The organism is Streptomyces sp. NPDC101393, assembly GCF_044767385.1.
Taxonomy (GTDB): domain Bacteria; phylum Actinomycetota; class Actinomycetes; order Streptomycetales; family Streptomycetaceae; genus Streptomyces.
Genome location: NZ_JBIWNU010000003.1, coordinates 53,982 through 283,421, shown reverse-complemented (window position 1 = coordinate 283,421; position 229,440 = coordinate 53,982). Strand labels below are relative to the sequence as shown.

Annotated in this window: 194 protein-coding genes and 3 pseudogenes (2 of these 197 running past the window's edge); 82 read left to right on the top strand and 115 right to left on the bottom strand. The window is 71.6% G+C overall.

The features are described 5' to 3' along the window. From ACIRQ7_RS11125 to ACIRQ7_RS11105, 5 genes are all read right to left on the bottom strand, one after another. On the bottom strand, positions 1–473 hold the 5' portion of the coding sequence (locus ACIRQ7_RS11125; RefSeq protein WP_404261698.1) for an SfnB family sulfur acquisition oxidoreductase. Its footprint begins 733 nt before the window's first position; 473 of the gene's 1,206 nt are visible here — the first part of the coding sequence; it begins with the start codon at positions 471–473; the stop codon falls past the left edge of the window. A 69-nt stretch (positions 474–542) separates the two neighbouring features. Further along, positions 543–1,097 (bottom strand): NADPH-dependent FMN reductase, encoded by a 555-nt coding sequence (gene ssuE / locus ACIRQ7_RS11120; RefSeq protein WP_404261697.1) that lies wholly within the window; start codon positions 1,095–1,097, stop codon positions 543–545. A gap of 89 nt (positions 1,098–1,186) precedes the next feature. Then, positions 1,187–2,404, bottom strand: a complete 1,218-nt coding sequence (locus tag ACIRQ7_RS11115) for an acyl-CoA dehydrogenase family protein (protein WP_401466347.1) — start codon at positions 2,402–2,404, stop codon at positions 1,187–1,189. Between the two features lie 107 nt (positions 2,405–2,511). Beyond that, positions 2,512–3,672: a dimethylsulfone monooxygenase SfnG gene (gene sfnG / locus ACIRQ7_RS11110; RefSeq protein ID WP_404261695.1), complete on the bottom strand. Its 1,161-nt coding sequence runs from the start codon at positions 3,670–3,672 to the stop codon at positions 2,512–2,514. 275 nt (positions 3,673–3,947) lie between these two features. Then, positions 3,948–4,031, bottom strand: coding sequence for a putative leader peptide (locus ACIRQ7_RS11105; RefSeq protein ID WP_401467607.1), 84 nt, complete (start codon positions 4,029–4,031; stop codon positions 3,948–3,950). Between the two features lie 250 nt (positions 4,032–4,281). Here ACIRQ7_RS11105 and ACIRQ7_RS11100 point away from each other — a divergent pair, with 250 nt between their 5' ends. Beyond that, positions 4,282–5,202 carry a LysR family transcriptional regulator gene (locus ACIRQ7_RS11100; RefSeq protein ID WP_404261694.1) on the top strand — a complete coding sequence of 307 codons (921 nt, stop codon included), beginning with the start codon at positions 4,282–4,284 and terminating at the stop codon, positions 5,200–5,202. A 14-nt stretch (positions 5,203–5,216) separates the two neighbouring features. On the opposite strand, the gene ACIRQ7_RS11095 is transcribed toward ACIRQ7_RS11100, so the two are convergent. Both ACIRQ7_RS11095 and ACIRQ7_RS11090 read right to left on the bottom strand, forming a co-directional pair. Then, on the bottom strand, positions 5,217–6,554 hold the full coding sequence (locus ACIRQ7_RS11095) for an SWF or SNF family helicase (protein ID WP_404261692.1): 1,338 nt from the start codon (positions 6,552–6,554) through the stop codon (positions 5,217–5,219). Continuing rightward, on the bottom strand, positions 6,551–9,517 hold the full coding sequence (locus ACIRQ7_RS11090) for a DEAD/DEAH box helicase (protein WP_404261691.1): 2,967 nt from the start codon (positions 9,515–9,517) through the stop codon (positions 6,551–6,553). Before ACIRQ7_RS11090 ends, ACIRQ7_RS11095 begins: the two co-directional genes overlap by 4 nt. Positions 9,518–9,683: 166 nt before the next feature. Between ACIRQ7_RS11090 and ACIRQ7_RS11085 the strand changes: the two genes are divergently transcribed. Further along, complete coding sequence (locus ACIRQ7_RS11085; protein WP_404261689.1) at positions 9,684–9,866, top strand: hypothetical protein; 183 nt, start codon at positions 9,684–9,686, stop codon at positions 9,864–9,866. Between the two features lie 238 nt (positions 9,867–10,104). On the opposite strand, the gene ACIRQ7_RS11080 is transcribed toward ACIRQ7_RS11085, so the two are convergent. Next, entirely contained in the window at positions 10,105–10,893 is a 789-nt protein-coding gene (locus ACIRQ7_RS11080) for a hypothetical protein (RefSeq protein ID WP_404261687.1), read from the bottom strand. Between the two features lie 542 nt (positions 10,894–11,435). On the opposite strand from ACIRQ7_RS11080, the gene ACIRQ7_RS11075 reads away from it, so the two are divergent. Next, positions 11,436–12,335 carry an oxygenase MpaB family protein gene (locus ACIRQ7_RS11075; RefSeq protein WP_404261686.1) on the top strand — a complete coding sequence of 300 codons (900 nt, stop codon included), beginning with the start codon at positions 11,436–11,438 and terminating at the stop codon, positions 12,333–12,335. Between the two features lie 30 nt (positions 12,336–12,365). On the opposite strand, the gene ACIRQ7_RS11070 is transcribed toward ACIRQ7_RS11075, so the two are convergent. Together ACIRQ7_RS11070 and ACIRQ7_RS11065 are read right to left on the bottom strand one after the other, a co-directional pair. After that, on the bottom strand, positions 12,366–12,977 hold the full coding sequence (locus tag ACIRQ7_RS11070; RefSeq protein ID WP_404261684.1) for a class I SAM-dependent methyltransferase: 612 nt from the start codon (positions 12,975–12,977) through the stop codon (positions 12,366–12,368). Then, positions 12,974–14,494 (bottom strand): purine-cytosine permease family protein, encoded by a 1,521-nt coding sequence (locus ACIRQ7_RS11065; RefSeq protein WP_404261682.1) that lies wholly within the window; start codon positions 14,492–14,494, stop codon positions 12,974–12,976. The genes ACIRQ7_RS11070 and ACIRQ7_RS11065 overlap by 4 nt, the downstream gene beginning before the upstream one ends. 248 nt (positions 14,495–14,742) lie before the next feature. On the opposite strand from ACIRQ7_RS11065, the gene ACIRQ7_RS11060 reads away from it, so the two are divergent. Then, a complete protein-coding gene (locus tag ACIRQ7_RS11060; RefSeq protein WP_401466321.1) occupies positions 14,743–15,357 on the top strand; it encodes a GTP-binding protein in 615 nt (204 codons plus the stop codon). A gap of 80 nt (positions 15,358–15,437) precedes the next feature. Here the strand turns inward: ACIRQ7_RS11060 and ACIRQ7_RS11055 are convergent, their stop codons facing one another. Beyond that, on the bottom strand, positions 15,438–15,866 hold the full coding sequence (locus ACIRQ7_RS11055) for a PPOX class F420-dependent oxidoreductase (RefSeq protein WP_401466319.1): 429 nt from the start codon (positions 15,864–15,866) through the stop codon (positions 15,438–15,440). Between the two features lie 166 nt (positions 15,867–16,032). Between ACIRQ7_RS11055 and ACIRQ7_RS11050 the strand changes: the two genes are divergently transcribed. Both ACIRQ7_RS11050 and ACIRQ7_RS11045 read left to right on the top strand, forming a co-directional pair. Next, positions 16,033–16,440 (top strand): roadblock/LC7 domain-containing protein, encoded by a 408-nt coding sequence (locus ACIRQ7_RS11050; RefSeq protein WP_401466316.1) that lies wholly within the window; start codon positions 16,033–16,035, stop codon positions 16,438–16,440. Between the two features lie 126 nt (positions 16,441–16,566). Further along, positions 16,567–17,490 carry a DUF6397 family protein gene (locus ACIRQ7_RS11045; RefSeq protein ID WP_404261680.1) on the top strand — a complete coding sequence of 308 codons (924 nt, stop codon included), beginning with the start codon at positions 16,567–16,569 and terminating at the stop codon, positions 17,488–17,490. Here the strand turns inward: ACIRQ7_RS11045 and ACIRQ7_RS11040 are convergent. Both ACIRQ7_RS11040 and ACIRQ7_RS11035 read right to left on the bottom strand, forming a co-directional pair. Next, on the bottom strand, positions 17,421–18,290 hold the full coding sequence (locus ACIRQ7_RS11040) for an acyl-CoA thioesterase (RefSeq protein WP_404261678.1): 870 nt from the start codon (positions 18,288–18,290) through the stop codon (positions 17,421–17,423). The two genes, ACIRQ7_RS11045 and ACIRQ7_RS11040, sit on opposite strands and share 70 nt — an antisense overlap. 52 nt (positions 18,291–18,342) lie before the next feature. After that, on the bottom strand, positions 18,343–20,856 hold the full coding sequence (locus ACIRQ7_RS11035) for a DEAD/DEAH box helicase (protein ID WP_404261676.1): 2,514 nt from the start codon (positions 20,854–20,856) through the stop codon (positions 18,343–18,345). 206 nt (positions 20,857–21,062) lie between these two features. On the opposite strand from ACIRQ7_RS11035, the gene ACIRQ7_RS11030 reads away from it, so the two are divergent. Both ACIRQ7_RS11030 and ACIRQ7_RS11025 read left to right on the top strand, forming a co-directional pair. Then, entirely contained in the window at positions 21,063–22,478 is a 1,416-nt protein-coding gene (locus ACIRQ7_RS11030; protein ID WP_404261674.1) for a purine-cytosine permease family protein, read from the top strand. A 527-nt stretch (positions 22,479–23,005) separates the two neighbouring features. Next, positions 23,006–23,797 (top strand): metal-dependent hydrolase, encoded by a 792-nt coding sequence (locus tag ACIRQ7_RS11025; protein ID WP_404261672.1) that lies wholly within the window; start codon positions 23,006–23,008, stop codon positions 23,795–23,797. 232 nt (positions 23,798–24,029) lie between these two features. Here the strand turns inward: ACIRQ7_RS11025 and ACIRQ7_RS11020 are convergent, their stop codons facing one another. Continuing rightward, on the bottom strand, positions 24,030–25,811 hold the full coding sequence (locus ACIRQ7_RS11020) for an ABC transporter ATP-binding protein (RefSeq protein WP_404261670.1): 1,782 nt from the start codon (positions 25,809–25,811) through the stop codon (positions 24,030–24,032). Then, positions 25,808–27,715 (bottom strand): ABC transporter transmembrane domain-containing protein, encoded by a 1,908-nt coding sequence (locus ACIRQ7_RS11015; RefSeq protein WP_404261668.1) that lies wholly within the window; start codon positions 27,713–27,715, stop codon positions 25,808–25,810. The genes ACIRQ7_RS11020 and ACIRQ7_RS11015 overlap by 4 nt, the downstream gene beginning before the upstream one ends. Positions 27,716–28,021: 306 nt before the next feature. Between ACIRQ7_RS11015 and ACIRQ7_RS11010 the strand changes: the two genes are divergently transcribed. After that, on the top strand, positions 28,022–28,786 hold the full coding sequence (locus ACIRQ7_RS11010; RefSeq protein WP_404261666.1) for a L,D-transpeptidase family protein: 765 nt from the start codon (positions 28,022–28,024) through the stop codon (positions 28,784–28,786). 201 nt (positions 28,787–28,987) lie between these two features. Continuing rightward, entirely contained in the window at positions 28,988–30,403 is a 1,416-nt protein-coding gene (locus ACIRQ7_RS11005) for a cation:dicarboxylate symporter family transporter (RefSeq protein ID WP_404261665.1), read from the top strand. Positions 30,404–30,517: 114 nt separating this feature from the next. On the opposite strand, the gene ACIRQ7_RS11000 is transcribed toward ACIRQ7_RS11005, so the two are convergent. Continuing rightward, positions 30,518–32,008, bottom strand: coding sequence for a Gfo/Idh/MocA family protein (locus tag ACIRQ7_RS11000; protein WP_404261664.1), 1,491 nt, complete (start codon positions 32,006–32,008; stop codon positions 30,518–30,520). Between the two features lie 311 nt (positions 32,009–32,319). Between ACIRQ7_RS11000 and ACIRQ7_RS10995 the strand changes: the two genes are divergently transcribed. Beyond that, a complete protein-coding gene (locus ACIRQ7_RS10995) occupies positions 32,320–33,696 on the top strand; it encodes an alpha-amylase family protein (protein ID WP_404261663.1) in 1,377 nt (458 codons plus the stop codon). Positions 33,697–33,766: 70 nt separating this feature from the next. Here the strand turns inward: ACIRQ7_RS10995 and ACIRQ7_RS10990 are convergent, their stop codons facing one another. Then, complete coding sequence (locus ACIRQ7_RS10990; RefSeq protein WP_404261662.1) at positions 33,767–36,697, bottom strand: FAD-binding and (Fe-S)-binding domain-containing protein; 2,931 nt, start codon at positions 36,695–36,697, stop codon at positions 33,767–33,769. Between the two features lie 30 nt (positions 36,698–36,727). Beyond that, a complete protein-coding gene (locus ACIRQ7_RS10985; protein ID WP_401466278.1) occupies positions 36,728–37,186 on the bottom strand; it encodes a MarR family winged helix-turn-helix transcriptional regulator in 459 nt (152 codons plus the stop codon). Positions 37,187–37,304: 118 nt separating this feature from the next. Here ACIRQ7_RS10985 and ACIRQ7_RS10980 point away from each other — a divergent pair, with 118 nt between their 5' ends. The 3 genes from ACIRQ7_RS10980 (at position 37,305) to ACIRQ7_RS10970 (ending at position 40,125) form a co-directional block, all read left to right on the top strand. Further along, a complete protein-coding gene (locus ACIRQ7_RS10980; protein ID WP_404261659.1) occupies positions 37,305–39,236 on the top strand; it encodes an ABC transporter ATP-binding protein in 1,932 nt (643 codons plus the stop codon). Between the two features lie 114 nt (positions 39,237–39,350). Further along, entirely contained in the window at positions 39,351–39,743 is a 393-nt protein-coding gene (locus tag ACIRQ7_RS10975; RefSeq protein WP_404261658.1) for a DoxX family protein, read from the top strand. A gap of 55 nt (positions 39,744–39,798) precedes the next feature. Continuing rightward, positions 39,799–40,125: an RNA-binding protein gene (locus ACIRQ7_RS10970; RefSeq protein ID WP_404261656.1), complete on the top strand. Its 327-nt coding sequence runs from the start codon at positions 39,799–39,801 to the stop codon at positions 40,123–40,125. A gap of 19 nt (positions 40,126–40,144) precedes the next feature. Here ACIRQ7_RS10970 and ACIRQ7_RS10965 read toward each other — a convergent pair whose 3' ends face one another. Together ACIRQ7_RS10965 and ACIRQ7_RS10960 are read right to left on the bottom strand one after the other, a co-directional pair. Then, positions 40,145–41,332 (bottom strand): SGNH/GDSL hydrolase family protein, encoded by a 1,188-nt coding sequence (locus ACIRQ7_RS10965; protein ID WP_404261654.1) that lies wholly within the window; start codon positions 41,330–41,332, stop codon positions 40,145–40,147. Between the two features lie 194 nt (positions 41,333–41,526). After that, the gene (locus tag ACIRQ7_RS10960) at positions 41,527–44,715 is read right to left on the bottom strand and encodes a glycoside hydrolase family 2 TIM barrel-domain containing protein (protein WP_404261653.1); all 3,189 of its coding nucleotides are present in this window, start codon (positions 44,713–44,715) and stop codon (positions 41,527–41,529) included. Positions 44,716–44,904: 189 nt separating this feature from the next. Here ACIRQ7_RS10960 and ACIRQ7_RS10955 point away from each other — a divergent pair, with 189 nt between their 5' ends. After that, positions 44,905–45,495 (top strand): NUDIX hydrolase, encoded by a 591-nt coding sequence (locus tag ACIRQ7_RS10955; protein ID WP_404261651.1) that lies wholly within the window; start codon positions 44,905–44,907, stop codon positions 45,493–45,495. On the opposite strand, the gene ACIRQ7_RS10950 is transcribed toward ACIRQ7_RS10955, so the two are convergent. From ACIRQ7_RS10950 to ACIRQ7_RS10930, 5 genes are all read right to left on the bottom strand, one after another. Next, positions 45,389–46,084: a hypothetical protein gene (locus ACIRQ7_RS10950; RefSeq protein WP_404261649.1), complete on the bottom strand. Its 696-nt coding sequence runs from the start codon at positions 46,082–46,084 to the stop codon at positions 45,389–45,391. The genes ACIRQ7_RS10955 and ACIRQ7_RS10950 overlap by 107 nt on opposite strands. An 87-nt stretch (positions 46,085–46,171) precedes the next feature. Next, complete coding sequence (locus ACIRQ7_RS10945; RefSeq protein WP_404261648.1) at positions 46,172–47,566, bottom strand: hypothetical protein; 1,395 nt, start codon at positions 47,564–47,566, stop codon at positions 46,172–46,174. Positions 47,567–47,713: 147 nt separating this feature from the next. After that, on the bottom strand, positions 47,714–48,346 hold the full coding sequence (locus ACIRQ7_RS10940) for a lactate utilization protein C (RefSeq protein ID WP_404261646.1): 633 nt from the start codon (positions 48,344–48,346) through the stop codon (positions 47,714–47,716). Then, positions 48,343–49,833 carry a lactate utilization protein B gene (locus ACIRQ7_RS10935; RefSeq protein WP_404261644.1) on the bottom strand — a complete coding sequence of 497 codons (1,491 nt, stop codon included), beginning with the start codon at positions 49,831–49,833 and terminating at the stop codon, positions 48,343–48,345. The genes ACIRQ7_RS10940 and ACIRQ7_RS10935 overlap by 4 nt, the downstream gene beginning before the upstream one ends. Next, entirely contained in the window at positions 49,830–50,582 is a 753-nt protein-coding gene (locus ACIRQ7_RS10930; RefSeq protein ID WP_404261642.1) for a (Fe-S)-binding protein, read from the bottom strand. Before ACIRQ7_RS10930 ends, ACIRQ7_RS10935 begins: the two co-directional genes overlap by 4 nt. Before the next feature lie 123 nt (positions 50,583–50,705). Here ACIRQ7_RS10930 and ACIRQ7_RS10925 point away from each other — a divergent pair, with 123 nt between their 5' ends. Further along, complete coding sequence (locus ACIRQ7_RS10925) at positions 50,706–52,052, top strand: MFS transporter (RefSeq protein ID WP_404261641.1); 1,347 nt, start codon at positions 50,706–50,708, stop codon at positions 52,050–52,052. A 359-nt stretch (positions 52,053–52,411) separates the two neighbouring features. Here ACIRQ7_RS10925 and ACIRQ7_RS10920 read toward each other — a convergent pair whose 3' ends face one another. The 6 genes from ACIRQ7_RS10920 to ACIRQ7_RS10895 all read right to left on the bottom strand — a co-directional run bounded on the left by ACIRQ7_RS10920 (position 52,412) and on the right by ACIRQ7_RS10895 (position 58,111). Continuing rightward, complete coding sequence (locus ACIRQ7_RS10920; protein WP_404261639.1) at positions 52,412–53,536, bottom strand: NAD(P)-binding domain-containing protein; 1,125 nt, start codon at positions 53,534–53,536, stop codon at positions 52,412–52,414. A 108-nt stretch (positions 53,537–53,644) separates the two neighbouring features. Continuing rightward, entirely contained in the window at positions 53,645–54,850 is a 1,206-nt protein-coding gene (locus ACIRQ7_RS10915; RefSeq protein ID WP_404261638.1) for an LLM class flavin-dependent oxidoreductase, read from the bottom strand. A gap of 1 nt (position 54,851) precedes the next feature. Beyond that, positions 54,852–55,895 carry an ABC transporter substrate-binding protein gene (locus ACIRQ7_RS10910; protein ID WP_404261637.1) on the bottom strand — a complete coding sequence of 348 codons (1,044 nt, stop codon included), beginning with the start codon at positions 55,893–55,895 and terminating at the stop codon, positions 54,852–54,854. Positions 55,896–55,999: 104 nt separating this feature from the next. After that, positions 56,000–56,821, bottom strand: coding sequence for an ABC transporter ATP-binding protein (locus ACIRQ7_RS10905; protein ID WP_404261635.1), 822 nt, complete (start codon positions 56,819–56,821; stop codon positions 56,000–56,002). Beyond that, positions 56,794–57,759, bottom strand: a complete 966-nt coding sequence (locus ACIRQ7_RS10900; RefSeq protein WP_404261633.1) for an ABC transporter permease — start codon at positions 57,757–57,759, stop codon at positions 56,794–56,796. Before ACIRQ7_RS10900 ends, ACIRQ7_RS10905 begins: the two co-directional genes overlap by 28 nt. Before the next feature lie 268 nt (positions 57,760–58,027). After that, positions 58,028–58,111 (bottom strand): putative leader peptide, encoded by an 84-nt coding sequence (locus tag ACIRQ7_RS10895; protein ID WP_401467605.1) that lies wholly within the window; start codon positions 58,109–58,111, stop codon positions 58,028–58,030. A gap of 938 nt (positions 58,112–59,049) precedes the next feature. Here ACIRQ7_RS10895 and ACIRQ7_RS10890 point away from each other — a divergent pair. Then, positions 59,050–59,472: a YjbQ family protein gene (locus tag ACIRQ7_RS10890; protein WP_404261631.1), complete on the top strand. Its 423-nt coding sequence runs from the start codon at positions 59,050–59,052 to the stop codon at positions 59,470–59,472. 207 nt (positions 59,473–59,679) lie between these two features. Beyond that, positions 59,680–61,044 carry an FAD-dependent oxidoreductase gene (locus tag ACIRQ7_RS10885; protein WP_401466207.1) on the top strand — a complete coding sequence of 455 codons (1,365 nt, stop codon included), beginning with the start codon at positions 59,680–59,682 and terminating at the stop codon, positions 61,042–61,044. 270 nt (positions 61,045–61,314) lie between these two features. Here ACIRQ7_RS10885 and ACIRQ7_RS10880 read toward each other — a convergent pair whose 3' ends face one another. Both ACIRQ7_RS10880 and ACIRQ7_RS10875 read right to left on the bottom strand, forming a co-directional pair. Continuing rightward, the gene (locus tag ACIRQ7_RS10880) at positions 61,315–62,859 is read right to left on the bottom strand and encodes a purine-cytosine permease family protein (protein ID WP_404261630.1); all 1,545 of its coding nucleotides are present in this window, start codon (positions 62,857–62,859) and stop codon (positions 61,315–61,317) included. Positions 62,860–62,997: 138 nt separating this feature from the next. Then, positions 62,998–63,273 (bottom strand): hypothetical protein, encoded by a 276-nt coding sequence (locus ACIRQ7_RS10875; RefSeq protein WP_404261629.1) that lies wholly within the window; start codon positions 63,271–63,273, stop codon positions 62,998–63,000. A gap of 107 nt (positions 63,274–63,380) precedes the next feature. Between ACIRQ7_RS10875 and ACIRQ7_RS10870 the strand changes: the two are divergent. From ACIRQ7_RS10870 to ACIRQ7_RS10860, 3 genes and pseudogenes are all read left to right on the top strand, one after another. Beyond that, positions 63,381–64,184, top strand: a pseudogene (locus ACIRQ7_RS10870) (ABC transporter ATP-binding protein). 111 nt (positions 64,185–64,295) lie between these two features. Continuing rightward, entirely contained in the window at positions 64,296–65,006 is a 711-nt protein-coding gene (locus ACIRQ7_RS10865) for a DUF2470 domain-containing protein (protein WP_404261627.1), read from the top strand. Next, the gene (locus ACIRQ7_RS10860; protein WP_404261625.1) at positions 65,003–65,185 is read left to right on the top strand and encodes a hypothetical protein; all 183 of its coding nucleotides are present in this window, start codon (positions 65,003–65,005) and stop codon (positions 65,183–65,185) included. Before ACIRQ7_RS10865 ends, ACIRQ7_RS10860 begins: the two co-directional genes overlap by 4 nt. Before the next feature lie 267 nt (positions 65,186–65,452). Here ACIRQ7_RS10860 and ACIRQ7_RS10855 read toward each other — a convergent pair whose 3' ends face one another. Next, positions 65,453–65,755 (bottom strand): hypothetical protein, encoded by a 303-nt coding sequence (locus ACIRQ7_RS10855; RefSeq protein ID WP_404261623.1) that lies wholly within the window; start codon positions 65,753–65,755, stop codon positions 65,453–65,455. A gap of 80 nt (positions 65,756–65,835) precedes the next feature. Next, a complete protein-coding gene (locus ACIRQ7_RS10850) occupies positions 65,836–66,240 on the bottom strand; it encodes a DUF5997 family protein (RefSeq protein WP_404261621.1) in 405 nt (134 codons plus the stop codon). 58 nt (positions 66,241–66,298) lie between these two features. Between ACIRQ7_RS10850 and ACIRQ7_RS10845 the strand changes: the two genes are divergently transcribed. After that, positions 66,299–67,102, top strand: a complete 804-nt coding sequence (locus ACIRQ7_RS10845) for a LysR substrate-binding domain-containing protein (protein WP_404261619.1) — start codon at positions 66,299–66,301, stop codon at positions 67,100–67,102. A 205-nt stretch (positions 67,103–67,307) separates the two neighbouring features. Here ACIRQ7_RS10845 and ACIRQ7_RS10840 read toward each other — a convergent pair whose 3' ends face one another. After that, on the bottom strand, positions 67,308–69,491 hold the full coding sequence (locus ACIRQ7_RS10840; RefSeq protein ID WP_404262292.1) for an FUSC family protein: 2,184 nt from the start codon (positions 69,489–69,491) through the stop codon (positions 67,308–67,310). A 403-nt stretch (positions 69,492–69,894) separates the two neighbouring features. Here ACIRQ7_RS10840 and ACIRQ7_RS10835 point away from each other — a divergent pair, with 403 nt between their 5' ends. Further along, positions 69,895–70,977, top strand: a complete 1,083-nt coding sequence (locus tag ACIRQ7_RS10835) for a sugar ABC transporter substrate-binding protein (protein WP_404261618.1) — start codon at positions 69,895–69,897, stop codon at positions 70,975–70,977. A 119-nt stretch (positions 70,978–71,096) separates the two neighbouring features. Here the strand turns inward: ACIRQ7_RS10835 and ACIRQ7_RS10830 are convergent, their stop codons facing one another. Then, entirely contained in the window at positions 71,097–73,730 is a 2,634-nt protein-coding gene (locus tag ACIRQ7_RS10830; protein ID WP_404261616.1) for a carboxyl transferase domain-containing protein, read from the bottom strand. An 11-nt stretch (positions 73,731–73,741) separates the two neighbouring features. On the opposite strand from ACIRQ7_RS10830, the gene ACIRQ7_RS10825 reads away from it, so the two are divergent. Further along, a complete protein-coding gene (locus ACIRQ7_RS10825) occupies positions 73,742–74,587 on the top strand; it encodes an AMP-binding protein (protein ID WP_404261615.1) in 846 nt (281 codons plus the stop codon). Here the strand turns inward: ACIRQ7_RS10825 and ACIRQ7_RS10820 are convergent. Both ACIRQ7_RS10820 and ACIRQ7_RS10815 read right to left on the bottom strand, forming a co-directional pair. Further along, positions 74,535–75,263 carry an HAD family hydrolase gene (locus ACIRQ7_RS10820; RefSeq protein ID WP_404261614.1) on the bottom strand — a complete coding sequence of 243 codons (729 nt, stop codon included), beginning with the start codon at positions 75,261–75,263 and terminating at the stop codon, positions 74,535–74,537. The genes ACIRQ7_RS10825 and ACIRQ7_RS10820 overlap by 53 nt on opposite strands. A gap of 34 nt (positions 75,264–75,297) precedes the next feature. Next, positions 75,298–75,777 carry an Lrp/AsnC family transcriptional regulator gene (locus ACIRQ7_RS10815; RefSeq protein ID WP_401466174.1) on the bottom strand — a complete coding sequence of 160 codons (480 nt, stop codon included), beginning with the start codon at positions 75,775–75,777 and terminating at the stop codon, positions 75,298–75,300. Between the two features lie 298 nt (positions 75,778–76,075). Here ACIRQ7_RS10815 and ACIRQ7_RS10810 point away from each other — a divergent pair, with 298 nt between their 5' ends. Continuing rightward, positions 76,076–77,584, top strand: coding sequence for an FUSC family protein (locus ACIRQ7_RS10810; RefSeq protein WP_404261612.1), 1,509 nt, complete (start codon positions 76,076–76,078; stop codon positions 77,582–77,584). Between the two features lie 157 nt (positions 77,585–77,741). Next, complete coding sequence (locus ACIRQ7_RS10805; protein ID WP_404261611.1) at positions 77,742–78,809, top strand: lactonase family protein; 1,068 nt, start codon at positions 77,742–77,744, stop codon at positions 78,807–78,809. A 338-nt stretch (positions 78,810–79,147) separates the two neighbouring features. Here ACIRQ7_RS10805 and ACIRQ7_RS10800 read toward each other — a convergent pair whose 3' ends face one another. The 6 genes from ACIRQ7_RS10800 to ACIRQ7_RS10775 form a co-directional block, all read right to left on the bottom strand. Next, positions 79,148–80,107 (bottom strand): sirohydrochlorin chelatase, encoded by a 960-nt coding sequence (locus ACIRQ7_RS10800; RefSeq protein WP_404261609.1) that lies wholly within the window; start codon positions 80,105–80,107, stop codon positions 79,148–79,150. Positions 80,108–80,205: 98 nt separating this feature from the next. Then, complete coding sequence (locus ACIRQ7_RS10795) at positions 80,206–81,288, bottom strand: N-acetylglucosamine kinase (protein ID WP_404261607.1); 1,083 nt, start codon at positions 81,286–81,288, stop codon at positions 80,206–80,208. After that, positions 81,281–82,351 carry a phospholipid scramblase-related protein gene (locus tag ACIRQ7_RS10790; RefSeq protein WP_404261605.1) on the bottom strand — a complete coding sequence of 357 codons (1,071 nt, stop codon included), beginning with the start codon at positions 82,349–82,351 and terminating at the stop codon, positions 81,281–81,283. The genes ACIRQ7_RS10795 and ACIRQ7_RS10790 overlap by 8 nt, the downstream gene beginning before the upstream one ends. 22 nt (positions 82,352–82,373) lie before the next feature. Beyond that, complete coding sequence (locus ACIRQ7_RS10785; RefSeq protein ID WP_404261604.1) at positions 82,374–83,051, bottom strand: uracil-DNA glycosylase; 678 nt, start codon at positions 83,049–83,051, stop codon at positions 82,374–82,376. Positions 83,052–83,273: 222 nt separating this feature from the next. After that, entirely contained in the window at positions 83,274–84,359 is a 1,086-nt protein-coding gene (locus tag ACIRQ7_RS10780; RefSeq protein ID WP_404261603.1) for a WD40/YVTN/BNR-like repeat-containing protein, read from the bottom strand. Positions 84,360–84,450: 91 nt separating this feature from the next. Next, positions 84,451–85,548 carry an NADH:flavin oxidoreductase/NADH oxidase gene (locus ACIRQ7_RS10775; protein WP_404261601.1) on the bottom strand — a complete coding sequence of 366 codons (1,098 nt, stop codon included), beginning with the start codon at positions 85,546–85,548 and terminating at the stop codon, positions 84,451–84,453. Between the two features lie 241 nt (positions 85,549–85,789). Here ACIRQ7_RS10775 and ACIRQ7_RS10770 point away from each other — a divergent pair, with 241 nt between their 5' ends. Continuing rightward, positions 85,790–86,161, top strand: a complete 372-nt coding sequence (locus ACIRQ7_RS10770; protein ID WP_404261599.1) for an ArsR/SmtB family transcription factor — start codon at positions 85,790–85,792, stop codon at positions 86,159–86,161. Positions 86,162–86,253: 92 nt separating this feature from the next. Here ACIRQ7_RS10770 and ACIRQ7_RS10765 read toward each other — a convergent pair whose 3' ends face one another. Next, positions 86,254–87,654, bottom strand: a complete 1,401-nt coding sequence (locus tag ACIRQ7_RS10765; RefSeq protein ID WP_404261598.1) for an FAD-dependent oxidoreductase — start codon at positions 87,652–87,654, stop codon at positions 86,254–86,256. 137 nt (positions 87,655–87,791) lie between these two features. Between ACIRQ7_RS10765 and ACIRQ7_RS10760 the strand changes: the two genes are divergently transcribed. The 3 genes from ACIRQ7_RS10760 (at position 87,792) to ACIRQ7_RS10750 (ending at position 90,432) form a co-directional block, all read left to right on the top strand. Further along, positions 87,792–88,844, top strand: coding sequence for a DUF6214 family protein (locus ACIRQ7_RS10760; RefSeq protein ID WP_404261597.1), 1,053 nt, complete (start codon positions 87,792–87,794; stop codon positions 88,842–88,844). A 102-nt stretch (positions 88,845–88,946) separates the two neighbouring features. Beyond that, the gene (locus tag ACIRQ7_RS10755) at positions 88,947–89,564 is read left to right on the top strand and encodes a TIGR03086 family metal-binding protein (protein WP_404261595.1); all 618 of its coding nucleotides are present in this window, start codon (positions 88,947–88,949) and stop codon (positions 89,562–89,564) included. Positions 89,565–89,880: 316 nt separating this feature from the next. After that, on the top strand, positions 89,881–90,432 hold the full coding sequence (locus ACIRQ7_RS10750) for a hypothetical protein (protein WP_404261594.1): 552 nt from the start codon (positions 89,881–89,883) through the stop codon (positions 90,430–90,432). A gap of 151 nt (positions 90,433–90,583) precedes the next feature. On the opposite strand, the gene ACIRQ7_RS10745 is transcribed toward ACIRQ7_RS10750, so the two are convergent. Then, positions 90,584–91,255, bottom strand: coding sequence for a DUF305 domain-containing protein (locus tag ACIRQ7_RS10745; RefSeq protein ID WP_404261593.1), 672 nt, complete (start codon positions 91,253–91,255; stop codon positions 90,584–90,586). 182 nt (positions 91,256–91,437) lie between these two features. Between ACIRQ7_RS10745 and ACIRQ7_RS10740 the strand changes: the two genes are divergently transcribed. Continuing rightward, on the top strand, positions 91,438–92,922 hold the full coding sequence (locus ACIRQ7_RS10740) for an LVIVD repeat-containing protein (RefSeq protein WP_404261591.1): 1,485 nt from the start codon (positions 91,438–91,440) through the stop codon (positions 92,920–92,922). Positions 92,923–92,996: 74 nt separating this feature from the next. Here the strand turns inward: ACIRQ7_RS10740 and ACIRQ7_RS10735 are convergent, their stop codons facing one another. The 5 genes from ACIRQ7_RS10735 to ACIRQ7_RS10715 form a co-directional block, all read right to left on the bottom strand. Beyond that, on the bottom strand, positions 92,997–93,641 hold the full coding sequence (locus tag ACIRQ7_RS10735) for a TetR/AcrR family transcriptional regulator (RefSeq protein WP_404261589.1): 645 nt from the start codon (positions 93,639–93,641) through the stop codon (positions 92,997–92,999). A 253-nt stretch (positions 93,642–93,894) separates the two neighbouring features. Further along, positions 93,895–94,038 carry a hypothetical protein gene (locus ACIRQ7_RS10730; protein WP_404261587.1) on the bottom strand — a complete coding sequence of 48 codons (144 nt, stop codon included), beginning with the start codon at positions 94,036–94,038 and terminating at the stop codon, positions 93,895–93,897. Further along, positions 94,023–94,472 carry a VOC family protein gene (locus ACIRQ7_RS10725; RefSeq protein WP_404261585.1) on the bottom strand — a complete coding sequence of 150 codons (450 nt, stop codon included), beginning with the start codon at positions 94,470–94,472 and terminating at the stop codon, positions 94,023–94,025. Before ACIRQ7_RS10725 ends, ACIRQ7_RS10730 begins: the two co-directional genes overlap by 16 nt. A 116-nt stretch (positions 94,473–94,588) precedes the next feature. Continuing rightward, complete coding sequence (locus ACIRQ7_RS10720) at positions 94,589–96,037, bottom strand: MFS transporter (RefSeq protein ID WP_404261583.1); 1,449 nt, start codon at positions 96,035–96,037, stop codon at positions 94,589–94,591. Beyond that, positions 96,034–96,981, bottom strand: coding sequence for a nucleoside hydrolase (locus ACIRQ7_RS10715; RefSeq protein ID WP_404261581.1), 948 nt, complete (start codon positions 96,979–96,981; stop codon positions 96,034–96,036). Before ACIRQ7_RS10715 ends, ACIRQ7_RS10720 begins: the two co-directional genes overlap by 4 nt. 402 nt (positions 96,982–97,383) lie before the next feature. Here ACIRQ7_RS10715 and ACIRQ7_RS10710 point away from each other — a divergent pair, with 402 nt between their 5' ends. The 3 genes from ACIRQ7_RS10710 to ACIRQ7_RS10700 all read left to right on the top strand — a co-directional run bounded on the left by ACIRQ7_RS10710 (position 97,384) and on the right by ACIRQ7_RS10700 (position 100,426). Next, positions 97,384–98,412 (top strand): LacI family DNA-binding transcriptional regulator, encoded by a 1,029-nt coding sequence (locus ACIRQ7_RS10710; RefSeq protein ID WP_404261579.1) that lies wholly within the window; start codon positions 97,384–97,386, stop codon positions 98,410–98,412. A 294-nt stretch (positions 98,413–98,706) separates the two neighbouring features. Next, positions 98,707–99,225 (top strand): lytic polysaccharide monooxygenase auxiliary activity family 9 protein, encoded by a 519-nt coding sequence (locus ACIRQ7_RS10705; protein ID WP_404261577.1) that lies wholly within the window; start codon positions 98,707–98,709, stop codon positions 99,223–99,225. 253 nt (positions 99,226–99,478) lie between these two features. Continuing rightward, positions 99,479–100,426, top strand: coding sequence for a hypothetical protein (locus tag ACIRQ7_RS10700; RefSeq protein WP_401467596.1), 948 nt, complete (start codon positions 99,479–99,481; stop codon positions 100,424–100,426). Positions 100,427–100,583: 157 nt separating this feature from the next. On the opposite strand, the gene ACIRQ7_RS10695 is transcribed toward ACIRQ7_RS10700, so the two are convergent. Beyond that, positions 100,584–101,036 (bottom strand): DUF779 domain-containing protein, encoded by a 453-nt coding sequence (locus ACIRQ7_RS10695; protein ID WP_404261576.1) that lies wholly within the window; start codon positions 101,034–101,036, stop codon positions 100,584–100,586. 132 nt (positions 101,037–101,168) lie between these two features. Here ACIRQ7_RS10695 and ACIRQ7_RS10690 point away from each other — a divergent pair, with 132 nt between their 5' ends. From ACIRQ7_RS10690 to ACIRQ7_RS10675, 4 genes are all read left to right on the top strand, one after another. Next, on the top strand, positions 101,169–101,726 hold the full coding sequence (locus ACIRQ7_RS10690; protein WP_404261574.1) for a PadR family transcriptional regulator: 558 nt from the start codon (positions 101,169–101,171) through the stop codon (positions 101,724–101,726). 65 nt (positions 101,727–101,791) lie between these two features. Beyond that, positions 101,792–103,528 (top strand): acyl-CoA dehydrogenase family protein, encoded by a 1,737-nt coding sequence (locus ACIRQ7_RS10685; protein WP_404261573.1) that lies wholly within the window; start codon positions 101,792–101,794, stop codon positions 103,526–103,528. Between the two features lie 135 nt (positions 103,529–103,663). Beyond that, complete coding sequence (locus ACIRQ7_RS10680; RefSeq protein WP_404261571.1) at positions 103,664–104,191, top strand: hypothetical protein; 528 nt, start codon at positions 103,664–103,666, stop codon at positions 104,189–104,191. A 75-nt stretch (positions 104,192–104,266) separates the two neighbouring features. Then, positions 104,267–104,887, top strand: coding sequence for an L-threonylcarbamoyladenylate synthase (locus ACIRQ7_RS10675; protein ID WP_401466102.1), 621 nt, complete (start codon positions 104,267–104,269; stop codon positions 104,885–104,887). A gap of 9 nt (positions 104,888–104,896) precedes the next feature. On the opposite strand, the gene ACIRQ7_RS10670 is transcribed toward ACIRQ7_RS10675, so the two are convergent. Genes ACIRQ7_RS10670 through ACIRQ7_RS10655 form a run of 4 tightly spaced genes read right to left on the bottom strand, consistent with a single transcriptional unit; the run spans position 104,897 to position 109,841 of the window. Further along, the gene (locus ACIRQ7_RS10670; protein ID WP_404261569.1) at positions 104,897–106,054 is read right to left on the bottom strand and encodes an XdhC family protein; all 1,158 of its coding nucleotides are present in this window, start codon (positions 106,052–106,054) and stop codon (positions 104,897–104,899) included. A 60-nt stretch (positions 106,055–106,114) separates the two neighbouring features. Beyond that, the gene (locus ACIRQ7_RS10665; protein WP_404261567.1) at positions 106,115–108,265 is read right to left on the bottom strand and encodes a xanthine dehydrogenase family protein molybdopterin-binding subunit; all 2,151 of its coding nucleotides are present in this window, start codon (positions 108,263–108,265) and stop codon (positions 106,115–106,117) included. Further along, a complete protein-coding gene (locus ACIRQ7_RS10660) occupies positions 108,262–109,254 on the bottom strand; it encodes an FAD binding domain-containing protein (RefSeq protein WP_404261565.1) in 993 nt (330 codons plus the stop codon). Before ACIRQ7_RS10660 ends, ACIRQ7_RS10665 begins: the two co-directional genes overlap by 4 nt. Then, positions 109,251–109,841 (bottom strand): (2Fe-2S)-binding protein, encoded by a 591-nt coding sequence (locus ACIRQ7_RS10655; RefSeq protein WP_404261563.1) that lies wholly within the window; start codon positions 109,839–109,841, stop codon positions 109,251–109,253. Before ACIRQ7_RS10655 ends, ACIRQ7_RS10660 begins: the two co-directional genes overlap by 4 nt. A 416-nt stretch (positions 109,842–110,257) precedes the next feature. On the opposite strand from ACIRQ7_RS10655, the gene ACIRQ7_RS10650 reads away from it, so the two are divergent. Further along, entirely contained in the window at positions 110,258–110,839 is a 582-nt protein-coding gene (locus tag ACIRQ7_RS10650) for a TetR/AcrR family transcriptional regulator (protein ID WP_404261561.1), read from the top strand. Positions 110,840–111,052: 213 nt separating this feature from the next. On the opposite strand, the gene ACIRQ7_RS10645 is transcribed toward ACIRQ7_RS10650, so the two are convergent. Beyond that, a complete protein-coding gene (locus tag ACIRQ7_RS10645) occupies positions 111,053–111,541 on the bottom strand; it encodes a hypothetical protein (protein ID WP_404261559.1) in 489 nt (162 codons plus the stop codon). 390 nt (positions 111,542–111,931) lie between these two features. Here ACIRQ7_RS10645 and ACIRQ7_RS10640 point away from each other — a divergent pair, with 390 nt between their 5' ends. Both ACIRQ7_RS10640 and ACIRQ7_RS10635 read left to right on the top strand, forming a co-directional pair. Further along, the gene (locus tag ACIRQ7_RS10640) at positions 111,932–112,846 is read left to right on the top strand and encodes a diiron oxygenase (RefSeq protein ID WP_401466081.1); all 915 of its coding nucleotides are present in this window, start codon (positions 111,932–111,934) and stop codon (positions 112,844–112,846) included. A 24-nt stretch (positions 112,847–112,870) separates the two neighbouring features. Further along, positions 112,871–114,544: an FAD-dependent oxidoreductase gene (locus ACIRQ7_RS10635; protein ID WP_404261558.1), complete on the top strand. Its 1,674-nt coding sequence runs from the start codon at positions 112,871–112,873 to the stop codon at positions 114,542–114,544. A 93-nt stretch (positions 114,545–114,637) separates the two neighbouring features. On the opposite strand, the pseudogene ACIRQ7_RS10630 reads toward ACIRQ7_RS10635, so the two are convergent. Then, positions 114,638–115,566, bottom strand: a pseudogene (locus ACIRQ7_RS10630) (alpha/beta fold hydrolase); the annotation flags it as partial. A gap of 481 nt (positions 115,567–116,047) precedes the next feature. Here ACIRQ7_RS10630 and ACIRQ7_RS10625 point away from each other — a divergent pair. Then, positions 116,048–116,410: a DUF488 domain-containing protein gene (locus tag ACIRQ7_RS10625; RefSeq protein ID WP_404261556.1), complete on the top strand. Its 363-nt coding sequence runs from the start codon at positions 116,048–116,050 to the stop codon at positions 116,408–116,410. Between the two features lie 61 nt (positions 116,411–116,471). Further along, positions 116,472–116,930, top strand: coding sequence for a Crp/Fnr family transcriptional regulator (locus ACIRQ7_RS10620; protein WP_404261554.1), 459 nt, complete (start codon positions 116,472–116,474; stop codon positions 116,928–116,930). 26 nt (positions 116,931–116,956) lie between these two features. On the opposite strand, the gene ACIRQ7_RS10615 is transcribed toward ACIRQ7_RS10620, so the two are convergent. Together ACIRQ7_RS10615 and ACIRQ7_RS10610 are read right to left on the bottom strand one after the other, a co-directional pair. Further along, the gene (locus ACIRQ7_RS10615; RefSeq protein WP_404261552.1) at positions 116,957–118,303 is read right to left on the bottom strand and encodes an MFS transporter; all 1,347 of its coding nucleotides are present in this window, start codon (positions 118,301–118,303) and stop codon (positions 116,957–116,959) included. 2 nt (positions 118,304–118,305) lie between these two features. Next, positions 118,306–119,727: an alkyl sulfatase dimerization domain-containing protein gene (locus tag ACIRQ7_RS10610; RefSeq protein WP_404261551.1), complete on the bottom strand. Its 1,422-nt coding sequence runs from the start codon at positions 119,725–119,727 to the stop codon at positions 118,306–118,308. Between the two features lie 175 nt (positions 119,728–119,902). Between ACIRQ7_RS10610 and ACIRQ7_RS10605 the strand changes: the two genes are divergently transcribed. The 8 genes from ACIRQ7_RS10605 to ACIRQ7_RS10570 all read left to right on the top strand — a co-directional run bounded on the left by ACIRQ7_RS10605 (position 119,903) and on the right by ACIRQ7_RS10570 (position 127,702). Next, on the top strand, positions 119,903–121,144 hold the full coding sequence (locus ACIRQ7_RS10605) for a helix-turn-helix domain-containing protein (RefSeq protein WP_404261549.1): 1,242 nt from the start codon (positions 119,903–119,905) through the stop codon (positions 121,142–121,144). 110 nt (positions 121,145–121,254) lie between these two features. After that, a complete protein-coding gene (locus tag ACIRQ7_RS10600) occupies positions 121,255–121,866 on the top strand; it encodes a helix-turn-helix domain-containing protein (RefSeq protein WP_404261547.1) in 612 nt (203 codons plus the stop codon). Between the two features lie 185 nt (positions 121,867–122,051). Beyond that, the gene (locus ACIRQ7_RS10595; protein WP_404261545.1) at positions 122,052–123,260 is read left to right on the top strand and encodes an NAD(P)/FAD-dependent oxidoreductase; all 1,209 of its coding nucleotides are present in this window, start codon (positions 122,052–122,054) and stop codon (positions 123,258–123,260) included. Further along, complete coding sequence (locus ACIRQ7_RS10590; protein WP_404261544.1) at positions 123,257–123,607, top strand: (2Fe-2S)-binding protein; 351 nt, start codon at positions 123,257–123,259, stop codon at positions 123,605–123,607. The genes ACIRQ7_RS10595 and ACIRQ7_RS10590 overlap by 4 nt, the downstream gene beginning before the upstream one ends. Continuing rightward, positions 123,604–125,151, top strand: coding sequence for an FAD-dependent oxidoreductase (locus ACIRQ7_RS10585; RefSeq protein ID WP_404261542.1), 1,548 nt, complete (start codon positions 123,604–123,606; stop codon positions 125,149–125,151). The genes ACIRQ7_RS10590 and ACIRQ7_RS10585 overlap by 4 nt, the downstream gene beginning before the upstream one ends. After that, positions 125,151–126,080, top strand: coding sequence for a dihydrodipicolinate synthase family protein (locus ACIRQ7_RS10580; RefSeq protein ID WP_404261541.1), 930 nt, complete (start codon positions 125,151–125,153; stop codon positions 126,078–126,080). Before ACIRQ7_RS10585 ends, ACIRQ7_RS10580 begins: the two co-directional genes overlap by 1 nt. Further along, positions 126,080–127,108, top strand: coding sequence for a proline racemase family protein (locus ACIRQ7_RS10575; protein ID WP_404261539.1), 1,029 nt, complete (start codon positions 126,080–126,082; stop codon positions 127,106–127,108). Before ACIRQ7_RS10580 ends, ACIRQ7_RS10575 begins: the two co-directional genes overlap by 1 nt. Before the next feature lie 135 nt (positions 127,109–127,243). Continuing rightward, complete coding sequence (locus ACIRQ7_RS10570) at positions 127,244–127,702, top strand: DUF1877 family protein (protein WP_404261537.1); 459 nt, start codon at positions 127,244–127,246, stop codon at positions 127,700–127,702. Between the two features lie 120 nt (positions 127,703–127,822). Here the strand turns inward: ACIRQ7_RS10570 and ACIRQ7_RS10565 are convergent, their stop codons facing one another. The 7 genes and pseudogenes from ACIRQ7_RS10565 to ACIRQ7_RS10535 all read right to left on the bottom strand — a co-directional run bounded on the left by ACIRQ7_RS10565 (position 127,823) and on the right by ACIRQ7_RS10535 (position 136,225). Further along, complete coding sequence (locus ACIRQ7_RS10565; RefSeq protein ID WP_404261535.1) at positions 127,823–129,931, bottom strand: protein kinase; 2,109 nt, start codon at positions 129,929–129,931, stop codon at positions 127,823–127,825. Positions 129,932–129,964: 33 nt separating this feature from the next. Then, positions 129,965–132,127 carry a protein kinase gene (locus ACIRQ7_RS10560; RefSeq protein ID WP_404261534.1) on the bottom strand — a complete coding sequence of 721 codons (2,163 nt, stop codon included), beginning with the start codon at positions 132,125–132,127 and terminating at the stop codon, positions 129,965–129,967. 4 nt (positions 132,128–132,131) lie between these two features. Beyond that, positions 132,132–132,938 carry a serine/threonine protein kinase gene (locus tag ACIRQ7_RS10555; protein WP_404262290.1) on the bottom strand — a complete coding sequence of 269 codons (807 nt, stop codon included), beginning with the start codon at positions 132,936–132,938 and terminating at the stop codon, positions 132,132–132,134. 208 nt (positions 132,939–133,146) lie between these two features. After that, positions 133,147–134,013 (bottom strand): GyrI-like domain-containing protein, encoded by an 867-nt coding sequence (locus ACIRQ7_RS10550; RefSeq protein WP_404261532.1) that lies wholly within the window; start codon positions 134,011–134,013, stop codon positions 133,147–133,149. 110 nt (positions 134,014–134,123) lie between these two features. Then, positions 134,124–134,324, bottom strand: a complete 201-nt coding sequence (locus ACIRQ7_RS10545; RefSeq protein WP_404262289.1) for a ferredoxin — start codon at positions 134,322–134,324, stop codon at positions 134,124–134,126. A gap of 540 nt (positions 134,325–134,864) precedes the next feature. Then, positions 134,865–134,945: pseudogene (locus ACIRQ7_RS10540) on the bottom strand (TetR family transcriptional regulator); the annotation flags it as partial. Between the two features lie 59 nt (positions 134,946–135,004). After that, on the bottom strand, positions 135,005–136,225 hold the full coding sequence (locus tag ACIRQ7_RS10535; protein WP_404261530.1) for a cytochrome P450: 1,221 nt from the start codon (positions 136,223–136,225) through the stop codon (positions 135,005–135,007). A gap of 375 nt (positions 136,226–136,600) precedes the next feature. Between ACIRQ7_RS10535 and ACIRQ7_RS10530 the strand changes: the two genes are divergently transcribed. Beyond that, the gene (locus ACIRQ7_RS10530; RefSeq protein ID WP_404262288.1) at positions 136,601–137,515 is read left to right on the top strand and encodes a helix-turn-helix domain-containing protein; all 915 of its coding nucleotides are present in this window, start codon (positions 136,601–136,603) and stop codon (positions 137,513–137,515) included. Between the two features lie 260 nt (positions 137,516–137,775). On the opposite strand, the gene ACIRQ7_RS10525 is transcribed toward ACIRQ7_RS10530, so the two are convergent. Continuing rightward, the gene (locus tag ACIRQ7_RS10525) at positions 137,776–138,114 is read right to left on the bottom strand and encodes a hypothetical protein (protein ID WP_401466006.1); all 339 of its coding nucleotides are present in this window, start codon (positions 138,112–138,114) and stop codon (positions 137,776–137,778) included. A 179-nt stretch (positions 138,115–138,293) separates the two neighbouring features. On the opposite strand from ACIRQ7_RS10525, the gene ACIRQ7_RS10520 reads away from it, so the two are divergent. Beyond that, positions 138,294–139,277, top strand: a complete 984-nt coding sequence (locus ACIRQ7_RS10520; protein ID WP_404261529.1) for a hypothetical protein — start codon at positions 138,294–138,296, stop codon at positions 139,275–139,277. Between the two features lie 133 nt (positions 139,278–139,410). Here ACIRQ7_RS10520 and ACIRQ7_RS10515 read toward each other — a convergent pair whose 3' ends face one another. The 3 genes from ACIRQ7_RS10515 to ACIRQ7_RS10505 form a co-directional block, all read right to left on the bottom strand. Next, on the bottom strand, positions 139,411–146,220 hold the full coding sequence (locus tag ACIRQ7_RS10515; RefSeq protein WP_404261527.1) for a toxin glutamine deamidase domain-containing protein: 6,810 nt from the start codon (positions 146,218–146,220) through the stop codon (positions 139,411–139,413). Positions 146,221–146,356: 136 nt separating this feature from the next. Next, entirely contained in the window at positions 146,357–146,737 is a 381-nt protein-coding gene (locus ACIRQ7_RS10510; RefSeq protein ID WP_404261525.1) for a hypothetical protein, read from the bottom strand. A 782-nt stretch (positions 146,738–147,519) separates the two neighbouring features. Then, positions 147,520–148,158: a CGNR zinc finger domain-containing protein gene (locus tag ACIRQ7_RS10505; RefSeq protein WP_404261524.1), complete on the bottom strand. Its 639-nt coding sequence runs from the start codon at positions 148,156–148,158 to the stop codon at positions 147,520–147,522. A gap of 17 nt (positions 148,159–148,175) precedes the next feature. On the opposite strand from ACIRQ7_RS10505, the gene ACIRQ7_RS10500 reads away from it, so the two are divergent. Beyond that, positions 148,176–148,868, top strand: coding sequence for a haloacid dehalogenase type II (locus tag ACIRQ7_RS10500; protein ID WP_404261522.1), 693 nt, complete (start codon positions 148,176–148,178; stop codon positions 148,866–148,868). Positions 148,869–148,997: 129 nt separating this feature from the next. Here ACIRQ7_RS10500 and ACIRQ7_RS10495 read toward each other — a convergent pair whose 3' ends face one another. The 4 genes from ACIRQ7_RS10495 to ggt all read right to left on the bottom strand — a co-directional run bounded on the left by ACIRQ7_RS10495 (position 148,998) and on the right by ggt (position 153,762). Beyond that, on the bottom strand, positions 148,998–149,519 hold the full coding sequence (locus ACIRQ7_RS10495; RefSeq protein WP_404261521.1) for a cupin domain-containing protein: 522 nt from the start codon (positions 149,517–149,519) through the stop codon (positions 148,998–149,000). A 393-nt stretch (positions 149,520–149,912) separates the two neighbouring features. Then, positions 149,913–150,542: an alpha-ketoglutarate-dependent dioxygenase AlkB gene (locus ACIRQ7_RS10490; protein WP_404261519.1), complete on the bottom strand. Its 630-nt coding sequence runs from the start codon at positions 150,540–150,542 to the stop codon at positions 149,913–149,915. A gap of 189 nt (positions 150,543–150,731) precedes the next feature. Next, positions 150,732–151,337 (bottom strand): GPP34 family phosphoprotein, encoded by a 606-nt coding sequence (locus ACIRQ7_RS10485; protein WP_404262286.1) that lies wholly within the window; start codon positions 151,335–151,337, stop codon positions 150,732–150,734. A 580-nt stretch (positions 151,338–151,917) separates the two neighbouring features. Continuing rightward, on the bottom strand, positions 151,918–153,762 hold the full coding sequence (gene ggt, locus ACIRQ7_RS10480; protein ID WP_404261517.1) for a gamma-glutamyltransferase: 1,845 nt from the start codon (positions 153,760–153,762) through the stop codon (positions 151,918–151,920). Positions 153,763–154,018: 256 nt separating this feature from the next. On the opposite strand from ggt, the gene ACIRQ7_RS10475 reads away from it, so the two are divergent. Further along, the gene (locus ACIRQ7_RS10475) at positions 154,019–154,534 is read left to right on the top strand and encodes a hypothetical protein (RefSeq protein WP_404261516.1); all 516 of its coding nucleotides are present in this window, start codon (positions 154,019–154,021) and stop codon (positions 154,532–154,534) included. A 64-nt stretch (positions 154,535–154,598) separates the two neighbouring features. Here ACIRQ7_RS10475 and ACIRQ7_RS10470 read toward each other — a convergent pair whose 3' ends face one another. Next, a complete protein-coding gene (locus tag ACIRQ7_RS10470) occupies positions 154,599–155,849 on the bottom strand; it encodes an NAD(P)/FAD-dependent oxidoreductase (RefSeq protein ID WP_404261514.1) in 1,251 nt (416 codons plus the stop codon). Between the two features lie 882 nt (positions 155,850–156,731). Here ACIRQ7_RS10470 and ACIRQ7_RS10465 point away from each other — a divergent pair. The 3 genes from ACIRQ7_RS10465 (at position 156,732) to ACIRQ7_RS10455 (ending at position 160,565) form a co-directional block, all read left to right on the top strand. Further along, positions 156,732–156,947, top strand: a complete 216-nt coding sequence (locus tag ACIRQ7_RS10465) for a DUF6243 family protein (RefSeq protein ID WP_030988248.1) — start codon at positions 156,732–156,734, stop codon at positions 156,945–156,947. A gap of 304 nt (positions 156,948–157,251) precedes the next feature. Beyond that, positions 157,252–158,493, top strand: a complete 1,242-nt coding sequence (locus ACIRQ7_RS10460; protein WP_404261512.1) for an acetyl-CoA carboxylase biotin carboxylase subunit family protein — start codon at positions 157,252–157,254, stop codon at positions 158,491–158,493. A gap of 41 nt (positions 158,494–158,534) precedes the next feature. Next, a complete protein-coding gene (locus ACIRQ7_RS10455; RefSeq protein ID WP_404261510.1) occupies positions 158,535–160,565 on the top strand; it encodes a hypothetical protein in 2,031 nt (676 codons plus the stop codon). 284 nt (positions 160,566–160,849) lie between these two features. On the opposite strand, the gene ACIRQ7_RS10450 is transcribed toward ACIRQ7_RS10455, so the two are convergent. Beyond that, complete coding sequence (locus ACIRQ7_RS10450; RefSeq protein ID WP_404261509.1) at positions 160,850–161,479, bottom strand: TetR/AcrR family transcriptional regulator; 630 nt, start codon at positions 161,477–161,479, stop codon at positions 160,850–160,852. A gap of 78 nt (positions 161,480–161,557) precedes the next feature. Between ACIRQ7_RS10450 and ACIRQ7_RS10445 the strand changes: the two genes are divergently transcribed. Both ACIRQ7_RS10445 and ACIRQ7_RS10440 read left to right on the top strand, forming a co-directional pair. Then, positions 161,558–163,351 carry an amidohydrolase gene (locus ACIRQ7_RS10445; RefSeq protein WP_404261507.1) on the top strand — a complete coding sequence of 598 codons (1,794 nt, stop codon included), beginning with the start codon at positions 161,558–161,560 and terminating at the stop codon, positions 163,349–163,351. Positions 163,352–163,758: 407 nt separating this feature from the next. Further along, positions 163,759–164,454 carry a DUF4232 domain-containing protein gene (locus ACIRQ7_RS10440; RefSeq protein ID WP_404261506.1) on the top strand — a complete coding sequence of 232 codons (696 nt, stop codon included), beginning with the start codon at positions 163,759–163,761 and terminating at the stop codon, positions 164,452–164,454. 728 nt (positions 164,455–165,182) lie between these two features. On the opposite strand, the gene ACIRQ7_RS10435 is transcribed toward ACIRQ7_RS10440, so the two are convergent. After that, entirely contained in the window at positions 165,183–166,706 is a 1,524-nt protein-coding gene (locus ACIRQ7_RS10435; RefSeq protein ID WP_404261505.1) for an aldehyde dehydrogenase family protein, read from the bottom strand. Between the two features lie 519 nt (positions 166,707–167,225). On the opposite strand from ACIRQ7_RS10435, the gene ACIRQ7_RS10430 reads away from it, so the two are divergent. Continuing rightward, positions 167,226–167,795 carry a GNAT family N-acetyltransferase gene (locus tag ACIRQ7_RS10430; protein ID WP_404261504.1) on the top strand — a complete coding sequence of 190 codons (570 nt, stop codon included), beginning with the start codon at positions 167,226–167,228 and terminating at the stop codon, positions 167,793–167,795. A 100-nt stretch (positions 167,796–167,895) separates the two neighbouring features. On the opposite strand, the gene ACIRQ7_RS10425 is transcribed toward ACIRQ7_RS10430, so the two are convergent. The 3 genes from ACIRQ7_RS10425 to ACIRQ7_RS10415 all read right to left on the bottom strand — a co-directional run bounded on the left by ACIRQ7_RS10425 (position 167,896) and on the right by ACIRQ7_RS10415 (position 170,946). Further along, the gene (locus ACIRQ7_RS10425; protein WP_404261502.1) at positions 167,896–169,176 is read right to left on the bottom strand and encodes a GAF domain-containing protein; all 1,281 of its coding nucleotides are present in this window, start codon (positions 169,174–169,176) and stop codon (positions 167,896–167,898) included. 190 nt (positions 169,177–169,366) lie between these two features. Then, positions 169,367–170,401 (bottom strand): DUF6114 domain-containing protein, encoded by a 1,035-nt coding sequence (locus ACIRQ7_RS10420; protein ID WP_404261501.1) that lies wholly within the window; start codon positions 170,399–170,401, stop codon positions 169,367–169,369. Next, positions 170,392–170,946 (bottom strand): DUF6230 family protein, encoded by a 555-nt coding sequence (locus ACIRQ7_RS10415; protein WP_404262284.1) that lies wholly within the window; start codon positions 170,944–170,946, stop codon positions 170,392–170,394. Before ACIRQ7_RS10415 ends, ACIRQ7_RS10420 begins: the two co-directional genes overlap by 10 nt. A gap of 201 nt (positions 170,947–171,147) precedes the next feature. Between ACIRQ7_RS10415 and ACIRQ7_RS10410 the strand changes: the two genes are divergently transcribed. Further along, on the top strand, positions 171,148–171,804 hold the full coding sequence (locus ACIRQ7_RS10410) for a TetR/AcrR family transcriptional regulator (RefSeq protein WP_404261499.1): 657 nt from the start codon (positions 171,148–171,150) through the stop codon (positions 171,802–171,804). 114 nt (positions 171,805–171,918) lie between these two features. Here ACIRQ7_RS10410 and ACIRQ7_RS10405 read toward each other — a convergent pair whose 3' ends face one another. Then, positions 171,919–173,223, bottom strand: coding sequence for a glycoside hydrolase family 18 protein (locus ACIRQ7_RS10405; RefSeq protein ID WP_404261497.1), 1,305 nt, complete (start codon positions 173,221–173,223; stop codon positions 171,919–171,921). A 339-nt stretch (positions 173,224–173,562) separates the two neighbouring features. On the opposite strand from ACIRQ7_RS10405, the gene ACIRQ7_RS10400 reads away from it, so the two are divergent. Then, the gene (locus tag ACIRQ7_RS10400) at positions 173,563–174,735 is read left to right on the top strand and encodes an acyl-CoA dehydrogenase family protein (protein ID WP_404261496.1); all 1,173 of its coding nucleotides are present in this window, start codon (positions 173,563–173,565) and stop codon (positions 174,733–174,735) included. Between the two features lie 127 nt (positions 174,736–174,862). On the opposite strand, the gene ACIRQ7_RS10395 is transcribed toward ACIRQ7_RS10400, so the two are convergent. Then, positions 174,863–176,017: a pyridoxal-phosphate dependent enzyme gene (locus ACIRQ7_RS10395; RefSeq protein WP_404261494.1), complete on the bottom strand. Its 1,155-nt coding sequence runs from the start codon at positions 176,015–176,017 to the stop codon at positions 174,863–174,865. An 88-nt stretch (positions 176,018–176,105) separates the two neighbouring features. Further along, the gene (locus ACIRQ7_RS10390) at positions 176,106–176,549 is read right to left on the bottom strand and encodes a hypothetical protein (RefSeq protein WP_404261492.1); all 444 of its coding nucleotides are present in this window, start codon (positions 176,547–176,549) and stop codon (positions 176,106–176,108) included. A gap of 209 nt (positions 176,550–176,758) precedes the next feature. Here ACIRQ7_RS10390 and ACIRQ7_RS10385 point away from each other — a divergent pair, with 209 nt between their 5' ends. The 5 genes from ACIRQ7_RS10385 to fxsA all read left to right on the top strand — a co-directional run bounded on the left by ACIRQ7_RS10385 (position 176,759) and on the right by fxsA (position 182,575). Next, a complete protein-coding gene (locus tag ACIRQ7_RS10385; RefSeq protein WP_401476908.1) occupies positions 176,759–177,199 on the top strand; it encodes an Lrp/AsnC family transcriptional regulator in 441 nt (146 codons plus the stop codon). Between the two features lie 56 nt (positions 177,200–177,255). Continuing rightward, on the top strand, positions 177,256–178,944 hold the full coding sequence (locus tag ACIRQ7_RS10380; protein WP_401476911.1) for an amidohydrolase: 1,689 nt from the start codon (positions 177,256–177,258) through the stop codon (positions 178,942–178,944). Between the two features lie 526 nt (positions 178,945–179,470). Then, on the top strand, positions 179,471–181,147 hold the full coding sequence (gene lnt / locus ACIRQ7_RS10375; RefSeq protein ID WP_404261489.1) for an apolipoprotein N-acyltransferase: 1,677 nt from the start codon (positions 179,471–179,473) through the stop codon (positions 181,145–181,147). Continuing rightward, complete coding sequence (locus ACIRQ7_RS10370; protein ID WP_401476917.1) at positions 181,144–181,902, top strand: polyprenol monophosphomannose synthase; 759 nt, start codon at positions 181,144–181,146, stop codon at positions 181,900–181,902. The genes lnt and ACIRQ7_RS10370 overlap by 4 nt, the downstream gene beginning before the upstream one ends. 97 nt (positions 181,903–181,999) lie before the next feature. Then, entirely contained in the window at positions 182,000–182,575 is a 576-nt protein-coding gene (gene fxsA, locus ACIRQ7_RS10365) for an FxsA family membrane protein (RefSeq protein ID WP_404261487.1), read from the top strand. Positions 182,576–182,689: 114 nt separating this feature from the next. On the opposite strand, the gene ACIRQ7_RS10360 is transcribed toward fxsA, so the two are convergent. The 4 genes from ACIRQ7_RS10360 to ACIRQ7_RS10345 all read right to left on the bottom strand — a co-directional run bounded on the left by ACIRQ7_RS10360 (position 182,690) and on the right by ACIRQ7_RS10345 (position 186,332). After that, entirely contained in the window at positions 182,690–183,067 is a 378-nt protein-coding gene (locus ACIRQ7_RS10360) for an RNA polymerase-binding protein RbpA (protein WP_026170122.1), read from the bottom strand. A 304-nt stretch (positions 183,068–183,371) separates the two neighbouring features. After that, on the bottom strand, positions 183,372–184,742 hold the full coding sequence (locus ACIRQ7_RS10355; protein WP_404261486.1) for an MFS transporter: 1,371 nt from the start codon (positions 184,740–184,742) through the stop codon (positions 183,372–183,374). A gap of 61 nt (positions 184,743–184,803) precedes the next feature. Continuing rightward, complete coding sequence (locus ACIRQ7_RS10350; RefSeq protein ID WP_404261484.1) at positions 184,804–185,604, bottom strand: glycerophosphodiester phosphodiesterase family protein; 801 nt, start codon at positions 185,602–185,604, stop codon at positions 184,804–184,806. Further along, positions 185,601–186,332 carry a YitT family protein gene (locus ACIRQ7_RS10345; RefSeq protein ID WP_404261482.1) on the bottom strand — a complete coding sequence of 244 codons (732 nt, stop codon included), beginning with the start codon at positions 186,330–186,332 and terminating at the stop codon, positions 185,601–185,603. The genes ACIRQ7_RS10350 and ACIRQ7_RS10345 overlap by 4 nt, the downstream gene beginning before the upstream one ends. Positions 186,333–186,433: 101 nt before the next feature. On the opposite strand from ACIRQ7_RS10345, the gene ACIRQ7_RS10340 reads away from it, so the two are divergent. Further along, the gene (locus tag ACIRQ7_RS10340; RefSeq protein ID WP_404261481.1) at positions 186,434–187,942 is read left to right on the top strand and encodes a PLP-dependent aminotransferase family protein; all 1,509 of its coding nucleotides are present in this window, start codon (positions 186,434–186,436) and stop codon (positions 187,940–187,942) included. Positions 187,943–187,964: 22 nt separating this feature from the next. On the opposite strand, the gene ACIRQ7_RS10335 is transcribed toward ACIRQ7_RS10340, so the two are convergent. Both ACIRQ7_RS10335 and ACIRQ7_RS10330 read right to left on the bottom strand, forming a co-directional pair. Next, a complete protein-coding gene (locus ACIRQ7_RS10335; protein WP_404261480.1) occupies positions 187,965–189,713 on the bottom strand; it encodes a hypothetical protein in 1,749 nt (582 codons plus the stop codon). Between the two features lie 132 nt (positions 189,714–189,845). Then, the gene (locus ACIRQ7_RS10330) at positions 189,846–190,040 is read right to left on the bottom strand and encodes a hypothetical protein (protein WP_401476933.1); all 195 of its coding nucleotides are present in this window, start codon (positions 190,038–190,040) and stop codon (positions 189,846–189,848) included. Positions 190,041–190,300: 260 nt separating this feature from the next. On the opposite strand from ACIRQ7_RS10330, the gene ACIRQ7_RS10325 reads away from it, so the two are divergent. Continuing rightward, positions 190,301–190,720, top strand: a complete 420-nt coding sequence (locus tag ACIRQ7_RS10325) for a YchJ family protein (RefSeq protein ID WP_404261478.1) — start codon at positions 190,301–190,303, stop codon at positions 190,718–190,720. Positions 190,721–190,753: 33 nt separating this feature from the next. Here the strand turns inward: ACIRQ7_RS10325 and ACIRQ7_RS10320 are convergent, their stop codons facing one another. After that, complete coding sequence (locus tag ACIRQ7_RS10320) at positions 190,754–191,128, bottom strand: RNA-binding S4 domain-containing protein (protein ID WP_401476939.1); 375 nt, start codon at positions 191,126–191,128, stop codon at positions 190,754–190,756. Positions 191,129–191,210: 82 nt separating this feature from the next. Further along, entirely contained in the window at positions 191,211–192,410 is a 1,200-nt protein-coding gene (locus ACIRQ7_RS10315; RefSeq protein WP_404261476.1) for a Ku protein, read from the bottom strand. A 30-nt stretch (positions 192,411–192,440) separates the two neighbouring features. On the opposite strand from ACIRQ7_RS10315, the gene ligD reads away from it, so the two are divergent. After that, on the top strand, positions 192,441–193,340 hold the full coding sequence (gene ligD / locus ACIRQ7_RS10310) for a non-homologous end-joining DNA ligase (protein WP_404261474.1): 900 nt from the start codon (positions 192,441–192,443) through the stop codon (positions 193,338–193,340). A 121-nt stretch (positions 193,341–193,461) separates the two neighbouring features. Here ligD and ACIRQ7_RS10305 read toward each other — a convergent pair whose 3' ends face one another. After that, the gene (locus ACIRQ7_RS10305; RefSeq protein ID WP_404261472.1) at positions 193,462–194,079 is read right to left on the bottom strand and encodes a hypothetical protein; all 618 of its coding nucleotides are present in this window, start codon (positions 194,077–194,079) and stop codon (positions 193,462–193,464) included. Positions 194,080–195,066: 987 nt separating this feature from the next. On the opposite strand from ACIRQ7_RS10305, the gene ACIRQ7_RS10300 reads away from it, so the two are divergent. From ACIRQ7_RS10300 to ACIRQ7_RS10290, 3 genes are all read left to right on the top strand, one after another. Then, complete coding sequence (locus tag ACIRQ7_RS10300) at positions 195,067–195,927, top strand: endonuclease I family protein (protein ID WP_404261471.1); 861 nt, start codon at positions 195,067–195,069, stop codon at positions 195,925–195,927. A gap of 321 nt (positions 195,928–196,248) precedes the next feature. Further along, positions 196,249–197,352 (top strand): D-alanyl-D-alanine carboxypeptidase family protein, encoded by a 1,104-nt coding sequence (locus ACIRQ7_RS10295; protein ID WP_404261469.1) that lies wholly within the window; start codon positions 196,249–196,251, stop codon positions 197,350–197,352. A gap of 321 nt (positions 197,353–197,673) precedes the next feature. Then, the gene (locus ACIRQ7_RS10290) at positions 197,674–197,877 is read left to right on the top strand and encodes a cold-shock protein (RefSeq protein ID WP_401476957.1); all 204 of its coding nucleotides are present in this window, start codon (positions 197,674–197,676) and stop codon (positions 197,875–197,877) included. 78 nt (positions 197,878–197,955) lie between these two features. Here the strand turns inward: ACIRQ7_RS10290 and ACIRQ7_RS10285 are convergent, their stop codons facing one another. The 4 genes from ACIRQ7_RS10285 to ACIRQ7_RS10270 form a co-directional block, all read right to left on the bottom strand. Beyond that, positions 197,956–198,180 carry a hypothetical protein gene (locus ACIRQ7_RS10285; protein ID WP_401476960.1) on the bottom strand — a complete coding sequence of 75 codons (225 nt, stop codon included), beginning with the start codon at positions 198,178–198,180 and terminating at the stop codon, positions 197,956–197,958. 126 nt (positions 198,181–198,306) lie between these two features. Continuing rightward, positions 198,307–198,525 (bottom strand): hypothetical protein, encoded by a 219-nt coding sequence (locus ACIRQ7_RS10280; protein WP_404261467.1) that lies wholly within the window; start codon positions 198,523–198,525, stop codon positions 198,307–198,309. Positions 198,526–198,947: 422 nt separating this feature from the next. Beyond that, positions 198,948–199,520, bottom strand: a complete 573-nt coding sequence (locus ACIRQ7_RS10275; RefSeq protein ID WP_404261465.1) for a GNAT family N-acetyltransferase — start codon at positions 199,518–199,520, stop codon at positions 198,948–198,950. 174 nt (positions 199,521–199,694) lie between these two features. Then, a complete protein-coding gene (locus ACIRQ7_RS10270; RefSeq protein ID WP_403669598.1) occupies positions 199,695–199,889 on the bottom strand; it encodes an antitoxin in 195 nt (64 codons plus the stop codon). Positions 199,890–200,277: 388 nt separating this feature from the next. Here ACIRQ7_RS10270 and ACIRQ7_RS10265 point away from each other — a divergent pair, with 388 nt between their 5' ends. Further along, entirely contained in the window at positions 200,278–200,574 is a 297-nt protein-coding gene (locus tag ACIRQ7_RS10265) for a hypothetical protein (protein ID WP_401476972.1), read from the top strand. Positions 200,575–200,843: 269 nt separating this feature from the next. Here the strand turns inward: ACIRQ7_RS10265 and ACIRQ7_RS10260 are convergent, their stop codons facing one another. From ACIRQ7_RS10260 to ACIRQ7_RS10240, 5 genes are all read right to left on the bottom strand, one after another. Further along, positions 200,844–203,906 carry an alpha-mannosidase gene (locus ACIRQ7_RS10260; RefSeq protein WP_404261464.1) on the bottom strand — a complete coding sequence of 1,021 codons (3,063 nt, stop codon included), beginning with the start codon at positions 203,904–203,906 and terminating at the stop codon, positions 200,844–200,846. Positions 203,907–204,465: 559 nt separating this feature from the next. Continuing rightward, entirely contained in the window at positions 204,466–205,713 is a 1,248-nt protein-coding gene (locus ACIRQ7_RS10255) for a glycosyl hydrolase (protein ID WP_404262282.1), read from the bottom strand. 189 nt (positions 205,714–205,902) lie between these two features. Then, positions 205,903–206,724, bottom strand: a complete 822-nt coding sequence (locus ACIRQ7_RS10250) for a carbohydrate ABC transporter permease (protein ID WP_404262281.1) — start codon at positions 206,722–206,724, stop codon at positions 205,903–205,905. Between the two features lie 134 nt (positions 206,725–206,858). Continuing rightward, positions 206,859–207,812, bottom strand: a complete 954-nt coding sequence (locus ACIRQ7_RS10245; RefSeq protein WP_404261462.1) for a carbohydrate ABC transporter permease — start codon at positions 207,810–207,812, stop codon at positions 206,859–206,861. A gap of 10 nt (positions 207,813–207,822) precedes the next feature. Then, positions 207,823–209,115 (bottom strand): ABC transporter substrate-binding protein, encoded by a 1,293-nt coding sequence (locus ACIRQ7_RS10240; RefSeq protein ID WP_404261461.1) that lies wholly within the window; start codon positions 209,113–209,115, stop codon positions 207,823–207,825. Positions 209,116–209,571: 456 nt separating this feature from the next. Here ACIRQ7_RS10240 and ACIRQ7_RS10235 point away from each other — a divergent pair, with 456 nt between their 5' ends. From ACIRQ7_RS10235 to ACIRQ7_RS10220, 4 genes are all read left to right on the top strand, one after another. Then, entirely contained in the window at positions 209,572–210,696 is a 1,125-nt protein-coding gene (locus tag ACIRQ7_RS10235) for a LacI family DNA-binding transcriptional regulator (RefSeq protein ID WP_404261459.1), read from the top strand. Between the two features lie 54 nt (positions 210,697–210,750). Next, complete coding sequence (locus ACIRQ7_RS10230) at positions 210,751–211,383, top strand: hypothetical protein (RefSeq protein ID WP_404261458.1); 633 nt, start codon at positions 210,751–210,753, stop codon at positions 211,381–211,383. A gap of 440 nt (positions 211,384–211,823) precedes the next feature. After that, positions 211,824–212,579 (top strand): alpha/beta fold hydrolase, encoded by a 756-nt coding sequence (locus tag ACIRQ7_RS10225; RefSeq protein WP_404261457.1) that lies wholly within the window; start codon positions 211,824–211,826, stop codon positions 212,577–212,579. Between the two features lie 102 nt (positions 212,580–212,681). Beyond that, positions 212,682–214,244, top strand: coding sequence for an SDR family oxidoreductase (locus tag ACIRQ7_RS10220; RefSeq protein WP_404261455.1), 1,563 nt, complete (start codon positions 212,682–212,684; stop codon positions 214,242–214,244). A gap of 227 nt (positions 214,245–214,471) precedes the next feature. On the opposite strand, the gene ACIRQ7_RS10215 is transcribed toward ACIRQ7_RS10220, so the two are convergent. The 4 genes from ACIRQ7_RS10215 to ACIRQ7_RS10200 form a co-directional block, all read right to left on the bottom strand. Continuing rightward, entirely contained in the window at positions 214,472–217,759 is a 3,288-nt protein-coding gene (locus tag ACIRQ7_RS10215; protein WP_404261454.1) for a GH92 family glycosyl hydrolase, read from the bottom strand. A gap of 221 nt (positions 217,760–217,980) precedes the next feature. Continuing rightward, positions 217,981–218,436: a spore-associated protein A gene (locus tag ACIRQ7_RS10210; protein ID WP_401477002.1), complete on the bottom strand. Its 456-nt coding sequence runs from the start codon at positions 218,434–218,436 to the stop codon at positions 217,981–217,983. Positions 218,437–218,777: 341 nt separating this feature from the next. Next, entirely contained in the window at positions 218,778–219,632 is an 855-nt protein-coding gene (locus ACIRQ7_RS10205; RefSeq protein ID WP_404261453.1) for a lysozyme, read from the bottom strand. A gap of 347 nt (positions 219,633–219,979) precedes the next feature. Further along, a complete protein-coding gene (locus ACIRQ7_RS10200; RefSeq protein ID WP_401477008.1) occupies positions 219,980–220,651 on the bottom strand; it encodes a transglycosylase SLT domain-containing protein in 672 nt (223 codons plus the stop codon). Between the two features lie 664 nt (positions 220,652–221,315). Here ACIRQ7_RS10200 and ACIRQ7_RS10195 point away from each other — a divergent pair. Then, positions 221,316–221,555: a hypothetical protein gene (locus tag ACIRQ7_RS10195; RefSeq protein ID WP_404261451.1), complete on the top strand. Its 240-nt coding sequence runs from the start codon at positions 221,316–221,318 to the stop codon at positions 221,553–221,555. A 121-nt stretch (positions 221,556–221,676) separates the two neighbouring features. On the opposite strand, the gene ACIRQ7_RS10190 is transcribed toward ACIRQ7_RS10195, so the two are convergent. The 7 genes from ACIRQ7_RS10190 to ACIRQ7_RS10160 all read right to left on the bottom strand — a co-directional run bounded on the left by ACIRQ7_RS10190 (position 221,677) and on the right by ACIRQ7_RS10160 (position 227,405). After that, positions 221,677–222,357, bottom strand: coding sequence for a transglycosylase SLT domain-containing protein (locus ACIRQ7_RS10190; protein ID WP_404261449.1), 681 nt, complete (start codon positions 222,355–222,357; stop codon positions 221,677–221,679). 484 nt (positions 222,358–222,841) lie between these two features. Continuing rightward, entirely contained in the window at positions 222,842–223,690 is an 849-nt protein-coding gene (locus ACIRQ7_RS10185; protein WP_404261447.1) for an SRPBCC family protein, read from the bottom strand. Further along, on the bottom strand, positions 223,687–224,004 hold the full coding sequence (locus ACIRQ7_RS10180) for an ArsR/SmtB family transcription factor (RefSeq protein ID WP_401477021.1): 318 nt from the start codon (positions 224,002–224,004) through the stop codon (positions 223,687–223,689). Before ACIRQ7_RS10180 ends, ACIRQ7_RS10185 begins: the two co-directional genes overlap by 4 nt. Before the next feature lie 119 nt (positions 224,005–224,123). Next, positions 224,124–225,023 carry an alpha/beta fold hydrolase gene (locus tag ACIRQ7_RS10175; protein WP_404261445.1) on the bottom strand — a complete coding sequence of 300 codons (900 nt, stop codon included), beginning with the start codon at positions 225,021–225,023 and terminating at the stop codon, positions 224,124–224,126. 130 nt (positions 225,024–225,153) lie between these two features. Next, positions 225,154–226,395, bottom strand: coding sequence for a beta-ketoacyl-[acyl-carrier-protein] synthase family protein (locus ACIRQ7_RS10170; protein ID WP_401477027.1), 1,242 nt, complete (start codon positions 226,393–226,395; stop codon positions 225,154–225,156). Next, positions 226,392–226,625: an acyl carrier protein gene (locus ACIRQ7_RS10165; RefSeq protein ID WP_401477030.1), complete on the bottom strand. Its 234-nt coding sequence runs from the start codon at positions 226,623–226,625 to the stop codon at positions 226,392–226,394. Before ACIRQ7_RS10165 ends, ACIRQ7_RS10170 begins: the two co-directional genes overlap by 4 nt. Before the next feature lie 327 nt (positions 226,626–226,952). Then, positions 226,953–227,405, bottom strand: coding sequence for a MarR family winged helix-turn-helix transcriptional regulator (locus tag ACIRQ7_RS10160; protein ID WP_404261443.1), 453 nt, complete (start codon positions 227,403–227,405; stop codon positions 226,953–226,955). A gap of 129 nt (positions 227,406–227,534) precedes the next feature. Here ACIRQ7_RS10160 and ACIRQ7_RS10155 point away from each other — a divergent pair, with 129 nt between their 5' ends. Together ACIRQ7_RS10155 and ACIRQ7_RS10150 are read left to right on the top strand one after the other, a co-directional pair. Continuing rightward, entirely contained in the window at positions 227,535–227,945 is a 411-nt protein-coding gene (locus tag ACIRQ7_RS10155; RefSeq protein WP_401477036.1) for an organic hydroperoxide resistance protein, read from the top strand. A gap of 71 nt (positions 227,946–228,016) precedes the next feature. Next, on the top strand, positions 228,017–228,451 hold the full coding sequence (locus ACIRQ7_RS10150; RefSeq protein WP_404261441.1) for a GNAT family N-acetyltransferase: 435 nt from the start codon (positions 228,017–228,019) through the stop codon (positions 228,449–228,451). Positions 228,452–228,494: 43 nt separating this feature from the next. Here the strand turns inward: ACIRQ7_RS10150 and ACIRQ7_RS10145 are convergent, their stop codons facing one another. Then, positions 228,495–229,440: the 3' portion of a GH1 family beta-glucosidase gene (locus ACIRQ7_RS10145; protein ID WP_404261439.1), read on the bottom strand. 452 nt of this gene lie beyond the right edge of the window; the window shows 946 of its 1,398 coding nt (coding positions 453–1,398); the start codon falls outside the window, past its right edge — the gene reads right to left on this strand; its stop codon occupies positions 228,495–228,497.

The window sequence follows — 229,440 nt, the reverse complement described above, 5'->3', positions numbered from 1 at the left end:
TTGAGCCCGTTCAGCAGATACGAACCGTCGGCGGCGGGGGTGAGCCGGGTGCGGATGTCCTGGACATGCTTGGTGCCCGCCTCCGACTGGGCATTGCCGAACCGCCGCCCGGCCAGCACCTCACGGAAGAAGAACTCCCGCTGGACCGCACTGCCCTGACGGGTCAGCACACCGACGTACACCACATGACTCTGCGGGATCTGGGACAGGCTGCCGTCCGCCGCCGCCAGCAGCCGGAAGACCTCGGCGAGCGTCGCGATCCGCACCTGCGCACCGCCGTACGCACGCGGCACGGTGATGCCCAGCAGCCCGCTCGCCGAGAGCCGGTCCAGTTCGGCGTGCGGCAGCCGGCGCCCGGCGTCCCGCTCCGCCGCGCCGGCCCGGAAATCCTCGGCGAGTCCGGCGGCGACCGCCAGGGCCTCGGCGTCGTCGGTGATCACATGGGCGGTGACGGGCCGCGCGGGAGCGGTCACGGTGCTGCCTCCAAGGGGGAGTCGGTACGGCGGGTGCGGGTTCCGGGGGCGGTGCGGGTGGCGGGCCGGTCAGCTCGCGACGGACAGCACGGGGCTGCGTCCGAGCGCACCGGAGAACTGGTCGAGGACCAGGTCAAGCCCCTCCTGGGCGCTCGGATCGACGGTCAGCGCCCCGTCCTCGCGGACGGCCAGATGCCGGTCGAGGACGAACCAGCCCTGAACGATGTGCCCGGCGCCCATGGACGAGAGCACCGGCCGCAACGCGTAGTCGATGGCGAGGACATGGGCCGTGCTGCCGCCGGTCGCCAGGGGCAGCACGGTCTTGCCGGCCAGGGCGTACTGCGGCAGCAGATCCAGCAGCGATTTGAGAAGACCTGAATAGGCAGCCTTGTAGACGGGCGTGCCGATCACGATGCCGTCGGCCTGTGCGAAGAGTGCGGTGGCCTCGACGATCGCGGGGTGACCGAAATCGGCCCCCAGCAGGGCTTGGGCGGGCAGGTTACGGACATCGAGCGGGACGACGTGATGTCCCTCGTCGGTGAGCTGCGCGTCCAGGTGACGCAGCAGCCGGGCGGTCCGCGAGGTCGCGGAGGGACTGCCGGAGACGGACAGGACGGTGGCCATGATCGGGATTCACCTCGAAGTGTCGGCAGGGGTGGGTGAGTTGCGTGTGCCGCGTGCGTGGGGGGAGGGGGAGCGCGCGGGGCGGCCGGTCACGAGTACCAGGTCGGCTCGGGCAGCTCGTCGCTCAGCACGAACCGGCCGATCTCCCGGCGCTTGTACGCCACCGGGTCGTGCAGCGTGTGGGTGCGCACATTGCGCCAGAAGCGGTCCAGCCCCTCGGCCGACGCCGTGGACCGGGCGCCGGTCACCTCGAAGATCCGCTGGGTGACCTCCAGGGCCACCTCCGTGGCGCGGGCCTTCACCGCGGCCACCCGCACCTCGAACTCCCCGCGGTCCCGCTCGGTCACCGCGTCCGGCGCCTCGTGCAGCCGCTGACCCTCCTCCGCGACACGATCGGCCAGCGCCTCGGCGGCCCAGAGCTTGCCCGTCAGATCGCCGTAGGTGTCGATGACGTACGGCTCGTCGACGGCGCGCTCGTAACCGCCGTGCAGCCACGACCGTGCCTTGGTGCGGGTGTACGCCGCGGCGGTCTCCAGGGCGCCCGCGGCGATCCCCAGGTAGAAGTGGGCGAAGACCAGCTGGATGGTCGGGACATTGAGAGTGTTGTAGACACGTGGCTGAAACGACTTGTCCACATATCCGGCGGCCGCCGCCCACGGCACCCGCACCTCGTCGAGGGTGACGCTGCCGCTCTCGGTCAGCCGCTGGCCGATGTTGTCCCAGTCGCCGTGGAACTCCAGCCCCGCGCTGTCGGACGGCACGATGGCGAACACATGGTTCTCGGTCCCCTCCAGTACGCCTTCCAGCACGGTGACGTCCGAGACCCTGCTTCCGGTGGAGAACGACTTGTGGCCGCTGAAGGCCAGGGTGTCGCCCTCGTCGCGCACCACCACGTCCTTGTCCCGCGGATTGACCGCGCCACCGAAGAACCACTGGTTGCGGGCGGCCTCCGCCTCCACCTGCTCCCACTGCTCCCGGGTGCCGACGAGCCGGGCCGCCCAGTTCCACAGGTAGTGATAGCCGAGCAGCTGCCCGAGGGATCCGTCCGCCTTGGAGACCTCGCGGATCACCCTGTAGGCGGTCGGCCAGTCCTGGCCCCCGCCCCCGTGCCCGGCCGGGCCGAGCAGGGTGACCAGACCGGAGTCCTTGAGCAGCTGGACCTCGGCGTACGGGGTCGCGCCGGCGCGGTCACGGGCGGCGGCGTCGGTGGCGAGGACGGCGGCCACCTCGGCGGCACGCGCGATCCAGCCCTGCGGGCCCTCGGGCGCGGGCCGGGTCTTCCAGTCGGTCGGTACGACGGTGCTCATGGCAGGTCTCCCTGGGAGGTGAGGCGGTGAGGACGAGGTGAGGGGAAGTGAGGAGAAGCGAAGTGACGCAAGCGGGGTGAGGAGGGCGCGGTGGTGAGAGCGGAGAGTCAGAGGCGGGCGGCGCCGGAGGGCGCGCGATCGGCCGCCGGCCCCGCCGCCTCCTGCTGCTCCGCCTCCTGCGCCTCCAGTTCGCGCACCAGCGGCAGCACCCGCTTGCCGAAGTACTCGACCTCCTCCAGGTAGTGGAGGAACCCGAGCAGGAACAGATCCACGCCGCGCCGTTTGAAGGCGACGATCCGCTCGGCGATCTGCTCCGGAGTGCCGATCAGGCCCGTACGGAAACCGTCGTTGTACTGGACAAGGTCCTCGAAGGAGGAGTCCTGCCACATGCCGGTGCCGTCCGGGGTGGACTGCCCGGCCTGCTTGACCGCCGCGCCGAAGCCGTGCACCGCTTCGGTGTCCGCCTTGGCGACGATCTCCCGCAGCACCTCCTTGGCCTCGGCCTCGGTGTCGCGGGCGATCAGGAATCCGTTCAGCCCGAAGCGGGGTGCCGGGCGGCCGGCGGCCGCGGCGGACGCGCGGACGTCGGTGATCTGCTCGGTGACGCCGTCGAAGTCCTTGCCGTTGCTGAAGTACCAGTCGGAGACCCGGCCCGCCATGGCCCGCGCCGCGGTGGAGTTGCCGCCCTGGAAGATCTCCGGATGCGGGCGTTCGGGGGTGTTGAGCGGCTTCGGCTTCAGCGAGAAGTCGCGGATCCGGTAGAAGTCCCCGGCCAGTTCGGCGTGGTCCTCGGTCCAGACCGTACGCAGTGCCCGGATGAATTCCTCCGCCCGCCGGTACCGCTCGTCGTGCTCCAGCCACGGCTCCCCGAGCGCGGTGAACTCCCCCTTGAACCAGCCGCTGACGACGTTGACGGCGAACCGGCCGCCCGACAGCTGATCGGCGGTGGCGCCGAGCTTCGCCAGCACGCCGGGGTGCCACAGGCCCGGGTGGACGGCCGCGATCACCTTCAGCCGTTCGGTCGCGAGCAGCAGCGCGAGGCTGAAACTCGTGGACTCGTGCTGGAACTCCGCTCCGTAACTGGCCATATAGCGGACCTGGCTCAGCGCGTATTCGAAGCCGTTGTTCTCGGCGAGCACGGCCAGCTCGCGGTTGTACGCGTAGCCCCAGTCGGTGCGCTGCTCGATGGTGCTGGTCACCAGGCCGCCACTGACATTGGGCACCCAGTACGCGAAGCGTGCGGGTCCGGGGGCGGGCAGGTCGGACATCAGGAACTCCCGTGGTGTACGAAGAAGTGGGCAGGGGAAAGCCCGAGGGCGGCGCGCGCGGAATGGTGTGCGAGATCGCGCGAAGAAAACGGGGAGAGGCGCGCGTAATGACGGGGTGAGACGCGCGCAATAGGGCGCTAGGGGAGGGCGCGAAAGGCGGGGCGCAAGGGGGGAATTGCGGGGAAGGAATGCGGGGAAGGAATGCGGGGAAGGTATTCCTCGGGGCCGCTGCCCTGCCGCAGCCCGCTGTGCCGCGGTCTGCTACCGCTCGCTCCTCAGCGCGCGCCGCGACAGAGGGAGCTGGAGACCCTGACGAGGTCGACGTGACGCCGCTGGGTGAGCTGCTGTTGCTCGTTCATGAACGCGTCACCTCCTCGAAACAATTCGTCGCGCCCGGCAAGGGAAACGGCTCCTGCGGCCGCTATTCGATCAATGCGGCCGCGTCCCGGCTGAGTTTACCGGCCGAATCGCGAGGGGTCGATACGGCATACGTGAGGTGGTGATAGGGTTCCCCTTGAACCGATGCAAAGCGATGCCCAGTTGGGTATCGCTTTCGCGTTCTGTATCAGTTTCTTTCTTGCCGGGCGGCATATCCGGGGGTGCGTATCCGTGCGGATCGAGCAACTCGAATACATCGCGGCAGTGACGCGCCTGGGCTCATTGCGCCGGGCCGCCGAGGAACTGCACCTCTCCCAGCCCGCGTTGAGCGAAACCGTCCGCAATCTGGAACGCGAGCTGGGCGTCGACATCCTCGACCGCAAGCGTTCCGGCGCGAAGATCAGTGACGACGGACGCGAGCTGCTGCCGCACATCGTCGGCGTCCTGGACGCGGTCGACAAACTCCGCCGCGCGGCCGACGACCAGCTCCACATCAGCCGCATGGTCCGGCTCGGCACGGTCAACGCCGCCACCGTTCCGCTGCTGGTGCCGACCATCCGGGAGTTCCGGGCCGGCCACCCGGCGACCCAGGCCGAGGTGATCGGCGCCCAGCAGGCCGAGATCCACCGCTCGCTGCTGGAGGGCAGTCTCGACCTGGGCCTCGTCAACTACCTCCGCGGCGACGACCTCCCGCCGGACTTCCACACCACCGAACTCCTGCGCGGCCGCCCCGTGGTGTGCACCCGGCCGGACAGCCCGCTGGCCGCGCTCGGCGAGGTCACGGTGACCGACCTGCTGGCCGAGCCGCTGATCGTGATGCGGTCCGGCTATGTCATGCACCGCTTCGTCCACCGGCTCCTGAAGGGCCGCGCGCCCTCGTTCTCGTACTCCACCGACGGCGCCGAAATGGGCAAGCTGATGGTGGCCGAGGGACTCGGCGCCACGGTCCTGCCCGACTTCAGCATCATCGGCGACCCGCTGGAGCGCAGTGGCGCGATCACCTGCCGGCCCCTGGCGGGCGACCGCACCGACGTCCTGATGGTGATTCAGCGCCGTCGCTCGGGCTCCGTTCCCAAGGCCGCCCGCGATCTGCATGAGATCTTCGTACGGCGGGCCGCCGCACACCGCGCGGCGACGGCGCCGGCCGGCTGACGCCGCGCCCCGCCTCACTCCTGCGCCTGCGCCCCCGCGAGCGCCCCGGCCGGATCGTCCGTGGCGGGGCCGGCCGGTGCCCACTGGCCGCGTTCCTTGCGGTACGGCCACCAGCGCCCGTCCCGTCCGTAGCGCAGCTGGGCATCGCCGCCGACCACCGTCCAGCGATTGCGGGTGGCGCGCAGCCGCGGCCGGGCCTCGCCCTCCTCCCAGGCGGCAGCGAGGCGCGCGGTCGCGCGGGCCAGCGCCTCCGGCTCCGGCGTCCAGTCCTCCTCCAGCACCGCGAGCCCCGCCCTGCCGCCCAGCTCCCAGGCCCGCACGGCCAGCGCCAGCCCTCGTCCGTCCCGGCCCGAACCGGCGGCCAGCCGCGCCGATATGGCGGCCCCGGGCCCGGCGGCCGCCAGGCGCACCGCGTCCTGGGAGGGCGTCAGACCGGGCGGCGGCGGACTGTCCGGATGCCCGGTGGCGAGCGCGTCCGCCAGCAGCCGCTGGGCGCGTGCCGCCGCGTCGCCGATCAAGAACTCCAGCGCCGCCACCTCGACTCCGGGCGCGGGCGGGGTGCCGCCGCCGAGCACCGGAGCGCCGCCGGGGTCGGGCACGGGCGGCGGCGGTGCGGGCAGCGGCGGCAGGATGTCGCGCGCGGCGTACGCCTCGGCCGCCGGCACCCCCCGGGGCCGCCGCCCCGCCGCGTCGTCCTCCGGCTCCCCGGCCCGGGACGCACTGCGCGCCTGCAGCTCGTCCAGCAGCTCCTGCTCCCCGCGGCCGCGCAACAGCAGCAGCACGAACGGATCCTGGTCCAGCAGCCGCGCCAACTGGTAGCAGAGCGCCGCCGAATGCGCGCAGTGGTCCCAGGCCTCGCAGGTGCACTCCGACTCCAGGTCACCGATGCCCGGCAGGAGATCGATACCGGCGGCGGCCGCGTCCTCGACGAGGACCGGCGGCATATCGCGGTCCAGCAGCGCCGCGATGTGCCCGGCCCGGTCCGCGATCATGTCCAGGAACCGGTCCCAGTCCGCCTCGCCGAGCTGCTGCAACAGGACGTCGGAGCGCTGCCGGGTGTGATCGCGGTCCTGGACGACCGCGGTGATCCGCCCGGGGCGCACCGACACCGCGCCGACCGCCCCGGCCCGCGCATGCCGTCGGCCCTGCCTGAGCTGCTCACGGTCCAGGGCGGTGTCCTCCAGCGCCTTGAGCCACGCCTGTCCCCACCAACTACCGGCGAAGGCCTTGCCGTGCGCCGCCGGCAGCGCGGCGAACGTCCGCTCGGGGACCTGCGCCGCGGACCCGCCCCGGTCGGTGCGGTTCCCGTCCGCCCGGTCCTCGTCGGCGCCGAATGCGTCGGACGTGTTCATCGCTCACTCCCTCGCAGTGCGACCAGATCCGCCAGCTCGGCGTCGGTGAGTTCGGTCAGCGCGGCCTCGCCGGACCCCAGCACCGCGTCCGCCAACCGTTGCTTGCGGGAGAGCATGTCGGCGATCCGGTCCTCGATCGTGCCCTCGGTGATCATTCGGTGGACCTGCACCGGCTGGGTCTGGCCGATGCGGTACGCGCGGTCCGTGGCCTGCGCCTCGACGGCCGGGTTCCACCAGCGGTCGAAGTGCACGACATGCGCGGCGCGGGTCAGATTCAGTCCCGTACCGGCCGCCTTGAGTGACAGCAGGAACACCGGCGCCGCCCCCTCCTGGAACCGCCGCACCATCTCCTCGCGGCGGGCCACCGGCGTCCCGCCGTGCAGGAATTGGGTGGCCACCCCGCGGGCCGCCAGATGCTCCTCCAGCAGCCGCGCCATCTGCACGTACTGCGTGAACACCAGCACGCTCGCGTCCTCGGCGAGGATGGTGTCCAGCAGCTCGTCGAGCAGCTCGATCTTCCCCGAACGCCCGGCGATGCGCGGCGCGTCCGGCCCGTGCCCGGCCTCCTTCAGGAACTGCGCGGGATGGTTGCAGATCTGCTTGAGCGAGGTGAGCAGCTTGACGACCAGTCCACGGCGGGCGAACCCGCCCGTCCCGGCGATATCGCTGAGGCCCTCGCGCACCACGGCCTCGTACAGCCCGGCCTGCTCCTTGGTCAGCGCCACCGCACGGTCGGTCTCCGTCTTGGGCGGCAGCTCCGGCGCGATGCCCGGGTCGGACTTGCGCCGGCGGAGCAGGAAGGGGCGGACCAGCCTCGCCAGCCGTTCGGCCGCCTCGGGGGACGCGGCGGAGCCACCCTCGATCGTCTGCGCATAGCGGGTACGGAACCGGCCCAGCGGCCCCAGCAGTCCGGGCGTCGTCCAGTCGAGGATCGCCCACAGCTCCGAGAGGTTGTTCTCCACCGGAGTGCCGGTCAGCGCGACCCTGGCCTTGGCGGGGAGGGTGCGCAGCGCCTTGGCGGTCGCCGAGAAGGGGTTCTTGACGTGCTGCGCCTCGTCGGCGACCACCAGCCCCCAGCCGGCCTCGGCCAGCTTCGCCGCGTCCAGCCGCATCGTGCCGTAGGTGGTGAGCACGAACTCGCCGTCGGCCAGGTCGGCCAGGCTCCGCCGGCCGGCGTGGAAGCGGCGGACCGGGGTGCCCGGCGCGAACTTCTCGATCTCCCGCTGCCAGTTGCCCATGAGGGAGGTGGGGCAGACGACCAGGGTGGGACCGGCGGAGGCGGGGTCACTCTGCCGGTGCAGATGCAGGGCGATGAGCGTGATCGTCTTGCCCAGACCCATGTCGTCGGCGAGACAACCGCCCAGCCCCAGCGAGGTCATGCGGTGCAGCCAGCCGAGGCCGCGCACCTGGTAGTCGCGGAGCGTCGCCCGCAGCGCCGCGGGCTGCCCGACCGGCGCGGTATCCGCCCGCTCCGGGTCGGCCAGCCGGTCGCGCAGCAGGGCCATCCACCCCGTGGCCTGCACTTCCACCCGCCGCCCGGTGTCGTCCTCGGCGCTGCCGGTGAGGGCGGCGCCGAGCGCTTCGAGCGGTGTGACCTTGCGGTCCTGACGGTCCCGGGCCGCCCGCAGGGCCTCCGGGTCGATCAGCACCCACTGGTCGCGCAGCCGCACCAGCGGCCGGCCCGCCTCGGCCAGCCGGTCCAGCTCCGCCTTGCCGACCTCCTGGCCGCCCACCGCGAACCGCCAGCTGAACGACAGCAGGGCATCGGCGGACAGCAGCGACGGCAGTCCGGACTCCGCCCGGTCGGGCGCATCGGGCGGCCCCACCACGGCGCGGGTGGTCAGTTTGCGGGCCAGCTCCTTCGGCCAGTGGACCTGCACACCGGCGGCGGCCAGCGCGCGGGAGGCCGGGCCGAGGAGTTCGGCGATCTCCTCGTCGGCGAGCTCCAGCGCGTCCGGTACGGCGGCGGACAGCAGCGGGGCGAGGGGCGCCCACGCATCGGCGGCCCGGCGCAGGGTGAGCAGAGTGTCCATCCGGGCCCGGGGCCCGAAAGCGCGGCCCGCGGCGGAGGCCCCGGCCCACACCTCGGCGGCGTCGGCGACCAGCGTCGGATCGGTGAGGCTGTGCAACTGGAGGACGCCGGTGAAGCCGGCCGCTCCGGCGTCCGGGCCGTCTGCCTCCTCCGTGCCGGTCCAGTTGGCGCCGTGTACCTCCACCCGCAGCGAGATCCGTACGCCCGCGTCGTGCCCGGCGGCGACGTCCGCCGCCCATGCGCGCTGTTCGGGGATGTGCGCCGGGGCGGTCGCGGCGAAGGCGGGGCCGCCGGTGGCCAGCGCGGCGGCGGGGGAGCGGGGCAGCCCGTCGGCCACCGCGTCGAGGAAGGCCCGCAGCTGCCGCTCCGGCTCGGGGAGTTCGACCGGATCGGTGTCCGGGAGCGGAGCGGCATGGGCGTACGGCGGCATCGCGGCGGCGAGGTCGCGGAGCCGCTCGACATCGGCGGGGTCGAGCGGGCCCAGCCGCCAGGCGTCGTGGTCCTCCGGGCTCAGTCCGGGCAGCAGCCGGCCCCGGGCGGCGAGCTGCAGCGCCAGCACGGCCGCCGCGCCCCAGAAGGCCGCCGCCGGGTCGGCGGCGCGGGAGGCCCGTACCCGGGTGAGCACGGGCAGCGCGGCGGCGACGGGCAGAATCACGGCCGGTACGGCGCACACCGAGATCCCGCCGTCCTCGTCGGGCAGCGCGACCGGCAGCTCGTCGACGGCCGGCTCCGCGGCCCCGTGCCCCGGCTCGGCGGCGCTCCCGGCGGCCGCGCCCGTGACGGGCTCGCCGTCGGGGCGCCAGAAGGCGACGCGCCCGGCCCGCGGCGGGTCCGACGGCAGGAACACCGCGGCACAGCGGGAGAGAGCGGCGAGGAGAGCAGGGGTGACCGCGGGGAGGCGACCGGGCTCGCCCGGGGGAAGTGCTGTCACTGGGCCGCGTACTCCTCAAGTTTGACTACTGGCTTCTGGAGCGCCCGAGAGTACAGGACCTCCCGGGCTCGGGGGCCCGTACGGGAGTCCATGGAACCTGTGGAGCGAAAACGGCGTTCAATGGAGTACACAGAGCGCGGCATGCGCCGCGGAAGGGGCGTGAAGGATGTCCACACAGGCGAAGGTCGCGGTCGGCGGCATCGCAGTGGGAGTGATCCTGCTGTGGCTGCTGCCCCTCTGGGCGGCCCTCTTGGTCATCGTCGGGGTCCCGGCGGTGGCGTATCTGACGCTCGATCCCTCCCAGCGGCGCCGGCTGCGCCGGGCGAGCCGCAAGGAGATCGGCCGCTGAGCCATGGGCCCCCGCCGCAGGACGGGGGCCCTGGGGCGGCGGGCACCACCGGCAGCCGCATCGTGCGATGACCGGTCGACCGTCCGACCAACCGCCGGAAGGCCTTCCGGCGGGGATCGATGACGTCCCGGGCGGCGGCCTGCGGATCGTGGGCCGGCCAGGTGGGGATGCCATGCCCCGCGGGCTGCGGTCGTGAGCCCGTAGCCACTAGCCGCTGCCGGACCAGGCTCCGCGCCTTTCAGAGCGGGCGGACCGCCAACTGGTCGAGCGAGGTCAGGAGGGTGGGCAGTTCGGGCCCGCGGCCCACCGGGTGCACCTCGCCGGGCTCCTCGTCCAGCAGCACGAACGCGATGTCGTCGGTGCGCGCCACCAAGCTCCAGCCCGGCCCGTCGACCCGCAGCGTCCGCGCCTCGCCCGCGGCGAACGACGACCGCACCCGGCCGGGCGGCGGCGGGGTGGCCACGTAGCCGCGCGCCTCGTCGAGCACCCGGCGCACCCCCTTGTGCTGTGGTGTGCCGGGATCGGCGAAGGTGACCTCGTCGTCGCCGTCGACCTGCTCGCGCCACGCCTCCCACTGCATCGCGATCTCGTCCGCGCCGAGCCGCCGCTGGGCCGGCCCCCACTCCGCCGCGTCCGGCGGGGCGAGCGGAGCCGGGTCCCCGTCCTCCGGGTCCGGGTCGTGCGGCTTCGGTACGCCGGGCGCCGACACGGCCAGGGCCAGCGGCCAGCCGGGCAGGGCGCCGATGATGCTGTGCTCGCCCGGGGAGAGGTCGTACTCCATGCCGCAGTCCCAGGCGGCGATCGCACACGCCACCAGCGTCACGTCATCCGTCGCGACCGTCCACCGCGCGCCGCCGCCGTCCTGGCCGAGGACCAGTCCGTAGCCTTCCGCGTACGGTTCCAGGCCGAGGCCGGCGCAGACCTCCGGGTAGTCGTCGCCGAGCACGCTCGGGAACTGCGCGGGCGTCAGCAGCACCGCCGTCAGCACGAACAACTGGTCGTTGTCGGCGCTCTCGGTCGTGGGCACGCGGGGCCTCCCCATCCGATCCGTTCCGGAGTATGTCGGCGCACCTTAATTGGCTCGGTACGGCCTTGTCACCAGCCCTACCCTGCACACATGCGTTTCCAGGGCCGTCGGATGCCCCACGCGGCCCGGACCGCCGGGCCGCGTTCACGAGGACTCCGGGCCCCGGAGGGGCGGCGGTTTGCCCGTGGAGCAGCGGCACGCCGATCGACGCCGGAGCCGGTCCCGCGGTCCCCGAGACGCGGGCCGACGCGGGTCGGCGCGTACTCGCCGCAGTGCGCCACGGCCTGACTTTCCACGGCGGCCGGTGCGGTGCGGGACCGGCACCACTCGCCCCGGCGTCGCGCGGGATCGCGGGAGCGGCCCGCCCTGGCCGGCGCCCCTCATGGAGGCCCGACGCCTCCGGCTGCCGCGTCACTCCCCTCCCCGGCCATCGCACGCCGCAATCCAGCCACAAGGCTCCCCCCAGCCGCCTGTCAGGCTCCGCCAAGTGCCCTCCATGTGCCTAGAGTTGGAAGTGGGACGAACGAAGGGACAGGTGCCAGGTGCGGCGCTACGACTGGCTGAAGGAAATCCGGCGGCTCGATCCGGAACAGGACTTTCTGCGGATCTACCGCATCACCGCCACCCACGAATTCCCCTGGGACATGACCCGGGCCCTGGAGCTGGCGCTCTACCGTACGTATGCCGTGCCCAGCATCGGCAGGCTGCTCGCCGAGACCGCCGAGCTGACGGACCGTACGCAAAAGCGCTACGACGACACCGCGCTCCTCCTGGACGCCGTCGTCGAGCACGGCTTCGACGGGGAGGACGGCCGGACGGCGATCCGCCGCATCAACCAGATGCACCGCAGCTACCACATCAGCAACGACGACATGCGGTATGTCCTGTGCACCTTCGTGGTGGTGCCCAAACGCTGGATCGACCAATACGGCTGGCGGCGGCTGAGCACCCACGAGACGCGCGCCGTCGCCGCCTATTACCGCACCCTCGGCAGCCACATGGGGATCACCGGATTGCCCGAGACGTACGAGGACTTCGCACACTGCCTGGACGCATATGAAGCGGCACACTTCGGCTGGGACGAGGGCGCGCGCCGGGTCTCGGACGCCACCTTGGACCTGATGGCCGGCTGGTACGGCCCGCTCGCCCCCGTGGTGCGCGGCGCGAGCATGGCCCTCCTGGACGACTCCCTGATCGCCGCCTTCGGCTACGACCCGCCCCGGCCTGCGGTCCGCAGCGCGGTGCGCGGCGCCCTGAAGATGCGCGCCAGGGCCGTACGGCTGCTGCCCCCGCGCCGCACCCCGCATTACGCCCGCCAGAACCCGGAGATCAAGGGCTATCCGAACGGGTTCCGCGTCGCCGACCTCGGCACCTTCCCCGCGACCCGCCGCGCCGGCGGCTGCCCCGTACCGCACGGGGGCGGCGGTCCGGCGGCGACCTGAACCACCCGCCACCGGCCCGTTGGTGAGGCCTCAGCCCCGCCGGACCGCCAGCGCCAGATAGCGGGCGTCCTCGTCCACATAGCGCACCAGATCCCAGCCGCTGCCGGCGAGCAGCGGCCGGAGGTTCGGTTCCGCCCGGAGGTCGCCAGGGGTGAGCGGACGGCCCTTACGGGCGGCGAGGGCCGCCCGGCCGATGGGGTGGAAGAGCGCCAGCCGGCCACCGGGGCGGACGACCCTGGCCAGTTCGGCCAGGCCGGCCGCCGAGTCCGGCAGATGGGAGACGAGGCCGGCGGCGAAGACGGCGTCCAGCGCCGCGTCGGGCAGCGGCAGCCGGGTCACATCGGCGAGCAGCAGCGCGGCCTGCCGCGCCCGCCCGGCACCTACGGCAGCCGCCAGCATCTCGGGGGTGAGATCCGCCCCCAGCACCGTGCCGCCCGGCCCGACGGCCGCTCGTAGGGCGGGCAGCGCCCGGCCCGTTCCGCAGCCGGCGTCCAGCACCTTCTCCCCTTCACGAAGGCCCAGTTCGGCGACGCCCGCGGCGTACGCGGGACCGTCGTCGGGGAACTTGGCGTCCCAGTCGGCGGCGCGCGGCGCGAAGAACGCGCGCACCTCGTGCGGCCGGTCGCCGTGGTGGTCGGTCATCGGGCTCCTTCGGGGGTGGCGGGGCGGTCGGTGGCGGGGTGGCCGGAGGGGGCGGAGCGCCCGGCCGACCGGGCGGTGAGGGCGTACAGAAGGCCGGCGACGGGCAGTGCCACCACGACTCCCAGGTTCATGGCGCCGGGCGTGCCCCGCGCCGCGCCGTCGGTGAGCAGGAATCCCACCGCGTGGGCGAGGTACGGGTCGGCAGAGGTGATCAGGCCGAGTCCCACCACGGTGCCGACGGCGAGCGCGAGCACCGCGGGCCATCCCCAGGTCCGCACGGCCGCCGGATCGAGGCCGCTGTGGCGCCGGCGCCACTGCTCCACGAGGAAGACCGCGGTCCAGGCGGCCATCGCCACCCCGATGACGGACAGGAAGGCCTGGAAGGTCGCGAAGAAATCGGGGGAGACGAAGAGGAGGTACCAGCCCCCGACGGCCATCAGCACGCCGTCCACCAGGACCGCGAAATGCCGGCGGACCGGCACCCCCAGGGCCAGCATGGACATCCCCGAACTGTAGATGTCCATGATCGCGCCGGAGGCGAAGCCCCCGATGGCGGTCAGCAGATACGGCACCAGGAACCACGTCGGCAGCTCGGCCGCGAGCGCGCCCACCGGGTCGGCGGCCGCGGCCGCGGCGAGGTCCGGGTCACCGGCGGTCAGCAGTACCCCGAAAATCAGCAGCACCACCGGGGCCGCCACCCCGCCCAGTGTCGTCCAGCCGGTGATCGCCCGTCCGCTGCTCGTACGCGGCAGATAACGGCTGTAATCGGCACCGCAGTTGACCCACCCCAGCCCCAGAAGGGTCATGGCGAACACGACGCCGCCGACGAAGGTGCCAAGGCCCGCCGGCGCGCCGTGGCCGAGGTCCGACAGATCGACGCGAGGAGCCATCAGCACCATGTACACCACGGTCATCAGCGCGATCGCCGAGGTCAGATACTTCTGCACCCGCATGATCAGCGCATGGCCGAACACGCCGACCACGACGACCGAGACGGCGGTCACGGCGAAGCACAGCGCCTGCGCGGCCGTGGTCGGACTTCCCCCGTCGGACCCGGCGAACGCGCCGGGCGCGACCCGCGCCAGGATCGCGGCTCCACCGAGTGAGGACAGCGCGACCAGCACCGTCTCCCAGCCCACATTGGAGACGTAACCGAACAGCGCGGGCAGCCTGTTGCCCTGCCGCCCGAACGCCACCCGGCCGATGGCCATGGTGGGCGCGCCCGTACGCGCCCCGGCGACCGAGACCAGGCCGACCAGGAGGAACGACAGCACATAGCCGACGGCCCCGCCGGCGACCGCCTGCCAGGGACTGAGTCCCAGCCCCATCAGATAGCTGCCGTACGCGAGGCACAACAGGGAGAGCCCCGAGGCGGCCCAGGGCCAGAACAACGACCGGGGTGTGCCGTGCCGTTCGGACTCCGGCACCGGGTTGATGCCGTTGCGTTCGACGGCGCCGGCCAAGGTGTTCGCGCCGGAGCCGAGGCCGTGCTGCTCCGGCGACTGCTGCTGCGTCATCCGCTCATGATCCCCCATCGACGGCCGGCGCAGGGATCACCGGTGCGGCCGCACTCCTGCGGCACAGGGTGGCTACCGGGGCACAGCACTTTTGCGGCTTTGCTCAATTCGCGGTAATCCCGATCGGTCGGAGGTACGGTCCTCGCCATGGATTCCGGACGGCGCTCTGCCGCCGCGGCTTCTCTCGCCGAGCCATGAATCCGCACACCCCGTGTCACACGGGACACGCACCCTGGAGGAGACGGCCGATGAACGCCGCACAAGGGGTCACGCAGGGCACAGCCCCGGACCCTGACCCCGAGTTGGCCCTGAAGATCTTAGTGGCGGGCGGCTTCGGGGTGGGAAAGACCACCCTGGTGGGGTCGGTCAGCGAGATCCGCCCCCTGCGCACGGAGGAACGCCTCAGCGAAGCAGGCGAGGGCACGGACGACACCGACGGCGTGGACCACAAGACCACCACCACGGTGGCGATGGATTTCGGCCGCATCACCATCAGGCAGGGCCTGTCCCTCTACCTGTTCGGGACCCCGGGGCAGGACCGCTTCTGGTTTCTGTGGGACGACCTGTCGGAGGGCGCGCTGGGCGCCGTCGTACTGGCCGACACCCGGCGCCTGCAGGATTCGTTCCCGGCGGTGGACTACTTCGAGCGCCGCGCCATCCCGTTCCTGGTCGCCGTCAACTGCTTCACGGAGTCCCGGTCCTACGGCGCGGACGAGGTGCTGCGCGCACTGGACCTGGACCGTGGCACCCCCGTCGTGCTCTGCGACGCCCGGGACCGCGACTCCGGCAAGGAGGTGCTGATCCGGCTGGTCGAGCACGCCGGGCGGATGCACTCCGCCCGGCAGCTGGATTCGGTGCGGTAGGTCGCCGGGGTGAGGTCGGGGGTGAGACCGGGATGACGGGCGGCGGGGCCCGCGGAGGCCGGGCCGCCCGGCGTCCGTCGTCAGCCCGCGAGCTCCGCGATGGCGACCGCCTTGGTGATACGCACCCGCACCACCAGTTCTCCCGGCACGCCGTTGCGTTCCCCGTATTCCTCCGCGCGGTCCTCGCCCATGTAACGGGCCGCGATCCTGGCCGCCCAGTGCCGCACATCGGCGAGATCCTCACTGATCTCCGCCGACCCCTCCACGACCACGAAGGCGAACGGTGGCCGCTCGTCGTCGACGCAGAGGGCGATCTTGCCGTCCCGGGCAAGATTGCGGCCCTTCACCGTGTCCTTCCCGGTGTTGAACACCAACTCGTCGCCGTCCATGAGGAACCACACGGGGGCGATGTGCGGGCTGCCGTCGGCCCGTACCGTCGACAGCTTTCCGGTGCGGGTCCCCTCGGAGAGGAACTTCCGCCACTCGTCCTTGGTCATCTTTCGTGCCATGGCGCCATCCTCCCCGCCCGGCGCGATCGGGCGGTGCGTGGCACGCCGGGCCGCAGGGCCGCTTGCCGTGACGGCGGAGGTGGGACAGGCTGGCACGGCAGTCGCGGACGGACTGCGTACTGCCGCCCGGCCGAAAGTGCGGACGGGGACACGGGGAGGAAGCGGCATGGCATTGAGCAGCGGACTCGACTGGCTGCTGGACGACCTGACCAAGCGGGTGGAGAAGGTTCGGCACGCGTTGGTGCTGTCGAACGACGGGCTGGTGACCGGCACCAGCCACGACCTTGAGCGTGAGGACGCCGAGCACCTCGCCGCGGTCGCTTCGGGGCTGCACAGCCTCGCGAAGGGCTCGGGGCTGCACTTCAGGGCCGGGCGGGTGCGCCAGACCATGGTCGAGTTCGACGACGGGGTGTTGTTCGTGACGGCGGCGGGCGACGGCAGCTGCCTGTGCGTGCTGGCGGGGGCCGACGCCGACATGGGGCAGATCGCCTACGAAATGACGCTGCTGGTCAATCGTGTCGGGGAACATCTGGGCGTCGCCGCACGGCAGCCGGAGAGTTATCCACAGGCCTGAGGCGAGGGTTGACGCGCTGTCACACCCCGCCGCTAAAGTCGTCACTGTCAGTGATCGACCAAGCGGCGGGGGAACAGAATGTCAGTCAGCACAGTCAGCACAGATACCGCAGACACCGCGGACACCGTGAGTACGGCAGGCGTGGCCGAGGCGATGCCGCTGTGTGACGACGGGCAGCGGACACTCATGATGGGCCGGGCGGCGCGTGAACTGGAGCTGCGGACCGGTGAGTTCGAGCTCGCCGCCCAGCTCGGAGAAGTGCGAACGGTCCCGGCCCGCCGGGACGACCGGCCGGGGCGGGCCGGGCAGCTCGGGGCGCGCCGGGTCCCGGCCGGAGAAATCCTCCGGCTCCAGGCCGAGGCCGGATTCCCGGACACCCTGCGCGAACGCATCCGCACCGTCGGCACGACGGAGGCCGCCGAAGTGATGGGCATCGGGCCCGGCAGGTTCCTCCGCCTGACCCGGGCCGGCTGCTTCGGCCCCGCCAGGTTCTACGTGAACCGCTACGGCGCGGTGGTGTGGCTCTACCTCGCGGCCGAGGTCGCCGACTTCGCCGACCGCGAGCCCGACCTGATGCGGGGCAGCATCCCCGCCGCGATGCGGGTGATGCTCGACGGCGGACAGGACTGGCGGGGGCGCCAGTGGCGTGCCCGCAGGGTCGCCCAGCTCATGGGGCAGACTCCGGACCGCTGGGAGAAGGCGGCGGTGATCGCCGCCGTGCTGCCTCCGGAGGAGGTGGCCTCGGTCGCCGAGGACCCGCTCGAACGCTCCCTGCTGCGCGGGCTCCGCCCCACCTTCGCTTCGGTGATCACGGCGACCCCCGCAGCCCGGGAATCCTTCGAACGGGTCCTGACGGCCGAGGAGTTCGACGAGGTGTTGTGGTACCGCGTCAATCTCTCCCGCAACCTCGAAGCGGCCCGCCGCGACGAACCGGCCCGGCTGCGTACTCCCTCGGCCCGGCCGCCGGTGAGCGGGCGCCGTCAGCCGCCGAGCTTCCTGAACAGCCCCTCCTGGACGACGGAGACCAGCAGCCTGCCCTCCCGGTCGTAGATCCGCCCGCGGGCCAGGCCCCGGCCGCCGGTGGCGATCGGGGACTCCTGGTCGTAGAGGAACCACTCGTCCGCGCGGAAGGGGCGGTGGAACCACATCGCATGATCGAGCGAAGCCATGTCGAATCCACGCGGACCCCACAGGGGCTCGATCGGGATGCGCACGGCGTCCAGCAGTGTCATATCGCTGGCGTAGGTCAGCGCGCAGGTGTGCACCAGCGGGTCGTCACCCAGGGGCCCGACCGCACGCATCCATACGGCGCTGCGCGGCTCCGCGTCCTCGATCTCGTCCGGCGTCCAGCGCAGCCGGTCGACATACCTGATGTCGAACGGCTGCCGGCGCGCCATCCTCTCCAGCGCCTCGGGCAGTCCTCCCAGATGCTCGCGGACCTCGTCCACGACCTTCGGCAGATCCTCCGGGTCGGGCACCACCCGGCGCATCGGCAACTGGTGATCGAAGCCGGGCTCCGGCTTGTGAAAGGAAGCGGTCAGATTGAAAATCGTGCGTCCCTGCTGGACGGCGACGACCCGGCGGGTGGTGAAGGACCGCCCGTCGCGCACCCGCTCGACCTGGTACACGATCGGCACGCCGGGCCGGCCCGGCCGCAGAAAGTACGCGTGCAGCGAGTGGACCGGGCGGTCACCTTCCGTGGTCCGCCCGGCGGCCACCAGTGCCTGCCCGGCGACCTGTCCTCCGAACACCCGCTGCAGGGACTCCTGCGGACTGCGGCCCCGGAAGATGTTCACCTCGATCTGTTCGAGGTCCAGCAGATCGACCAGCTTCTCGGCGGGATTGGTCATGACCGGTGGCCCTCCGTCACATCCGTCGGCGGCCTCGGTCGAAGCCGTCTCCTCACAGCTGACCCACATCGGTGACGCGCACCACCGCGCGCCCCTCCTCGTCGGAGGCGGCCAGGTCCACCTCCGCGGAGATGCCCCAGTCGTGATCACCGTTCGGGTCGGCGAAAGTCTGCCGCACCTTCCACAGTCCGTGCTCGGCATCCTCCTGAATCTGCAGCAGCTTCGGGCCGCGCGCATCCGGACCGGTGCCCAGCTCGTCGTATTCCTCCCAGTAGGCGTCCATCGCGTCGCCCCAGCCATCCACGTCCCAGCCGGACTCGGCATCCATCTCGCCGAGCTCCTCGACCTTGTCCAGCGCCGCCAGCTCCACCCGCCGGAACATCGCGTTGCGCACCAGCACCCGGAACGCCCGCGCGTTGGCGGTGACCGGCCGGACCTGATCCGCCCGCTCGGCGGCCTCCTCGGCCGTCTCCACCTCGGGGTTGGCCAGCTGCTCCCACTCGTCCAGCAGGCTGGAGTCGACCTGCCGCACCATCTCGCCCAGCCAGGCGATGATGTCCTGGAAGTCCTCGGACTTCAGATCGTCGGGCACGGTGTGATCCAGCGCCTTGAACGCACTCGCCAGGTAGCGCAGCACGATGCCCTCGGTGCGCGCCAGCTCGTAGAAGGACGTGAACTCCGTGAAGGTCATGGCGCGTTCGTACATATCGCGGATGACCGACTTGGGCGACAGCGGGTGGTCGCCGACCCACGGGTGGCTCTTGCGGTAGAGGTTGTAGGCGTGGAAGAGCAGCTCCTCCAGCGGCTTGGGGTACTCGACGTCCATGAGCCGCTCCATGCGGTCCTCGTACTCGACGCCGTCGGCCTTCATCTGGGCGACCGCCTCGCCCCGCGCTTTGTTCTGCTGCGCGGCCAGGATCTGCCGCGGATCGTCCAGCGTGGACTCCACGACCGAGACCATGTCCAGCGCGTACGACGGAGACTCGGGATCGAGGAGGTCGAAAGCGGCCAGCGCGAAGGTGGACAGCGGCTGGTTGAGCGCGAAGTCCTGCTGGAGGTCAACGGTGAGCCGCACGATCCGGCCCTCCGCGTCGGGCTCGTCCAGCCGCTCCACGATCCCGCCGTCGAGCAGCGACCGGTAGATGGCGATGGCCCGCCGGATGTGCTTGAGCTGGTTCCGGCGCGGCTCGTGGTTGTCCTCCAGCAGGTGGCGCATCGCCTCGAAGGCGTTGCCCGGCCGGGCGATCACGGACAGCAGCATGGCGTGCGTGATCCTGAAGCGGGAGGTCAGCGCCTCGGGGTCGGAAGCGATCAGCTTCTCGAAGGTGTTCTCGCCCCAATTGACGAAGCCCTCCGGTGCCTTCTTCCGCACGACCTTCCGGCGCTTCTTGGGATCGTCGCCCGCCTTCGCCAGCGCCTTCTCGTTCTCCACGACATGTTCGGGAGCCTGCGCGACGACGAACCCCGCGGTGTCGAAGCCCGCCCGGCCGGCGCGGCCCGCGATCTGGTGGAACTCCCGCGCCCGCAGCGTCCGCACCCGCGTCCCGTCGTACTTCGTCAGCGCGGTGAACAGCACCGTACGGATGGGGACGTTGACCCCCACGCCGAGCGTGTCCGTACCGCAGATGACCTTCAGCAGGCCCGCCTGCGCCAGCTTCTCGACGAGCCGACGGTACTTCGGCAGCATGCCGGCATGGTGCACGCCGATGCCGTGGCGGACATAGCGCGAGAGGTTGCGGCCGAACTTCGTGGTGAAGCGGAAGTTCCCGATGAGGTCCGCGATCTGGTCCTTCTCGGCGCGCGTACACATATTGATGCTCATCAGCGCCTGCGCCCGCTCCACGGCGGCGGCCTGCGTGAAATGCACGATATAGACGGGCGACTGGTGGGTCTCCAGCAGCTCGGTGAGGGTCTCCGTCATCGGCGTCGTGCGGTATTCGTACGACAGCGGAACGGGCCGTGTCGCGGAGCGCACGAGGGACGTCGGCTTGCCGGTGCGACGGGTCAGGTCCTCCTCGAACCGCGACATGTCGCCGAGCGTCGCCGACATCAGGATGAACTGCGCCTGCGGCAGCTCCAGCAGTGGAATCTGCCAGGCCCAGCCGCGGTCCGGCTCGGCATAGAAGTGGAACTCGTCCATGACGACCTGGCCGATGTCGGCGTGCTTGCCGTCGCGCAGCGCGATCGAGGCGAGCACCTCGGCGGTGCAGCAGATGACCGGGGCGTCGGAGTTGACCGAGGCGTCACCGGTGAGCATGCCGACGTTCTCGGTGCCGAAGAGCTTGCACAGATCGAAGAACTTCTCCGACACCAGCGCCTTGATGGGGGCGGTGTAGAAGGTGACCTGGTCATTGGCGAGGGCGGTGAAATGCGCCCCGGCCGCCACCAGGCTCTTACCCGAGCCGGTGGGGGTCGACAGGATGACATTCGCCCCCGAGACCACTTCGATCAGCGCCTCCTCCTGGGCAGGGTAGAGCGCAATGCCCTGCTGCTCGGCCCAGCTCGAAAAGGCTTCGAAGAGGGCATCGGGGTCGGCGTCTTTCGGCAAATGATCGATGAGGGTCACGCCCCCCATACTGCCTGCCTTCGGCCCGTATCAGGGAACCGGCGGTTCGGGGGGAGAGCGGCGGAGGCCGAGGGGCCCGGCAGGGGAGGGGCCATGCGCACGCCAGGAGGAAGGCATGTGCACGCCAATCATCCGCAGGGGCCCGTTACCGCCGGTCCGGGAGCCCCGCCTACGGTAAGGCGCATCTGTAGATGTCCGGGAGAGTCATGACCATCGAGCAATCCACCTTCAGCGGGCGCATGCCTGCGGGGGCCGGCGATCTGGCGGTCGAGCGGCACGGCATCGAGCCGGTGCCCGAAAACAACCGCTACGGCCGTCCTGCCCGCCTTTTCACCGTCTGGTTCGCTCCCAACCTCACCATGACCGGAGTCTTCACCGGCACCGTGGGCGTCTCGCTGGGCCTCGACTTCTGGACGGCCTTCACCGCCATGATCCTCGGCACGGTCGTCGGGGCGCTGCCGGCCGCCTACCTCTGCACCTGGGGCAGCCGGACCGGCACCGGACAGCTGCCGCTCTCCCGGCTCGCCTTCGGCCGCGGTGTGGCCCTTCCCGGCATCTTGCAGTGGCTCTCCTCCATAGCCTGGGACGCCCTCATCGGTCTCTTCGGCGGCGGAGCGCTGGCGCAGCTCCTCGGCTGGCCGTTCTGGCTGGGTGCACTGGTGGTCCTCTTCCTTCAGGGCGCCGTCGGCGTCTTCGGCTACGAGGCCCTGCACCGGCTCCAGACCGTGATGACCTTCGTGCTGGGAGCCGCCTTCCTGATCATCGGCGCAAAGCTGCTGTCCGGTGTGCCACTGCCCGTGACGGGCTCCGCGCACGGCGCCGACCGCTTCGGGGCGTTCATCCTCACCAGCACCATCGCGCTGAGCCTGTCGATCTCGTGGGCGCCGTACGCGTCCGACTTCAGCCGCTATCTGCCCCGTACGACGTCCCGGCCCCGGATGTTCTGGTACTCCGCGCTCGGCATGGTGCTCTCCTTCGCGTGGGTGCAGACACTGGGCCTGTGGGGCGCCCGGCTGTTCACCGACCAGACAGCGGCCGGCGTGCACGGTCTCCTGGGCGGCGGCGTCCTCGGCGCCTTCGGGCTGCTCGCCATCGCGGCCGCAGCCGTGTGCAGCAACGCCATGAACGACTACAGCGGATCGCTGGCCCTCCAGGCGGCGGGGGTGCGGATCCCCAGGCCGCTCGCCGCCGCGGCTGCCGCCGTGCTCGGGTTCCTGCTCGTGCTGTGGATGCACGCGGCGGACACCACCGCCCGCTTCCAGAACCTGCTGCTGTTCGTCGGCTACTGGATACCCGCCTTCGTGGGCATCGTGATCGTCGACGAGCGGATGCGGGCCAGGGCCCGGCGCGGTGCGCCGATCGATATCGAGGCCGAGTTCGCCCGTCCCCAGCCGTGGTGGCCCGCGCCTCTCGCCTTCGTCGTCGCCTTCGCCGCGGCTGTGCCGTTCATGGACACGACCCTCTTCGTGGGCCCGGTCGCCGCCGCGCTCCACGGCGCCGACCTCGCCTACTACGTCGCCTTCGTCGTTGCCGTGGCCGTCTACGCACCCCTGCGGCTGCTCCTGCGCGCCCGTCCGGCCGGGACACGACCCGGTGGAGAGGCCGCGCAGCCGGTCAGCTGACCACCGAAGGCGGCTGGTCGGCTGACCGCCCGACGGCTGGCGGTCGGCGTATCACCCGATGGCAGCCGGTCGGCTGACCGCTCGACGGCCCTCCGGTCGCTGACCGCCCGACGCCCGCCGGTCGGCTGACCGCTCCACCCGCAGCCGGTCGGCTGACCGCTCCACCCGCAGCCGGTCAGCAGATCCCTCCGCCCGCAACCGATCGGCTGACCGCCCCACCCGTGGTCGGGCCGTCGGGCCGTCGGGCCGTCGTGGCGTCGGGCGATCGGGCGGTCGAGCCGTCGACCGCTCCGTCGGCGCCCGGTGGTCGGCCGGTCGACCGGCGGGCCGTTCCCTCTCCGTCAGTTCGTTCTGCCTGATCAGACGGGGCGTCAGGACACCCCCGGGTCAACTGGAGATCATCTGACGCTACGCTGAGTCGCCGACCGGGCGTCAGCGGCGCGCGAGCCGAGAGGCGGCGCGCGGGCGAAGCGATCCAGCGGCGCGAATGCCGAGCGAATGAAGCGAATCAGGGGTGGGGAACGACCATGATGGGACCGGCGCACTCGTTGTCCGGGGCGGCGGCCTGGCTGGGGGTGGGTGCGGCGATGGCCGGCATCGGGCACTCGATGCCCTGGCCGGTGCTCGTCTGCGGCGCTCTGATCTGTGCCGGGGCGGCGCTCGCACCCGACCTTGACCACAAGTCCGCGACCATCTCACGTGCCTTCGGGCCGCTTTCGCGGATGCTGTGCGAGGTGGTCGACACCATCTCGCACGCGGTCTACAAGGCGACCAAGATGCGCGGCGACACCCATCGTTCCGGCGGTCACCGCACGCTCACCCACACCTGGCTGTGGGCTGTGCTGATCGGCGCCGGGATGTCGGTACTGGCGACGCAGGGCGGCCGGTGGGCGGTGCTCGGCATCCTCTTCGTCCACATGGTCCTCGCGATCGAGGGCCTGTTGTGGCGGGCGGCCCGGGTTTCCAGCGATGTGCTGGTGTGGCTGCTGGGCGCGGCCTCGGCGTGGATCCTCGCCGGGATCCTCGACCAGCCGGGGAACGGCGCGCACTGGCTGTTCGCCGAACCCGGCCAGCAGTACCTGTGGTTGGGCCTGCCGGTCGTACTCGGTGCGCTGGTTCACGACATCGGCGACGCGCTGACCGTCTCCGGCTGCCCCGTGCTCTGGCCCATCCCGATAGGCCGTAAGCGCTGGTATCCGCTCGGCCCGCCGAAGGCCATGCGCTTCCGGGCCGGAAGCTGGGTGGAACTGAAGGTGCTGATGCCGGTGTTCATGCTGCTCGGCGGCATCGGCGGGCTGGGCGCCCTCGGCTACATCTGACCGCGCTCCGCTTCCGCCGCCGGCCCGCGCTCCTGGGCCGGTCGGCCGACGGCAAGAGCCGCCGGCCGACCGGCCCCTGGCCGTCCCGGCCCCTGGCCGTCCCGGCCCCTGGCCGTCCCGGCCCCTGGCCGTCCCGGCCCCTGGCCGTCCCGGCCCCTGGCCGTCCCGGCCTACCCGGCCCCTGGCCGCCCCGATCGACCGGCCCATGACCGCCCGATCGACCCGGCCGCCGTCAGCTGTGCCAGGAGCGCCAGAGGGCCGCGTAGGTGCCGTCGGCCCCCACCAGTTCGTGGTGGCTGCCCAGTTCGCTGATCCGGCCCTCCTCGACCACCGCGATGAGATCCGCATCGTGCGCCGTGTGCAGCCGGTGGGCGATCGCCACGACCGTCCGGCCGTCCAGCACCTTGCCCAGCGAGCGTTCCAGATGGCGGGCCGCGCGCGGGTCCAGCAGGGACGTCGCCTCGTCCAGCACCAGGGTGTGCGGGTCGGCGAGCACCAGCCGGGCCAGCGCGATCTGCTGGGCCTGGGCGGGGGTCAGGGTGTGGCCGCCGGACCCGACCTCGGTGTCCAGGCCCCTGTCCAGCGCCTGCGCCCAGCCATCGGCGTCCACCGCGCCGAGCGCCGCCCACAGTTCGTCCTCCGCGGCGCCCGTCCGCGCCAGCAGCAGATTGTCGCGCAGCGAGCCCACGAAGACGTGATGCTCCTGATTGACCAGCGCCACCTGGCTGCGGACCCGTTCGGCGGGCATCTCGGAGAGTTCGGCGCCGCCGAGGGTGACGGTGCCGGTGCGCGGCCCGTAGATCCCGGCGAGCAGCCGGCCCAGGGTCGACTTCCCGGCGCCGGACGGCCCGACCAGGGCGAGCCTGCTGCCCGGCCGGACGTGCAGGGAGACGTCGTGCAGGACGTCGACGCCCGCGCGGTACCCGAAGCGCACCTCGTCGGCACGTACCTCGCGTCCGTCCGGCGACAACGTCTCGTCGGCGGCCTCCGGTTCGATCTCGCGTACGCCGACGAGGCGCGCGATCGACACCTGCGCCACCTGCAGCTCGTCGTACCAGCGCAGGATCATGCCGATGGGTTCGGCCATCATCTGCGCCAGCAGCGCCCCCGTCGTCAGCCGGCCGGGGGTCAGCCAGCCCTGGAGCACGAACACGCCGCCGAGCAGCAGCACCGCCCCGAGCAGCAGCACATGGGACACGTTGATGACGGGGAAGAGCACCGTGCGGAGCCAGAGGGTGTAGCGCTCCCACTGGGTCCATTCCCGGATCCGGCGCTCCGACTGCGCGATGCGCCGGGCGCCCAGCCGGTGTGCCTCGATGGTGCGTCCGGCGTCGACGGATTCGGTGAGTGCGGCGGACACCGCGGCGTAGCCGGCAGCTTCCGAACGATAGGCGGCAGGCGCCCGCTTGAAGTACCAGCGGCAGCCGATGATCAGCACCGGCAGCGCGATGACGACGGCCAGTGCGAGCGGCGGCGCGGTCACGGTGAGCCCGCCGAGCAGCAGCGCCACCCAGACCACGGCGATGGCCAGCTGCGGTACGGCCTCGCGCATCGCCTCGGAGAGCCGGTCGATGTCGGTGGTGATCCGCGAGAGCAGATCGCCGGTGCCGGCCCGCTCCAGAACGCTCGGTGGCAGTGCCACGGACCGTACGAGGAAGTCCTCGCGCAGGTCCGCCAGCATCTGTTCGCCGAGCATCGCGCCGCGCAGCCGCACCAGCCGCACGAACACGGTCTGAGCGGCCAGGGCGAGGGCGAAGATGCCGATGGTGAGCTCGAGTTGGAGATCGCGGACGCCTGCGGACAGGTCCTCGATGAGCCCGCCGAGCAGATAGGGGCCGGCCATCGAGGCGAGGACCGCCGCGGCGTTCACCGTGACCAGGACGGTGAAGGCCCGGCGGTGACGGCGGATCAGCCCGCCGACGTAGGTGCGGACGGTCGCCGGTGAGCCGACGGGCAGGGTGGTGGCGGTCTGCGGGGCGTCCGGATCATGTTCCGGTGGGGCCAGGCCGATCATGCGGTCTCCTCGATCACGTCGGTCCGTCGGGCCGGCGCGGGCTGCGTGGCAGGTCCGGAGGGTGCGGGTGGTGCGGTCGGTGCGGATTGCTCGGGCCCGTCCGGGCCGGGGGCCCGCGGGGGGTGGAACCCGTCCGTCTCCTCGTCGGTCTCGCGGGTGACGACGGCGCGGTAGGCGGGGTGGCTGTGCAGCAGTTCACGGTGGGTGGCCTCGGCGGCGACCTCGCCCTCCTGGAGGAAGACCACGTGGTCGGCCCGGTCCAGCAGCAGCGGGCTGGAGGTGAGCAGCACCGTCGTGCGGCCCTTCCGGATCTCCCGCAGGCCATCGGCGATGCGGGCTTCGGTGTGGGAGTCGACGGCGCTGGTCGGTTCGTCGAGGACCAGTACCTCCGGGTCGGTGACCAGCGACCTGGCGAGGGCCAGCCGCTGGCGCTGGCCGCCGGAGAGCGACCGGCCGCGTTCGGTGATGCGGGTGCGCATCGGGTCGCCGGAGTCGTCGGCGGAGGCCTGTGCCAGGGCGGCCAGCACATCGACGCACTGGGCGGCGTCCAGCGCCTGTGACGTGCCCACGCGGCCGGAGGCCGGTACGTCGAGGAGTTCCCCGAGGGTGCCGGAGAGCAGCACCGGGTCCTTGTCCTGGACGAGGACGACGGTGCGGGCGGCGTCCCGGGTGACGTCGTCCAGCGGGGTGCCGCCGAGGCGTACGGACAGCGGTCCGTCGCCCGCGTCGTGGTCCTCGGCGCCGTCGGCCGGCGCCGGGTGGCCGCCGAGGCGCTCGGCGAGCCGGCCCGCGGCGTCCGGGTCGCCGCAGACCACGGCGGTCAGCCGGCCGGACGTGGCGGTCAGGCCGCTGTCCGGGTCGTGCAGATCGCCGGTCGCCGGGCCGGCGTCGGTGATCCGGCCGCCGGCCGGCCTGGTCAGGGCCAGCACCCGGGCCGCCCGCTTCGCCGATGGCCTGGAGAAGGAGTAGGCCATCGCGAGCTCCTCGAAGTGCCGGAGCGGGTAGAGGAGGAAGGCGACCGCGCTGTAGACGGTGACGAGTTCGCCGATCGCGATCCGGCCGTCCTGGGCGAGCCGGACGCCGTACCAGACCACGGCGATCAGCAGCAGCCCCGGGAGCACGACCTGGACGGCGGAGATCAGCGCCCACATCCGGGCGCTGCGGACGGCCGCCTTGCGGACCTCTTGCGAGGCGCTGCGGTAGCGGTCGAGGAACAGGTCCTCCCCGCCGATGCCGCGCAGTACGCGCAGGCCGGCGACGGTGTCGGAGGCGAGTTCGGTGGCGCGGCCCGCTCGCTCGCGCTGTTCGTCGGCGCGGCGGGTGGCGGGCGGCAGCAGCGGGAGCATGGCCAGGGCGAGGACAGGGAGCCCGATGGCGATCACGATGCCGAGTGCGGGCTGGTAGAGGACCAGGGCCACGCAGACCCCGACCGAGGTCAGCACGGCGGCGCCGGAGCGGGAGAGCGCCTCGAGGAACCAGCCGATCTTCTCCAGGTCGCCGGTGCTCACGGCGACGATCTCCCCGGCCGCCACCCGTCGGGTCATGGCCGAGCCGAGTTCGGTGGTCTTGCGGGCGAGCAGTTGCTGCAGCCGGGCGACGGAGGTGATCCAGTTGGTGACGGCGGTGCGGTGCACCATGACGTCCCCGACGGTCAGCAGGACGCCCAGCAGTGCCAGGAGAGCGCCGGCCAGGGCCAGTCGGCTGCCGGAGCGGTCCACCGCCGCCTGTACGGCCAGGCCCACCGGCAGCGGGAACGAGGCCATCGCCCCGGTGTTCAGCAGGCCCCAGGCCAGGGCCTTGGTCTGCCCGCCGAGCTGCTGGGTGCACAGCCACCGGAGCAGCCGGCCGCCGGTACGGGCGTCGGGGGTGCCGGGGTCGGGATGCGGTAGGTCGCGAATGTGCATGATGTCCCAAGGCGTTGAGGTGAGCGAGGGGGGTGGACCGGGACGCGGAGTGGTGGCGGGGGCGCGGCGGTGTGTGGCGGCGGAATCGGGCAGCCCGACAGGGGCCGGATGGTCGGCATCGGGCCGCCCCGGCAGGCGGTACACCCGGTCGCCCCGCCGTACGTCGGTGCAGGTCATGGAAGATTGGCGCGTCGGGTGGGGCGTTTTCAACCGGTTTTCCGTCGTGGCCGGTCAACTCCGGCCGATCGTGCGGGACGCGCGGGCCACGGGCGGCCGCCGTCCGGTCGACGGCCCGGCGGTGCGACCATGGGCTTCATGCGACGAGCGGGCAGTGCGATGCGGACGGCGGCCGTGGCCGCGGCGGGCCTGGTCCTTCTGGCGGGTTGCGGCGGCGGTGCGAGCGACGACGGCGCCGGCGGTGGTGCGGCGGCCACGAAGGACGGGAAGGGGGCGGACGGTCCGGCCCGGGGCCCCGCGCCCACCACCCACCTCAAGGCCGTTCCCGGCGTCGGCGCCGGTCTGCGGTCGCGGATCCCGGCCGCGTCGCGGCAGGTGGTCGCCGTATACGGCAAGGGCGTGAACTCCGCCGACGCGACCGTCGTCCTGTACGACAAGGGTGCCAAGGGGTGGGACCGCAAGGGGAGTTGGGCGGCGCACAACGGCCGCCGCGGCTGGACCGCGGACCATCGCGAGGGCGACAAGCGCAGCCCCGTCGGGGTGTTCACGCTGACCGATGCGGGCGGTGTGCTCGCGGATCCGGGAGCCAAGCTGCCCTACACCCATTCGACGGCGTTCACCCCGCCCTCGTACTGGGCGAAGAGCACCCGCCATGACTTCGACTACGTCGTCGCGATCAACTACAACCGCGCCAAGGGGACGTCCCCGCTCGATCCCGCGCGCCCCGACGGGCAGGCCAAGGGGGGCGGGATCTGGCTGCACATGGACCACGGCAGCGGGACTTCCGGCTGTGTCAGCATCTCCCGGTCCGGGATGGCCGCGGTGCTGCGCGCCCTGGATCCGGCGCGCCATCCCGTAGTGCTCATGGGCGACAAGGCGCACCTTTCGGCCTGAAGCGGATCTGTCGCCGCATTTCATCATTTACCCGGTCTGACGGGGGATACAGGGACGCCTGTTCCGGGCCGCCTTGGATCAAGCTCCAAGATTTACCGGGAAGTGACACCGAGCTCTTTCGTGGGGAACACCGAGCGGCGATAGTGACGGATCGTGGAAGTCTTCTTCCGCATGCCAGAATCCGTCCATGTAGGAGTGCCCGTGCCGCACGCCACCGGAACCCTCACCCGCCGCGCAGGGCGTTTCCTGCGCACCAGCCTGTTCACCCAGGTGCTCATCGCTCTCGTCCTCGGTGTCCTCGTCGGCCGCCTGTGGCCCGAGGCGGGCTCGTCGCTCCAGCCGCTCGGTGATGGCTTCGTACGCCTGATCAAGGCGATGATCGCCCCCCTGGTCTTCTGCGTCGTCGTCGCCGGCATCACCAAGGCCGGCGACCTCAAGGCCTTCGGCCGGATCGGGGTCAAGGCCCTGATCTGGTTCGAGGTGGCCACCAGCATCGCGCTCGTCGTCGGCCTGCTGGCCGGCAATGTCTTCGCGCCCGGCGCCGGAATGCACGTCGACCCCGCGTCCCTCGACAAGGGCGCCGTCGACGCGAAGACCGGCGGTGGGCAGCTGCCCTCCACCGCCCAGTTCGTCCTGGAGTCGCTGCCGAACAGTGCCGTCGGCGCGTTCGCCGAGAACTCGCTGCTCCAAGTCCTGGTGCTGGCCTGCCTGGTGGGCGCCGCCCTGCTGCACCTCGGGCAGAAGAAGGTGCCGCACATCCTGCCGATGATCGAGCAGGCCCAGGACGTCGTGTTCACCATCGTCGGCTACATCATGAAGCTCGCCCCGCTCGCGGTCTTCGGTGCCACCGCCCACCTGGTCGGCGAATACGGCCTGGGCGCGATGTCGACATACGGCAAGCTGATCGCGGTCTGCTACGGCGTCGCGCTGGTCTTCGTCGTCCTGCTGGGGCTCGCGCTGAAGGCCGTCACCGGGCTCAGCCTGTGGAAGTTCGTCCGCTACACCCGGGAGGAGCTGCTGCTCGCCCTCGGCACCGGCTCCAGTGAGACCGTGATGCCGCGGATGATGCAGAAACTGCGGGCCGCGGGCTGTCGCGACGACGCGGTGGGCCTGGTGCTGCCGACCGGCTACTCCTTCAATCTCGACGGCGCCTCGATCTATCTCTCCATCGGCACCCTCTTCATCGCCCAGGCCATCGGTGTCGACCTGTCGCTCGGTCAGCAGATCACCGTGGTCCTGGTGCTGATGCTGACCAGCAAGGGCATGGCGGGGGTGCCGGGTTCGGCGTTCCTCGCGCTGTCCGCGACGGCGTCCGCGCTGGGCGTCATTCCGGCCGCCGCGGTGGCCCTGCTGCTCGGCGTCGACCGGATCATGGACTCGATGCGGGTGGCGACGAACCTGCTCGGCAACTGCGTCGCGGTCTTCGTGGTCTCACGGTGGGAGGGCGCGCTGGACCGGGTGACGGCCAAGGCGGTCATGAACGGTGAACTGCCCGCCGCCGCCCCGCAATCCGACGGGCCGGCCGACCTGCCCGCCGGTGACCCGCCCCCGGCCGCCGCGGAGGAGCCCGCGGCCGACCATCCCGCGGAGGGCTCCGTGGCCACCCGCGAGAAGTGACCCCAGGGGCCCGGCGCACCCTCCGCCGGGCCCCGGCGCACCCACCCCGCCGCTCGTTCAGGCCCTGGCGCGCGTGCCGGGTCCCGCGAGCCGGTCTGATACGGACCAGGGGCGCTACGCCTCCGGCTTCTCCGAATCCATCCCCGGCCGGGCCTTCTTCCACAGGCCCCGGGTGAAGTCCGGGATCTCCTGCGGGGCGCCCTTCGCCTTGATCGAGAGGTCGCTCAGCGGCACCGGCGCGGTCCAGGTCGCCGCGTCGTAGACATCGAAGTCCGGTACGAGGCCCATCCGCATGCACTGCATCAGCCGGAAGACCAGCATGTAGTCCATGCCGCCGTGTCCGCCGGGCGGGTTGGCGTGCTCCTTCCAGAGCCAGTGGTCCCACTCCGCGTACTTCGCGAAGTCGCCCCACTCGTCGTTGCTCTGGTCGGGCTCCAGATAGATCCGCTCGGGATAGTCCTCGAAGACGCCCTTGGTGCCGCCGAGGCTGTTGATGCGGCTGTAGGGGTGCGGGGTGGAGACGTCGTGCTCCAGCCGGATCACCCTGCCCTTGGCGGTCTGCACGAGGCTGATCGTGCGGTCGCTCTCGATGTACGACTCCTTCCAGCTGGGGTCGCCGGCCGGCATGTGCTCCTTGCGGTACGCGGCCAGGCCCAGCGCGGGGGTGCCGAAGCTGGAGATCCGCACGGCGCGGTCGCCGCGGTTGACGTCCATGTAGTTGGCGACCGGGCCGAACCCGTGGTTGGGGTAGAGGTCGCCGCGCAGCCTGGTGTGCCACAGGCGGCGCCACGGGCCCTCGTAGTAGTCGGGGTCGAACATCAGGCCGCGCAGATCGTGGTTGTAGGCGCCGGCGCCGTGCAGGAGGTCGCCGAACAGGCCCGCGTGCGCCATCCGCAGCACCCGCATCTCGTTCCTGCCGTAACAGCAGTTCTCCAGCTGCATGCAGTGTCTGCGGGTGCGTTCGGAGAGGTCGACCAGCTCCCAGAGCTGATCCAGGCGCAGGGCGATCGGGCACTCCACACCGACGTGCTTGCCGTTGAGCATCGCTGTCCTGGCCATGTCGAAGTGCCAGTCCCAGGGCGTCGCCGCGTAGACGAAGTCGATGTCGCCGCGCTTGCACAGATTCTCGAAGTCGTGCTCGCCCTTGGTGTAGACGGCGGGCGCGGGCTGCCCGGCGTCGGTGACCTTCTTGGCCGCCTTGGCGGTCTTCTCCTTCACCGGGTCGCACAGCGCGACGACGCGGACCCCTGGCACCGCCAGAAAGAGGTCGATCATGCTGCCGCCGCGGTTGCCGAGGCCGATGATGCCCACGCGTACGGTGCTGCGCCCCTCGAAGGGCACCCCGATCATGGTCTTGCCCTTGGCCGCGGGTGCGGCAGCGGCACCGGTCGTGGCGCCGGCCGCCGCGCCGGGTGCGCCCGAGGGGGTGGCCGCCGCGGCACTGCCGGTGGCGAGTGCGCCGAGGCCCAGTCCGGCCCCGGCGGCTCCCGCGGTCCACAGGACCGAACGGCGGCTCGGGCCTTGGCCGTCGTGGCCCTGCGCCGGGTCGTGGGCGGGACCGGGCTCGTCGGAACAGCCGTGGTGGTGGGGGTGTGCCTCGTTCATCGGTCCTCCAGGGAGCGGATGGTGTGCGGGGCATGCGGGAACCTCGGTCAGGACCTTGGCGGTTGGGCGGCCCGGGACACAAGGGCGACACTTGGACTCTTGGCGTGTCGCGCTTGGACTTCTCGGTGCGGAACCGGAGCCGCCCTCTCCTGCGCCTTTCGCAAGTCGCTGAAAAGTCTTGCGTGAAACCTTGACGTGTCCACGAACGAAACGGCAGGCTCCGACGCACAACCCCCCATGGCGGCCTGGCGCGTGGCTGCTCTCGTGGGCGCGGTGTGCCGTGCCGTGCCCCATGCCGAAGGAGCCGCAAGATGCAGCAACGTACCCGTGTGCTGGGCGGGACGCTGGCCGGAATACTGGCCGCGGCCGGCCTCGCCACGTTCGCCCCTTGGTCCTCGCAGGCCACCCCGCCGGGCGAAAAGACCGTCACCGCCACGCTCTTCGAGTGGAAGTTCGCGGACGTCGCCAAGGCCTGCACCGACCAGCTGGGCCCGGACGGCTACGGCTACGTAGAGGTCTCACCCGCCTCCGAGCACATCCAGGGCGACCAGTGGTGGACCTCCTACCAGCCCGTCAGCTACAAGATCGCCGGACGCCTCGGCGACCGCGACGCGTTCGCCTCGATGGTGAAGTCCTGCCACGCCGCGGGCGTCAAGGTCGTCGCCGACGCCGTCATCAACCACATGGCCGCGGGCTCCGGCACCGGCACCGGCGGGACGCAGTACACCAAGTACCAGTACCCCGGCGTCTATCAGGACCAGGACTTCCACGGCTGCCGTAAGGACATCTCCGACTACGGCGACCGGGACAACGTCCAGAGCTGCGAACTCGTCGGCCTGTCCGACCTGGACACCGGCAGCGACGCGGTCCGCACCACCATCGCCGGGTACCTCGACGACCTGCGGTCGCTGGGCGTGGACGGCTTCCGGGTGGACGCCGCCAAGCACATCTCCGCCACCGACCTCGCCGCCATCAAGGGCAAGATGAGCGACCCCGGTTACTGGGTGCAGGAAGTGATCTACGGCGGCGGCGAGGCGGTCCGGCCCGACGAGTACACCGGCATCGGCGACGTCGATGAATTCCGCTACGGCGCGCACCTCAAGAGCGCCTTCCAGGGCGGCAACCTCGCCCAGCTCAAATCCATCGCGGACGGCAAGCTCGGCGGCGACAAGGCCCGGACCTTCGTCGACAACTGGGACACCGAACGCAACGGCTCGACGCTCACCTACAAGGACGGCGCCACCCACACCCTCGCCGCCGTCTTCATGCTCGCCTCGCCCTACGGCTCACCCAACGTCTTCTCCGGCTACGAGTGGTCCGACAAGGACTCCGGCCCGCCCAGCGGCGGCGACGGCTGGACCAACGAGCACGCCCAGCAGGCGATCACCGGGCTGGTCGGCTTCCGCAACGCGGTGGGCTCGGCCGAACTGACCGACTGGTGGGACAACGGCGGCAGCGCCCTCGCCTTCGGCCGCGGCAGGACCGGCTTCGTGGCCCTCAACAACGGCGACGGCGACCTGACGCAGACCTTCGCCACCTCGCTGCCCGCCGGCACGTACTGCAATGTCGTCAAGGCCGCCCCGGACAGCTGCGACGGCAACACCGTCACCGTCGGCGACGACGGCAAGGCCCGGCTGACCGTACCCGGCAAGAGCGCGGTCGCACTGCACGTGGGCGCCAAGAGCTGACCCACCCGGCGCACCGAGCGGTCCGTCCGTGCTCCGGACGAACCGCTCGGTGCGCCGGACACCCCGTGCGTCACCCGGGCCGGGTGGCCAACTCCAGCTCCATCAGCACCGAGTGATAGCCGCGGCCGCCGGTCGCATGGTCCATGCCGACCTCGCACATCCGGTTCGCGGACAGATGCGCGTCGAAGTGCCGGGAGGTGACCTCGGCCGCCTCCTTCGCGGTGGCCGACTCGGTCAGTTCCCTGTGCAGCATCCCCCGGTCGCCGGCGAACGCACAGCACCCCGCGTCGTCCGGCACCACCACCTCCCGCGCACACGCCTCGGCGACCTCCCGCAGCTCCGCCTCGTCCCCCAGAAGCTGCATGGAACAGGTGGGATGGAGCACCGCCGAGCCGATGGTGCGCCGGATCTCCAGATGCGGCAGCAGCTCCCGCGCGGCCCAGACGAGGGAGTCGACGACGGTCAACTCGGCGTGCAGCGCGCGGTTGTCGGGCGTCAGATACGCCACCACCTCCTGCGCGATGCCGAGCGTGCACGAGGAGGCGTCCACGACCAGCGGGAGCTGCCCGCCCGCCGTCCAGCCCCAGGCCGCCTCCACGAGGCGATTGGCCATCACGGCGTTGCCCCGGTCGTAGCCCTTGGAGTGCCAGATCGTCGCGCAGCACGTCCCGGCGACGTCCGACGGGATCCACACCGGGCGCCCGGCACGCCGCGACACCGCCACCACGGCCTCGGGAAGTGACGGACCCTGATGCCCGGCGGGCCCGCCGAAGATCCGGTTCACACACGCCGGGTAGTAGACCGCCGCCGCATCCGCCTTCCGGGTCGCGGGCAGGTCCCGGGCAGCCGCGCCCGGGATCTGCGGCAGCCACTCCGGCACCAGATCGGGGCGTACGGCCCGGCGGGCGGCGCCGGTCAGTGTCGCCGGCAGCCGGTCGCCGATCCGGTCGGCCGCGGCCACCGCCAGCCGGGCCGCCTTCTCGACGGCCTTGAACCCCCGGGCGGCCTGCGCGGCCGTCCACTCCTCCCGCGCCGAGTGCCGCCGATGCCGGAAGTCCTTCATCAGCGCACCGGTGTCGATGCCCACCGGGCAGGCGAGCCGGCAGGTCGAATCGCCGGCGCAGGTGTCCACGGCGTCATAGCCGTAGGCGTCCAGCAGTTCGGTGGTGACCGCGGAGCCGGGCGGCTGGCGCATCATCTCGCGGCGCAGCACGATGCGCTGGCGGGGCGTGGTGGTCAGGTCGCCGCTGGGGCACGTCGGTTCGCAGAAGCCGCACTCGATGCACGGATCGGCGACCGCCTCGATGGGCGGAATGGTCTTCAGCCCGCGCAGATGCGCCTGCGGGTCGCGGTCCAGGAGCACGCGCGGGGCGAGGATGCCGTGCGGATCGACGAGCGCCTTGATCCGCCACATCAACTCCGTTGCCCGCGGCCCCCATTCACGTTCCAGGAACGGGGCGATGTTCCGGCCGGTCGCGTGCTCCGCCTTGAGCGAGCCGTCGAAGCGCTCGACGGTCAGGGTGCAGAACTCCTCCATGAAGGCCGCATAGCGCGCCACATCCGCGGGCTGCGCGGCGTCGAAGGCGAGCAGGAAGTGCAGGTTTCCGTGCGCGGCGTGCCCGGCGACGGCGGCGTCGAAGCCGTGCCGGTCCTGGAGTTCCAGCAGCGCCGCACAGGCCTCCACGAGCCGCGACGGCGGCACCGCGAAGTCCTCGGTGATCAGCGTCGTACCGGACGGGCGGGAGCCGCCGACCGCCGTCACGAACGCCTTCCGGGCCTTCCAGTACCCCCCGATGGCCGCCGGGTCCCGGGTGAAGGCGTTGGTGACGGACGGCACCGGGGCGACCAGCTCCAGATCCGCCAGCGCCTGCGCGGCGGCCGCTTCGTACGCCCGCTGCGCGGCCTCGTCGGCCGCCCGGAACTCCACCAGCAGCGCGCAGGTCTGCTTCGGGAGGCGGGCCCAGTCCGCCGGCACCCCGGCCACGCGCACCGAGGCGCGCAGGGTGTTGCCGTCCATCAGCTCCACCGCCCGCGCGCCCGCCGCGTTGAACCGCGGTACGGCGGCGGCAGCGGCGTGCAGCGACGGGAAGAAGAGCAGCGCGCTGGAGGTGCGGCGCTCCAGCGGCAGGGTGTCGAAGACGGTCTCGGCGATGAAGCCGAGGGTGCCCTCGGATCCGACCATCAGCCCGCGCAGGATCGCCGCGGGCGTCGCGGCGTCGAGGAAGGCGTCGAGGCGGTAGCCGTTGGTGTTCTTGATCTCGTACTTGGCGCGGATGCGGGCCACCAGTTCCGGGTCCGCCTCGATCTCGTCCTTCAGCGCGAGCAGCCCGGCGCACAGCGCGGGTTCGGCGTGCGCCAGCTCCGCGTCCGCCTCCGGGTCGGCGGTGTCGACGAGGGTGCCCGACGGCAGGACGAGGGTGAGCGAGGACAGCGTGCGGTAGGAGTTGCGGGTGGTGCCGGCCGTCATGCCGGAGGCGTTGTTGGCGACCACTCCGCCCAGGGTGCAGGCGATGGCGCTGGCCGGGTCGGGCCCGAGCAGCCGGCCGTGCCGGGCCAGGGTGCTGTTGGCGCGCAGCACCGTCGTGCCCGGCCGGATGCGGGCGCGGGCGCCGTCGTCGAGCACCTCCACACCGGACCAGTGCCGGCGCACGTCGACGAGGATGTCCTCGCCCTGTGCCTGGCCGTTCAACGAGGTCCCGGCGGCCCGGAAGACGATATGGCGGCCCTTGCCGTGGGCGTAGGAGAAGACCGCGGAGATGTCGTCGATGTCCTCCGCCAGCACCACGACCTGCGGGACGAAGCGGTAGGGGCTGGCGTCGGAGGCGTAACGGACCAGGTCGGAGATCGTGTGCAGCACCTTCGCGGCGCCGAGCAGCGCGACGAGGTCGCCGCGTAGCGGCTCGGGAGTGCCGCGCGCCTGCCGGAGGGGTACCCGGTCGGGCGCGCCGGGAGCGGTGAGGGTGGGTCGCAGGGCCTCGGGATCAGGCTCCAGCAGGGGCATGACGGCACTCCTCCGGTCGGTTCGGGCGACTCAGTGAGGGGTCCCCGGTCCGTCGACCAGGGCGGACAGCAGACCGCCGAGCACCTCGCGCTGTGCGGCGGTCAGTGGAGCCAGGATGTCCTCCGCGGCATCCCTGCGCGCGCTGCGGAGCGCGCGCAGGGTGGAGCGTCCGGTGTCGGTGAGCTCGATCCGCACCACCCGGCGGTTGGCCGGATCGGGCACCCGCCGGACGGCGCCGTTCGCCTCCAGCGCGTCCACGAGCGTCGTGACCGCGCGCGGTACGACCTCCAGCCGTTCGGCGAGATCCGCCATCCGGGGCGGGGTGTCGCGGTAGTGGTCCACGATCCGCAGCAGTCTGGATTGCGCGGGGGTGAAAGCGATGTCCAGATGTTCCAGATGGTGTTTTTGCGCGCGGTGCATCCGGCGGGTCAGCCGAACCAACTGCTCGGCGAGGTTGGTGGTGCTGACCGTCGGCTCGGGGGAGGGCATACGGCGAGGATAACAGGACTAAGTTCATTGTGAGTATAGGTAACAATGAGCTAGGCTCCATGAATCCTCAACCGATCCCTGTTCGGCCCCGCACCCCTCACACCCCTCGAAGGAGCCCATGCGCAGCGACCAACCCGAGTGGACCCCACCGCCCAAGGACCCCGAAGCGCCGGTCCAGCTGCGGCGGATCCTGACGCTCTTCCGCCCCTACCGAGGCCGGCTGGCCGTCGTCGGCCTGCTGGTCGGAGCCTCCTCCCTGGTCTCCGTCGCCTCGCCGTTCCTCCTGCGCGAGATCCTCGACGTGGCGATCCCCGACCGGCGCACCGGACTGCTCACCCTGCTCGCCCTCGGCATGATCGTCACCGCCGTCACCACCAGCGTCTTCGGCGTCCTGCAGACCCTGCTGTCCACCACCGTCGGCCAGCGCGTCATGCACGACCTGCGCACCGCCGTCTACGCCAAGCTCCAGCGGATGCCGCTCGCCTTCTTCACCCGCACCCGCACCGGCGAGGTCCAGTCCCGGATCGCCAACGACATCGGCGGCATGCAGGCGACGGTCACCTCCACGGCCACCTCCCTGGTCTCCAACCTGACCTCGGTCGTCGCCACCGTCGTCGCGATGATCGCCCTCGACTGGCGGCTGACCGTCGTCTCGCTGCTGCTGCTCCCGCTCTTCGTGTGGATCAGCCGGCGGGTCGGCAACGAACGCAAGAAGATCACCACCCAGCGGCAGAAGCAGATGGCCTCGATGTCCGCGATGGTCACCGAATCGCTGTCGGTCTCCGGCATCCTGCTGGGCCGCACGATGGGCCGCGCCGACTCCCTCACCAAGAACTTCGCCGACGAGTCCGAACGCCTCGTCGACCTGGAGATCCGCTCCAACATGGCAGGCCGCTGGCGGATGGCCACCATCGGCATCGTGATGGCCGCCATGCCCGCGCTGATCTACTGGGCGGCGGGGCTGGTCCTCCAGTTCGGCGGCCCCACCTTCTCCCTCGGCACCCTCGTCGCCTTCGTGTCGCTCCAGCAGGGCCTGCTGCGCCCCACCGTCTCGCTGCTGTCCACCGGCGTGCAGATGCAGACCTCGCTCGCGCTCTTCCAGCGGATCTTCGAATACCTCGACCTGCCGGTCACCATCACCGAACCCGCCGCGCCCGCCCGCATCGAGACGCCGCGCGGCGAGATCCGCTTCGAGGACGTGACCTTCGCCTACGACCCCGAGGCCGAGCCCACCCTGCACGGCATCGACCTGACCGTCCCGGCCGGCGGCAGCCTCGCCGTCGTCGGCTCCACCGGCAGCGGCAAGAGCACCCTGAGCTATCTCGTACCGCGGCTCTACGACGTCTCCGGCGGACGGGTCACCCTGGACGGCACGGACGTGCGCGACCTCGACTTCGACACCCTCGCGCGCGCGGTGGGCGTGGTCTCCCAGGAGACGTACCTCTTCCACGCCTCGGTCGCCGACAACCTGCGCTTCGCGAAGCCGGACGCCACCGATGAGGAGATCGAACGGGCCGCCGTCGCCGCCCAGATCCACGACCACATCGCCTCGCTCCCCGACGGCTACGACACCCTCGTCGGCGAGCGCGGCTACCGCTTCTCCGGCGGCGAGAAGCAGCGCCTCGCGCTCGCCCGCACCATCCTGCGCGATCCGCCCGTACTCGTCCTGGACGAGGCCACCAGCGCCCTGGACACCCGCACCGAACACGCGGTGCAGGAGGCCATCGACGCGCTCTCCCAGGGGCGCACGACGCTCACCATCGCGCACCGCCTCTCCACGGTCCGCGACGCCGACCAGATCGTGGTCCTGGACGCCGGCCGGATCGCCGAGAGCGGCACCCACGACGAGCTGCTCGCCGCCGACGGCCGCTACGCCGCCCTGGTCCGGCGCGACGCGCTGCGCGTACCGGTCGACGGACACGCGGTAAGGGACGGGCAGGACGCGCAGGACGCGCGACAGCAGCGGGTGGATCAGGGCGTACCGGACGTACCGCCCGCTGACCGTGACGCACGCCTCACGGCGTCCGGCGATCAGGTGATGACCCCGTAAGTGACCCACGGGTAAGGTCGGGATCGCGGCGGCCAGTTCACAGGTCGGGGCGGCCGCCGCACCCCCTTCCTCGACCGTCGCCGTCCGCGGGACCGACCGATCCGGGAGCATGTCGTGGCAGCCAACGCCCGTTCCGCCCGCCTGCTGGCCCGCCTTCTCGCGGGCGCGGGCACCGTGCACTTCCTCGCGCCGAAGCCGTTCGACGCGATGATTCCCCGGACCCTGCCCGGCAGCCCGCGCGCATGGACCTACGCCAGCGGTGCCGCCGAGCTCGCCATCGCCGCCGCCATCGCCGTCCCGCGCACCCGCCGGGCGGGCGCTCTTGCCGCTGCCGGCCTGTTCGCCGTCGTCTTCCCCGCCAACGTCAAAATGGCCCACGACTGGCGCAACCGCCCGGCCCCCCTCAAGGCCGCCGCCTACGCCCGGCTCCCCGGCCAGGTCCCGCTGATCCTCTGGGCCCTGCACACCGCCCGCGAGGCCGCCCGGCCCGGCGCCGCATCGGACTGAACCTCCGGCGAGCGCGGTCGGCGGTTCGGGGCCGGCCGCCCCGTACCCTCCTGCCATGACCACCCACCAGGACCTCCCCCGCTTCGAGCTCGGCTTCCCCGGGCCGCTGCGGGACCGGCTCGTCGCCGCGGTGCTGTCCGGCGCCAAGACCGCCACGACCGGACTGCTGACGGAGTACGCGCGGTTCGACGAGCCGCTGCCGGTCGTCGGGCAGCAGGCCGTCCTGCCCGACTCCGCGGGGCGCGGCCACGAGGAGTACTGGCACGGTCCGGACATGCGGGAGGCGCTGGGCGACCCGGAGTTCACCGTCGACGACGACACCATGGTCGTGACCGAGACCTTCCGGGTCGCCCAGCGCCTGGCGGCCCCCGACGCGGGCTGACCCCGCACGGCCCGACGGCTCAGAGGGTGTCGAGGTCGACGGCCTCGGCCATCGCGCGGTAGCCCGCGTCGTTGGGGTGCTTGTGGTCGCCACTGTCGTAGCGGGCGGCGAGCGCGTCGGCATCGTCCGGGTCGGCGAACACCGCGGCGAGGTCGGCGACCGCGTCGAACTCACCCGACGTACGGATCCACGCGTTGACCTCCTTGCGCTTCGCCTCGGCCGCCGGCGTGTGGTACTCCGAGCCCTTGAACGGCAGCACCGTCGCGCCGGTGACGCGTACCCCGGCCGCGTGCGCCTGGCCGATCAGGTCCCGGTAACCGGCGAGGAGTCCGGCGACCGGGTTGTCCGGGTTCGGCTTGTAGGACGGCAGGTCCACCTCGCTGAACCCGATGTCGTTGAGCCCGACGAGGACGATCACCGAGCGGACGCCCGGCTGGTCCAGCACATCGTGGCCGAAGCGGGCGCCGGCCCGCTCACCGAACCACGCCGAGTCGTTGAGCAGCAGATTCCCGCCGATGCCCAGGTTGAGCACGGGACGCGGGGTGCCCCGGGCGGCCAGCCGCTCGGCCAGCGCGTCCGAGTAGCGCCGGTTCCCGTCGACGGTGGAGGCGAAGCCGTCGGTGAGGGAGTCCCCGAAGACCACGACGGTGTCCTCGCGCGCCTCCCCACCCGCCAGTTCGAGCGCCGCGAGGTGGTACCAGGACACCGTCGTCTCGGTGAACACGGCCGGGTCGGCGGCCCCCAACTGGTCCCCGGCGGCGCGGTAGGCGGTGGTGAACGCCTGCGCATGGAAGGTGGCCGGGCCGGTCGGCCGGGCGAAGTACAACGACACCGTCAGCGCGTCGAACGCCGCCACCCGCACCTCGGCGGCGTCGCTGTGGACCTCGCCGCCCGCCGGGACGGTGACCGAGGAGGCGCCGCCGAAGGTGAGCCCGACGCCCGTGCCGGGCAGCACGGCCGCTCCGGTGTCCGTACGGGCGAGGGTGGCGCCCGAGACCTCCAACGGGCCGGTCCCGTAGCGGTTGGAGAGCTTGATGCGGGCCGAGGTGCCCGAACCGGTGACCCGCACGATCTGACGGACGGTCTGGTCGGCGAAGCCCTCCTCGGCCCAGTTCTTGTCGAAACCGGTGCTGGGGCGCTGCATTGCCGCGGCCCACCCGGCGTTCCAGTGGGTCCGGTCGGCGGTGGTGTGCGCGGTGCTGCTCATGACGGGGGCTGCCTCTCGGTCTTCCGGCCTCTCGGTCTTCCGGCCGGTGGTGATGGCAGCGAGTCTGCTGCCGGGCGGGAGGGTTACCCAGACCTCTGCGCTGCGTAGGCATCGCGTGCCTGTGCAGCGCCTGCCTACGCATGTCAGGGTCACCCTCGGCGCCCGGCCGCGGACCGGTGCGGCTCCGGCCGGTCCTACGCCGGTGAGAGCCGGTAGGCGTAGCTGTACGTCCGGTCGGCGTGCAGCAGGTACTTCTCCAGCGGCGGCGCGCCCCAGGAGTCATTGCCGCCGACGCCCATCTGGCGGTGGTTGACGCCCAGTTGGGTCTCCTTGCGCGGCTTCAGCTCATGGGGGTGCCGCACCTCCTCCAGGTCGGTCGGGGCGTACCGCAGCGCACTGATCTCCAACAGCTGCGCGTCCTCGCCCGGTTCGGCACTGACCCGCAGTCCGGTGCCGTCCCGGTCGGTGAGGGAGGCGGTGCGCACATCGATGGCGTTGCCGGTCTGCTGGGGACGCGCGTAGGGCCCCAGCTGCTCGTCGACGGAGGTGCGGTAGCGGCCCACGAACGCGCCGGTGTGCCGGTCCCAGTAGTTCTCCTGCGGACCGCGCCCGTACCAGTCGAAGGTCCGGAACCCGGCCGGGACGGTGAGGAGCGCACCGACCATCGGCAGATCGGGCAGCCCGGCACCGGGGGAGAGGGTGTGCTTGACGCGCAGTTCGCCGTCCCCCCGCACGGTCAGGACGGTGTCCCAGCGGGAGGTGGCGGGAGAGGTGGGCAGCGTGGCGGCGATCTCGACGGTGACCTCGGAGGGCGACGGCTGGGCCGCCTTCACCCCGGTGACCTTCCGCCCGGCGCCGGCCTCCCGCCAGGTGCGCAGCGACTTCTCGGCGCCGCGGCCGATGTCGTTGTCGGTGGCGCCGCGCCAGAAGTTCGGCACCGGCCCGCCGGACAGCAGCACCCGGCCCTTGTGCCGGTAGGAGGTCAGGGCGCCGGAGGCCTTGTCGAGGACGAGTTCGACGTCCCGGCCGCTGACGGTCACGGCCTTGTCGGTCTCGGCGAGTTTCAGCGGCGGCAGGGTGGAGGGTGCCGGGTCGGCGGGAGCCGGGGTGTGCCAGGGCAGGGCGAGTTGCTCGGCGGCCACGCTGTGCCCGGCGTCCGCCCAGCGGGTGGATTCGCGCAGTACGAAGGAGAGGTTGAGCCAGTACGCGGCGCCGGGTTCCGGCCGCGCGGGACGCTTCAGCGGCAGCTTCACCGTCCCGTCCGCCCCGGGGGCGACCTTCGGCGCCGGGAGCGTGCCGCGCTGGATGCGGTGCCCGTCACGGGTGACCTCCCAGCGCAGCTCGTAGGCGTCCAGGTTCAGGAACAGCTGCCGGTTGGTGACCTGCACGGCACTGACGCCGGGGTCGGCAGCGGCCATCCGCACGGCCTGGTAGACCTTTTTCACCTCGTGGATCGCCGGGTGCGGGACGCGGTCGGAGGAGACGATGCCGTCGCAGGAGAAGATCCCGTCGGTGGGGTATCCGGGCTTCCAGTCGCCGCCGTAGGACAGATAGGTGTGGCGCGGGTCGCCGGGGACGGGGAGGCGGATCGTCTGGTCGACGAAGTCCCAGATGAAGCCGCCGTGCAGGTTGGGGTAGCGCTCGATGATGTCCCAGTAGTCCTGGAAATTGCCGGTGCTGTTGCCCATCGAGTGGGAGTACTCGCACAGGATGTAGGGCTTGGGGTTGCCGGACGTGCCGTACTTCTCCACCTGGTCGGGCGTGGAGTACATCTCGCTGTGCATGTCGGCGACGTCGTTCATGCCTTCGTAGTGGACCGGCCGGGACGGGTCGCGGTGGTGCGTCCAGTCCGCCATGACCTGGAAATTGCTGCCCTGACCTGCTTCGTTGCCCAGGGACCAGACCACGATGCTGGGGTGGTTCTTGTCCCGTTCCACCATGGAGCGCATCCGGTCCAGACAGGCGTCGGTCCACTCGGGCAGACCGGCGGGCAGGCTGTCGCGCACGCCGTGCGTCTCCAGGTTGGCCTCCCCGATGACGTACAGGCCGTAGGTGTCGCACAGCTCCAGCCAGTAGGGGTGGTTCGGGTAGTGCGAGGTGCGCACCGCGTTGATGTTGTGCCGCTTCATGATGCGGATGTCCTGCCGCATCCGCTCCTCGGTGACGGCCTGTCCGTGGTCCGGGTCGGACTCGTGGCGGTTGACGCCGCGCAGGACGATGGGGCGGCCGTTCACGGTGAAGGAGCCGGGGCCGCAGGAGACCGTGCGGAAGCCGAGGGTGGTGCGCTGGACGTCGACCGTCCGGCCGCTCGGGTCGGTGAGGGTGACCAGGAGTGTGTAGAGATGCGGGGCCTCGGCCGACCACAGGTCGGGGGCCCGCACCGTGGCCTTCGGCTCGACACTCACGTCCTTGCTGCCGTCGAAGGACACCGCGGCGGTCAGCGGCTCGGGCAGGACCGGTTTGCCGTCGGAGTCGTGGAGGGTGGCGGTCAGCCGGTGCTCGCCCGTCCGGGCCTTCCCGCCCGCACCCCGGTCGCGCACGGTGGTGCGAACGGTCAGGACGGCGTCGCGCAGTTCGCCGTCCAGGTCGGTGCGGACCTCCAGGTCCTGGACGTGCACCGGCGGGATGGAGTAGAGGTACACGTCGCGGAAGATCCCGGACAGGTCGATCATGTCCTGGTCCTCCAGCCAGCTGCCGTCGGACCAGCGGTAGACCTCCACCGCAAGGGAGTTGGTGCCCGACTGGAGGTGGCCGGTGATGTCGAACTCGGACGGGGTGAAGCTGTCCTCGCTGTAGCCGACCCGCTCGCCGTTGACCCAGACGAAGAACGCCGACTTGACGCCCTGGAAGGAGATCAGGGTGCGGCGGCCGTCCCAGTCCTGGGGCACCGTGAAGGTACGGCGGTAGGAGCCGACCGGGTTGAAGTCCTTGGGGACGTCGGGCGGCGCGGGGGTCTCGTAGCCTTCCCACGCGTACTTGATGTTGAGGTAGATCGGCTCCGGATAGCCCTCGATCTCCCAGTTGGAGGGCACCGCGATCCGGTCCCAGCCGCTGTCGTCGTAGTCGGGCCGGTGGAAGTCCTGAGGGCGAACGTCGGGGTTCTTCGACCAGTGGAAGCGCCAACTGCCGTTCAGGGAACGGTAGTAGGGGGATTCGGTGAACGTGCCCGTCAGTGCTGATGCGGTGTTCCGGTAGGGGATCAGGCGGGCGCGGGCCGTCTCGCGGTTCACCTGGAAGACGCGCGGTCGCCCGTTCCATTCCCCCTCGGCGGCGCCGGAGGCCTCCGCGGCGAACGCCCGTTTCTGTGCCGAGAAGGCGGCCCAGCCCGCGAGTGCGGTGCTGGTGGCGAGGAAGGAGCGGCGGCTCACGCCACGTACGTTCATGCGACAGCTCCGAACGTAAGGCAACAGGAAGCCCCAGGATCGAACAACATCTGTTCTCAAGACAAGCCCCCCGCACGCTCCTTCACCACCCGCCGTGCTGCCGGGAACGGTCCCCGAAAAGGGCGTGGCCGGTACGGTGGATGTCCGTCGCGGGCCCGCCGCCCGCCCTCCCGGATCGCGAGATGACTGATGAATCAGCCCGCAGCTCACACCTACCTGGCCGCGGCCGTGGTGGTGCACCAGGCGCGTGTGTTGATCGTGCGCCGCAGCTACAGCGAACGCTTCCTGCCCGGCGCGTGGGGCGTGCCGTGCGGCAAACTGGACCGCGGGGAGAGCGCCGAGAGCGGCGCCCTGCGCGAGCTGAAGGAGGAGACCGGACTGCTCGGCACCATCGTCGCGCACACCGGCTCGTCCTCCTTCATGAGCGACTATCAAGGCCGCCGCGTCCGCAATCACCAGGAGAACTTCGTCGTCCGCCCCTTCCACCTCGACGTGGTGCTGCCCAGCCCCGACCAGGCCTACCGCTGGGCGCGACCCGACGAACTCGCCGAGGCCGGTGTGGACGCCTACAACCTCGACGTCATCCGTCAGGCCTTCGGCGGCCGGCTCGACCCGTCCGGCTTCCGCGTCCCCGGCCTCACCCACGCGCTGCCCGCCGCCTTCGGTACGCCGTTCAGTACCCCAAAGACCGTGCCAGTGCGTCGAGTTCGGCGAGATACACGTCCTGCCGCAGTGGAATCTTGGGCAGTGGATCCGGGCGCCGCGCGCCGCCGTTCCTGACATAGACATCGGTCACCGACCGCCGGGGCGCGGTCTCCAGGAACAGCGTCACGCTCGGCTCCTCGCTCACCACACGATGCAGCGCGGTGGCCGCGAGGCCGTAGCTGCTGCCCGCCGCATGCCGCTCCGTACGCAGCAGCCGCAGCCGTGCGTCCCCCATCCGCCGCAGTCGCCACGCACCACCGGGCCCGTCGATCGTCTCGCGGTAGGCGACCGCGGGCTCGCCCTCGGCGGAGGGTTCGTAGCACTCCATCCGCACCCGTCCGCGCACCACCGCCGAGGCGATCGCGCACCGGTGATTGTGGATGTCCTCGGGAACCGCGCCGGTCCTGCCGTGCCAGAAATGGACGCGCAGCATGAAGCGCGGCGCCCCGCCGAGCAGTAACAGCTTGTCGAAACCGAGCACATGACGGTACGACAGCCGGATGCACTCCGGCAGTCCCTGATCGCCGTCGGCTAATCGCCGCACCAGCGGGCCGAGCGTGGCGGGGTCCGCCAGCCGGGCGATCGCCGCGCGCGCCACCTCCGGCGCCGGGGGCGCGCCGCCCAGCCGCTCGGCCAGCAGCCGCCGTGCCTCCTCGACCTGCATTCCTGCCTCCCCTTCACCACCACCGGCCGGCGCCGGACCACGGGCCCGCCTCCCGGAACTCCGCCCCGAGCGGCGATCCGCCCGCCATCACGGCCGGTAGACCATCTGCGCATGCCGGCGCAGCACCGACAGCCCCTGATACGCCATCCACACCGGGTGCCCCATGGGCCCGTCGTCCCACCGCCACACCCCGTCCTGCTGCATGCCGTACACCCGGGCCACGGCCGTGGTCAGCTGTGCCTCCCACACCGGCAGGCCGACGCCGTCCGCCGCGATCTGCCGGGCTCCGTCCGTCATCAGGGCGCGGGCCACCCAGGCCGCCGCGAAATGCCGTACCGACAGCAGCTCGCGGTGCAGCGGGTCCTCCAGGCCGGGACGCCGCAGATCCTCCTGGCTGTTCTCCAGGTCGGGCGAGCCACCCGACAGCGGCGCCGGACCGGCCAGCAGCCACCGCAGTCCGTCCTCGCGCGCGGCGCGCTGCCGCTCGTCCTCCCCCAGCACCCGGGCGGCCCGGTCCAGCGCGACCACGGCCCGCGCGGTGTGGGCGGCGGACGGTGCCGGATTGCCCCGGCCGGTGGCCAGCGCGGCACCCCAGCAGCGGTGGCCACCGCGCGTGGCGTCGGTCGTGGCGCCGTTGACCAGGTCGTCGCGCAGCCCGCCCAGCACGGCGGAGCCGGGGGCGGCGCGCAGCAGCCCGCGCAGCACATTCGTCACCACGTAGGTGTTCGCGAGGCCGTACGCGTCCTGACCGGGGTCCACCAGGGCTTCGCAGCGGCGGACCTCGGAGGCCAGCAGATCGGGATCCACGCCGGCCCGCGCCAGGGCTCCCAGCACGATCGCGGTCACCTCCGGGCGCGCCCCGAGGCCCTGCGAACGGGCGGCCCAGCCGCCGTCGGGCAGTCGCAGCCGCCACAGCGTCGCGATCACCTCGCCGGTGCGTATCCGGCCGTCGGACGGCGCGATGTCGAGCAGCAGGTGCAGTCCGTAGGCGGTGCCGAACGCCGTGGGATACACGGGGGGTTCGCTCTCCGCGAGGGAGTGTGGCCAGCCCGTCATGGGCTCCTCGCCGGGCACGTCGACCACGGCGATCCCGCGCCGCAGCGCCTCGTACGTACCGTCCAGCAGGTCCGGCAGCGAACCGGCGGGCGACGGCGTGGGAACGGCCGGGGCGGGGGCCTCGCCCGGCGCGGCCCTGGCGCGCAGCAGCGCGGCCGCCAGCCACGCCACGACGCCCACACCGATACCGGCCGTCCCCGCGACGGCATAGCGCGCCGTCTCGACACCGAGCCCCTCCGGCAGGATCCCCAGCAGCGTCTGGAACACGGCGAACGCGGCGGCCGGCGCGCCGAGCCGCCCCAGCCAGGTGAGCAGCCGGGAGGGAGCGGAGGCGGGCGGGTCGTCAGAGCGGGGCGGCGCACCGGGGTCCGGGAGGGGCAGGCTCGCGCGCGAGCGCTGGGCGGGCACGCGTTGCCGCAGCATCATCCGCTTCTCCCCCCGGGGCCGCGACCCCCATCGCATCGACATGACCGGCTGCCGCATGCACCATGCGCAGTCCTGATCAGTGTAGAAGTCCCCACTGACACCGGGGCGGCACACCTGTCCCCGCCGTACCTGTCCGGAACGCGCCGCTCAGCCCGACAGCAGAATCACCTCAAGGGTGCGCGGCCCGTGCACCCCCTCGACCCGGTCGAGTTCGATGTCGCTGGTCGCGGACGGGCCGGAGATCCAGGTCAGCGGCCGTGCCGGGTCCAGCCGCACCAGCGCCTGCGGCACCGATCCGACGACCTGGTCGGGGACCCGTACGACACAGACGTGATGGTCGGGCACCAGAGTGATCCGGCGCCTGCCCTGGTCGGGCCCCGCGTCCAGGACGAGGGTGCCGGTCTCCGCGATGGCGACCGCACAGCCCGTCACCACGCTCTCCACGGCGTCCAGTTGATGGGGGGTCGAGGCAGCGTCGTCGGCCACCCGGGTGGCGTCGGTTGTGTCCAGCCACCACGACGGCAGGCCCCGCGGGACGAGCACCGTACGGCGCAGCAGCCGGCCGATCAGCGCGGGCAGCTCCGCGGCGCCGGAGCGGTGCACGATCGCCCGGTAGTCGGCGAGGTTCTCCGCGAGCAGATCGACGGTCTGCGCGGTGGTACGGGAGCCGTGCACCTGCCGGTAGTCCCGCGTCACCGGCGGGTCCTTCGGCCCCTCGCCGCGCGGCACATCCGCCAATGCCCGGCGCACCCGCGCCAGGACCACGTCGCGCCCGCTCATGCGGAGCCTCCCTGCGGCTTCGGGGTGGTGGCGCGGGTGCGCTGCCACCAGTCGCGGAACGACTCGGCGGGCACGGGCGGCAGGTCACGGGTGTCGGACCAGGCGCGCCCCGGCCCGGGAAGGCGTTTGGGGTGCAGCTTCCTGGTGCGCGCCGCCAGTCGCATCCCGCCGCGCAGCGCCGCCGGATGATCGAACGCCCACCCGGCGGCCCGCATCGCGGCCCGCTCCGCCGCATGCCCCTTGGCCGGTTTGAGGACCGTGCGCACGCCGTTGCGGGTGACCGGGCCGCCCTCGACCACCCGCTCCCGCAGATGCACCAGCACCTCGGGGATGTCGATGGCGACCGGGCAGACCTCGTAGCAGGCCCCGCACAGCGACGACGCGTACGGCAACGATGCCTCCAACGAGCCCTGGACGCCGCGTAGTTGCGGAGTGAGGATGGCACCGATCGGGCCGGGGTAGGGCGAGCCGTAGGCGTGCCCGCCGGCCCTCTCGTAGACCGGGCAGACGTTCAGGCACGCCGAGCAGCGGATGCAACGCAGCGCCTGCCGCCCGACGGTGTCCGCGAGGGTGTCGGTCCGCCCGTTGTCGAGCAGTACGAGATGGAAGGCCTGCGGTCCGTCGCCGTCGGTCGTCCCCGTCCAGGTGGAGGTGTAGGGGTTCATCCGCTCGGCCGTGGACGAGCGCGGCAGCAACTGGAGGTAGATTTCCAGGTCCTGCCAGGTCGGGACGACCTTCTCGATCCCCACGACGGAGATCAGCGTCTCGGGCAGCGTCAGGCACATCCGCCCGTTGCCCTCGGACTCGACGACCACCAGCGTGCCCGACTCGGCGACCATGAAATTGGCGCCGGAGATCCCCACCTTGGCCGACAGGAACTTCTCCCGCAGGTGCAGCCGCGCCGCCTCCGCCAGCTCGGCGGGGGAGTCGGACAGCCCCTCGGGCGCCGGACGACCCCAACTCCCCATCTCCCGGCGGAAGATGTCGCGGATCTCGGAACGGTTGCGGTGGATCGCCGGGACCAGGATGTGCGACGGAAGATCGTCACCGAGCTGCACGATCAGCTCGGCCAGATCTGTCTCGTACGCGCTGATACCGGCCTCGGCCAGCGCCTCGTTCAGCCCGATCTCCTGCGTCGCCATGGACTTGACCTTGACGACCTCGCGCTCGCCCGTCTCGTGGACCAGCCGCGCGACGATCCGGTTGGCCTCGTCGGCGTCCGCCGCCCAGTGGACCTGCCCGCCCGCGTCCGTGACCGCCGTCTCCAACTGTTCCAGATAGTGGTCGAGATGGCGCAGCGTACGGTCCTTGACCGCGGCGCCCGCGGCTCGCAGCTGCGCCCAGTCGTCCAGCTCGTCGACCGCCTTCGCCCGCTTGTCGCGGATGGTGCGGGTGGCGTGGGTGAGGTTGGCGCGCAGCTGGGTGTCACGGGTGGAGGCGGCCGCGGCCCGGGGGAACGCGGGCATGCCCAGGTACGTACCGTTCACAGCACGCTCCCTTCCGTACTGGCCAGGATCTCGGCGATGTGGACCGGGCGGACCGGCGCGCCCTGCCGGGTGAGGGTGCCGCCGATGTGCAGCAGGCAGGAGTTGTCGACGGTGCAGACCGCGTCGGCGCCGGTCCCGATGATGTGGCGGACCTTGTCGGCGCCCATCGCGGCGGAGACGGCCGGGTTCTTCACCGCGAACGTGCCGCCGAAACCGCAGCACTCCTCGGCTCCCGGCAGCTCGCGCAGCTCCAGACCCTTGACGCTCTCCAGCAGCCGCCGCGGCCGGTCGCCCAGCCCCAGCATCCGCAGACCGTGACAGGTGGGGTGATAGGTGACGGTGTGCGGGTAAGAGGCGCCGACGTCGGTCACCTTCAGCACATCCACCAGGAACTCGGTCAGCTCGTATGTCTTGGGCACCGCGGCGGCCGCCGCGTCCGCCAGCTGCCGCCCGCGCCCCTCGGCCGCGGCCTTCGCCCCGATCCGCGGGTAGTTGTCCCGCACCATCGCCGCGCACGAACCGGACGGGGTGACGACGTAGTCGTACTCCTTGAAGACCCGGTCGAAGCGCCGCACCAGCGGCTCGGTCGCATGCCGGTAGCCGGTGTTGAACTGGGGCTGCCCGCAGCAGCTCTGCCCGGCGGGGAAGTCGACCTCGACCCCCAGCCGCTCCAGGAGTGCGACCACCGCCCGGCCCGTCCGCGGATGGAGCGTGTCGTTGATACAGGTGACGAACAGTGCTACGCGCACGTTGCCATCTCCTTTCGGCCGCCCGGAACCCTGGCGGCCACCCACCTCACCGGTGCATGATCACCTGTCGGATCATCCTGCCCCAGCAGCAGGCTCAGGAGAAGGACCGGGAGCGGAGGACCCATGACGAGTGCGGAACGCATAGTGAAGGAGGACGGGGCGCCCGGCGGTGCGCGGCGGCCCTCGCAGCTGCGCCAGTTGGCAGCGGCCTCCGTCGGCAACGCCGTGGAGTGGTACGACTGGTACGCGTACTCCTTCCTGGCCGTCTACTTCGCCGAACAGGTCTTCCCCAAGGGCACCGGCAACTCCCTGGTGCCGCTGCTGTCCTCGTTCGCGGTCTTCGCGGTCGGCTTCTTCATGCGGCCGGTCGGCGGACTGCTGATGGGCGCGGTCGCCGACCGGCGCGGCCGGCGCGTGGCGCTCACCCTGACCATCCTGCTGATGGGCGGCGGCAGCCTCCTGGTCGCGCTCACCCCCACCTACGCCTCCACCGGGGTGCTGGCGCCGATCGTGCTGGTCATCGCCCGCCTCGTGCAGGGCCTGTCCGTCGGCGGCGAATTCGCGGCCTCCACGACCTTCCTCGTCGAATCGGCCGGACCCGGCCGCCGCGGGCTGTTCTCCAGCTTCCAGTACGTCTCCACGACCATCGGCCAGCTGCTGGCCTCCGGCACCGCGGCCCTGCTCGCCGCGCTGCTCAGCGAGGGGCAGATGGGCCAGTGGGGCTGGCGGGTGGCGTTCCTCGTCGGCGCGCTGCTCAGCCTGCTCGGGCTCTGGATCCGGCGCGGCGCGCAGGAGACCCTGCCCCAGGCTCTCCACTACGCACGAGCGGGGGAGACCCCGAGCGCCGAGCAGCGGGCGGCCGAGCGGCCCGGCCTCTTCGAGGCACTGCGCCGCTACCCCCGGCAGTCACTGCTGATCTGCGGCATCACCGCGGGCGGCACCATCGCCTACTACACCTGGACCACCTACCTGCCGACCTACGCGCAGGTCAACGCGGGCTTCGACAAGGGCGATTCGCTCACCGTCGGCACCCTCTCGCTGGTGTTCTTCGCCCTGCTGCAACCGCTCGGCGGCATGCTCTCGGACCGGATCGGCCGCAAACCGCTGCTGCTCGGCTTCTCGCTGGGCTTCGCCGTCCTCGCGGTGCCGATGCTGCACCTGGTCACCGACTCCTTCCTGTCGCTGCTGCTGGTGCAGTGCGCGGGGATGGTGCTGCTCACCGGATACACCTCGGTCGCCGCCGCGGTGAACGCGGAGGTCTTCCCCGCGCGGGTGCGGGCGGCCGGTATCGGCTTCCCGTACTCCCTCACCGTCGCCCTCTTCGGCGGCACCGCACCGTACGTCGGCACCTGGTTCAAGCAGGCCGGGCACGCCGATCTCTTCCCCTGGTACGTCGCGGTGCTGTGCCTGGTGTCGTTCTGCGTCTATCTGGCGCTGCCGGAGACCTCACGGCAGAAGCTGGACAAGTAGCCGGGGCGCCCCTCCCGCACGACGAAGGCGCCGCTCCTCCCGGGACAGGGAGGAGCGGCGCCCGTGTTTTACCAGGTCCGTCAGACGAGCCAACCCACGAAGTGGACGACGCCGGCAAGCAGGTTGGTGAGGAAGTTCATCTGGTCTTTCTCCTTGTGCAAAGTGATGCGTGTGGGACCAACGCTCCGGCCCAGCAGAGGATGTCGGCCGGAGGCGCCGTAACGGTCTGCAGCCCGTCGCTTGCGCCCCGTAAGCATCACCCGCCGCCTGCCCCTACGGGAACCCTTCCCGCCTTCGATCACGCTTTCCGGCGAACACTCGCCCCCACGTTCGTTTGTTCCCCCTCGGGAGCGGCCCGGCTACGGAGCGAGGCTGCTCGCCAATTCCGCCGATCCGGAGGGGAGTTGCCGCTTCCCGTCGAGCAGCTTGCGGATGTCGCGCACCGCGGCACGGCCCGCCCGGCCGGCGCCTATGGTGCTCGCCGACGGTCCGTAGCCGACGAGATGCACCCGGGCATCGCGCAGCGCCCGGGTGCCCGCCATCCGTATCCCGCCGCCCGGCTCCCGCAGCCGCAGCGGCGCGAGGTGATCGATGGCGGCGCGGAAGCCGGTCCCGTACAGCAGGGTGTCCGCCTCGACCGAGCGCCCGTCCGCCCATGCCACCCCGGTCGGGGTGACCCGGTCGAACAGCGGCAGCCGGTCCAGCACCCCGCTCTCACGGCCCTGCCGGATCGCTTCGGTCATGGGCAGCCCCGTCACGCTCACCACGCTCCGCGGCGGCAGCCCCTCCCGCACCCGCTCCTCGACCAGCGCCACGGCGGCCCGGCCCTGCTCCGCTCCGAAAGGGCCCTCGCGAAAGACGGGCGGCCGGCGCGTCACCCAGGCCGTGGCGGCCGCGACCGGCGCGATCTCCAGCAGCTGCTGGACGGCTGAGGTCCCACCGCCGATCACCACCACCCGCGACCCGGTGAATGCCTGCGGGCCCGGATACTGGGCGCTGTGCAGCTGCCGGCCGCGGAAGTCCCGCTGCCCGGGGAACCGCGGCCAGAACGGCCGGTCCCAGGTGCCGGTCGCATTGATCAGCGCCCGGGTGGCGTACACCCCCTCGGACGTCTCGACGAGCAGCCGCTCGTCCGGTCCCTCGCGCACCGCCGTCACGCTGACCGGGCGGTGCACCCGCAGCCCGAAGGCCTGCTCGTAACTGTCGAAATACGCGCCGATGACCTCGGAGGACGGACGGTCCGGGGCCGCGCCGGTCAGCTCCATGCCCGGCAGTGCGTGCATGCCGTGCACCTTGCCGTACGTCAGCGTCGGCCAGCGGAACTGCCAGGCGCCGCCGGGGCGCGGGGAGTGGTCGAGGACGACGACGTCCCGGTCCGGTGCGAACCCGCTCCGTCGCAGGTGGAAGGCGGCGGCCAGGCCGGCCTGCCCGGCGCCGATCACCACGACCTCGACCTCGGTCCCGTGCACCCCGCTGACGTTCATGGTTCTGCCAACCAGCGGAGCGGCGATTGTCTTCCCGCCCCGCCCCGCCCCGCCCCGCCCCGCCCGCCCGTCGCCGCCCCGCTCGTCCCGTCGCGCCCCGGCCCCGGCTCAGCGCCCCCCGCCGAACAGCAGCGGGGCGCCGCCGGGGGCCGACGCCGGGCGCCCGTTGGCGGCCGGCACTCCGTCGAGGGGCGAGGGGACCGCGTCCAGCAGGCTGCGCGCCGCCAGCTCGGGCCGCACGCCCTCACCGAACCAGTACGCCTCCTCCAGGTGCGGATAGCCGGAGAACACGAAGTGCTCGACGCCCAGCGCGTGGTACTCCTCGATCCGGTCGGCCACCTCGGCATGGCTGCCGACCAGGGCAGTACCCGCCCCGCCGCGCACCAGGCCGACGCCCGCCCAGAGGTTGGGCGAGATCTCCAGCTTGTCGCGCGAACCGCCGTGCAGCGCCAGCATCCGCTGCTGGCCCACCGACTCGCTCTTGCCCAGGGCCTGTTGGGCTGCCGCGACGGTGTCCGGGTCGAGATCGTCCAGCAGCCGGTTGGCGGTCGCCCAGGCTTCCTTGGAGGAGTCGCGGGAGATGGTGTGCAGCCGGATGCCGAAGCGGACCGTGCGGCCCGCCTTCTCGGCCAGCCCCCGGATCCAGTCGATCTTCTGCTTGACCTGCTCGGGCGGCTCGCCCCACGTGAGGTACACATCCACGTTCCGCGCGGCGACCGGACCCGCGGCCGGCGACGACCCGCCGAAGAAGACCGGCGGCAGCGGGTCCGGCGGCAGGGCGGTCAGCCCGCCGTCGACCTGGTAGTGCTCGCCCTGGAAGTCGAACGGCTTCCCGCCCCACACACCCCGTACGACCTGCAGGAACTCATCGGTGCGGGCATAGCGCCGGTCATGGTCGAGGTGATCGCCGAACCGCTTCTGCTCCGTGGAGTCGCCGCCGGTGACCACATTCAGCAGCAGCCGTCCGCGCGAGATGCGCTGATACGTCGCCGCCATCTGCGCCGCCAGCACCGGCGAGATCACCCCGGGCCGGAAGGCGACCAGGAACTTCAGCCGCTCGGTGACCTGGGTGAGCGCCACCGTCGTCAGCCAGGCGTCCTCGCACCACGTGCCGGTCGGCGTGAGCACCGCCTCGAACCCCAACTGCTCGGCCGCCTTGGCTATTTGGGCCAGATACTCGATGTCCGGGGCCCGTACCCCGCTCACCGGGGTGATGCGGTCCCGCCGGATACCGCCGTCCGTGTACGCGTGCCGGTCGACGAGGGTGCGCCCGTCGCCGCCGGTCGGCAGGAACCAATGCAGGTGTACGGACATGTCAGCCGGCCTTTCCGTAGGTGCGGGGCGCCGTGCTCGAAGGCGGCAGGTCGCCGTTGAAGCGCGGGTCGACGAACGACCCGAAGTCGAAGGAGCGGGGAATGAGCTTGAGCGAGGCGAAGGTGTCCACGATCTTCTGCTCGGAGGCGATCGCGGCCTTGTCCACGGCTACCGGGACCGCCGTGCCCCGGGTGCGCTTGACCGCGGCCAGCGCCACCTTCTGCGGCAGACCGGTCTCCTTCGACCAGGCCTTCGCCCAGGCGTCGGGGTGCTTGAAGACCCAGTTCTGGGCGCGCCGCAGCCGGTCGTTGTAGTCCTTGAGCACCTTGGACTTCGCCTTGTCGTCGAGCGCGGCGGGCGCGGCGACCTGGAAGCTCAGCCCGTTGACCACACCCTGCCCGGTGGTCAGCACCCGCGCGTCGGTCTGCGCGAGTGCCTGCGAGGTGTAGGGGTCCCAGACGGCCCAGGCATCCACCTTGCCCCGGGAGAACGCGGCGAGCGCGTCGGCCGGCTGGAGGTAGTTCAGGGTGACGTCCTTCGGGGACAGACCGGCCTTCTTCAGCTGCGAGATGAGCTGATAGTGCGCCGAGCTGCCCTGCGCCACCGCGATCGACTTGCCCTTCAGCTGGGCCGGCTTCTTCAACGGCGAGCCCTTCTTGACCAGCAGCGCGTCGCCCTCGGCCCGGCTGTGCGTACCCGCGATGACCTTGATCTTCGACTTCGCCGCGGCGGCGAACACCGGAGGCGTGTTGCCGACCCCGCCGACGTCGACGGCGCCCGCGTTCACCGCCTCCAGCAGTGGCGGCCCCGAGGTGAAGGTCGACCACTTGATCCGGTACGGCAGATCGTCCAGCTCGCCGGCGGCCCGCAGCACCGCCTCCGAACCACCCTTCTGGTCACCGACGTTGAGCGTCACCGACCCTTTGCCGTCGGTGCCGCTGCCGGTGCCGCCCCCGGATCCTCCCGCCCGCGGCGATCCCCCGCAGGCGGCCAGCAAGAGGGCGAGGGGGAGCAGCAGGGCCGGGGCGGTGTGCCGTGGTCGCATGGGATGTCCGTTCCGTTCTTGGTACGAGGTGGTGGTGCTTGTCGGTGGGGGGGGGAGGCGGGCCGGGGCGGGCGGCTGTGATGGCCGCGCGCCGGGCACGCCGGTCAGGCGGCGCGCCGGTCGTCCGTGGTGGCCGGGGGAGCCGGGGCGTCCGGGGCGGTGGGCGCCTCGTCCGGCTGCCCCTCCTCCACGCCCAGCCGGTCGAGCAGACGGGCGCGCAGCTCGGCGAAGCGCGGGTCGGCCAGGGTGCGCGGCCGCGGCAGGTCCACCTCGGTCTCGTACGCGATCCGGCCGTCCTCCATCACCAAGGCGCGGTCGGCGAGCAGCAGAGCCTCCTCGACGTCATGGGTGACCAGCAGCACGGCGCAGCCGCGCTCCTGCCACAACTCGGCGACCAGCCGCTGCGCCTTGATCCGGGTCAGCGCGTCGAGCGCACCGAACGGCTCGTCCAGCAACAGCAGATCGGGCTCGCGCACCAGCGCACGTGCGAGCGAGGCGCGCTGGGCCTCGCCGCCCGAGAGGGTCTTGGGCCACGCATCGGCACGGTGGCCGAGCCCGACCTCGTCCAACGCCGCGATCGCGGTGCTGCGTTCGGGGCGGCCCGGCAGCCCCAGCAGCACATTGCGCCAGACCCGCTTCCAGGGCATCAAGCGGGGAGCCTGGAAGGCCACGGCCTTGCGGCGCGGCACCAGCACCTCGCCCTCGATCTCCCGGTCGAGGCCGGCGAGTACCCGCAGCAGGGTCGACTTGCCGCAGCCGCTACGGCCCAGCAGTGCCACGAACTCGCCCGGACGGATGTCCAGTTGGAGACCGTCGATCACCGCGCGCCCGTCGAAGGACCGCACCAGGGCGTCCACCTGAACGGCGGCGCCGTGCTCCGCGCCCTGGTCGGTGCCGGTCACTGGCCGGTGAAGGTCGGTCGCCATTGCAGCAGCAGCCTTTCGAGAGTACGGACGAGGAAGTCGGCGATGAGCCCGAGAATCGCGTAGACCACCAGGCACACCACGATCACGTCGGTACGGAAGAACTCCCTGGCCTGGTTCATCAGGAAGCCGAGACCGTCATCCGCGTTGACCTGCTCACCGAAGACCAGCGCGAGCCAGGCGGTGGCCAGCGAGTAGCGCAGTCCCGTCATGGCGCCCGGCAGCGCACCCGGCAGGACGACGTGCCGGATCAGACCCCACCGGCCGAGTCCGAGCGAGGTGCCGGCCTCGACCAACTGGGAGTCCACGCCGCGGATTCCGGCGTACACGTTCAGATACAGATGGAACGCCACCCCGAGCGAGATCAGCGCGATCTTGGGTGCCTCGCCGATGCCCAGCCAGATGATGAAGAGCGGGATCACCCCCACCCAGGGGATGGAGCGCAACATCTGCACGGTCGCGTCGACCAGGTCCTCCCCGAGCCGCGAAAGCCCGGACACGAGTGCCAGCGTCACACCCGCCACGCCGCCGAACAGCAGCCCGACAGCGACACGTTGAAGCGACACCAGCATCGCCGACGGCAGGGTCCCGTCCGCGATGAGATCGCCACCGGTCGCGGCGATGGTCCCGGGCGAGGCCAGGATGTCGGCGTGCAGCGCCCCGGTCGCACTCAGCACCTGCCACACCACCAGCAACGCGACGGGCCCCGCGGTGCGCCGCAGCCACCTGGGTACGGACCGCCGGCTCCGCGAGACGGGCACCACACGGGAAAGCTCCGGCAAGCCGGTCCGGGGGCCGGTCCCGGGGTGGGTCGGACGGCCGTCAGCGTCCGTGCCGCCGGACCGGGCAGCCGCCTTCGACGTATCCGGCACCTCATCGGCATTGCTCGTACCGGATATATCGGGCGGTGAATGGCCGAGAGCGGCCTGATCAATGGTCATGAGGGCTCCACAGGGAGAGGAGGGCCCCGCCCGAACGCACACGTACGAGGGCAGCTGTGGGGGCAACTACCTGGGCAGCGCGGGGCGGCAGAGAGGAAGACGGGGGAGGGCGAGGAGGGAGGGGAGTGCGGCCGGGCGACGCGGGACATCACCCCGGCCCGACGACCTGGCCGGAACCGGCACGGCGCCGCGGATTCACTCCGCGCGGGTGGCGCGGCGCGACGGCCGGCGCAGGAAGAGCGCCAGGCGCGTCAGAACGTCGGGAGCGTCAGCAGCCGCGACAACAGGCGGCGGAGGCCACTCGCAGCAGGTCGATGTGACCGCGCGTCGTGAGCAGGGCTGACGTAGACATGCCCGTGAACGTAATGGTGCGCTCCGAGGGGGGTCAAACGCCGTCTCGGCTGGTGGACCTTTGTTGCGGGGGTGTTGCGGCGCCACCCGCGAGGTTGCCCGACCGCACCGGACCCCCGTGCGGAGCCTCTGCTCCCCAATGCCGCTGCGGTGCCCCTTCACCGTCACGTCAGGCTCCGTGCCGTTGGCGCCCGTGCCGTGACCGGAACGTCCACCGGGTGCTCTCATGGACGTGTGTGAATGGACGTGTCCGACCGGGCCCGGGTGTAGTTGAGGAGTTGAACGTTCTCACCATGCGGACGCCTCGCCCCTCGCCCGAGCCGCTCTTCAAGGTCGCCGAGCAATCGACCCGGGAATTCCGGACCGCCGCCCCGCTCTATCGGCTGGTCCACCAAACAGCGCCGGTGCCGCCCGCTGTGGAGATCAGCGTGATCAGCCAGACGGGAATGCGATGGAGCGTCACATGTAATCCACCGCAGCGCAATTCGAACTGAGGCTGCTGCGGATTTCTCTCAACTCGCTTCTTCATAAGGCAAGTTAAGCAGGCCTTTCCCCTCCTCCCACTCATGAGTCGCGGGTGTACAAACACGGAAGGCGAACAGTGACGCTTTGGATAACGGTGCGCACCCGGTCCGGGCTGTTGGAGCGCCCGACAGGAGCGAAGTCCGCTCGGTCCGCGAGGCGATCTCCTGTCAATTGCCCCGCCTGACCATGGGCTTTTCACCGAAAGGCATTAATGCGTGCCCTTCCGGTCCCAGACGATGTGCGTCCCGCGCCCGCGTCGTGGGCCGTCGCGCCGATGGCGACTGGCCGGGCCCTTCGCTCCCTGCTCTGCTTCCCCGCATCGGCATCGGCATCGGCATCGGCGTTGGCATCGGCGTCGCCTGGGGTCGTATCGGTGGAGGGAATTCCGTCGGCCGTTCTGTCAGGATCGGGCGCATGCCTGAGACCTTTATGACGCGAGTGATCGATGTGACCACCGGCTCACGCGAGGCGGTCTACGACCTGACCCGGGAATGCGCCGCCTTTCTGCGGGACGTCGCGCACGGCCGGGACGGCCTTCTGAACGTCTTCGCGCCCCACGCGACCATGGGCGTCGCGGTCCTGGAGACGGGAGCGGGAAGCGACGAGGACCTGCTGGCCGCCCTCGGCGACCTCCTTCCGGCGGACGACCGGTGGCGCCACCGGCACGGCAGTCCCGGCCATGGACGTGACCATGTGATCCCGGCGATCGTGCCGCCGCACGCCACCTTGCCGGTGGTCGGGGGAGAGCTGGCCCTTGGTACCTGGCAGTCTGTGTGCCTGGTGGACACCAACGGCGACAATCCTCAGCGGCATGTGCGGCTTTCCTTCATGAGTTAGCGCGATGGCCGGGAGGGGCGCGCCGCGGCGGATGTCGTCATCGTGGGGGCCGGTGGGCAGGGCTGCCCGCCACACCCCCTGCTTCGCCTTGGGGAACCCATAAGTCTGCCTTATGGGGGCATAAGTCCAACCCGCCTGCTAACTTAGGCTTGCCTTAGTTTAGGCTTCCCTCTGAGCACCATGCCATCGCTTGAAGGGAACCAGATCATGCCTCGCCCTCTGCGGGTAGCCATTGTCGGAGCCGGCCCCGCTGGGATCTATGCGGCTGACGCGCTGCTGAAGTCCGCAGTGGCCGTCGAGCCCGGCGTGTCCATCGATCTCTTCGAGCGGATGCCTGCGCCCTTCGGTCTGATCCGGTACGGCGTCGCCCCCGATCACCCACGCATCAAGGGCATCGTCACCGCGCTGCACCAGGTGCTCGACAAGCCGCAGGTCCGCTTCTTCGGCAACGTCGACTACCCGAAGGATGTCGACCTCGATGACCTGCGCACTTTCTACGACGCGGTGATCTTCTCCACGGGGGCCACGGCCGACCGGGCGCTGGACATACCGGGCATCGATCTCGATGGTTCGTACGGTGCGGCGGACTTCGTCTCCTGGTACGACGGGCACCCGGACGTGCCGCGTACCTGGCCGCTCACGGCGGAGAAGGTCGCCGTTCTCGGCGTCGGCAACGTCGCGCTCGACGTGGCGCGGGTCCTGGCCAAGACCGGGGACGAGCTGCTGCCGACCGAGATCCCGCCGAACGTCCACAGCGGCCTCAAGGCCAACAAGGCCTTGGAGGTCCACGTCTTCGGCCGCCGCGGGCCGGCGCAGGCGAAGTTCAGCCCGATGGAGCTGCGGGAGCTGGATCACTCCCCGAACATCGAGGTCATCGTCGACCCCGAGGACATCGACTACGACGACGGCTCGATCGCCACCCGGCGTGGCAACAAGCAGGCCGACATGGTCGCCAAGACGCTGGAGAACTGGGCCATCCGCGACGTCGGCAATCGGCCGCACAAGCTGTTCCTGCACTTCTTCGAGTCGCCGACCGAGATTCTCGGAGAGGACGGCGAGGTCGTCGGGCTGCGCACCGAGCGCACCGCCCTCGACGGCACCGGCAACGTCAAGGGGACCGGCGTCTTCAAGGACTGGGATGTCGCCGCGGTCTACCGCGCCGTCGGGTACCTGTCCGACGAACTGCCCAAGCTTCCCTGGGACGTCGCGTCGGGCACCGTGCCGGACCAGGGCGGCCGGGTGGTCGAGGAGACCGGCGAGCACCTGCAGTCGACGTACGTCACCGGCTGGATCCGGCGCGGCCCCGTGGGGCTGATCGGCCACACCAAGGGCGACGCCAACGAGACCGTCGCCAGCCTGCTGGACGACCACGCGAACGGCCGCCTGCACACTCCCGGTGCGCCCGCCCCGGAGGCCGTCGAGGCTTTCCTCGGGGAGCGACAGGTCCGCTTCACCACGTGGGACGGCTGGTATCGGCTGGACGCCGCGGAGAAGGCGCTGGGCGAGCCGGAGGGCCGCGAGCGCGTGAAGATCGTCGAGCGTGAGGACATGATCAAGGCGAGCGGCGCCTAGGCGGACCGCGCCGGCTGACGGGCTCACCTGGCCCGAAGCCTCTCGTACGCACGCCGCGGACACGGATCCGCCGGCCCGGAAGATGGTGTCCGGGCCGGCGGATCCGTGCTGTGTGGGTGAGTGGGGCCAACTGGGGCCCAGTGGCGTCAAGTGGCATCAAGTGGGGCTATGCGGCTCTGTGGTGACGTGACGTCAGCCGATTGATGCGGCGAACTGTGTCGAGGGGCCCGGCTGGCGGCGAGGGCTCGGCCGTCTGCGGGGCCGCGCCGCTCAGGAGGGCTCAGGGGCGGTGGCGGGAGTCTCCTCGGAGCCGGCGGGGCTGTCGACGATGGGTGGGGTCGGTGCGGCGGAGGCCCTGACGAGGCGGGGGCCGTCCGGGCCGTACACCGCGCGCGGTTCGGGAAAGACGGTCAGCAGGCCGAGGTAGCTCACCGCCGCGAGGGCGAGGCCGACCGGCAGGGAGATATCGGCGCCGTTCGCGAGGCCGCCGAGCGGGCCGACGAACTGGCCGGGCAGATTCACGAAGAGCAGGGCCACGACGGCAGACATCAGCCAGGCGGACATCCCGCGCCAGTTCCAGCCGTGGGTGAACCAGTAACGGCCCCCGCGCAGGCGGCGGTTGAAGACCTGCAGCGCCTCCGCGTCGTACCAGCCACGCCGGGTGACATAGCCGAGCATCATCACGATCATCCAGGGCGCGGTGCAGGTGACGATCAACGTGGCGAAGGTGGAAATGGACTGAGTGAGGTTCAGGGCGAAACGGCCGAGGAAGAGGAACACGATCGACAGGGCCCCGATGAGGAAGGTCGCCCGGACCCGGCTGAAGCGCGGAAAGACGCTGGAGAAGTCCAGGCCTGTCCCGTAGAGCGCGGTGGTGCCGGTGGACAGGCCGCCGATCAGGGCGATCAGGCACAGCGGCAGGAAGTACCAGCCGGGCGATATGGCCAGCAGCCCGCCGACGTAGTTGGGGGCGGCCGGGTCGACGTACCGCGCGGCCTTCGTGGCGATGACCGAGGCGGTGGCCAGGCCGAAGACGAATGGCAGCAGGGTGGCGAGCTGGGCGAGGAACGCGGCGCCCAGCACCCGGCGGCGGGAGGTGGCGGCCGGGATGTAGCGGGACCAGTCACCCAGGAAGGCGCCGAAGGAGACCGGGTTGGAGAGCACGATCAGCGCGGCGCCGATGAACGACGGCCAGAACAGCGGGTCGGCGGTCGAGGCGAAGGTCCCGGCGTAACCGGGGTCGAAGTCGCCCCCGAAGGCGATGCCGCCCAGCACGAACAGCGCCGATGCCGCCGTCACGGCAACCTTGTTGACCAGCAGCATGAAACGGAATCCGTAGACGCAGACGATGAGGACGAGGACCGCGAATACGGCGTAGGCGGCGCCGTACGACATCTCCGACTCGGGGACGCCGACGAGCCGGTGGGCGCCGCCGACGAGCGCGTCACCCGAGGACCACACCGAGAGCGAGAAGAACGCGATGGCGGTGAGCAGGGAGAGGAACGAGCCGACGATCCGGCCGTGCACCCCCAGATGCGCCGAGGACGAGACCGCGTTGTTCGTGCCGTTCGCCGGGCCGAACAGTGCCATGGGGGCCAGCAGCAGCGCGCCGGCGACCAGGCCGAGGACGGTCGCTGCGAGACCTTGCAGGAAGGACAGTCCCAACAGGACGGGGAAGGCGCCGAGTACGCAGGTCGCGAAGGTGTTGGCGCCACCGAAGGCCAGCCGGAAGAGATCGACGGGCCGGGCCGACCGCTCCTCGTCCGGTATGCGTTCGACGCCATGGGTCTCGATCTCGGTGATCGGCGGAGTCACGGGCTGCACCTTCCTGTCCAGCGACGGCACCGCCCCGTATCCGGGGACGGTGCCACAGTCTGCGGCCCGCCGCTGACCAGCGGCAACCACCGGATGCCGGGAGCTGCCGGACGCCCTGCCGCCCGCCGGGGACGGCCCTCAGGCGTCGCCTTCCGCGCGCCCCTCCTCGTCGTCCGGGGCGGAGGGGATGAGCGGTCCGTCCGGCCCGTCCGGCCCGTCCGGCTCCGCGTCCAGCAGCCGGACGATCTCCTCCGCCAGTGCGGACGCGCCGGTCACCGGCAGCATGTGATCCGCCTCGGGGACCACGACGTGCCGGCCGTGCGAGGACTGCGGGGCCCGGTGCAGGTGCGCGGCGGTGGCCTGCGCGCGTACCCGGCGCGGCATGCCGACGGAGGGGCGGCCGGCCGAGACCACGGTGAGCGGGAGCCCCCCAGGTCCGGCGGATTGGCCAGAAGCGCGCGCAAGTCGCCCTGGGTTTCCTCCACTTCCCGGGCCCGGGTGCGCACCATGCGCGGGGAGGCATGACCGGCATGACAGCGACTCCCGGGCCCGACGTGCGCGCGCTGACGGCCCGATATCCCGGCCGTACCGTCGTCGAGGAAGCCGAATGCACCGTGCCCCAGGGGCGCATCGTGGCGATCGTCGGCCCCAACGGCTGCGGGAAGTCCCCCTGTTGCGGACCATCGCCCGCCTGCAGCGCCCGGAATCCGGGACGGTCCGTGCCGACGGCGCCGACATCTGGAGCCTCAGCCGGCGGCAGGCCGCCCGCCGGATCGCGCTGCCGCCCCGGTCCCCGCGCGCCACCGAGGCCGTCACGGTCGCCGGCCTCGTCCGCTACGGCCGCCATCCCCACCAGGGCCTTGCTGCGCCAGTGGTCACGCGAGGACGAGCGCGCCGCACGCGAGGCGCTGGAGGCGACCGGCACCGCACCGCTCGCGGACGAACGCCTCGACCGGCTCTCCGGGCGCCGGCGCCGGCGCTGCTGGCTCGCGATGGTCCTCGCCCAGCGCACCCCGGTCGTGCTGCTCGACGAACCCACCAGCGCCCTCGACCTCGGCCATGTCGTCGACGTCCTCGAACTGGTCCGCGAGGTCGCCGCCACCGGCCGCACCGTCGTCATGGTGCAGCACGACCTGGCAGCCGCCGCGCGCTACGCCGACACCGTCATCGCGAGGAAGGCCGGGCGCATCATCGCCCGGGGCGCACGCCGCGACACGGTCGACGAGGTCCTCGTCAAGGAGCTCTACGCAGTGGACGCCTACATCCTGCGGGCCCCCGGGAACTCCTCGCCGGTCGTCGTCCCCCGGGCCCGCCACGCGAGATGACGGACCATCAGAGGTGCGCGGACCTTCCGTCTCGCCGCGTCCGGTGTGCGGAGCTGGCCTCACCTGCCTCATGAAGGTAAGGTAAGCCTTACCTAACCTGGAGGTGTGGAAGTGAAGGGCAGTCACCGTACGGAACCCACCACCGCCGAGCGAGCGCGCTCGATACTCGCCGCGGCCGGGTCGCTCACGGTCATCACCAAGGAGCAACGCCACACACTGATCGGTCTGCATGCGGTCGGCCCCGCTGGGCAGTTGACGCTCACCGACCTCCCCGACCGTCACCTGCACACCGAAATCGCCGACGCACCCCGGGGCGACCTCGCCGCCGTCCTGGAGTTCACCGATGTCGTGCCCACGGTCGTCCGCGACCGGATCCGCGCCCGCCTGACGCTCGGGGGATACCTGACCGCGACCGCCACGCAGGGCAGGCTCCGCTTCACCCTCACCCGCGCGGCGCTCACCGAAGCCGGTGAGGTCACCGACGTCGGCCTCGACGAACTCGCCCTGGCCGAACCGGATCCGCTCGCCACCTTCGAGGCCGAACTGCTCACCCACCTCGACGCCGCCCGCGCGGACACCGCGACGCGCCTGGCACCCCTGCTGCCGCCCCGGCTGCTGCTCGGTGTCACCCGGATCCGCCCGGTGCGCCTGGACCGCTACGGCCTCGTCCTTCGGCTGGAACACCTCCGCAGCCGGCAGGACACCAGGCTGCCCTTCACCTCACCTGTGCAGCACTGCGGGCAGGCGGTGGACCAGATCCGCGCGCTGCTCGCCCGCGCCGCCACCGCATGCCCGCGCCGTCGGCTGCCCACCTGCTCATGACACGCTTCCCCGACCGGTATCCGCCGGGCCCGACAGGCCGTACGCCGTCCGGTTCCGTGGCGGCGATCATCGCCGCCACGCCGGCTGCCGTCGCCCTCTACACGGCGCCACCGCCACCCTCCTCCACGGAGAACGACCAGGCCCGAGGACTCCCCGTACCGGAGCCGCGGCAGCGGTGAGGGAACCTGGCCGCCGACATGCGGAGCGGCAGGCGACGGGCCCCCCGCCGCCCGCTGTCGTGATCCTTGCCCTGCCGGCCGGGAAGGCGTTCGGCTCGGCAGTTCGGCGCCCGCCCCTGCCCGCGGGCCCAGCACCGGAGCACATGGCAGGACGGGCGTGCGCCGTCAGCGGCGCACGCCGTACGTCCCGGGAGTGGCCGAAAGCGCGGCGGAGGGCGTCGGTGGAGGCGCTGCCGGATGCGCCGACCCGCGAGCTCGCGGACGCGGTCAGCGGGTGCGCCGGGCGCTGCGGACCGGCGGACCGATGTCGATCATGTGCACACAGTCGCCGTCGCCGTCGCCGTCGCCGTCGCCGTCCCCGGGACCGGCATCGGCTTCGTCGAGACCCGGCGCCGCCGCGTTGGCCCGGAGACCGGGTGGTGATCCGCCCGCCGGTCCGCGAACCGTTGTCCTGGTGGATCCGCGACGCTGGGACCAGCTGGTCGAGGCGCCGCCGGCCTCCGCTGCGGACCCTCCGGGGCCCGGCCACGCCAGGCGGAACGTCGGCTGCTCACCTCTTCGGCTGCTCACCCAAGCCCCTCGGCGAGGCCTTCACCCGGAACGCCGCCGTGGCCCCCGAAGGGTCCCGGACGGGTCCCGGGGGCGCTGAGTCAGGCCTGCGGTCCGCGGGGCTCGTCGGCGCGCTCCGCGTTCTTCTCCTTGATGCGGGCCGTTTCCTTCCGGACCTCGGCCTGGGTGGCGCGCTCCTTCTGCAGCCACTCGGGCTGCTCCTGCTTCAGCGCGTCGATCTGCTCGGTGGTGAGGGCCTCGGTGACCCCGCCACGTGCGAGACCGGAGATGGAGACGCCCAGCTTCGCCGCGACCACGGGCCGGGGGTGCGGGCCGGTGCGCCGCAGTTCCACCAGCCACTCGGGCGGATCGGTCTGCAGTGCGTTCAATTCGGTGCGCGAGACGACACCCTCCTGGAACTCGGCGGGGGTGGCCTCGAGGTACACACCCAGTTTCTTCGCCGCGGTGGCGGGCTTCATGGTCTGGGTGGTCTGGTGCGACGTCATGGTGACAAGGGTATCGATCGTGTGCGCTACCTCCGACCACGACCGGTAACCTGGCGGGGTGACAGGCTCGGAAGATTCCCCTTCGTTCCGGCTGGCGTATGTCCCGGGAGTGACGCCCACCAAGTGGGTGCGGATCTGGAACGAGCGACTGCCCGAAACCCCACTGACCCTCATCGCGGTGTCCGCCGGCGAGGCCTTCGCCGTGCTGCGGGGCGGCGGCGCCGACGCGGGCTTCGTACGCCTGCCGGTGGACCGGACGGACCTCAGCGCGATCCCCCTCTACACCGAGACGACAGTGGTCGTGGTCCCCAAGGACCATGTCGTGGCCGCGGTCGACGAGGTGTCCGGCGAGGATCTGGCCGACGACATCGTGCTGCATCCCCTCGACGACACCCTCGACTGGGAGCACCGGCCCGGACAGCCCGCGAAGGAGCGCCCCGCCACGACGGCGGACGCGATCGAGCTGGTGGCGGCAGGTGTGGGCCTGCTCGTCGTCCCGCAGTCGCTCGCCCGCCTGCACCACCGCAAGGACCTCACCTACCGGCCGGTGTCGGACGCCCCTGAATCGCGCGTCGCGCTGTCATGGCCGGAGGAGCGGACCACCGACCAGGTGGAGGACTTCATCGGGATCGTCCGTGGGCGGACGGTCAACAGCTCACGGGGGCGCCAAGCGGCGCCGGAGCAGCCGAAGCGCAAGCGCACCGACAGCGGCGGCGCGGCGCGGAAGCCGGCGGCCGGGCGGGCTGCCGGCAAGAGCAAGAGCCCGCGCAGCGGTACGGGCGGCCCCAAGGGCGGCGCCAAGGGCGGCGCCAAGGGCGGCGCCAAGGGTGGCAAACGCGGCAAACCGCGCCGCCGGTCGTAGCCCGGGTCCGCGCGGCCCGGTGCCGGAGCGTCGACCGCGCCCCGCCGTGTGCATCGCTGGCGGCCACAGTGGGAGACCTGCCATCCGGCATCGCTCCACGGTGGCACGCCCCTGCTCCCCGCCCCCGCTCCCGGGCCAGGTGGGGCCCACGGTACGCAGCACCACCTGCGCCCTCGACGCGGACGGCAGGAAGGAACACCGTCGGTCACACCGGCGGTGACACGGCACGGCCATCGCTGACCGGTACGTCCAAGGGGCGGGCGAGTCCCGCCACGCCCTCGTCCAGGCGTTGCAGATGGCGCAGGACGCGGAAGGCCACCGTGCCGGAGGGCAGCGCACCGGAACCGTCGTCCTTCAGCATCGAGGCGATGCTGGCGCCGGACTCGACCTGTGCGCCCTTCCCCTCGTCCTGGACGTGTGCCGCGATCACCTCGATGTTGTGGGCGATACGCCGGGCGGCCCGGTCCAGGCGAGGGTCCGCCGCGACGGTCCTGCTGTGCGGCACGAGTTCGGCCGTGGCGGCCAGGGAACGCGCGTGGTACGCGCAGGTCTCCAGCAGCGCCACCAGATAGCGGGCGGTCTGCCGGCGTCCGCGCAGCGGGGTGATCGGATGCGTCAACGGCTGTGTGGAGGCCCGCAGCTCGTCCAGCGCGGTGTCCAGGTCCCGGGCCCTGCCCAGCAGATCGGACGCGGGCCCGCCGCTGAGCTGCTCCACCGCCGCCGACACGACGTCGCGCAGCCGGTCCAGGACCGTGGCCAGCAGTTCGTCGGTGCGGCGGTCGGTGTGCACCGGCAGCACCAGCACCGCCGCGATGATGCCGCAGACGGCGCCGAGCGCGGTCTCCTCGATCCGCAGCACCAGCACGGACAGGCTGTAGGTGTTCAGCAGCGTGTAGAGCAGTCCCAGCATCGCCGTGACGAAGAAGGACATCAGGGCGTACGACAGCGGAGCGGTGAAGAACATCGCGAAGATGAAGAGCAGGACGAGGGAGAACGCGAGCCAGGTGTGGTTGCCGACCACCCCGGCCAGCGCGACACCGGCGACCACCCCGACGATCGTGCCCAGCAGCCGGCGGTAGCCCTTGACCAGGATCTCGCCGGTGGACGCGGTGTTGAGGAAGACCACCCAGCAGGTCAGCACCGCCCAGTACCAGCGCTGGGTGGAGAGGAACTCGCCGCCGATGATGGCCAGGACCGAGCCGACCGAGACCTGGAACGCGGCCCGGGTGGTGGGGCGTTTCAGCCCGGCGGGTTCGGCGTCCTCCTCGGGTTCGTCGGCTCCGGCGAGCGCGACGTCCTCGGCGTCGAACTCCTCGCGCGAACGCGTCGTCGCGGGTGAGTCGTTGGATTCGTCCTGCGGCCCGTCCAGCGCGAGCCGCAGTCCCATCACGGCGCGGGCCGCCTCACCGATCCCACGGAAGACATCCTGGACGGCGGTCGAGGCGCGCGGCAGTTTGTCCTCGTCGCGGTAGCCGAGCAGCCGGTTGCGTACGTGGGCGACCGCCGTGCCCCGGTCCTCGGAAGGCCGGGCCACCATCAGGTGCAGCGCCTTGAGGTCCCGGCGCAGGGTGACGGTCGTGGTGTCCTCGGCCGAGATCAGGGTCCCGGTGGCGGGGACGGGGGCGTGCGGCAGATGAAGGGTGAGGGTGTCGGCGCGCTCGGCGCTGCGGGCGTTCAGCAGCAGCATGCCCAGTCGCTCGGTGGCGATCTCGGCGTCCGCGACGCGTCGTTGCAGCAGTGCCGCGGTGGCCGCGTCGGGGGAGCCCTCCTCCAGGCGGCTCTGAATCATCAGCGCCGCTTCGTGCAGCCGGGCGGTGTGCCGCCGCAGCTCGTCAAGCACCTTGTCGAGCTGTTCGGGGCCGGCGTCCAGCAGCTCGATCTGGCTGTCCACGAGCTGGGCGACCCGCGCACGGAAGGCGTTGCGCAGCCGGTGCAGGATGCGGTGGGGCGTCTCCGGCACGACCGCGAACCGTACGACCGCACTGCACGCGAAGGCGATGGCCAGGGTCAGATACAGCGTGGGCAGCGCGGATACGGCGGCGCCCACGAACAGGGAGACGAAGTAGATCTGGAACCCGATCAGGCCCAGCGCGGTGCCGCGGTCGCCGAACCGGCGGCTGTAGACGGCGCCGAAGATCAGGGCGACGAAGAAGGCGTCACCCGCGATGATCCGGGAATGCAACAGCGCGCCCAGGGACACCGCGGCGAGTGCGACGGGCAGGCCCAGTGCGAGGGTCACGGCCTGGCCGCGTACCTGCTTCTCCTTGATCGCGAAGGTGGAGACCACCGCCGCCATGGCGCCCGCGACCATGTAGGTGATGGCTGTGTGCAGCACGGTGAGCGCGACGAGGGTGAGCGCGATCGCCGCCACCGTCCGCAGTCCGGCCATCAGTCGCAGCAGTCCGGGGTCGGACGCCGCGAAGCGATCCCACGTGCCGGTCCTGACCCGCCGTGTCACTGCCCTCACGCTGCCGAACTCTCCTGATCGCTGCGATGATCCGCGGACGCCTCAGCATCCCATGGGCCGCACGTCCGGTACGACGGCCGGTCGCCCCTTGTCCCGGTACCCCGAATTCCCCCCCAATGCGCGGGATGTCCTGATACGGCTCCGAATCCGGCGTGGCCGTCCCGTCAATGCCGGTAGTGTCGTTCGACGTCTCAATGCATGACTCGCGCACAACTCACTTTCGTATCGTTATTGCTTCGTTTCTTGACGGCTGAGCGGCAGTGACGTTCAATTCAGCCGTTCCGGGCCGGATCGGTCAGCGGCGGCCCCTTGGGAGGTACCTGAAATGAAGGCAACACTGCGTTGCGTGGTCACGAGTGCGATGGCACTTTCGCTGGCCGTGCCCCTGGCGGCGTGCGGGGATGAGCACAAGGACGCAGGTGTCGGTGAGAAGAACATCGGGCTGCTCCTCCCGGAGAACAAGGCAGCCCGCTATGAGAAATTCGATCACCGCATCATTTCTCGAAGAGTCTCCTCGCTCTGCCTCGAGTGCACATTGGACTACCGGAACGCCGAGTCGGACGCCGCCACCCAGAAAAGCCAATTCGAGGCGCTGGTGAAAAAGGGCGTCAAGGTGATCATCCTTGACCCGGTCGATTCCCGGGCGGCCAAGAGCTGGGTGGACGCCGCGGCCAAGAAGGGCGTCAAGGTCGTCTCCTACGACCGCCTCGTCGAGGGCGATGTCGAGGCCTATGTCTCCTACGACAACGAGAAGATCGGCCGCCTCCAGGGCCAGGCCATCGTGGCCGCCCTCGGTTCCCGGGCGGCCACTTCCGATGTCGTCATGATGAACGGCTCACCGACCGACCCGAATGCCCCGTCCTTCAAGAAGGGCGCCCATGACGTCCTCGACGACAAGGTTCGTAAGATCGTCTTCGAGAAGGACGTCCCCGGATGGTCGGCGACGGACGCGAAGAAGACGATGACCGATGTCATCAACGCCCGTGGTGCCGACGGCTTCGACGCCGTCTACTCGGCCAATGACGGAATGGCGGGCGGTATCGCCGAAGCACTTGAGTCGGCCGGTGTGAAGAACGCGCCGCTCGGTGGTCAGGACGCCGAACTCCCGGCCCTTCAGCGCCTGGTGGCCGGAACTCAGGCGTACACCATCTACAAGGAGGTCCGGCCGGAGGCCGAGACCGCCGCCGAGATCGCCTTCCGCCTTCTGCGGGGCAAGAGCATCAAGTCGCTCACCCCGACCACCGCCGACAGCAAGAGCAAGTCCAAAATCCCCTCCAGGTTGTTCAACGCCAAAATCGTCACCAAGAACAATCTGGAGGACACCGTGATCCGCGACGGTGTCGTCCGCACCGACCTGCTCTGCACGAAGAAGCTCGCCGCTTCCTGCAAATCGCTCGACCTGAACTGACCCGGACGGCCCGGAGCGATCCCAAGGCTCCGGGCCCGTCGCGTGATCCCGCCGGGAACCGGCCCGAGCCATCTCGTCACGGGGCCACGGGCACCGGCCGGATCGCCGCCGGGCCCTGCTCACCAGGCGTCGAGGAACGGCCGCCGCTCGCCCGATGCCTCCGCGAACGGCCGCGCGGGGCGGCCCGCCAGCGCCGAGGTGATCCAGCTCCGCGTCCCCGCCGGGTCGATGACGGCGTCGATCTCCAGGGCGGCCGCCGCGTTCACCGCCTTGCCGTGTTCGTAGAGTTCGGCGACCCGCGCCTCGAACGCCCGCTGCCGCTCCGCCGGATCCGCCACCGCCGCCAGCTCCTTGCGATAGCCCAGCCGCACCGCGCCCTCCAGTCCCATCCCGCCGAGTTCGCCGCTCGGCCAGGCCGCGGTCGCCAGCGGCGCGCGGGTGGAACCGCCCATCATCGCCATCGCGCCGAGGCCGTACGCCTTGCGCAGGATCACCGACACCAGCGGCACGGTCAGATGGGCGCCGGTGACGAACAGCCGGGAGAAGTGCCGTACGGTCGCGGTCCGTTCGGCGTCCGGGCCCACCATGAACCCGGGGGTGTCGCAGAGTGAGAGCACCGGCAGCCCGAACGCCTCGCAGAGCTGGAGGAAGCGGGCGGCCTTGTCCGCCGCGTCCCGGTCGATGGCGCCGCCCAGATGCTCCGGATTGTTCGCGAGCAGCCCCATCGGCCGCCCCTCGATCCGGACCAGCGCCGTCACGATGCCCGCGCCGAATCCGGCCCGCAGCTCCAGGACGGAATCGGTGTCCGCCAACCCCTCGATCACCGTCCGCACTCGGTAGGCGCGTCGGCGGTTCTCCGGCACCGCCTGCCGCAACAGCCGCTGATCCGGTGCTTCTTCGTGCGCGCTCGCGCCGTGGAAATAGGAGAGATAGCGCCGGGCGACGCGCACCGCCGCTGCCTCGTCCGGGACCGCGATGTCCACCACACCGTTCGGAACCTGAACGGAGAGCGGGCCCACCTCCTCGGGCCGGTACGTCCCCAGCCCGCCGCCCTCGATCATCGCCGGCCCGCCCATCCCGATCGATGCCTCCGGGGTGGCGATGACCAGATCGCAGCAGCCGAGCAGCGCGGCGTTGCCGGCGAAGCACCGCCCGGACGCGATCCCGACCAACGGCACCCGCCCGCTCAGGCGGCCCATATGACGGAACGTCATGGTGTCGAGACCGGCCACCGAAACGGTGTCGGTGTCGCCCGGCCGCCCACCGCCGCCCTCCGCGAACAGCACCACCGGCAGCCGGCGCTCCTCCGCCAGCGTCAGCATCCGGTCGGTCTTGCGATGGTTTTGATGCCCCTGCGTCCCCGCCAGCACCGTGTAGTCGTACGACATCGCCACGCAGGGCGCGCCGTCGACCGTGCCGGTGCCGGTCACCATGCCGTCGGCCGGCGTCGCCGTGATCAGTTCCGCCATCGGGCGCCGCTGCCGCTGCGCCGCCACCGCCAGCGCCCCGAACTCGGTGAAGCTGCCCGGGTCGCAGAGGTCGTCGATGTTCTCCCGGGCCGTACGGCGTCCCCGCGCATGCCGCGCGGCCACCGCGTCCGGGCGCTGCGGGTCCAGCCCGATGTCCCGCCGCCGAAGCGCCTCCGCGAGGTCCGGGCGGATCGCGTCCGGATCCGCGGCCTGCGCCGCCTCCCGCTCCCGCGCGCCGTCCCCGTCCGGGTCCAGCAGCACCAGCATCTGCCCCTCGGTCACGGTCGTACCGACCGTGGCCGCCACCCCCAGCACGGCCCCGCCCTCCGGGGCGCACACCACATGCTCCATTTTCATGGCCTCCAGGACGAGCAGCTGCTGCCCGGCCCGGACCGCCGCCCCCGCGGCCACGTCGACGCTGACGACCGTGCCGCTCATCGGCGCCGGCACCCCGCCCTCGGCGGGCACCGCGGCGGCGCCGAGGTCGTCGCCCGCCAAGTCCGCGTCGGATGCGCCGAGTTCGGCACGGTGGTCCTCGACCCACGTGGTCGGGATACCGCCCGCGGTGAACGCCGGATGCGCCAGCGCCGCGCGCAGCAGCCCGATGCCCGTCCGCACCCCCTCGACGGCGAACTCGCCCAGCGCCCGGTGCGCCCGCGCACAGGCGGCGCCGACGTCCGGTCCGGGGGCGCGTGCCACGACCTTCGCGAGCAGCGGGTCGTAGCGGGCGCCGATCTCCAGACCGGCGTGCGCCGCCGTGTCCACCCGCACCCCGGGCCCGGTCGGCACCTCGAAGCGGGTCAGTGTGCCGGTGGCCGGCCGTATCGCACCGTCCGGGCCCTGGACCTCGGCGTTCACCCGGGCCTGCACCGCGAATCCGGACGGCCGGGGCGGCGGCCCGGCCAGGCCCAGGTCGGCCAGGCGCGCGCCCGCCGCCAGCCGCAGCTGGACATCCACCAGGTCCACGCCCGTCACCTCCTCGGTGACGGTGTGCTCCACCTGCAACCGGGGGTTTGCCTCCAGGAAGCGGTACTCCGTTCCGGTCAGCAGGAATTCGAAGGTGACCAGCCCGGTGCAGCCCGCCGCTCGGGCCATCCGCAGCGCGCAGTCCAGGAGCGCGTCGCGCACCGCGTCCGGGAGCAGGGGAGCCGGCGCGATCTCGATGAGCTTCTGGTGGCGGCGCTGCGCACTGCAGTCGCGGTCCCACAGGTGGGTCACCGCGCCCGTCGCGTCGCCCACGGTCTGCACCTCGATATGCCGTGCCCCGCGCACCAGTTGTTCCACACGTCAGCACCATGGCCGGCACCGTCGAGAACTACCTCGAACTCCTCGACCACCCCGACCTGCCCCGCCGCGATCTGTCCGCCCTCACGGCCCCGCTCACCGTCTCGTTCATCCGCAAGCTCACGCCCGGGATCCGCGCGCGCTGGCACACGGCGGTCGGCGCGCACAGCACACTGCGCGAAGCGTCGTACGGCATGACCGAGACCCACACCAGCGACACCAGCACCCTCGGCTTCCAGGACGACGACCACGACCTGACGACCACCCCGGTCTTCTGCGGACTGCCGGTGCCGGGCACGGACATCCTGATCGCCGACTTCGGCACCGGCGAACCGCTGCCGCTCGGCGACCGCGGCGAGATCATCGTCCGCGGCCCGTCGGTCATGACCCGCTACTGGAACGCGCAACAGGCCACCGAACGGGCCCTGAGGCATGCCCCGGGCGAGGAGGGCGGAGCGCCGGAGGACCGCTGGCTGCACACCGGGGACATCGGCAGCCTGGACGCCGACGGCGCGTTGCACTACCACGGCCGCGACAAGGACATGATCAAGGTCAGCGGGATGAGCGTCTTCCCCACCGAGGTCGAGACGCTGCTCGGCCACCACCCGGACGTCCTGGCCGCGGCCGTCGTCGCCGTCGACGACACCCGGCGCGGCCAGCTCCCCTATGCGTACGTACGCACCGCCCCCGGCAGCCAACTCACCGCCGACGGGCTGCGCGACTGGGCGAGCGGCAGCATGGCGAGCTACAAACTGCCGCTCGTCGAACTCGTCGACACGCTCCCCATGACCGCCACCGGCAAGATCAGGAAGACCGAACTGGCCGCCCGAGCCAGTCGTATGCGGCCGCCGCCGTGAACTCGCCCTGACCGCCCTTGAACAACAGCCCGGCAGCCGTGAACGCCGGGTCGTCGGCGGTCTCCGCCACATACGGGATCGCGATGCACCGCATCCCCGCCCGGTGTGCCGCCTGCGCACCGGGCGCCGCGTCCTCCAGCACCACACAGTCGGCGGGCGCCACGCCCAGCCGGCGCGCCGCCTCCAGGAACACATCCGGCTCCGGCTTGCCGTGCGCCACCTCCTCGGCGGAGACGGTCGTGGTCAGCAGCGCGTCGAGGCCCGTACCGGTCAGCACCGCCTCGATCGCGGCCCGCGACGAACCGGACGCCACCGCCATCGGATGCCCGGCCGCGTACAGCCGCTCCACCAGCACCCGCATCTCGGGGAAGACCTCGGTGTGGGTGCGGGCCAGTTCCAGATAGTGGCGGTTCTTCCCGGCCAGCAACTCCTCGATGGGGGCGGCGATACCGAACTCCTGGCTCAGGTGCTCCAGGGTCTCGCGGGTGCCGATACCGATGAAGCGGGTGTGCTGCTCCCAGCTGAAGTCCGGCACGCCGTATCCGGCCAGCAGCCGGCGCCCCGCCTCGTAGTAGTTCGGCTCGCTGTCCACCAGTGTGCCGTCGAGATCGAAGATCACCGGAGTGCGCGGGGCGGGCAGCGCGGAGGCGTCCAGGGGGGTGGCCGAGGTGCTCATGCCTCCAGCATGCCAAGTCCCGCCGGGCGCCGGATCACCGCGGTTCCGCGGCGCCGCCCACCGCCTCCACCAGCGGCAGCATCCGGTGCGGCACCCGCTCGCGCAGCGCGATCTCGGTCCGCGTACGCACCACACCCGGCAGGCTGATCAGTTGCTGCACCACGTCCTCCAGATGCTCGGCGTCCCGCGCCACCACCCGGGCCAGCAGGTCCCCGCCCCCGGTCGTCGAGAACGTCTCGATGATCTGCGGCACCCGCGCCAGCGCGTCCGCGACCTCTTCCAGATGGCCCTGCGTCACCTCGATGTGCACAAAGGCCAGCACGGGATGACCGAGCGCGGCGGGGGAGAGCCGCGGGCTGTACGCCGTGATCACCCCGTCCCGCTCCAGCCGGTCGAGCCGCGCCTGAACGGTGCCCCGGGCGACGCCCAGGATCCGGGCGTACTCCCGCACGCTGGTGCGCGGCTGCTCCAGCAGGAGCCCGAGAATCTTGGCGTCGAGCGCGTCCACGGCCATGGCCGAACGGCCTCCTCAGGTCGGCGGGCGGTACTTCGACTGTACCAACGGCCCACCTGTCCCGATATTCGCTGGGCCATTGGCCAAGAAACGGATCTTTCGGGCCGGATTGGTCCGTTGGCCCTCCTCCGGCCGGGTGCGGCGCCCCTGAGATGGACCATTGGTTCAGTGGATCCATGGCCTGTTGAGCCAGTGGGCCACGTGATGCTCTGATGGGGCTGTCGATGGCGCTGCGGATCCCCGCGGCGCCTTTTTCATGCGGGTCTGTCCGGCAGGACGGGAAAGGGGCGGGAAAGCCGTGCTGAAGAGGGTGTTCGTGGCGCCGGACCCGGGACGGGTGCGGTTGCGCTTTGCCTCGCGGGCTGTCCTCGGCATCGCGCTGGCGGTGGCGGTGTGCGGTCTCGCCGGGCACTCGCTGGTGGCGGCGATCACGGGTGGGCTCGCCGCGCTGCTCGCTCTCTTCACCGTCACCGACGCGACCGTGCGGGGGCAGGCACTCACCACCGCTCTGCTGCCCGTCGCCGGCTTCCCCGTGCTCGCCCTCGCCGCGGGACTGCACGACTTTCCCGTGGCCCGGGACGTCGCCTTTCTCGCCGTGATGGGGGCCGGTGTGTACGCACGGCGCTGGGGGTCGCGGGGCCACTCGCTCGGCGTCTTCGCGTTCATGACCTTCTTCGCGGCGCAGTTCCTGCACACGGTGCCGGGTCAACTGCCCGAGCTGTACGCCGCCGTCGCGCTGTCGCTGTGCGCCTCGTCGGCCGTGCGGTTCGGGGTGTGGTGCTACGAGCGGCGCCTGCCGCCCGCCGTCGTGCCCGCTCCGCCCGGTGGCGCCGGTCTTGCCCGTACGACCACCCGGCAGGCCTTCCAGGCCGTTGCCGGTGGCGCCCTGGCGCTCTCCCTGGGACAGGCGCTGTCCGGCGAGCGGTGGTACTGGGCCGTGGGCGCCACCTGGTGGGTGTTCGTGAACACCGCGTCGAGCGGGGAGACCCTGGTCCGCGGGTTCCGCCGGGTGCTCGGCACCGTCATCGGCATCGCCCTCGGCCTCGTCGTCGCCGTGCCGCTGCACGCGGCGCCCCTCCCCTCCGCGGCCGTGGTCGCCGCCAGCATCTTCGGGATCTTCTATACGGCCGCCGTCTCCTACACCTGGATGATGCTCGCCGTCACGCTGATGGCGGGAGTGCTCTACGGCCTCCTGGGGGTGCTCGATCCGGCGCTGCTCGCCCTGCGGGTCGCGGAGACCGGAGTCGGGGCGCTCGGCGCCGCGCTCGCCGTGCTCCTGGTACTGCCCGTGACCACGCACGCCACCACCAACGCCTGGATCCAGCGCGCCCTGCGGTGTGTGCACGCCTGCACCGCCGAGGCCGCCGCGCGGCTCGCGGGCTCCGAAACGGCGGACCCGGCGCCACGCATCGCCGAGCTGGAACACCTCCTCGGCAGGGTGCGGCTCTCGCTCGCCCCGCTGGTCCATCCCCTGAGTCCGCTCCGGGCCCGCAAGGAACGCGCCGGCCAGGTGCTCGCGCTGCTCGACGACTGCGCCCGCGAGGTGCGGGGTCTCGCCTCCATCGCCGCGGACCCGGAGGCCTCGCACGACGACCGCCTCGCCGCCGCCTGCTGGCGTGTGGAGGCGGCCGTCGAGGCGGTCACCACACCGGACACGGCGCACGGCCCCGCGACCCATGAGGTCGTCCTGCCGCTGGGCTCCACCGCGGAGCCGGCACTGGCCCACCTGCACGGTCTGGAGAAGGCGCTCGCCGAACTGGCCGTGCCCCTGCGCAGTGCGACGCGTACGCCCCTGATCGGGGCCTGAAGGGGCCCCGGGACCGCGGCCGGCGGTGGCATCCTCGCCCGCTGCCCAGTCCGGCGCCGCCCCGCCGGCGGGTATCGGCCAACCCCTGAACCACCTCGCCCTCGCCTGTTAGCGTCGCCCGAGCACCCCGACGGGCAGGCAAACGAAGGGCGGACCAGTGGGGACGACGGACAGCGGGCCGCGCGCCTACATCGGATCGTTCACCACGGCCGGCGGCCTCGGTATCACCACCGCCACCGTCGACCCCGGCACCGGGGCCCTCACCCCGCTGCACTCCACCGACGCGGTCCCCAACCCCTCCTACCTCGTGCCGGGCCCGGACGGCCGGCACCTCTACGCCGTCAGCGAGACACCCGACGGCGCGGCAGCCGCCTTCGCCCTCACACCCGACGGGCCCGCGCTGCTCGCCCCGCCCGTCCCCGTCGGCGGCGCCGACCCCACCCACCTCACGCTGACCGCCGGCGACCGGGACCGCCCGGCCCGCCTGGTGACCGCCAACTACAGCTCCGGCAGCGTCAGCACGCTCCCCGTACGGGCCGACGGCACGCTCGGCGGCCCCGCCACCGTGTTCCCGCACAGCGGAAGCGGCCCCCGGACCGACCGCCAGGAAGGCCCGCACGCGCACGCCGTCATGCCAGGACCCGGCGGCGACCTCCTGCTCAGCGTCGACCTCGGCACGGACTCGGTCCGCGTCTGCGCCCTCGACGCCGCGAGCGGGACGCTGACCGTACGCGAGGAGGTGGCGCTCCGGCCGGGCAGCGGGCCGCGCCATATCGCCTTCCACCCGCGCGGTGACCGCGCCTACGTTGTCGGCGAACTCGACCCGACCGTGACGGTCTGCCGCTGGGACGCCGAGCGCGGCACCCTCACGCCGCTGGGGGAGACCCGGCTGCTCCCGGACACCGTCCCCGCGGCCGGCACCTACCCGTCCGAACTGGTCGTCTCCCCGGACGGCCGGTTCGCCTGGGCCGCCAACCGCGGCCACGACAGCATCTCCGTCCTGTCCCTCGACGGGCCCGGCGACACCGCGGTCCTCCTGACCACCGTCCCCTGCGGCGGCCACTGGCCGCGCGACCTGGCGCTCCACCCCGACGGCCTCCACCTCTACGCCGCCAACGAGCGCTCCGGGGACGTCACGTGGTTCACCCTCGACAGGGAAACGGGGGTCCCGGCGCGGGCCGGTTCCGTCGAGGCGCCGGCGGCCTCCTGCGTGGTGTTCGCCTGACCGCCGCGGGCACTGCCGCCGCACACCACCGGTCCCGGTGACCCGGCCGTCCCGCGGACACCGTGCCTGCGAGACGGCGCCGGGTGCACGGCGAAGCCCTGGAAGGCCGCCTGACGGGCATATGCCAAGCCGGGCCTCCCGCACCGCACCCGGCGGCGCCGGCGCCCTGTGGCGGGCGTCTGTGCTGCTCAGAGGGGCGACTAAGGCGCGCCGTCCGGCCCGCACGCGCAAAGGACCGCCCCGCGCGGGTGCGCGGAACGGCCCTTCGGAGGTGAAACGACACCGACGTCGGCGCACCGAAGTGGACCGCCGCAGGCATCGGACCGGGCGTCGGGTCCCTAGCGGACCGGGGCGCCCTGGCCCAGCGGCTGGAGGTTGATGCCCATCGCCGCGGCGTAGTTCGACAGCACCAGCCGGCCCACGGTGCTGTAAGCGCCCAGCGCCTCGGCCGACGCGCAGCCCGCTTCCGCCGCGGCCGCCCCCAGCAGGCCGTCGGCGATCTCCGGGCCGATCAAGTACGGGGCCAGCGCCAGCTGCTGCGAACCGGAGCCGCGCAGCTGCTCGGCGGTACGCGAGATCGCGCCCTCCTCGTCCAGCCCGGCGGCCAGCACCGGCACGGCCAGCCGCGCGGAGAGCAGCATGCCCGTGATGCCGGCGGCCTGCACCGCCTCCTCGCCGCCCACAGTGGCGAGGATGATGCCGTCGGCCGGAGCGCCGACCGAGAACAGCCGGGCACGGTCGGCGCGCGCCAGACCCGCCTCGGACAGCCGGACGTGCAGCGCCTCGGCGAGCAGCGGGTGCGGGCCGAGGACATCGGTCAGCTCGGCACCGGAACCGCTGTTCATCATCGCCTGGCGTATCCGCCGCAGCAGCGCGCTGTCCGGGCCCGCCAGCAACGGCACGACCACCGCGGGGGGACCGGACGGGTCGCCGGCCGCGTCGTTGCCCACCCGGGCCTTCTGCTCGGCGCCGGCCTGCGCAAGTACGGCCTCAAGCGACGGGAATTCGTTGTCACCGCCGTCGACATAGCCGATCCGGGCGTCGAGGCCGGGCAGTTCGGAGCGGGCGATGCTGGAGACCTCCTCCGCCAGGCTGCGCGAGGCGGGGGTGGGAGCGCCGGGCACGGCCAGCACCAGGGCGGGTGCGCCCTCCGGTGCGGCGAGCGGTTCCGGCTTGCGGTGGCGGCCGGACTGCCGCGCGCGCGGCATGCGAACGGGCAGGCCGGGTGCGGCTCCCGGGCTCGGGGAATCGGCGTCAAAATCGGGCGAGCCAGGTGCGGGCCCAGTGGGGGAACTCATGGCGCCGCATGCTAACGCCTCCGCCCACCCCGGCGCCGAGGGAGGGTTCGGTCGAGAGGTATCCGTCCCGATTTATCCCGCGCGTCACGGTGACCGCATCACGGCAAAGGGCGTGTGATCTGCAACAACTTCGGGTCGGCGGGCAATTGGAGCCGGTCGTCGGCCAGCGCCGCCGCGATGGTCAGCGCCCCGTCGAGAGGGCTGCCCGCAGGCTCCGTCCGCTGCGCGCCCGGCAGCCGCTCGGCGAGCGCCGCTCGCAGCGGTGCCAGCAGCGGTTCCCCGATGCGGAACAGGCCGCCGGTGAACGCCACCGTCGTGCCGCTGCCCGGCGGGCAGACCGCGGCCGCCGCGTCGGCGATATGGCGCGCGGCGTCGCGCAGAATGCCGGCCGCCACCGGGTCGGGCGTCGCGCCCGTGGTGCCATCGCCGGCCGCGTCTCCCGCGGCGCAGCGGGCGACCTCCGGGGCGAACGAGGCGAGGACGGCGGGCCGGTCGGGCCGCGGATAGAGCGCGCCGGGCAGGCCGCCCGCCGGCCCGAACACCGCCTCGGCACGCGCCAGCAGCGCACCGGACCCGCCGGACCTGCCGTCGTACGCGCGCATCGCGGCCTCCAGACCCGCACGCCCGATCCAGGCGCCGCCGCCGCAATCGCCCAGCAGATGTCCCCAGCCGTCGGCGCGACGCCAGCCGCCGTCCGTGGACAGGTCGGTGCCCATCGCGATCATGCCGGTGCCGGCGGCGACCACGGCTCCGGGCCGCTGCCCCAGCGCCCCGGCGTACGCGGTCACGGCGTCCGCGGCGAGGGCGAGGTGCCGGATGCCGAACGCGGCGGCCAGCGCGGCGGGCAGACAGGCCCGCAGGTCGTCGCCGAGCGTGCCCATCCCGGCGGCGCCCACACAGACGGCCGCGACCCGCTCGGCACCCGACTGCCGCAGCAACTGTTCGGCGGCGGGCAGCAGTTGGGACAGCAGATGCTGCGCGTCGATCCCGCCCGGACCTGTGCGGACCGGTGTGCGGGAGGTGTACGTGGCCGACGGCCGGGCCACCGGATCGGCGGCGCGGGCGACGGCGATCCGCAGCCCCGATCCGCCCGAGTCGACGCCGAGGACATGGGTCGCGCCCTGCCCCGGCGCGCCTGTGCCGGAAGGCCGGCCCGCTGGGGTGTCCCGCGGCTCACCCAAAGCCGCGGGCGTCCTGCTTGAGGGCGGTGTCGACGGTCAGCGCGGTGGCGACGACCAGGCTCAGCAGCGGATCGGGCAGCTGGTGGTGGATCTGCAGGACGTAGTTGTCGGCGGTGGTGAACATCGTCTTGGCCAGCCCTTCCCAGGTCTTGGTGATCCGGGCGACCTCGGTGTCGGCATGGTCCACGATCGCGAAGTTCCAGGCCCGCCAGTTCTCGGCCTTGATCGCGCCGATCTGCTGGCCGTTGACCATCATCGCGAAGTTGATCTTCCCGATGGCGTTCTGCTGGACGATCTCGCCGACCGGCTGACCGTCCGGACGCTGCACGATCACCTTGGACTTGATGATCTTCGCGGGCCGGGTCAGGATCAGCTGCGGCTGCCCGTAGGCGTCCCTGATCTCCAACTTGTGGGTCATGTACTGGTCCAGGCTGGAGACGACCCGCAGCACCTTCTTGGCCGTGCTCTGCCCGACCTGCACGACCGTGCCGAGGGCGTTGCCGTGCTGGTCGAAGACGCCGTACTCATTGGTGACCTCGATCAGCTTCGCCTTCTGGTTCACCACCAGCACCGGCTCGGTGAACAGACTGCCGCCGCCCGGTCCGGTCGGCGCCACCCCGGCCTGCTGCTGCACCTGATACTGCGCGGCATTCATCCCCGGCTGCCCCGGCATCTGCTGCTGCGAGTACGGCTGCTGCCCCGGCATCCCGGGTCCCTGCTGCTGGGGGTGGCCGTAGCCCTGCTGACCGTACGGCGCGCCGCCCTGCGGCTGCGGCTGCGCGGGGGCCTGCGGCGGGGCCTGGGCCGGCTGCTGCGGCTGCGCCTGCGGCGTGTGCTGCTGGGGCATCTGCTGCGGGGGCGACTTCTGCAGCACCGGCTGCGACGCGGCCTGCTGCGGCGCGTGTTGCTGCGCCTGCTGGGGGGCCTGGCTCTGCGCAGGGGCCTGTTCCTGCTGACCCGGGTGAGTGTGCTCGGTCCACTGGGAGCCGTCCCACCAGCGCAACTGATGGGGGGTGCCCTGCGGGTCGGCATACCAGCCCGCAGGGATGTTCGCGTTGGTCATGCGGGCACACTATCGCCCGGTGTCAGGGCAGCTTCCAGTCCACCGGCTGAGCGCCGCCCCGCACCAGGAGGTCGTTCACCCGGCTGAAGGGACGTGAGCCGAAGAAGCCCCGGTCGGCGGACATGGGGGAGGGGTGCGCCGACTCGACCGCCGGCAGATCGCCGAGCAGCGGCCGCAGATTGCGCGCGTCACGCCCCCACAGCACCGACACCAACGGGCGGCCGCGCGACGCCAGCGCGCGGATGGCCTGCTCGGTGACTTCCTCCCAGCCCTTGCCGCGATGCGCGGCGGGTTTGCGGGGCGCCGTCGTCAGCGCTCTGTTCAGCAGCAGCACGCCCTGTCCCGTCCACGGGGTGAGGTCGCCGTTGGACGGCCGGGGCAGCCCGAGGTCGGAGTGCATCTCGCGGAAGATGTTCTCCAGACTCCCCGGCACCGGGCGCACGTCCGGTGCCACCGAGAAGCTCAGCCCCACCGCGTGCCCCGGAGTGGGATACGGATCCTGCCCGACGATCAGCACCCGCACGTGGTCGAAGGGCTGCTGGAAGGCGCGCAGCACATTGCTGCCGGCCGGGAGGTAGGTGCGTCCCGCGGCGATCTCCGCCCGCAGGAAGTCGCCCATCGCGGCGATTCGTCCGGCGACGGGCTCAAGTGCCTTGGCCCAGCCGGGTTCGACGATGTCATGAAGAGGTCGCGCAGCCACGGGATCACCCTACTGGCCGAGCACCCCTCCCTTTCAACCGCCGGCCGGCGGTCGCACCTACGCCTACGCCTGTGCCTGCGACGGTGTCTGCACCCGCTCCGTCATCCGGCCGACCACCTCCGCACCGGCCATGTCCCCGCGGCCGTCGCCCCGGAACGCAGCTCCCTTCGCCGCTCCTTACCTGTCCTCTCCTCCTTTCCTCACCCCTCCTCCTCACGCCGCTCACGCCAGGGCGGCCGCCCGTACGCACAGCACGTCCGGCAGGTGGGAGGCGAGCTGCTGCCAGCTGTCGCCGTCGTCGGCGCTGGCGAAGACCTCGCCGTTGCGGTTGCCGAAATACACCCCCGCGGGATCGGTGTCGTCGACGGACAGCGCGTCCCGGAGGACCGTGCCGTAGTGGTCCTCCTCGGGCAGGCCGTCGCTCAGCGCCTCCCAGCTCCCGCCGGCGTCGGAGGTGCGGTAGACCCGGCAGCGGTGGTCGGCGGGCATCCGGTCGATATCGGCGGTGATCGGGAAGAGGTAGGCGACATCCCCGCGGCGCGGATGCGCGGCCACCGCGAATCCGAAGTCCGACGGCAGCCCGGCGCCGATGTCCGTCCACTGCGCGCCGGCGTCGTCGCTGCGGTAGACGCCCCAGTGGTTCTGCAGATAGAGCCGGTCGCGGTCCACCGCGTCCTGCGCGATCTTGTGGACGCACTGGCCGAACTCGGGATGCTGGTCGGGCAGGAAGACCGCCTTGACGCCGTGATTGGACGGCTCCCATCCGGCGCCGCCGTCGTGGCTGCGGAAGACCCCGGCCGTCGAGACCGCGACGGTCACCGCGTCCGCGTCCCGTGGGTCGGTGATCACCGTATGGACCGCGAGCCCGCCGCCGCCCGGCACCCACTTCTCACGGCTCGGGTGGTCCCAGAGCGGCCGGACCAGCTCGAAGGTCTCGCCGCCGTCACCGGACCGGAACAGGCCGCCGGGTTCGGTGCCCGCGTACACCACATCGGGGGCGGCCGGGCCCGCCGGATGCAGCTGCCAGACCCGCTCCAGTGAAGTCCCGGTGTACTCCGGATACTTGACCGCGGGGCGGGCCGGTTCGTGCCAGGTCCCGCCCAGGTCGTCGGAGTGGAACACCGAAGGGCCCCAATGGGCGCTGTCGGCCCCGGCCAGCAGCCGGGGTGTCGCGCGGCGGGTGTCGATCGCGAGCGAATACACCGCCTGCGCGGGGAAATGCGGGGCGCTCAACTCCCACGCACCGTGCCGCCGTCGGCCGATGAAAAGCCCTTTGCGGGTGCCTACCGCGAGGAGAACGTCAGTCATGCCGGACACCTCCGGGACGCCGTTGTCTCAGGATGGGGCCAGTCTGCACCCGGCCACTGACAACGGCGTCCCGGCGCGGTATCCGCGCAGGTCAGACGGAGCGGTGGTACTGCTTCGGGGTGTGCACCTCGCCGCCGAGTTCGCGCGCCGCGTGGAGCGCGAAGGAGGGGTCGCGCAGCAGCTCGCGGCCGAGCAGCACCACGTCTGCCTGCCCGTCCGAGATGATCTTCTCTGCCTGCCGTGCCTCGGTGATCAGCCCCACCGCGCCGACCGGAAGGCCGGTCTCCCGCTTGACCCGCTCGGCGAACGGCACCTGATAGCCGGGGCCGGTCGCGATCCGCGCCCGCGGTGCGTTGCCGCCGGTGGAGGTGTCCAGCAGGTCCACGCCGTGCGCCAGCAGGTCGGCGGCGAAGCGCACGGTGTCGTCGGCGGTCCAGCCCTCGCGCTCGTCCTCCTCGTTCTCCGTCAGCCAGTCGGTCGCCGAGATGCGGAACAGCACCGGCAGTTCCTGCGGCCACACCGCACGCACCGCGTCCACGACCTCCAGGGCGAAACGGGTCCGGTTCTCGTAGGAACCGCCGTACTCGTCGGTGCGGTGGTTGGTGTGCGGGGAGAGGAACTGGCCGATCAGGTAGCCGTGGGCGCCGTGCACCTCGACGACCTGGAAGCCCGCCTCCAGCGCGCGGCGCGCGGCGTCCGCGAACTGCCCGACGATCTCCTGTATCTGGTCCACGCCGAGCTCGTCCGGTGCCGGGTGGCCCTCGTCGAACGGCAGCGCGCTCGGGGCGACCGTGCGCCAGCCGCCGTTCTCGGCGTCCAGCGGGGCGCCGCCGTGCCAGGTGGCGTCGGTGGACGCCTTGCGGCCGGCGTGCGCGAGCTGGATGCCGGGGACGGTGCCCTGCCCCTTGAGGAAGGTGGTGATCCGGCGCAGCGCCGCCACCTGGCGGTCGTTCCAGATCCCGAGGTCGTACGGGCTGATCCGTCCCTCGGGGCTGACGGCGGTCGCCTCGGTGAGGATCAGGCCGGTGCCGCCGGCCGCCCGCGCCGCGTAGTGGGCGAAGTGCCAGTCGTTCGCGGCACCCTCGTCCGGTCCTTCGGAGTCGGCGGAGTACTGGCACATCGGCGCCATCCAGAGCCGGTTGGCAATGGTCAGGGACCGCAGGGTGAAGGGCTCGAACAGTGTGCTCACGGCAGACTCCGGTTCGGTATCGTGCTTGCTGACGCCTCGTACGATACCCATCGTATTACGGTGGATGTCAAACTACGATGATTCTCGTACAATGGGTGAACGGGCGCCGCCCGGGGGCCGCGCGCCCTGTGCGGGGCCCACACCGAGCCCCGCGACCGCACGACCCGAGGGCCCACGGCCCCCTACGCTTACCGGCCTGGGTCTCGACCGACCGACCGAGCGCCGCCCGTCAGGAGCTGTCATGCCGACCGATACGACGTCCACGGGCGCCCCGTCCGGCTCCCGCTCCCTGGAGCACCCGTCCCGCGAGGCCATCCGGCTCGCCGACGTCCTGCATGCGCTCGCCGACCCGATGCGGCTGCGGATCGTCTGCGTGCTGGCCGCCGCCGAGGGCGAGCTGAACTGCGCGGACATCGAACTCCCGGTCAGCAAGTCGACCTGCACCCACCACTTCCGGGTGCTGCGCGAACACGGCGTCATCCAGCAGATCTACCGGGGCACGGCCAAGATGAACGGACTGCGCCGGGACGACCTGGACGCGCTCTTCCCCGGCCTGCTCGACGACGTCCTCCGGGCGGCGGAGCTGCAGGCCCGCCGGCTGGGCGAGGCCTGAATCCCAGCAGGGACCGTGCGGACGCGGGCCAAGGCCTGTCGTGTGGATCACGCCGGAAGGGAGCGGGGCCCGGCTGATCCACACGACGGCCCCTAGTCCATCGCGCCGTGTGCCGCGTCCAACAGGACGTCCCAGTCGGCCAGTTTGACCGTCCCGCGGCCCAGGCGGTGGCCCCAGGCCGCCTCCGCGGCCTCGATGCCCAGCCAGCCCGTCCACGGGACCGGCCGCTGCCCGGCGCGGTGCAGCGCGCCCACCGGGTCCTCGGCCACCGCCCGCCCCGCCAGTACCTCGGCGTCCGCCACCAACGACGCCACGGTCTCCTTCGCGCACGGCCGGTTGGTGCCGATGACCCCGGTGGGACCGCGTTTGATCCAGCCCGCCACATACTCGCCGGGGCACGGCACTCCCTCCCGCAGCACCCGCCCCGCCACATTCGGTACCGTCCCGCTCGTCTCGTCGAACGGCAGGCCCGGCTGCGGGATCCCCCGATAGCCGACCGACCGCAGCACCAACTGCGCCTCGATGTCCTCGAATTCACCCGTCCCCGCGACCTGGCCGCGCCCGTCCGGCGCCGTCCGCTCGAACCGCACCGCGCGCACCCCCGCGGCGTCCCCGAGCAGTGCGACCGGACGCAGGAAGAACCGCAGATGAATCCGGCGCACCGGGGGTGTGTCCGGCCCGGCTGCCGCCTCTCCCGGGTCCCTTCCCGCGTCCGCCTCCGTCCCCTGCCGTGCGGCCCAACCGCGCAGCACCTGGATGTTGCGGCGAATGGCGGCCGGCAGCTCACCCGCCTCGCGGTACGCCGGGTCCCGGGCCAGCTCCTCGGGCCGTACGCGCACCTCCGCACCCGGGAGCGCCCCCAGTTCGCGCAGCTCCTTGGTGGTGAACTTGGCCTGGGACGGGCCGCGCCTGCCCACCATCCAGACGTCCTCGATCCGGCTGTCCGCGAGCGCGCCGAGCGCCCCCTGCGGCATATCGGTGGTGGCCAGCTCCGCAGCGCCCCGGGCCAGGACGCGGGCCACGTCCACGGCCACGTTGCCGACGCCGACCACGACGGCGGAACGGGCGGACAGCGGGATACGGGTGGTGGCGGCGTCCGGATGTGCGCTGTACCAGGCGACGAAATCTGTCGCGGGGTGGCTGCCGGGAAGGTCCTCACCCGGGACGCCGAGATGGCGGTCGGTGGCGGCACCCACGCAGAACACCACCGCGTGGAAAATCTGGTGCAGCTCCCGCAGGCCCAGCCCCGGCGCGCCGACCGCGACATTGCCCAGGAAGTGCACGCGTGGATGCTCCAGCACGGTCCGCAGAGTGTTCTGCAGCGACTTGATCTTCTCGTGGTCCGGTGCGACGCCGTACCGGACCAGGCCGTACGGGCAGGGCAGCCGGTCCAGGACATACACCTCGACGTCCGGGACGGCCTGTTGCTCGACCAATGACTGCGCGGTGTAGACACCGCTGGGTCCTGAACCGATCACTGCGACACGAAGCACGAGTGAGCTCCTTCCGCGGAGTACCCCCAGGATCGCACCGGAAGGCGCGGGGCGGGAGATGCGCTATCGGGGTTGCTCCCGGACCGCTGAGCGTGCCGCGCCGGTGGGCCGGGTGAGGGGGAGGCTAGGTTTTCCCCGTGTCGGAAAGTGACTTTTATACCGTTAATGACCGATATAAATCTCAAGGCGCGGCCGCGGATTGGCCTGCCTGGGAGCTGCAGGGCTACGGCTCCGCCGCGCCCGCCCCTGAACCGGCCGCCCCCGAGGAACCGGCCCCCGCTTGCGGCCCCGCAACCTCGCCGCCCCGCCTCGACCCGCTGGGGCCTTGGTTCAGCGCCCGGCTGAGTTTCGCCGACGGCGCCCGGATCGATGTCCTGGTGGCGGTCTGCGACGACCGCCTCACCATCGAGGACATGCGGGCCGACCCACCCCTCACCCTCGACGGGCTCGCCACGCTCGCCCGCTGGATCGGGGGCCCTCTCGACGACGCCTGCCGGCTCGCCACCGGGCGCCCTCGCAAACCCCGGCCCACACCGGGGGAGGGGGAAGGGGAAGGGGGCACGCCGTGTCCGGCGGATCCCTCTCCTCGCGCGCCGTCCGACGGGGTCGGGACCGACGGCGGGACCGACGGCGGGAGTGATGCCGGGAAGGAAGTCGGGACGGAAGCCGAGGCCGAGGGGGGTGGCCGCGCTCCTCACTTCGACCCCGCACCCGCACCCGCCCCCGACCCTGATGGGGAATCCGGCAACGGCAACGGGATCGGCGATGGGACCGGCACCGGCACTGCTCCCGGCACGGAATCCGGCACCGGCGCCGGGTCCGATTCCGGTGGCGGCGTCGGGCCGGATGCCCCGGGCGACGGCGAGTTCGGCCCGGAGGCTCCCTTCGGCCAGGCTGCCCTGCCTGCCCCCGAGCCCCTGCCCGCCCCCGAGCCCGCGGTCGGCCCGGCACCCTCCGCGCAGCCCGCCCCCTCCGCACCGTCACCGTCCCCGTCCGCTCTCCTCGCGCGGACGCGGGCGGGCGAACGGCGCAGGCTCGCCGCGGACGCGTACCGGGAGGCGCAGCGGGAAGGCCGGGACCCGGTGCTGGCCGTGATGAACGCGACGGGCCGCAACAGGCGCAGGTCCCTGCGGCTGATCGCCGGCGCCCGCGACGAGGGATTCCTGACGCCACGGCACAACAAGCGGTAGGCGGACGTCACGGGCCGCTACCGATGAGCTCCGGCCCCACGGGCGGTCTGTACTTCTGCGGGCGTCTCCGGCGCTTCGCCGATTCGTGACCGGAGGAGAGACATGATCGACCTGAAACCGGCCTGCCACCGGATGATCGACCTGCTGGCAGGTGTCGACGACGGCCGGCTCGACGGCCCGACTCCTTGTTCCGCCTACACGGTGGGTGAGCTCGTCCAGCATGTCGACTCGGTGTCGCAGGCGCTGGCCGCGCTCGCTCACGGGGCACACGCGCGCACCGATGGCAAGGGCGCCGACACCGGCACCGGTGACGGTGGCGCCGATCGCCCTACGGGCGCCGATACCGAAACCGAGCCCACGGTGCTGGACTTCGGCGGAGGCTGGCGGGACACCGTCACCCGGCATGTCCTGGATCTCGGCGGGGCGTGGGGCGATCCGGCGGCCTGGCGGGGCAGCGGCAGTGCGGGCGGGCTGGAGCTGCCCAACGAGCTGTGGGGGAAGATCGCGCTCACCGAGGTGGTGGTGCACGGCTGGGACCTCGCCCAGGCCACCGGCCGGCCCTTCGACCTGCCCGAGGAGACGCTGCGGGCCTGTCTGGCTCATGTGGCGGACTTCGTCCCCAGGGCGCCCGTCCCCGGCCTGTGGGGCCCTGCGGTCGAGGTTCCCGCCGACGCTCCGGTGCTCGATCGCATGGTGGCCATCACCGGCCGGAAGCCGTAGCCCTCGCGCACGCCAGGCCATGCCGGCTGTGGCTGCGCCTCCGGCTGTGGCTCCGTCTCCCGTCCCCGGCCAGGTGTGCGAAGCCGCTCTCCCGCCCGCGAGGGCACAATGGTCGCGCACAGCAGGCTCGTTGGCGCGGTGCGAGCCGGCGCGGGCTGGGGAGATCCGGCGAGCGCGCGCGAGGGGGGGAAGGGGGACGGCCGTGGCGGGGGTGCCCGGGGCGCGAGCGTGCCTCCTGCGGGAGGCGGAGGCCGTCCGTGCGTCCCTGCGGTCGCTGGCTGCGCGGCTCACTCCGGGGCAGGTGCCGGAATTCACCGTGCCCGACGAGCCGTTCATGGACACCGGCACGGAACCCCCTACGTATCTCCACACCGTCTCGAACCGGGTGCGCGCCCAGGACGCGAGGCCCGCGCGTGCGGCGTACGCCCCCGGCCTCGCCGCCCGAGCGATCGCTCTGCTGTCCGCCGATGGCTGGCAGGCCACCGAGCAGATCCCCGAGCCCCGGCTCGCGAGCTGGGGTGTCGTGGTGGCGGGCCGCCGCGACGGCAGGGAGATCACGGTGTCCGTCGCGCGTGACCGCGACACCGTGAGGTATCTGGGCCGGACCCCTGCCCTCGCGCTGTACGCACAGGTGCCGCACGTCCGCCCCGAACCGGTGGTGACCGAGCGGACCCTGCTGCCGGGGAGGTCGCTGTGCGTGGAGTGCGACGGTCTGGGCCTGTGCCCCCTCTGCGAGGGGCGCGGGTGGGTGCTGGACGGCCTCCCCGGCTGGGGCGGCGGGCCCCGTGACCCGCACCGCCTGGGCCGCTGCCCGGAGTGTCTGACACAGCGGGTCTGCCCGAGGTGCAGCGGGACGGGGCAGTACTAGCGCGAGTCCGCAGACTCCCTTCGCCGTCCCGTCGTCCCGTCGTCCCGCCGTCCCGCCGTCCCGCCGTCCCGTCGTCCCGCCGTCCCGTGGTCCCGTGGTCCGGCCGTCCCGTCGTCACGTCGTCCCGGCGTCCGGCCCGTGCGGCGCCGTCTCACGACGCCGGTGTCGCGCCCAGCCGCTGCATCCGGCCGATCTCGGCGGTCTGTTGGGCGATGACGTCGGTTGCCATCTCCTCCACCACGGTGTTGTTGCCGTCGGACAGGGCGTCGGTGGCCATGGTGACGGCCCCCTGATGGTGGGTGACCATCAACGTCAGGAAGAGCGCGTCGAACTGCTTGCCGCGGGCCGCCCTCAGCCGGTCCAGCTGCGCGTCGGTGGCCATGCCGGGCATCGCTGCGTGATGGTGTCCGCCGGACGGTTCGCGCGGCCCGCCGTGCTGGTCCAACCAGCCCTGCATGGCGCCGATTTCGGGTCGCTGGGAGGCGGCGATCCGCTCCGCCAGCCGGGCCGTGCGGCCGTTGTCGGCGTGTTGTGCGGCCAGGTCCGTCATCACCAGGGCCTGGCGGTGGTGCGTGATCATCATCTGGACGTAGTCGAAGTCGGCGGCATTGGGGGAGTCGTCGCTGCCGGCCTTCTTGGCCTCTTCGGCGGTGAGGACCTTCGCCGGCTCGCCCGGTTTTCCGGGCGCCACCACCTCGGGACCGCCGCGGGCACCCGCCTCCTCCTTCCCGCCTCCGTCAGCCGAACAGCCGCTCAGGGCACAGCAGATGAGCAGGCCGAGGCCGGCCGCGGTGAGGGCGATGCCGTGTCTGGGACGCTTCAACGCGTGCACTCCTGTCCGTTGTCCGGCAGGCCCTTCGGGGCTTGTGCCTGCGGGTGGCGGTACGTACGCGGATACCCGCGCATGACATTTTCGTTGCCTTCTATTGATCTGTACATGAGTAGCGCCATACTGCCGGGGTCCAGAAACCGTTCACTCCCGGAACGGACCTCAGGGAGGACCTCGTGAACTCGTTGCACAGACCCCTCGTGCGGCGCAGATACCTCGGAGCGGCGGCCGCGGCATGCGGGCTCGTGGCCTCGCTCCTCGTGGCCGGACCCGCGGCCGCGACCCCCGACCCCGGCGACCGCCCCTCCGCACCCAAGGAGGTGAGCGGCAGTCAGGAGGCCGCCACCCGGGCTGCCATCAAGGACGGCGACATACCCGGCGTGGACGAGATCGTCCACAGCGACAACATCAGCCACCTGGCCAACATCCCCAAGCAGGCGCTCCAGGGCACCAACTCCGACCTCGCCTTCCAGGGGAAGTACGCCTTCGCCGGAAACTACGACGGCTTCGTCATCTTCGACATCTCCCGCCCCAAGGCGCCCAAGGTCGTGAGTCAGGTGCTCTGCCCCGGCTCGCAGAACGACGTCACGGTCTCGGGGGACCTGCTCTTCCTGTCCACGGACTCCTCGCGCAGCGACAACTCCTGCAACAGCGCGACCCAGCCCGCGACGGAGAAGTCCTCCTGGGAGGGTATGAAGGTCTTCGACATCAGCGACAAGAAGCACCCTGAGTACGTCGCCGCCGTCGAGACCGCCTGCGGTTCGCACACGCACACCCTGGTCCCCGAGCGCCGCGACGTCTACCTCTACGTCTCGTCCTACGCGCCCAGCGACACCTTCCCCGACTGCAAGCCGCCGCACGACGGCATCTCCGTCATCAAGGTGCCGCGCTCGGCGCCCCAGAAGGCCGCGGTCGTCGACTTCCCGGTGCTCTTCCCGGACGGCGGCAACCCCGGAGCGCCCGCCAACCCCGGCGTCTCCAAGACCACCGGCTGCCACGACATCACCACCTTCCCCAAGCTGAAGCTGGCCGCGGGTGCGTGCATGGGGGACGGCGTCCTGATGGACATCTCGGATCCGGCGGCGCCCCGCGTCATCGACCGGGTCGAGGACAACGTCAACTTCGCCTTCTGGCACTCCGCGACCTTCAACGAACGTGGCAACAAAGTGGTGTTCACCGACGAGCTGGGCGGCGGCGGCGCGGCCACCTGCAACGAGGCGACCGGACCGGACCACGGCGCCGACGGGATCTACGACATCACCGGCAAGGGCGATCACCGCAAGCTCGTCTTCAAGGGCTACTTCAAGATCCCGCGCCACCAGGCCGACACCGAGAACTGCGTCGCCCACAACGGCTCACTGATCCCCACCAAGAACCGCGACATCATGGTGCAGGCGTGGTACCAGGGCGGCGTCTCCGTCTGGGACTTCACCGACTCCGCGCACCCGAAGGAGATCGGCTACTTCGAGCGCGGCCCGCTCTCCACCGACTCGATGGTCACCGGCGGATCCTGGTCGGCGTACTACTACAACGGCTACATCTACTCGAACGACATCGCCAAGGGCTTCGACGTCCTCAAGATCGACGATCGTCGTACGGACAGCGCCGAGCGGGTCCGGATGAAGGAGTTGAACGTTCAGACCCAGCCCGACTACCGCTGACCCGGCCGCATTCCCCCAGCTGCCCGCCGGCGTCTCCTCGGACCGCCGGCGCGCACCGGATCATGCCTACGGCGCTACGGCGCTACGGCGCCCGGTGGCGTTCCGCCGGGCGCCGTAGCGTCCGGCGGGAAGCCCGACTCCCAGGCCAGTCCGTAGCGTTGGAAGAGTTCGGCCCGCAGTCGGCTCTGCGCCATCGGCGCCCCCGGCAGCAGCATCGGGACGACCGAGCCCATCAGCAGCGCCCGCAGCAGCGGATAGTCGGCGTCCGGATCGGGCGAACCGTAGGCCACGACCGTCTCGCGCAGCAGCTGCGCCAGCCGCTGCTGTTCGGGGCACCGGATGAATCCCTCGGCGGTCAGAATCCCCGCCATGTGCGTGCGCATCAGCAAAGGGCGATCGTGCGCCAGATCGAGAATCGCGTCGATGGCGCGTGCCATCAGCTCCCGTCCCGCCTCCGGGCCGGTCGGCTGCGGGGCGCGCTCCAGCGCCTCCTGGAGGGTCAGATGCATCAGCCGGTGCACGGCCGACTGCAGCAGCTGGCGCTTGCTGGGGAAGTAGTACGAGATCAGTCCGCGCGCCGCCCCCGCACGCTGCGCGATATCGCCGAGCGTCGTCGCCTCCAGCCCGCGCTCGCCGACCAGGTCGACCGTCGCCTGCAGGAGCCGCTCGCGGGATCGTCGCCGCAGCTCTTCATTGACCGATGCGCTGCGGGGGGACATGCTGGAGCTCCTGCGTTGACTGGTTGAGAGCCAGTATACTCAGTGGAGTTCCGGACGTCCGCCTGTCTTGGGCAGGGAATCCGGCCAAGCTGCCCGATTCGGGTGACGCGGGGGATCACCCGAATCGGGTGCGGTGCCGCCCGGTCCTCTCCGACTGAGAACCGCAGGCCGGAGAAGGACCGGGCGCATCCCCGGACGGCGGCCCGGCGCCCGCGCAGCGCACCTCACGGCCCGGTGGCGGCGCGCGGATCTCTCAGGCCCCGTCGATCGCGGCCCGCGGCGCCGCGATGCCGACCTCTTCATGCCGAACCTCTTCATGCCGAGCACGGCTGCCGTCGCGCGTCGCCCGTCGCCCGCCGGCGCGTGCCGGGTCCGGGTCGTTCAGCACGTCGGCCATCCCGGCGGGCGTGACCTGCCAAAACAGTCCGACTCGTCCTTGAGTCGGCCGCAAGGCACCTCCTGGCCGCCTTCGGAGAGCTTCTCCCCGTAGTGGTCGATCGCGTCCTGGTCGGCGCAGTTGATCAGCGGCGAGACCGCCTCGTCGAAGGGGAATTCCGGGCCGCCGTTGATCGCCGTGTCCTTCCGGCCGTCGAGCACGAAGACGGCGGTCAGCACGGTGCCGGCCTCGCGAGGACCGGCCTCGCCGTAGTGGTGAAGTCCTTTGATCCCCGAGTTCGGGAACACCCGGACGTAGCACCTCGTGGCCTCGTCGCCCTGGTGCCGCACCAGAGACTGGGGGTGATCGTCGGGGTGGAGGCCTCCTCGTGCCGTGCCCGGCGTCGCCGCCATCGGGCTGTCCGTGTACGGACCGCCGCCCCGGCCGGAAGCCATCGCTGCTGACGGTCACGAGCACCACCCGGCCTGCCGCGGAAAACGCCACCGCCCGCCGACCGGAGGCTCTCCGGTCGGCGGGCGGTGCGGCGGGTGATTCCGTCAGGGCACGCCGGTCAGTCCTGCGCTTCGGCCGCCACCGGCTTCGGGATCAGGAAGGACGTGGCGATGGCGAGTGCCATGATCACGACCCCCGCGATCATGCCGGCGGTGTAGCCGGCCGGCGACGCGGGGTCCTCGGGCAGCGCCGCGGTCTTGACCGCGTAGAGCAGCGCGAAGCTGAGGCCGGCGCCCAGGTTGAAGGCGCCCGCGTTCAGGCCCGGCAGGAAGCCCGGGTTCTCCCTGGGGGAGAGCACGATGCCGAGCCCGTTGAGCACGATGTTCGTCACCCCCGCGTAGGTGACACCCACCAGCAGGGACGCCACCAGCAGCAGCACCTGTGACTGGTTGCCGATCGTCAGCAGCATCAGGACGACGGTCGCCACCGAGCCGACCAGGCCCAGTCGCAGGACCCGGCCGTAGCCGAAGGTGGCGGCGAGCCGGCCGGCGACCGGTCCCATGGCCAGTCCGGCGAGTGCGTACGGCGTCAGGGTCCACCACGCGGACTGCTCGGCGGACATCCCGAGGCCGGCCTGCGCGTCCTGGGCGAAGGCAGGGATCAGCCCGTTCATGACGGCGAACACACCGGTCATGGTGAGCACTGTGGTCAGCAGCGTCGCCCAGGTCGCGCGCTGCTTGAGATGCCGGGTGGCGACCAGCGGGTGGCCACTGCGGTTCTCGGTGCGCCAGAACAGCGCGAACGCGGCCGCGGACACGACGACGAGGACGGCGATGAGCGGCCAGTTCGCGGCGGCGAGCTTGCCCGCCTCGTTCAGCGCGATCAGCAGCGCGCCGACCGAGACGACCAGCAGCGCGACGCCGGGCCAGTCCATCCGGGAGGCCACGGGCGCCTTCGACTCGGGCGTCAGCGTGGCGATCAGCACCGTGGCGAGGGCGGCGATGACCGCCATCGCCCAGAAGACCGACTGGAAGCCGTGGTTGTCGGCGAGGTAGCCGCCCGCGAGGGAGTCGACACCGGCGATGCCGCCGTTCACGGCGGTGATCACGCCGAGCAGGGTGCCGTACCGCTTCGGCTCCTTCACCTCGACCCGCAGCATGATCAGGCACAGCGGCACGACCGGACCGCACACGCCCTGGATGACGCGGCCGGCGAACAGCATCGGCACGCTGGTCGCCAGTGCGGCGACCACACAGCCGACCACCATCAGCGCCAGCATCCCGGCCAGCACCTTGCGGCGGCCGATCACATCGCCCAGCCGCGGCAGGAACAGCGAGAACAGCGCCGCCGAGGTGAAGAACGCGGTCTGGGTGAGGCCGATCTCCGCGGAGGTCGCGCCGAGGCTGTCCTCGATGCTCTTCAGCGCCGGGCTGAGCATGCTGGCATTGAGCTGGAAGGCGAAGCAGGCCACCAGCAGCGCGGTGACCAGGACGCCCACCCGTACGCCGGATCCGGAACCGGACCCGTCCGTCATCCCGGCGGGGCGCTCGGTGAGGGAGACGTTCATACCGTGACGTCGCCGATCCGCTCGAGCGCGTCCACCACGAGGTCCCAGAACCGCTCGTGGTCGAGTGTGACCGCGACCTGGGTGGTGCAGTCGGCCGGGGCCGGCGAACGGAAGTCCGTCACGGTCATGCCGAGGGTCAGACCGCCGCGCAGCTCGATGTCCACGGGTGCCTTGCGGACCGTCATGACGTCCGGGTCGATCACATACGCCACCGCACACGGGTCGTGCACCGGCGGGTGCTCGAAGCCCTGGTTGTCCCGGTAGGCCTCACGGAAGAAGTCCAGCAGTTCGCCGACGAACCTCGCGGGGGCCGTGCCGACCGCGGCGATCCTGGCGTCGACCTCGGGGGTCGCCAGCGCCTGGTGCGTCAGGTCGAGGCCGACCATGGTGACCGGCCAGCTCTCGTTGAAGACGATGTGCGCGGCCTCGGGGTCGATGATGATGTTGAACTCGGCGACCGCGCTCCAGTTGCCCTCGTGGTAGCCGCCGCCCATCAGCACGACCTCGCGGACCCGCTCGGCGATCCGCGGCTCCTTGCGCACGGCGAGGGCGATGTTCGTCAGCCCCGCCGTCGGAACGATGGTGATCTCGCCGGGCTCGTGCGCCATCACGGTGTCGATGATCAGGTCGACGGCGTGCCGGCGGTCCAACTCGATGTCCGGCTCGGGCAGATCCGGGCCGTCCAGACCGGTCTCGCCGTGGATCTCCGGTGCCGTCTCGATGGCCCGGACCAGCGGACGCGGGCAGCCGGCGGCGAAGGGCACGCCGGTGATCCCGGCGATGCGCGCCACGGACAGCGCGTTGCGGGTCACCTTCTCCAGCGTCTGGTTCCCGACCACGGTCGTCACGGCGACCAGGTCGATGCCCGGATTGCCGTGGGCCAGGAGCATGGCGATCGCGTCGTCGTGCCCCGGGTCGCAGTCGAGGATGATCTTTCTGGCCAACGGAAGAGCCCCTTTGCTCTGCTGGTGGATCGATGATGCGCCGGGGCGCGGGGAGCCGGCGGCGCGCCGGACGGGCAGGACCGGGATCGCGGTCGGGCCGTGCGGGTGCGCCGGGCGGTGATCTCTACTGTGCGGTCACGCCGCCGGGGCTGCTGTGACAGCCGGCGGATACGCCACCGCACACCTCCCTCAGGACACATCATGGGAAAACGTTCTCCGGAAACTTCACCCATGGACCGGCCCGTTGTCAATGGTTCAATCTCTGGCGTTACGGACCTTTCCGGGCCTGAAATCCGACCCGCGGGCCGGATTCTTGAATGCTCCGGGATGACGTTTACCCGCTCCCCTCCTGGGCGTAAGCTCCGTCCCGGCCCAGCCGAACCGAACGAAGGGGGCCGGGAGATGGTGGCCGAAGTCACCTTGAGGGATGTCGCCCACGCCTCGGGCTGCTCCATCGCCACGGTGTCCCGGGTGCTGGCCGGCACCCGCCCGGTCGGCGCGGAGACCGCCCGCACGGTGCGGGAGGCGGCCGCCCGCCTCGGCTACCGCCCCAACCAGGTGGCCCGCGCCCTGCGCAGCCGCTCCACCGGCATCGTCGGGCTGGTCCTGCCGCAGATCACCAACCCTTTCTTCCCGGCGCTCGTGCGGGCGCTGGAACACGCCCTGCACGCCGAGGGGCGGGCCCTGCTGCTCGCGGACTGTGATGACGATCCGCGGACCGAGGCCGCCCGGATCAGCGCGTTCCTGGACCGGCAGGTCGACGCCCTGCTGGTGATGCCCGTCGACGAGCGGCACAGCAGGGACGCGGTGGCGAGCGCGGCCGACCGGGTGCCGTTGGTGCTGCTGGACCGTGGCTGCGGGCCGGGCGTCGCCGACTCGGTCGCCGTCGACAACTCCGCCGGCATGGCCCTCGTGCTGGAACACCTCGCCGCCCAGGGGCGTCGGCGTCCCTGTTTCGTGGGGGCGGCCGGGACCGCGTCGGCCGCTGTCGAACGGCATGCCGCCTACGAGGCGGGGGCCGAGGCGCTGGACCCTGACGGCCCCGGCCGGGTCGCACTCGGCGACTTCTCGGTGGAGTGGGGGCGCGCCGCGGTGGACCGGTTGTGGCCCTCCCGGCCCGACGCCGTCGTCTGCGCCAACGACCTGATCGCGGTCGGCGCGCTGCAACGCCTGCGGCAGCTGGGCGCGGAGGTGCCCGGCGAGGTCGCGGTCACCGGCTTCGACGACATTCCCCTGGCGGGCCTCGCCGACCCGGCGCTGACCACCGTGCGCCAGCCCGTTGCCGAACTGGCCGCCGAGGCGGCCCGGCTGCTCGGCCGCGGAGGGGCCGGCGGGGTGCCCGGATCGCGGCGTACGGTCCGGCTCACCCCCGAGCTCGTCGTACGCGCCTCCAGTGGTTCCCCGGCGCGGGACGTCACGCCGGGGCACTGAGCGGCGGCGGCCCGGGGGCCCGGCGCCGCGTGCCGGAATGCCCAACTCCCTTGCGTGCCGCACCTCTTGACCGTACGCGACGAGCGGGTAAAGTCTAGACCAATTGGTGAGCGTGCCCTTGGCCGCTGTGCCCGGTGTCGGCGCCGGGCTAGGTGGTACGGGCGGCTCGCCGTGGATCACCTTCGCGTCACCTTCCCCCACACTCCACGAGGCTTCCCGGGGCGGACGTGCGGTGCCGTACCTGCGCCGGTCCCCCTGTTCTCGCGTGGCGGCCTCCACCGCGAAAGGGTTGACATGAACAAGAAAAGAAGGCTGGCACTCGCCATCGGTGCGGGCGTCGCTCCCCTCCTCGTCGTGACCATGCCGGCAAGTCCCGCCAGCGCACACGGATATGTGTCCTCCCCGCCCAGCCGGCAGGCGCAGTGTGCCGCCGGCGCCATCGAATGCGGCCCGATCAAATGGGAACCGCAGAGCGTCGAGGGGCCCAAGGGCCTGACGAGCTGCAGCGGCGGCAACAGCCAGTTCGCCGAACTCGACGACGACTCCAAGGGCTGGCAGGTCACACCGGTCGGCAGCTCCCAGACCTTCAACTGGAAGCTGACCGCCCGCCATTCGACGAGTACCTGGCAGTACTTCGTCGGTGGCCGAAAGGTCGCCGAATTCAACGACGGGGGCGCCCAGCCTCCGGAGACCGTCTCGCACAACGTCAACTTCGGCGGCCTGACCGGTAAGCAGAAGGTGCTCGCCGTCTGGAACGTCGCCGACACCGCCAACGCCTTCTACGCCTGCATCGACGTCAACATCGGCGGCTAGGGCCTGTCGTCACACTCCCGTCGTTCTGCCCGCAAGGCAGGCGGGAGTTCGACGACAGGGCCTGGCCCGCCCGTTCCCCGTGCACTTCGTCGCCCCTGCCGTCCCACGGCAACGGGGCGACGAGGTCATGCCGTCGCCGGGCACGTCGTGAACCGCTCCCGCGAGCGGCCCAACGGTGCCCGGTGCGGCAGCCGCACCCGTTACGATCGGCCCATTCATGGCCGTCGTTCGTGGCCGCTGCCGGGAGGAAGAGATGGGCCTGTTCCGCCGAGGACCGAAGCGGGATTCCCGCGACCTCGCACGCGACGAGGAGTTCACCTTCTTCTCCCAGCGGGAGGGCGGCGTCTTCAGATCGCAGGTCCGGCAGGCCTTCGCCGAGCAGGGGCTCGAAGTCACCGCCTACGCGGGGCTGGTGGCCGACTCCGGAGGCCGTCAGTTCGGTCTCGGCAATCTCGCGGCGGTCTGCCATCGCGACCGCCGGGGCGAACGCAGCTGGCCCGCCCTGATCCGGGATCACGTCGGCAAGGTGCTGCGGACGATGGACGGCCCGCAGCCGTTGGAGATCCTCTCCGAGGACGAGATCCGCGCCTGCCTCTACCCCCGCGTCGTCGCCCAGGACACGCTGCCGGCATCGGACTCCTTCCGGTACGGCCGGGCGCCGGCCCCCGGTCTGCGCGAGGTGCTCGCCCTCGACCTCCCCGAGGCGGTGCAGATGCTGAGCGAGGACTCGCTGACCGACCTGGGGGAGGTGGCCGAGCTGCGCATCCGGGCGATGAACAATCTGCGGGCGCTGCCGGTCGAGGGGCACGAGACGGTGCGCCGCGGCGACGGCTCCTCCTTCGAGGTGCTGCTCGGCGACTCGTTCTTCACGGCGAGCCGGGTGCTGGTGCTGGAGGAGCTGGTGCAACGGATCATGGGCGCCGAGCTGACCCCGGACGGTGCGCTGGTCGCCATGCCCTTCCGGCACCAGCTGGCGTTCCACCGCATCCACGACGCACAGGTGATCCCGGCCCTGCAGGCCATGGCGCAGTTCGCGGCGGCCGGCCACGAGGACGCGGCGGGCGCCATCAGCCCCAAGGTGTTCTGGTGGCGCCGCGGCGTGATGACCCCGCTCAGCGAACTCGACGGCGACGGTCTGCGGGTCGTCGTGGACCTCGACTTCCAGGACATGCTGGAGCGCCTGGTGCAGGACGACGCATGAGTGCGTAACGGGGCGGCCACCGGCAGGCGAGCTGCCGGACGGAACTTTCTCGCGGAATCTTCACCGTTCGGGAACCCCGTCTGCCTCCCACCCGTTCTAATAGACGAGGGCCCCGCGCCATCCCCCGTGCGCGGGGCCCTCACCAACTCCCTTCGCCCTACGGGGTTTCCCGGTCGCCGAGTCGAGTCAGCTCCTCCTCGGTGAGCAGCCGGGAGCGGATCAGGAAGCGCACCCCTTCGGGGGCCTCCAGGGAGAAGCCCCCGCCCCGCCCCGGCACGACGTCCACGGTCAGATGCGTATGCCGCCACCGTGCGAACTGGTCCGCCGACATCCAGAAATCCACCGGCTCCGCCACCTCCTCCACGGTCAGCCGCGCCAGCAGCACATCGGCGGAGCCCGTACGGAATTCCCCCGCCGGGTAGCACATCGGGGCGCTGCCGTCGCAGCAGCCGCCCGACTGGTGGAACATCAACGGCCCGTGCTGCTCCCGCAGCAGCCGCAGCAAGGAGGCGGCCGCGGCGGTGAGTGCGATGCGGGCGGGGCCGTCCGGGGCGGCCGCGCCGGGTCCGGTGCCGGATTCCTCGGATTCTGCCGTGTCCTTGGCGTGCATGGGCCCAGCTCACCCGATGGGGGGTTGCGAGATGGTTGCACGGCGGCTGTGGCGGTCCGGTGCCGGGTGAGCCGCGTCTCACCCGGGCGGCCGCGCTTGTATATGCAACGAGTTGCATAGAAGGATCGGGGCATGGCGCTCGACCACGCGATTCTCGTCTCCCTGCTGGAGCAGCCGGGCTCAGGCTATGAGCTGGCCCGGCGGTTCGAGCGGTCCATCGGGTACTTCTGGACCGCCACCCACCAGCAGATCTACCGCGTGCTCAAGCGCATGGAGGCCGACGGCTGGATCGATGTCCGCGAGGTGGCGCAGCAGGCCCGCCCGGACAAGAAGGAGTACTCCGTCGCCGCCCCCGGGCGGACGGCCCTCTCCGAGTGGCTCCACGAGCCGATCGAACCCGAGAGCGTCCGGCACGACCTCGCCGTGAAGATCCGCGGCGCGGCCTTCGACGACCCGGCCGCACTGATCCGCGAGGTCGAACGGCACCACCGGACGCACACCGACCGGCTCGCCCACTACCTGGCGGGGGAGCGGCGCGACTTCACCGGGCCCGAGGCGCCCGCGGCGCCCGACGCCGGGCAGCAGCTCCAGCACGTCGTGCTGCGCGGCGGCATCGCGTACGAGCGGATGACCATCGCCTGGCTCGACGACGTGCTCGCCACCCTCCACCGACTCGACGCCGGGCGCTGACCCGGCGCCCTGAAACCTTCAGCCCTCCACACCCCTCAACTCCTGAGCCGGAAAGGCGAATTCCCATGGCCGACCCGCTGACGTCCGACCCGCTGCTGTTCAACCCGAGCACCTACGACCCGGCGCACTTCGACCCCGAGACCCGCCGGCTGCTGCGCGCCACCGTCGACTGGTTCGAGGCGCGGGGCAAGCGCCGGCTGATCGAGGACTACCGTTCCCGCGCCTGGCTGGCGGACTTCCTGGCCTTCTCCGCCAAGGAAGGGCTGTTCGCGACCTTCCTCACCCCCGCCTCGGCCGCCGAAGGGCAGCCGGACAAGCGCTGGGACACCGCCCGGATCGCCGCCCTCAACGAGATCTTCGGCTTCTACGGGCTCGACTACTGGTACGCCTGGCAGGTCACGATCCTCGGTCTCGGCCCGGTCTGGCAGAGCGACAACGCCACCGCCCGCGACCGCGCCGCCGAACTCCTCTCCCAGGGCGAGGTGTTCGCCTTCGGCCTGTCCGAGAAGGCGCACGGCGCCGACATCTACTCCACCGACATGCTGCTGGAGCCCGACGGCGACGGCGGCTTCCGGGCGAGCGGCTCCAAGTACTACATCGGCAACGGCAACGAGGCGGGCCTGGTCTCCGTCTTCGGCCGCCGCACCGACATCGAGGGCCCGGACGGCTATGTCTTCTTCGCCGCCGACAGCCGCCATGAGGCCTACCACCTCGTGAAGAACGTCGTCGACTCCTCGAAGTACGTCAGCGAGTTCCGCCTCGACGACTACCCGGTCGGCCCCGATGACGTCCTGCACACCGGCAGCGCCGCCTTCGACGCCGCCCTCAACACCGTCAACGTCGGCAAGTTCAACCTCTGCACCGCCTCCATCGGCATCTGCGAGCACGCGATGTACGAGGCCGTCACCCATGCGCAGAACCGCATCCTCTACGGCCGCCCCGTCACCGCCTTCCCGCACGTGCGCCGCGAGCTGACCGACGCCTACGTCCGCCTCGTCGGGATGAAGCTCTTCAGCGACCGCGCCGTCGACTACTTCCGCTCCGCCGGGCCCGAGGACCGCCGCTACCTGCTCTTCAACCCCATGACGAAGATGAAGGTGACCACCGAGGGCGAGAAGGTCATCGACCTCCTGTGGGACGTCATCGCCGCCAAGGGCTTCGAGAAGGACACCTACTTCTCCCAGGCCGCGACCGAGATCCGGGGCCTGCCGAAGCTGGAGGGCACGGTCCATGTCAATCTCGCGCTGATCCTCAAGTTCATGGGCAACCACCTGCTGAACCCGGCCGACTACGCCGCCGTGCCGACCCGCCTCGACGCGGCCGACGACGCCTTCCTCTTCGGCCAGGGACCGGCCCGCGGCCTGGGATCCGTACGCTTCCACGACTGGCGCGCCGCCTACGACGCGTACGCCGAGGTGCCGAACGTCGCCCGCCTCCGGGAACAGGCCGACGCGCTCTGCGCGTTCGTGACCACGGCAGCGCCCGACAAGGAGCAGAGCCGCGACCTCGACCTGCTGCTCGCCGTCGGCCAGCTGTTCGCGCTGGTCGTGCACGGTCAGCTGATCCTTGAGCAGGCGCGCCTGACCGGGCTCGACGGGGATGTGCTCGACGAGCTGTTCGCCGTGCTCGTCCGCGACTTCTCCGCGCATGCCGTCGAGTTGCACGGCAAGGACTCCGCCACCGAGGCGCAGCAGGACTGGGCGCTGGGCGCGGTCCGGCGGCCGGTCGTCGACGACGCCCGCTCGGCACGCGTCTGGGAGCGTGTCGAAGCGCTCGCCGGTGCGTACGAGATGGCGCCGTAACCGACTTCACCCACGGGGCACGGGCCGGTCCACCGCGGACCGGCCCGTGCCCCGTGTGAAGCGGCTCGCCGCGACCGTGGCAGAGTGCGCGCAACGGAGCCCGGTGCGCGGGCGCCGGGGAACGCTGAGGGAGACATGGGCAAGAAGCAGCGGCTGGTGCGTGCCGGCCTGACGGTGATACTCGTGGCCGGGCTCGGCGCCTGCGGCGCCGGAGCGGACGCCGGCACGGGGCACCCGGACGGCGGCGCCAAGGGGAGCGGTAAGACGTCCCAGGACACCCGGCCGCACACGGACACCGTCTCGGGCCTGCGGGACGGCGTACGCCATGTCACCAAGAAGACCGTCACGAGCACCCGGCCGCATCTGACCCGGACGTGCACGACCGCCACGAAGCGCGTCAAGCACACCAAGCGCAGCGGCCGCGGCAAGAAGACGTGGTACACCACCGAGCGCCACCAGGACTGCCACAAGGTCGCCAAGGGCACCGAGAAGTACCGCCGCGTCGTCCGGCCCGAGCGCTGGTGCGTCAGGCTGGACGATGTCAACGGCAGGACGAGCAAGGACGACGTCTGGTACCGGGTCAACAGCGCCACCTACCACGCGGCTCTGGGCAAGGACGCACACGCCCGCATGACGATCGATCCGGCCGGAACCGGCTGCTGACCCCGACCGTCCGGGCCCCGGGGCCGCCCGCGCGCGAGGATGAGCGGCAGCGGCCCCATCGCGTAGGCTCGGCGGATGGCGAAGTATTTCGACGTGCACCCCGAGAACCCTCAGCGGCGCACCATCAGCACCGTGGCCGACAGCATCCGCGGCGGCGCGCTCGTCGCGTACCCGACGGACTCCTGCTTCGCGCTGGGATGCCAGCTGGGCAGTCGTGACGGCATCGACCGGATCCGGTCGATCCGGAATCTCGACGACCGTCACCACTTCACCCTGGTGTGCCAGAACTTCGCACAGCTGGGTCAGTTCGTGCAGGTCGACAACGACGTGTTCCGGGCGATCAAGGCGGCGACGCCCGGCAGCTACACCTTCATCCTCCCCGCGACGAAGGAGGTGCCGCGCAAGCTGCTGCATCCGAAGAAGAAGACGGTCGGCGTCCGCATCCCCGACCATGTCGTGACCCAGGCCCTGCTCGCCGACCTCGGTGAGCCGCTGCTCTCCAGCACCCTGCTGCTGCCCGACGAGGACGAGCCGCTGACCCAGGGCTGGGAGATCAAGGAACGGCTCGACCACGTCGTGGACGCCGTGATCGACTCGGGCGACTGCGGCACCGAGCCGACGACGGTCATCGACTTCTCCGGCGGCGAGGCCGAGATCGTACGCCGCGGGGCGGGCGACACCTCGCGGTTCGAATAGCCGGCGAGGTCAGGCCGCGGCGGGCGATCCGGGCGGGCCGGTGTGCCGCCCGTCCGCGGCACGGTGAATCGGTGTCCGTGAGCCGGTCAGCGGAGCACCCGTGCCGCCCCGCCGTGCCGCGACGATCTCCGCCGCGATGGACAGCGCCGTCTCCTCCGGCGTTCGCGCGCCGAGATCGAGACCGATCGGCGAGTGCAGCAGGGCCAGTTCGGCCTCGGTGACGCCCGCCTCACGAAGCTTGCGGTTGCGGTCCTCGTGGGTGCGGCGCGAGCCCATCGCGCCGACGAACGCGACCGGCATCCGCAGCGCCGCCTCCAGCAGCGGAACGTCGAACTTGGCGTCGTGGGTGAGCACGCACAGCACCGTACGGGCATCGGTCCCGGTGCGCTGGAGATAGCGGTGCGGCCAGTCGACCACGACCTCGTCGGCCTCGGGGAAGCGGGCCTGCGTGGCGAAGACGGGGCGGGCATCGCACACGGTGACGTGGTAGCCGAGGAACTTGCCCGTACGCACCAGCGCCGCGGCGAAGTCGACCGCACCGAAGACGATCATGCGGGGCGGCGGCACGCTCGACTCGACGAACAGCGTCAGCGGAGCCCCGCAGCGCGACCCGTCCTCCGAGGTGTCGACAGTGCCGGTGCGACCCGCCTCCAGCATGGCGCGGGCCTCCGCCACCGCCGTGCGGTCCAGCCCCGGCAGACCGCCGAGACCGCCTTCGTACGACCCGTCGGGGTGTACGAGCAGCGCCCTGCCGAGCAGTCCTTCCGGGCCCCGCGCCACCCGGGCCAGGGCCGCCGCCCGCCCGTCCGCGGCGGACGCCAGGGCCGCCGCGAACGCCTCGCCGCCCGGCGCCTGCGCGCGCAGCGGAGTGACCAGCACCTCGATGACCCCGCCGCAGGTCAGACCCACCGCGAAGGCATCCTCGTCGCTGTAACCGAACCGCTCCAGCACCGTCTCGCCGTCCTGCAGCGACTGCGTGCACAGGTCGTACACCGCCGCTTCCACACAGCCACCGGAGACCGAGCCGATGACCGTGCCCTCACTGTCGACGGCGAGGGCGGCACCCGGGCTGCGCGGCGCACTGCCACCGACGGCCACAACGGTGGCCACGGCGAAGTCCCGGCCCTGCGCCACCCACCCGTTCAACTCGTCGGCGATGTCCAGCATTTCGGTCTCCTTCTCCTGCGCGGATCTGACGTGGGCCGGCGGCCGGCCGGCCGCCGGGGCTCAGCCGGCCGGTGCGCCGGCCGGGCCGTCCCCGCCGGGTGCGTCTCCCGCCAGCAGAACACGGTCCGGCCGGATCGGCAGCTGACGGTGACGGACCCCCGTCGCATGCCAGACCGCGTTCGCGATCGCCGCCGCCGCTCCGACGATCCCGATCTCGCCGATGCCCTTGATCCCCACCGGGTCGTCCTCGTCCGGGTCGGCCACCCAGTCCGCCTCGATCCGCGGGACGTCGGCGTTCGCGGCGACGTGATAGCCCGCGAGGTCCGCGCCGACGTGGCTGCCCGAGTTCCGGTCGCGCACCGCCTCCTCGTGGAGCGCCATGGAAAGGCCCCAGATCATCCCGCCGATGAACTGGCTGCGCGCGGTCAGCGGATTGACGATGCGGCCCGCGGCGAAGATGCCGAGCATCCGCCGTACGCGCACCTCACCGCTGGTGACGTCCACCGCGACCTCGGCGAACTGCGCTCCGAAGGAGTGCCGCTCCTTGCTCGCCAGCGCACCGATCGCCTCGCTGGTGTCCGAGCGCGCGGTGATCCCCTCCGGCGGGATTCCGCCGCCGAGGGCCAGCCGCTCCCGCAGCTCGGCCACCGCGATCGTGACCGCCCAGGCCCAGGAGCGGGTGCCCATCGACCCGCCGGCGACCATCGCCGGCCCGAAGTCGCTGTCCGCGATCCGCATCCGGATGCGCGACGGTTCCACCTCCAGCGCGTCCGCCGCGATCAGCGTCAGCGCGGTCCGTGCCCCCGTTCCGACGTCCGCCGCGGTGATCCGCACGGTGAAGGTGCCGTCCGCCTCCGCCGTCACGGCCGCCGTGGACGGCGCGACCCCCGACGGGAAGGAGGCCGCGGCCGTACCGGTCCCCAGGAGCCAGCGCCCCTCCCGGCGGACGCCGGGACGCGGGTCCCGGCGTGCCCAGCCGAAGCGGTCGGCGCCCTCCTGGAAGCAGCTGAGCAGATTGCGGCTGCTGAACGGCAGCCCGGAGACGGGCCCCGCGTCCGGTTCGTTGCGGGCGCGCAGCGCGATCGGGTCCATGCCGCACTTCTCGGCGAGCTCGTCGAGCGCCGACTCCATCGCGAACGAGCCCGGCGCCTCACCGGGCGCGCGCATGAAGGTCGGGGTCGGCACATCGAGCCGCACCAGGCGGTTGACGGTGTGGTGCGCGTCCGCGTCGTACATCACGCGCCCCGGATCGGCGCTCCGCTCGACGAACTCGTGCACCGTCGACGACAGGCACTGCGCCTGGTGGCTGAAGGCCCGCAGCCGTCCGTCGGCATCGGCGCCGAGCCGGACCCGCTGCGCCGTGGGGCTGCGGTAGCCGACCAGCGAGAAGGTCTGGCGCCGGGTCAGCACCACCCGGACCGGACGGTGCAGGACCGTCGCGGCCATCACCGCGCAGACCTGGTGGGGGCGGATCCCCTTGGCCCCGAAGGCGCCGCCGACGTGCTCGGACCGTACCCGCACGGAGGCCGGATCCAGCGAGAACAGCTGGGCGAGCTCGCTCGCCACCCACATGCTGCCCTGGTTCGAGTCGATGACTTCGAGGCGTCCGCTGTCCCAGCGGGCCATCGCGGCGTGCGGCTCCAGCGCGCTGTGGTGCTCCTCCGGGGTGGTGTACTCCTCATCCACGACGACCGCGGACGCGGCGAGCTCGGCGTCGAGGTCCCCCTTCGCCGACTCGGGGGAGCCCTCCGGCGTGTACGTGCCCGCGCGTTCCGCGGAGAACGCCACGTCGTGCGGCTCCTCGTCGTACTCGACCACCAGTGCCTCGGCGGCCTCCCGGGCCTGCTCCGGCGTCTCGGCGACGACCAGGGCCACCGGCCAGCCCGCGCACGGCACCCGGTCGTGCTGGAAGACGGTGACGGTCGGGTCGGGCTTCCCCATCATGCCGAGGTATTCGCCGTTGACGCGCGGGGCGTTCTCATGGTGCAGGACACTGAGGACGCCGGGCATCGCCAGGACGGGCCCGTCGTCCACGGAACGGATCCGGCCGCGGGTGATGGTGGACAACACCAGCCATCCGTGGGCGAGTTCGGCGAAGGGCACCTCTCCCGCGTAGCGCGCCTTCCCGGTGACCTTGTCCAGGCCCTCCACCCGGGTGTGGCCGGTGCCGACGGCCCCCGTCACCGCGGTGGTATCGGTCGTGGTGGTCATCGCGCGGCCTCCTCGGTGAGTTCGGTCAGCAGGGCCACGACGAGGTTGCGCATCAGGGTCACCTTGTATCCGTTGTGGGGCAGCGGCTCGGCGGCCGCCAGCTCGGCATCCGCGGCGGCGGCGAACGCCTCGGCGGTGGCCGGGCCGCCGGTCAGCACCCGCTCGGCCTCCAGGGCGCGCCACGGCCGGGACGCGACCGCGCCGAACGCGAGGCGCACCTCGCGTACGACACCGCCTTGGACGTCGAGCGCGGCGGCGATCGAACCGATCGCGAAGGCGTACGACGCGCGCTCGCGCACCTTGCGGTAGCGGGAGGCGGCGGCGACCGGAGCCGGCGGCAGGACGAGGCCGGTGATCAGGGCGCCGGGCGGCAGTGCGGTCTCAAGATGGGGTGTCTCACCCACCGGCCGGTAGAACTCGGCGAGCGTCAACTCGCCCGGACCGTCCGCCGTTTCGTAGGTCACGACGGCATCGAAGGCGGCGAGCGCCACTCCCATGTCCGAGGGGTGGACGGCCACGCAGTGCGCGGAGGCGCCGAGGATCGCGTGCGTGTGGTGCTCGCCCTGGATGGCGGGGCAACCGCTGCCCGGGGCGCGCTTGTTGCACGGCTTGCTGGTGTCGGTGAAATAGCCGCAGCGGGTGCGCTGGAGCAGATTCCCGCCGACCGTGGCCATGTTGCGCAGCTGGCCCGACGCGCCCGCCAGCACGGCCTCGGTCAATGCCGGGTAGCGGCGCCGTACTTCGGGGTGGGCGGCGAGATCGCTGTTGGTGACGGTCGCGCCGATGCGCAGCCCGCCGTCCTCCGTGGTCTCGATGGTGTCGAGCGGCAGCTCGCGTACGTCGACGAGCAGCGCCGGCCGCTCCACGCCCGCCTTCATCAGGTCGACGAGATTGGTGCCGCCGCCGAGGGCGCGTGCCTCGGGATCCGCGCCGAGCAGTGCCACCGCGCCGGAGACGTCGAGCGCACGCTCGTATCCGAACTCCCTCATGCCGTCACCTCCGCGCCGGCCGCGTCGGAGCCGGGGCCTTGCTGTGGCGTGGGCGGTGCGGCCTCGGCCGCTGCCCGCGCGATCGCCTCGACGATCGACACATACGCGCCGCAGCGGCAGAGGTTGCCGCTCATCCGCTCCCGGATCTCCTCCTCGGACAGCGGCGGCACCCCCGCCTCGGGCCGTACGTCGGCGGTCACGGCGCTCGGCCAGCCCGCCGCGTGCTCCTCGATCACGGCGACGGCCGAACAGACCTGGCCCGGCGTGCAGTAGCCGCACTGATAGCCGTCGAGATCGAGGAACGCCTGCTGGACGGGATGCAGTTGGTCACCGTCCGCCACGCCCTCGATGGTGGTGACCACGCGGCCCTCGGCGGCCACCGCCAGCTGCAGGCAGGAGAGGGCCCGGCGCCCGTCGAGCAGCACCGTGCACGCACCGCACTGACCGTGGTCGCAGCCCTTCTTGGTGCCCGTCAGATCGAGGCGCTCGCGCAGCGCGTCGAGCAGGGTGGTGCGGTGGTCGACGGGCAGCGAGTGTTTCTGGCCGTTGATGTTCAAGGTGACGGCGCTGGACGTCGATAGGGCCATGATCAGCCTTCTTTCGCGTATATGAGGCGCAGCGGGCGCCGGGGCGCGGGCCCTGACGCCGACGTGGTCGACCAGGAGGCCGCCCCTCCCTGGCCTGCCGGCCCGGTGGCCTGCCGACCCGCAGGGGCGGGAGCGGAGGAAGGGCGGTCCCGGAGGCGGCTCGGGAGGGATGGCACTGTGCAAGGGCGGCATCGGTGAGGACGCCGGAGGTGGTGGGCGAGGGGCACACCGTCCGGATCTGCCGCTAAGGTGAGGCTAAGTGGACAGCTGTCCATTAGGTAGGAAACCTACCGGACACCTGTCCGGTTAGCAAGGTCGATCCGTGGGCCGACCTCGGGCCCAGGCCGTGAACGGATCGTAGGCCGACGGTATGCCGACCGTGGACCGGGTGTCCGTGATTCCCGGAAGGAGGACGAGTGCACCCACACAAGAAGGACGCGCCGCTGCGCTCGGACGCGCAACGGAATCGTGAACGCATTCTGGACGCGGCCCTGGCGGAACTGACGCGCTCGGCCGATGCCCCGCTGAGCTCGATCGCGAAGAAGGCCGGCGTCGGCCAGGCCACCTTCTACCGCAACTTCCCCAACCGCGAGGCGCTCGTGCTGGAGGTCTACCGCTACGAGGTCCAGCAGGTCGCGAACACCGCGTCCCAGCTCCTCGCGACCCGGCCACCGGACCAGGCGCTGCGCGAATGGATGGACCGCCTCGCCCAGTACGCCATGGCCAAGGCCGGTCTGGCCGACGCGATGCGCAAGGCCACCAGTGCGCACGGCACCCTGGCCGGGCTGGGCCACGGCCAGGTGACCTCGGCCGTGGCGCTCCTGCTGAAGGCGAACGAGGAGGCGGGCACCATCCGCCCCGGGGTGACTCCCGACGACTTCGTGCTCGCCATCGCCGGTCTCTGGCAGATCGACCCGCACGGCAACTGGCAGGCGCGGGCCGGCCGCCTCCTCGACCTCGTCATGGACGGACTCCGGGCGGGCGCACCGGGGCGGTGAACGCCGCGGGTGCGGACACACGGACCTGAGGTGCGGCCCGGTCCCGCTGCGCACGCACCTCGTTGGCCCTCTGGCGGCCGCTCGATTTCCCCCGGCCCCGGCCCCGGCCCCGGCCCCGGCCCCGGCCCCGGCCCCGGCCCCGGCCCCGGCCCCGGGCCCCGGCCCCGGGCTCCGTGGTCGCGTGACGCAGCCCGGCGACCCGGCCTGCTCCGGTCAGGAGCCGGCGCCGTTCGGGGCGGGTCCCTCCTCCTCGTGGCCCGTCGTCGCGAGCCGCGCCACCACGGCGTTCGCCAGGATCTCGGCCTCCTGAGGGCCGATGCCCTGTTCGGTGGCGCGCGCCACGATGTGCTGACGGACCAGCGCCAGTTCGCCGGGCTCCAGCTCGATGACCACCCGGGCCGGAGTCTGTGGAGCGCGGCGCAGCAACCGGCGGAGCCGCCCTCGTCCCTGTGCCGCCAGGTGCTCCGCCAGCACGTCGACGCCTCGTCTGGCCGCCTGGTCGAGGACCAGCCAGACGACGGGGGTGACCAGGGCGGCCGCCTCGGCGTACCCGAAGCCGAGGGGCTCTTCGCGCGGCCGGCTCCCGGTCAGGGTGCGGATCACCCGGTCGTCGTCGTACCGGCACAGCCCCTCGACGAGCGGCAGCTCGTGCGCCGCATGCTCCGCCACCACGTCGCGCACCACATCGCGTACCTGCACCATCGGCAACCCCCGTAGACATCCAGCGCGTTGGGGTATTGCAGCACGTCCGGCCGGAGGAGGGAACGAGAAATCCCGTCACCAGGGATCAGCGGGCCGACCGTGCCCGCCTCCCGGCAGGCCCCTGGGGGACGGGCGGGGGAGCGCGGATTTCTTACCGAGGGGTAGGCCTGTCGGCACGCTTGTTATACGGTCCGTCTAACAAGCGGGAGTGCGCGGGAGCGCTGTGCACGTACACCGCCACGTCGGGCCTGCCCACCCCCGCCGGCCACGACGCCCCCGTGCGCGCCACCTCCGCGCGCCACCGCTCCCGGCAAACGCTCCCCGGCAATGAACCCGGCACCGCACAAGGACACCACGACCCGTCGCACTCGGAATTCGAGGAGCCGCAGCATGGCAAGCAGCACCGCTCGACCGGAGACCCACGACCGACTCCAGGACGACGACGTCGCCCAGCGGTTGCTCGACTCGGCCGCGACGCTGTCGTACGACCCGGCCACCGAGGTGGACTGGCAGACGCCGCTGGACAAGGAGTTCCACGGCGCGAGCCCGGAGTGGAGCACCCTCTACGGCACGGCGTACTGGGGTGAGTTGACCGACGCGCAGCGCAAGGAGCTGACCCGGCACGAGGCCGCTTCGGTCGCCAGCACCGGCATCTGGTTCGAGATGATCCTGCAGCAGATGGTGATGCGGGACATCTACGCCAAGGACCCGACCAGCGCCGGATTCCAATGGGCGCTCACCGAGATCGCCGAGGAGTGCCGGCACTCGATCATGTTCGCCCGTGGTGCCCAGAAGCTGGGAGCCCCGGCGTACCGCCCGCACCGGATGGTGATCGAGCTCGGCCGGGCCTTCAAGACACTCGCCTTCGGCGAGGCCGCCTACGCGGCCATCCTGGTCGCCGAGGAGGTCCTCGACGTCATGCAGCGCGACTGGATGCGGGACGACCGGGTCGTGCCGTTCGTCCGCACCATCAACAACATCCATGTCGTCGAGGAGTCCCGGCACATGAAGTTCGCCCGCGACGAGACCCTCAAGCGGCTGGAGGGCGCCGGCTGGGTGCGCCGGCAGATCAACGCCTTCGTGGTCGCGATCGCGTCCTACTTCATCGTCACCAGCATGGTGAACAAGGACGTCTACCGGAACGCCGGGCTCGACAAGGAGCGCGCCGTCGGCGCGGCGAAGGCCAATGAGCACCACAAGTCGATGATGCGCTCCAGCTGTTCGGGCCTGATGGACTTCCTGGCCTCGGCCCGCCTGCTCACCAAACCGGCGCTGATGTTTTACAAGCGCGCGAACCTGATCTGACGCGACCTGATCTGAGCGGACGACATGACCTACGCCATCACCCAGACCTGTTGCAGCGACGCCACCTGCGTCGCCGTCTGCCCGGTCAACTGCATCCATCCGACCCCGCAGGAGCGGGCGTTCGGCAGCACGGAGATGCTGTACATCGACCCGAAGACCTGTATCGACTGCGGCGCCTGCGCGGACGCCTGCCCGGTGGACGCGATCTTCCCGGCCGACAGCCTCTTCGGTGCGCAGCGGGAGTACGCCGGGATCAACGCGGCGTACTTCGAGGACCAGGAGCGGGCCGAGGAGGAGCCCCGGCCGGGCGGCGACAGCCCGAACTTCCACACCTGGGGCGAGCCGACCTTCGAGCGCAGCCTGCCGTCCGACTTCGCGCCGCTCCGGGTGGCGGTCGTCGGCACCGGCCCGGCCGGTATGTACGCCGCCGAGGACCTGCTGCTGCACACCAACGCCCAGGTGACACTGATCGACCGGCTGCCCGTGGCCGGCGGCCTCGTGCGCTACGGCGTGGCGCCGGACCACCCCGCGACCAAGAAGGTCGGTGACACCTTCGCGCGCTTCCACACCCACCCCCGGGTACGGATGCACCTCGGACTCCAAGTGGGCCGGGACATCTCGCCGCAGGAACTCGCCGCGCACCACGACGCGGTGATCTACGCCGTGGGCGCCTCCGCCGACCGCCGGATCGGGATCCCGGGCGAGGACCTGCCGGGCAGCCTCTCCGCGACCACGTTCGTGTCCTGGTACAACGCCCATCCGGACGTCCCACCGGACGCGATCGACCTGTCCACCGAGCGCGTGGTGGTGGTCGGCAACGGCAATGTCGCCCTCGACGTCGCCCGGATCCTGGTCGCGGACCCCGGGACGCTGGCCGGCACCGACATCGCCGACCACGCCCTGGAAGCCCTGCGCACCAGCGCGGTGCGCGAAGTGGTGCTGCTCGGACGCCGCGGTCCCGAACATGCCGCGTACACCAGGTCCGAGCTGCTCGCCCTCAAGCATCTGGACGGTGTGGAGCTGGTGGTGGACGACCACGACCGGCGGACCGGTGCGACCATCGACGCGGCCGGGCCGAAGGAGAAGGCCGCGGTCCTGCAAGGAGTCGCGCGCGCCGAGCCGGACTGGGCAGGCGCGCCGGCACCGGGGCGGCGCATCGTCTTCCGCTTCCACTCCGCGCCGGTGGCGGCGACAGGCGGCGACGGCAGCGAGAAGGTGGCGGCCGTCCGCGTCACCCACGGTACGGAGGAGCGGGAGATACCGTCCGGCATGCTGCTGCGGGCCGTGGGGTACCGCGGCGTGCCCGTTGCCGGGCTGCCCTTCGACGAGGCGACCGGCACCGTTCCGCACGAGGCGGGCCGGGTGACCGGCCGACCGGGCACCTACGTCGTGGGCTGGATCAAACGCGGCCCCTCGGGCGGCATCGGCGCCAACCGCACCTGCGCCGCCGAGACGGTCGGCACCCTGCTCGCCGACGCCATCGACGGCTCACTGGCCGCGCCCACCCGCGCGCCCAAGGCGTTCGACCGGCTCGCCCGCCGCAGCAACCGCCAGGTCATCGACGCCCGTGGCCTGGCCGCGATCAACCGGGCCGAGCTGACCCGGGGCCGCCGCGCCGGCCGCCCGCGCGTCAAGCTCGCCACGGTCCGGGAGTTGGTGGCCACGGCGAAGGGCGGCCGCTGGGGGGTGCTGCGCTGACGCAGGTCCGCGAAGGGGGGCCGCCGTGCTGTGACATGGACGACAACGGTGGCCATCCGCGCCCGCTGTCTCGCAGGGTGGACACCAAGACAGCGGTCCAAGCCCGCCGCCGACCGGGTGCTGCTTCGCGGCGGCGCGCAGCTTTTCCCACTGCCGCCGGACCGTGTCCGGGGTGTCCCCATGCCGTAGGTGCCGTCATGCTCGGCGACCCACGCCGTCCAGTCCTTCCAGCGGCCCTGGAAGGCCACGTCCTGGTCGAGGTTGCCCTCGTACCAGACCTTCTCTCGGGCGGGGTTGACCACACTGTCGAAGATCATCCGTCGTACGTGGGTGGGGAACAGATCGGCATGGACGGCGCCGGGGTAGGTGCCGGAGGAGACGCCGAGATAATTGATCTTCTTGTCGCCCAGCGCGGCACGGATGACGTCCAGGTCACGGGCGGTGTCCGGAGTGGTCATGTGCGGCACCAGGTCGCCGCTGCGCTCCGTGCACCCCTTCGCGTACTGCGCCGCGAGCCTGCGGTGCGCCCGCTTGTCGCCCGCACCGTCCGGGACGGGGTCCGGCTTCGGCGCCGTGGCGAACTCCCGCGGATCCATGCAGGAGACGGGCGCCGAATGCCCCACACCCCGCGGATCGAACCCCACGAAGTCGTACGCCTTCGCGGTCCTGGCCGACACGGGGTCCTTCCCGGTCGCCCGTGACGGGAAGTCCAGACCGGAACCGCCGGGCCCGCCGGGGTTGTAGAGGAGCGAGCCCTGGCGTTCGCCGGTGCTGCCCGTGCTGCGCGCACGGTCGACGGCGAGCTTGACGGCGGGCCCGTCGGGCCGGGCGCAGTCGACGGGGACGGTGACGTATCCGCACTGGACGGGCGCCTTCTGGCCCCAGCCCTTCGGGCAGTCCTGCCAGTCGATGCCGGCCTTGGCCGCCCGCGCGGCGGCGAGGGCGACACCCCTCGCCTCGGCGCCGCCGCCGGGCCGGTGCGCGGACGCGCTCCCGTCCGCGACGGCGGACGGGACGGCCATGACACCGGCGAGGAGCGCGGCGGAGGAGGCGAAGGTGCCCGCGGTGGCGAGCGTGGTGGTGCGTCTGTTCACGGTGAGGGATCCCCCAGGGGGCAGCGGCGCCGAGGGCCACGGCGTCCGGCACGACGGCGGTGGTCGTCGGTGGTCAAGGGGATCCTCAAGTCTCGCGCGAGGGCCCGACCAGCCCTCGACCTGCTTCTTTGCCCCTGCGCCGGCGAAAGCACCCGCCCGACGGCCCCGGAAGCGCCGACCGGCTACCGGAAACAGCGGACCGGCGGGTTACGGCGTCGACCGGGGCGGCCCGCCTTTTTGCGGCCCACGGCGGACCCGGTGAGGTCCGGGTAGCGTGGAAGACATCCGTTCCGGGAGGGCACGTCCGGGGCGGACGGCATCGGCGTACGACACCGGCGCAGGACAACGGTGTACGTGAACCGGTGGAGGACACCGCCGTACGGAATCGGTGTACGAGGAGGAGCGGCCCATGGCTGGGAAGGCCACGGTGCGGGTCCGGCGCGTCTATGAGAGCCCGGCGCGGGGCGACGGCGCCAGAGTGCTGGTCGACCGTCTCTGGCCGCGCGGACTGAGCAAGGACAAGGCCCACCTCGACGAGTGGTGCAAGGGCGTCGCACCGTCCACGGAGTTGCGCAAGTGGTACGGCCACGACCCCGAACTCTTCGAGGAGTTCAACCGCCGGTATCGCGCCGAACTCCAGGACTCCGAGCACGCCGACGCGCTGGCGCACCTGCGCGACCTGGCCAAGGGGGGAACCCTGACGCTGGTCACGGCGACCAGGCACCCCGAGATCAGCCAGGCCGAGGTGCTCGCCGCGCTGCTGCGGAGCTGACGGCGGGGACGCCCCACGGCGGGGCAGGGGAGAACGTGACGCCGAGTACCGGAGGAACGTCATGACCGCCACACGGAATCTGCTCGAAATGCTGTCGCCCGCGGGCCGCGACCGGCTGCTGGGGTTCGCGACCGAGGTGTCCTTCCCGGCCGGCGCCCGCGTCTTTCATCAGGGCAGCAGGGCCGACCGGTTCTGGATCGTGCACTCCGGAACGGTCGTCCTCGACGTGCATGTCCCCGGCCGTCGCGCGGCCGCGGTCGACAGGATCGGTCAGCAGGAAATGCTCGGCTGGTCGTGGCTGATCCCGCCGCACGTCTGGCAGCTGGGCGCCGAGACCAACAGCCCGGTGCGGGCACTGGAATTCGACGCGCCAGGGGTGCGCGGCCTGTGCGAGGAGGACCCGGTGCTGGGGCAGGTGATCACCCGCTGTGTCGCCGAGGTGGTCGGCCACCGCCTCACGTCCACCCGGACCCGCCTGCTGGATCTCTACGGGCCGTACGGCAGCGGCCCGACGCGCTGACCGAATACGCCGCGGACCCGGGGGCATCAGTGCGCCACGGGTGCGCCGACCGCCGGAGCCCGCGGCACACCAAGGCGTCGCGCGTCCCGCTCCGGACGGAGGAAGAGCGCCGCGAGGATGCCGGGGACCAGCAGCAGAGCGGCCGTGAGCAGCCAGCCGTTCCGGTATCCGGCGGCGACCGTCGCGGAACCGTCCACGATCCACCCCAGCACCAAGGGGGACACGATCCCGCCCAGGGCGAAGACCGCCACCAGGGCGCCGAGGACCACACCGCGCTGGCGGGGCGGGGCGATCCGGGCGATGGCCGTCTGCGCGGCGGTGAGCATCACCAGGGCCACCGCCATCGGGCCGGCCATCATCGCCATCCGCACCCAGAGCACGTCCACCGTGGCGAACACCGTCACCGCGCATGCCGACACGATCAGCAGCAGACCTGCGCCCGCACCGTCCGGCAGCCTGCCGGGCGTGCCGCGCCGCGCTGTCCGGCGCGCCAGCAGCCCGTGCGCCAGGAGCACCGCGCCGTTGGCGATCGCACCGGCCCCGACCGCGGTGCTCGCCTGTCCGAGATCCCATCCCAGCACCGACTGCAGGTAGTCCGGCATCCAGGTGAGCTTGACGTTCATCACCCAGTAGGCCGCGAAGGCGCCCAGTGCGGCGGTGAGGAAGGTGCCCGAGCAGAAGACGGCACGCAGCGGGATCCCGTCGACGCCGGGCCCGTCGGAAACGGTCCGGGCCGCCGGGCCCACCGGCGGTGCCAGCGGACCTTCGCTGCCCTTGACGGCCCACACCGCGGCCCAGAGCAGACCCGCGATGCCCGCCGCCCCGAACGCCCAGCGCCATCCGAAGTGGGAGATCACCGCGCCGAGCGTCGGCGCCGCGACCGCCACGCCCGCCGCCGCGCCCACCATGAGGACGGCGGTCGGCAGCGTGCGCTCCTCCTGGGGGAACCAGCCGTGCACGTGGTGCACGGCCACGGGCGCCGCGGGTCCCTCGGCGAGGCCCAGCAGCACCCGGGTGGCGATCAGCACACCGAATCCCGCGGCGCCCCAGAGCATCGGCAACTGCGCCACCGACCACAGCACCGCCATCAGCACCAGCAGCACCGACGTACGCACCCTGCGGGTCAGGAACGTCACCCCCACCGCGGACAGCGAGAACAGACCGAAGAACGCGGCCTGGGCGACGCCGAACTCCTGGCGGGTGAGACCGAATTCCGCCATGACCTGCGGCCCGGCCAGCCCCAGGACGGCCTTGTCGGCGAAGTTCACCAGCATGAAGACCAACAGCAGCCAGGTGGTCGTCCATGCCTGCCGGCGGACGCCCGGGGCGTGGCCCGGACCCGGGTGCCGCACCACACCCGTCGTCGTGTCCACGGTCAGGCGCCTCCCTCTGCGCCGTCGTCCTCCGGAGCGCCGCAGCCGCAGGAGTCGTCCTCCACCACCCCCACGCTGATGGCCCCCGCCGCCCGCCTGCGGCCCTCCTCGCTGCGCGTCAGCTCGGTCGCGGTGTCCGTTCCCGCCGCCACCGCCGCGGACTCCGCCGCCGCCCAATGGAACACTCCGCGCGCCATCGTCGACGTCTCCCGCTCGGCCCGCCGACCGAAGACCTCGGCTCGCACCCGGGCCACCTCCCGGTCCTCCGGCGCGGCGAGCGCGGCGGTCTCCGCGAGGTGCGAGGCCAGCCGCATCTCCCCACGGGCGAGCAGCTGCTGGGCCCGGTCGGCCAGCGTCCGTGCCCCGCCCGCCGCGTCGGCCAGCTCCGCGGCCAGCGCGGCTTCCGGGGCCGGCTTGAGGTGCGCCGGGTTCTGGTCATACCAGCCGCCCCACAGCCGCCACAGGTTCCGTACGACGAACTCCGGTTCGTCGTAGGCCGGGTGCAGATACGGCTTCTCCAGGAGGCCCGCCGGCACCGTGACGCCGTGCAGCACCGCGTCGAGACGCGCTCCGCTGTTCATCAGGTCGCGGGTCTGGGTGCAGAGCGATTCGAGGAGCTCCGCGGTGTCGCCCAGCGCCTGCCGGACGCGGTCGGGGCCGAGGATCGGCACGCCGTGCCCGGGGAGCAGCACCTCCGCGCCCAGCTCCTGCATGGCCCGCAACGCCCGCGCCCACTCCACGGGGTGACGCTGGACCTTCTGCGGGTTGCCGGCGTTGGGCGAGTTCCAGATGAAGAGGTCGCCCGTGCACAGGGTGCGCAGTTCCGGGATCCACACATAGGTGTGGTCGTCGGTCTCGCCGCGGGCGTGCACCAGCTCGAAGGTCAGCTCGCCCCTGCGCACGGTCAGCCGGTCGCGGTAGGTGGTGTCCGGGTAGCGGTATGCGGTCGGCCATTCCAGGGAGGGCACGCCGAACTGCCGGCGGTTGATCCAGCTGTTGTAGCCGGCCGTCTCCCGGTAGCGGTCGAAGCGGGCCGGCACCGCCTCGTGCGCGATGACCTCGGGGCGTTCCCGCCCGCCGTCGTCGGCCTCCGCGTCGAAAGGCCCGACGCCGAAGACATGGTCGACATGGCCGTGGGTGAACACCACGGAGCGCACCGGGGCGGCCGAGAAGCCGCGTACCGCGTCGTGCAGTGGGGACGCCGTACGGAAGTCACCGGAGTCCACCAGCAGCAGCCCCTCACCGGTGTCGAACACGGCCACATTGGCGAACGCCGGGAAGAATCCGGTCCGTTCACCGATGCGCACCAGGTCCTTACCGGTGAACGCGCCGCTGAAGTGCGCCAGCAGATTGTCCTTGCCGGACCAGACCCGGTCCGCGTACTCCACATACTCCACACTGCCAAGGGAATTGTGCTCAGTCATAGCTCAGGCTCCTCGGGCGTTCTGCGTGCGGCCACCGTCCTGCGGCTCGCGGTGGCCTGCCGATGTCCGTCGAGTCTGGGACGGTGAGCGGGCAGGGGACACCCGTCTCCCTCACAGCGGCAGCCCGCGCGTACTGTGATCCGTCACAGTCGAGCCGTGAGAAGGGCGAGGAACCGTGCCTCCCGAGCCACCGCCCGCCCGCCGCCGGGCGTACCCGGCGCTCTCGCCCGGCGCCCGGACACTCGCCGCCCGGTGCGAGAGCCGTGTCAACGAGCTCGCCCGCCGGATGACCCGCGACACCTTCGAGCAGCTCCCCGGCTACCCGGAGCTCCCCGCCGACGTCAAGGACGTGGAGATCGCCGCCACGGTGCGCAACGGGCTGCGGCTCTTCCTGCGACGGGTGCGCGGCACCCAGGGCCACTCCGGCGACTACCGGCTCTTTCGCGAACGTGCCGCGCAGCGCGCCGAGGAGGGCATGCCCCTGCACACCCTGCTGCGCAGTCACTCGATGGCCGTCTACGTCCTGTGGCAGGCGCTGCGGGACGAGGCCACGAGCGAGGAGGAAGGGGCCCTCATCGAACTCGTGGATTTCCTGCTGCGCGGCCACGAGGCCATCATCGGCGTGGTCGCCGAGACCTATCTCGACGAACAGGCCGCGCTCTCCGCCGAACGCCGTGAGCACCACCGTTCCCTGGTACGCGGACTGCTGGACGGTTCCCTGCCGCCGCTGCGCGCCTTCGAGGAACTGGGCCTGGAGGGCCGCTCCCTCGTCCTCCACCTCCAACTGCCCCCGGAAGGTGACCCGTCGGCGTCGGCCGTCGCGGTCCGCCGCACGACCCGACGCGTCCAGACCGCCCTCGACCGCGCCTTCGGCGGCGAAGCGGTCTGCCTGCTCGGCGCCGGCGGGGGCGAGGCCGTCGTCCCGCGGTGGACGGACGGTACGGCCGGCCGGCGGGCCTGCGAGGAGCTGGCCGACCGCCTGGGGAAGGTCTGCGGAGACGGCGTCCGGATGGCGGCGGTGACCGCCGGCGCCGCTTCGGAGATCCCCGCCGCCGCCCGCACCGCGGCGGACGTCGTGCGGGTCGCCCGCGCCTGCGGGCGGCCCGCCGGGTGGCACCGTATGGAAGACGTGCTGCTGGAATTCCACCTCTCCCGGCGCAACGAGAGCAGCGACCGGATCGCTGCCCTCCTCGACCCCATCGGCGACCGGCCGGAACTCGTCGAGACGCTGCGCGTCCACCTCGAACACCGGCAGGACCGCCGCAGCAGCGCACGCCACCTGGGGCTGCACCCCAACACCGTGGACAACCGGCTCGCGCGCATCACCGAACTCACCGGCCTCGACCTCGCCGCCCCGCGCGGCAGTGCTCTCGCGCTGGCCGCCCTGCTGCTGCGCGGTGACGCGGTGACGCGGTGACATGAGGAGCATCGATCGGTTCGGCGAACGCGTCGTAGACTCCGTGTTCTGTGGAACGAACGCCGGCGGTCGGCGCCCGCCGGTGCCGGCCCGGGATGAAGGAGACAGGGATGGGTGACCCCGAAGGGTCGATCCGGGACATGGTGGCCGCCAATCTCCGGCGGGCCCGGACCCGGCGGGGTCTGTCCCTCTCGGAGCTGTCCCGGCGGTCCAGGATCGGCAAGGCGACGCTGTCGCAGCTGGAGTCCGGCACCGGAAATCCCACGATCGAGACGGTGTTCAGTCTGTCCCGGGCGCTGGAGGTGCCGGTGTCCGAACTGCTGGACACCCGCCCGCCCGGAGGGCTCAGGGTGGTGCGCGGCGAGCAGGTGGAGGTGCTCAGCGGCGAGGGCGTCGACCTGCGTCCACTGCAGCGGATCGAGGCGGGCGAGGTCATCGTGGAGGTCTACGACCAGCAGGTACGCGCCGGCTGCCGGCAGAACTCGCTCGGTCATGTGGGGACCGAGCACACCATCGTGCAGTCCGGCCGGCTGGGTGTGGAGGTGGACGGGCAGCGGGTGGATCTCGGTCCCGGTGACTACGTCGGCTTCGACGCCGTCCTGCCGCACAGCTATGTGGCGGACGGCGACGGCGTGCGTTCGGTACTGCTGCTGCAGTACCGGGCGGATCAGCGGCTGCACGACGCCGCCCCGCACGGGGTGCCGGACGGATCCGGCGGCTGACACCCGTTGGACGGGCCGGGCGGCTGATGCCCGCCCGGTGAGGCCCGCCTGACGGCCCGGCGCTGCGCCGGAGGCCGGACGGCTGCCGCCGGGGCGGTCGCCGCCGCGTGCCGAGCGAACCGTTGACACGTCCTCACCCCCCTCCTAACCTCAAATCGTTCGCTTTACCGAACGCTGGAGGCGTGGTGAACGGAACGCGCGTGGGCATTCTCGGCGCCGGGATCGTCGGCGCCGCCTGCGCCCGCGAGCTGGCGCGGGCCGGTTGCGAGGTCACCGTTCTCGACCGCGGCGGCGCCGCTGGGGCCACCACCTCGCACGGAGAGGGCAACATCCTGCTCTCCGACAAGGGACCCGGCCCGGAGCTCGAACTCGCCCGGCTCTCCCGGCGGTTGTGGCCCGAGCTGCTCACCGCCATCGGCGCCCGCTCCGACGATGCGGCGCGAGCCGTGCGGGCGGTCGAATGGGAGCCCAAGGGCGGCATCGTCCTCGCGACCACCGACGCCGGCGCCGACGGGCTGCGGCGGTTCGCCGCGGACCAACTCGCCGCCGGCGTACGGTCCGAGACGCTCGATGACAAGGCGCTCGCCGCCGCCGAACCCTTCGTCACCCGCGACCACACCCTCGCCCTGCACTACCCCGCCGACGCCCAGGTGCAGCCGGCCGCGGCCGCCACCGCCCTGCTGCTGGACGCCCGAGCGGCGGGCGCGCGGCTGCGGACCGGGTGCGAGGTCCTCGCGGGGGTCACCCGCGGCGGGCGCCTCACCGCGGTGCGCACCTCCCTCGGGCCGGTGGAAGCGGACGTGTTCGTCAATGCCGCGGGGCCGTGGGCCGGGGAGCTGGCCGCCCGGCTCGGCGCGCCGATCGACGTCCGGCCCCGGCGCGGCGATGTGCTCGTCACCACACCCCTTCCGCCGACGGTCTTCCACAAGGTCTACGACGCGGACTACGTGAGCGCGGTCGGCAGCAGCGCGCAGGAGCTGCAGACGTCGGCGGTGGTCGAGTCGACCCGCGCCGGCAGCCTGCTGCTCGGCTCCTCGCGCCGCCGGGTCGGCTTCGACGACCGGCTGCGGCCGGAGGTGCTCTCCGCGATCGCAGTGAAGGCGCTGCGGCTGTTCCCGATGCTCGCGCAGGTGCCGGTGATGCGCGCCTACGGAGGCTTCCGGCCGTACGTCCCCGATCACCTGCCCGTCATCGGCCCCGATCCGCGGCTGCCCGGCCTGTGGCATGCAGGCGGTCACGAGGGCGCCGGTATCGGACTGGCGGCCGGTACGGGGCGGCTGCTGCGGAATCTGCTGCTCCAGGAGCCGCCGGAGATCGACGCGACCGCATTCCGGGTGAACCGGCCCGCCGTGCTGGGCGTTGACGCACCACCGAGAAGCGAGGAGACGGCATGAGCCCCCGACGCATCCGGGCCGATGAAGACGTCACCGGGCGCAGGGAACGGCCGCTGCGCATCACCGTCGACGGCGAGACGGTGGAGGGTATCGCGGGCCAGACCCTCGCGGGGGTGCTGCTGGCCGCCGGCCGCCCGGCCTGGCGCCGCGGCCCGTCCGGCGCGGCCCGCGGGGTGTTCTGCGGGATCGGGGTCTGCTTCGACTGCCTGGTGACGGTGGGCGGGGAACGCGATGTGCGGGCGTGCCGCCGACGGGCGCGGGACGGCGACGCGGTGATCACCCAGTCCCGGGCCGCCTCCGACGCACCTCGGAAGGCAGACAACTCCCCGGCCGAGGAAAAGCGATGACAAGTCGTCACATCGTGGTGATCGGCGCCGGGCCCGCGGGACTCGCCGCCGCAGAGGGCGCGCTGGCGGCCGGTGCCCGGGTGACGCTGATCGACGCGGCCGACCTGCCCGGCGGCCAGTACCACCGGATGCTGCCCGAGGAGTACGCGGCCACCCACCCGGAGCGGATCCAGCACGGGTGGCGCGCCTTCGACCGCAGGCGGCGGCGCCTGCTCGCGCATCCGCGCTGTGCGTGGTGGCCCGAGGCCGTGGTGTGGGCACTGGAGCGCCCCGAGCCGCGGCGACCCGGCCCGCCTCGGGTCCACGTGGTGCGCGGGCCCGCCGACGGCTCGGACCGACGCCGCCTCGTGCTCGACTGCGACGCCCTGGTGCTCGCCGTCGGCGCGCATGACCGGATGCTGCCGTTCCCCGGCTGGGAGCTGCCGGGCGTCTGCACCGCAGGTGCCGCTCAGGCGCTGGCCAAAGGGGAGCGGGTGCTGGTCGGCGACCGCGTCGCCGTCGCGGGCACCGGACCGTTCCTGCTGCCGGTCGCGGCCACGCTGCTGGAGGCCGGGGCACAGGTGGCGGCCGTACTGGAGGCCAACCGCCCGGCCGTCCTGGCGCGGGGCTGGTCCCGGCGGCCCTGGGAACTGCCGTCGATGGCCGGGAAGTCCGGCGAACTCGCCCGGTATGCAGGGGCGTTGGCGCGACACCGGGTGCCCTACCGGACCGGCCGTGCCGTCGTCGAGGCCCGTGGCGAAGGCCGCGTCGAGGAGGTCGTCACCGCCCGGCTGCGCACCGACTGGTCCGTGGTGCCGCACAGCGAACGGACCCTGGCGGTGGATGCCGTATGCGTCACCCACGGCTTCAGCCCGCAGCTGGAGCTGCCCGTGGCCGCCGGCTGCGCGCTGCGCGGCACCCCGCCGGACGGTCAATCCGACGCCCCGGCACAGGAGTTCGTCGCCGTCGACGACGATCAGCGCACCAGCTGCCCCGGGGTGTTTGCCGTCGGCGAGATCACCGGGATCGCCGGGGCCCCCGCCGCCCGCGCGGAAGGCGCCCTCGCGGGGTGGCTGGCAGGCGGCGGCGACCCGGCCGCAGTCACCCTCGGCCCGCTGCGCCGCAGCCGCGACCAGGGCCGCGCCTTCGCCGCCCGCCTCGCCCGAGCGCACCCCATCGGTGCCGGCTGGCCGGGGTGGCTGCGCCCCGAGACCGTCGTCTGCCGATGCGAGGAAACCGACTACGGCGCGCTCTGCCGGGCCGCCACCGACCCCGCCGGGGCGGCCGACCGGGTCGCCAAGCTCCGGACCCGGGCCGGGCTCGGCCCGTGCCAGGCCAGGATCTGCGGCCCCACCGTCGCCGAACTCCGTGCCCGGCTGTGCGCCACCCCGGCCGACGGGCCCGCCCGCTCCGGCGGCGAACCGCCCGCCGACGGGCTGCCGCCCGCCACCTCGCACCGGCGACCCGTCGCCCAGCCCCTCCGGCTCGGCGAACTCGCCGCCGCTCCCGAGCAGTACGCCCCACCGCACCCCCCCGATCCCTCCCCGACCGAGGAGAACAGCTGATGAGCGGAACCCAGCAGACCGGCCCTCTCGGTGGCGTCGTCGTGGCCACCGCCCTGCCCTACTACGAGAAGGCCGGCGCACCCGCAGGCCTCGCCGTCGACCACGACCGGTACGCCGCCCACTGCCGGTGGCTGGTGGACAACGGCTGCGACGGCGTCGGGCCCAACGGCTCGCTGGGGGAGTACTCGTCACTGACCGACGAGGAACGCCGCGCCGTCGCCCGCACCGCGATCGAGGCGGTGGGCGCGGACGCGACGGTGATCGTCGGCGTGCACGGCGTGGGATCGCACCAGGCCAGGCGATGGGCGGAGGCCGCCGCCGAGGACGGCGCCGACGGAGTGCTGTGCCTGCCGCCGACGATGTACCGCGCCAACCACGGCGAGGTGCTGGCGCACTACGAGGCCGTCGCCTCCGTCGGCCTGCCGGTGATGGTCTACAACAACCCCATCGACACCAAGGTCGATCTGACCCCGGAACTCCTCGCCGACATCGCGCAGTTGGACAACGTGGTCGCCGTGAAGGAGTTCTCCGGGGACGTACGGCGGGTGCTGGAGATCAAGGAGCAGGCGCCCGGCCTGGAGGTGATCAGCGGCGCCGACGACGTCGTACTGGAGAGTCTGCTGATGGGGGCCACCGGCTGGTTCGCCGGATTCCCGAACGTCTTTCCCGCGGAGTCGGCACGCCTGTTCGCGCTCGCCATCGCAGGCAGGACGGCCGACGCCCGAGCACTCTACGAACCGCTCGTCGCGGCCTTCCGCTGGGACTCCCGCACCGAGTTCGTGCAGGCCATCAAGCTCGGCATGGACCGCGTCGGCCGCTTCGGCGGCCCCTGCCGGCCGCCGCGCGGCCCGCTGCCGCCCGCCCTGCGCGAACGGGTCGAGGCCGATATGGCGCGAGCCGTGGCAGCGCTCGGCGAACGGAGCGTCTGATGGGCGGCACCGGGGGAGTGGGAGGAGCCCCGAAGGTGCGCCGCATCTCCGCCGTCGACTCGCACACCGAGGGCATGCCCACGCGAGTCGTCACCGGCGGTGTGGCGACCGTCCCCGGTGACACGATGGCCGAACGCCGGCGCCACGCCGTCGACCACCTGGACCCGCTGCGCCGCTTCCTCGTCGACGAGCCACGCGGCCACCCCGCGATGAGCGGCGCGATCCTGCAGCCGCCGACCCGTCCGGATGCCGACCACGGGGTGCTCTACGTCGAGGTCAGCGGATTCCTGCCGATGTGCGGGCACGGCACCATCGGGGTGGCCACCGTGCTGGTGGAGACCGGGATGGTCGCGGTCACCGAACCCGAGACCGTGGTCCGCCTCGACACCCCTGCCGGACTGGTCGAGGCACGCGTCACCGTCCGCGACGGGGCCGCCGAACAGGTCACGCTGCGCAACGTGGACGCCTTCGCCCTCGAACTCGACGCGACGGTCCGCGTCCCGGGGCTCGGAACGGTCCGCTACGACATGGCCTACGGCGGAAACTTCTACGCCGTCGTCGAACTCGACCGGATCGGGCTGCCGTTCGACCGCGCACGCAAGGACGAGATCCTCGCGGCCGGTCTGGCGATCATGGGTGCGGTGAACGAGCAGAACCGGCCCGTGCACCCGGCCGATCCGCTCATCGGCGGCTGCAAGCACGTCCAGTTCCTCGCGCCGGGCTCGACCGCCCGCCACTCCCGCAACGCGATGGCCATCCACCCCGGCTGGTTCGACCGTTCCCCCTGCGGCACCGGCACCTCGGCGCGGATGGCGCAGCTGCACGCGCGCGGAGAGCTCCCGCTGCACACCGAGTTCGTCAACGAGTCCTTCATCGGCACCCGCTTCCACGGGCGGCTGGTCGGCACCACCGAGGTGGGCGGACTGCCCGCCGTCGTCCCCGAGTTCTCGGGCCGGGCCTGGATCACCGGCAGCGCCACCTACGTGCTCGACCCGCGCGACCCGTTCCCGCACGGCTTCGTGCTGTAGGCCCTGGCCCCAGGACGGGTCCCATAGAGCCGTTCGTCCCGGGGGCGGCCCGGTTGTCAGTGCCGTGTGGAACACTCGCCGTCGCGGTTCGAGCAAGGGACCGAACAGGCCGTGAAACAAGGGGGATTGCTTTCCATGGGCGTGAGCATGGCGTTCATCAGCGCGACGACCGAGGAGCTGGAGAGGGCGGAGAAGGACCCCGGCTGGGCAGATGCGTTCGTCGGCGAGCTGTATGACGGCGACGCCTACGCCAAGCGTCCCCACGACGGTCCGGGCAAGGCGTGGGCCGATCTCCAGTTCCTGCTGGACGGGGCGGACGTGGGGCTCGAGTTCCTGATGGACGGGGACCAGCTCCTGGAGGACGGGACCCTCTTCGCGTGGTCCGCGGAGCAGATCGAGAGCGTGGCACGGGAACTGCAGGCGACTCCGTGGGAGCGGCTGGCGGTCCACTACGACGCGGAGCGGATGAAGCAGCAACGGGGTTACCCGCCCAGCGAGCTGGACTGGCTGGAGGGCCCCTATGAGGAACTGGTCGCCTTCTTCGCCGAGGCGGCCGCGGGCGGATACGGCGCGTTCATGACCTTCAGCTTCTAGGTGTTCCAGGTGTATTGACCTGGGGGCGCCGTGCACGCGGGCGATGAGTGGCCGGCCTGTCATAGGACACGGCGAAGGGGTTGTCGCCGCCATGCCCGCAAGGCAGGGCGGCGGCAGCCCTCAGAACACCGGCAGCGCCACCAGCGTCCCCGAGTTGAGGACGAACAGCCGGTTGCCTTCGCCCGCCGCCGAACGCCCCTGACCACCCGTGAGCGGGTACGTCTGGGCGACGCTGCGGCCGGCCCGCGGGACGCCGCTCACGCCGGTGTCCTGACTCTCCACCACCCATACGCTGCCCGCCTGGACGACCGGCGGCTGCCAGGGCGGGGTCACCCCCGCCACGATCGCCGCGGTGCTCGCCTCCTCGCCGTCCGGGTGGAGAAACCGCAGCGCCTCGCTGTCCAGCGTGCACACCACGCCTCCCGCGACGGTGGGCGGACCCCAGCCGTAGGCCCCCCGCCGCACGGGGCGGAACGGATCGCGGCTCCACAGCTCCTTGCCGTCGCTCGCGCGGATCGCCGCGAGGGTGTGGCCGCCGAGGAAGACGCTGCCGCCGTCGATGGCGGGCGGCAGGGCGGCAGCGGCCTGGCCCTTGCGAACCCACGCCCGCGCGCCGTCGCGGGCGCGCACCGCGACCACGTCCCCCGAGGCGCCGCACACGACCAGGAGTCCCGCGCCGACCGCCGCCACCGGACGTCCGCCGGTCAGCGCCAGGGCAGGACGCCGGGTCCACCGCACCCGAGCATCGGCCGTGGCGACGCAGCGCAGGGCGCCCTCGGATGTCAGCACGTAGACGTGGTCGGCGTCGGCGGCCAACAGGGCGCTCGCCTTCGCCTCGGCGGTCCACCTGGGGGCGCCGGTCGAGGCCACATAGGTGCGCAGCACCCCGTCCGCGTCCGCGGTGGCCACCAGCCGGTCGGCTATCGACAGGTATCCGGCGTCGGCGTGTGCGTCGCCGGCCCGCCACCGCTGCTTGCCGTTCGTGACCCGGTGAGCGGCGATGCCCCCGCCGGCCGCCGCGAACACCACCACGTCCCGCACGGGCAGCGGCGGCGGCGACCCGACGTCGGCCACACCCGGCAACGGGGCCCACAGGGGCTGCGGTGTCCCGGTGTCGGTGCCGAGTGCCGCGGGCCGCAGGGCAGCGGCCGGTGGCACGTCGAACGGATCGGACGGGACGGAGGGCGCGTCGGCACCGGAAAGCCACCACGCCGCGCCACCGCCACCGGCCGCCAGCAGGGTGCCGCCGCCCGCCAGGGCGATCAGCAGGCGCCGACGGCTCGGGCGGGAGCCGTCCGCTCCGGTGGCCGGTTCCCGGCGCGGCGGAGGGCCGGCCCGTTTGGCGTCGCCGATCAGACGCCGGGCCGCGGCCTCCCGTTCCCGGATCTCGTCCGCCAACGGCCCCGTCTTCCACAGCCGTTCGGCGCGGTGAGGAGGCTGGGCGGCGTCGGCGACCTGCGCGGGGAGCGGGCGGGCGGCCGGGTCCTTGGCGAGGCACGGTTCGAGCAGATACCGCAGCGCACCCGGCACCCACTCCAGGTCGGGGGAGCCGTGCACCACCTCGTACAGCACCGCCGCCACTTCCGTACCCGCGTACGCGGGCCGCCCGCCCGCGGCGAACGCGAGGACCGTCCCGAGGGAGAAGACGTCCGCCGCCGGTCCGACGCGCCGCCCCAGCACCTGCTCCGGCGCCCCGTAGCCGGGCGTGACCGGGATCTGGCCGGTCCGGGTGAGCGTCAGGCCGTGTTCGGGGCGGGCGATGCCGAAGTCGATGACCCGCGGGCCGCGCGAGGTCAGCACGACGTTGGACGGCTTGAGGTCGCGGTGGACCAGTCCGGCGGCGTGGATGTCCCGGAGGGTGCAGGCCAGGGAACGCGCCACCTCCCGCAGCAGGGCATCGCCGAACGGCCCGTGCCGCTGCACCGCGTCGTCCAGTGTGGGCCCGGCGAGGAACTCGGTCGCGATCCACGGGCGCCCCGACTCCAGGTCCGCGCCGAGAACCCTGGCCACGCCCTCGCTGGTCACCGCGCGCGCCGTCTGCGCCTCCCGTACGAAGCGCTCCGCGAGGTGCTCGTCGTCCGCCAGCTCGGGCAGCAGCACCTTCACCGCCGCCGGCGTGCCCGCCGCGTCCCGCCCGAAGTACACCTTGCCCATGCCGCCCTCGCCGAGCACCCCGACGACGCGGTACGGGCCGAGGCGGAGCGGGTCTCCGGGGCCGAGCGGTTTCACGTCGGGTGTCTCCTTGGTGGTGGCGGGCGGCGCTCAGGCGAGCGGCAGGGCGAAGGTCGCGCGCTCCTCGCGGACGTACAGGCGGCCACGCCCGTGGTCGGCGGTCAGCACGGTCGCGTCGGTCTCGTACGTCCACACCGCGCGGTGGGTGCGCAGGTCCACGGCGCGCAGCCCCTTGTCATCGAGGCTGTAGACGAACTTCTTGCCGACCACCGGCGGCACATCGCGGTTGAGGTGCCGGCCCCTCAGGTCCTTCTCCAGCCAGTTGATGCTGCCGGTGACGGCGTCGACGGCCACCACCCCGCGGTCGCCCTCGGTGCAGTAGACGACTCCGTCCCGGAGGGCGGGCGCCCCGTACAACCGGGTCTCGCCCGCGCTGCCGCCGACGTCACGCGTGGTGCCGAAGAGCCAGCCGATGCCGCCGTCGGAGAGCTTGCGGGCCCCGAGCGTCTCGTCGCTGAGGTAGACGTGCCGCGTGTCATGGACGAGTCGGGTGGGGGGCGTGCCGGAGTAGGGCTCGGAGAGCGACCAGCGCTTCTTCCCGTCGGCGAGGGCGTGCACCGACAGCCGGAGGAACTCGATGCCCGAATCGGCCCGGCACAGCACCAGAGCGTCGCCGCTGACCGCACCGCAGAGCATCGGTGGTGCGTACTCCTGCGCCGCCGCGTCCACCGGGCTGCGCCAGCGTTCCCGCCCGCCGCGCAGGTCGAGGGCGACGAGGTACCAGCGCTTGCCGGACGAGGCGCGTGCCACCACGTAGGCACGCCCCTTCACCACGCACAGCAGCTGATTGCGGGCCTCGCCGCCGGCGAGGTCCTTGACCTCGACCAGCGGTTTGCCCGGTTGCCCGTCGGTGGGGTCGATCTCGCACACGGCGAGCTCGGCACCCTCGTCGTGCTCGCGCAGCGCGTACACCGTCGTGCCGTCGGAGGCCGACCGCCAGGTGTCGGCCATGTTCGTCTGCCAGGTGCCCTCACCGCTCTCGGGGTTGACGCCGGACAGCACGATGCCCGCCGGGACCGCCAACCCACGCGCCGCCAACAGGACGTCGCCACCGCTGTCCGGGCGGCGCACGGCGAACGTCCACAGCCGGGACGGCGCCTTCGGCTTCTTCGCGACCGTGCCGCCCTTCGCGTCCCGCGCCCCGTCACGGCTGCCGAGCCAGGCCCACACCCCGCCACCCGCCAGACCCGCTCCCGCGAGCGAGCCACCGCCGGCCACCGCCAGCATCCGGCGGCGCGACATACCGGGCCGCACCGGCGCGGCCTCCGGCGGCGCCTCCGGGGGAGGGGGTGCCCGGCGGTCCGGGGGCTGCCGCCACACGTCCTCGCCGCGCCGCACGATCTCCCGCAGCACGGCGTCCGGCAGTACGTCAGCGAAGCGGTGCGGATCCGCCCCCTCGGCGAGCGCCGTGGCCAGCTCGCCGGTCGTCGGGCGCTCAGCCGGGTCCTTGGCCAGGCAGCGGGCGAGCACCGGGACGAGCTCCGGCGGCACCCCGCCGAGATCCGGCTCCGCGTACCGGACGCGGTACAGCAGGTCGGCGGCCTGCCCCGAGCCGAACGGCCCGTGCCCGGACGTGGCGAAGACCAGGACCCCGGCGAGCGCGAAGACATCGCCCGCCGCGCCGTGTTCGAGGCCCGCGGTCTGCTCCGGTGACATGAAGGCAGGAGTCCCCACGGCGCCGCCGGCATGGGTGAGCGGCTCCTCGCCGACCGCTCGGGCGATGCCGAAGTCGATGATCTTCGGGCCCGATGTCGTCAGCATGACGTTGGACGGTTTGAGGTCACGGTGCACCACCTCCGAGCGGTGCAACTGCGCCAGCCCCTCCGCCAGGGCGGCACCCACCACCCGCACGGCGGTCTCCGGCAGAGTGCCGCCGGCCCGCACCGCATCGTCCAGCGGCGGGCCGATCACGTACTCCGTCGCCAGCCAGGGCCGGGGCGCGGACGGGTCGGCGTCGTGGACCGCGGCACCGTGCCGCCCGCCGATCACCCGCGCCGCGTCCGCCTCCAGCTGGAAGCGGGTCCGCAGTGCGGTGTCCGTTGTCAGACGCTGGTGCAGGGTCTTGACGGCCACGGTGCGCCCGCCCGGCGTGCGGGCCAGATAGACCGTGCCCATGCCGCCGCTGCCCAGCCGGGCCAGCAGACGGTAGGGCCCGACGGTGTGCGGGTCGTCGTGGAGCAGAGCGGACAGCATCGGTTCAACGCACCTCTGCGGGAAGTTCCATGGCGAGCGCGCCCGCCGCCTGCTCGGACAGTGCCGCGACGACGCGCCCCGGCAACGACACCGGCTCCGTCCCCGCGGCCTGCGCTCCCCACGCCGCGCCGGGCGCCAACTCTGCCAGCACACGCGCCGGTTCGGGCCGTGCCGCCGCCTCCCGGGACAGACAGGACGCGATCAGCGAACGCAGCGTCGCCGGGATCTCCTCCCGTTCCGGCACGGTGTGCCCGGTCGCCGCGTACGCCAGGACCGCTCCCAGCGCGTGCACGTCACCGGCCGGACCGACCGGGCCGCCGCCGGCCTGCTCGGGCGCCAGGCACGCCGCGTCGAGTCCGGGCAGCCCGGCCCGCGGCGTGCCGTCCGGCGCCGCGGCCCGCGCCGCCCCGAAGCAGCCCAGCAGCGGACCGTACGCGGTGAGCAGCACGGAAGCCGGAGCGATCCCGCCGTGCACCACGCCCAGGACATGAGCCGACGCCAACGCCTCGGCCAGTGCCGCGCCGAGGGCACGCACCGCCTCCTCGGGCAGCGGGCCACCGTGCGCGGCGAGGGCCGAAGGGAGCGGCAGAACGGGACGATACGGCGAGGCGTGCCAGGGAAAGGCCGCGGTGCCACCGACCTGCGCGACCGGCCAGAACCCCGGCTGCGCCAGCCGGCCGGCCCACTGCGCCTCGGCTGCCCACCGGCCCGGGTCGGCGCCCGGAACGGGCAGGCTCACCACAACGGTCCGCGCCCCGTCCGCGCTACGCGCCACATAACGGCGCTCCGGCACCGCACGCACCCCGTTCACCGGGTCCAACCGGGCAAGCGTGACGTACTCCCCGATCCGCGGCGGATCACCCTGCCCCAGCCCCTGCACAGCCGTTCCCCCTCAACACCTGGCGTCGCCGCGTGAGCCTACCGGCGGGCACACAGGCGGCGGGCCCGGGGGTGGCCGCGTGCCGGGACGTCGCGCAACGTCCCGGCACGCGGCGGCACGCAGGCCCCCGGGCCACCGCTCAGAGCGCGGTCCGCTCCACCGGGATCCACAGCTCCGCTTCCGCGGTTTCCGCGTCCTGCGACAGCCGGGTCCGCAGGATCTCGGGCCCCGGCCTGCTCTGGTACGGGTTGGAGGGGAACCACTGCGTGAACACGTCCCGCCACAGATACTGCAGCGTCCGCGGAAACGGTCCGGAGCTCTCGAAGACGGCCCACGTCCCGGCCGGCACGGCGAGCGCGTCCATGTCCGCGGGCACCGCGGCTCCGGTCACCACACCGTGGTAGTAGTCGAGTTCGGTTCCTTCGGCCCGGCTCGCGTCCAGCTGATCGCTCACCGAGATGATCCCCGCCGGCTCCTGATCGGACAGGTCCTCGATGCGGTTCAGCGTTTCCTGCCCGATCCCCCTGATGAAGGCGGCGATGGCCGGGTTCACCCCTTCATGCACGAGCGGCACGCGTGCCTTCCTGCCGACCACGCGGAACGCGTCCTTCTCGACCACCTTGTACCGCATGCTGCTACTCCCTTCGACGATGAGGCGGAAGGACATCCGTGGCTGGGAGTGCAGGCTCGCCCCGACCCGCCTGGCCTCACCGGGACCGACACCGTGCATGCCACGGAACGCCCGCGCGAACGCCTCGCCGGAGCCGTAGCCGTAGCGCACCGCGATCTCCAGCAGCGTCCGGTCCCGGGCCAGCACCTCGGCACCCGCGACCGTCAGCCGCCTGCGCCGGATGTACTCCGACAGCGGGACCCCCGCCAGCGCGGAGAACAGCCGCCGGAAGTGGTACTCCGACGTCACCGCGATCCGCGCCAGGTCGGACACCTCGATCCGCTGATCGAGGTGGCACTCGATGTGCTCCATGGCCTGGTTGAGCCGCTCCAGCACCCCGGTCTCCTTCCCTTTCGACCCTCACCGTAGGAACGGCCCACCCTGCCGGACCCGACATCCGGTGCCCGGTCCGGTCGGGTGCCGCGGACTGGCCGCCGGCTGACCGCTCACGGGTGCTCGCGCAGGCGGATGGCCCCGGCGGGGCACACGGCGGCGGATTCACGGACCGCCGGGTGCTGCTCCTCGGGTGGCCTTGCGTCGAGCAGGATGACGATGCCGTCCTCCTCCCGCTGATCGAACACCTCCGGCGCGATCAGTGCGCACTGCCCGGCGCCGCAGCACCGGTCCTCGTCCACGGTGATCTTCATGAGCCGGTGTTCCTCAGGCGGGTGCGGGGGGGGGGCGCTGACGGGTGCGGTGAGCAGGCCGACGATGGCGTCGGAGAGCGCGTCGGCCGTGCGCTCCCACGACGTGTGCAGCGGCGCACTGCCGTCGGCCAGGGCGCGTTCCCTCTCCGCGCAGGTGTGGGTGATCAGATGGCGGGCCATGTCCCCGCGCTCGGCCCGTACTTGGGCCGAGAGCGTCCGGAGGCAGCGGCCGAGACCGTCGAGGGTCTGCGCCAGCGTCGTCCTGACCAGGGCCTCGTCGGTGACGATCGCGCGCATCATGGGGTCGGTCATGACCTGGACGGCGAAGCGGGCATGCCAGGACGGGACGCCGAGCGAGCCCAGGTATTCCGGGATGGGGCGGACCAGGCAGTCGGCCCAGTCCCGGACGTCCCGGCTGTCGCCGATCGCGTCCAGATAGCGCTGCCTGACCCGGTCGACCGCCTCGCCGTGCTTGATCATGATGGCGCGGACCAGACCGGCCTTGCCGCCGAAGTGGTAGCTGACGGCGGTGACATTGCCCTGCCCCGCCGCCTCGCCGATCTGGCGGTTCGACACGGCGGAGAGCCCGTGCTCGGCGAACAGCCGCTCCGCGGCCGACATGATCGCCTCATGCGTCCCCGCGACGCGATCGGCCCGTGCGGTCTTCCCGTTGCCGCCGCTCACCAGATCACCGGCAGTTCGCGCAGCGGGGTGGTCAGCAGCCCCTCCTGGCGGCGCAGGTCCCCGGGCGCGACACCGAGGTCCAGGGTGGGCAACCGCCGCAGCAGCACGGTGAGTACGGCCTGCAGCTCGGTGCGGGCCAGCGGCTGCCCGAGGCAGGAATGCGCACCGGCACCGAAGGTGAGGTGCGGATTGGGGGTGCGGCCCAGGTCCATGGCGTCCGCCCCCTCCCACGCGCTCTCGTCACGGTTGGCCGCGGCCATGCTGCACACCACGGTGGTGCCGGCAGGCACCGAGCCGCCGGAGAGCTCGGTGTCCTCGTGTACGTAGCGGAGCATCCCGAAGCCGCTGCCGTTCGGGTCGAAGCGGAGCACCTCCTCCACGGCGAGGCGGATCAGCGAGCGATCGGCCAGCAGGCGCTCCCAGCGCCGACGGTCGGACAGCAGGTGCGCCACCATCATGGTGAGGAAGCCCGCGGTGGTCTCGTGCCCGGCGAGCAGCAGCGCCTGCCCGGTGGCCACGAGCCCGGCCTCGGACATCGGCTCGCCCTCGGCGTCGGCGCCCGCCATGAGCAGGCTGAGGAGGTCGTCCCCCGGCTGTGCGCGCTTGCCGGCGATCAGCCCGGACATATACGCGGCGAACTCCCCGTGCGCCGCCTCCGTCTCGGCACGTGTGTACCGGGTCGTGTTCAAGAACATGTCGGACCAGCCCTTGAACCTGTCCCGGTCGCTCTGCGGCACACCGAGCATGGTGCAGATCACGAACACCGGAAGGGGAAAGGCCAGCTGGGTCACCAGGTCCGCCGGCCGGCCGTGTTCCTGCATCTCGTCGATGAGTTGGCCGGCCATGGCCTCCATGGCCGGCCGCAGCGCCTTCATCCGCTTGGCCGTGAACCACTTGCCGACCATGCGCCGCCACCGCTCGTGGCCCTCGTCATTGAGCGCCTTGGCCATCGGGCTGCTGAAGATGCCCTCCGAGTCCCCGGCGGCCACGCGCGCGGCGTCGGGTGAGGCCAGCCCTTCACGACTCAGACGCGGGTCGGACAGCGCCTTCTTCACGTCGGCGTAGCGCGTCAGCAGCGCGGCCTCGTCACCGCTCGGCAGCGTCACCCGCGCCACCGGACACTGCTGCCGCAGCTGAGCCCACTGCTCGGGTGGCTCCAGCGCCGCCGGAGGGGCGAGGGGATAGCTCAACGACTCCGTGTCCTGAACATCGGTCACTGGCGGGCCTCCACGGCTCAGCGGTGCGTGCTGGTGAACCCGAGTCAATCCCACCCCATTTCGTAAGTCAATCAACTGAATTAAATTCTCACCGGGGGTACGCGACGATGCCGGGCCGCTCCGGGCCCCCGGAGATGCCCGCCGGGGCATGGGCACACTGAGGGCGCCCTGACAGCGAACCGGCCTGCCGGCACGCGCGTTTCCTACCGGCGGCGCTTCCGGTCGGGACGCTTCCCGGCCAAACGAACATCGGCTGCCGACCTGGCTCGCCACCGTGTGGCCTTCCTGCTCCCGCTCTCCCTGACCCACCTGGGTCTCGGCTGGTCCATGGCCTTCATGGCCGCCGTCTCGCTGGTCGGCGGGATCACCGGCCTGATGTGGGCCCCCGAGACCACCACCGTGACCCGCACCGCACCTTTGAACGAGCTGGGCGAGTTTCTCAAGCAGCGGCGCTCCGAGCTCAGCCCCCGCACGGTGGGCCTGCCGGAGTCCGCCGGCCCGCGGCGGGTCAAGGGCCTGCGCCGCGAGGAGCTCGCCCAGCTCGCCGCCATCAGCACCGACTACTGCACCCGCGTGGAACAGGGCCGCATTCAGGCATCCACCCCGGTCCTGGCCACCGTGGCCCAGGTACTCCACTTGGACGACGACCAGCGCGACTGCTTGTTCCAACTCGCCGGAAAGAGCACGGCCCGCCCGCGGCGACGCCCCGTGCAGAGGGTGCAACCGCAGCTGCAGCGCCTGCTCGACGAACTGACCTCGACCCCGGCCATTGTCATGGGCCGCCGGATGGACATTCTCGCCTGGAATTCACTCGCGTCCGCACTCGTCACAAATTTCGCGGAGATCCCGGAAAAGAAGCGAAACTACACCCGGATTCTTTTCTCCGATCCGGCGATGCGCACCCTGGATGCCGACTGGGAGGGCGTGGCCCGCACGGCCGTGGCCCAGTTGCGCATGGAAGCGGCCGAATACCCGGACGGCATGCGCTTCAGCGCCCTCGTCGGCGAACTGTCCGTGCCGGACCCGCACTTCCGTAAGTGGTGGGCCGCCCACCACGTCTCGTCCCTCATGGTCGGCACCAAGACCGTCAAACACCCCGTTGCCGGCGAATTCGTCCTCGACTGGGACACGCTCACCGCCAGCACCGACGCCGACCAGCAGCTGGTCGTCCGGACCGCGGAGGTCGGCACCCGCACCCACGACGGCCTGCGCCTCCTCGCCTCCTGGGCGGCCGACCAGGACCTGCCCGCGTTCCAGCACGGCCTGCTGACCAGGGGCAGCAAACGGTGAAGGAAGGGGCCGGTGAGTCGGGATGAGACCGGAAGAGCCGTGAAGAGGGCCCGGAAGAGCACCGTTCCCCTCAGGGGGCTCAACTAGGGGCTCAACCAGGGGCTCAACTTGGGGGCGTCTGGGACGTCCCCCGGCCGCCGCACGACGTACGCGGCCGGCCGGTGTCCGCAAGGGCGCCTCCGGGCCCGGCCCTCGCCGCCCAAGCCTCCCGGCGCTCCGCCGTACCTGAGGGGGGCCGGGCTACGTCTCTGCGCTCTGCGCTACGCCTCCGGTGCGGCCGTCGGACCGTTCTGCTTGCGGTAGAGGGCGATGGCCTGGTCCGGAGGGTAGTTGGGGAGGGTCGAGATCTGGCCGGTGTCCTTGGCCACCACGAACGAACTCCCGCCCGGCGGTGCCGGAACCGGCCTGCCCTGCTTGTCGACGGGCTTGGCGAACACCGCATACACCAAATATCCCAGGTCGAATTCCCGGACCTGCAACGGCGCGGGAGTGCCATCGGCGGAATGCGGCTGACCGAATGCGCCGCGGACCAGTTCCAGCGCCTCTTCGGGGCTCGCCGGCACATTCTGGGGGTTCGCCGGAGAGTTTTCCGAACTCATGGGAGCTCCTTCATTTCACGTCGATGCGCGGATGCGGCAGGGGAATCGGTAGACGGAAGACGGCGGAAAGCGGCGCCCTTCCCACCACGGCGCGGAGCGTGCCGCTGCCACGTTCCGACCGTACTGCACCGACGGATCGGGTGGGACTTCGGACTTTTCCGTCGTCTAGGGTCGCTCACATGACTGAGGACATCGCCGCGCTGGTGCGTCAACTGGCTGCCACGGAACGGGCCGACCGCCGGGAAGCGTCGGAAAGGCTGGTCGCCCTCGGGGCGCCGGCCGTCGGCCATCTGCTGCCCCTGTTGCGGGAGCCGATCGGGACGGCCCGCTCGGCCGCCGAGTCCTGCGTCGAGCGGCTTGGCGAGCCCGGTCTGGCAGCCCTGCGGAAGGTACGCGTCGAAGGCCCCGGGCAGTTCCGCGCGACGGCGCTGCGCGTGCTCGCGGACACCGGCGGCGCCGACGCCCTGAGCCCCGCCGACCGGGCGGCCGTGGAGCGGCTGGTTCGGGTCAAGCTGCCCGACGAGGCACCCGACGATCTTCCGATCCACGCCTGGATCGCGGTGCCGGGAGCGGACGTCACGGCGATCCTCGCCGCCCTGGAACTGCACGACGCGCGGCCCGTGACGACCGCCATGGGCGTCTCCGCCGCCGTCGACCATGAGAACTCCCTCACCGAGGAAGCCTCCGACGGCAGCGAGACCACGGCGTACCGCGTCTTCATCAGCCCGGAATTCGAGGGCTGGCGACTCCTTTACGGCACGGACTACGTCAATGAGAACTGGGCGCAGGCCGTCGAGAAGCTCAGCACGCATTGCCGGGAAGCTCACTTCTACGTCGTGGACGAATACAACGGGTCGTGGGTGTGGTCGGTCTGGGAGAACGGGCGGGTCACCCGCGGCTACAGCACCTACGGAGACCCCCAATGGGAGGGCGAGCCGCTGGAGTTCGAGCGGGACCTGGTGCTCGACGAGGACGACGAGATGTACGACCCGGAGGAGGCGGAGGCCTACGCCGATGGTGTCCGTGACCCGGAGGAGGTGGCGTCGGCCCTCTCCATCCAGCCGACGACCGTCGCGGTGCTGGACAAAGTGGGACACGGGTGGCTGGCTGTGACGGACCCGGACGTCGGCCACGGGCGGTTCCGGGGCGCGCTCCCCGTCTGACGACGGCACACCGGCCCCGGCGGCGCCGCCACGGTCACCGGGGCGCGGCGTCTCCACCCCGGAACGCGCGGTGACCCGGTGGTGCCGCCCCCGAGGACGGCACCACCGGCACGACCGCATCATCCCCTGCCGGTCACAGAAGGCTCGGCTGCATCTTCTGCCACGTCCGGTCCAGATTCGCCATGTGCCGGTCCATCTCCGCGACCATCGCGTGCTTCTTGTCCGACGTGGTCTCGTCCTTGCGCTTCTTGTATTCGGAGTCGAGCCGCTTGCCGAGCTCCTTGCGCGCCTCGGCGTCGCTCAGAGCGCTCACGTCACCCTTGTAATGGCGGGCCTCCAGAGCGGCCCGGACATCGTCCGCGGACTTGCCCTTGAATGCCTTCTTCTCGGCGGCCTTCTCCCTGTCGATGGCCTTCTTCGCGGCGACGTCCTCGGGGTCGGTCCGGTACGTGGTGCTGTAGTAGACCTTCGAGTCCGCGGTGTTCCCGAACACCTTGTCCTGCAGGACCTTGGAGCACCTCGCGTGCCCCCCGCCCTCACCGCACGGCTCACGTTCGGTATAGACGGCCTTCGGCGTGTACTTCGTGTCGCCCTTGTTGACCCGGTCCATCCAGTCCGCGAGGTGCTTCTCGGAATGCCGGGGCGTCAGCCCCTTCGGGCCTGCGGGCACCGACGAGTCGGTGACGTAGTGCGTCTCGCGCTCCGGAGGCGGCCCCTCGACCTCGATCACGGCGTAGTTGCGATCGGTGAAGTCCGGGGTGTTGCTGCGCAGACTGTCGGGGACCTGCGCGGTGGACTTCGGTCCGCCGATCTTGGCATCGCCGGACTTCTGGTGGGCCGCCACACCGACGGACCCGGTGGAGTTCTTGGCGACACTGTCCTTCGTGCCGTCCGCCGCCGGGCCTTCACCCGGCTTCCGGTAGGGGTGATCGATGCTCTCCGGGTTCTTGCCCACACCGTGCTGATCGTGGAACCCGACGCTGAGCCGTGCCATGGCGGTGACGACCGCGAGCTTCTCGCCGCGCTCCAACTTGTCGAAGCCGGGCAGCCGTTGCTTCAGGTCGCTGTCGGTGAAGGCTCGCGGGCCCTGTCCCGCGTGGGCCGGGTCCTTGGAGTGACCGGTGGATTCCCGCAGGGTGTTGGCCAGACTTCCGTCGTCCGCCCAACGGTCCAGATGCGCCTGCACGTTGCTGAGCGGAACGCGGTGCACATCCACGCGGTCACGGAGATCGCCCTGCACCCGGTCCGGCGGCAGCCCGTATTCCTTGGAGTCCCGCGACTCCGCATCGAGGGTGCGGTCGCCGTCCTTCTCCTGCTCTGACGTGTCGCTGTCGCCCCGGTCCTGCGGATCGGAGTAGGGCTTCTGGTCATGGTCGACATCCATCGCGTCGTCGTCCGCCTTGGGCGGCGTGGACGAGGAGGACGAGGACGGATTGTTGAGGTTCAGCGCGGCGAGGCGCTCGTGGTCCGGCTCGTTACGGGGCTTCTTGGGCGGAGCACTGGGGCCGGCCTGCTGTGTGGTGTCCGCCGGCGCGTCGTCGAGCTTCCGCTTCTTTCCTCCCGGAGCGTCCGGTGTCGGACGCCCGGGGCGAGTGTCGGACGACGATGCGGCGGGCCGGCTGTCCGGCCTGCCGCCCCCGGGAGTGGACGTGTCGGGACGAGCCGGAGCGGGACGGGCGGCGTCGGGAGCCGCGGTGTCGGGGCGGGCCGACGGCGGCGTGTTCTGGCCCGTGGTGTCGGGACCACCGTCGCGCTGCTGTGCGTTGTTGCCCTGATCCCGCGTACCGCCATCAGGACCGCGTCCCTGATCGCCCGTACCGGAATGCGGCAGCCCACCGGGCGGCCCGGACGGAGCCGGGTCGGAATCCAGCGAGGTGGACGGCTTCCCGCTCGGGTCACCCTTGTCGGCGCCTGTGTTCGTATCCGCGCCTGTGCCCGTGTTCGGGCCCGTGTCCGCCTCCGGGCTGCTATGGCCTTCGGGGGTGGAACTCTGATCGGGGGTGGGGCTTTGGTTCGGGGTGGAATTCTGGTCCGGGGTGGAGGCTTGATCCGGGGTGGGGTGAGCGTCCGGGGTGGGGTCCTGTCCGTGTCCGGCGGAGCTGTCGGCGGCGGCATCGGGCGTGGGGTCGGCGGAGGTGCCGTCACCCTTGGACTCACTCGGGGAGTCGTTCGCGGAGTCGGGCGCGGCGTCGGCTGTGGAATCACCCGGGGAGTTGCTGGAGGAATTGCCGGTGGAGTCCGCCGGGGCGCCGTCGGGCTTGCCGTTGTCCGGCCCGGTGTCGGGACCGTTGTCCGGCTTGTTGTCCGGCTTGTTGTCCGGACGGCCTTCCGGCTGAGCGTTGTCGGCACGGCCTTCGTCCGGCTTGCCATCGGCCGACGGTGCGGACGGATCGTGAGCGTCCGAGGTCGCCTCCGGGCCGCCATGGGAGGGGTCGCCCTGCGCGTTCTGCTCGGGCTGGTCGCTCTGGTCGCTCTGGTCGGTCGGGTCGTTCTGGTCGTGATCTGAGTACTGCGAGGCGTCGTCCGGGGCGTCGCCGGACTGATGTGAATCGTCGGAGTATTCCGACGCGTCGTCCGGGGCGTCCCCGAACTGATCTGAATCGTCCGAGTACTGCGACGCGTCGTCCTGGGAGTTGTCCGACCCGTCGGCGTCGGACGCGCTGTCCTGAGGCGGGTACAGCGGGTTCCGGTCGGCGTCCATCGGGATGTAGAAGACGTGGTCGGCGCCTTCGGTGTTGATGGGCTGGTCGCTCACCTCACCGCTCTGGGTGTCCACCCAGACGACCTTGCCGTTGTGGTTGACGGCGTTGAAGGCGTGACCACCACCGTCCGCCCAGTTGACCTGGACGATCGCGGAGGATCCGGGGCCCGCGTTGAGGAGGTCCTGCGCGATCGCGGCGTGACCGTCGGGGCTGGTGCCCGCATACGTGTGCGGAGCACCCGACCAGTCGATGATGTTCTCGTTGGCCGCGTTCTCCGGCGTCCAGCGGTCCAGACTGCCGTCCGGGTTGAGGTCATGCGTACGCGGTGCGGAGACCTGCGGGTTGCCGTACCACGTTTCGAGGAACGAACGGCTGCAGTCTGCACAGTTGTTGGAACGGCCTGGCTCGTTCGAGCCGCCGTCGTTCTGCAACTGCGCCCAGCCCTCGTTCGGGTCGGGGAACCTCTGGGGCGAGCCGTCGTCGTTCCGTGGGACGGCGTTCTCGAGGGCCTGCTGGTCGGCGGGGTCGGGCGGCAGCAGGCCGCCGGGCGCGTCCTGGATCCCGGACCGTACCTCGTCGAGACTCGGGCGGTTGTCCTCCGCCGCGGCGCCGTCCTCCGAGTGCGTGTCGGAATCGCCGTCAGGGTCAGCGTCCGGGTCGGCATCCGGGTCGGGATCCGGGGTCGAGTCGTCGGAAGTCGTGTCGGCATCCGCGTCCGCGTCCGCGTTCGAGTCCGTGTCCGCGTCCGGAGAGTCGGACTTATCGGGCCCATCCGACCCATCCGACCCATCGGGTTCATCGGAAGGGGGACCGTCGGACGGAGGGTTGTCCTGCTGGTCCTTCTGATCCGACGCCTGGTCCGACTGGTCCGGCTGATTCTCGTCCGCGTGGGGCTTGTCGGAGTCCGGATCGCCGGTGTCCTGCTGCTGATCCGGGGAGTGGTCGTCCGGCGTCTGGTCCTTGTCCGGCGCGGTGTCGTCCTGGTCCGGGGACTGGTCCTTGGCCGCATCCGGTGTCTGATCCGGGTCCGGCGTCTGGGCGGAATCGGGAGAGCCGTCCGAATCGGGAGAGGGGTCCGGGGTGTTCTGCTCCGGAGCGCTCTGCTCCGGCGTGGACTCGTCCGGCGCATTCTGCTCTGGCGTGGACTGGTCCGGCGCATTCTGCTCTGGCGTGGACTGGTCCGGCGCATTCTGCTCTGGCGTGGACTGGTCCGGCGCGGACTGCTCCGGTGTGGACTGGTTCGGTGTTGCCTGTTCCGTCGTGCCGTGGTCCTGGACGTTCTGTTCTGGAGCGGCCTGGTGGGGAGTGTTCTGCTCCGGCGACGGCGACGGCGACGGCGACGTGGTCTGGTGGGGGGTGTTGTGGTCCGGCGCGTCGGCCCCGGGAGGCGCCTGGCGGGGAGGCGCTTCGCCGCTCGGCTGGTTGCCGCGTTGCGGGTCAACACGCGGATCAACACGCGGCTGGTCGTTGCGCGGCCGGTCGGCACGGGGCTGGTCGGGGCGGGACTGATCGGGCTGCGGGCCCCGGGGACGGGGAGTGGACGGCCGGCCGCTGTCGGCGGGGCGCTGGTAACCCTGCGGCGCCGTACGGGGATCGCGACCGGGAGTGCCGGGAGTACCGCGCGGCGGGGCGCTGTTGCCGGACGGCGTGGTGCGCGGCGGTGCCGACGGTGCGCCGGCCGGTGCGGCAGGCGCGGCCATGTGCGGGGCGCCGCCCATCGGTGCGCCGGCCTGTGGGCCCGAGGCACCGGATGAGGTGGACGGCGTGGACGGGTCGCCGCCGCCCTGCTGAGCGGTGTGCGGAATGCCGGTCGGGGGCGGGGCGACTGCGGTCGCGCTCTCCGTCTCCATGGTGACGGGTCCGTCACCGTCCGCCGGGTGGGGGATGTGCTGCCCCGTGTTGCCGTTCGACGACGAAGACGAGGAACTCGCCCCGGCCGTATGCGGCATGCCGCCTGTCGGCATGCCGGCCCGGCCTCCACCGCTGGTGGAGCCGTCGTTGCTGTTGTGGTCGCCGCTGTGGTCGCCCTGCGGTGCGGGGGGCGAGGAATCCGCCCCCGGTGCCGGGGCCTGGTCCGGTGCGGGCGAGGACGGCGAAGAGTTCGTGCCCGGCTGCTGGCCACCCGGATCGGGCGACGACGAAGAGGGCGAACCTTCGGGAGACGACGGCGAGGGCGAACCTTCGGGCGACGACTGGTGGGGCACCTGATGCGTGCCCGGACCCGAGTTATCGGGCGTACTGTGCTGCGCTCCGTCGCCAGGCGTGCCGTCGGCGTGCGCGGGCTGCGGCGACGGTGTGGGGCCACCCTCGTGCGTACCGGAGTCCGGGGACGGTGCGGAGTCCCCATGGGCCGACGGCTGATCCGGCCGCGAACCCCCTTCCGGGGACGGCGATCCGTCCGGGGTGTTCGCCTCGGGAGTGGGCCGGTCCGCGGACGGGTCCGAGTTCGGCCGGCCGTCCGGGGTGTTCGTCGCGTCAGGATGCGACTGGCTGTCCGGGCCACTTGCCGTGTCGGGGTGTGCGCCCGAATCGGCGGACGGCCCTTGAGGGGTGTCCGTCTGCGCGTGTACCCCTGGCTCCGGGGACGACGGCCCGTCGGGCCGGGAACCGGAGTCCGGAGAGGGAGACGCATCGGGCCGGGAACCGGAGTCCGGGGAAGGAGAGCCGTCCGGCTGGGCACCTGGGTCCGGGGATCCGGCCGCGTCGGGCCGGGGCCCCGCGTCAGCGGAGTGGCCCGAACCGGAATCGGTCGACGAACCGGAATCGGTTGACGAACCGGAATCGGTCGACGGACCGGAATCGGCCGTCGAACCGGAACCACCCGCAGGACCGGTCTCAGGAGACGGTCCCGCATCGGGGGACGGGTTCGAGTCGGGGGCAGCGGAATCCGGGGCGGACGCCGGCCCGGAAGAGGAGGGCGTGCCGTCAGGCGAGGAGGGCGCGGAGCCGTCGGCGCCCGACGGCGAATCGTGGTACCCGGCGTCGAACGGCGTCAGCTGGTTCGGGGGCGGGGAATCGGCATGCGACGGTCCGGAGGGGCTGCCGGCCGGAGCGTTTCCCTCGCTGGAGCCGCCGGCCGGGGATCCCGAGTCGCCGCCGGTGGACGAATCGGGCGCACCGCCCGCGGAGTTCGTCGAGGGCCCGGCACCGCCGTCAGATCCACCGCCGCTGTGGGAGGGGCCGCCGCCGCTCCCCGCGCTCGTGGTCGACGTACCGCCGTTCCCGCCGCCTGTCGAACCCGTCGAGCCACCGGGGCCGGACGAGGACCCGCTCGAATCCGATCCGCTCGAATCCGATCCGCTTGAATCCGATCCGCTTGAATCGGAGCTGCCCGAGGGGGACCCGCCCGAGGGCGAGCCGGTGGAGTCGGAACCCGATGACGAGGACGAGCCACCCGCCGACGAGCCGGAAGGCGAGCTGCCACCCGCGGATTCGCTGGTGCTGCCGGACGCGCCGCTCCTGTCGGATCCGCCGTCGGAGTCTCCCCCCGAGTTGTGCCCGGCCGCCGACTCCATGCCATTACGGGCATGGTGCCCGGCCTTCGCGCCGGCGCCGTCCCGCAGCGACTCGGCGAACGTCTGGCCCGAGTTCTCCAGGGCGTTGACGCCCTCTTCCGCGCCCTTCTTGACGGTGCGGCCTGCGTCGAAACCGTTCTGGGCGTCGAAGCTCATGTTCACGGACTGCGCGATGACATCCGAGATCATGGCCTGCAGCGCGGAGACGGCGGGCTCCTTGACCGTCTCCAGGATCGCGTCGAGGACCTGCTGCGCGGCCTCCTTGATGATCTTCCGCACGATCGCACGGGTGGCCACCGTCGCCGCGGCCGCGCCGACTTCGGACAGTCCGAAGGTGAACGGTGCCGCCGCTTGAGCCGCGATGATTTCCGCCGCAAGGATCGCCAGCTGGGCGATCACCGCCACTTTCATCCCGATGACGAGTCCGGCAGCCGCGTCCAGAGCGATGGCGATGGCGTTCGCGGCACTGCGCGCGTCGGCGAAGTAGCCCGATCCCCCCGCGAACTTGTCCCAGGTGGTGGAGAACCCGTCGATGGAGTCACCGGAGTTCTGCGACATCACGTTGCCTGCCGCCACGACCCCCTCGTGCTGGAGTTCCTCCAGCGAGGTCGCGAAATCGCGCCACTGCTGGGCGGACTCCATCAACTTGTCCTCGTCAGCTGTGGGCCAGTTGAACCCCAGCATTTCAAGGACCCACTCAAGTGCGTCCGGCAGCATCAACGACATGGCTGCGCTCTCCTGTGCTGGCCGATTTTCACGTGCGGATCATGGTGCGGGTGGTGCTGTGGACGCGAAGTCCACCGGTGGGGCAGGGACACTGCGGGTGCGATCGCCCCGCGGCTCCCGATTCGGCGGGTGTGGCTCACACGCTGGGGCTCTTGAGCCGGGCGATCATCTGACCCTCGGCCTCAGCGTTTGCCACGTGCTGCTTCAGCATGGATTCGTTGAAGTCCTCGTCGGCCGCGTGGTTGTTCGCCATGTTCGTCAAACCGCCGCCAACTTCCTGGAGCTTGGCCGCAAGGTGACCCATCGACTCGTACATCCCGTCCCGAAGGCCTTCGTAGACGACACCGAACTTCTCCCCGAGGTCATCGTCGCCCCAGGGCGGGGTGTCCTGGCCCTCAAGCCCGGTCAGTCCGCTCTGGAGCTTGTCGACCAGCGACTGGAAGGACTTCCCGACACCGTCGAAGTCACGGCCGCCCGTGCGCAACGACCCTATATCGGCCTTCAGCCCGTCTCCCACGAATCGCCTCATGTCTCAGGAGGTGCAGCCGCTCGCGCGGCGCAGATGATGGAACGTTCATCAATAAAGTTAACTGAGTTTCAAGACGAGTGCGGTGACGGGAACGTTGCAGCCGCGGCGCAACATTCTTCGGATACGCGGGCCCGGCGCCGGCCCAACGCGGGCCCCGGGAAGGCCAGAAGAGGGCAGATGGGAACGGAAGAGACAGAGGAGGTCAGAAGGGGTTCGGGGCGTCGGCAAAGGAGCACAGTGGACATTCTGAAGCAGTGCTTTTGCGGGGCTGACGGAGGGGTACCGGCCGGATCGGCGGCGCACTGCCGCCGTGGGCAGGTCGACGGCGGCCACGCCTCGTGCGAAGGCGGCTCCGACTTCGGGCGGAGACGCTGAATTGCGCGCCGACGCGTTCCGTCCGTCCCGGAGGCAGCAGCGCCCGTCGCGGGCCGTGGTCGAGACGGGCCGTAGGTCCGGTGCGATTCGGGGAGTTTCCGTCGCGACGCGGGGAGTTGTGGAGCCAGGTGTGGATTCGGTTGTGGAGTCTCCATCTCTCGAAATCTCTCGAAGCCGCAGCGACCCCAACAGCCCACTCCGCGCGCCTCGCCCGTGGCGCCGCGGATTCAGGCAGCCCCCCGATCGGGCGCGCCAACTGCAGTCCTGCTGCTCTTACCGGTGTTCTTCGATGACGTGAGCCTCCGCTGTCGGGGAGGGAGACGGAGGGAGGGGGCCGGCTGCCGACGGAACGGGCTCGTACGACCCTTGATGTCAGGTGGTTCCCAGGGAACGCGTCAGATGGTTCCCTCGGGCCGGCGCTCCTCGGCTGTGGCCGAAGCGCGTCTGCGAGCTCGATATGCCGCGGCCTTGATGCGGTTGCCGCACTCGTCCATTCCGCACCAGGTGCGCCGGGCGCCGCGCGAGCGGTCGAGATAGATGCGGGTGCAGTCGGCGCGACCGCACTCCTTGAGGCAGGCATCGGGATCGGCGAGCACGGCGATGCCGCTTCTCGCTATGTGGGAGAGGGCCGCCCGGAGGTCTCCCGACAGGTGCTGCCCGGCGTTACTGAGCTTGATCGTGGGCACCGGCCCGGCGGCCGTGTCGTTGACGATCTCAAGGCTGTCCGGATCGAAGGGCCGGGCGAGCACGCGATCGAGAGCGAGTCGGTAGATCGCCTCTCGCAGGGACAGCGCGGACTCGAAGGTGTCGGCATCGGCGGTCACAGGGGCGGGGAGCGCGTCGCATTGGGCCACCCACCGCTCAAGGTCTGCGGGCCCGGTCAGGGCGTCGAGGGGATCGTCCCGGCGAGACCTCACGGTGCCGGTCAGATCGAGGGCCGGGTTGCCACTCACGAAGGCGAAATCCACGTCACCATCTTGACCGGTGACGTTGGCGGTGACAAGGTCGTCACCTGTTGAGCTGGTGACGACCATCACGGACAGGGGAGCGCATGGCCGAGATCCGCGACATCGAGGTCGTCGTCTTCGATGTCCTCGGCACACTGGTCGACGAACCCGGCGGACTTCGGTCAGCAATTCACGACGCGCTGCCCGCGTCCGACGAGGCGTCAATCGACGAGCTGCTCGCCATCTGGCAGCAGCATCGCGAGATCGAGGAGCAACGCATCGGGCAAGGGCACCGCGCGTACGTCCACACCGAGGTCATCGACGCGGAGGCCGCTCAACGGGTGGCCGACCGTGCCGGACTCACCGACCCGGCGGCCATCGCCCGGCTCGCCACGGCGGGACGGCGCTTGCCTGCCTGGGGCGATTCTGTCGCCGGACTCGACCGGCTCGCGCGACACTTCCCCGTGCTCGGGCTCTCCAACGCCGGCCGCACCGCTCTGCTGCGACTCACCGCACATGCCGGGCTGCGCTGGCACCAAGCCCTGTCCGCCGAAGCCGTCCAGGCCTACAAGCCGGCGCCCGAGGTCTACCAACTCGCCATCGATGCCGCCGGCTGCCCACCGGAACGCGTGCTCATGGTGGCCGCCCACGCCTGGGACCTTCGCGCAGCTCAGGCACGAGGCATGCGGACCGCCTACGTCCAACGACCGGGCGGCGATCCGCCGACGCGCTCCGATGCCTTCGACGGTCGGTTCAACGCACTGGACGAACTGGTCACCGCGCTGACGGCGAGGTAACCGTTCCGGTCCGCGGCCTGCCGCGCCGGCAGGACCAGTGCCGGATCGAGTACGCCGCACCCTTGCGGACCACAGCGGGCACCGGCGCGTACGCAGCTCCGCAGCGCCGGCGAGTCAGTGCTTGAGCGCTCACTTCTCGGTGGGCGGTTCCTCGTCGAGCACGTACAGCTCCGGCAGGTTGACGACGATCGCTTCCTGGGTGCTGCGCGCGATGACCACGACCGCCTCCTCGTCGGGGCTCGGATTCTCCTCGCGGTGCGGGACGTAGGGCGGGACGAAGATGTAGTCGCCGGGCGCGGTACGCAGGCGGATCTCCTCCGGGCTGCCGGTGGAGTCGTCCAGGAAGACGAACTCCGGGTGGCCCTTCACGACGTGGATGGCCGTCTCCGAGGCGCCGTGGTGGTGATTCGACGACGCGGTCTCCGGAGCGACATGGGTCTGCCCCATCCAGATCCGCTCCGATCCGACGGAGCTTCCGCTGATCGCCGCGAACCGCCGCATGCCGCCGGTCTGCGCGGTGCCGTCGTCCAGGGCATCACCGCGGATGTGATGCAGCCTGGCGCGGAGCGGAAGGGACGAGTCGCGGTCGGGAAGGTCGGGGTGGAACGCGTCGTTCTTTGAGGATGCGGCGGGGTCCGGGTGTGAGGCCATGGGAGTCCTGCTCGTCGTGGACGGGCCGGCGGCGGCCGGCGTGAATGCGGCGGATGCGCGCCGGTGTTGACGCTGATGGCGGTCGTGGGCCGTGACATCCGGCGCGCGGTCGGCACGGGACATGCACAAGATCTTTGAGCGGACCGTAGAGAGCCGGTCGAATGGATGTCAAGATGCGCCCATTGCGGCCACGCCGGGCATTTTGCTCGTTCGGTGGGCCCACGTGGACGGCCCTTTCGGTCGGCCTCTTCAGGCCTTCCGGGGCAAGGCCGAGGAGGGGAGACGGATACGGCCCCCCCGCCCCTTATCCGTACGACGGGGCCCGCTGGTACGCGGTTTCGTGAAGGGTGTGGCCGCGCAGTCGCGGGCCGGGGCCCCGCAGCGGACCGACCGTCACTGCACTCCCCGGGGCCGGAACTGGATGCTGATACGTCCTCCGGCGGCATGGGTCGACTTCGGAATGGCGTGCTCCCAGGTGCGCTGGCAGGAGCCGCCCATCACGATCAGGTCGCCGTGTCCGAGCGGGCGACGGACGGCCTCCCCACCGCGGCGCGGGCGCAGCAGCAGGTCTCGGGGCGCTCCCACGGAGAGGATGGCGACCATCGTGTCCTCGCGGGCACCCCGGCCGATGCGGTCGCCGTGCCAGGCCACACTGTCCCGTCCATCGCGGTAGAGGCACAGCCCAGCCGTCGTGAACGCCTCGCCGAGCTCGGCGGCGTAATGCGCGGAGAGAGCTTGTCGCGCCTCGTCGAGAACGGGGTGCGGAAGGGCTTCGCCGGCGCCGTAGAAGGCGAGCAGGCGCGGCACGTCCACGACCCGTTCGTACATTTGCCGGCGCTCGGCCTTCCACGGAACGTCCGTCGCCAGCCGCTCGAACAGCACATCGGCGCCACTGAGCCAGCCCGGCAGGACATCGATCCATGCTCCGTCGCCCAGGACCGTCCTGCGGACCCCGTCCAGCGGACCCAGGCGCACATCATCGCCCTGATCGAAGAGCGATCCCTGGAGCTGGTGCGTTGCCATGCGGCAAGTGTAAACCTGAATCGAACGCGTGAGCTAATGCGTGGCGTCGTGCAACCTGCCGTGGAGGGCGGAGGGCGGAGGGCGGAGGGCGGAGGGCGGAGGGGAAGTGGGCGTGAGTGGGCGGTGCATCGCGGTCCGGGCCCAGATGTAGGTGACGCCGTGCGGCCTGCCTTCTGGCCCGGCTGCGGCTCATTCGCCCCGCCAGACGTTGTCGAAGGCAGCCTCCTCGATGGCTCGCCGTTGCCGAACGGCCTCCAGCTCCATCAGGGCGTTGTGGACGCCGGCCAACACAGTCGTCACCGCGTCGTCGTTCATGCTCGGCGCGTCGCTGCCCTCCTTGCCGCGGACCCCGACGGCCGTGCCAAGGGTCGTGAGGACGGGCTCCTCCGTCGCCCAGCGCTCCGTCGCCTGACGGCGGGCGGGCGAATCGGCGAGCACCATCTGACTGCTGCGGAAGGACAACTTGCGACGGGCGGGCCGGGTGAGCTGTCCTTCCGACTCGAGCGCGGCGACGTAGGCAGCTGACAGGTCGCGCCCTCTGCGCCACAGCCAGTCGTCGATCGACTCGTATGGTGATTCCCGGACGAGCGACGACGCGGCGTCATCCAACAGCCGGTCCGCGATCGTCGGCCGGTAGCCCGGCACGATGCGCTCGCCGTCCAGTGTGACGGCCTGGGCGTCGAGGAGGTCGATGAGCTCGGCTCCGGCGAGCGCCAGCGACAGGTCACCCCGCTCGACAGGACGACTGGGCGCCTTGTCCATGGCGACGATCAACAGGTCCCGTGCGGTGGTCATGGTCATGAATGGCTCCACGTCAGAGGAGCCGCAGCGACGTCGTGTGCAGCCGGCGGTCCTCAGGTCCGGCCGGGCACCCCGCGCCGGAGTTCGGTCACTTCTCGGGTGACCGGGGCACAGGATCGGCTCGTCAAGGTGGTTGCGCGTGCGGTGTCGCGCCCCGTCCCTTCGGGTACGCCTCGCGACCCGTCACCAAGCGCTCCCGCTGACAAGCTGCGAGCGCTCCCGCTTACGAGCTTACGGAGCGGGAGCGTCCACTGCATCCCACGTCGGCCCGGCCTGCCGGGGAGCCGACCTCGACGGTCGCACGAACGGGCTGACACAGGGGCTGACCTGCGAGTATGCGCGCCGCTTACGGGCTGCCGCTAATGGGCCGCCGCTTACGGGCCGTCCCCGGCCGCAGCCCGGGGCGGTGAGCCGGACGCACGCGCCGATGGCGCCGATGAGCCGAACGTCCCATCGTGCCGCTGTGCGTCCGCCCCGCCGCCCCGCCGCGCCGCTGTCCCACCGCCCCTCCGCCCCGGGGTCACGCCACGTCCGTGGTCAGGGGCAGGGGATCAGGTTCGGGACCATGGTGGGCTCAGGGCGACTCCTTGAGCACCATGGCCGAGCCGCCGCCGCGCCGCTGGGGCTCGGCCACCGCTGAGATCCGGCCGTGCGGCAGGAATTCCAGGGCGGCCACCGCCCCGATCTCCGGTGAGGGGGTGAACGCCTTCGGGGCGAGCACGAACCGGTGCCCCATGCTGTCCAACTTCTTGCGTTCGGGAGAGCGGAGGAATGCCGGTTCGGCCTCCGTCACGGCCTGGTTCCGCTGCGAGATGCGTGGCGCGGCGACCGCCTCGGGCAGTGACATGCCGAGGTCCAGCCGGTTGACCAGGGTCTGCAGCACGGTGGTGATGATCGTGGCGCCGCCCGGCGAGCCGACGGCGATCGTCGGCTTGCCGTCCCGCAGGACGATCGTCGGAGACATGCTGCTGCGCGGGCGCTTGCCGGGGCCGGGCAGGTTCGGGTCCGGCGTCCCCTTGGTGAGCGGGGCGAAGTCGAAGTCGGTCAGTTCGTTGTTGAGCAGGAATCCGCGTCCGGGCACGGTGATGGCCGAGCCGCCGGTCTGCTCGATCGTCAGGGTGTAGGAGACGACATTCCCCCAGCGGTCCGCGGTCACCAGATGGGTGGTCGACGGCCCCTCGTGGGGTTGCTTGTTCCCCGTCTTCAGCTCGCATGCCGCGTCCGGGTGGCGGGGGTCCGCGGGAGCCAGCGGGCTCTTCAGCGCCTTGTCGGAACGGATGAGGCAGGCCCGGCTCTTGGCGAAGTCCTTGGAGAGCAGGGGCTTGGTGGGCACGTCGGAGAAGGCCGGGTCGCCCACCCAGCGGTTGCGGTCGGCGAAGGAGATCCGGCTGGCCTCCAGGTAGTGGTGCAGGGCCTGGGTCCGGTCGGACTTCGAGAGGTGGAAGTTCCCCAGGATGTTCAGGGCCTCGCCCACCGTGGTGCCGCCCGCCGAGGACGGGCCCATGGAGTAGACGTCCAGTCCGCGGTACGCGGTCCGGGTCGGGTCCCGGCGTTCGGCTGCGTAGTCGGCGAGGTCGCGCGCCTTCATGAGGCCGGGCCGGGCCTTGTGGTCGGCGCCGGGGGCCATCGGCGGCTGCCGGACGGTCCGCACCACATCCCGCCCGATGGCGCCGTCGTACAGCGCGCCGGTTCCCTTGCGGGCGAGCTGCCGGTAGGTCCGGGCCAGATCGGGGTTGCGGAAGCGTGTGCCGACCACCGGGAGTTCGCCCTTGGGCAGGAACAGGTCCGTGGTGGACTTGAAGTCGCGGAAACGCTTCTCGTTCATGGCCGTCTGGGACCGGAACTCGTGATTGACCACGAAGCCGTCGTCGGCGATCCGGGTGGCCGGGCGCAGCGCTTTCGCGAGGGAGACGGTGCCCCACTGCTTGAGGGCCTTCTCCCAGGTCGCCGGGGTACCCGGGACGCCCACCGACAGGCCCGAGTTGATGGCCTCGTCGGTGTCGAGCGGCTTGCCGGTCCCATGGTCGAGGAAGGAGTCCGAGCGCATCGCGGCCGGCGCCGTCTCCCGGCCGTCGATGGTGCGTACCTTCTTCGCCTTGGCGTCGTAGTAGACCATGTAGCCGCCGCCTCCCACTCCTGCGGAGTAGGGCTCGACCACGCCGAGCGCGGAGGCGGTCGCCACCGCCGCATCCACCGCATTGCCCCCCTTGCGCAGCACTTCGAGGCCTGCCCGGGAGGCATACGGATTGACGCTGGACACCGCGCCGCCACTGCCTGTGGCAACGGCCTTCTTGGCGGGCGGCTTCAACCCGGAGGCCGCGGCGGCGGGTTCCGTGCCGGGGCTGCAGGAAGTGGCGAGCAGGGAAAGGCCGAGTGCAACCGCGGACGCCGAAGCGACAGCGGTACGACGGACAGCCATACGGCCTCCACGTTTCACTGTGGTGCTTGCAAGGGATTTCCGAACCCTGGCACCGTTCGAGCCCCGGATCAACGCTGAGCTGCAAGGTTTGCGCGGGATCTGAGGTTTCCGCTCGGTAACCGCTCAGGGCGGGGAGGCCGGGTTGCTGCGGTACGACGGTCGGTGGCCGCCGTGCCGATGTCCCTCGGCCACCCCGGAAGGGCACTCGCTCCGCGTCGGGGACGTCCTGGCGGTTGCGGCCGAGCAACTACGGCGCTTGGCAGGCCAGTTGGCTGCTGCGGGCCACAAGGAAGCGATCGACGCGATGATGCCGAGTTGCGGGCCGGACCCCAGTGGCTCCCGAGCGCCCCGCACGTACCGCAGAGGCCGGCTCGCGGGCAGCGGTGGGCGGCTCGCGGGCAGTCGACGACCCCGCAGGCCGTCGACTACGGCGGGGTCAGAGGTCCCGCAGGCAGAGGCCATCGCCGTCGCCATCTACGGCGCCCTGCTGACCACGTTCACCGCCTCGAAGATCACCGACAGTGTGCACCGAGCCGCGGGCCCCGGCGCCGAACCGCACGAGATCGCCGACCAGGTCTCCACCGGCAAGATCACCGAGGCCGCCGCCCACGCTCCCGCCGCCGACCGCACCGACTTCGCCCACAGCCTCATCACCGGCTACGACGGGGCATTGCACACCATGCTCTGGGTCCTCGTCGCGGTCGGCGCCGTCCTGACCGTCCTGGTCGTCCGCCTGCTGCGTCCCACCACCGCCACCGCACCGACCACCTGACCGCGCCTCGCCGGCCGCCGCCGCGCCGAAGCGACCCGTACCCGCCCCGGCCGATATCCCCGAATCAGCCGGAGCCGTCGGGCCGCCGGAGAAGGTCTGTCAGGGGCACGTCGGTGTCGGCGAGTTCGTTTGCGTCGACCGCCTGCCCGGAGGTGACGAGGTCGCGGATCGGGTCGGTGACGTCCCAGACGTTGACGTTCATCCCGGCCTGTACGCGACCATCGGCGAGCCAGAATGCGATGAACTCGCGGGTGTCGGTCCGGCCGCGGAAGACGACCTGGTCGTACGCGTCGGGTTCGACGTAGCCGGTGTACTCCATGCCCAGGTCGTACTGGTCGGTGAAGAAGTACGGAACGCGGTCGTACGCGACGTCCTGGCCGAGCATCGACTTGGCAGCGGTCTTGGGCTGGTTGAGGGCATTGGCCCAGTGCTCGACGCGGATGTGCTTGCCGAGTAGGGGATGGAAGGCGTGGGCGACGTCCCCCGCGGCGTAGATGTCCGGGTGGGAGCTGCGCAGGTGGGCGTCGACGCGGATGCCGTTGCCGACCTCCAGGCCGGCGGCTTCGGCGAGCCCGCTGTTGGGGGTGATGCCGACTCCGACGATGACCGCATCGGCGTCGACGCGGCTGCCGTCGGCCAGCAGCACGCCGTTCGCCCTGCCGTCGGCGCCGGTGATCTCTGCGACCTGGACGCCGCAGCGCAGTTCGACGCCGTGATCCGTGTGCAGACCGGCGAAGATCTGGGAAACCTCGCGGCCCAGCACGCGCAGCAGCGGGAGTTCCGCGGCCTCCAGGACCGTGACCTCGAGACCGGCCTCCCTGGCGGCGGCAGCGGTCTCCAGTCCGATCCATCCGGCGCCGATCACCACGACCCGGGACGCGGACCCGAAGGCTTCCTTGATGCGGTCGCTGTCGGCGAGCCGGCGCAGCGTGAGCACCCCGTCGAGGTCGGCCCCGGGCACCGGAAGCCGGCGAGGCGAGGAGCCGGTGGTCAGGAGCAGCTTCGCGTAGCCGACGCGGCTGCCGTCGGCGAGCGACACCTCATGGGCGGCCGGATCGATCGCGGTGACCGCGGTGCCCAGCCGCAGGTCGACGTCGTTCTCGGCGTACCACGGGGAGGGATGGACGTAGACCGTTTCCCGTTCGTCCTTGCCCATCAGGTAGCCCTTGGAGAGCGGCGGCCGTTCGTAGGGGCGCTCGTTCTCCTCCCCGAGAAGGGCGATGGGCCCGTCGAATCCCTCTTCCCGGAGAGTCTGAGCTGCCTTCGCGCCGGCGAGGCCGGCGCCGACGATCACGAATGCTGTGTCAGGGGCCATGATCTCTCCTCTGCTCCGCGTCGGCCCGGACCGCGAGGCGATGGTGGCCTCAGCGATCCGGTCCCTGCCGGCGGCGAGGCCATCGTCGATCGCGGCGGTGCCCTGCGGGCGGTTGGTTCGTTTCCGCTGTGCCTGCGAGCGTGGTCATCAACGGTTGACCACCGGGCTGCCCGGTCGGCGGCGGGTGCATCGGGCGGCCGGGCGCTCGGCGTGCAGTTCCGCCTCCGGCTCCTCGATCGGCTCGTTGCCGGAGGCGGTGAATTTGCCGACGCCATCGTCTCCAGCACCCGCACCACGTTGCCGTAGGACACTCCGACAGCCGCGAGGTCGTCCGGCGAGGTCGTCCGCGAGGTCGTCCTCCAGGGACGTCTCTCCCATGCCTGCTGGGATGCCGCATGGGTGCCGTGGAGGGTGTCGCCTTGGATGCGGCCGTGGTCGGGGACCGTGCACGGGGTCTGCTCCGGCATGGTGCCGACCACTCAGGCGTTACCGGTCAGTGCCGGCAACTGGGAGACGCACGGCGGTCCGTGCTTTCGTCCGAGCGGACGGGATGAAACCGCCTGACAGGCAAAAGCCCAGGTCAGGCGCTTTATCGGCAGGACCTTGGAAGAATCCCGGCTTCTTCGGTGAGTAGCTCACCAGCAAGCTCTTCGTCTGCTGGCGGTACAGCGCAGGTACTCCGCTGACCTGCGGTTATGGCAGCCATGGGGACCTTGTTGGTGTGCGGGGCCGACGGAACCGGGTAACGTCTTTGTCATGTTCTTCCAGATGCTGATTTACGAGTGAGCGCGTGACGGGCCGCTGCTGACGTCCTTCGATGTCGCCGCCCGTCCCCCACCGACGAATCCGTAGATCACTTCACATCATTTACCGGGAGAACCCATGACCGTGAGCAAGAACATCAACAACCCCGTGGGCATGGGCGGCGGCCAGCGCAAGAGGCTGTCCCGCGCCGAACGGCAGAACAACGGTCCGCACCGCAACCTCGACCGCCAGGGTGCAGCCGACCAGAAGGCGGAGCTGGTGCGCAAGATGCGTGAGAAGGCAGGCGCAGCTGAGGGCGCAGGGCAGGCGGGCGACGACACCGCACAGAGCTGACGCACCGCCGCCGCAGGGCGGCACCGCACGGGGCAGGGCCCGGACCGCGACGCGCGGGACGGGCCCTGCTGCCGTACCGGGGCTCTGGTGGGCGGCGGGATGACGAGCGACGGGAGTGATACGCGTGAAGGTCGTGATCGAGGCGGCCGGGGGAGGCGTATCCGCATGAACATGCCGTCTCCGCCCCTGCGGGCAGGAATGAGGTGCGTGCGCGTGGGCACGAGCTGCTTGCGAGGCAGATCGCCGGGCACGGCCGTGCTGGTCACGTCGTCGATGAGCGCAAGCGTCGAAGGAGAAATGGTCTATGACACAGGGCGAACCGGTCACCAGGAATCCGGACAAAGGCTATGTAGCGCTTCTTGGCTGGAGCCTCAATGCGGTGGAATCCCTCGACCGGTTCGATCGGAGATACGTCGTCGTGGCGCCGGAGTGGGCCGAGAAGTACTGCGTCGAGCACGACATCCCCTACTTGCCGTGGGATTTCGAACGGCTCAACGACCGCTCCTTGGAAATCGCCGAGACTCTTCAGAACGAGGGTGTCGACGTCGCGATCCCGCTGTTCGAGGAAACGGTGGAATGGGCAGGGGCGATCAACTCCGTTCTGCTGGACAACCCGCGTCTGTACGGTAAGGCCATGCTGCTGCGGGACAAGGCGCTGATGAAGCGCCGCGCGCAACTCGGCGGCATCCGGGTCGGAATATTCGAGGAAGCCCACGACCGGGACGACGTGATCCGCTTCCTCAAGCGCGTCAATCAGACCCTGCTCAAGCTGGACGGCGACCCGAACGACCCGATCCACCTCAAGGCGTTCGACAAGGCAGGATGCCTCGGGCACCGCGTCATCCGCACCCCGGACGAGGTCGACATGATTCCGGAAGAGGAGTTCCCGGTTCTCATGGAATCCCACCTCGATGGCTGGGAGTTCGCGGTCGAGGCGTGGGTGCACAACGGGAAGATCAAGTTCCTCAATATCTCCGAATACGTCACGCTGGGATATTCGGTGTTCGTGCCGGCAACCCCGCAACTGGAGCAGTACCGCCCGCAGATCACGGCACAGATCGAGAAACTCATCAAGACGTTCGACATCGAGTTCGGCTTCGTGCACCCGGAGTATTTCGTCACCAGTGACGGCGAAATGTACTTCGGCGAGGTCGCGTACCGTCCGCCGGGCTTCAAGGTGTTCGAACTGCTGGAGCGGGCATACGGGTTCAACGCCTACCATGCGCTGGTGCTGGCCTTCGACCCGAAGACGACCGAGGAGGAGATCGACGCCTTCTTCCCGCGCGAGGTCGTCGACGCGTCCGGGGTCGCCGGCTGCTTCGGTGTCTACCCGCGCCGCCGCGTCGTCAGCAGCCTGGAGATCCCGGAGGAGACCGAGGACGACGACTACTACGAGTCGCACGACCTCTCGACGCCGCTCGAGGAGACTGTCACCAAGAGGACCGCGTTCGGCACCCACTGGGGCCTGGTGTACTTCTTCGGTGACGACCCCTACCGGATGCGCGACCTGTTGAAGAAGCAGGAAGAGCTCGACTTCTACGTCTGACGACACCGTGGACGCAGGAGACCAACCCGAGGGAAAAGCCTTTGAAACCGACCGTCGACGTCAGCGGTGAGGTCACGACGCTGGACAAGCGCGTGACCTCACTCGACGACGCCATCCAGGCCATGACCGAAACCCGCGACTTCGGCAAGCACACGAAGCTGCGGCGGGTCCTGGAAGCCCTGCGGCGGGTGCTCATGCAGCCGGGCGGCCCCGCGGCGGTCCAGGCCAGGGCGCAGGCCCTTGAGGAGGCCGGGCTTTTCCAGGGGACGGACTGGGCCTCACCGGAGATTCTTGTCCCGGCGCTGGTCAGCGGGACCCTGCACAGCGCAGACGCGGACACTGTTGTCATGGAGGCGACCAGCGAGCTGCGGATGCTCGCCGTCGCCCGTGGCGACTTCGGGCACCCGACGTTGCCCGCCGAGGACGCCCGCCAGTTCCTGTCCCAGGTACTGGCAACGAACCTGGAGTTGTTGTTCACCCCGCCCAGTGAGGCGGAGCGGACCCAGCAGGGCCGGACCGCACAGCTCATCCGGGACCTCTTCCGCCACCTCGCCGACGAGATCGGTTACGACAGCGTCCTGGACAACCTGGTCGACGAGATCTGGCGGATCCTGCGCCAGCGTCCGATCCAGGTCGAGGCGGTGCAGTCCTTGATCACCCGGATCGAGGTCTACCGCAACGACCCGGACATCGATCTTGGCGTGTCGTCAGGGCAGGGCATCGACCGGCTCATCACGAGCCTGTTCGGCACCACCGAGGCGTGCAGGGAGGACCCGGGCATCGAGGTCTTCCGGTCCCGGCTCGAGGCCATGGACGCCGGCGGCCTGCAGTACGAGGCGACGGGGTTCGCGCGCGCGATGCACGACACAGGTCTGGTGTCGCCCTACCACGCGGAATTGCTCCGGTTCCTGCTGCGCGAGAGCGACTACCTCATCGGCGAGGCGCTCGGGCTGTCCGACACCGGCCGGAACTGCCTGCTGCGCTACAGCCAGCTGGTGCACCGGCTGATCGAGGTGGCCGTGCACCCGCAGACCGCGCAAAGCGTCTACGGGCTGGCGCTGCTGCTCGACCGCGGCATCCTGTACGAGGCGCCGGTGGTGCCCGCGTTGTGGCGCCAGTTGGCGCTTGAGCTCGCCCCGGTCGCGCGGGAGCGGTTGACGACGGTTTTCGGCGAGGTGCCGGGGCCGCAGGCGCGGCTGGTCGCGGGGGTGCTCTCGATGCTGGGCCAGCCGCTCGGCGTCGGTCAGGGCGACAACCCCACCTGTCAGTCGGCCCGCGCGCTGTCGATGTGGGCCTACAACGACCCGGACTACCTGCTGCAAGTGGTGGTCTGCGCGGCCCGCGACGACGAGATCCTCATGCACTTCGAGGGTCAGCCGATCTCGTCGAAGGACAGTGAGAGCGGAGTCGCGAGCACGCTGCCGATGGACCTGGACCCCGTGTCGCTGCTCGTGGTGCCCCACTTGGACCGGATCTACGCCGAGATGGGGCGGCGCTGCGCCACGCGGCCAGGGGACCCGCACCGGTGGGTCAACCCCGAGTTCCACGGCTGGTGGGCGGCCCGCGGGTTCCACATCAACGTCGACGTCGCGACCGGAAACCTGATCGACCTGGACGATTTCCTGCGGCAGTTCCACGCTAGCTATCACCCGTCCTACAACGGCGATCAGCCGCTGATCCATCCACAGCCGGCCGGCGCCGCCGTCACCGACAGCGCGGGCCGCTACGTCGGCTGGCACGCGATCACGATCCTGCGGGTCGCGCCGGACCCGCAGGACGTCATGCGGGTGTATTTCTTCAACCCGAACAACGACAGCGGCCAGGACTGGGGCGACGGCGTCGTCGTCTCCACCGCGGGAAACGGCGAGCGGTTCGGCGAGGCCTCACTGCCGTTCGACCAGTTCGCCTCGCGGCTCTACATCTTCCACGCCGACCCGCTCGAGCACGGCGAACCGGAGAAGGTGCCCGCCGAGGACGTCGCGCGGATCATCGGCTACATCGAGCGCAGCTGGGGCAACGACCGGCTCCCCGCGGGGACGCTGCAAGCCGCTGAGAGGCCGACGAGCCTGTGAGCCCCGTACTCCAGAGGTAGATCCTGAAGAGCCCGATAACGCCGCGGAGCGCGTGCCGGCGCCCGGACGCTGACGGAATGGATCGCTCACCGAGGCCGGTCCGGCTCACCTCGCGCACCGAGTTCGTAGAGGGCGACACGGTGAGGCCGGGGCGCAGACGCGCTCCCGGCTCCCGTGCGCGAAGTGCCGGACGCTGAGCGCGCTGCGCCACGGTGGCCCCGTAGAAATGGTTGACGGGCCCACGCACCCCGGTGAATACTCACGCCACCGAACTTAAATGAGATTCAGGTTTGTGCGGCCGGGGGCGGGTGCAGGTCCCCGGAGGCACGGGTGAGCGCGGTCCGCACGGCATCCGTACGGTCGAGCCGCCCGATCAGCACATGCACCGCCAGCCCGTCCAACAGCGCGTTGAACGGAGGCAGGAACTCCTCGGCGGTCACCGGGCGGAAGACCCCGCTCGCCGCACCGTCACGGATGATCGCGGACAGATCCCGCATCCACCCCTTGTCGAGCCCGTCGGCCGTCCGGCTCATCTCGTCGTTCTCCACCGCCCGCAACCACGCCTCCAACCAGAGCTTCCATGAGACGTCGTGCCTGCCCGAGGGCAGGTAGAGGCTGACGTACCGCTCCAACCGCTCACGAGGATCGGCGACCCCCGCCAGCTCCTGTGTCCGGCGCTCGGTCAGCTCCCGCTCACTCCAGCGGAAGGTCTCGGCCAGGATGTGGTCCTTCGAGGGGAAGTAGTACAGGACCCGCGCCGGGCTCATCCCTGCCCGCTCGGCGATCTGCTGGACCTGGATCTCCCCTACGGGCCGCTCCGCGATCAGCGCGAGCGCGGCCTCGACCACCGCACGGCGCGCCTGCCTGCCGCGCTCCTGCGTTCTGCCGCCGCCGCTGCCCTGGCGCTCAGCCATGCACCAATTCCCCTTCACCCGTTCCCCCGTCCACCCGTTCGTTCATCGCATCTGGAGGAGAGTCCTGTGGAAAGTCCCGTGGAGGGTAACCCGCGACGTCGTACCGTGCTGGCGGCTGCCGGCGCGGTCGCGGCAGTGGCCGCCGTCGACAGCTGCTCCGAGCCCGCCGCCGAGAGCCACCAGCCGGCCGACCTCGTGCTGACCGGCGGTTACGTCCACACCGTCGATGCCGAGGACAGCGCGCACCAGGCGCTGGCCGTCAAGGACGGCAGGATCGTCTACGTCGGCACCGCCAAGGGGGCCTCCCGCCATATCGGGAAGGGAACAAAGGTGATCAAGCTCGGCGGCCGTATGGTCATGCCGGGCCTCCACGACGGGCATCTGCACCCGATGTCGGGCGGCCAGGGGCTGCTCGGCTGCGACCTGAAGTACGCCCCGCTCACCGTCAAGGAGCTCCAGGAGAAGATCCAGGCGTATCTGGACAAGACGAAGGCGCAAGAGCCGGACGGCTGGGTGCAGGTGGAGCACTGGTACCTCCAGGCCATGCGACCGGAGGGCACCACGCTGACCAAGGCCGACCTCGACGCCCTGGACACCGAGCGGCCGATCGTCGTGAAGTCCAGCGACGGCCACACCACTCTGGTCAACAGCCGCGCCCTGGAACGCACCGGCATCACCTCCAAGACCGACGACCCGGGTGGCGGCCGCATAGCGCGTGACGACAAGGGCGAGCCGACCGGTGTGCTGGAGGACGACGCGGGCGACCTCATCGCGCGGAAGATCCCCGAGCCCTCCGCCGGAGAGAACCTGAAGATCGCCCGCACCGCCCTGGCCGCCCTGGCCGAGCAGGGCGTGACCACGTTCATGGACGCCATCGCCTCGGAAGGAGGGCTCCGGGCCTTCAGCACCCTCGCGGACCAGGGCAAGCTCACCGCCCGCGCACACTTCGCCGCGCCGGTCAATGTGGACGACAAGGACCCGCTGAAGGAGCCGACCCGGCTGCGCCGCGCCTTCGACAGCGGAGACCGGATCACCGCTCGGCCTCGTATCACCGTCCGGAACACGAAGCTCTTCCTGGACGGTGTGCTCCAGCACCCCGCCCAGACGGCCTCGCTGCTCGACCCCTACCTCGTGCACCGGCACGACCACTGGGTCGCGGGAAAGAAGAAGGGCGAGCAGTACTGGGAGCAGGAGAAGCTCAACGACACAGTTCTGAAGCTCGTCGACGCGGGCTTCGACCCCCATATGCACGCCATCGGTGACCAGGCGGTACGTGCCGCCCTCACCGCTTATGCGGGGGCACGCGAGGCGGGGCACAAGAGCAACCGCCTCACCGTGGCGCACGCCGAACTCGTCAACCCCAAGGACATACCGCGGTTCGGCAGGCTCGACATCGTCGCGGCCATGGGCTTCCACTGGGCCAAGCCCGCCCCCGACTCCGTCGACTCCGTCAGGCCCTACCTCGGCGCGAAGCGCTGGGCCCACTACGAGCCCGAGGGCGAGATCAACGAGAGCGGCGGGCGCATCTCCCTCGGGAGCGACTGGCCGGTCGATCCGCTCGACGAGTGGACCGCGATCAAGACCGTGATCACCCGCACCGCCGCATCCGACAGCCCGTTCGCCGAGCACGGCACGATGACACCGCACCAGCGGCTCAGCCGCGCCACGGCCCTGCGCGCCGCCACCATCAACGGCGCCTACCAGTTGCGGCAGGAGAAGCACACCGGGTCCCTGGAGAGGGGCAAGTTCGCGGACCTGATCGTGCTGGACCGCAATGTCATGAAGGTCCCCGCGGAGGAGATCGCCAAGACGAAGGTGCTGTTGACGATGGTCGGCGGCGAGATCGTGCACGGCAGCGCCGAACTCGACTGACACCGGAAGGGCTTGTGGGCTTGTGGCCCGGTGGGCTCACGAGCCCTTCGGCGTGTCCAGGTGCCGCCCCGGCCCGCCTCGGTCCCCGCCACCCCGCCGGCGTGCCGGCCGCCCTTCCCGGCCGACAGCCCGGAGCCCCCTTGTGTACCGCCGAGCACGACGGCGACCCGGACGAAGCACGGCAGCTCGCCCTGGTGGTACGCGACCGGCTGCCCGCGGGCGGCCAGGCAGGGTCGGCATCGGCAGCCCCCGCGGCTCCGACCTGGCCTACCGGCCCAAGGTCCCAGCCCGTCAGCGGGACGTGAGTGAGGCGTTTCCGGAACGTCAGTGGCCCCGGGAAGAGTGGTGTCCACACCGCGGGAAGGCCCAAAGGCGACTCCCGCACGATACGCAGGGGGAACCCGATCATGCGCACTTCCCGGATTCGTACCGCCACCCTGGCCGCCGTCACCGCCGCGCTGGCGCTGGGCCTGACCGCCTGCGGCGGCGCCGACAACGACTCGAAGGCGGCGGGCGACAGTCACGCCGCCGGCACCGCGCAGAGCCGGTCCGTGTCCAACGGGGACGCCAAGGGCGGCGCGGAGCAGGCCAACAGCGGCGGTGGCGCAAAGGCGGGCGCGCGCTCGACGAACGCCTCGGGCGGGACGGACGAGGTCGCGAGCAAGGGCACAACGGCCGCCGCCCAGCAGTGCGTCGGCGACGAGATGCTGCTCACCGCGGTGCACCGGTTCGCCGGGCAGCAGGGCGACCACCTGCTGGTCACCGCGTCGAACGAGGGCGCCAAGCCGTGCTGGGTCACCTCGTACCCGTCCGTGAAGCTCGGGGACGTCGACGCCACCGCACTGCCGCACTCGAAGAAGGACAACCCGGGCGGCAGCAAGCACATCACGCTCCAGCCCGGCGGCAAGGTCTACAGCGCGGTGAACCTCTTCGACTACGGCTCGAAGAACCACACCGCCACCTCGTTCGCCCTCGCGACGCGCGGCGCGGACGGTCAGGAAGGCCCCTTCTACTCCGTCCACATCAAGGGCGAGAAGCCGCAGTTCAGCTGGAACGAGGCCGACGTCCTGAACTGGAGCACCGAGAAGCCGTACGACTTCTGACGGTCCGACCGGCGCCGCCTCGGCGACGGAGGGTGGCTGCAGCTCAGATGTGGGGCCATCGGCGGATCCGGATGCTGACCCTGATGGCCGCTGAGAGAGCGGGCGGCGCTGCGGCGGGCCGTGCTTGTGGCACTCGGCGCGGAGGGCGATGACCTCGTGGATGCCGAGCGTCTGCCGGCCGTGGATGACGAGGACGCTGACGAGAGTCAGTTCCGGGCGGCTGCCGAGGCGCTGCGGTCGCGGCGGCCGGAGCTGTTCGGTGAGGTCCGCAGTGCGGTGCCGGCAGCTCCCGCGGGTGCTCCGGCCGGACGCGGGCCGACGCGGACGACCGGTGTCGAAGCCGGGTGTGACCGGACTGGAGAGGGGCCCGTCGTCGCGGCCTTGTGGCGGAGTTCAGCGACGTGCGCGGAGTAAGAGATGAGCTGTGGGGCCACGCCCCCTCGACCTCGTGGGCGGCATCGTCTACGTGGGCGGTGTGCGGAAGCTGAGCGCATCGTCCATGGAGACACAGCATGTCCCTTCAGCCCGTTTCGACGTCCGCGTACACGACGGCCAACCGTGAGCGGCAGGCCGGCCGGCATACAGGGGGCCGACTCGATCGACACGATCGCCGTCGACCGTGTCGGGATTCTCGCGTCTCACGTCTCGCGTCCCGTTCCACGCCAAGCCCGCGCCGCGAAGGGCGCCTGACAGGTGAAGTGCCTGTTCAGGCGCCCTTTTTGGGGTCCCTAGAAGAACCCCAGCTTCTTCGCCGAGTACGAGACCAGAAGGTTTTTCGTCTGCTGGTAGTGGTCGAGCATCATCTTGTGGTTCTCCCGGCCGATGCCGGACTGCTTGTAGCCGCCGAACGCCGCGTGTGCGGGATAGGCGTGGTAGCAGTTGGTCCACACCCGGCCGGCCTGGATGGCGCGGCCCGCGCGGTAGGCGGTGGAGCCGTCCCGGGTCCAGACGCCCGCGCCCAGGCCGTACAGCGTGTCGTTGGCGAGGGAGATCGCGTCGTCGAAGTCGGTGAACGGCGCCACGGCCACCACCGGACCGAAGATCTCCTCCTGGAAGACCCGCATGTCGTTGGTGCCCTCGAAGATCGTCGGCCGGACGTAGAAGCCGCCCTCCAGCTCCCCGCCCAGTTCGGCGCGGGCTCCGCCGGTGAGGATCCGGGCGCCCTCCTTCTGGCCGATGTCCAGGTACGAAAGGATCTTCTCCAGCTGGTCGTTGGAGGCCTGCGCCCCGACCATGGTGTCGGTGTCCAGCGGGTGCCCCTGGACGATCTTCTCCGTACGTGCCACACCGGCCGCCAGGAAGTCCTGGTAGTGCCCGCGTTGGATCAGGGCGCGGGACGGGCAGGTGCACACCTCGCCCTGGTTGAGGGCGAACATGGTGAAGCCTTCCAGCGCCTTGTCCTGGAAGTCGTCCACCGCCGACGAGACGTCGTCGAAGAAGATGTTGGGGCTCTTGCCGCCCAGTTCGAGGGTCACCGGCCGCAGGTTCTCCGACGCGTACTGCATGATCAGTCGCCCGGTCGTGGTCTCGCCGGTGAAGGCCACCTTGGCCACCCGGGGGCTGGATGCCAGCGGCTTGCCGGCCTCGGCGCCGAAGCCGTTGACGATGTTGACGACCCCCGGCGGGAGCAGATCCGCGATCAGGCTCATGAGGAAATGCACCGAGGCGGGGGTCTGTTCGGCCGGTTTGAGGACCACGGCGTTGCCGGCGGCCAGTGCCGGGGCGAGCTTCCACGTAGCCATCAGGATCGGGAAGTTCCACGGGATGATCTGGGCGACGACCCCGAGCGGTTCGTGGAAGTGGTAGGCGACGGTGTCCTCGTCGATCTCGGACAGGCTGCCCTCCTGCGCGCGCAGGGCACCCGCGAAGTACCGGAAGTGATCGATGGCGAGCGGGATGTCGGCCGCCAGGGTCTCCCGTACGGGCTTGCCGTTCTCCCAGCTCTCCGCGACGGCCAGCGCCTCCAGGTTCTGCTCCATCCGGTCGGCGATCTTGTGGAGGATGCCGGCGCGTTCGGCGGCGGCGGTACGGCCCCAGCCGGGCGCGGCCGCATGCGCGGCGTCCAGGGCCCGTTCCACGTCCTCGGCGGTGCCGCGCGCGATCTCGGTGAACGGCTGCCCGTTGACCGGGGTCGGGTTCTCGAAGTACCGGCCCAGTGCGGGCGCCACGAACTCGCCGCCGATCCAGTGGTCGTAGCGGGCCTGGTAGGTCATGACGGAATCGGCGGAACCCGGGCTGGCGTAACGGGCCATGGTGCGGCCTCCCCATCGCTCTCGGCGCGGTGCCCACCGCTCCCGTGCGGCGGGCGTTGCGCGCAGGCTAGGGCGGCGGAGGTTGCGGGAACGTTGCGTGAGTCCGCGGCTCGGTGGCGGGCTGCGGCGCGGTGGTTCTGTGGCCCGGCCGGGGGTGTGTCGTGGCGACGCAAGGGGGTGTCCCGGGGGACGTCCGCCAGGCCGTACGCGCCCGCGCCTCGGGGTATCCGTGATGACGCTCAGCTGGGTCCTTCCGCCCTCAACTCCGCGCGGGCGTACGAGCTTTCACGGGACGAGGCAGGAAAGGGGATGCCGCACAGCCGGCCTATGGGTAATGTTCTCTCTGGTCCAGTGAGGCTTACAGGGCAACAAACGTACAGGCTTGCGGGCTCACAGGTCTGCGGGCGTACAGGATTTCTGGAGCGACGCTTGCATATGGGGGTTTCCATGGTTCCGGAGCTTGTCAGGGCGTGGGCACTGGGTTGGGCCGTTTCCCGGGCGAGACCGCGGCCTGCTGAGATGCCCTGGGGGCTCTACATCGAGGTGGGCCGGCCCGATCAGGTGGGACGGCATGTGCTCCCCGACGCCCGGACGTCCGCAGTGCGTGCGGCCGCTGCGTCGGTGACCGTTCCGTACACCTGGCTCAAGGTGCCGACGCCGCCCGAGGAGGCCGACCGCCGGCTTCCGCCGGGCTGGGTGGTGGACAAGGGGGAGACGGGTCACCTGATGTCCGTGGACCTGCCGGGGACGGAAGCGGGGGCAACGACGGCCCCTGAGGGATACACCGCGTCTGTGGAGTCCGGTGACGGCGTCACGTATGTCCGGGTGCACGACAGGGCGGGCGAGCGTGCTGCTACGGGGCAGCTGGCTGTTCTCGGGGAGTTCGCGGTCGTCGACCGGGTGGTGACCGAGGAGGCCCACCGCCGCCGCGGGCTGGGCGCGTTCGTGATGCGGGCCCTCGCCGCGCACGCCGCGTCCGAAGGTGCCTCCCTCGGCGTGCTGGGCGCGACGGACGAGGGGCGCGCGTTGTACGAGACGCTGGGCTGGAAGGCGCACACCCCGCTGGCGGCCTGCATGTACCGCCCTTAGCCGAGCAAGTCCGAGCGAGCGGGAGACCGTGGTGCGTACCGAACGCGCCGGTCGGCCCCGCTGAGGACCGACCCGGGGAGGGGCCGACCGGGCCGCCGTGTCAGGCCAGGCCGGGAACCACCCCCGCCCCCCGCCCGAGGCCGTACGCGGTGCGTAGGCGGGCGGCTGTGGCGGTCGGGGCGGCGCGGGCGGGGGAGTGCGGGGGCAGGGCGTCCACCAGGGCTTCCCATACTTCCAGGTCGTCCTCGCCCCAGGGGGTGCGTGACCAGTGGCGCAGGTGGTCGGGGTTCCGCGCGCACAGCAGCGCGCGCCGGAGCCGGTCCTCCAGAGCGGTGCGCAGGCGGCGTACGCCGGGCGCTTCGGACTGCGGCAGCAGGGGGCCGCGGTAGGTGCCCAGGGCGGCCGTGAGGTCGTCGGCGGTCAACTCCTCCTCAACCGCGGCGAGATCGGTCTCCACCGGCCGGGCGAGGCGGTACGGGCGCGATCCGAGCAGCGGGCCGACGAGCCGGCGCAGCCGGGACAGTTCGGCGCGCAGGGTGACCGGGCGGGTCTCGCGCTCGCCGTAGAGGAGCACCGCGAGCTGATCACCTGACAGGCCCTCGGGGTGCACGGCCAGCAGCGTCATGATCTCGCTGTGCCGGCGTCCGAGCCGCAGCCGTTCGCCGTCCACGACGAGCAGTGCCTCGTCCCGCCCCAGCGCCGTCAGGCAGACGCCGGGGGCCGCGGAACGGGCGGCGAGATGGGCCTCGGCGGCGCGAGCGGTGGCCTGCACCAGGGCCAGGCTGTGCGGGCTCGCCAGGTGGTCGCCGCCGGTGATGTCCACGGCGCCCAGCAGCCGCCCGGTCCGCAGATCGTGCAGCGGGGCCGCGGCACAGGTCCAGCGCTGCACCTGACGGTTGTAGTGCTCGGCGGCGAAGATCTGTACGGCGTGATCGGCGGCCAGTGCGGTGCCGGGCGCGTTGGTGCCGGCATGCCGCTCGTCCCAGCGGGCCCCGACGACGAAGTTCATCCGCTCCGCACTGCGCCGCACTCCCGGGTGGCCCTCGACCCACAGCATCCGCCCCTGCGGATCGCAGACCGCCAACAGATGTGCCCCGTCCTGCGCGATGCTGCCCAGCAGTTCCCGGAAGACGGGCATCGCGCGGGCGAGGGGATGGTGCTCCCGGTAGGCGCGCAGGGCGGGCTCGTCCAGTTCGATGGTCGCGGCGCCGTCGGATGCCGCCCGTGCGTCCGCCGAACGACGCCAGGATTCGGCGACGACCCGGCGGACCGGCGGTGTCACGGTGCCGCCGGACAGGAACGCTTCGTGCGCCCGCCGCACGCTGCGGGTGTGCTCCGCCGGATCGGCGCCCGCCGGCATCGCCAGCCAAGGGTTGACCACGTGCCACCTTTCCGATGCGGCTCCGGCCCCGGCGAGCCCCCCCGGTGGGTCCGCGGCCCCTACGCAGATGGATCCCGTGTGGATCCCGTACGCCGATGGTGCTCGTACCGGGCGGGGGCGTAAACCCCCGCCGCGGTCGGCCGGGGGCGCGGGGGCGGGGGAGGTGACGCGGTGCGCCCCCGTGCGCGGGTCAGGAGGGGGCGGGAGGCCGGCGGGCGTCCGCGTTGAGGCGTAGCCCGTCGGCCACGATCAGGTCCGAGGTGACCAGGGCCTGTTCGGCCTCGACATCCGTCATGAAGACGAAGGGCGGGACGACCGGTGGCACCGGGAGCGTGTCGGGTGTGAAGGTGAGGCAGACCAGGCCCTCAAGGCAGCCGCTGAACTTGGTGAGGTAGAGCGTGACCTCGCCGCTGAGGTCCAACGAGTCGGCCCTCAGGCCGAGTTCGGGGTTGCCGTCGCGGGTGGTGAGGCGGTAGTCGGTGAGCGAGGCCGCCTTCATCTTCAGCACCATCGCCTTGACCGGGCCGTCCGCCGTGGGGACGTCGGTGACCCCGGCCAGCAGAAAGCCCTGGGGCGCGAACATCGTGGTGGTCACGGTCGGTGGGTGGGGCGGGGCCGGGACCGGCGCTGCGGCGCGCGCCGGCGGCGCCGGGCCGCCGACGGTCATCAGCAGGGCGATCGGCAGGACGACGGCCGGCGCCTTCCCGCCCCTGTCGGCGCGCCGAGCGGCCCGCGTTCCGGAGCGGGACGCGGCCACGTCCTCCCCAGGCGCGAACCCGGCCACGGCGTCCCGCCCCGGCGCGACCTCGCTCCTGGCGTCCCGCCCCGGCGTCCACCCGAAGCCCATCGCGCTGCCGGCGATCCCCAGCCCCATGCCGACCAGAAAGCCGCCCAGATTCGTCGCGGCGAAGGAGAGCACCGAGAGGATCAGCGCGTGGACGCTGACGTAGTGGTGCGCGGCGGGTGTGCACCACAGGAACAGCCCGGCCACCATCAGGGCCAGCCCGATGCCCAGCGCCGCCAGCCCGCCGAGACCCAGGCTCACCAGCACGGTCAGCGGCGACAGCGGGACCAGCAGCAGTTCGGCGCCGCCGAGCAGAAGCAGCAGCCCGGCCCAGAACGGCCGGCTGCGCCGCCACCGCCGCAGGCGCGCCCGCCGCCGTGGCCAGGGCAGCCGGCGTTCGAGCCGATCGCCCGAGCGGGCCCGGACCGCGCTCAGAAGCACGAGGTGCCGTCCAGGCTCACGCTGACCCGCATTCCCTTGAGGCGGAAGTCGCCGCCGGTGGCCGACCACGCGTGCGACCGGACACCGGCGACCTCGATGTCACCGGCCTGCAGGCCGAACTTCCCCTTGGGGCCCTTGACTCCCGGTACGGCGTCCAGGGAACCGGCGTCGCGGCCGATCTGGGCGGTGCCGAACCGCGCGTCGCCCACCAGGTCCTCACCGTCGATGACGAGGCTGTCGGCGGTCACCGCCCCGGCCTTGCCTCCCGCGGTCAGCTTGAACACCACCGTCCCGACGGGGGTCTTCACCCGCGCCGACTGGCAGATGTCCGCGAGTGTGGCCTTGCCGATGCCGAGCAGTGCCACGGGATGGCCGTTGCCGTCCGTGTCGCGGTCGGTGTGGACGTACGAGGACAGGCCGCTGCTGGTCAGTTTTCCGGACGCCACCTGGAAGTTGGTGCCGGATACGGCGAAGGACGCGGCCAGGGCGCCCTGGGCCATCACGGTCGCGAGGACGCCCACCGCGAGTACGGCGGGCAGCGCCACCACGGCGCTCTTCCTCCATGAGGTTCGCCCTTCGGGCGATGTGCGGATCGATGTGCTCACTGCGTCCTCCCCGGGGCAGCGACGGACACGGTCTGATGCGCGAAGGAAGTGCTTCATCGAGTCACTGCGGAGCGAAGCCGCAGGTGATGACGTTCTGTCATACTGCGGAAAACTCCGGGCAGTTGGAGACTAGGGCGGATTTTGAACAAGAGTCAACAGCGCGGTGGCGATGCTCGGCCGGCCGCCCGCGACACCGTGCGTTCCCAGGCGCGCCGCGCCGAACTGATAGCCACCGGACGGAAGTTGTTCGCCGACACGTCCTATGACGCGCTGTCCATGGACGACATCGCCCGCCAGGCCGGGGTGGCCAAGGGTTTGATCTACTACTACTTCACCAACAAGCGCGGCTATTACCTCGCGATCATCGAGGACGCCGTGGCCGAACTCGTCGAGCGGGCCGGCAGCACCCATGACCTGCCGCCGGTCGAACGCGTCGAGCGCACCGTCGACGGCTATCTGCGCTACGCCCAGCACCACCAGGCCGCCTACCGCGCCATCATCACCGGCGGCGTCGGATTCGACGCCGAGGTGCTGGCCATCCGCGAGAGGGTCCGCTCCCGGCTGCTGCACACCATCGCGCTGGGCGCCTGGGGCCGCGACGACATCCCGGTACTGGCCCGCACCGCGCTGACCGGATGGCTCTCCAGCGTCGAGGGCGTCACCCTCGACTGGATCGCGGCGCAGGAGTTGCCCCGCGAGACAGTGGCCGCGCTGCTGGTACGCGGCCTGGGGGACACGCTCCGGCTGATCGAGGAGTACGAGCCGGACTGCCCGGCGCCGCCGCGTCCGTCCGCCTGAGCGGCCGCCCTCACGCGAAGCGCGTGAGGGCGGGAGGCCTCAAGCCTCCCGCCCTCACTCTGCATGTACCTGGCTGATTTCTTGCGGCCGCTCCCGATGGAGCCGCCGACGCGGCTACTTGATCGACTTGATCAGTTCGCCGTTGGAGGTGTCACCGCTGAGCTCCCAGAAGAACGTGCCGCCCATGCCCTGCGCGTCCTTGTAGGCCATCTTCGAGCCGATGGTCTCCGGAGTGTCGTAACTCCACCACTGGTCACCGCACTTGGCGTACGCGGTGCCGCCCACCTTGCCCGTGGCCGGGCAGCGGCCCTTGATGTCCTTGTAGTCCTCGATACCGGCCTCGTACTTGCCCGGCGCCGCGCCGGTCGCCGTACCGCCGGGCGCGTCCTGGGTGACGCCGCTCCAGCCGCGGCCGTAGAACCCGATGCCCAGCAGCAGCTTGCCCGCCGGAACGCCGAGGTCCTTGAGCTTCTTGGTGGTATCGGTGGTGTTGAACCCGGCCTTCGGAATGCCGTTGTACGACGTGAGCGGGGAGTGCGGAGCCGTCGGGCCCTTGGCGTCCCACGCACCGAAGTAGTCGTACGTCATCGGGTCGTACCAGTCGACGTACTGGGCCGCGCCCGCATAGTCGGCGGCCTCGATCTTGCCGCCGTCCGAGGCGTCCGCGGTGATCGCCGCGGTGACCAGGTTGCTCTGCCCGAACTTCGAGCGCAGCGCCTTCATGACGCCGGTGAAGGCGTCCTTGCCGCTGGTGTCGCAGGTCAGGCCGCAGGCGTTGGGGTACTCCCAGTCGATGTCGATGCCGTCGAAGACATCCGCCCAGCGCTTGTCCTCGACCAGGTCGAGGCAGGACTGCGCGAAGGCGTCCGGGTTCTTCGCGGCCTCGCCGAAGCCACCCGACCAGGTCCAGCCGCCGAACGACCAGATCACCTTGAGGTTCGGGTGCAGCTTCTTGAGCTTGCGCAGCTGGTTGAAGTTGCCGCGCAGCGCGCCGTCGTCCCAGGTGTCCGCCTTGCCGTCGACGCTCTGGTCGGCGGTGTACGCCTTGTCGTAGTCGGCGTAGGAGTCACCGATGGCGCACTTGCCGCCCTGGACGTTGCCGAAGGCGTAGTTGATGTGGGTCAGCTTGCTCGCGGACCCCGATGTCTCGATGTTCTTGACGTGGTAATTCCGGGCGTAGACACCCCAGTTGGTGAAGTATCCGACGACCTTGTTGCCCGCGGCGGCCGGCTTCGCCTGCGGGGCGGCCGCGTTGACGGCCTGGGACGTGGCGGCCGTCGGGCTCTTCGCGGTGGGGGCGCCGGCCGGGTCGGCGGCGGCGGATCCGGCGAGCAGGGTGCCTGCCAGTGCCGCCGTACAGAGGGCGGTGGTGGCGGCGATCAGCCGGCGCGGCGATCGCTTCCGGAGCGGTCTGAGCATGTCGTCTCCTCGGAGGGGGGCGAGGTGGAGCCTGACCTGCGTTCGGAATGTGGCATGAACGCGTTGAACGTTGGAGGAGAAGCTAGAAGGACTAGACCAGTGCGTCAATGGTTCGGACCAATTTCATGGCCGAGTGAGCGCGGGCCGGAACCGGACAGCCAGTAATGATCAACCCGTGACGTGGGGCCGCCGATCGGGCATACTCCTAGCGCCACAGCCGCAGGTCATCGCCTTCCGCGACCCGGGAGACGATCATCGGCTGAGCACCCCGGAAACCGGCGTCGCCGCCTCACCCCGCGCGCGCGTCGCCGCAGCGCCCGACAGGGAGGAGAGCGCCGCATGACCGAGTACGGCAACCGGCCGGTGGACCGCAGGCTGCCCACGGAGGAAGCCCGCGACTTGTTGACGCTCGTACGCGAGCTCGCCGAGCGTGAGATCAAGCCGACCGCCGCCGAGGAGGAGGACGCCGGCCGCTTCCCGCGCGAGACGTTCGCCCTGCTGTCGGAATCCGGCCTGCTGTCCCTCCCGTACGCCGAGGAGTTCGGCGGCGGCGAACAGCCCTACGAGGTGTACCTCCAGGTCCTCGAAGAACTTGCCGCCGCGCGGCTCACCGTCGGCCTCGGCGTGAGCGTGCACACCCTCGCCTGCCACGCGCTCGCCGGATACGGCACCAAGGAACAGCGCGCCGAACACCTTCCGGCCATGCTCGGCGGCGGTCTCCTCGGCGCGTACTGCCTCTCCGAACCGGCCTCGGGCTCCGACGCCGCCTCCCTCACCACCCGCGCCACCCGCGACGGCGACACCTGGACGCTGAGCGGCACCAAGGCCTGGATCACCCATGGCGGCGTGGCCGATTTCTATACCGTGCTGGCACGCACCGGCGGCAGCGGCGCCCACGGCATCACCGCCTTCCTCGTCCCCGGCGACGCCGAAGGTCTGAGCGCCGCCGTACCCGAGCGCAAGATGGGCATGAAGGGCTCCCCGACGGCCCAGCTCCACTTCGACGGCGTCCGCCTCCCCGATTCCTGCCGCATCGGCGACGAAGGGCAGGGCTTCACCATCGCCCTCTCGGCGCTCGAATCCGGCCGGCTGGGCATCGCTGCCTGCGCCATCGGCGTCGCGCAGGCCGCCCTGGACGAGGCGGTCACCTACGCCGCGGCGCGACGTCAATTCGGCCGCCCCATCGCCGACTTCCAGGGCCTGCGCTTCATGCTGGCCGACATGGCCACCCAGGTGGAGGCGGGCCGCGCGCTCTATCTCGCCGCCGCCCGGCTGCGGGACGCCGGAGCTCCGTTCTCCAAGGAAGCGGCGATGGCCAAGCTGTTCTGCACGGACACCGCGATGCGGGTGACCACGGACGCCGTGCAGATCCTCGGCGGCTACGGCTACACCCTCGACTTCCCGGCCGAGCGCTTCATGCGCGAGGCCAAGGTCCTGCAGATCGTCGAGGGCACCAACCAGATCCAGCGCATGGTCATCGCCCGCCACCTGGCCGGGCCCGAATCGCACTGAGCACGGGGGAGGGGCGGGCGGCACCGGCGCGACGCCGCCCGCCCCTCCCGCGCGGATCAGGGCGCATGGAGGGGCCCGATCCGGCCTGATCGGACAGCCCTACCCCGACGGCCCGCCCACCGGCCTCTCAGCCCACCAGACCCTTCAGACCCGTGGCGGTGCCGACGGCGACCACCAGCTCCCCGGGCGCCACGGCAGGCCCCCGCGCCACCGCCACCGCGACCGCGGACGACGGCTCCATGATCAGGCCCTCCGCCGCAAGCCGACGGCATTCCGCCATGATCGCGTCGTCCGTCACCGCGACCGCCGTGCCACGGCTGCGCCACAAGGCGTCCAGCCCCTGCCAGCACGGCCGTTCCTCGCCCAGTGAGAAGGCCACCGACGGCCGGTCCGTCACCCGCGTCAGCTCCTGATCCGCCCGGTCCGCGCAGCGCAGCGCGGCGGTGAAGGGCGCCGACCGCGCCGGCTCGGCGGCCACCAGCCGCGGCACCTGCGCCACCAGCCCGGCCGCCGCCAACTCCCGGAACCCACGGCCGATTCCGGCCAGCAGATCCGCCCGGCTGGTGGGCACCACGACCGCCCCGATCGCCCGGCCGGCGAAGTCCCGCGCCAGCTCGTACGCGACCGACTTGTAGCCCTCGTTGGCGTACGGGTTGCCGCCAGAGGATGGTGAGGAGTAGCTGGTCAGCGGATACCAGCCGCGCTCGGCGACACTCTGCGCCATGGCTGCGTTGCGTTCGGCGGAGCTGCCCCGGTGGACCACCCGCTCGGCGCCCAGCGCGTCGATCTGCGCCCGCAGCCCTGCCGGTACCTGCTCGTTGGTGAACACCACACACCGCAGCCCGGCCCGTGCCGCGTACGCCGCGGCCGCCGCACCCGCATTCCCGGAGGATGCCGCGACGACGGTCCCCGCACCCGCGGCCACCGCGGCCGCCACCCCGGCGGCCATCGCCCGGTCCTTGTGCGAACCGGTCGGATTGCCGCCCTCGTACTTCAGCCACAACTCGCCGGTGCCGGCGGGAGGTTGGCTGCCCGGAAGCTCCCTGCGCAGCCGGATGTTCGGGGTGTTCCCCTCGCCGAGGGTGACCGGCGGGCCGGTGGTCGGCAGGGTCCCGGGCCAGCCCCAGGGCCCACCCGGGTAGGCCGCGAGGTGATGGCCTGTCAGATCCACGAGCGGGGGAGGGGTGTTGACGCCGATGCCCTCGCTCGCGCAGGACCGGCACCCCTCGAATCCCTCCGCCGGGCTACCGCAGCGCGGGCAGTGCAACGGGGGTGGGGCCACGGTCACTCCTGAGTCCGTCGGACAACGACTCCGCGACCGTAACAACCCCCTTGGTCACGGGAGTTGACTTGACTGCCTCAAGGGGCGCTCAGGCGCTGCGACGCATCTGCGGCACCCGCGTCGGCCGGCCGTCGGGCCCGCCGATGTGCGAGAACGGCTGGCGGCGCCAGTCCAGGCTCTCCGGAAGCGTCAACAGCACGGCCGCGTCCTGCTCCTGGGCCTCCAGGGCGTCCTCGGTCGACGGCACCTCGGCCGCCGGCCGCCCCGACCCCTGGCACACCGTCAGACCGAACGGATTCCACGGCGAGGGGCACATCGCGTGCTCCGGAAGCGTGTCCTCGTCCGCCAGCAGGGCGATCGGCTGCGCGCAGTCCGGGCAGCTCACGCGGTAGATCTCCAAGGTCTCGAAAGACGCATGGCCGTCGTCGGAAGAGTAGCTGTCGTCGTCACCGGAGAAACCGGGACTGTCGCCCTCCTCGGTGCTGAGGTTCGCCGCACCGGATTCCTGCTTCAGGCGTCGCATGATGTCCATCCCCCTCGGGTGGGCCGGTCGGACCGCTGACTTCCTGTGACGGGCGGTCCCGGCCACCGGGAGCAATTCCCTTCATGCCGTGCGCATAATCGCGGCCGCCCGGCGGACACCGATTCATGCCTGTGGCGTTCATCACACGGCCCGGCGTAAGGGTGTCCACGATCCGGCGCGCGGTGCGCACACGCGCCCGAGCACAGTAGGTTGAGCGGGTGGAGGAGTTGGACCGACAAATCGTGGATCTGCTCGTCAAGGACGGGCGGATGAGCTACACCGACCTGGGCAAGGCCACTGGCCTGTCGACCTCGGCGGTGCACCAGCGTGTGCGCCGGCTGGAGCAGCGCGGTGTCATCAGGGGCTATGCCGCCATCGTGGACCCGGAAGCCGTGGGCCTGCCGCTCACCGCCTTCATCTCGGTGAAACCCTTCGACCCCAGCGCGCCGGACGACATCGCGGAACGACTCGCGGACGTGCCCGAGCTGGAGGCCTGCCACAGCGTCGCCGGCGACGAGAACTACATCCTCAAGGTCCGCGTCGCCACGCCCCTGGAGCTGGAGCATCTGCTCACCCGCATCCGCACGCAGGCCGGCGTCTCGACCCGCACCACGGTCGTGCTCTCCACCCCGTACGAAGCCCGCCCGCCCCGTATCTGACCGGGCATCCGACCCCGCGCACGGCCCGCCCGCGCGCAGGGGCCAAACTGTCCGGTATGAGCCAGCGCACCCCCGACCCCGCCCGGAACCGGCCTTCGGCCCCGGCCCGGATGACCTCCCCCACCTCGGCCCGCCCGCGGACCGTCCTCCTGCGCGGCGGCGAGGTGCACAGCCCGGCGGACCCCTTCGCCACCGCCATGGTGGTCGAGGGCGGCAGCATCGCCTGGGTCGGTGAGGAAGGCGCCGCCGATTCCTTCGCGGACGGCGTGGACGAGACCGTCCACCTCGACGGTGCGCTCGTCACCCCCGCGTTCACGGACGCACATGTGCACACGACGGCCACCGGCCTCGCGCTCACCGGCCTCGACCTGTCCCGCGCCACCACCCTGCCCGACGCGCTGGCCCGGATCCGCGCGTACGCCGCCGCCCGCCCCACCGACCGGATCCTGCTCGGCCACGGCTGGGACGCCAGCGCCTGGCCCGAGGGCCGCCCGCCCTCCCGCGCCGAACTGGACGCAGCGACCGACGGCCGCCCCCTCTACCTCACCCGCGTCGACGTGCACTCCGCGGTCGTCACCACGGCCCTGCTCGACCAGGTGCGCGGCATCCGCGACCGGTCCGGCTTCCACGCCGACGCGCCGCTGACCGGCGACGCCCACCACGCCGCGCGCGAGGCCGCGTACGCCACCGTCACCCCGGCGCAGCGGGCCGACGCCCAGGCAGCCGCCCTCGCCCACGCCGCCTCGCTCGGCATCGGCAGCCTCCATGAATGCGCCGGCCCCGACATCTCCGGCGAGGACGACTTCACCGCGCTGCTCGCGCTGGCAGCCGAGGGGCGCGGGCCGCGCGTCGTCGGCTACTGGGCCGAACTGATCGCATCCGCAAAGGAAGCCGACCGGATCCGTGAGCTCGGGGCCCTCGGCGCGGCCGGCGACCTCTTCGCCGACGGCTCCCTCGGCTCGCACACCGCGCACCTGCACGCCCCGTACACCGACGCCGCCCACACCGGCACCGCGCAGCTCGATGCCGCGGCCGTCGCCGCACACGTCGCCGCCTGCACTGAAGCGGGGCTCCAGGCCGGCTTCCACGCCATCGGCGACGCCGCCCTGACCACCGTCGCCGACGGCGTACGGGCCGCCGCCGAACGCGTCGGCCTGCCCCGCGTCCGCGCCGCCCGGCACCGCGTCGAACACGCCGAAATGCTCACCGAGGCCACCATCGCCGCCTTCGCCGAGCTGGCCCTGACGGCCTCCGTCCAGCCGGCGTTCGACGCGGCCTGGGGCGGCGCGAGCGGCATGTACGCCACCCGCCTCGGCGCCGAACGCGCCCGCACCCTCAACCCGTACGCCGCCCTGCTCAAGGCCGGTGTGCCGCTCGCCCTCGGCTCCGACAGCCCGGTCACCCCGCTCGACCCCTGGGGCACCCTGCGGGCCGCCGTCTTCCACCGCACCCCCGGCCACGGCATCTCCGCCCGCGCCGCGTTCACCGCCCACACCCGCGGCGGCTGGCGTGCCATCGGCCGTGACGACGCGGGCGTCCTGGTGCCCGGCGCCCCCGCCGACTACGCGGTCTGGCGCACCGGCGACCTGGTCGTCCAGGCCCCCGACGAACGCGTCGAACGCTGGTCGACCGACCCCCGCTCCGGCACCCCTGGCCTGCCCGATCTCACCCCCGGCGGCGACCTGCCGGTGTGCCTGAGCACGGTCGTCGGCGGGCACACGGTCTTCGGGCGGCCGAACGAGTGACTTCGGGCGGTCAGGTCCCGCCGAGCAGCGTGCTTGCAGCTACTCGCCCCACCTGCGCTTGCTCGGCACTGACCTGGTACGACGCGAAAACGACGCAGGCGGAGCACCTGTTGACAGCAGCCGGTCGACGGCCGGTAGGTTCGGCCGAGTCCACCACAGGACGTCCGCTCGGTAGACCTCCGCGCATTCGTCGAACGCAGCTGGGCCATGGGGCGGAACGCCAACCGGCGCACCGCCACTGGGAGCCAGGTCCAGCACCAGCGGCACGAGGCGATGAGACGGTTCGGCCGGTCGGCAGGTGCGACCCGGGTGGGGCCCGGATGCTCAGTAGACAACGGCTTTCGGTCGACCCGCAGCCAGCGGGTCCCAGGTCGGCCCGAAGGGCGCCGGGCCCCGATCCGCACCACTCTGCGGCCGCCCGCCCCCTCCCCGCGGGCCCTCTACCGCGCGCACCCTGCACCCGCGAACGCAGCCACCCGGGGTACGGTCAGCTCATCACCGCACGACCTGCAGGAAGGCCGCGACCGTGTCATCGGGCTCCCACACCACCGAAGAAGCCGTCAGCGGCGCCACGCCCGACGACGGCCCGGTGCCGCCCGCCGAAACGGGACCGACCGCCGCGCCCCGTCGCCCCGGCCGCGCCCGGCGGCTCGCCGCGCTCGTCCGCCGCGAGGCACCGCGCACCGTCCTCGCCGTCGTCTCCGGTGTCGGACTCGCCCTCGCCTTCCCGCCGTACGACCTGTGGCCGCTGTCCTTCCTGGCCGTCGCCGCGCTCTCGCTGCTCACCCGCGGCCGACGGGTACGGCAGGGCGCCTGGACCGGCCTCGTCTTCGGGGTGCCGTTCTTCCTGATCCTGCTCAAGTGGCTGCATGTGGTCGGCTGGGACGCGGTGGTCGGACTCTCCGTCGCCGAGGCGCTGTTCACGGCGGCCCTCGGTGCCGCGCTCGCCGGCACCTCCCGGCTGCCGGCCTGGCCGCTGTGGACCGCCTGCCTCTGGGTCGCCCAGGAATGGGCCCGGGACCGGCTCCCGTTCGGCGGCTTTCCCTGGGGGCGGCTCGCCTTCGCCAACACCGGTTCGTCGTTCACCCCGCTCGCCGCGCTCGGCGGGGCGCCCCTGGTGACCTTCGCCGTGGCGCTGGCCGGGGGGCTGCTGGCGGCCTGCCTGGCCACCCTCTGGAGCCTGCGGGGGGCCTTCTCGCCGCGCCGTGCGGTGCCCGCCCTGGAGGCGTTCGGACTCGCCGCCGCGGTCACCCTGGCCGGCGCGGTCGTACCCGTCCCCACGAAGGCCGACGACACGGCTGACATCGCTGTCGTCCAGGGCAACGTCCAGCAGCCCGGAATGGACTTCCTGGGCCGCCCGATGAAGATCCTCGACAACCACGCCACGGCCACCGAGAAGCTCGCCGCGGACATCAAGGCCGGCCGGGCGAAGAAGCCCGACCTGGTCATCTGGCCCGAGAACTCCTCGGACCTCGACCCCTTCCGGTACCCGCAGGCCTACGACCGGATCGACGCGGCGGTGAAGTCGGTCGGCGTCCCGGTGCTCGTCGGTGCCCTTGTCGACCACCCCTCCAAGAAGGGCTACGTCTTCAACGAAGGCATCGTCTGGGACCCGAAGAAGGGCCCCGGCGCCTCGTACACCAAGCAGCACCCGGTGCCGTTCGGCGAATATGTGCCGTTCCGGGCGCAGCTCAGCAAGATCATCACGCGCCTGCAGCGGGTGCCCCGCGACTTCTACCCGGGCGACCACACCGGCGTGCTGAACGTCGGCCCCGCCAAGCTCGGCGACGTCATCTGCTTCGAGGTCGCCTACGACGAGATCGTGCACGACACCGTCGACGCCGGGGCGCGGGCGCTGGTCATCCAGACCAACAACGCCACCTACGGCGGGACCGGCCAGCCCGAGCAGCAGCTGGCCATGTCCAAGCTGCGCGCCGTCGAACACGGCCGGGCCGTGGTCACCGCCGCCACCAGCGGAATCAGCGCCGTCGTCGCCCCCGATGGCAAGATCACGCAGCAGATCCCCGAATTCACCCAGGGGGTCGTCACCGCGCGCCTCCCGCTGCGCGACGAAACGACGCTCGCCGACCGCGTCGGTGCGGCTCCTGAGTGGGCGCTCGCTATCGTGGGACTTCTGTCCTGTGCCGCCGCGACAGTCATCGGCCGGCGCGGGCGTACGAAGGACGAGAAGGGGCAGCAGTGACAGACGGCGGTCAGCGGCAGTACGGTCCGCTCGGCACCACCTTGGTGATCATTCCGACGTTCAACGAGGCGGAGAACATCAAGCCGATCGTCTCGCGGGTGCGGTCCGCCGTCCCCGAGGCGCATGTGCTCGTCGCGGACGACAACAGCCCCGACGGCACCGGGAAGCTCGCCGACGAGCTGGCCGGCACGGACGAGCAGGTCCATGTGCTGCACCGCAAGGGCAAGGAAGGCCTCGGCGCCGCCTACCTCGCGGGCTTCCAGTGGGGTATCGACCACGGCTACGACGTACTCGTCGAGATGGACGCGGACGGCTCGCACCAGCCCGAGGAGCTGCCCCGGCTGCTCACCGCGCTCAAGGGCGCCGACCTCGTGCTCGGCTCGCGCTGGGTGCCCGGCGGCCGCGTCGTGAACTGGCCCAAGCACCGGGAGATGCTCTCCCGCGGCGGCAGCACCTACTCGCGGATCCTGCTGGACGTCCCGATGCGCGACGTGACCGGCGGCTACCGCGCCTTCCGTGCCGAGACGCTCAAGAGCCTCGGGCTCGACGAGGTGGCGTCCCAGGGCTACTGCTTCCAGGTCGATCTGGCCCGCCGTGCGGTGCAGGCCGGGCTGCATGTCGTCGAGGTCCCGATCACCTTTGTCGAGCGCGAGCGCGGCGACAGCAAGATGAGCCGGGACATCGTGGTCGAGGCGCTGTGGCGGATCACGGCCTGGGGCGTCGGCACCCGCGTGGGCAAGATCCGCGGTCGCTGACTCCCGGCGGCCCGGTACGTCCCCGGCCGGATCCCGGAATGATCAAAAAGGTGACCTTGGGGCCTGTCGTGCCGATCAGGTCGGGCACACTTGAGGCATGACGTTCGGAGCCACGCCCCCGCCCGGTCCGCAGCCGCCCCGGCGCTCGCGCGCCCGCCGGTTCCTTCCGCTGGGCATCGCCGCCTGGATGGTGCTGGAGGTCTGGCTGCTGATCGTGGTCGCCGGCGCCACGAACGGCCTGACGGTCTTTCTGCTGCTGCTCGGCGGCGTGATCGCCGGCGCGTATGTGATCAAGCGGGCGGGCCGCCGCGCCTGGCGGAAGCTCACCGAGACCCTGCAGGCCGGCGGTGATCCCGCGGCATCGTCCAAGGATCCCGCGGCGGCGGGCGGCGACAACACCCTGCCGATGCTCGCCGGGCTGCTGCTCATGGTGCCGGGCCTGGTGACCGACGTCCTGGGCCTGCTCTGCCTCTTCCCGCCGGTCGGGAAGCTGCTCCACCGCCGCGCTGAGAAGCTGCTGGCCCGCCGGTCGTCCGGGACTCCGGGGACGCTCGGCGATGCCTTCCAGCAGGCGCGTATGCACCGGCCGGACGGCAAGGTCGTCCAGGGCGAGGTCATCCATCACGACGACGACCCGCCGGCCCCGCGCCAGGACCCCCCGCTGACCGGCTGAGGACGGCGCTCGGGACCGCCGGGCAAACGCACAAGGGCCGGGGCCACTGCGAGTGCAGTGGCCCCGGCCCTTGTGCTTGCGTTACTGCGGTACTGCTCTGATGAAGTCCGGCTGTCAGGCGGACTTGCGGTTGCTGTCGCGCGGATGCACGGCAATGTTCATGGTGCCGGAGCGCAGGACGGCCAGCCTTTCGGCCAGCACCTCCTCCAGCTCCTCGCGGGTACGCCGCTCCATGAGCATGTCCCAGTGCGTACGCGCGGGCTTACCCTTCTTCTCCTCAGGGCCGTCGCCATCCACCAGAAGAGAGGGTGCACCGCATACCTTGCACTCCCACTCCGGCGGAATCTCGGCCTCAACCGAGAACGGCATCTCAAATCGATGGCCGTTCTGGCATGCGTACTCCACCGCCTGGCGCGGGGCCAGGTCGATGCCACGGTCGGTCTCGTAGCTGGTCACCACGAGTCGCGTGCCGCGGAGAGCTCGCTCACTCATGAATCGTGCCTCCCGGGCTTGTCGCCCACAGGACAGGTGTCGCTGTCGTCGTCATCCGGTCAACGTCCGGTCGGCGGTGAAGATTCCCGTTGCGGGACATGCGCCCACCCGTCGCCCACCACCGCCCTTGACGGAGGCGCTGTGCGCCGCTGCCTTCCTTCGTGCCGCCCCTTGTTGTACCCACCATCGCCCGGTTTGTCACATCTGGCAGCGAATGTCACCCAGCGCCTCGAATGGTTGAGCGCGCAGTAACGGTCCGCCTGGTGAGCCAAAGGCGTACACTACCGGCCCGCACGCTCCGAACCTAAATCCGGTCGGGTACGGGATTTCCCGCCGCCAGGATCGCCCGCCGTACGGGCACCCTCGCGAGCAGCACGAAACCGACCACGAAGAAGGCCACCAGGGACAGGATCGCGTCCCGGTAGCTCCCGGTCAGCTGGTAGGCCACACCGAACACAAGCGGTCCCAGCCAGCTCACGCCCCGGTCGCTCATCTCGTACGCGGAGAAGTACTCGGCCTCCTTCCCGCGCGGCACCAGATGCGAGAACAACGACCGCGAGAGCGCCTGACTGCCTCCCAGGACCAGACCGATCCCGGCGGCCAGGCCGAAGAACCACACCGGTGCCTTCGCCGGCAGGAAGTACCCCACCGCGATCGTCAGCGCCCACGCCACCAGCGAGCCGAGAACGGTCCGCTGCGCGCCGTACCGCCGGGCGAGCCGCCCCATCAGCAACGCCCCCGCCGCGGCCAGCACCTGCACCAGCAGGATCGCCACGATCAGCGTCGTCTGGTCAAGCTCCAGCTCCTCGGAGCCGTACACCGAGGCCTGGGTGATCACCGTCTGCACCCCGTCGTTGTAGACGAGATACGCCAGGAGGAAGGACAGCGTGAGGGGGTGGCGGCGCATGTGGCGCAGCGTCTCCCGCAGTTGCCGCCAGCCCTGGCCGAGCGGCGCGCCGGCCGCCCCCTTGCCCGGGGGGCCGTCCGCCGCCGCCCGCCGGTCCCGCAGCCGGCGCAGCGGTATGAGGGAGAAGCCGCCCCACCACAGCCCGGCGGAGGCCAGGCAGATGCGTACCGCGGTGCCCTCGCTGACCCCGAAGGAGTCGTGCCCGGCATACAGCGCCAGGTTGGCGACCAGGACGAGGGCGCCGGACGCGTAGCCGAAGGCCCAGCCCCTGGAGGACACCGCGTCCCGTTCGTCGGGCTCGGCTATCTGGGGCAGGAAGGAGTTGTAGAGCATCATCGACACCACGAAGGACACATTCGCGATGACCAGCAGGGCCCCGCCCAGCAGATAGCGCTCGCCGCCCAGGAAGAACATGCCGGTCGTCGCCGCCGCACCTGTATACGCGCAGAAGCCCAGCAGCGGCTTCTTGCGGCCGGTGCGGTCCGCCAGCGCCCCGGCCATGGGCATCGCCAGCACGGACAGCAGCAGTGAGGCCGACACCGCGTACGCGTAGAAGGACCCCGCCCGCACCGGAATGCCCAGGGGATGAACGAAACCGTCCACGTCCGCCGCGGCCTTCGCCACCGAGGTCAAATACGGCCCCAGGAAGACGGTCAGCACGCTCGTCGAATAGACGCTGTTGGCCCAGTCGTACCAATACCAGCCGCGTTGTTCGCGGCGCCGGACGGCTCTTTCCGCCCCGTCCTCGGCCACGGTCTGTGCGCTCACCGCGCCCACCCCCGTCTTCCTGTCCCCGTCACCACGGCACCCGCCGGGCCGCGGGCGGCCCTCAGACCCAGGAGCCGCGCTCGGTCAGCACGGTACGCAGTGTCTCGATGTGATCGGTCATGATGCCATCCACCCCAAGATCCAACAGCGCCGCCATCCGATCGGCCTCATTGACCGTCCAGACATGGACCTGCAGGCCGAACGCATGCGCCGCGCGCAGGAACAGCGCATCGACGACGGGCAGCCCCCACTGGCGTACGGGGACCTGTACGCACGCCGCACCGCGTCGTACCGCCGCGCCCAGCAGCCGGTCCAGCGGCAGCGCACCGCGCCCGTACGAACGCATCCGCAGCCCGGCCACACCACGGGTGCCCAGTGAGGTCGCCAGCCGCGGGCCCGCCCGCCGCTGCGCCCGCGCGACCCGGGCCTCCGAGAACGAGCCGACGCAGACCCGGTCCCAGGCACCGGTCCGGCCCAGCAGCTCCAGCAGCGGGGGCAGTGCGGCCTCCGCCTTGACGTCGATGTTCCAGCGGGCCGACGGGAACTCCTCGAGGAGCTCTTCGAAAAGGGGGAGGGGCTCCCGGCCGGCGACGCGGGCGGTGCGCACCGCCCGCCAGGGGAGGGTGCCGATCGTCCCGCGGGTGTCCGTGACCCGGTCCAGCGTCGCGTCGTGGAAGGCGACGAGCCTGCCGTCCGATGTGGCGTGCACATCGGTCTCCAGATAGCGGTATCCGAGGTCCACCGCGCGCCGGAAGGCGGCCGCGGTGTTCTCCAGACCGTCCGCGGCCCCGCCCCGGTGAGCGAAGGGGAGCGGGGCGGGGTGGTCGAAGTAGCGGTGGCGGGGGCGTATCGCGCGGGTCACTCGGGCAGTATCGCCTGCTCCGGACGGGGGCTTTCACCGGCCACCACCAGTGACGGCTTCGCGGGCAGGCCCTTGATCGCGAAGCGCCGGATGAAGAACTGCGCGAGCGGCCCGATGGCCAGCGCGTAGACGACCGTCCCCACGCCCACGGACCCGCCGAGGAGGTAGCCCGCCGCGAGAACGGTGATCTCGATGGCGGTCCGCACCAGCCGCAGCGGGCGGCCGGTCCGCTGGTGCAGCCCGGTCATCAGGCCGTCCCGCGGCCCCGGCCCGAAGCGGGCGGAGATGTAGAGGCCGGTCGCGGCGCCGTTGAGCACGACGGCGAATGCCAGCAGCGGGATGCGCAGGCCCAGTGAGGCGAGATCGGGCACCACCGCCAGCGTCGCGTCCATCACCAGGCCGAGGATCACCACGTTCGACACCGTGCCGAGCCCCGGACGCTGGCGCAGCGGAATCCACAGCAGCAGGATCAACGCCCCGGAGACGATCGTGACCATGCCGATCGACATCCCCGAGTGGAACGAGAGGCCCTGGTTGAGCACGCTCCACGGCTCCAGGCCCAGCTCGGCACGCAGCATCAGCCCCATGCTCACGCCATAGAGGACGAGCCCCAGGTAGAGCTGGACCAGCCTGCGCGGCAGATGTGCCCGTCGCGTGCTGGATCGCCCGTCGGACGCGGTACCGGCGGTTGGACCGGCCTGCGCGCCGGATTCCTCGGTGATGGACATGACGCTTCCCCCTCCTGGCAGGATTGGACTGACACATGAGACCCTGTGGCATGTAAGGGCTCCGCATTAAGAGCCAATCCGGGGAAGGTGGACTGATTTTCGTGGCCCAGTGGACTTCAGCGGTAGGTGCGCCCCAACTCGCCCGCCTGCTCCGGTCGCAGGACTCACGCGACGTCGAACAGGTCGGCGGCGGCCGACGGTTGCCCGCCTACCGCAGCCTCGCCGACGGCGTACGCCTCCTCGTGCTCGAAGGCCGGGTACCGGTCGCCGCCCGGCTGCCCGCCGAGCGCGAGCTGGCCGGCGCCTTCGGTGTCAGCCGCACCACCGTCGCCGCCGCCTACGAAGCGCTGCGCGCCGAAGGCTTCCTGGAGTCCCGGCGCGGCTCCGGCAGTTGGACCGCCGTCCCGGCCGGCAACCCCCTGCCCACCCGTGGCCTGGAGCCGCTGCCGCCGGAGGCCGCCGGCTCCATGATCGACCTCGGCTGTGCGGCCCTCCCCGCCCCCGAGCCCTGGCTCACCCGCGCCTTCCAGGGCGCCATGTCCGACCTCCCGCTGTACGCCCACACCCACGGCGACTACCCGGCGGGCCTCCCCGTGCTGCGCCAGGCGCTCGCCGACCGCTACACCGCCCGCGGCATCCCCACGATGCCCGAGCAGATCATGGTGACCACGGGCGCGATGGGCGCCGTCGCCGCCATCTGCCGCCTGTGTACGGGCCCCGGCGAGCGGGTGGCCGTCGATTCCCCCTCGTACGCCAACATCCTCCAGCTGATGCGGGACGCCGGCGCCCGGCTCGTCCCGGTCGCCCTCGGCGAGCGGCTGACCGGCTGGGACATCCCCGCCTGGCGCCAGGTCATGCGCGACGCCGCGCCCCGTATGGCGTACGTCGTCGCCGATTACCACAACCCCACCGGCAGCCTGGCGAGCGAGGAGCAGCGCCGCCGCCTTGTCGACGCGGCGCGGTCGGCCGGCACTCTGCTGGTCGTCGACGAGACGATGGTCGAACTCGGGCTGGAGGAGGAGGCCGAACCGCCCCGCCCCGTCTGCGGGTTCGATCCGGCGGGCAGCGCCGTCATCACCGTCGGCTCGGCGAGCAAGGCGTTCTGGGCCGGTATGCGTATCGGGTGGGTGCGGGCGGCGCCGGACATCATCCGCAGCCTGGTGGCCGCCCGCGCCTACTCCGACCTGGGTTCACCCGTCCTCGAACAGCTCGCCATCGCCTCGCTCCTGGAGTCCGGCGGCTGGGAGCAGGCAGTCGAGATCCGCCGCGCGCAGGCCCGCGAGAATCGCGACGCGATCGTCGCCGCGCTGCAACAGCACCTCCCTGACTGGGAGTTCAGTGTGCCGCACGGCGGCCTCACCCTCTGGGCCCGGACCGGCGGGCTCTCCGGTTCCCGTATCGCCGAGGCGGGGGAGCGGCTGGGGGTACGCGTCCCCTCCGGCCCGCGCTTCGGTGTCGACGGTGCCTTCGAGGGGTTCGTGCGGCTGCCGTTCACGGTCAACGGGGCGGTCGCCGAGGAGGCCGCCACCCGGCTGGCGGGCGCCGCGCGGCTGGTGGCCACCGGTGCCCCTGCCGAGTCGGAGACGCGGCAGCACGCCTTCGTCGCCTGACGGCACCCGTGAGGACGGCCGCTCAGCCGTCGGCGCGGGCGGCCTCCGGTGACCCGTTGACCGCCACCTTTCCGGGCGGCTTGACCGTCGTCATGCCGGTTCCGCTCGTCGCGATGGTCGTCGCGGCAACCGGCTCCGCGGCGGCCCTCGCCTCATCGGTGGTGACCGGCTCCGTGTCGGCGTCCGGATCGTCGGCCGGCGCCAGGTCACCGGCCGGTGCGGGTTTGGTGACCGTCACCTGCGGGGTGGCCGGCACCTCGTCGACCGGAACCGTACGCTCCGGCAGCAGCGCCAGTACGGCCTGCCGGTGCGCCTCGCTCGTGGCGTCGTCGAACGGATCCGGGGTGGCGGGCACTTGCAGGCGCAGGACCGGCCCGGTGCCGAGCCGCGCATAGCCGCGCCCCGGCGGCACCTCTGCCGTGGGTGTGGTGTGCGGCGGTGCCCCGAGCACCGCGGCCACCTCTTCCGGTGTGGCCGGCCCGAGCACGATCCGCGCCTTGGTGAGCTTCTTCACGGGATCGCTCAGCAGCTCGGCGCTCTCGAACTGATCGGCCACCACGACCGTGACACCGGCCGCCCGGCCGTGCCGCAGCGGCACCTGGAGCAGCCGCTGCGGATCGTCCCGGCCCTCGGCCGCCGCGACATGGGCGAGCGCCGTCGGCCGGTCCGCGATGATCCACAACGGCCGCCGGGTGTCCTCCGGAGCCGGCCGGCCGGACTGCCGCGCCCGGTTCGCCGCGATCAGCCGCCGCTCGGTCTCGTGCGACGCCCACTCCAGCGTCGCCAGCGCGCCCGACAGTCCGCTCTCCACCCCCATCACACCGCTCCGGCCGGCCAGGCACGCGAACTCGCCGGTGCCGCTGCCGTCGATGATCAGCACATCGCCGTGCTGCAGCACCTGCAGCGCGATCGACCGCAGCAGCGTCGTGGTACCCGTTCCCGGCTGCCCCAGCGCGAGCATATGAGGTTCGGTGGACCGCGGACCGGTACGCCAGACCACCGGCGGCACGTCCCGGGTCCCGTCCCCGTCGGCGACGGGCAGCGTGCGCCGGACGGAGCCGGCATCGGTGAACCCGAGGACCGTCTCACCCGGTGTGGTGACGAACCGCTGTGCGGCGATGTCCGTGGGCAGCGCCCCCAGGACGGTCAGGACCAGCTGATTGGCCGCCTCGTCCCAGGCGAAGTGGTACTCGCGGCCGCGCCCCGATTTGGCGTGCAGCACTTGCTCGATGCGGGCCCGGGACAGGTCCTCACCGTCGGTGAAATACGCCGGATACGTCAGGTGCAGCCTTTCCAGCCGCCCGCTGTCGTCGAAGGTGAACTCGGTGAAGGCCGACTCCCAGTCACCACCGTGGGTGTAGAGAGGGCTGGGGTCACCGTCCACGGAGAAGTACGGCACCAGCGCCTCGTAGAGCGCCCGTAGCCGCTCGCACTCCGCCTCGCCGGGCCCGGTGTCCACCGGAGTCCGCTCGCGCCCCGACCAGGCCGCCGCCCCCATCACCGCGATGAGGGCCAGCAGCGGCCCGTACGGCACCAGCGCCACGACCAGCACACACGCGGCGATGAAGAAGAGCGTCGGGCCGCGGCGCTCCTTGGGCGTCGCGGACCAGCGCTCCCGGCCGAGGGCGGCCAGCCGGCGCAGTCCACGGCTGATGATGATCAGCGGGTGGAACACGTCGGAGGCGTTGTCGGCCGCGCTTCGCGCGAATTCACGGCCGCGCGCGATCGATGCGCGCTCGGTCAGGATGCGGGGCAGGGGGCGCCGGGCCACATCTGTCTCCTGTTGCTCGTGCGGTGATCGTGGGTGGCTCGCCGTGGGATGCGAGCCGGGGGGCGGCCGGCGCACGGAGCCGCCCGGACGGGACATGGAACGGCCCGCTCGGGCGGAACCCGGCACGGCGGGCTAGATTTTGAGCCCTCCAAGGAGGTTCGCCAGGCTCGCGCCGCCTGCCTTGATGCTGGGCGCGATGGCGGAACCCGCCAGATAGAACCCGAAGAGCGCGCAGACCAGGGCGTGGGACAACTTGAGGCCGTCTTTCCGGAAGAAGAGGAAGACGATGACGCCGAGCAGGACGGCGGCGGAAATGGACAGAATCATGGGGGTTCTCTCCTGGGTGGTGGGGACGGTCACCATGAGTTCTTCCAGCCTCACAGCAAGTATCAAGCCATCAAAAGCTGCAAATGGGTGATTTATCGTTGAAACCCCCCAAATGGGCGCAGCCGTAGCGCACGGTTTCCCCCTTTGTGCTGCGCGTGTCGCGGGACGGCGCCGCCGAACGGACCCACCGGGCGGCAGGGGCGGGTACGGCATGGTCACCAGGGGAAGGGCGCGCGCTCCCGGTCCGGCACAATCGGGGGGTGTCGAAGAAGAAACCGCGCCGCCCGGCCGCCGTCACCCCCGCCTCGCCCTGCCCCTGCGGACGCGAGGAGACCTACCGCGACTGCTGCGCCGCCTTCCACCAAGGACGTGCGGACGCCCCCACCGCGGAGCGCCTGATGCGCTCGCGCTACAGCGCCTTCGTCGTCGCCGACACCGGCTATCTGCTGCGCACCTGGCACCCGGACACCCGGCCCGCCGGACTCGACCTCGATTCCGCCCAGCACTGGAGCGGGCTGGAGATCCTCACGACCACCGGCGGCAGCGCGTTCCACACCGAAGGCACCGTCGCGTTCCGCGCGCACTACACCCTGCACGGACACGCCGACAGCCAGGAGGAGCACAGCCGCTTCACCCGCGAGGCGGGCCGGTGGGTCTACGTGGACGCACTGCCGGAGTAGCGGCCCCCCGCCGCAGCCGGCCGCTGCCCTGGCTCACAGGCCGCGCAGCTGGTCGATCTCGCGGCGGTCCCGCTTGGTGGGGCGGCCGGCGCCCCGGTCGCGGTGCGCGATCACCGGGACGTCCTCGCGCGGCGGGGGCGGCGGGCTGTTGTCGACGAAGCACTCCGCGGCGACCGCCGCGCCCACCCGCTTGCGCACCAGCCGGGAGACGACGACGATCCGCTCCCGGCCGGCGTGCCGCAGCCGCACCTCGTCGCCGTTGCGCACCGTGTAGGCGGCCTTCACCCGTTCCCCGTTGACGCGTACGTGCCCCGCGCGGCAGGCCGCCGCGGCCAGCGCACGCGTCTTGGTGAGCCGCACGGACCAGATCCAGCTGTCGATGCGGGTGGTCCCCTCGTCTGAAGCCATGCCACGACTCTAGAACCCGGGCGGGCGACGAGAGGCAGGACCGCGGCCGCGGGCGCTGTTTTGCGGGCCGGCGCCGCCGTCCTTACGCCGACGCCCGCTTGCCCGACTTGGCTGCCGAGGTCTTCTTCGCGGCCTTCTTTCCCGCCCTGCTCCCGGCAGCTTTCCCCGTCCCGGTTTCCTTGCCCGCACCGGCCTGCTTCTTCGCCCCGGCCTGTCGGGTGCCGCTCTTCTGCGTGGCGCTCGCGGAGTCGCCCGAGGCCCCCTTCGACGCGCCGTGCGCGGTGGTCTTGGACGTCGCCTTCGATGTGCCGCTCGTGGCCTTGGGGGAGGCGGCGGTCTTCTTCGCCGTGGAACCGGTGGTCTTGCGCGCCGGCCCGCTCCCCGCGGTGGTCTTCCTCGCCGCGGCAGTCTTCTTCTCCGCCGTCTTCTTCGTGCCGCTCCGCTTGCCGCCGCGCAGGGACGTCACCGACGCCGGTTTCGCCCCGGACGAGCCGCCGCCGTCCCCCTCGCCCGCCTGCGTCGCCTGCACGCTCTTCTCCAACGCCGCCATCAGGTCGATGACCTGGCCGCCGGAGGTGTCCGCCTCCGGGGCGGCTACTTCGCCGCCCTCCAACTTCGCCGCGACCAGCTGCTCGACCGCCTCGCGGTAGTCGTCGTGGAGCTCGGCGGGATCCAGCTCGCCCAGGGAGTCCATCAGGGTCTCGGCGAGGGTGAGTTCGTTCTCGCGGATCTCGACGTCGTCGGGCGCGATCCCGGTCGCCGGCCGCATCTGGTCGGGCCACAGCAGGGCGTGCATCACCAGCGCCCCGTTGTGTGCCCGCAGCATGGCCAGACTCTCCCGCCCGCGCATCGACACCTTGCCGATCGCGACCTTCCGGTGGTGCTCCAGTGCCTCCCGCAACAGCGCGTACGGCTTGGCCGCGGCGAGCCCGTTGGGCCCCAGGTAGTACGCCTTGTCCATCTGCAGCGGATCGATCTCGCCGGGATCCACGAACGACAGGATTGCCAGCGTCTTCGCGGTCGGCAGCGGGAGCCGGGACAGATCGTCGTCGGTGATCGGCACGATGGCGTCGTCATCCGGCGCCTGGTAGCCCTTGCCGACCTCTTCGTTCGGGACTTCCTCGCCGTCCAGCTCGCAGATCTTGCGGTAATGGATCTGCCCGCCGTCCTTCTCGTGGACGCGTACGAACGAGACCGACGAGGTGCGGTCGGTGGCGCTGTAGGTCTTCACGGGAATGGTGACCAGGCCGAAGGAAATAGACCCATTCCATACAGATCGCATGATTCATCCCTTGTGTGGGATTCTCATCGTATGTCGCCGATCACCGTCGTGGAGGGGCGGCGCCTCTCGCTGACCAACCTGGACAAGGTCCTCTATCCCGAGACCGGCACCACCAAGGGCGAGGTGCTGCACTACTGCACCGTCACCGCCGGTGCGCTCCTGGCGCACCTCCACGACCGGCCGGTCTCCTTCCTGCGCTACCCCGACGGGCCGGACGGCCAGCGTTTCTTCACCAAGAACGTGCCGCCCGGCACACCCTCCTGGGTGAAGACCTGCCTGGTCCCCCATACGACCTCGAAACTCACCCGGCAGGTCCTGCTCCAGGACCTCGCCTCGCTCGTCTGGGCCGCGAACCTGGTCGTCGAACTGCACGCCCCGCAGTGGACCGGCGACGCTCCGGGCTCCGCCGACCGACTCGTCCTCGACCTGGACCCCGGCGAACCGGCCACCATCGTGGAGTGCTGCGTCGCCGCCCAGTGGCTGCACGACCGGCTGGCCGCCGACGGCCTGCACGTCTTCGCCAAGACCAGCGGCTCCAAGGGCCTGCACCTCATCGCCCCCATCGAGCACACCCCGTCGGAGCAGGTCACCGCCTACGCCAAGGCCCTCGCCGTGGAGGCCGAAGCGGCACTCCCCGACCTCGTCGTGCACAGAATGACCAAGGCGCTGCGCCCCGGAAAGGTCTTCATCGACTTCTCGCAGAACGCCGCCGCCAAGACCACGGCAGTGGCCTACACCCTGCGCGCCCGCGCCACCCCCACCGTCTCCACCCCCGTCACCTGGGACGAGATCGCCGCCTGCACCGACCCGGCCCAACTCTCCTTCCTCTTCCACGACATCGCCCCCCGCCGCGAACGCCACGGCGACCTGCTCGGCCCCCTCCTCAACCTCAACCGTGCCCGACCGCTCCCGAGGAGACCTTCCGCGTAGCGGCGACCGGCGGTGACTCAGAGCGACGCGCGACGGCCGCGGACGCCGACCGGTCGCCGCTTGTGGCCGCCGCGTACGCCGTCACCGTCGGACCCGGGCTGCGCCCGCAGGCGGGGCCCGGTCAGAACGGCCGGGGCCGGGCCCGTTCCGAGCCCTGTGCGGCTGCGCCGATCCAGCTGATGACGGCCGTGACCGTGGCCTCGTCGAGGTGGGCGATCTGGTGCACGGCCGCCGAGTCGCCGGTCACCGGGGCCACGCCGGCCGCGGTGAGCGCCGCCTGGATGTCCAGCCGCCGCAGGTCCGGCGTCGACACCCGGGGCGCCGGCCGGTCCTCGGGGAGGAAGGGCGGCCGGGGGGCCGGGGCCGGGGGGAGGTACGGGGGCCGGTCGGCCGCACGCGGTGCGCCAGAGATCCGGTCCTCCGGGCGCGGAGGCGGGAGGAAGCGTTCCGTCTGCGGGGGCGACAGCAGCAGAGTGTCGTGGAGGACTGCGTCCGGCTGCGCGGACGGGGCGAGGCGCTCGTCCGGGCGCGGGGGAGCGAGCTCGTAGTCCGGAAGTGCCTCGATGTCCGACGCGGCCCCGAATTCCGGCAGCGCCCCGTAGCCCGGCATGGCGCGGTAGTCCGGCGTCGCCCCGTAGACCGAGGTGGCGCGGTGGCGGGCCGACGGTGCGCGGCCGCTGCCGGACGCGTCCGTCCAAGGGCTGGTGCTCTTCGGGGGCTGTTCGCAGTACAGCGACATCAAGGGCCTCCACAGCTCGCGATCCCGAGTAGGTGTCAGGTCTTGTGAAGCCGAGCCGTGCCTCTCCGGTTGCGCGGGCGGCAGCGGTTCACCCGATGAGAGCAGCGGGGGCGACCGGGGTGCGGGCGAGGCGAGGTGCGCTCGTGAGCGGTCGGCTCGACGCTCGGTGTGCTGTCGCCGGAACCGTTCTGAACTGATCGGTCCCGTATCGGTGGAGTCCCTGACCGGAGCGGGGAACCGGGGGAACCCGGGAACGGGGGGGACGGGGCTGTTCGGGGGCGGCGGTTGGCGCACTCGACCTGACCTGACCTGCCTTGCTCCTTCGGGAGCTCCCTATCGGGCGCCTCGTCGGGCTTTCCCCGCGCCCCTCGTGGGGCTCCGGAGATGTCCATCCGCGTTCAACGGCGCGGCACTGTCGCGCAGTTGGTGAATTCGATGCACTCCTCCTTCATCGTTCTCGGCGTCATCGTCGACTCCTCGCTCGGTGGGCTCGCCCTCAACGCCGCCGCCATGCGGGCCTGTTGTGGCTCGGCGCCGTACTCACGGTGGCCGGGAACGGCACGCTGCTCCCGGATCTCCTCCGCCGTACGGGCCGGTCCGCGGCCGCGACTGCCACCGCCGCCACTTCTCCCTCCCCCTCCGCTGCGTCCGCGGAGTCCCGCGAGGCGGGTGTGGCGGGTTCCTGACGGTGGATCGGGTGACGGGAAGCTATGGATACTTGGCCGCCTATACCAGCCAATGGTGTCAATTGCCGCTGCCTGTGCAGAAAATGGCGGAAACAGCGGGAGGATGGACCGGAGTTGACGAGGTGATTCCGCCCGGATTCGACGGCCACCACAATCTGATCACACAATCCTCTCTTGCCGTTCACACTGTGGTGATTACTCCGATGGAAAGCTGCCAGCGGCCGTCCACCCAGCGGCCGGCGCCGGCCGCGCCCCCACATCTTGCGGCCGGGTGCCACATTTTCGGGGAGAGGACACATCCGTGGACCACACCCATGTGACCCGTCGCGGTCGTATCGCGCTGGCCGTAGCCGCCGGAACCGTATTGGTGGCGGTGGGCGCGCAGATCCCGGCCACCGCCCATCCGGCCGGCCACGCCGGTGCCGCCGACGCGTCGGCCGCCCAGCGCTCGTCCCTATCCACCGGCGCCTATGACGACACCTACTACAAAGACGCCATAGGAAAGACCGGACCCGCCCTCAAGGACTCGCTGCACCAGATCATCAGCAGCACCCAAACCGGAAAGCTGTCGTACTCCCAGGTCTGGGACGCCCTCCAGGACACCGACGAGGACCCGAAGAACTCCGCGAACGTCATCCTGCTCTACACGGGACGCTCCCAGAGCAAGGAGGCCCATGGCAGCGAGCCGGACCAGTGGAACCGCGAGCATGTCTGGGCGAAGTCGCACGGTGACTTCGGGACCGCGACCGGGCCGGGCACCGACATCCACCACCTGCGCCCGGCGGACGTGTCCGTCAACAGCACCCGTGGCAACAAGGACTTCGACAAGGGCGGCACGGAGGTCGGCGAGGCTCCGGGCAACTACACCGACGACGACTCGTTCGAGCCCCGCGACGCGGTCAAGGGCGACGTCGCCCGCATGATCCTCTACATGGCGGTCCGCTACGACGGTGAGGGCGGATTCCCCGACCTGGAGCCGAACGACAAGGTCGACAACGGCTCCCAGCCGAACATCGGCCGGCTCTCGGTCCTGAAGACGTGGAGCCAGCAGGACCCGCCGGACACCTTCGAAGAGCACCGCAACCAGGTGATATTCGACAAGTACCAGCACAATCGGAACCCGTTCATCGACCACCCCGAGTGGGTCAACGAGATCTGGTAGGCCCCATCCCGTAGGGAGGCCGCATCCCGGAGGCCGGGGCGTCACCATGGTCCGCAGCGGACCGGGTGGCGCCCCGCGCCACTCCGGCCGATGCCTCGTCACACCTGCACCTCGGCGCCCGGATCCGGCGGCGCGCCGATAGGTCGAGCGCGCCGTTGACCGGATGGAGTACGACAACCGGCGCCCGGCCGGGGACCTTCTTAGCTTGGGATCATGTCCTCAGCAAGGTGCCTTCCCGTCAGAGCCGCGACCGTAGCGGCCGTTTGCGCCGCCACCGTGTTGGCCACGTCCGCCCCGGCATTCGCCGATGGCCCCTACGGCATGGATGACCTGCGAGGCGTCCACCCGGCCGGCGCCGGAAGCCGCCTCGACGGCAACGGAGTGCAGTTCCTTCCGAAGCCCGGTGTGTCCCCTCCGCCCGGCGTCTCGGCCCTGTCGTGGATGGTGAGCGACGTCCGGAGCGGCAAGATCCTCGCCGCCAAGGCCGCCCACCGGCAGCTGCCGCCCGCCAGCACCCTCAAGACGCTGTTCGCCGTGACCCTCCTCCCGAAGTTCCCGCAACGGGCACGATGGATCGTGTCCAACGAGGACCTGGTCGGCATCGAGGCGGGCAGCTCCCTTGTGGGCATCAAGGAGGGCGGTCGGTACAGCGTCGCCGATCTGTGGAACGGCGTCTTCCTCAGTTCCGGCGGCGACGCGGTGCACACCCTCGCGACCATGAACGGTGGCTGGAAGAAGACCGTCGCGGACATGCAGGCCATGGCGAAGCGGCTCGGCGCACGCGACACCGCCGTGAGATCCGCGGACGGCTTCGACGCGCCGGGCCAGCACTCCTCCGCCTACGACCTGTCCCTCTTCGGCAAGGCCGGGCTGACCAACCGGGACTTCGCCCGCTTCGCCTCGACGAAGTGGGCCCGCTTCCCCGAAGCCGGCGGCAAGGACGCCTTCGGCATCCAGAACACCAACCGGCTGCTCGTCGGGGCGCGCGGCGTCGAGGCGTACCGCGGCCTGATCGGCGTGAAGAACGGCTACACCACCCAGGCCGGCAACACCTTGGTCACCGCCGCCCAACGCAACGGACGCACCCTCCTGGTGACGGTCATGAACCCGCAGTCCGGAACCGAGAACGCCGTGTACGACGAGACGCGGTCCCTGCTGGACTGGGGATTCGCCGCAGCTCCGCGCGCCGCGGCCGTCGGCATGCTCCCCACCCCGTCACCCGCCGGGCCCCGGAACGAAGCGGGCAACGCCGTCCGTACGGCGCATGGCGGGCAGCTGCCCGCGGGGGAGCGGAGAACCGGCTCGCCCGCCCCGTTCCTGTGGACGCTGACGGCCGTCGGGGTGGTCTCGCTCGCCGGGCTCGGTGCGGGCATGTGGTGGCGCAGAAAGCAGCGCGGACCGGCGGACCCCGGGACGCCTGCCTGATGGTCTTCGCCCGGTGCCTGCGGCCCGCAGTGGCGTGGACCGCGCTCCGTTGTCGTACACCCGTCCGACCCGTCGTGTATCCGGAGGAACCCGTTATGACCTTGCCTGGTGAACGATGACGCGTCTGCCACGGTTGTGGTGACTGCCGGGCGTCGCTCGGTGTAGCGTCCTGATCAGCTGTCGTGGTTCCGAAGTGCCGGGCGCCCGTGTCGCATTCACGGGCGCTCGTGCTGTGCAGTGCTTCTCCGGACCAGGGCGATCACCTCCGGGTTCCGCGGTACGCGGAAGCCGATTCAAGCCCCTTGAACGAAGGAGACAGGTATGGCTACCGGCACGGTGAAGTGGTTCAACGCGGAAAAGGGCTTCGGTTTCATCGCGCAGGACGGCGGCGGCGCCGACGTCTTCGCGCACTACTCGAACATTGACGCCCAGGGCTTCCGCGAGCTGCAGGAGGGCCAGAAGGTGACCTTCGAGGTCACGCAGGGCCAGAAGGGCCCCCAGGCGGAGAAGATCCGCCCGGCCTGATCAGGCCGCCCACCACGGCGCCCGCTCCCCGTGTGGGGGGCGGGCGCCGTCGTGTGTGGGGCCGGGTGGGAGTGCCGATCAGGACGGTGTGCCGGAGTCGCCCGGTGGTACGGGCATCATGGCTGCTGCGTTTCCGGTTTCGCCGTGGCCGGGGACGGTGCGGCCGTCGGCGGCCCACTGCTCGGCGAGTTCGCGGAAGATCGGGGTGTCCGCCGGCTGGCGGATCGTTTCTGCACTGACGCGTACCCACTGCGGCTGGTGCGCTTCGCCTGCCGGGTGTCCCACTGGTGCTGTCGCGGCCATACCCACTCAACGGAGTAACGCCCCCTCCGGTCACGCGCGCCGGTAGGCACCCGGGCCGCGCCGCGAGGCCTCCGGGCAGCTTCGGGGCCGCCTACGGCTGGGTGCCGGGTCGCTGACGTCGTCGCCTCACCAGGTGAGGAAGTGCGGATCGGCGTGGGGTGCGGGTGCCGTGCGGGCCCGGCCCGGAAACGACGGGACGGCGGCCGCGGCCCATGAGGCCCGGGACGAGGACTCGCTGGGGACGGCAGCCGTCCTGGCCGACCAGGCGAGCCATCGGACCACCGTGGTGACCGCCCCGGCATCCAGCTGCGCGAGCGTACGGAGAACGCCACGGGCCTCAGGCATCCGGGGGACCCCCAAGATTGGTCAACTTGGCTTGCAGCGCGAGGCGTTGAGCATCCGCGGTGGCCAGTCACGGGCGCGCAGGGGCACCGGCGTCGGCGGCGGGCGACGAGGACGCCGCGCGGGGGGCGGCGAAAGGAGCGGACGGAGCGGGCATCGGCCGGTGCGGTGCGTCGGCGGACGGTGCCGGTCGGGCCGTCGTCGGGGTATCGCACATACGGATCGCCTCCTGGTGGGTTGGCTCACTGCCGCCGCGTCGGGTGCAGCCGCGCGGGGGTGCGGCGACCGGGTGCGGTGACCGACTGCCCGGTGGCACGTCTGGCGGCCGGTGCGGGGGTTGCGTCACGGGGGCAGGATCACCCGATCGGCCGCGAGGGCGGTGCGGGCCGCTCGTGCGGGCGGAGCCGGACCGCCGTGGGCGTGGCTCAGGCGTGGCGGTCGTTGAGGATCTTCTGGAAGAGAGAGTGGTCGCGCCAGGCGCCGTTGATGTGCAGATAGCGCTCGGCGGTGCCGTAGTGGGTGAAGCCGCACTTGGCCAGGACGCGTGGGGAGGCGTGGTTGTCGGGGAGGGTGCCGGCCTCGATCCGGTGCAGGCCCAGTTCCTCGTCGGCGACCACGCACACCGCGTTCAGCGCCGCGGTGGCGAGGCCCCGGCCCGATTGGCCCGCGGCGATCCAGTAGCCCACGCCGGCGCTGCGGAGCGGACCCAGCACGATGGGGGAGAGGGTGATCGTGCCGACGAATTCGGGATCGGTACCGGCCTCGGCCTCCTGCACCAGGACCCACGGCACCAGCCGGCCCGCATGCTGCTCGGCAAGCTGGTCGCGCAGGCGCCTCGACTGGCCCTCGGGAGTGAAGAAGCCCTCGTCCCGGCGCGGCTCCCAGGGGCGGAGGTGGTCGCGGTTGCGCCCGTAGGCCCGGGAGAGACCGGCGGCATCTTCCGGCGCTGCGGGGCGCATGAGGATGTCGGGGGTCAGTCGCACGGGGATGAAGGCCATCCCGTCAGCCTGATTGCGGGTCGCGGGGCGGAGCAGGCGAATTCACCACCGCTCCAGGCCTGACCTCCGCGTCGCATGGGGCATACATGGCACCGCGCGGGCGCGTCGATCGGTGCGCCCGCTACGGAGCCGAGGGGGGCGGCCGCTGCCCGAAGGCGATGCGCCGCCCCGCGATCAGGACTGCGGCGGCTTGCCCTCGTCCCCCTGCCTGCCGAACTGGTCCTTGAGCTTGTCCTGGGCCTGGTCGACCTGGCCGCTGTACTTGCCCTGGGTCCTGCCGTCGACGAAGTCGCCGGCCTTGTCGACGCCCTTCTCGGTCTGGGCTTCGTGGCCCTTGAGCATGCTCTTGAGCTTGTCCATCATGGACATGTGTGATCCTCCTAGGCACGGTCCCCCACCACTCCAGCATCACCCCCTGCCCGGTGATCTGCATCCGCGCGGTGCGGGCGACGGCGCCGGACAGGAGCGGCGGCTCGACAAGGGGGGGACAGTGCAGGAAGTGCCCGGGATCAGGGCCCGTGCCAGGCGCTTGCGGTGACTCGGGCTGGTCGCTGGGGGCTCTTGAGCTTCGCGCGGCTTCCGTGGACGGCGACGGCTCAAGGAGGCAACGGCGCCTCCGTCTCCGGCTCCGCGACGCCGAGCCCGCGGCCCGTAGCGCTCACTCCTCCTACGGGGGCGGCCTCCCTTGTCCCGTCGGCACGGCACCGGACGGCTCGTTCGACCTGCGCGGACGCGCGGTCCGGCTGAGAATGCAGCGGTGAGCGATGAACACCGCAGTGCCGATGACGCCGCGCCTCGCCCCATGCCCGGTGACGAGGAACGACGGCTCGCCAGGAAGACGCTGGCCGGCCGCGCGCGGGATGCGGACGATCTGTCTCTGCTGATGGACATGCTGGACCTGGACCCCGGCCGGGACCCACGCCATGAAGCGGCGCACGGCCACGAACCGGGCGCTCACGGGCCCGAGACGGGCCGCACCGGACGTGAGCGTCGGCATCACACCCGCCGCGACACCTGCCGCGACGCGCGCTCGCGCTCAGCGGACCCCGGGTGACGTGCGGACGGGGCGACCGCGGTGCCGAGACGTGACGTGACGTGCCTGCCCTGAGCTCGGTGACATCTCCCGCCGCGCTGCTGCCAGTTCGGCCCTGCGGGACCTCGCCCGCGAAGACAACCGCGGGAGCGAGACATGGTTCCTCGCCGTCCTCGCCGTCCTCGCCGACCTCGCCGACCTCGCCGACCTGCGGGAGTGGCTGCGAGGCTGGCGCCGCTACGGCGTGATCCGGCCCGCGCATACCTGCGCGGGCCGGGCGCGGGCCGCCGCTACAGGGCCGCCTGGGTGCTCGGGTCGCCGTCCGCCCTGCTGAGCCGCAGGGTGACGATCTGGAAGGGGCGGAGCGCCATCCGTACGGTGTTTCCCTCCCGCTCGATGGTGGGGCCGTCGGTGGTCGGTCGTTCGAGGAGGTCGGTGGTGAGGGCACCGGCGAGGTCGAAGGCGGTGGTCAGGGTGGCCCTGGCGCGGCCACCGTGTGCCTCGTGGAGGCGGATGACCACATCGCCGCTCGCGTCGTCGGCGAGCTTGACCGCGGTGACCACCGCGGCGTCGTTGTCGACCGTGACCAGGGGCGCCACTGTCCGGGCCCCGGTGATCCGGCGTTCGGGGAGGTTGATGCGGTGCCCTTCGCGTACGGCGTCGCCGATCGTGGCTCCGGGGGCGAGGGCGTAGCGGAAGTGGTGTCGGCCCTGGTCGGTCTCCGGGTCGGGGAAGCGCGGGGCGCGGAGCAGCGAGAGCCGGACGGTTGTGGTGGTGCCACGGTCGCCGTCGTCGCGGACGGTGCGGCTCACGTCATGGCCGTAGGTCGCGTCGTTGACCAGGGCGACGCCCCAGCCCGGCTCCGCCACGTGGACGAAGCGGTGCGCGCATGCCTCGAACTTGGCTGCCTCCCAGCTGGTGTTGGTGTGGGTGGGCCGGTGGAGATGCCCGAACTGGGTTTCCGCGGCGTAGCGTTCGGCGTGGATGTCCAGGGGGAAGGCGGCCTTGAGGAACTTCTCGGTCTCGTGCCAGTCGACCTCGGTGTCGATGTCCAGGCGCCGCTGACCGCGCGCCAGTGTCAGGGTCTGTACGACGCGTGAGTGCCCGAAGGAGCGGGCCACGCGGACGGTGGCGGCCTGCGTCGATGCCTCGTCGAGCGTGACCTCGTCCGCCTCGGTGAGGTCGGTGACGACGTTCCGGTAGAAGGCGTCCACGTCCCAGGCGTCCCACATGTTCGGGAAGTCCGGGTGGATCTGGAGCAGGTTCGCGGCCCCGCCGGGGGCGACGGTTTCCCGGTCGGCGGCGATGTCGTGGGCGGAGACGACCAGGCCGCGGTCGTCGATCTCGATCCGCAGCAGGCCGTTGGAGAGGAGGTAGCCCCCACCATCGCGGACCCCGGCGGCTACCTCGGGGCCTTCGGCCACCGCCGGCCCGGCCGCTCCGGCCGCGACGCCCGCGCGGGAGTGCGGCGCCGAGTTCACCACCAGCGACTCGCCGCCGCGGCCGGCCAGCGCGGTGAGCGCGGAGCCGATGATGCCCTCCAGCTCGGCGGCGACCGCCGCGTAGGTCCGCTCCGCCTCGCGGTGCACCCAGGCGATGGAGGAGCCGGGCAGGATGTCATGGAACTGGTGCAGCAGCACCGTCTTCCAGATCCGGTCCAGGTCGGCGTACGGATACGGGTGTCCGGCCGTTGCGGCGGCGGTGGCCGACCAGAGTTCCGCCTCGCGCAGGAGCTGTTCGCTGCGGCGGTTGCCCCGCTTGGTCCGCGCCTGGCTGGTGAGGGTCGCGCGATGCAGTTCCAGATACAACTCACCGACCCACACCGGTGCTTGAGGGTATTCGGCCTCCGCCTTCGCGAAGAAGTCGGCGGGCTTCTCCCACTCCACCACCGGCGAGCCGTCCAGGTCGCGCAGCCTGCGCGCCTTGGCGATCATCTCGCGCGTGGTGCCGCCGCCACCGTCGCCCCATCCGGTCGGCGCGAGCGAGTGGCGGGCCGCGCCCTTGTCCTTGAAGTTCCGCGCGGCGTGCGCGATTTCGCTGCCCGCCATCTGGCAGTTGTAGGTGTCGACGGGCGGGAAGTGGGTGAAGATCCGGGTGCCGTCGATGCCCTCCCAGCGGAAGGTGTGGTGCGGGAACGCGTTGATCTGACTCCAGGAGATCTTCTGCGTCAGCAGCCATTTCGACCCGGCGGACCGGATGATCTGCGGCAGCCCGGCGGCGAATCCGAAGGTGTCCGGCAGCCACGCCTCGTCGTTCTCCACGCCGAACTCTTCCAGGAAGAACCGCTTGCCGTGCACGAACTGCCGGGCCATCGCCTCCGACCCGGGCATATTGGTGTCCGACTCCACCCACATACCGCCCGCGGGGACGAACCGCCCGTCCGCCACCGCCTTCTTGACCTTGGCGTACACCTCGGGCCGGTGCTCCTTGATCCAGGCGTACTGCTGCGCCTGCGACATCGCGAAGACGAACTCCGGCTCGTCCTCCAGCAGCGCCGTCATGTTCGACGTCGTCCGCGCCACCTTGCGGACCGTCTCGCGCAGCGGCCACAGCCAGGCGGAGTCGATATGCGCGTGCCCCACCGCGCTGATCCGGTGCGCGGACGCGCCCGCGGGCGCCGCCAGCACCTCCCGGAGTTCGGCACGTGCCGCCGTCGCCGTCCCGTTGACGTCCTGGAGGTCCACGGCATCCAGCGCCCGGCCCACCGCACGCAGCAGTTCCCAGCGACGCGGGCTTTCCACCGCGAGCTCCACCATCAACTCGCCGAGAACTTCGAGGTCCTGGATCAGCTCCCACACCTCGGTGTCGAACACCGCGAGGTCCATCCGTGCCAGCCGGTACTGCGGCGTATCCCCGGCCGTCTCCCGGTCTCCCAACGGGGTGGGCAAGAAGGGGTGGACATCGAGGATGACCGGGTTGGACGCGGCCTCCAGATGCCATTCGACGCGCTCACCGCCATGGACCGGCGCGCCCACCCGAACCCACTGATTGCGCGGATTGATGGCTTTCAGCGGAGTGCCGTCAGGGGTGTAAACGAGCGCCTCGCACTGGAAGCCAGGCATCCGCTCGTCGAATCCCAGGTCCAGCACCGCCTCGATGGTGCGGCCGGCCCAGGCCGCCGGCACGTCCCCCCGTACCTTGAACCAGGTCGTCGCCCAGGGCGCGCCCCACGCCTCGCCCACCGCCATCGGCGTATGAGTGGCGGACAGCCCTTCCGCGACGGGCACCGGTTCGCCCGGCGCGACCCACGCCGCGACCTCCAGGGGCACCGATTCCGGGTAGAGGGCGGGGCGGATCCGCTCGTCCAGCACTCGCTTCAGGCGGGCTTCGACCAGGGCGCGATCGTCATGCACGGGAGGGCTCCATCTGTCGGAGAGGGGTGAGGGGTGGGGCTTGCGGTGATCGATGTGCGGGTGGGCGGTCCCGTGAGGCGCGAGATCGCCAATAGCACAGAGTTTCCAGGGGCGTTGCTCCGTCATTCGCGGGGTCCGCGGCCGAGAACAGTTCGTCCACGACCCGGACCTCGGCCTGGAGGGACGGCTCGCTCTGTGTACGTCGGATCCCGGGTACGTGGCCCGCCGTACCGCAGGTGACGTCCAGGAACTGACGTGTGTCGTCCGCGGGGTGGCGATGCGTCGCGTCCTGGCGGGCCGGGCCGGCGGCGCGTTGCGGGTCCGGGCGCACGGAGGGCGCGCCGGCCACGGCGGCGGCACTGTTCCCGAGGGCCGGGACGAGCAGGGCGTCGGCGCCCGCCCCGGCCGGCCTCACACGGCGGCGGGAGGGCGCGAGGGGCGGTTGCCGGGTCATGGGTACTCCGTGGAGTGTCGGGCGGGGGCGGCTGACGATGACTGGCTGCCGGGCATCGGTTGGGCCGTGGCCCCGGGGGAGGGGTGCATCCGGCGTGCGGCGTCCTCAGACCGGAGCGCGGACCTCCTCCGGTGTGCGGACATCCGTGATCCCACGGGCCGTCAAATGTGCTGTATCAGAAGCCAGTTCGGCCAGAACGAGGGATGGGCGGGCGCCCTGTGCGGTGAGTTCCGCCCAGGCCTCGAAGACCGGGCCGCCGGGCGCGCATACGGAGCGGCGAGGCGCGGTCCCGGCCGGACCGGCGTCGACGACCAGCGCGGTGCTCCGCACCGGAGGCCGATGGGTGCGGCCGCCCCACTCCCCGGCCAGGGCGGCGATCGCCTGCCCGGCGGGCTTGACCCTGCGGTCGTTGTCCAGCAGCCCCAGGCCGTACTCCAGCTCGGGGAAGTCCGCCAGAGACCGTGACACGTCATGGGAGCACCACCAGGTGACACCCCAGAGGTCCGGGCAGTCCAGCGCGTTGACGACGGTGGCCTCGGTGAAGTGGGCCGCCCGGTCCTCGGGGATGTGCGGAGCGGGCGCGCCGACCTCCTGGAGCCACACCGGGCGGTGCGGGTCGACCGCCCAGGCCTTGGACAGCTCGATCAGATACGCGGCGTGGTGCTCGGTGGCGACGCCGGCCGGGCCGTGCCGCTGCGCCGTGCCGTTGAAGACCCAGGAGTGCACCGCCGTCAGGGCACCCTGCCGGGCGGCCTGGGCGGGGGTGAAGGGATGGCCGTCGCGGTACCAGGCGGCGTCGTACTCGGCATGCAGATGCATCCGCCCCGGCGCACCCCGCTCGCAGGCGGCCAGCATCCGCTCCAGCCACGCCGCGGCCTGCGTGTCGTCGATACGGTCCGGGTCCGGGTGCGGGCCGTCCGAGAACTGGTTGATCTCGTTGCCGAGCGTCATCCCGAGGAAGTTCGGCCGGTCGGCCAGCGCCGCCGCCAGCGTCCGCAGATATTCCTCCTGGCCGGCGAGCACGTCGGGGTCGGTGAAGAGGTTGCGGCGGTGCCAGGTCCGGGTCCAGGCCGGCAGGAAGTCGAAGCTGGACAGGTGCCCCTGCAGCCCGTCGACATTGACGTCCAGACCGCGGTCGGCGGCGGCATCGGCCAGGTACACCAGCTGCTCGACGGCGCGCGGCCGGATCAGGGTGCGGTTGGGCTGGAAGAGCGGCCAGAGCGGGAAGACCCGGATGTGGTCGAGGCCGAGTGCGGCGATGGAGTCGAGATCGGCGCGTACCGCGTCCGGGTCGAAGTCCAGCCAGTGATGGAACCACCCCTGGGCGGGTGTGTAGTTGACACCGAAGCGCAGCGGGCCCGGGGTGCGGCCGGCGGGGGCGTGAGCTCGGGCGTCGGCGTCGGCGTCGGTGTCCGGGGCGGGCGGCGGGGGCACGGGCATGGCGTGGCGCTCCTTGGCGTGCGGAGACGGGCGGGGCGGCGGGGGTGGGTGAGGGCACGGGTGGCGCAGGGGGCGGACGGGAGGGCGGCCACGGGGCCGGCATCAGCCCTTGACGGCGCCTTCGCCCACGCCCCGGAAGAAGAACCGCTGCAGACACGCGAACATCACGATCAGCGGCAGGACCGCGATGATGGTGCCGGCCGCGACCAGCCGCTGATTGTTGGCGAACGTGCCGTGCAGGAAGTTCAGCCCGATGGTCAGGGTGAACTTCGACTGGTCGCTCAGCACGATCAACGGCCACAGGAAGTCGTCCCAGGCCCCCATGAAGGCGAAGATCGCGACGACGGCGAGGGTGCCCTTGACGGACGGCAGCGCGATCCGGGCGAACCGCTGCCAGGCGTTGGCGCCGTCGACGTACGCCGCCTCCTCGACCTCGTACGGCAGAGCCGCGAAAGCATTGCGCATCAGCAGCACATTCATCGCACCGATGCAGCCGGGCAGCAGCACGCCGATGAGGGTGTTGTTGAGCTGGAGGTCCCGCATCGTCACGAACTGGGCGATCATGATGCTCTCCACCGGCACCAGCATCGCCATGATGAAGACGACAAGTGCGCTCTTGCGGCCCCTGAAGGGCAGCCGGGCCAGCGCATATCCGGCCAGCGCCGCGCCGACACAGTTCGTCAGCACATTCGTGGTGGCGACCTTGAGGGAATTCAGCGCGAAATCCCAGACCGGGATGATGTCCGCCACGCCCGCGTAGTTGTCGAGGGTGGCGTGCCGCGGAACGAGGCTCGGCGGATAGCGGTAGATGTCCTCGCCCGCCCCCTTGAGGGACGTGGACAGCTGCCACAGGAACGGCCCGACAGTCAGCGCCAGCACCGCGAGCAGCAGCAGATAACGCAGCACCACCTGCCATGCGGGCATCCGGCGCCCCGGGGTGCGGCTGCCGCGGGCCACCCGTCCGGGACGGCGCCGGCCGACGCGTTCGGCAGGGCCCGGGGCGGGCCGCTCACGCGAGGGGCGCGCCCGCCCGGTCCGCTCCGGGCCGGTCGTGGTGCTCATACGTCCTCCTTACGGTTGGCGCGCAACACCAGCAGCATCAGGCCGAGGGTGATGACGAAGACCACGACGGACAGCGCCGAGGCGTAACCGACCCGGCCGCTGAGGCCGGTGCCCACTTGCTGGACGAGCATCACCAAGGTGGTGTCCTCGCCGCCGGGGCCGCCGGTCGGGCCCGCCATCAGATAGACCTCGGAGAACACCTTGAACGCGCCGACCGAGGAGAGGGCTGCGACCAGCACCATCGTCGGGCGCATCGCCGGCACGGTGACGGTCAGGAACCGGCGCACCGCGCCCGCCCCGTCGACCGCGCATGCCTCGTGCAGCTCCCCGGGGACGTTGGCCAGCGCCGCCAGATAAATGATCATGTAGTAGCCGAGGCCCTTCCAGACCGTGACCGCCATCGCGCTGAGCAGCAGCAGCCACGGATCGCTGAGAAAGCCGACGGTGCCGAAACCGACGGCTTCCAGCACCGCGTTGATCAGCCCGCGGTCGTCCAGCAGCCAGACCCAGATCAGCCCGACCACGACGACCGAGGCGACGACCGGGGTGTAGAACGCGGCGCGGAAGAACCCGATCCCGGGGAGGTGGCGCTGTACGAGCATGGCCAGCAGCAGCGGCAGGATCACCAGGAGCGGCACCACGCCCAGGACGTAGAGCAGGCTGTTGCGCAGCCCCGTCCAGAACATCGCGTCGTGGATCAGTTCCTGGTAATTGGCGCCGCCGACGTACTGCCCTTCGGTGAGCGTGCGCGCGTCGGTGAAGGAGTTCACCACGGTGCGCAGGAACGGGTAGAGGCTGAATCCGGCGACGATCAGCAGCCCGGGGGCCAGGAACAGCCAAGGGCTGGACGGCAGATGGGTACGGATCCCGGGCCCGCGTCGGCGCCACACGGGTCCGCCGGCCGGACCCGTGCGGATCTGGCGCGGGCCGGACGCTTCTCCTACGGTCATGGTGGGTGCCTCAGCCGGTCTTGAGCAGCCGGTTGCAGTCCGCGACTGCGCCGTCGAGCGCCGCTTTCGGTGTCTGCTTGCCCTGCACGGCCTTGGCGACGGCATTGCGCAGCAGCGTCTTCATCTGGTCGCTGAGCAGCACCGGCGTGTAATTCACCGCATCCTGCAGGGACTTGGCCGAGGACACCCGGACGCGGGTCGCGTCGGTGCCGTCCTCCTTGGTGAAGTACGGATCGTCCAGCGACCCCTTGGTGCTGGGGAAGATCGTGACCTTCTTGGCGAACGCCATCTGGTTCTTCTTGTCGGTGACGAAGTGCGCGAACGCGACGGCCGCCGGCTTGACCTTGCTCTGCGCATTCACCATCAGGCCCTGGACATACATATTGGCCTTGCCGGTGTTGTTGACCGCGTCCGTGATGCCGATGTTCTTGTAGAGGCTCGGCGCCTCCTTCCGGAACGTCTCCAGATCCAGCGCGCTCCCCGGATTCATGGCCACCGACTGCTGCTGGAACTTACGGCCGGAGGACTCGGCCTTCGCCGTGAGCGCCTGGGAGTCCAGCGCCCCGGCCTCGTACAACTCCTTGTAGTGCCGGAGGAGTTCGACGCCCTTGGATTCGTTGAAGGTGAACTCGGTCCCCTGCGCGTTCATCAGCCGTACGCCGTAGCGTCCGAAGTCCTCGATCGACGGCGTGCTCGCGAGCATCGCCGTCTTCCGGTCGCCCTTCTTCGCCATGGTGAGGGCGTCCTCGAAGAGCCGGTCGTAGGTCGTCGGCGGCTTCTCCGGATCCAGACCGGCCTTCTTGAAGAGCGCCTTGTTGTAGAACATCGGCCCGGTGTTCAGATACCACGGGAAGGCGTAAACGCCCTCCATCCCCGGCATCTCATTGCTTTTCCAGGCCCCTTCCAGATACTCGCCGCGGTATTTCCCGGCAGCCTTTTCCAGATTCAGCGCGAGCCCGGCCTTCGCCAGCGGATAAGCGAGGTCGGGGGACACATTGATGACGTCGGGCAGCGTTCCGCCGGCGGCATCGGCGCTGAGCTTCTCCGGATATCCCTCGGCGGGCTGGTCCACCCACTTGACCTTCGCATCCGGATACTTCTTCTCGAAGTCGTCGATGACGCCTTCGAAGTAGTCCTTGAAATTGGCCTTGAGATTCCAGGTCTGGAAGGTCACCTGGCCCTCGACCTTCCCGGAGGCGCTGTCGGATCCGCCGGCGCCTTGGGAGGCCCCGCATGCGGTGAGCGCGAGTGCCGAGGTGACCAGCGCGGAGGTGGCGGCTGCTGCTCGGCGGGATATACGCATGACTGGCGGGCTCCTTTGCTCGGACCAGGAACATGTCGAAGGTGCGGTGCCTGCCGTGGGGGGCGTTCGGACCCAGGGGAGACCAGGCCGCGTGGGACGGCAGGCGTGCGGGGTGTTCGGGCCGTTGCGGAAAAGGCCCTTCGTTCCCTTTACGGGGCCCGTGAGAAGCCCATACGGGGTCTGTTGCGGGGCCTCGGCTGACGATGCGGGTGACGCTACTAATGCGTTTTAGTAGGTGTCAATACCTCGACCGCCCATTCTTGACTTGAGGTCGCCTTCGGCGTGGTTGACCTGCTGCGATACGGCATTGTGCGGCCGCATGGGGCGTCGGTTCGGGATTCCGTCGAAACCTGACGGGGAGGCCTGGTCACGTGACGATTGACAGGCGTGACCGGGCTGATCAGACTGAGCGTACTAATGCGGTTTAGCCCGCAGTCCGCACAAGGAGAGCACGCCATGACAGCGCCCGGTGAGGCCGCCCGCCGCAAGCCGGCGCGGCGACCCACGATCAAGGACATCGCCCGCCGGGCAGGGGTGTCGGAGAGCGCCGTCTCCTTCGCGCTCAACGACCGGCCGGGCGTCTCCCAGGACACCCGTGCCCGCGTGCGACAGGTCGCCGAGGAACTCGGCTGGCAGGCCAACAGCGCCGCCCGCGCACTCTCCGGCGAACGCGCGGGCTGCGCGGGCCTGGTGCTCGCCCGCCCCGCGCAGACCCTGGGAGTGGAGTCCTTCTTCCTCCAACTCGTCTCCGGCATCCAGGAGGTGCTGTCCGCACGGAAGACCGCGCTGCTCTTCCAGGTGGTGGAGGACCTCGACGCCGAATGCGCGCTCTACCGGCGCTGGTGGGCCGAACGCCGGGTGGACGGCGTCCTCGTCGTCGACCCCCGCACCGACGACCCCCGGCCCGAACTCCTCGCCTCCCTCGGCCTGCCCGCGGTCGCCATCGGCGGACTCGCCGCCCCTGACCAGGCCGCGCCCACGGACCGGCGGACCCCCGAACCCACCGCCACCGCCCACCCGTTGCTCTCCACCGTCTGGGCCGACGACTCCAAGGCCATGGCCCAGGCCCTCGACCACCTCTACGGGCTCGGACACCGCCGAATCGTGCACGTCGCGGGGATGCCCGGACTCGCCCACACCGAGCGCCGGATCCGTTCGCTGCGCGCCGAAGCCGGTCAACGCGGGCTCGACGCACGGCAGGTCCGCTCGGTGACCACCGACTACTCGGACGCCGAAGGGGCCGAGGCCACCCGCCGCATCCTCGACGCCGCCGAACCCCCCACGGCGATCATCTACGACAACGACGTGATGGCCGTCGCCGGCGCCTCCGTCGCGGCCGGCCGCGGCATCCCCGTACCCGGCGGGCTCTCGATCGTCGCCTGGGACGACTCGGCGCTGTGCCGGGTCACCCACCCCCGGCTGACCGCGCTCGCCCGCGACACCCCCGGCTTCGGCAGGCTCGCCGCGCAGGAGCTTCTCGCCGTTCTCGACGGCGGACCGCTGCGCACCGTGCAGGGCGAACTGCCGCACCTGGAGGCGCGGGAGAGCACGGGGGCGCCGACAGGGCTCACCGACCCCTGAGGGCAGGTCTCGCCCGGTGGGAGCTGCGGGAACCGGAAGTGATGGGATGGGCCCGTGCAAGCAACGCCACCCCACTCGCCGTCCCACCCTGCTCAATTCCCGCCCGATCAGGCCGGATTCGCCCACCCCGGACATGACCAAGCCGGATACGACCGGCCCGGACACGCCGAGGCCGGGCCGCCGTCACCGGCCTTCGCCCCGTATTGGCAGCCGCTGCCCCCTCGCTCCCGTACGGAGATGCTGCTGCGCTTCACCGGAACGGCCGTCCACTTCCCGTTGCAGGCCCTGGTCTTCCTCGTGGTGTTCGCCCTCACCATGGTCTTCGCCATGGCGATGGAGATCGTCTGTGCGGTGCTGTGGTTCCTGGAGAAACCCGTCACGGACCTGATGGGCCACCTCATGGCCCCGTTCCTGGTACGCCCCCGATGGTGGGTCAACTGGAACGAGCTGCGCCACGAGAACGACCCGGAGTTCCACCGCCGCCGGGTCGACAAGCGCCTCGCCAAGACGAAGCCCGCCGTCACCGGCACCCGCGTCCCCTTCCACCAGTACCGGGCCCTCGGCGTCGGCGGATTGCTGGACTGCGCGGCGCAGCGCGGCTGGAGCCTCGACGAAGCGATGACGAGGCACCCGCACGCCGCGGTGCACCTGACCCGGCCGAAGCCGAACGGTCCCCAGACGTCCTGACACCAGGAGGTGCCTGACCTGAGGAAATGTCGCGGGCCCGCACGAGGCCGCGCCCTGTCCCCCGGGACCCGTTCCGAGCACCGAATCCCGCGTACCCGGCACATTCCCCTCCCGGCCGGCCAATCCGCGGACCCGGCGGTTCCGAATGAACGGGGGAGGGCGCCACCGACGGGGCGACCTCAGAAAGGGCCGCCGGGCAGGATCGGGCCGACGTACGCCGTCCGGAAACGGGTCCCCGACCCCGACCCCGATCCCGATGCCCATGCCGACCCTGCCGGTGACCGAGGCGGACCGGGGTTGACGAGGACAGCGGCTGACGAGGACCGGGGGTGATGCGGACCGAGGCTGACGAGGACCGGGGTGGGCGACGAAGGATGCGTGAGGTTGGTGCGTGAGGATGGCTTCGTGCGTGAGGACGGTGGCGAAGGGTGAGGAGCGCGATGACGGGTGAGGTGCCGAACGGCGAGCGGCAGGACCCCACCGAGCCGCGGCGCCTCTCGCTCAGCCGTGCCCCCGCCGCCCCGCACGCGGCCGTACTGCTGTTGCACGGTGGCCGGGCGGACGGCCTGGACGCACCGACGCGCTGGAATCTGCCGCGCCGCCGGATGGCGCCGTTCGCGCGGTCGATAGCCCGCGCCACCCGCACCGAAGGGGTGGCGCTCGGCTCCGTGCGCTACCGCGTGCGCGGCTGGAACGGCCCCCGCGCCGACGCCGCCGCGGACGCGCGGTATGCCCTCGACGACCTGGCGGCGCTCCTCGGCGAGGTCCCCGTGGTCCTGGTCGGCCACTCGATGGGCGGCCGGGCCGCCCTGCACGTCGCCGGTCACCCCCTGGTCCGCGGGGTGGTCGGGCTGGCGCCGTGGTGCCCCGACGAGGAACCGGTGACACACTTGGCTGGCAGGCGCATCGTGCTGCTGCACGGCGACCGGGATCGCGTCACCGACCCGGGAGCCACCGCCCGTTTCGCCGCCAGGGCGGGGGCCGCGGGAGCCGAGGCGTACACACTGACCATGCCCGGCGGCGATCACGCCATGCTGCGCGGGGCGGGTGCCTGGCACGACCTGACCACCCGCTGCGTCAGCGGCCTGCTGGGCCTCGGGCCACTCCCCGAAGCCGTCACCCGCACCCCGGCCCACCCCGACCCCCACTCCGTCCACAACGACGCGGCAGACGCACCGCCACCGGCCGCGACGTAAAGCTCAGCGATCACGGTCATTGATCACGGTCATTCACCGCCAGGCACCGCGGCCCACGGCCATATACGCCATCCGTGACGCCGCCCGGAGGAGGCAGACACCATGCCGATGTCCGACGCCCCCGGACAGGACCCCCCGACGCCCCTGCGCGCCCTGGTCACCGGCGCCACCGGCTACATCGGCGGCCGCCTGGCCCCTGAGCTGCTCGCCGCCGGATACGACGTACGCGCGCTGGCCCGGTCACCGGAGAAGCTGCGCGACCACCCGTGGGCGGCGCGTACGGAGGTGGTGCGCGGGGACGTCACCGACGCGGACTCGGTGCGCAAGGCGATGACGGACGTCGATATCGCCTACTACCTGGTGCACGCGCTGGGCACCGGCGGGGACTTCGAGGAGACCGACCGCCGGGCCGCGCAGATCTTCGCCTCGCAGGCCCGCGCCGCCGGAGTGCGCCGGATCGTCTACCTCGGCGGTCTGACCCCCGAGGGCGTGCCCGACCACGAACTCTCACCGCACCTCCGCTCCCGCGCCGAGGTGGCGGACATCCTGCTGGCATCCGGGGTCCCCACCGCCGTGCTCCGCGCGGCCGTCATCATCGGCTCCGGCTCCGCCTCGTTCGAGATGCTGCGCTACCTCACCGAGCGGCTGCCCGTCATGGTGACGCCGAGCTGGGTCCGCACCCGGATCCAGCCGATCGCCGTACGGGACGTGCTCCGCTATCTGGTGGGCTGCGCCGCCCTGCCCGACGAGGTCAGCAGGGCCTTCGACGTCGGCGGACCCGACGTCCTCACTTACCGCGACATGATGCAGCGCTATGCGCGCGTGGCCGGTCTGCCCGAGCGGCTCATCTTCCCCGTACCGGTGCTCACGCCCGGCCTCTCCAGCCTCTGGGTCGGACTCGTCACCCCCGTACCCGCGTCCCTCGCCCGCCCGTTGGCCGAATCGCTGCGGCACGAAGTCGTCTGCCGGGAACACGACATCACCCGCTACGTACCGGACCCCGACCCGCCGGGCCGGCCCATCGCCTTCGACGACGCGCTGGAACTCGCACTGCGACGGGTGCAGGACGCCGAGGTGACGACCCGCTGGTCCAACGCCTCCGTGCCCGGCGCACCGAGCGATCCCCTGCCCACCGACCCGGACTGGTCCGGCGGCAGCCTCTACACCGACCGCCGCGCACGGGCCGTCGATGCGGCCCCCGACGCCCTGTGGCGCGTCGTGGAGGGCATCGGAGGCGACAACGGCTGGTACTCCTTCCCGCTGGCCTGGGCGGTACGCGGCTGGCTCGACCGCATGGTGGGCGGCGTCGGCCTGCGCCGCGGCAGACGGGACGCGGGACGGCTGCGGGTCGGTGACTCGCTCGACTTCTGGCGCGTCGAGGAAGTCGTACCGGGCCGGCTGCTGCGTCTGCGCGCCGAGATGCGGCTGCCCGGCCTGGCCTGGCTGGAGTTGACCGTCGGCCGCGGCAAGGACGGCCGCACCCTCTACGCCCAGCGGGCCCTTTTCCACCCCCACGGCCTGACCGGCCACGCCTACTGGTGGGCCATCTCGCCCTTCCACGCAACGGTGTTCGGCGGCATGGCCCGCAATATCGCGGCCGCCGCCGAGAAATCCGCGCACGCCACACCGGGCTCCGGCGGTCCGGACCACGACCCGGCACGCTAGGCCCCCGCGTGCAACCGCGCCCCGGCGGCGCGTGGGCCATGCCGGGTGCATGACGAACGGGGACGTGCGCGAAGCGGCGGTCGTGGTGGGCGCCGGACCGAACGGGCTGGCCGCCGCGCCCCCCCCGCTGACCCGCAAGCGCATCGACCCGCCGCCGCACCGAGCCCCGATCCCGGTGCGGCGGCCACCCGCATGCCGTATTCCGCACACCCGCTACGGCGAACGCCTCACGACAGGCCCACGGCGAAGACATGCAGGGCGGAGTCCTTCGGGAGGGTCACCGAGGCGATCCGCTTGCCGTCCGGCACGGTGAAGGGGCGGGTGGCGAACACCTCGGCGGCCGCCCCCTTGCCCGCGTCCTCATTGCTGTAGACCGTCCGCGCCACCACCGTGTTGCCGAACACGGGACCGCCTCCGTCCCCGTCACCCGCCGACCGCCAGTCGCCGAACGAGAGATCGGCCGAAGCCGTGGACCCGTCGGTGAAGGTCACCTGCGCGGTGCCGTGCCGGTCGCCCTTGGCGGACGCGCCGATGAAGGTCAGCCGGTCGCTGTGCGCCGCCCGGTCGCCGAGGTCGAGCCGTTGGCCCGCTGCGACGGCGTTGTTGTCCCGGCCGGGAGGCGAGGCGGGCCAGCCGAACGACGTGCCCGCGGCCTCGACCCGGGCTCCGTCCTTGAGCCCTGCCGCGGCCAACGCCTGTCGGGAGTAGCTGTTGCCCTGTCCGTCGAAGTCGGCCTGGCGCCGGTCGGAGTCGTACGACGCGCCCGCGTTGTCGTACGCCGCGGGCAGACCGTCCGCCGCGGCGACGAGCACGATCGCCGAGGCGTGCACGGCTGCGCTGCCGGGGCCGCCGGTGACCGTCACCGGCACGTCGTAGTAGCCCTCGGCGGTGTGCGCGTCCGCGGTCACCGCGAGCGCCAACGCCCCTTTCCCGGTGGCCTTGTCCAGGTGCAGGGAACCCCGTCGCGGGGTGACCTTCAACCCCTTCGGGGCATCGGCGGACACGGTCAACTCGCGTTCCTTGCCGCCGAGTCGCTGCCCATCGACGGTCAATGTCGCGGCCTTGCCGCCCGGTTCGACCGTGACCTGGTTCGGAGTGGCGCTCGCCAGGAAGGCGTGTTCGCCCTCCCGGTACGAGGGCGGCACGGAGCCGGCCGAGGTCGCCCAGCCGGTGTCCGGGCGGTCGGAGAGTGAGAAGTCCAGCCGTCCACCGGTGCGGACGATCTCACGGGGGAGCGACGTCTTCTCCCACCCGTGGCCGTCCAGCCGCAGCCCGTGCACGTACGGCGCCCCGGCCGACGCCTGCGGAGCGCGGATGTCGAGGTCCCCGCCGGGCAGATCCAGCACCGCACGGGTGAACAACGGGCTGTGCACGGCGAGATCGGAGGTGCCGGGCGTGGACGGGTAGAGGCCGAGGGCCGCCCAGACGTACCAGGAGGACATCGCGCCCAGGTCGTCGTTCCCGGGCTGCCCGTCCGGCGTCGGGGAGAACAACGTGGTGGCGATCCTGCGTACGGTCTCCTGGGTCTTCCACGGCTGCCGCAGATGGTTGTAGACCCACGGGACGCCGAAGTTGACCTCATTGCCGGCCCACATGGTGGGCTTGTTCGGGCCGGAGTTGAGATCGCCGGCGAAGAAGGTGTCCAGCTTCTCGGCGGTCGCCGCGCGCCCGCCCATGGCCGCGATCAGCCCGGCGGTGTTCTGCGGCACCAGCCAGTTGTACTGGGCGGCGTTGCCCTCGTCGAAGCCGTCCTGGCCGAACTTCCCCTCCGGCGGCGGGACGAACGCGGGCCCGTCCGGGAAACGGCCGTCCTCGCCGCGTGGCTGGAGGTAGCCGGTGGCGGGGTTGAGGATGTTCTGCCAGTTCTGGCCGCGTTTGGCGAAGGTCCGCGCGGTGCCCCGGTCGCCGGCGGCCTGCGCCAGCTGCCCGATGGCGAAGTCGTCGATCGCCCATTCCAGCGTCACCGACCCGCCGACCCGCTGGTGGTCACCGCGGGACGCGTCGTTGTTCGGCGCGTAGCCACGCCGGACGTACTGGGCGATATCCGGCCGCTCCTTGTACGCGCCCGGTGTGTCATCGACCTTCGTGGCGCCCTTGACCAGGTACTTCAGGGCGGTCTTGAGGTCGAAGCGGGTCGCGCCGAAGGCATGCAGGTTGGCGATGAGCGGGACGGAGTTGTCGCCCGTCATCTGCCCCGTGTAGCCGTTGGCCATCGGCCAGCGGGGCCACCACCCGCCCTGCTGCGCGTCGTTGACCAGCGACTGCGCCATATCGCTCGCCCGGTCCGGGAAGAGCAGCGCATGCAGCGGGGCCAGCGTCCGGTAGGTGTCCCAGTCGGAGAAGTTGGCGTACTGGGTGCGGCCCGCGGGCAGCGTGCGGATCCGGTCGTCGAAACCGATGTAGCGCCCGTCGGCGTCATTGAAGGTGTTGGGATGCATCAGCGAGTGGTAGAGCGCGGTGTAGAACGTCTTCAGCTCGCCCTTGTCGCGCCCCGCGACCCGGATGCCGCGCAGTGCCTCACGCCAGCGCTCCCTGGTCTCCTTCGCCAGCGCGCCGAGGTCCCAACCCGGCACCTCCGTACGCATATTGGCCTCTGCGCCCGGCACGTCCACATACGACATGGAGATCTTGGCGCGCACCGTACGACCGGCGCCGCTGCCGGTGTCGAAGGACAGATACGTCCCCGCCTTGGGCGCGTCCACGGCGTCGCTGCCGGGAGTGACGGTCTTCCCGTCCCAGGTGCCGTGCGCGGCGAACGGCCGGTCGAAGGTGATCGCGTAGTGCAGGGTGTACGAGTTGCCCTTGCCGCAGAAGTTGCCGGTGGTCGCCGAGCCGGTCAGCCGGCGGTCGCCGACCACCTTCATGTCGGCCTTCGTGTTGCCGGCGAAGCTTGCACCACCCTTGACCAGCACCTTTGCGTCACTGCCCGCGGGATAGGTGAAGGCGGCCAGGCCGGTGCGGGTATCGGCCGCCAGCTCGGCGCGGACACCGGAGTCCTTGAGCGTCACGCCGTACCGTCCTGGCTCGGCCGTCTCCTCCTTGTGCGAGAAGCTCTCCGTACGGTCCCAGGGTGCATCGCCGAGCGCTCCCGTCACGGGCAGGATCGGTACATCGCCGAAGGCGCTGCAGCCGACCGAGGCGTGATCGAGGCTGAATCCCCGGATGCGGTCGCTGTGGTACTGGTAGCCCGCGTAGGAGTTTTTGGTGTCGGGGGAGAACTGCATCATCCCGAACGGGGCCGCGGTACCGGGGAAGTTGTTGATCTCCCCGACCGTCGCGCCGCCCTTGCCGGTGCCGATGAGCGGGTCGACATACGCGGTCGGGTCGGCGACCAGGGGAGTCTCTCCCGCTTCCGCGGCATGGCCTCCCGCTTCGGCGGGCGCTTCAGGCGATCCCTGCGTCCCGGCCGATGCTGACAACGTTGTCGAGATGGCTTGGGCCGAGGTGGCGGCGCCAAGGACCAGCGCCGCGGCCGCGCAGGCGGCGAGGGCGGCACGGGATCTGCGTGGAGTCACGCGAACCCTCCGAAGATCGTGAGCGGTTGACCGGTACACCTTCGGGGCTGCGGTCGTCGCCAGTCAAGATGCTTGCGGGGGCGGATGGTTCACGATCCGGGGCGCGGCAGGCCGGCCGCAGGGTCCCGATCTCGGGTGCGCCGGAGGTCGAAAGCGGCAGGGGAACGCGGCAGGGCGGGCCCCCGGGAATCACCCCCGGGAACCCGCCTCCTTGCTGCACATCAGTGGTGCGTCACGACTCCCGCGGCAAGGCGACCGCAATTCGAGCCGGAAACGCTGACACTGACGGACTCGATGGTGCCGCCCCAGTCCACACACAGGCCCTTACCGGCCAGATAAACCGGTCCGGCGTACGAACGGTATTCACCGCTGTCGTATACCGGGTCGGCGCTGCCGTCGCTCGGCGCGAGATAGGTGAACATGTAGACGGGATTACCCGGGCTGTTCCGCACGGTCACGACACAGTTCTTCCCGGACTTCGCGTTGTACGTAAGGAATACCGTCCCCTTTCCGGTGACCGGTACGGAATTCACCACGCTGTAGCCGGTGCCGCAGGCTCCGTTGTACGTGGCGGTCGCGGCCGCCGGGGCGGCGGACGCGGTGGTGGCCGTGGCCATGGTGGCAATGCCGGCCACAGCCAGCACCGCGGATCCTGCGATGGCACGAGAACGCTTCATGGGAATACCCCCGTTGGGTCATGGGCGCCGCTAGGTCATTTCGCAGCGTTAGACACCGACCGGACGGAGATGGTTGTACCGCCTGCCGGCGCACTTTCCGCCGGCCTTCGAACAGCGGGGGCTCGTTAACCTCGAACACCCGCCATTCCGACGGGAGTTTCCCCACCTCAGCGCGAATTCCGACCGAATCGAACGGTGTTGGCGAAGCCCCCTGAAAGATCAGGAAATCGATGCCGCGGGAGAGGCGGCGGAGGGGCGTGGGCCGTCGGGGGCGCATACGGAACGGCCGGTTCCCGGCGCCTCCTTCGGCGCCGGGAACCGGCCGTTCGACGTTCTGCGGCTCAGCCGTTGGCGAGCGCCTTGAGGCGGCTGTACGCACCGTTGAAGCGGTTGCGGTCACCGACGGTCTGACCTGTGGCGGTGTGCTGCCAGATGGTGTGCAGCTTCCAGCCGGCCGGCAGCGAGCCGACGGAGGAGCCGTACCGCGGGATCCACAGCGGGTTCGTCTTGCCGAACTTGCTCGAATTGCCGGTGCACTGCTTCCACCAGCTGGTCGAGGTGTAGATCACCGCATCACGCCCGGTCTTGTCCCGGTAGGTCTTGAAGAAGTCCGCGATCCAGTCGACCATCCCCGAGGCGCTCTTGCCATAGCAGGTGGCGCCGTACGGGTTGTACTCCATGTCGAGCGCGCCGGGCAGCGTCTTGCCGTCCTGGGACCAGCCGCCACCGCGCTTCACGAAGTACTTGGCCTGCGAGGCTCCGCTGGAGTGGTCCGGCAGCGCGAAGTGGTACGAGCCGCGGATCATGCCGGCGGAGTGCGAGCCGGTGTACTGCTGCGTGAAGTAGGGGTTCTTGTAGCTGGTCCCCTCGGTGGCCTTGACGTAGGCGAAGCGCACCCCGGTCTCCCGCAACGCCTTCCAGCCGACGTTGCCGTTGTGGCTGGAGACGTCCACACCGGAAACGGTCTTGGATGTCGCCTGCGGCACGGTGCCACCGGCGCGGTCGACGCCTTCGTGCGCGGCGATGGTGGAGCCCATCCAGTCCTGCTCGGGGTGGGCCGGTTGCTTCCCCGTATCCGCCGCCCCAGCGGTACCGGGCAGCGCGAGGGGCAGAGCGAGCACGGAGAAGAGAGTGACGAGCGTTCCGGCCGCGTGAGGGACTGTGCGGCGGGCCGGACCGGATCTGCGCAAGGGCATCGCGTGCCTCCGAGGGCCTCGGTTGGTCGGGTCAGCAGCTTTTAAGCAGAATTCTGCCGATAAGAAGACTTATATGCTGAATCGGCCGTCTTCATGACCCAACAGGCCGTCGGTCCGCCGTCCGGTCGGCCCATCTCACCCGACTGGCCGTCACATACGGCTCGCCGGACCGGCTCCGGACAACGGATCGGCGCTCTGGCCGACCGGTCCGCACGCACGCGAAAAGCGGGCCCCGGCCATTGCCGGGACCCGCTTCGCCGCGCGGCGGCGTACGCGCCGATCCGCCGCCGCGCTCACTGCCTGCACACACTGTTCCGGCCGGGTGGGCCGGTGAGTGGTGGGGTGGCTCAGTAGGCGGAGTCGACGTTGTCGATCGAGCCGTATCGGTCGGCCGCGTAGTTGGCGGCGGCGGTGATGTTGGCGATCGGGTCGGTGAGCTTCTTGGGGGTGCCTGCGACGTGGTAGGTGTCGAAGGTGGGCTGGATCACCTGGAGGAGGCCCTTGGAGGGGATGCCGTTGATGGCGTTGATGTCCCAGTTGTTGACGGCGTTGGGGTTGCCGCTGGACTCGCGCATGATGTTGCGGTGCAGGCCCTCGTAGCTGCCGGGGATGCCCTTGGCCTTCATGATGTCGAGGGACTGGCGGATCCAGCCGTCCAGGTTGTTCTTGTACTGCTTCGGCTGGGCGGCCTTGCGCTCGGTGGAGCGGTTGGCGGCCTGCTTGGCGGCGTGGTCCTTCTTGTCGACCGGGGCGGCCTTTATGTGGTCGGCGACGGACTTGACCGTCGCGCCGTCGCCCTTGGCCTCGCCGGCCTTGGCCTTCGCGGTGGCGGGCAGGCCGTTGGCGCTGACGGGCTTGACCGCGCTGGGCGCGTGCTCCGATGCCTGGGCCGTGCCGGGGGCCGCGGTCATGGCCAGGGCGGTGGTGGCGCCTGCGGCGACCAGAACGGCGGTGGCGACCTTGTGGGTCCGGGTGATGCGGTGGGTGCGAACACGGCTGGGCAGGGTGAAGCTGAGCATGCGGAGTGACCTCTTCCAGGTACGGGGAACGGGGAGGCGGCCTTCGGCGGCGCGTGAGGAACCGAGGGTCATGGCCGCGTTTCGCCGTCCGGGCGGAAGTCGCAGGCTCGTTCTCGGTGCGTCTCCAACATGGTTAACGCGGGCCCCGGATGGTGGCAAAGATGCCTTGTACTACCCCTCTTCGTGAGATGCACGGAGATGCCCGAAGTTGTCGGACTTTCCGGGGGCACCTCGGGGCGCTGTTCCCGGCGTTCTCCTCGGCGAAGGGCCGGGACATCCTTCGACTAGGCGCACTCGTACGTGACGTACGCCCTGTGCCCGGCATCACCTGGCGGGGCCTCGGAGCACCCTCGGAAAGGGGCTCCAAGTTGCTTGGCTCACAGGCGTATGACGTCGCGCCGGAGCGCCCCGGACCGCGAAAAGAGCTCCGCGGCGTACCGGCGTTCCGCTGGGAGACGCCGGTACGCGGCTCCATCGGCCACTCGCCCGTTCGGGACGCCCGATACGGCGATATGACGATCGTGCTGGGCCGTTCGCACCAGCGTCCGGGCTTGTCGCGTGGCTGCGTGCCTGCCGGTCCCCGAAGGTGAGATCCACACGCAGTAAGCCAGCGCAGTCATTTCACCGAAGTCACTCACCGTAGGGGTAGGACATGCTTCGTCGTATGGCCATCGTTCTCACCGGCGTTGTCGCCTCGGGGCTCCTCGCCACGGGTGCCGCAACTGCCGCCCCCGTGGACGATCCGCATCACGTCACCGTCACGACGCACAAGGTCACCACGCACAAGGTCACCGTCAAGAAACATCGCCTCACCGCCAAGGAAAAGGCGGGTCTCCGCATCGCCCATGACGTGCTCGGCTCGCTCTTCGGCGGTGTCGAGCTGACGCTGGGCGGCGGCCGCTGACGTCAGCTCCCACGGCGGCTCTGACGTCACCTCGGCAGCGCCGAAACACGGCGAGGCAACAGCAATGGCCCTGCCCGCGAGATGCGGGCAGGGCCATTGCTGTTGCCAGGAGCGTGGTGGCTCAGTAGGCGGAGTCGACGTTGTCGATCGAGCCGTATCGGTCGGCCGCGTAGTTGGCGGCGGCGGTGATGTTGGCGATCGGGTCGGTGAGCTTCTTGGGGGTGCCTGCGACGTGGTAGGTGTCGAAGGTGGGCTGGATCACCTGGAGGAGGCCCTTGGAGGGGATGCCGTTGATGGCGTTGATGTCCCAGTTGTTGACGGCGTTGGGGTTGCCGCTGGACTCGCGCATGATGTTGCGGTGCAGGCCCTCGTAGCTGCCGGGGATGCCCTTGGCCTTCATGATGTCGAGGGACTGGCGGATCCAGCCGTCCAGGTTGTTCTTGTACTTCGGGGCCTTGGGCGCAGCCTTCGGCGCGGCTATCGCCTTGCGCTCGGTGGAGCGGTTGGCGGCCTGCTGGGCGGTGTGGCCCTGCTTGTCGACGGCGGTGACCTTGAGGCTGTCCGCCAGGGACGCGGGGCGCGCGTTCTTGTCGCTCTTCGCCTCGGCGGCCTTCGCCTTCGCGGCGGGCTGGCCGTTGGCGCTGACCGGCTTGACCGTGGCCGGCGCGGCGGAGGGGGCGGCGCTGCTCGTACCGGCGGTGATCGCCACGGCGGCGGTGCAGCCGGCGGCGGCCACCAACGCCGCGGAGATCTTGTGGGTGCGGGTGACGCGGACGGTGCGGAGCTGGGTGAAGCTGGGCATGCGGAGTGACCTCTTCCAGGTGCTGGGTGGCGGGGGAGGCGGCCTTCGGCGGCGCGTGTGGGGCGTGGGGTCCGAGGGTCGTTGCCGCGCTCGCCGCTCTGGCTGAGGTCGCTGGCTCGTTCTCGGTGCTTCCGGGAAACATGGTTAACGCGGGCACCGGATGGTGGCAAAGATGCCTTGTACTACTTCTCTTCGTGAGATGAGGCGAAATGCCCGATGTGAAGGCCGTGTACTACGGCACGCGCCCGAAATGACATCGACTAGGCCCGTTCGTACGTGACGTGGGTCCTGTGCCCGGCATCACCCGGCGAGGGCTTCGGAGCCACTTCCCGGACGCCGCAAAGTTGTCCGGCTCACACCCCGAGGGCTGTCCTTCGCAGAAAGAAGAGTGCGCCTCCCGCATACATGCGGGAGGCGCACTCCGGTCCGCCCGCGGGCCGCAGCCCGCCGCGGTTCTCGGCTCCGTTCGTCGATGGGGGAGGTGTCAGGCCTCCAGAAGCCGCGCCGCGAGATGGTCGATACGGGCATGCCAGGCGGCCAGGGCGGTGTCCGCATCGAAGGCGTGCGGTCCGGTCTGGGTGAGCACGAGGCGGGCGCCATGGCCGGTGCCGGCGCCCAGCTCCCAGCGGACCGTCCCCTCCGGATGCCAGCGGTACGCGAGGAGAGTGGGCGCCCGCACCTCCAGGACGGGCCCGGCCGGGACCTTCTCGGCGGTGAAGCCTCGGGGTGCCTCTTCGCCGGGCACCGGCTCGTCGCCCGAGGTCAGCGCGGCCCAGACGGCCGCGGCGGGGCGTACGAGCTGCCGCTCGAAGCGGATGCGCGGGCCGTCCGCCGTGTGCTCGACGGTGCCGCGGCCGAGATCGAACTGATCGAGGTAGGCCTCGTGCAGCTCGCCCGTATCGGGATCCACGGCCGTCGGCTCGCCGTCCAGCAGCTGCGACAGGGCGGTGATGCACAGGTGCCAGCCGGAGGCGAAGCTGGCGCTGCCGAAGCGATCGCCGAAGGTGTGCACCAACGTCAGCAGGGAGCCGTCCCCATCAGGGGCGATCTCCCAGCTCAGATGGTCCTCGCCCCAGGTGAAGGCGAACAGCCGGGGCTCGTCGACGTCGGTGACCCGGCCCGTCATCGGCAGGCCGGTCACGCCCGGCATGGTGAAGGTCATCGCCCCTCCGGGCTCCAGCTCGACGCTGACGTCGGAGGGGAACCACTGCCCGATCTGTGCCGGGTCGGTGATCGCGGACCAGACCTTCCGGGGCGGATGCGCGAGCCGTCGCTCCATCCGCAGTGCGGTCCGGCCGTCGGCGGTGGTGAGGGTGTCGGAGTGCGGGTTCATCGCGGGTCGTCCTCCATGGCGTCGAGATGCCGTTCGAGAGCGTCGAGGCTGTTGGCCCACAGATGTCGGTAGTGGGCGAGCCAGGCGTCGAGCTCTGCCAGGGGCTCGGGCCGCAGCTCGTACCAGCGTCGTTGCGCGTCCTGCCGGACCCGGACGAGCCCGGCCTCGCGGAGCACCCGCAGATGCTTGGAGGTGCCGGGCTGGCTCAGGCCCAGCTGCTCCGTGAGCTCGCCGACCAGGTGCGGGCGCTCCAGGAGCAGGTCGAGGATCTTCCGCCGGCTCGGTTCCGCGAGGACGTCGAACGGTATGGGCATATCCCCAGCATGCTCTACCGGCTATATAACCGCAAGGGAATGTAGGCCCGCCGGGCCACGCGCACGCTTCCCTGCGCAGAGGCCCGCACCTCCCTCTGCGCCCGCGGCTGCGTCCCCGTCTACGCGTACGCCGGGTCGGTCGCAGGTTCCCCCTCGCGCGCGACCGGTGTGAGGCAGGGGGCCGAGCTCAGCGGGCCGTCGGTGAAGAAACGGGCCGCCAAGTCGGCGACGTCTTGCGGGCGTTCGAGCACCACCCAGTGATCGGCGTCGGGAATGGTCAGGAATCGGCTGCCCGCGATGCTGGTGGCGAAGTCGCGCTGCCGGGGCGGCGCGGTCACCGTGTCGTGCTCACCGCTGAAGACCAGGGTCGGCACGCCGGTCAGTCCGCCGGAGAAGTCCGGGCGGTCGGACAGACCGCGGCGCAGCGAGTCGGCGGTGTGCGGCGAGTGCCGGGCGGCGTGCGCCAGTGAGCGGCGGACGTAGCGGAAGGCGAGCCGCCGGCGCGTCACGAAACGGTCCTCGTCGAGGCACATCAGACCCTCGGCGACCAGCCTGGCGAAGGTTTCCACCTCGCCGCGCGCGAGGTGGTCGGCGGCCAGCCGCCAGTACTCCAGCTGTGCGGCGCTGACGTGTGCCGGTACGCCGCCGAGGGCGAGGCGCGCGATGCGTCCGGGGAACCGCTGGGCGCAGCTGAAGGCGAGGCCCGCGCCGTAGGAGAAGCCGAACAGATTGATCTGCGGCACGTCCAGGTCGTCGATGATGCGCTCGATCGCGGTACACAGGATGTCGATGCTGGGCCCCGGCGGAAGCGGGTCGGCGCTGCCCATGCCGGGCAGGTCGGCGGTGACCACATCCGCCACCGGCCCGAGGTGGTCCTCCATCTGCGGCCAGCCGAACATTCCCTGCAGGGCGCCGCCCAGGACCATGACGGGCTCGGTGATCCGGTCCGGCTGCCGCAACAGCCGGTAGGAATAGGGCACCCCGCTCACCGACAAGGAGCGGATCGTTTCCTCGGACATGGCTGTGACTTTTCCTTATCGGGGGGACCGAGGCCGGCAGGAGCGGGCGGCGCCGGTGCGGCGGCCGGCCCCGGCCGTCACGGTCGGCGGGTGCGGGGAAGAGGGGACGGCCGCGCGGGCCGGCGGTCCCCTAGCCGCGGGACAGCACGAGTGCGGCGTTGTGCCCGCCGAAGCCCAGCGAGGTCTTGACCGCGCAGTCGAACGTCGCCTGCCGGGCCTCCTGGCGCACGATCTCCACCGGGATCTGCGGATCCGGTACCTCGAGGTTGGCGGTCGGCGGCACCAACTGCTGCTCCAGTGCGAGCACGGTGAGCGCGGTCTCGATGCCGCCGGCGGCGCCCAGGGTGTGTCCGGTCATCCCCTTGGTGGACGTGACCAGAGGATGCTCACCGAGCACCCGCCGCAGCATGGTGGCCTCGATCAGGTCGTTGACCACCGTCGAGGTGCCGTGCGCGTTGACGTGGCCGACCTCGGACGGTGCCACGTCGGCGTCCTCCAGGGCGGTACGCAGCGCCCGTTCGATGCCGTTGCCGTCGGGGGCCGGGGCCACCGCGGCGTACGCGTCGCTGGATGCGCCGTAGCCCCGGATGTGCGCGTGGACGGTGGCCCGGCGGGCCTTGGCGTGTTCGGGGCGTTCCATGACGAGCAGGCCGGCGCCCTCGCCGACGACGAAACCGTCCCGGTCGGCGTCGAAGGGACGGCAGGCCGCCGAGGGGTCGTCGCGCCGGGTGGAGACCGCCTTCATCTGGCAGGCGCTGGCGATCAGCAGCCGCGAGAGCACCGACTCGGCGCCGCCGGCGATGGCGATGTCGCAGGCCCCGGCGCGCAGGAGTTGGTGGGCGGTGCCCACGGCGACGGTGCCGGAGGAGCACGCGGTGGCCACGCCGAAGCTGGGGCCCTGGGCGCCGAGGTCCATGCAGACGCTGCTGGCGGCGCTGTTGATCACGGTCAGCGGGGCGAGCTTGGGGGAGACCCGGCGCGCACCGCGCTCGGTCATGGCGGCGTGCTGCTGGTCATAGAAGGGGAGTCCGCCGTGCGCCGAGCCGATGACGACCGCGACGCGGCTGCGGTCCCAGGTCTCGGTGTCGATCCCGGCGTCCGCGACGGCTTCCCGGGCGGCGATCACCGCGAGTTGGGAGAAGCGGTCCATCAGTCGCTGGGTGGCCACACCGAGCAGCGCGGCGGTGTCCAGATCCGCGATGGTGTACATGAAGTCGCAGGGCAGGTCCTGGAGCTCTTCCTGGTGCCGTACCCCGGTCGGTGCGGAGTTCTGGGTGACCGCATGCCAGGTGGCCTTCGTACCGACGCCCGCCGCCGTCACCAGTCCGAGTCCTGTCACCGCTGCGGCGAACGGCGTCCGACGGGCCGTCACGCGGCGACTTTGCCGTCGACGGCCGCCACCAGCTGACCCACGGTGTCACGTGAGGTCAACGACACTTCTTCGAGGTCGATGTCGAGTCGTTCCTCGATGAGCACCCGGAGTTCTTCCAGAGCCAGGGAATCCATCCGCAGATTGTGCAACGGGGTCTGGTCGGTGACGTCGACCGACACCACTCCGAATTGTTGGACCAGCAAGGTGTTGACAACTTCTGCCGCGTTCACGTGACGCTCCTCCGGTGTTCGTGGGCGATGCTGCCAACCGCGTCCCGCGGGTGGCTCGCCGGCGGCTCCGGCTGGTTCGGCCACCCTTTATACGCCTTCGTCCCGAAGACTCCCCAACCTTGTTAGCTCAATGGAGTGATGAGCGCGCCGGGGTGTGCGAGAGGTGCGCGCCCCCTGTGCGCGCACCGCGGAGGGCACTTGCCTGTCCTAACGCCGCGGGCCTTCGGGAGGGTACGGGGGGACGGTCCACGGGCTCGTCGGATCTGGGCCGCAAGGCGTGTGCGGAGGCGGGGGAAGGGCGCCGCCCGGATGCGGCACCGCGCGCCGTCAGGCCTCGTCGAGGGCGTCGGTCACGCGGCCCAACAGGCCTCGCAGCGTGCGGAGTTCCTCGACGGTCAGGCCGGTGGCGGCGAGCATCCTGCGCGGGACCGGCAGGGCCTCCTCACGCAGTTCCTCGCCCGCGGCGGTGAGGTGGATGGTGACCGACCGCTCGTCCTCGGCGCTGCGTTCGCGGCGTACATGGCCGGCCGTCTCCAGGCGCTTGAGGAGCGGGGAGAGGGTGCCGGAGTCCAGCCGGAGCTGTTCGCCGATGGTCTTGACGGGCTGCGGGCCGTGTTCCCACAGGACCAGCATGACCAGGTATTGGGGGTAGGTCAGCCCCAGGTCCTTGAGGGCGTCCCGGTAGACGCCGCCGAAGGCGCGTGAGGCGGCATGCAGGGAGAAGCAGACCTGGTGGTCGAGGCGGAGCAGTTCGGCGTCGGGTACCGGAAGCGTGGTCATGGCTCCAGGTTAGCTCGTCGCGCGTGATTGAGTTGTGTGCAACTTAGTTGCGTGCAATTTAAATGTGTGCCATCGTTACGGCATCGAGCGGCCGGTGAACGGCCGCCGGGCTATCGAAGGGGAACTGTGATGGACGCGCTGTACACCGCTGTGGCCACCGCCAACGGCCGGGAGGGCCGGGCCGTCAGCTCCGACGGCCAGATCGATGTGGCCCTGGCCATGCCCCCGGCGCTCGGGGGCAACGGTGCGGGCACCAACCCTGAGCAGCTGTTCGCCGCCGGATACGCCGCCTGCTTCGCCAGCGCCATGGGGAATGTCGGCCGCCAGATGAAGGTCGACACCAAGGACGTCTCGGTGACCGCCGAGGTCTCCATCGGCAAGGACGACACCGGCTTCGGGCTCGCCGTCGTCATGCGGGTGGAGCTGCCGGACGCCCTCGCCGGTGAGACCGGCCGCCGGCTGGTCGAGGCCACCCACGAGTACTGCCCGTACTCCAAGGCGACCCGCGGCAACATCGACGTCGAACTCGTCGTGGAATAGGGCCTGTTGGTCGGGAGCCGGGTGCCCGTGAAGGCGGGCGCCCGGCTCCCGCCCCGCTCCCCGGGATCCGTATGGCAGGGTCCCTGCGCATGATCGAGAACTACGAGATGTCGGGTGACCCGGCCCGGATCGATGCCGCCCTCGTGCACCACTGGCTGTCCACCGATGCCTACTGGGCGCTGGGCCGCTCGCGGGAACAGCAGGACCGGGCGATAGCCGCATCGATGAACTTCGGCGGCTACGGCATCGCCTCGGGCGCCCAGGTCGCCTATGCCCGCGTCCTCACGGATCAGGTGGCCTTCGGCTGGCTCTGCGACGTCTACGTCGACCGGGCCGTGCGGGGCAAGGGGCGGGGAACGGCCCTGGTCACCGCCGTGCGCGAGGAGCTGGCGCCCCTCGGGCTGCGCCGGGTGCCGCTCGCCACCGAGGACGCGCACGAGGTCGACGAGAAGGCGGGCTTCCGGCCGCTGGAAGAGCCCGGGAAGTGGATGTCCTACGGCCGGTAGCAGGTGGCCGTAGGACGTCGGCTGCCACCCCGCCCCGCGTGGGTCAGGCGGCGCGCGGGGTGCTGCGGCGCGGATGGCTGCGGATGAGGTCGGCGTAGTGCCGTCCGCTGTCCTTGAGCGTGCGCTGCTGCGTCGCGTAGTCGACGTGGAACAGGCCGAAGCGCTTGTCGTAGCCGTAGGCCCACTCGAAGTTGTCCATCAGCGACCAGGCGAAGTATCCGGCGAGCGGAGCGCCCTTGCGGGCCGCGCGGGCACAGGCCGCCACATGCTCGTGCAGATACGTGGTGCGCTCGGGATCCTGGACCGTGCCCTCCGGGCGGACCACGTCCGGGTAGGCGGACCCGTTCTCGGTGACGTAGATCTTGCGCGGCGCGTACTCATGGGTGAGGCGCAGCAGCAGCGTCTCGATGCCGCCGGCGTCGATCTCCCAGTCCATGCCGGTCCGCGGTACGTGCAGCCGGCGCACCTGGCGGGCGTACGGCGGCGGGCCGGACGGCTCGCCGGTGACGACGGCCGGGAAGTAGTAGTTCAGGCCCAGCCAGTCCAGCGGCTGCGCCATGGTCTCCGGGTCGCCGGGGCGCTCCGGCAGGTCCACGCCGTACACCTCGCGCATATCGGCGGGGAAGCCGCGGCCGTGCACCGGGTCCAGCCACCAGCGGTTGGTGTGCCCGTCCATCCGGCGGGCCGCCGCCGCGTCGTTCTCGGAACCGGTGGCGGGTTCGACGGTGCTGAGGTTGTTGACGATGCCCACCTCGGCTCCCGGGGCCGCGGCCCGGATCGCCTGGGTGGCCAGGCCGTGTCCGAGCAGCAGGTGGTAGGAGGCGCGGACCGCCGCCGTGATGTCCGTGACGCCGGGGGCCATCCGGCCTTCGAGGTGGCCGATCCAGGCGGAGCAGAGCGGTTCGTTGAGGGTGGCCCAGTGGTGGACGCGGTCGCCGAGCTTCTCGGCGACGACCGACGCGTACCCGGCGAAGCGCTCGGCGGTCTCG

Coding starts and splice junctions, on each gene's coding strand:
- ACIRQ7_RS10905 (WP_404261635.1), bottom strand. CDS start 56,821: ATGGCGACCGACCTTCACCGGCCAGTGACCGGCACCGACCAGGGCGCG.
- ACIRQ7_RS10295 (WP_404261469.1), top strand. CDS start 196,249: ATGGATGACCTGCGAGGCGTCCACCCGGCCGGCGCCGGAAGCCGCCTC.
- ACIRQ7_RS10315 (WP_404261476.1), bottom strand. CDS start 192,410: ATGCGATCTGTATGGAATGGGTCTATTTCCTTCGGCCTGGTCACCATT.
- ACIRQ7_RS10965 (WP_404261654.1), bottom strand. CDS start 41,332: ATGAGCAGCACCGCGCACACCACCGCCGACCGGACCCACTGGAACGCC.
- ACIRQ7_RS10160 (WP_404261443.1), bottom strand. CDS start 227,405: ATGACCACGCTTCCGGTACCCGACGCCGAACTGCTCCGCCTCGACCAC.
- ACIRQ7_RS10155 (WP_401477036.1), top strand. CDS start 227,535: ATGGACGCGCTGTACACCGCTGTGGCCACCGCCAACGGCCGGGAGGGC.
- ACIRQ7_RS11050 (WP_401466316.1), top strand. CDS start 16,033: ATGGCATTGAGCAGCGGACTCGACTGGCTGCTGGACGACCTGACCAAG.
- ACIRQ7_RS10815 (WP_401466174.1), bottom strand. CDS start 75,777: ATGGCCGTGGACGCGCTCGACGCCAAGATTCTCGGGCTCCTGCTGGAG.
- ACIRQ7_RS10790 (WP_404261605.1), bottom strand. CDS start 82,351: ATGACCAACGCGAACATCCCTGCGGGCTGGTATGCCGACCCGCAGGGC.
- ACIRQ7_RS10530 (WP_404262288.1), top strand. CDS start 136,601: ATGTGGGCCCCCGAGACCACCACCGTGACCCGCACCGCACCTTTGAAC.
- ACIRQ7_RS10485 (WP_404262286.1), bottom strand. CDS start 151,337: ATGACCACCGCACGGGACCTGTTGATCGTCGCCATGGACAAGGCGCCC.
- ACIRQ7_RS10655 (WP_404261563.1), bottom strand. CDS start 109,841: ATGGCCCTATCGACGTCCAGCGCCGTCACCTTGAACATCAACGGCCAG.
- fxsA (WP_404261487.1), top strand. CDS start 182,000: ATGACGTTCGGAGCCACGCCCCCGCCCGGTCCGCAGCCGCCCCGGCGC.
- ACIRQ7_RS10495 (WP_404261521.1), bottom strand. CDS start 149,519: ATGGCCTCACACCCGGACCCCGCCGCATCCTCAAAGAACGACGCGTTC.
- ACIRQ7_RS11020 (WP_404261670.1), bottom strand. CDS start 25,811: ATGATCGGCCTGGCCCCACCGGAACATGATCCGGACGCCCCGCAGACC.
- ACIRQ7_RS10705 (WP_404261577.1), top strand. CDS start 98,707: ATGAACAAGAAAAGAAGGCTGGCACTCGCCATCGGTGCGGGCGTCGCT.
- ACIRQ7_RS10680 (WP_404261571.1), top strand. CDS start 103,664: ATGGGCAAGAAGCAGCGGCTGGTGCGTGCCGGCCTGACGGTGATACTC.
- ACIRQ7_RS10620 (WP_404261554.1), top strand. CDS start 116,472: ATGACCGCCACACGGAATCTGCTCGAAATGCTGTCGCCCGCGGGCCGC.
- ACIRQ7_RS10580 (WP_404261541.1), top strand. CDS start 125,151: ATGAGCGGAACCCAGCAGACCGGCCCTCTCGGTGGCGTCGTCGTGGCC.
- ACIRQ7_RS10590 (WP_404261544.1), top strand. CDS start 123,257: ATGAGCCCCCGACGCATCCGGGCCGATGAAGACGTCACCGGGCGCAGG.
- ACIRQ7_RS10465 (WP_030988248.1), top strand. CDS start 156,732: ATGACCGTGAGCAAGAACATCAACAACCCCGTGGGCATGGGCGGCGGC.
- ACIRQ7_RS10800 (WP_404261609.1), bottom strand. CDS start 80,107: ATGAGTTCCCCCACTGGGCCCGCACCTGGCTCGCCCGATTTTGACGCC.
- ACIRQ7_RS10780 (WP_404261603.1), bottom strand. CDS start 84,359: ATGACTGACGTTCTCCTCGCGGTAGGCACCCGCAAAGGGCTTTTCATC.
- ACIRQ7_RS10190 (WP_404261449.1), bottom strand. CDS start 222,357: ATGCCCAGCTTCACCCAGCTCCGCACCGTCCGCGTCACCCGCACCCAC.
- ACIRQ7_RS10205 (WP_404261453.1), bottom strand. CDS start 219,632: ATGCCCTTGCGCAGATCCGGTCCGGCCCGCCGCACAGTCCCTCACGCG.
- ACIRQ7_RS10175 (WP_404261445.1), bottom strand. CDS start 225,023: ATGTCCGAGGAAACGATCCGCTCCTTGTCGGTGAGCGGGGTGCCCTAT.
- ACIRQ7_RS10330 (WP_401476933.1), bottom strand. CDS start 190,040: ATGATTCTGTCCATTTCCGCCGCCGTCCTGCTCGGCGTCATCGTCTTC.
- ACIRQ7_RS10240 (WP_404261461.1), bottom strand. CDS start 209,115: ATGCGTATATCCCGCCGAGCAGCAGCCGCCACCTCCGCGCTGGTCACC.
- ACIRQ7_RS10285 (WP_401476960.1), bottom strand. CDS start 198,180: ATGGCCGCGACAGCACCAGTGGGACACCCGGCAGGCGAAGCGCACCAG.
- ACIRQ7_RS11030 (WP_404261674.1), top strand. CDS start 21,063: ATGACCATCGAGCAATCCACCTTCAGCGGGCGCATGCCTGCGGGGGCC.
- ACIRQ7_RS10720 (WP_404261583.1), bottom strand. CDS start 96,037: ATGAACGTCTCCCTCACCGAGCGCCCCGCCGGGATGACGGACGGGTCC.
- ACIRQ7_RS10910 (WP_404261637.1), bottom strand. CDS start 55,895: ATGCGACCACGGCACACCGCCCCGGCCCTGCTGCTCCCCCTCGCCCTC.
- ACIRQ7_RS10670 (WP_404261569.1), bottom strand. CDS start 106,054: ATGCTGGACATCGCCGACGAGTTGAACGGGTGGGTGGCGCAGGGCCGG.
- ACIRQ7_RS10545 (WP_404262289.1), bottom strand. CDS start 134,324: ATGAAGATCACCGTGGACGAGGACCGGTGCTGCGGCGCCGGGCAGTGC.
- ACIRQ7_RS10885 (WP_401466207.1), top strand. CDS start 59,680: ATGCCTCGCCCTCTGCGGGTAGCCATTGTCGGAGCCGGCCCCGCTGGG.
- ACIRQ7_RS10460 (WP_404261512.1), top strand. CDS start 157,252: ATGACACAGGGCGAACCGGTCACCAGGAATCCGGACAAAGGCTATGTA.
- ACIRQ7_RS10470 (WP_404261514.1), bottom strand. CDS start 155,849: ATGGCCCCTGACACAGCATTCGTGATCGTCGGCGCCGGCCTCGCCGGC.
- ACIRQ7_RS10220 (WP_404261455.1), top strand. CDS start 212,682: ATGCCGATGTCCGACGCCCCCGGACAGGACCCCCCGACGCCCCTGCGC.
- ACIRQ7_RS10575 (WP_404261539.1), top strand. CDS start 126,080: ATGGGCGGCACCGGGGGAGTGGGAGGAGCCCCGAAGGTGCGCCGCATC.
- ACIRQ7_RS10270 (WP_403669598.1), bottom strand. CDS start 199,889: ATGTCCATGATGGACAAGCTCAAGAGCATGCTCAAGGGCCACGAAGCC.
- ACIRQ7_RS10380 (WP_401476911.1), top strand. CDS start 177,256: ATGAGCCAGCGCACCCCCGACCCCGCCCGGAACCGGCCTTCGGCCCCG.
- ACIRQ7_RS10250 (WP_404262281.1), bottom strand. CDS start 206,724: ATGCCCGCATGGCAGGTGGTGCTGCGTTATCTGCTGCTGCTCGCGGTG.
- ACIRQ7_RS10525 (WP_401466006.1), bottom strand. CDS start 138,114: ATGAGTTCGGAAAACTCTCCGGCGAACCCCCAGAATGTGCCGGCGAGC.
- ACIRQ7_RS10600 (WP_404261547.1), top strand. CDS start 121,255: ATGGGTGACCCCGAAGGGTCGATCCGGGACATGGTGGCCGCCAATCTC.
- ACIRQ7_RS10735 (WP_404261589.1), bottom strand. CDS start 93,641: ATGTCCCCCCGCAGCGCATCGGTCAATGAAGAGCTGCGGCGACGATCC.
- sfnG (WP_404261695.1), bottom strand. CDS start 3,672: ATGTCCGACCTGCCCGCCCCCGGACCCGCACGCTTCGCGTACTGGGTG.
- ACIRQ7_RS10450 (WP_404261509.1), bottom strand. CDS start 161,479: ATGGCTGAGCGCCAGGGCAGCGGCGGCGGCAGAACGCAGGAGCGCGGC.
- ACIRQ7_RS10305 (WP_404261472.1), bottom strand. CDS start 194,079: ATGTCGCTGTACTGCGAACAGCCCCCGAAGAGCACCAGCCCTTGGACG.
- ACIRQ7_RS10390 (WP_404261492.1), bottom strand. CDS start 176,549: ATGGACATCATGCGACGCCTGAAGCAGGAATCCGGTGCGGCGAACCTC.
- ACIRQ7_RS10925 (WP_404261641.1), top strand. CDS start 50,706: ATGACGAGTGCGGAACGCATAGTGAAGGAGGACGGGGCGCCCGGCGGT.
- ACIRQ7_RS11085 (WP_404261689.1), top strand. CDS start 9,684: ATGTCCACACAGGCGAAGGTCGCGGTCGGCGGCATCGCAGTGGGAGTG.
- ACIRQ7_RS10685 (WP_404261573.1), top strand. CDS start 101,792: ATGGCCGACCCGCTGACGTCCGACCCGCTGCTGTTCAACCCGAGCACC.
- ACIRQ7_RS10890 (WP_404261631.1), top strand. CDS start 59,050: ATGCCTGAGACCTTTATGACGCGAGTGATCGATGTGACCACCGGCTCA.
- ACIRQ7_RS10970 (WP_404261656.1), top strand. CDS start 39,799: ATGACCACCCACCAGGACCTCCCCCGCTTCGAGCTCGGCTTCCCCGGG.
- ACIRQ7_RS10850 (WP_404261621.1), bottom strand. CDS start 66,240: ATGACGTCGCACCAGACCACCCAGACCATGAAGCCCGCCACCGCGGCG.
- ACIRQ7_RS10645 (WP_404261559.1), bottom strand. CDS start 111,541: ATGGTGCAGGTACGCGATGTGGTGCGCGACGTGGTGGCGGAGCATGCG.
- ACIRQ7_RS10280 (WP_404261467.1), bottom strand. CDS start 198,525: ATGCCTGAGGCCCGTGGCGTTCTCCGTACGCTCGCGCAGCTGGATGCC.
- ACIRQ7_RS11070 (WP_404261684.1), bottom strand. CDS start 12,977: ATGACCGACCACCACGGCGACCGGCCGCACGAGGTGCGCGCGTTCTTC.
- ACIRQ7_RS10440 (WP_404261506.1), top strand. CDS start 163,759: ATGCGCACTTCCCGGATTCGTACCGCCACCCTGGCCGCCGTCACCGCC.
- ACIRQ7_RS10755 (WP_404261595.1), top strand. CDS start 88,947: ATGATCGACCTGAAACCGGCCTGCCACCGGATGATCGACCTGCTGGCA.
- ACIRQ7_RS11040 (WP_404261678.1), bottom strand. CDS start 18,290: ATGACCAATCCCGCCGAGAAGCTGGTCGATCTGCTGGACCTCGAACAG.
- ACIRQ7_RS10635 (WP_404261558.1), top strand. CDS start 112,871: ATGACCTACGCCATCACCCAGACCTGTTGCAGCGACGCCACCTGCGTC.
- ACIRQ7_RS10675 (WP_401466102.1), top strand. CDS start 104,267: ATGGCGAAGTATTTCGACGTGCACCCCGAGAACCCTCAGCGGCGCACC.
- ACIRQ7_RS10505 (WP_404261524.1), bottom strand. CDS start 148,158: ATGGTCGTCACCAGCTCAACAGGTGACGACCTTGTCACCGCCAACGTC.
- ACIRQ7_RS10225 (WP_404261457.1), top strand. CDS start 211,824: ATGACGGGTGAGGTGCCGAACGGCGAGCGGCAGGACCCCACCGAGCCG.
- ACIRQ7_RS10610 (WP_404261551.1), bottom strand. CDS start 119,727: ATGACTGAGCACAATTCCCTTGGCAGTGTGGAGTATGTGGAGTACGCG.
- ACIRQ7_RS10500 (WP_404261522.1), top strand. CDS start 148,176: ATGGCCGAGATCCGCGACATCGAGGTCGTCGTCTTCGATGTCCTCGGC.
- ACIRQ7_RS11010 (WP_404261666.1), top strand. CDS start 28,022: ATGGGCTTCATGCGACGAGCGGGCAGTGCGATGCGGACGGCGGCCGTG.
- ACIRQ7_RS10730 (WP_404261587.1), bottom strand. CDS start 94,038: ATGGCCGACGTGCTGAACGACCCGGACCCGGCACGCGCCGGCGGGCGA.
- ACIRQ7_RS10840 (WP_404262292.1), bottom strand. CDS start 69,491: ATGGCCGGACTGCGGACGGTGGCGGCGATCGCGCTCACCCTCGTCGCG.
- ACIRQ7_RS11055 (WP_401466319.1), bottom strand. CDS start 15,866: ATGGCACGAAAGATGACCAAGGACGAGTGGCGGAAGTTCCTCTCCGAG.
- ACIRQ7_RS10915 (WP_404261638.1), bottom strand. CDS start 54,850: ATGTCCGTACACCTGCATTGGTTCCTGCCGACCGGCGGCGACGGGCGC.
- ACIRQ7_RS10695 (WP_404261576.1), bottom strand. CDS start 101,036: ATGCACGCCAAGGACACGGCAGAATCCGAGGAATCCGGCACCGGACCC.
- ACIRQ7_RS10320 (WP_401476939.1), bottom strand. CDS start 191,128: ATGGCTTCAGACGAGGGGACCACCCGCATCGACAGCTGGATCTGGTCC.
- ACIRQ7_RS10435 (WP_404261505.1), bottom strand. CDS start 166,706: ATGGCCCGTTACGCCAGCCCGGGTTCCGCCGATTCCGTCATGACCTAC.
- ACIRQ7_RS10180 (WP_401477021.1), bottom strand. CDS start 224,004: ATGCCCATACCGTTCGACGTCCTCGCGGAACCGAGCCGGCGGAAGATC.
- ACIRQ7_RS10960 (WP_404261653.1), bottom strand. CDS start 44,715: ATGAACGTACGTGGCGTGAGCCGCCGCTCCTTCCTCGCCACCAGCACC.
- ACIRQ7_RS10625 (WP_404261556.1), top strand. CDS start 116,048: ATGGCTGGGAAGGCCACGGTGCGGGTCCGGCGCGTCTATGAGAGCCCG.
- ACIRQ7_RS10945 (WP_404261648.1), bottom strand. CDS start 47,566: ATGATGCTGCGGCAACGCGTGCCCGCCCAGCGCTCGCGCGCGAGCCTG.
- ACIRQ7_RS11065 (WP_404261682.1), bottom strand. CDS start 14,494: ATGACGCAGCAGCAGTCGCCGGAGCAGCACGGCCTCGGCTCCGGCGCG.
- ACIRQ7_RS11015 (WP_404261668.1), bottom strand. CDS start 27,715: ATGCACATTCGCGACCTACCGCATCCCGACCCCGGCACCCCCGACGCC.
- ACIRQ7_RS10980 (WP_404261659.1), top strand. CDS start 37,305: ATGCGCAGCGACCAACCCGAGTGGACCCCACCGCCCAAGGACCCCGAA.
- ACIRQ7_RS10560 (WP_404261534.1), bottom strand. CDS start 132,127: ATGCTGTCCGCTCTGCTCCACGACGACCCGCACACCGTCGGGCCCTAC.
- ACIRQ7_RS11115 (WP_401466347.1), bottom strand. CDS start 2,404: ATGAGCACCGTCGTACCGACCGACTGGAAGACCCGGCCCGCGCCCGAG.
- ACIRQ7_RS11025 (WP_404261672.1), top strand. CDS start 23,006: ATGATGGGACCGGCGCACTCGTTGTCCGGGGCGGCGGCCTGGCTGGGG.
- ACIRQ7_RS10940 (WP_404261646.1), bottom strand. CDS start 48,346: ATGAGCGGGCGCGACGTGGTCCTGGCGCGGGTGCGCCGGGCATTGGCG.
- ggt (WP_404261517.1), bottom strand. CDS start 153,762: ATGGCTGTCCGTCGTACCGCTGTCGCTTCGGCGTCCGCGGTTGCACTC.
- ACIRQ7_RS10210 (WP_401477002.1), bottom strand. CDS start 218,436: ATGAAGCGTTCTCGTGCCATCGCAGGATCCGCGGTGCTGGCTGTGGCC.
- ACIRQ7_RS10710 (WP_404261579.1), top strand. CDS start 97,384: ATGGTGGCCGAAGTCACCTTGAGGGATGTCGCCCACGCCTCGGGCTGC.
- ACIRQ7_RS11105 (WP_401467607.1), bottom strand. CDS start 4,031: ATGAACGAGCAACAGCAGCTCACCCAGCGGCGTCACGTCGACCTCGTC.
- ACIRQ7_RS10900 (WP_404261633.1), bottom strand. CDS start 57,759: ATGACCATTGATCAGGCCGCTCTCGGCCATTCACCGCCCGATATATCC.
- ACIRQ7_RS10920 (WP_404261639.1), bottom strand. CDS start 53,536: ATGAACGTCAGCGGGGTGCACGGGACCGAGGTCGAGGTCGTGGTGATC.
- ACIRQ7_RS10235 (WP_404261459.1), top strand. CDS start 209,572: ATGACAGCGCCCGGTGAGGCCGCCCGCCGCAAGCCGGCGCGGCGACCC.
- ACIRQ7_RS10985 (WP_401466278.1), bottom strand. CDS start 37,186: ATGCCCTCCCCCGAGCCGACGGTCAGCACCACCAACCTCGCCGAGCAG.
- ACIRQ7_RS10660 (WP_404261565.1), bottom strand. CDS start 109,254: ATGAGGGAGTTCGGATACGAGCGTGCGCTCGACGTCTCCGGCGCGGTG.
- ACIRQ7_RS10490 (WP_404261519.1), bottom strand. CDS start 150,542: ATGGCAACGCACCAGCTCCAGGGATCGCTCTTCGATCAGGGCGATGAT.
- ACIRQ7_RS10825 (WP_404261615.1), top strand. CDS start 73,742: ATGGCCGGCACCGTCGAGAACTACCTCGAACTCCTCGACCACCCCGAC.
- ACIRQ7_RS10950 (WP_404261649.1), bottom strand. CDS start 46,084: ATGCAGGTCGAGGAGGCACGGCGGCTGCTGGCCGAGCGGCTGGGCGGC.
- ACIRQ7_RS10895 (WP_401467605.1), bottom strand. CDS start 58,111: ATGTCTACGTCAGCCCTGCTCACGACGCGCGGTCACATCGACCTGCTG.
- ACIRQ7_RS10345 (WP_404261482.1), bottom strand. CDS start 186,332: ATGTCCATCACCGAGGAATCCGGCGCGCAGGCCGGTCCAACCGCCGGT.
- ACIRQ7_RS10430 (WP_404261504.1), top strand. CDS start 167,226: ATGCCCTGGGGGCTCTACATCGAGGTGGGCCGGCCCGATCAGGTGGGA.
- ACIRQ7_RS10860 (WP_404261625.1), top strand. CDS start 65,003: ATGACACGCTTCCCCGACCGGTATCCGCCGGGCCCGACAGGCCGTACG.
- ACIRQ7_RS11060 (WP_401466321.1), top strand. CDS start 14,743: ATGAACGCCGCACAAGGGGTCACGCAGGGCACAGCCCCGGACCCTGAC.
- ACIRQ7_RS11095 (WP_404261692.1), bottom strand. CDS start 6,554: ATGAACACGTCCGACGCATTCGGCGCCGACGAGGACCGGGCGGACGGG.
- ACIRQ7_RS10820 (WP_404261614.1), bottom strand. CDS start 75,263: ATGAGCACCTCGGCCACCCCCCTGGACGCCTCCGCGCTGCCCGCCCCG.
- ACIRQ7_RS11000 (WP_404261664.1), bottom strand. CDS start 32,008: ATGAACGAGGCACACCCCCACCACCACGGCTGTTCCGACGAGCCCGGT.
- ACIRQ7_RS10955 (WP_404261651.1), top strand. CDS start 44,905: ATGAATCAGCCCGCAGCTCACACCTACCTGGCCGCGGCCGTGGTGGTG.
- ACIRQ7_RS10990 (WP_404261662.1), bottom strand. CDS start 36,697: ATGCCCCTGCTGGAGCCTGATCCCGAGGCCCTGCGACCCACCCTCACC.
- ACIRQ7_RS10275 (WP_404261465.1), bottom strand. CDS start 199,520: ATGGCCTTCATCCCCGTGCGACTGACCCCCGACATCCTCATGCGCCCC.
- ACIRQ7_RS10690 (WP_404261574.1), top strand. CDS start 101,169: ATGGCGCTCGACCACGCGATTCTCGTCTCCCTGCTGGAGCAGCCGGGC.
- ACIRQ7_RS10245 (WP_404261462.1), bottom strand. CDS start 207,812: ATGACCGTAGGAGAAGCGTCCGGCCCGCGCCAGATCCGCACGGGTCCG.
- ACIRQ7_RS10360 (WP_026170122.1), bottom strand. CDS start 183,067: ATGAGTGAGCGAGCTCTCCGCGGCACGCGACTCGTGGTGACCAGCTAC.
- ACIRQ7_RS10725 (WP_404261585.1), bottom strand. CDS start 94,472: ATGGCTTCCGGCCGGGGCGGCGGTCCGTACACGGACAGCCCGATGGCG.
- ligD (WP_404261474.1), top strand. CDS start 192,441: ATGTCGCCGATCACCGTCGTGGAGGGGCGGCGCCTCTCGCTGACCAAC.
- ACIRQ7_RS10700 (WP_401467596.1), top strand. CDS start 99,479: ATGGGCCTGTTCCGCCGAGGACCGAAGCGGGATTCCCGCGACCTCGCA.
- ACIRQ7_RS10585 (WP_404261542.1), top strand. CDS start 123,604: ATGACAAGTCGTCACATCGTGGTGATCGGCGCCGGGCCCGCGGGACTC.
- ACIRQ7_RS10405 (WP_404261497.1), bottom strand. CDS start 173,223: ATGCTCAGACCGCTCCGGAAGCGATCGCCGCGCCGGCTGATCGCCGCC.
- ACIRQ7_RS10570 (WP_404261537.1), top strand. CDS start 127,244: ATGGGCGTGAGCATGGCGTTCATCAGCGCGACGACCGAGGAGCTGGAG.
- ACIRQ7_RS10520 (WP_404261529.1), top strand. CDS start 138,294: ATGACTGAGGACATCGCCGCGCTGGTGCGTCAACTGGCTGCCACGGAA.
- ACIRQ7_RS10150 (WP_404261441.1), top strand. CDS start 228,017: ATGGCAGGGTCCCTGCGCATGATCGAGAACTACGAGATGTCGGGTGAC.
- ACIRQ7_RS10515 (WP_404261527.1), bottom strand. CDS start 146,220: ATGTCGTTGATGCTGCCGGACGCACTTGAGTGGGTCCTTGAAATGCTG.
- ACIRQ7_RS10770 (WP_404261599.1), top strand. CDS start 85,790: ATGCCGACCGATACGACGTCCACGGGCGCCCCGTCCGGCTCCCGCTCC.
- ACIRQ7_RS10185 (WP_404261447.1), bottom strand. CDS start 223,690: ATGAACCCGCACTCCGACACCCTCACCACCGCCGACGGCCGGACCGCA.
- ACIRQ7_RS10195 (WP_404261451.1), top strand. CDS start 221,316: ATGGCCATCGTTCTCACCGGCGTTGTCGCCTCGGGGCTCCTCGCCACG.
- ACIRQ7_RS10290 (WP_401476957.1), top strand. CDS start 197,674: ATGGCTACCGGCACGGTGAAGTGGTTCAACGCGGAAAAGGGCTTCGGT.
- ACIRQ7_RS10835 (WP_404261618.1), top strand. CDS start 69,895: ATGAAGGCAACACTGCGTTGCGTGGTCACGAGTGCGATGGCACTTTCG.
- ACIRQ7_RS10400 (WP_404261496.1), top strand. CDS start 173,563: ATGACCGAGTACGGCAACCGGCCGGTGGACCGCAGGCTGCCCACGGAG.
- ssuE (WP_404261697.1), bottom strand. CDS start 1,097: ATGGCCACCGTCCTGTCCGTCTCCGGCAGTCCCTCCGCGACCTCGCGG.
- ACIRQ7_RS10665 (WP_404261567.1), bottom strand. CDS start 108,265: ATGACCACCACGACCGATACCACCGCGGTGACGGGGGCCGTCGGCACC.
- ACIRQ7_RS10640 (WP_401466081.1), top strand. CDS start 111,932: ATGGCAAGCAGCACCGCTCGACCGGAGACCCACGACCGACTCCAGGAC.
- ACIRQ7_RS10995 (WP_404261663.1), top strand. CDS start 32,320: ATGCAGCAACGTACCCGTGTGCTGGGCGGGACGCTGGCCGGAATACTG.
- ACIRQ7_RS10200 (WP_401477008.1), bottom strand. CDS start 220,651: ATGCTCAGCTTCACCCTGCCCAGCCGTGTTCGCACCCACCGCATCACC.